Origin of the sequence: Pumilibacter muris (assembly GCF_943193045.1) — a bacterium.
Classification (GTDB): Bacteria; Bacillota; Clostridia; order Christensenellales; family Pumilibacteraceae; genus Pumilibacter; species Pumilibacter muris.
Window position 1 is genome coordinate 1 of record NZ_CALPCN010000005.1, and the last position, 212,698, is coordinate 212,698.

Here is a 212,698-nt window from a genome sequence, read left to right on the forward strand (position 1 = left end):
TTTTCCGTTTTTTTAAATTGACTGTTTTTTGTTTTGTGTTTTTAATCTTTCTTGCTTATTTTCCGTTGTCAATGTGCACTTTTAATGCCGCCCTCAAACAGACAGCTTACTAAGAATATCATATCCCTTCCTTTTTGTCAACCGTTTTTTAAAATAAAAATATAAAAATCCGAAAAAAATGTGAAATTTTACAGTTATTACAAAACAAATTAGCTTTCGGCGTGATAATTTTATTAAAAATACGCATACGGGTGCCGAAAAAGCGAAATTCAAACAAAAATTTTATGCGAAAACCGAAACAAAAAATAATTGCGTTCGTTAAAACAATGTGCTATACTATATCGGTATGAGAATAGATAAGTTCTTAAAGGTTTCGAGAATTTTAAAGCGGCGCGGAGTTGCGAATTCGGCTTGCGACAGCGGAAAGGTGTTTGTTGGCGACAAGCAAGTTAAGCCCGCCTACCGCCTTAAAGTGGGCGACGTTGTGCGCGTGCAATTTTCGGGCAACGAGCTTAGGTTCGTGGTTAAAGAACTAAACGAAAAAGCGAGCAAGGAGGAAGCCTCGCGGCTATATGAAATCGTGTGACGACGTTAGAACGTGCGCTATGCTCCTTTGCGCGGGAACGGGCTCGCGCACAAAACTTGCCTATAATAAAATACTGCATTATATAGGAAAAAAAACTGTGCTCGAACTCACCCTCGAAGCTTTCGCGCAAAGCGACGCGTCCGACTTGCTTTTGGTTATAAATCCCGCCGACGAAGCCGCAATTAAAGAACTGTCGGCGCCTTACGAAAACGTGCGCTTAACATACGGAGGAAAAACCCGCACCGAATCGGTGCGCAACGGGCTTAAAGCCGCAAGTGATTGCGATGTTGTGGCAATTCACGACGGAGCCCGTCCGTTCGTATCACCTTCCCTTATAAACGCCACAATCGCTTCGGCTATAAAACACGGCAGCGGCATTGCCGCCGTGCGCTCTACCGACACGGTTAAAGAAGCCGAAAACGGTAACCTTAAAAAAAGTATTCCGCGCGAAAAGTTGTGGAACGTGCAAACGCCTCAAACGTTTTTGTTCGAACAAATTAAGAAAGCGTACAACGACGTGGACGGCGACTACACCGACGACAGCGAGGTCTATTCCCTTGCGGGATTCACGCCGAAAATCGTTGAGGGCGAATACGGCAATATTAAAATAACCACAGAGAGCGACCTATTCGGGTTTATGCCCGAAAAAGCGCGCATAGGCACGGGGTTCGACGTTCACGAACTCGTTGAAGGTCGTCCGCTCGTGCTCGGGGGCACAGTTATTCCTCACGAAAAAGGACTTTTGGGACACAGCGACGCCGACGTACTCACCCACGCCGTTATGGACGCGCTCTTATCGGCTGCGGGACTTCCCGACATAGGAGTGCTGTTCCCCGACACCGACAAAGCCACCGAAGGGATTTCAAGCATGGTTCTTTTGGAACGCGTTGCCGAAAAAATAAAAACGGCGGGTTACGCTCTCGGCAACATTTCGGCGGTGCTTATGGCTCAAAAACCTAAACTTGCTCCGCATATTCAAACCATGCGACAAAACCTTTCGAACAAATTAAGAGCCGACGTTACTCAAATAAACGTTTCGGCGACAACAACCGAACATCTCGGCATTATAGGCGAAGAAAAAGGAATTGCGGCAAGCGCCGTATGTATGTTAATACGTTCGGAAAGCGAAAGCGGAATATAAAAAAATGACGATACGAGAACGACAGCACAAGATACTTTACAGAAAAAGATTTAGGCTCTCTCCCGCGCACATAATTGTGTCGGGCTTTTTGATTATTATCTTATTGGGCGCTTTTTTGCTGTGTCTTCCCATAAGCGCGCGCAGCCGCGAATGGACAAACTTCTTAAACGCGCTTTTCACTTCTACGAGTGCGGTATGCGTAACGGGGCTGTCCGTAATAACCATATCTTCTTCGCTAAGTATTTTCGGTCAAGTCGTTTTACTTTTGCTTATTCAAATCGGCGGACTGGGATTTATGAGCCTTACCACAATGTTTATGCTCCTACTCCGAAAAAAAATAACGCTTAAAAACAGACTCGTAATAAAAGAAGCTCTCAATCAAAACGAAAATCGAGGACTTGTACGACTTACCCGCAATATTCTTTTCGTTACCCTTGCAATAGAAGGCTTTGGCTTTTTGCTCTTACTCTACCCTCTTGTTTCGGCAAACGGCGCAATAGGAGTTTGGCAAGCCGCATTCACGGCAATATCGGCATTTTGCAATGCGGGATTCGACATAATAGGCGAAAGCAGTCTTACCGGGTTTGCGGGAAATATTGCGGTAAATCTTTCGGTTATGTTTCTTATAGTTTTGGGCGGAATAGGTTTTACCGTTATAATGGACATAGGAAAACACAAAGGCAACTTTAAAAGACTTGCCGTTCATTCGAAAATCGTGCTCGTTGCCACGTTTATATTGATTTTGTCGGGCGGCATATTTTATTTCGGAGTTGAGTATTCAAACGTCGGCACACTGGGAAATATGAGCTTCGGAAAAAAAGTTTTAGCGGCGTTTTTTCAGTCTGTTACCACAAGAACGGCGGGATTTGCCACGATAAATCAAAACGCAATGACGCCGGCGGGCAAATTCGGCACAATGCTTCTCATGTTTATAGGCGCCTCTCCCGGTTCCACAGGCGGAGGAATCAAAACTACCTCTACGGTAATACTTCTTTTGGTAACAATGTCGGGAATACGCAAAAACGGCGATATTACCGTAAACAAGCGTAAAATAGGAACATATAGCGCTCGCAAAGCTGTAAGCATACTTGTTGCGGGAACATTGGTGGTTATTATCTCTACATTCATATTATTGATTACCGAACGAGGCAAAGCCGCCGACGCCGCCGAACTACTGACATTCGAAAATACTCTTTTCGAATGTTTCTCCGCTTTCGGCACTGTGGGGCTGAGTTGCGGACTAACTCCTTTACTGTCGGCAGGCGGCAAAATAGTTTTAATGCTCGTTATGTTTTTCGGAAGAGTAGGAATTATAACGATAGGACTGATGTTTATGCAAGGCAATAGCGCCGACAACAAAATCAAATATCCCGATGCAAACATAATGATAGGATAAAATCACCACACTCAAAACGGAGGAACTATGGCTAAAATCATAAAAAAACAATATGCTGTTATAGGCTTAGGGCGTTTCGGTTGCGCTCTTACTCGCGGGCTTTACGCCGAAGGGGCCGAAGTGCTTGTTGTGGATAGCGACCCCGACAAAGTAAACGAAATCGAGCCTTATTGCGCGCAAGCGATTTGCGCCGACGCAACCGACGAAGCCGTGCTCGAAAAAATCGGCATAAGAAACCTCGACGTTGCAATAGTGTGCATTGCGGGCGACATCGAGGCGAGCATATTCGTAACGCTAACGTGCAAGCAACTCGGAGTGCCGCAGGTAATCGCCAAAGCGCAAAACGAACGCCACCGACATGTTCTCAAAAAAATAGGCGCCGACATAGTAATCGTGCCGGAAGAAGAAATGGGCGCGAAGCTTGCCGCAAACCTTGTTAAGCCGAACATGATAGAAATTATGTCGCTTTCGGATAATTTCCGCATGGTTGAAATCCGAACGCCGCTCAAATGGCAACACAAAACGCTTTTGCAACTTAATCTGCGAAATACAGAAAAAGTTACTATAATTCTCGTTAAACGCGGCGACGAAATAATAGTTACTCCGCAAGCCACTTGCGAGCTTTTGCCCGACGATATTTTGGTTATTGCGGGCACATATACAGACACAAAACGCCTCAGCGCAAAAGCAACTGAAACGGTTCTCGACACTTTGGAATAAAACACGTAAAATATTTGCATTAAACGGTACAAAAAAGACTGCACTCCATTACCGTAGTTCCCATAGGGAATTTTACCACAGGAACAGAATGTAAGTATAGCGCACTATACCTTGCAAGAAAGGTGAGTGCGTTTTTACTTTACATTTTGATTTTGTCGTTGTATAATAATAGAGCGATAAACAGTAATTTAGCTGAGGAAAGCAATGTTTCGGAAAATGAGAAGATTTAAGCAAGAATTGCAGCAAAATGAAATTGAACGAATTTTACGACTTAACACTTCGGGAGTCTTGGCGTTATTAGATAATAACGGTTATCCGTATTCCGTGCCGTTGAGTTATGTATATTCAAACGGAAAAATATATTTTCACAGTGCTAAATCGGGACATAAAATTGATGCAATAAAAAACTATAATAAAGCAACCTTTTGCATAATTGATAAAGACGATGTTAAACCTGAAAAATATACTACCTTTTATAAAAGCGTGATAATATTTGGTAATATTGAAATCCTTGACGACGTTGAAGAAACATTGCTTGCAATTCAAGAATTGGGCGAAAAATATTACCCTAATCATAGCAGTGAACTGCAAAATGAAATTGTGAAATATAAAACGGCATTTTTGATAATTAGATTTAATATAGAGCATATAACCGGCAAACAAGCCAAAGAATTATTATAATTAAATTTCAATTTGACGTGCAGTGAAGTCAGTTAAGCGGTTCGGCAATAAAGATGCACGACCGCGGCGACACGCCGCTAAATTTCAATTTATCATCAATTATAAAGAGCGAAGAATTTAAAAATTCTTCGCTCTTTATATTCCCTATGGGAATTGCGCTTTCAGCGCGCAGCCTTTTGTTTTTCCTCTCTTTCTACTCCCAAATGGGCAACGGACTTAAAAACAAAATATCATCTCTTTGCGCGGCTTCTCCTTCGGCAAGCACCGCCGCTTTAACCGCCACTTCTCCGCCCGCCGCGCGCACTAATTCGCAAAGCGCTTCAATAGAACCGCCCGAAGATATTACGTCGTCTACAACAGCAACGCTTTTTCCGTTAAGCAATTTCGCATCGTGAGCCGACAAATAAAACCTCTGTTCGCCCTTAGTAGTTATACTCTTAACGGCAACCGAAATGCCGTCTTGCATATAGAGCTTTTTGCTTTTTCGCGCTACGGCGTAAAAACCATGTTCCAAACGCCGAGCCACGCAATGAGCAAGTTGCAAACCTTTGCTTTCGGCGGTTAGAATAACGTCGGCTTTGCCCTTTAACCGCTCGGCAAGCTTGTAAGCGCAAAATTCCGTAAGCTCAACATTGCCGTGCAAATTGAAAAACGCGATTTTAGGACCGTCTTCAAGCCGCATAACGGGCAGTTCTTCCCTTCTGCCGCAAATATCAATAACAAACGATTCTTCCATTAAGTTTTATTCCTCAGGCGTAACAACGGGAGGTTCAACAACAGTTTCGTTGATTTTATATGCAATTTCGCAAGTTACGGTAGCGAACACATATTCCCCGCTTTCCGACTCGTACATAATTTCGAACTCCACAGTTTCCGTCTTTTCGCTTCCGCTTTCGTCGTAGTCGGCGGTGGCGGTTATAACGCCGCCGTTATTTACAACGGTTATATGCGTAGAATCGTAATTTATAGCGGTAACGGTTACGTTATTCAATCCGTCGAAAGTAACTTCGTAAATTATTTTTCCCGAAGAAGCAACCGTGTCGCCGCTATTAGTATTTGCGGTAATTCCCGCACCATCGGCGGATATTACAACCGTTGCGGTGTTTTCAACCACAGCGCCGCTAACGAGCGTGGCTTTAACCGACACCACCGTTGTTCCCGACTTTCCGCTAACTACGGTAAATTCGCCCGCCGAAGTGGAATTAAGCGTTATGCTATTTCCGCTTACAACAGTATATTCGTATAAAGCGTTTTCGCCGCCCTCCGACAGCGACGGAATTATTTCTCCGCCGTTCTCATTTCTGGTCACGCTTAGCGTAAGCGACGGAACGCTTGTGGTTATTTGAGTTTCGGTAGTAAACTCCAAGCCCGCGAACAACCCTTCCGCTACGGTAGCCGATACGGTTACCGTAATTGTGCGCGACTCGTAGCTTCCCACAAAATTGCCGTCGGAATCTATTGTAACGAACTTTTTGTCGGCATCGGCAACCGCGAACGTATAGCCGCTATCGTTTGGCGTATAGTTGAACGCAACCGTTATTTTCTCGCCGCTAACAGAAGTAACAAGTTTGGGAAGCGCGGGAACGGGAACGTCGTATTCTTTGCTAAGAACCTCGCCTATATAGCTGCAATCCGCCGTAACGCGGTAATATAACGTTATTTTAACGGGAGTGCTTTCGGCGTTGGGCGTTATTACGAAACCTTTGACGCCATGCGTGGAAAGGCGCGAAGAATGTTCTTTAACCGCAGTAAACAACACCTCGAAGCCCTCGCCGTCAAACGTAAATTCACCCGTAAACGACGTAGGATTCTTCACGGAGTCGGGCGTAAGCGAATCTAACGAAAGCTCGCCGGGCACAGGTGCCGCAACCGCAGTAACTGTAATCTTGCAACTTATAACCGTGCCTTTGTATGCGCCGCTTTGCATAGTGGCGTTAACCGTTATTTCTATTGTGCCGCCGAACGTAGAATCTTTAAATTTGAATTCGCCCGTTTTCGAATTTAAATCGATATACGCCGCTTGAGCTTCGTCCGAAAGAACATACGAGAACGAGGCGGCGTCCGCCGAATCGATTTCGGGAACTATAACGTTGCCAGAAACTGTGGCGGAAATAGTGGGCTTAACTGCGGCGGGAACGGTAATTTCAGCAGTTACAGCCGTGAGAACAAGCCCGTCGTGCGGTTCGCCCGAAACTGTAACGCTAACCGTTACTTTCGCTTTTTGCACCGCCGACGTTTTAATGAACGTAAAGCTTCCGTCCGTGCCGAGCAGTATTCCGCCGCCTTCCGTTACGGCGTAGGCATATTCGAACGCATAGCCGTCGCCGTTTGTTATGGTGTGCGTAATATTGCCGCCGTTTCCGTCGTCGGAAAGAGTGAACCCTACCGAAAGCGAGGGCGCGTTCTTGCCCGGAATCGGCAACGTAACCGTTCTTTCGAACTCTTTGTCGTCGTAAACGCCGTTCGCGTAATCTCCGCCGTCTATTTTCATAAACACGCGAAGAACAACATTTCCGCCTACGGTATTCGTTTTAGGCGTAAACGTAAACGCGTTGTTAGCGGAATAACTCTCGTATGCGGAGTTATAACTATCAAGCAAATCTTTGCCCGACAAGATTTCGATTTTGTAGCTCGCTCCGTTATAAGTCTTTCCGTCGTTGGCTAAAAAGGTATTTCCATTTTGCGTCACGTCGAGCACGGGAGCCGCAATCGGCAGAATTTCAAAGTCGAACTCTCCGTAATACACCCTATTGCTCGAATCGGTGTGTGATACAAACAGCTTAACCGTTTTGTTTGCCGAACCGTAGTTCGAGTCGGGCAAGAGCTTTAAATAGTTTCCGTCTTGCACTACCGACGAATCGGACGCGGAAACGGTTATTCCCCTAGCCACATTTCCGAACGCATTCGCAAACAACGTGCTTAAATCCACTCTTTCGCCGGGTTTTGCCGAGAATTTGCTCGCGGATTGTTTAATAAGATATGTTACGCTGACGCGTTCGGTGAGCGTATATTTGGCGCCCGCATAGTCGCCGCCCACAATTTTCACATTGGCAGTAACGTTCACTTCGGAAGAAGCGGGAGCGCTTACGCCTTTATAAAGAGTGGGCACAAACGCGTTGCCCGTTATATAACCCCATTCGCCGTTATCAACCGAATAGCTCACAGAAATATATTCCTGCGCAACGGCGCCAACCGACGCCGAAAGCGTGAGGCGGGAATTAGCGTCAACGTAGCGAACTCCGCTTATGCGCACGCCGCCGTCAACAGTAAGAGTAGCGGATTCGGGCATAACGGTAACTTTTATTTTTCCGCTCACGGGCGCCATGCCTTTGTAATATCCGCTTATAACGGTAAACGTATAAGGAATTTCAAACACGGCTCCGTTTTTTGCAGTCTCGTTTTTGGCGAACGTTGCGCTTCCGTCATTCTTTGCGGCGGCGCCCGACGGGAATGTAAACGTTCCGGGTATGTTTCCGCTCAAATCGTATGCAACGTTATAATCGAATCCGTCGTCGCCCTCGCCGCCTTTCACGCTCCAAAGAGGACCGAATTCAAACGTTTTCTCGTTCGCGTCGAGCACTGCCTCTTGCGTAACCGAAACTATAGGCGCATCGTAGACGTTTACGGTTACGGGAATTTCGAACACCTCTTTATAACCGTTAAACAATCCGCCGCTAACCTGCGCGGTTACAATAAGCGTAGCGTTTCCGCCGCCGTGCAACATAAGTGCGCCAACGGCGAACTCGTTAAGACTCGCCGCGTTTTGCGTAACCGTTGCAAACTCGGAACGAAGCGTGGCGGAATAAGTTACGTTTCCTTTAAAGCCGCTTGCGTTACTAACAGTAACGGTTGCGCTCTCTCCCGGATTAAGCGTTATTCCCGATGCGTTGCTTGCTGTAAATTGGGGAGCCGTTGCGGTAAGCGTCGCGCTAACCGTATTCGCGGAATAAACGGTGCCGCCGAGCATAACGGTGTGCACGCCGAGTTTTATTTCGCCCTCGCCTTTCGCCTTATAACGCGCCACAAAGAATTTGCCGTGAAGTATTTCTGTCTTTACGAGTTCGAGCGCAGAATTGTCGCTCACAATAAATTTGGTTACGTCGGCGTTTGCCAAAGCCGAAGGAGCGCCTTCGAAGTTTACCACGAGCACAAGCACTTTGGGCGACGAAACGTAGCTTATATCAACGCTACCGCTTATCTCGGTTGCGCCCGCAACGGCGCCGTCGGAGTTTACGGTAACTTCCCCGTTTTCGTCGTTCGACAAATACGCCTTACTTTCGAGCACGCCCGAATCGGCTATAACGATTTCAACCGACGACGTAAACGTATATGCGTTGTCTCCGAATAAAACAACGTTTAAACCGACGCTCGCGTTTCCGCAACCCGACACGGTAATCGTTGCCGAGTTGTTCGAATTGTTTAGAGTAAGCAAACCGTTACTCGCCGCAAAGGTGGTCGCAAAACTCACGGCGGGAGAGTTGGCAAGCACAAACTTATATTCGCTCGCGTTTTTCTTGTCTATTTCGTAAACGCCGTTTACAGGCTGCACAAGGCTTCCGTTTTTGCGAAGTTCGATTTTGGGAGAATACGCGCTCGATTCCGCAGTAACGTCGAAATTTGATGACGCTTCGAGCGACAACACCGAAACGCCGTTTCGTTGAAGTTGCGCGGTTACTCTAACGGTATGGTTCGCTATATCCGACGCGGTAAGAACAGCCCTATTCACGCTTATGCGGTAATAGTTTACTCCAGTAAGCGCAACCGAGAAAGCGCCGGCGGTAGAGTCGCCCAAAACAATTTCCGAACCGTCTATAAATATTTTCACGTCAGATAAAACGCATCCGTTCGGAGCGCCGCTTAAAGCAACTTCGAAGTCAGTAGAAGAACTTGCGAACACGTCTATTTCGGAAAGCGCGTTTTTAAAATCCACGTTTAACAACGCCTGAGAAACTTTAACGTTAAACACAAACGTCTTGCCGTCGGCGCCCGAAATCGTTATAACGGCGTCGCCCGCCTTTAAAGGGTTAAGCGTAAGAGTGCCGTTTTCCATTACGGCGCCTACGCAATCGGGGTTGGAACTCGTTACCGTGAGCGCGGTGTCGGCAGGGTCAACGCCCGCAACGGCGCTCTTAGCCTTTGCGGTGAAAACGCAATCATTTCCGCTCTGACCTTTTATAAATTCAATCGTAACGTTTGACGCAAGCCGAGTGCCCGCATTGTTGAGCACCTCGATTTCGCTCGCAGGCACGCGCACGGTAATAGTGGCTTCGCACTCAACCGTTTTGCCGTCGGGCGACGTATAAGACGCCGTAACGATAAACGTGCCGAAACTGCCGCGCACCAAAATATCGGGGCTGTTCGGATTTTCATTAGGCAAAACGACTATATTGTTCTTGTCGTCTTTAACGGTGTAAGTTATTACGGCGTCCGAAACGACAGCGTTTGTTCCCACGTTTATAACGGTTGCTTTAACGTTTATTATCGAATTGTCGGTGCGAACTCTCTCTATGTCGGAATCGTTGAAAGCAATGCTAACCTTAGAAGTGGAAACGCTTATTAGCACTTTCACTTCTTTTCCGCCCGCGCTCAACACAAGCGTTGCCGAAGCGACTTGCGTTCTGTCGTTTTTAACGTACAGAACTCCGTTATGAACGCGGAACACGTTTTCGTCCGACACGTTTTCAAAAGAATACGCAGGTTCGGGCGCGTTCTTAGGCTGACGGTTTTCGTCGCCGCCGTTTATAACCGCGTCGAGCGCAAACTGTTGTTCGCCGCTTTCTCCGGTTGTAACAACTTCGAGCTTACCGCCGTTTCCCGAATATGTTTCGTCGTCGATTTGCAAACCGAGAGTTTCCACCTCAACGTCTACCGTAATCACAAGTTTTAACTCATAGGTATGCTCTTCTCCGCCGTCGAGTCTTTCACGAACGGTAATAGTAAGCAACAAGTCGTCTATTCTCGAACCGAGCGCCGTAAAGCGGTATCCTATTATTTCGGAAGAAGTTCCGTTTTCAAACTCGCCCGTTTGAGAACAGAAAACGCCTTTTATTCCCTCAACAGAACCGCCGAATTGCGCCGAATACTCAAGATTTGCACGGTCTATCTCGTTGCCGTTTTGCGCGAATTTAAACAAAACGGTATAATCGTTGGTTCCGTTAGGCGTATATACAACGGTAATATTTTTGGCAATCGCGTCGCTGCTCAGTTCAAGTTCGGAGCCGCCCGCATTAAGGCTTGCTTTGAACGCGCCTTCCACCGCTGTGGTAACGCGCAAATTGCAGCTTGCGGAAACGCCTTTGTTAGCGCTGACAATAGCGAAACCCTCGTGCGTGCCGTTCTTCGCAGTAGTGCGCGTAATTTCAAGTTTACCCTCGTAAATAAGCGCGCCGTTTTCGTCGAACGATACGCCGTTGCCGCTCGTCACTTCGTCGAACGGAACATTCAAAAACGCGGGATTAAAACCGGTTACGGCAAAGCCTTGCGGAGCGGTATATTCGAACTCTTCGTAAGCCGTGTCACCCGTCTGTTTTTCGGCGTAAGAAACTTTGTAGTACACTTCCACGCTGTTGTTACGCCCCGCGTTGGTATATAACGTTGCGGAATCGAAAGGCTTTGTATGTTGCTCGTCTAAGAACAGCTCTATTTTGCCGATTCCCACTTGCGTGTTTGAAACCGAAACGTTTACATAAACCGATTTGCCGTCTTGCGGCACATCTTCTTTAAAGTAGAATGTTCCGCTGTAAGTTGCGGTAGGTTCGCAAGTCAACTTATATCTGCCCAAGCTCAACTTTTCCACAGACGAAGTTTTGGGAGAATAATCATCGATTACCGAACTGCAAGCGAAGCGCTTGGAGTTATCGCGTTCAACAATGAAATCCGCTCTTCCTTCTATTCTTATAACGCCCGAATAATAGGCGGTAAACGTGTCGCCGCTCGAAAAAGACAGCGTGGAATTTTCGGCAAGCTCTTGCGAATAAGAGTTGTCGGTATATAATTTCATACCGTCGAATCTGCGGTACAAAGTATAGTTGGAGTTCTTTGTGAAATCCGAATTAAATCCCGAAATGTATCCGTCTTTAATCGTGTAAGGATTTTCTCCGTAGCTGTAATACAAAATGAAAGTTTGCCAATCCTCGTTCGTTTCAACGCTTACGGCGAAAAGGTCGCGCAACACTATAACCGAACTGTCGGTTAAAATATCGGAAGTGCCGTTCGTTTTAAATAGCGCGTTGCCTATTGTCTGTTCGGTCATGTCCTCTTCTTTCGTGCCCAACGGGTAATAATAAACCGACGTTCCTATAATTTTCTTAGGCAACAAATAAGGATATTCGCCCCGTTTAACGGCAATATCGAGCGAAACATATTCTTTGTTTATAATTTGAGCCGACGAAGCAATAATTTTTCCGTTTGTGGAAATAAGTTGCGGCTTATCGAGGTTGGCGTTGCCGAGAGTAACGACGTTGGCTCCGCCCTCGTACAACTCGGGATTCGCGTAATACACGCTGTGAGAAGTGGAACCCGTCGCCAATTCCACGCTTCCTATGGCGTACTTATATTCTATATTGAGCACAATAACGCAAGCGTCAAGCTCCAACCTTACGGTGCGCGAAGCCTGCGGAGTTTCGGGCACTATAAAGCTGTCGGTTTCTTTGGAATAAGCGCCGTTGTTGTCCGTTTTCTTAATAAACGCATAGTTATCGTCTTGACTGTTGGTAACGGGTTCGCCGTTTTCGTCGAAAAACAATATTAAATCTTTAAGATTGAATACGGTAACTTTGTCGGTTTCCCCCGTCACCGTTTTGCCCGAACCTACGGCAAGAGTGAGGGTCGCGGTGTTGCCGCTGCAAGTAAGTTGAGTGTGTCTGTCGTCGGAATTTTGCGTAAAATCGTAGTTTTCGTTAAGCCTGAACGAAGCGGCGGTGCGCACCACTTTGAACTTAACTTCGAAGAACATATTTTTCGCGGGCTCGAAAGTGTCTTTATCGAGCGCCTGACTTGCGAGCGTAAAGGTTACGGTGTGAATGCCGTCGGGCACGTTTTTGCCTATTTTAAAACCGAGCGGCGCGCTTAAAGTGTTTTTCGAACCGTTTACTTTCGTAAGTTTGGGGCTGAGAACGTTCTTTATTGCTCCGTCAACCGTTATTGTGTCGGCTTCATTCTTATTGTCTATCCCTTCCGAATAAGAAATAACGAGGTCGGAATTCAACGAGCTTACGGCTGCATCGTTATTAAACAGCGCCTGAGCTATAGTGTAGTTGATTTCGGTTTTGGGAGTGTCGCCGCTAAACGTGGAAATCATGTCGGTAGCCTTAACGCTCACTTCGTCTATCGGAGCGCGAATATGAATGTATATTTGAACGGACTTGTGCATTCCGTTAAGCTCGTTGTCTTGAATGAGCAACGTGGCGTCGCCCACGCTCTTATTCAACAACCTAAGCGAAACGCTCGACGCGGTTGTTTCTATGTGAACAAGCTTATCGCCTTCGGTAATAGTGGGATAAAGGTTGTTTCTTCCCCAAACGGGAGTTGTAAGCACCCCTTTGCGCATAACCTTAACATAATCCGAAAGCTTGAACACCGACGAAGTGCTTATGGGTTGTTCAAAATACAAATCGATTTCGTCGGTGCGCATTTTGGTGTACGGGTCGAAACAAACAATGTCCGTAACCACGTCCATCTCGCCGCTCGACAAAAATTCGACTTCTATAATTATTTCGCGCTTAATAGGCGCGCCGTTATATTCGTTGGCAATAAGACGAATTGTGCTTTGCCCTTTTTTCAACGCCTTAAAGCGAATATTTTTGCGGCAATACGCTCCGTCGCTCTTGTGCGGGTGCAAATCGAATTCGAGGTTACCCGATTGAGTAATAGCGTCGGTTATTTCTTTATAGTCGGAATCTTCGGGATTCCACTTGTCGGCAACGAGCACGCGGACTTGGTCGTAATATCCGCCGTTGCCCATAACTCCCTGCATTATTTTTGCACGTTTGCCGTTGGTGCCAACCGCGCCCAACTGCGAAAAATCGAACTCGTGTTCGAGGTTGTTTTCGTGCAAGTCTATTCCTTCATAATACGGAATTTGTTTAGAAACTCTGTAAAACAAAGTCGTGTCGGTGCTTTTATCCTGTTGCAAAGCAAGTTCGAGCGGGTCGCCCTTACCTATTTCTTTGAAAGAGGTTATGCTGCCGTTCACTTCTTTAACTAACCTTATGGGTGCGATTGCTTTCAATCCTTCGGTAACATTTCCGTCGGAATCGGCGTAATCGTCCACGTCGAAATGCTCGGCGTACCCCTCTTCGACTTTCATTTCTATAATTTCGCGCACTTCGGGCGAAAATTCGCTCGTAACTATAAGCTTGAAATCTTCTTTCACAGTTTCGCTCACGCGAAAGCCGAACACAACAACCGCCACAACGTCATCGTCGCCGCTGCCTATATATTCGGTTTTAACGGGAGTAATCGCCGCCGCAGGTTCGGAATAAACTTTTATAAGCGAGTTTACGTCGTCTTTGGTGTAGTTGTTGTTTTTTAGCACAACGTTAAACTCTATGTTATACAAAACGTTGGGCGCAACTCGGTAAACGGGAACGGTAACCTCATCGTCAAGCGGGTCGTTCACCTGGCTTAGGTCGGTTTTGCCGCTGCCTACGCTTATCTTTTCGATTGACGGAGGGTCGATTGCGGGAGCTTTCGTAACCCACAGCACGGCAAAAGCGACACTCGCCGCCGCAAGCACCGCAATAAGGACTATAAACAGTATGTTTCGTCCTTTCTTTTTGGTTTCGAGTTCTATAACTTTATCGGAAATAGGCATAAAATAAATCCTCTCCCATCGCACTTATAGTTTATCACTATAATAATACAGTATTCATAGAAAAATGTCAATCTTGAAATCACAGATTTAATATTTGTTTTGCAAAAGCACGAAATAAATCGAACCCCATTAAAACACCATATTTTTGGCATATATTGCGGTAAAAACGGATTTATATAATAGGTTTTATCAAGGTTCGCTAATTTGGTTCACGCAAATCCGAAACAAATTTTTAGCACTTGACGCTTTTGAGTGCTAACACTCGCACCAAGCAAGTGCCACTTGTAAGCATAAGATTACAAACTTATATGCACGGAAAAAACAATGCCATAAAGTTAATTCTCTTCTTATATCGGGTTGACAACAGGGCGCATATTATGTATAATAGTTATACTTATATACCTTATGCGGAGGTTCGCACTATCAACGCCATTTCCGACAAAATTATAGAACTGCTGCTTTACACTCGAAAGGCTTCGGAAACCGAACGCGGCGCGTTCGGGCTTAAAGAGCGTTTGCTCTTTTGCCTAAGACGCCGACCGTTGCCGCCACGCGAGCTTATGGAAATGCTCGGCATGGTAAAATCAAACCTTGCTTTGCTTGCGAGAAAGTGCATAGGCGAAGGCTTGATTGAAAAATCGCGCCGAAGTTCCGACAACCGCGCGCTTGTATACGAGCTTACCGACAAAGGCAACGAATATATAGACGGCTTATTAAACCAAATAGAAAGCAAGTTGCACACCGTTCTCACAACAGATAAAGATAGGCAAGCCGCCGAAGAAAACCTTGACGCGGCAATAGAATTATTGTCTTACATACCGTAACGCAAAGGCTGAAAATAACCGCACGCGGGCAATTTAAGAGCGCAAAAAATATGAGAGCAATGCAAAAAATAAAAAAAGACCTTGCGGCGGTATTTCGCCACGACCCCGCGGCAAGAAGCAAAGCCGAAGTTATTCTAACTTACAGCGGGTTTCACGCGCTCGTAATGTATCGCTTCGCACATTTTTTGCACATTCACAGATATAAACTTCTCGCCAGAATCGTGAGTCAGTTTTGCAAATTCCTTACGGGTATAGAAATTCATCCGGGCGCCAAAATAGGATACGGAGTTGTAATCGACCACGGCGAAGGCGTTGTTATAGGCGAAACGGCGGAAGTCGGAAATAACGTTCTGATATATCAAGGAGTAACTCTTGGCGGCACCGGCAAAGACAAAGGAAAGCGCCACCCCACTGTTGAAGACGGCGTTATGATTTGTTCGGGAGCGAAAGTTTTAGGTCCGTTTACGGTGGGAAAAAACGCGCGAATAGGCGCGGGAAGCATTGTGCTTAAAGAAGTACCGCCCAACGCCACCGTTGTTGGCGTTCCCGGCAGAATAGTGAAAATAGGCAACGAGCGAGTGGACGACCTCGACCAAAACCTTCCCGACCCCACAGGCGACGATATAAAGCGGTTAGAAGCCCGCATTGCCGCGCTCGAAGAAAAGCTCGGCGAGCAAAAAAATCATAAATTATGAAATGCGGATTTTTCCGCAAAGGAAGATAAGACTTTAACAATGTTGAAACTTTACAACACGCTCACACGCGAAAAAGAAGAATTCCACCCCATAAAGCAAAACGTCGTAACAATGTATTCGTGCGGTCCCACCGTATATAACTATGCGCACATAGGCAATTTGCGCACATACGTTTTTATGGATATGTTAAGGCGTTCTCTTCGCTACTGCGGCTATAAAATTAAAGGGGTTATGAACATAACCGACGTAGGGCACCTTCTTTCCGACGCGGACGACGGCGAAGACAAAATGGAAAAAGCCGCGAAAGAGCAAAAAAAGACTCCGCGCGAAATAGCCGACTACTACACCGAAATTTTCTTTAAAGACTTGACCCGCCTCAACATAGGCAAGCCCGAAATAATAGCCAAAGCCACCGAGCACATCCCCGACATGATTTCTTATGTTCAAGACCTTGTTAAAAAGGGATACGGCTACGAAACGAGCGACGGAATATATTTCGACATAGCGAAATTCGACGGCTACGGCAAACTAAGCAGGCTTAACCTCGACGAGCAAATAGCAGGCGCGCGCGTTGAAGTGAATACGGAAAAGCGCCACCCCGCCGACTTTGCGCTTTGGAAAAAAGCTGAAAAAAATCACATAATGCAATGGGAATCGCCATGGGGCATGGGTTATCCCGGTTGGCATATAGAATGTTCGGCAATGAGCCGCAAATATTTGGGCGTTACGTTCGATATTCACACAGGCGGAGTAGACCATATTCCCGTTCATCACGAAAACGAAATCGCGCAAAGCGAAGCGCGCGAGGGCGCCAAAACGGTGAACACCTGGATGCATGGCGAGTTTATGCTTGTAGACGGCGGAAAAATGAGCAAATCGCTCGGCAACACCTACACGATAGACAATTTAATCGAACGCGGATATTCCCCGCTTGCGTTCCGTTATTTTTGCCTTAACGCCCATTACCGCAAAAAATTAAATTTTACTTTCGAAGGAATGGACGCGGCGCAAACCGCATACACCCGTCTTTTGGAAACGTTGTATAAACACAAAACGTCTGCCGAGAGCACCGAACCGCAAAAGCTCGACGGCTATATAAAAGAATTTCGCTCGGCGGTGGAAGACGACCTCAATTTGCCGCTCGCGCTCGGCGTACTGTGGACGATGACGAAAGAAAAGCCGTCGAACGATATTTATAAAACCGCGCTTTTATTCGACGAAGTGTTAGGGCTCGACCTTAAAGCCGCCCGAGCCCCCGAAAAAGCGAACGACGAGCCCGTTCCCGACGAAGTTAAAGCGCTTGCCGAAAAACGGCTTGCGGCTCGCAAAAACAAAGATTGGGCGGAAAGCGACAGACTGCGCGAACAAATCGCGGCTCTCGGCTATTCGGTAACAGACGGAAAAGACGGTTTCACTGTAAAGAAAATGTAACGAAGATTTTTGTTGCCTTGCGAGCAACGGGTCGCTTTTTTGTTGCGTCTTGAAGCAACGGATTCGCTTTACAAACACAGCCTTTTGGTCGCAAAAGGCTTCGGCGAAAACGATAAAAGGGAGGGACACTTTCGACTGTGTCCCTTCCCTTTTAAAACCCTACCCCGCAACGACAAAGGCTGCGCCCTTGACGGCTTTTTATAGGTCTTGGTAGAAAGTAAACAGTTGCACATTGTCCTTAGCCGAGCGCGTAGCGCGAACGCCACGAGCGAATGCGAGTATCGTAGCGAAGCAGTCTCAACCTATCAAAGATTGCCGCGTCACTCACTGCGTTCGTTCCTCGCAAAGACATTAAAAATAACGCCGCATAACGTTTTGCATAACGTCAACGACACTGAAAAAGCTTGCGCAACAACTTACGCAAGCTTTTCTTTTAACAGTTTTTATCTGCCCTTTAAAAGAGTTTACTTTTTGGGAGCGGGTTTCTTAGGCTTAGCCGCCGCAGGTTTTTTAGCGGCAGTAGAAGTAGTTTTCTTCGCCTTGTTCACCGTTGCGGCGTCTATCGCGCCTTCGGCTTTCTTCTTAGAAGCCGTTTTCTTGGGAGCGGGCTTCTTTTCTTCTTCCTCTTCCGATTGCGTAGCAAGCATTTCTTCAAGATTTTTCTTGTTGTCGGACGCATTTTCGGCAGTTTTCACAGAGGGTTTCTTGTCTTCAACGAACACATATTCGGGAGCGAATGCCACTTTATCGGCAATCACCTTGCCAACCGAATCTTTCTGCCCCAAAGTTATGCCCTGAGGATTGATTGCAAACTTAACTTTATCGTTCACATTGTAGTTCACTGTGCCGGGAACGATAGCGCAGAAGTTGTATTTTTGCATATTGGGAGCTTCGGCGCCGGGAACGTCGTTAAGCCCTTCCACGTCGGCATACACGATTGTGTTTGCTCCGAGCACGTCGGCGTCTTTAACTCTGCCAACAACAACCATTTTCGGGTCTTTCGCAACTTCTTCTTTGCCTACGCGAACAGCGCGGGGGTCTATATTGAGCACAACGGTGCTTTCGCCGCTCGGCTCGCGCACTTCGGAATTAGTAATCATGTGCAACTTGCTCTTGCCGAACGAAATCGTGGCAACCGCAGGCATAGAGCCGTCTTTCGACTCTTTAACGGTAATCATAGCCGCAGCGGTGTTCGTTCCAACGGGACGATGCGCCAAAATCTTCTCGTTCTCGTCTATATCGCGCATCTGAATGTCTTCGGGGCGCAAATAGAGCGCAATTTTATCGCCGGGAGCAACCGCACTGTCTACCGCGTGCTTGCTAACAAGGAAACCTTTTTTGCCGGGCACAACGCTGAAAGCGGCGGTATAGCGCGGATATTTTTCAACAAAATCGACGGTTCCGTCAATTTTAACGCAACCCTCTTCCTCAACGTCGGTAAGGTCGCCGGGAGCGATTTCCAAAGTTATATCGCGGTTGATTTGTTCGAGGTCGGTCATGCGAGACGCGGTTGCTTCCGACACGGGTATAACCAAGTTGCCGAAACGCACTTTAAGCCCCTCTTCGGTAGCCAAGAGTTTAGCCGCAATGCGGTTCGCCTTAGGCACGCCCATAATGGTAAGCTCGGTGTCGGGGTCGAAGAAGTGAATGTGGTTTGCGTCGATAGCAAGGCTAACCTGCTCGCCCGCCGCAAACTGCGAACGCGCGTCTATACGGGCAACGGTGTAATCCTCTTTGCCGTCAACTTTCATATAGAGTATGGTTTCGTTACCGAGTTTTTCTATAACGTCGATTTCGGCGTTAATCACGGTGTCGGGGTTAGACGATATGAATATTTGTTCGTCGTGAATGTCTTCGGGACGAACGCCCATAACAACGTCTTTGCCGATGTAATAATCGTCTATAATGCGTTTCGCGCGGGATTCGGGTACCAAAATTTTGTTGCTGCCGAACACCGAGTAAAGCTTGTCGCCCTCTTTCACGAGCTGAGCTTTAAAGAAGTTCATTTGAGGCGAACCCAAGAACGACGCCACGAAAAGATTTTCGGGGTTGTCGTATAGGCAGGTGGGCGTGTCTATCTGCTGAATGATGCCGTCCTTCATAACAACTATGCGCGTGCCCATAGTCATAGCTTCGGTTTGGTCGTGCGTAACATATATAAACGTTGTCGCAAGCTTGTTATGAAGCTTTGTGATTTCGGTACGCATCTGCACGCGAAGCTTTGCGTCGAGGTTGCTCAAAGGTTCGTCCAAAAGGAAAACTTTGGGCTCGCGCACGATTGCACGACCGAGCGCAACACGTTGGCGCTGACCGCCCGAAAGAGCTTTCGGCTTACGGGTGAGAAGCTGCGATATTCCGAGAATTGCGGCGGCTTCGTTCACGCGCTTTTCGATTTCTTTCGAAGGCATTTTTCTGAGCTTTAAGCCGAACGCCATGTTGTCGTACACTGTCATGTGCGGATACAATGCGTAGTTTTGGAACACCATCGCAATGTCGCGGTCTTTGGGTTCCACGTCGTTCACGAGCTTATTGTCTATATAAAGCTCGCCCGCCGAAATTTCTTCGAGGCCCGCAACCATTCTCAAAGTGGTGGATTTGCCGCAACCCGAAGGTCCTACGAATACAATAAATTCTTTGTCGTCGATTTCAAGGTTAAAGTCGCTAACCGCTTTAACTCCGCCTTGATAAATCTTGTAGATGTGTCTTAACGACAGACTTGCCATTTTCTTCCCTCCATAACGGATTTTACCGAATTTTTTTCTTGCGCCGCCCGCGCTTCCGCGCGAGCTTGCAAACGGCTCTTTCGAACAATTATATTATACTATATAGCGAAAGTAAATATCAACTACATTATGAACAAAAAACGCAACCGCAATTATAAAAATTGCACAAACGGACTTTTTCGCCGCAACAAAAAGCGCGACGTTATGCGTCGCGCCCGTTTTATCCTACTCGCCTTTTCTGAGTTCGCCCAAAATATCCAAAAGAGTTTGTTGTTGAATTTGTTGGTTTCGTTCGCGGTCGAGCGCGTAAGCTATCCAGTCGGCGGAGAATTTTATTAAGTAGTACGTTAGCACCGCCGCAACGGTTGTTGCCGCCGACAACACGGGGAACAGCCAAAACGTTTTGAGGAAAGCGGCGATAACTGCGGCAACGTTGCCGCCCACAAGGAGCAAAAGCGGGAACAAAACAGTAAGCTTATTAAGCAGCCAACCGAGCGCTTTTATAACAGTGAATTTGGTGCGCAGTTCGCGGTAACATTCGCCGTTCATGCTCTCGAACAGAATTTCTTGCTGACGTATGCGCAACAACAGCGCTCTGCGGTCGAGCTCGTAGCAATGCGACAAATACCACAACAGTAAAAATCCGAGCGCCACCGAGCCTATTCCGCCGCCAAGCACTATAAGCCCGTGCTTCCAACCGTCGCGTATGAACAGCACTGTGGAAACCGCCAAAACAATTAGACCCAAGAACACGGCGTAACTTACCTTGTGCATAACGTATTTGAAAGTGTCTAAAAAGCGCACGCCGCCCGAATATTCGGAAATCGCAACGTCGAGGTTGGTTTTGGGGCGGGTGTCTTTGCTGAGAGCCACTTCGGGACTTGTGATTTTTATGCGCTCGTCGTCAATAGTTTGGTTCGCCGCCGCATGAATCTTTTCGCGCACAAGTTCCTCTTTGTTCTCGCGCGTTTCTTTGCCCGCAGGCTTTTTAGCGTTTTGTTTATTACTCATTTCGCTCTCCTCTTGCGCATCGCTTTTGTGCGCCGCAATATTGTTTTGCTGAAACTCTTTTTCGCCGTCGCCGACTCTCTCGGGCGGCTTTTCTTCTTCGTCGGGCTCCTCTTCGAACTCCCGCTCCGCTTGTTCTTCGGCAATCGCCGCAGTTTCCGCTTTAACTGCGGTTTTGCTTTCGGTTGCCGCAAGTTCTGCGGGCGTTACGTCTTGCTTTGCGCCGCCGCCCGATTTCGGCGCCACTATTTTCGCTATTAACGGAGCGGCTTCCGCCTCAGCCTCGAAAGGCTTTTCGGGTTCGTCGGTAACGTTTTCAAGTTCTTCCATAACCCGCTGCAATTCTTCGCCGCTTCTTATAAGTTCTTCGGACGCTTTGTAGTCTTCGCCGAGTTCGTCTTCTCCCGCTTCCGCCGCGCGCTTTTTGCGCCGCAACTCGCGTTGGCGCACGTTGCCGAGCACGCGCTTGTCGTCGTCGGACGGGGCAAGCAAAGTGTCGAGCGCTTCGGGGTCGAGAGTGGGAACGCGCGAGCTTTCCTGTTTTCGCGCCGCAAGCTCCATTTCTATTCGCAAAAGTTCTTCGCCCGAAAGACCTTCAATGTCTATTCCCGTCGCTTCGGGGTCTATGTCGAGCGCAAGCGCCGCGTCGTCAAGCGGCTTATCCGCGTCGGGCGAAAGCCCCATGCGTTCAAGGTGCCCGTCGTGGCAGAATTTGCACACGCGCATAACCGCGCCGTTTTCTTCTATTCGATAGCTGTCGTCGGCAAAGCCGCACAACTCGCAAACGCCTTTTTGCGCCACTACGGGTTAAACCTCCTTTTGCGATATTTTATATATACAGCAAACTCCAAGCGCCGCACACCAAACGTCGGGTTAGCCGCGCGACCGTTCGCTATATATGCACCATTATATCATTTGCCGTTCCCTTCGTCAAATCATAAATGCACCAAAATAAACATAATTTATTAAAACCGCTTTTCTAACTCTTAACAAAATATAATTGAGGAAAATTGTTTGCACGGTTTACCCAAATTACATCGCCCGAATTGCCGTTGAGTGCTTCCGCCAACATGAGCATATCCGAAGCTTTGTCGTACACCTTTAAATCAATCGTTACCGTTTCGCTATTTCTTTTCCGTCCTATAACTTCGGGCGCAAAACTTTTTTCCGCATGTAAAACATGACAATTTATTATATTGGTGTTATCGGTTACAGCTATAAAAGCGCCTATCATAGGTTCAGACGTTGCAGAAGTCGACGCATAAACAATTCCCGTAACGTTTCCGCCATAATAACAGTTCAACAAATCGGAATCTTGAATAGCCATTACAAACCCCGCTATTAAAGTTCTCCCCGCATTTGCGTCGGTATTAGAGCTATGCACGTTGCTCACAGAATAGCAATTTTGTATTTTTCCTCTAATTTGACTAAATACAAAGCCCGCGCCGTGCAAATCGGCTGTTACGTCTCCCGAAGAATAGCACCTATCTAATTTACAATCAAACCCCGTGAAAGCAAAACCGAAAGCGCTCGCTCCCTTAACTTGTCCGGATACATAGCAAAGTTTAAGCTCCGAATTCTTCTCGAGCCTGTAAAAAAATCCCGATGCGAAACCGCCTCTCGCGCCGTTTCCCTTTTCAGTCGTTTCTACATTTCCCGCGACATAACAATCGGTGAGTCTTACATTTGTTGCGTCATTTAAAAAACCCGACGCATAACTTACGGCGACTACGTTGCCGTCAACATGGCAACCGTATATATCGACAATGCCGTTAGGTATTTTATATATAAAGCCCGCAGCATTATATGCTTCCGTTTTGCCTCTTGTAACACATTCGAGCACAATTACTCTCGAAGTATTTTCCGTTTTTAGCCAACAAATGAGCCCGCCCGCCGACACATTGATATTTAACCCCGTAATTTCTACGTCTGTTTCGCAATTTCCAATAAATGCGATATGCCCTTCACTGTCGTTTATATAGCTCGCCGCAATTCCGCCAACATAAACCGACCGATTAGCTTGTTTAACATCAATCTTTCCCGTTACATTACAGCTCTTTATTGTTGAGTTCGCGCTACCGCCCGCAATTCCGCCTATGTTTACGCTTGCGTCCGAACGCAATTCAAGCAAGTCGTTTTGCGCGGCGGATTGAGTAACAGCGCCTTGACTTTCTTCGAACTCGATTGCTATATTTGCATTACAATTTATAATCTTTCCGCTTGAATAGCCCGCAATAGCGCCTACAAATATTTTCGGACTATACATTCCGGATACTGCGAGTTTTCCGCTCACGGTTATATTCTCCAAATCGCCATATGCCACACCCGCAACAGCTCCCGCCGCATAATCGGTAGTGCCATTATCACATGCGGTAAGTTCAAAATTTGTAAGAGTTAGGTTGCGCACGGCGCCGCCACCTATAATTCCGAACAATGACGAAAACGGCTCATTTGACTAACGGAAAGATTTTTAATTGCATGCCCGTTTCCGTCAAACGTCCCGCTAAATTCATTTTCGTATGCAAAAATAGGCTCGTGTTCGACTCCCGACAAATCCAAATCGCTATTCAGAATATAACAATGCTTGGGATATGCGCGCATATCTTTTAATTGTTGATATGTGTTTATAGCGAAAGGATTTTCTTTCGTACCCTCGCCGCCGTCGTACAAAAATTCGAATTCCGCCGTAAACGTAATATTAGTTTTAATGTTATAATCTGTGCGTATACTGTCCGAGTTACCATCCGACCATTTTACAAATTTGTATCCGCCGAGCGGAATTGCTTGCACGGCTTCACCGTCTTCTCCGTACTGCATCGGTTGATGAGTCTTGCCGCTTATATAGCCGCCTTCCCCCGCTTCGTAGTTTACAAAAACTTCGCGGAGTTTGAACTCGGCGGTAAACGACAGATTATCCGTTATCCCGTCTTCCCATCGCCAAGAATCGTTTTTTCCGTCCGACCACCTCACAAATTCGTACCCTTCGTTTGCGACGGCACCGACTCCCGTTGTGCTTTCCCCGCTTTTCACTTGTTGTATCGTTTCACCGCTAACCACGCCGCCGTCGGACGCCTTATATTCCACCGTATAAAACACATCACGAGAAGGAGAACAACCTAAAATTGCCGCAACTCCGCAAACAAGAAGCAACGATAAAATTGTTATAACGAAATATCTTTTCTTCACGACTCTCACCTCGTTTTGTATATCTCACGCTATATAAAAGGCAAGGCAGTTTTTTATCATAATGCTTAGGAATAATTTATATTTTTATGATAACATTAGCCGCAAAATTTGTCAATAGCAAAACAAAAAAATGTGCGCAAATTATTAAACAATTATCTTTTCAACGTCAAATTTTGCGCGCCCTGCAAATTTATGCAAAACCCGCGCCAAAATACTTGCATAAATATTCATTTCATTGTATAATTATGTGTATAACACCATTCGGAGGACTACTTTAATGATTAAGGCGGCGATTATAGGCGCCAACGGATATACGGGTTTCGAACTGTTAAAACTCATTCATTCCCACCCCGAGCTAACCCTATCGTATGCGGCGTCGCGCTCGAACGCGGGCACAAAGCTGCGCGAGCTCTATCCCGCGCTCGGCTTTGCATACGGCGACAGGCTTTTCGACGAACCCGACCCCGACGCCATTGCAAGCAATTCCGACGTGATTTTTACGGCGTTGCCCCATTCGGCAAGCGCGGCGGTGTGCGAAAAGCTGAACAAAAAAGGCGTTAAGGTTATAGACTTATCCGCCGATTTCCGCTATACCGACGTTCAACTTTACGAAGAAACCTACGGCGTTACGCACCCTTGCCCCAAGCTTAACAAAAGCGCGGTTTACGGGCTTTGCGAAATCAACCGTTCCGAAATTGCAAAAGCGGACGTTGTGGGAAATCCCGGTTGTTACACCACCTGTTCTATTTTGCCGCTTTATCCGCTTATAAAGTTCGGCGTGATAAAATCGGACGGAATAATAATAGACGCGGCAAGCGGCGTTACGGGCGCGGGCAGAAAAGCGGACGTTGCATATAATTTTTGCGAAACCGACGGAAATTTTAAGGCATACGGCGTAACCACTCACCGCCACACCACCGAAATAGAAGAAAAACTCAGCCTTAACGGAAAAAAAATATCCGTAAGCTTCACTCCTCACCTTTTGCCTACAAAACGCGGCATACTCGCAACTGTTTACGCCTACCTCTCAGAAAGTGCGGAAGCGCGCGACGTTGACGAGGCGTATAAACTTTATAATAACGAAAAGTTTGCCGTTCCACTCGGCGAAGGCGTGTTGCCCGAACTCAAATGGGTTACTCACAGCAACGTTTGCGCATTCGGCTACAAACTCGACCGCAAAAACGGACGAATTATTATTGTGTCGGCAATAGACAACCTCTTGAAAGGCGCGTCAGGTCAGGCGGTGCAAAATCTTAATATAATGTTCGGGCTAAAAGAAGACGAGGGGCTTCCCCTTGTTGGCTCCTGCCTATAATAAACGCAAATAAGGAAAAAATAAAATTGAACGATTTTCAGCAAAACGAACTTATTGAGCGCGCCAAAATAATAACGGAAGCGCTTCCGTATATTTCGCGCTATCGCGGTAAAACGATTTTAATCAAATACGGCGGAAACGCAATGAATAATCCGTCGGTTATAAAAACCATAATGCAAGACGTTGCCACGCTTAAAATAGTGGGCGTTAATCCCGTTTTGGTGCACGGCGGCGGTCCCGAAATAAACTCGCTTTTAAAACGGCTCGGCATAGAGTCGCGGTTTGAAAACGGATTGCGCATAACCGACGCCGCAACTATGGAAGTTGTGCAGATGGCGCTCGGCAAGCTTAACAAAAACATTGCGGCGGCGCTCGGCACAATGGGCGTTAAGGCGCTCGGAGTAAGCGGACAAGACAACGGGCTTATAACCGTTGAAAAGTTCGGCGACGAAAGCGGCACCGACTACGGCTATGTCGGAAAGATAACGGGAATAAACACTTCGGTTCTCGACACGCTTATTGCAAAAGGATATATTCCCGTTATTGCCACAATCGGCGTAGGAAGCGACGGAAGCGCATATAATGTAAATGCCGACACAGCCGCAGGCGCAATAGGCGGCTCTATGCACGCCGAAAAGCTCTTGTACCTAACCGACGTTGACGGCGTGCGCGAAAACGAATCCGACCCCCGTTCGCTTATTCCCGAAATTACCGCGTCGGCTCTTTTTGCAATGACGAAAGACGGGCGTATTCGCGGCGGCATGGTGCCCAAAGCGCTTTCGTGCATAGAGGCAATCGAGCGCGGCGTTAAAAACGTGCTGATACTGAACGGAACCGTTCCCCACTCTATTCTGCTCGAACTGTTTACCGATTCGGGCGTGGGCACAATGGTTATACCCGATTAGTAGTTAGCAACAACCCAAACGGAGTATATAATGGAATTTAAAGAAATAAAAGAGCTGGACGCCAAAAACTACATGACGGTGTTCGCGCGGCAAAATATATGTTTTACGCACGGCAAAGGAAGCAAGCTTTACGACGTTGCGGGAAATGAATATATAGATATGGGCGGCGGAATAGCGGTGAACTGCTTAGGGCACGACGACCCCGAGCTTACGCAAGCGATTTGCGAGCAAGCGCACAAGCTTATTCACGTTTCTAACCTTTACTACAACATTCCGCAAGCCGAGCTTTGCGAAAAACTTTTAGACGGAACTATTTTCGACAGAGTTTTTTTGTGCAACAGCGGCGCCGAAGCGAACGAGGGCGCAATTAAACTGATACGCAAACACTTTTATAAAAAAGGCGAGCACCGCCCTAAGATTATAACGGCGAACGGCTCTTTTCACGGCAGAACAATAGCTACGGTTACGGCTACGGGTCAAGAAAAGTATTCGCGTCCGTTCGCCCCGCTTCCCGCAGGCTTCACGCATGTGCCGTATAACGACTTTGCGGCGCTTAAAGACGAAGCCGACGACACGACAGCCGCCATTATTTTGGAAGTTATTCAGGGCGAAAGCGGAGTTCTTCCCGCCGACTACGACTATATTGTGAACGCCTACGCCCTCGCCAAAAGCAGAGGCATTTTGTTTGCGATAGACGAAGTTCAGACGGGAATGGGGCGCACGGGCAAAATGTTCGGGTTCGAGCACTACGGCATTCAGCCCGACATTATAACGCTTGCCAAAGGTTTGGGCGGCGGAGTGCCAATAGGCGCGGTTTTGGCGCGCGGCGAAGCGGCGGTTGCGTTCGCGCCCGGCGAACACGGAACCACGTTCGGCGGCAATCCCCTTTCGTGCGCTGCGGCTAACGTTATAGTGGATAAACTAAAAAACGGTTTACTCGAAGAAGCCGCCAAAAAAGGCGAATATCTTATGGGCAAACTCAGCAAACTTAAAAAATTCAATTTTGTGAACGACGTGCGCGGCAAAGGTCTGTTGGTTGGCGTAAATCTTACCGACAAAGTTAAAAACACCGAAATAGTGGGCAAAATGGCGGCAAGCGGCGTTATTGTTCTCACTGCGGGAAATAACACGTTGCGTTTCGCCCCCGCCTACACGATTAGTAAAGAAGAAATCGACACGGCTTGCGACAAGCTTATGGAACTTTTCGCGCGCACAAACGTTTAGCGGCGCGACACAAATTATAAAAAGCGTTAAAGCTTGTTGACGGCACGGCGCAAGCCGTGCTATAATATTTTTTTAATTTAAAATTCGGAGGATTCCCCCACAATGGATATAAGCGCATATAAAACCAAAGGAAGCATATACAATAAGCACATGCTCACTCTCGCCGACTATTCGGTGAACGAAATATACGAAATAATTCTTACCGCGATAAAACTAAAACAGAAACAACACGCGGGCAAAAAACACGCCTATCTTAAAAATAAAACGCTCGCAATGATATTCTCGAAATCGAGCACGCGCACCCGCGTTTCGTTCGAGCAAGGAATAAAACAGCTCGGCGGCTCCGCTCTCGTGCTGCAACAGGGCGACATTCAACTCGGTCGCGGCGAAACGGTGCGCGACACGGCTCTCGTATTGAACCGATACGGAATAGACGGCATAATGATTAGAACGTTTAAGCAATCGGACGTTGAGGAACTCGCCAAATACAGCAACTGCCCCGTTATAAACGGCTTAACCGACGAATATCACCCCTGCCAAGTGCTTGCCGACCTCATGACGGTATACGAGCATTTCGGTAAACTCGAAGGTCTGAAAATGGCTTACTTCGGCGACGGAAACAACATGGCTCATTCCCTAATGCTCGGCGGCGCGAAAGTCGGCATGGAAGTGGTTGTATGCTCGCCCGAAGGCTACAAACCGAACGAAGAAATTGTTGCCACAGCCGCAAAATCGGGCAAAGTGTGGGTAACGTCCGACCCCGAAGAGGCAATACGCGACTGTAACGTTATTTACACCGACGTGTTCTTTTCTATGGGACAAGACAAATCGCCCGAAAAAGTAAACGCCCTTATGCCTTATCAGGTAAACGAAGAACTTATGGCGAAAGCGGCGAAAGACGCGGTGTTCATGCACTGTTTGCCCGCTCACAGAGGCGAAGAAGTTAGCGAAGGCGTTATAGACGGCGTTCAAAGTATAGTTTTCGAAGAAGCCGAAAACCGCCTGCACGCGCAAAAAGCCGTTATGTATTTACTGATGAAAAACAAATAGGAAAGTATGATTCGATTTTTAAAAGCCGAAAAACAAGACGCCGCCGCGATTAACGACATAACGCGCAAGGCGTTTAAGCTGTATGCCGCCGAAGTCGGACCGCAAAGCAAAATCAAAGCTCTCGAAGAACCCGAATCCGTAGTTTTGGACGACATTGCAAACAACTGCGTTTTTGTTGCGAAAGACGACGACGGAAAAATTCTCGGCAGCGTTCGCATTAAAGGCATAAGCCCCGAGCTCGCCTACCTCTACCGCTTCGGCGTGAATCCCACCGTGCGCAACGCGGGCGTAGGAAGCGGACTGTTGCAAGCCGCGATAGATTACTGCAACGAGCAAGGTTTTGCCGCAATCACTCTTCACACAAATTCAAAATACTATAAACTTGCCCGCTATTATTACGGCAAGCAGTTTTTTGTACATTCCACTTCAACCGCAAAGGGCTACATACGCGCTCTGTTCGTAAAGGAGCTTAACGGCAAACCTTACGACGTGTCGCCCGCATATAACGAATAAAAACTTCTTTAAAAAGAAATAAGATGAAACGCGCCCGAAAGCCATACAAAACTTTCGGTCGCGTTTTAAAATTTATCTTTTATTTTGTTTTCGATTAAATCCACGTCGGATTAGCCGTATTTACAAATGCTTTTGCGCCTACGTTATTTTTTGCTCCCGCATTGATTGCAATGGAAGTCAGCATAGAGCAATTTTGGAAAGCACCGTAGTTTATAACAGTTTCGTTTGTGATTTTAACGCTTCGCAATGTAGTGGGAACAAAAAACCAATTCCAATTACTAGTACCGCCACCATAATATTGCTCAACCTTTGTTCCGCCTTGATAAGAATTTGTTCCGAAAATATACCCGAAGTTTGCATCGTTCGAACCGCTGTTCCCTTTCTTGCTTCCCACAAACGGCAGAGTAATACTTTTAAGCAAATAGCAACCGTTGAATACCCCCGAGCCGATAGACGTCACGCTGTCGGGAACAATAAATTCTCCTGCGGTTTCGGAATTGACAGACGAAAGAGCGCCGCATCCCGCGAATGCGCTCGCGCCTATGGTCTCTACCGAACCGTTGATTACAAATTTGCTCAAAGAACTGCAGCCTTTAAATAAAGACGACGGAATAATCGAAATACTCGGCAAAGAGACTTCTTCGACTCTCTCGCAATTCGCAAAGCTAATTGCACCGACTTGAACGATTCCATCGTTTAAGTCGATTTTCGTTAACATAGAGCAGTTTTGGAACGCGCCGTAGTTTAAAACAGTTTCGTTTGTGATTTTAACGCTTCGCAATGTAGAGGGAATAAAAAACCAACTCCAATTACTAGTACCACCACCATAATATTGCTCAACTTTTGTTCCGCCTTGATAAGAACTTTCGCCGAAAACATAACCGAAACTCGCCTCTTTCGAGCCGCTGTTCCCCTTTCGGCTTCCCACAAACGGCAGAGTAATGCTTTTAAGCATAGAACAGCCGTTAAACGCGCCCAAGCCGATAGACGTCACGCTGTCGGGAATCACTATAGAAGTAATACCGTTGCACCCCTTGAATGCGTTCGCGGGAATAGTATCGATGGTCGTCCCGTTGTGCTCCGAAGGAATAACAATTTCGCCCGAAATCGAGGTATTCGCCGCTTTCACGGAAGCGCCTGTGTAAATAAAGGTGCCGTCGGTGTCCACTTTCGGCAAGTTATCGTCAACGTCTGAACTTGACCCGCCGCCGTTAGTCCCGCCATTGCTAACGCCACCGCCCGACGAGCCGCCGAAGATTCCGCAAGCGGCAAAACCGAACGCACAGAAAAGCACCAAAACGAGCGATAAGAGCGCGAGTAAAAACTTTTTTTTCATAAGTTTCCCTCCGTTTTTTTATATTTTTATAGACTAAGTATACCATACCCCCCCCCCGAAGTCAAGCAGGTAATGCGAGAAGTTTTGCTCCGATTTATTCTCTTTTAAATTTTGCGGCAGAAAGAAAACGGGCTCGTCCCATTTAAATGCCGCCCTATGTTTTTTCCGCAAACGAAATCGCTCAGCTACTCTTGCAAGTGAAAACAAGCGGAGTTCACACACTCTCCCCTTCAATAAAGAAAAACTGCCGCTAAATAACGACAGTTTTTGGGGTTTAGTTATCTTTCGTAAATAATATCGACAATTTGTTTTTTGCGTAGTTTGCGCACAACTGTAAAATAAATAAGCAACATAAGCACGGCAAAAATCGCAAATATGCACAAAACCGAAAGCGGTTCGTAAAAGAAAACCTTTATACTGCTTATTCGGAATTTAAGCATAATCGCGTTTATTCCGATTACTCCTAAAATCGCCGCAACCGCTCCGAGCATAAGACTCGCCAATAATATGCATATAGTTCCGGAAAGATAAGTAAATACCGTTTGCCTGACTTTAAGCCCGAACGACACCAAAACTCCCAACGTGCGTTTTTCTTTATCAACTACCGACGCAACATGGTTAAACAAAATTACCGTTGTTATAATAAGCAACACAACGCCAACCGCAAGTTCTATATACGTTAGCGGTTTCAACCACTCTATTCCGTTACTTATTTTACTCGACAGTGCGGAAGCATCGGTATAGCCTTTTTTCAACAACTTACCCACTCCGCTTTTAGTGTAATTTTTTAAACGCACGCCCCAAACGTTTTTGCCGTAAAATTTTCCGCCGTAGTTTTCGAGAACCGCATCACAATCCGCCGCACTGAGCGTTAAAGCTTCTAACCCTGAAAATATATAGGTAACTTTAAACGAAAAAACCGAACTCGAATACGGAATGCGATTGCTTTCGCTTCGATAATTTACAAATTCGACATCGATAGTTTTCCCAAGCAACTCTTGCGGTTCGTCGGTATAGTGCCGCGCAACAGCCAACGAAATTCCCGCTTCGCCCGCATATAATTCTCTCAATTCGCCGTATTCGATTTTTCCGTTCGGCTTGTCTCTATAAACGGGCGAGTAAGGCGTAGCCTTTGTCCCGTTTAAAATCAAACACGCGCCCCAAGAACTTTTGTTAAGCTCGTCAATCACGCTTTGCGAAACGTAAGCGGTTTGCAATTCGCAAAGCATAAGCTCGGAGTTTTGCACTGCATAATCCGAAAAGTCAATAGAGGAAAGCACTGCGTCGGTCTTAAAAATTCCGCCCAACACGCAATCTCCGAAAACGTTTTTTCCGATTAAATCCGAATAGTTCCCAATACCGTAATATTCAAGAAGTCGGTCGGCAATATAATCGGACACAAGAACCGTATTTTTATCCGTGTTCGAATTTCCACAAAGAATTTTACGCTCGCATTTGTCGGCAACATACAGTCTTGTCAATTTATTTCCGTCAACCAATTCTTGTTCGGAATCAACAAACCGCGCCGCTATATCTCCGTATTTGGCAACCTCTTTATAATCCGACTCGCCCATTGCGTTCCAACCGTCGGAATATAAAGGGTCTTGCAACGCAAGTTCCATTTTACCGTTTGTTTCAGCCCGATGCACATTGTATATAACCCGTCCGTCGGTATTTAACAATCCGTTAAGCGCCGAAAACAATACGCTAAAAGACAATACGAGCGCAACGGCAAGCAAAATATTTTTAGCAAGACTTTTTCTTACTATTTTCCAAGAAAGCAAACATTGCGACTTAAAACCTATATTAACTTTGCGAGAAGGATTCGCGGCGCCTATACATTCCGCCCCGTCTTTTTCCGCTATATTCTCGCCGTCCTTTTCCATAACCCCGTTCTTTAACTTAATATGCTCATCGCAAATAGGCGCGAACAATTCGGTATCGTGAGACACAACGAGTATTAGCTTGTCGTTAGCTTCGGATTTCAGCAAAGACGCGATAATCTTCGCATTTTCTTCGTCAAGATTGCCCGTAGGTTCGTCGCATGCCAAAACAGGACGGTTTTCCAAAACGGCGCGCACAACGGCAACACGTTGTTTTTGTCCACCCGAAATTTGATTAGGAAATTTATCCAAAATATCGGTAAGTCCGTATTTTTCAGCCATTGCCACTATATCGGTTTTAGCGTTCGACATTATGTTAGGCACAAGTTCGAGGTTTTGGCGAACGGTAAGCAAATCGATAAGTTGAAAATCCTGAAATACCATTGCGCAATAATTCTCTCCGAAAGAATGTGTAAACTCTCCTTCGGTGGGTTTATCTATTCCCGCAATAATATTCAAAAGCGTCGTTTTTCCCGAGCCGCTACGCCCCTCGATAAACACAAGTCCTTTATCGGGCAATTCAAGATTTACCCCTTTTAGGGCGGCGCATTCCGCGCTGCCGTTGAGGTAAGTTTTTGTTATATTTGTCAGCCTTCCTCGAACCAAATTCGATTTCCTCCACCGTTTTCATTTATAAATATAATGCCTTTAAAACTTTTTGTCAAGAACTGTTTTCAAAATTTGTACCGCGCAATTTTTTAACTAATCAAAAGTAACAAATGCTCCGATAAAAAAAACTGTCGCAGCAACGACAGTTTTTTAGAGTCAAAACTTTTTTGAGCAGTTAAACGCCCTCTTCGCCGAGAATGGTGTGTATACCCGTAAAAATAGCGTAAGCGACTTTCTCTTGATACGAAGCGGAAACAAGCTTTTTCTCTTCGCTCGGAGTGGTTAAAAATCCGCATTCCACAAGTAGCGACGGCGTAGACGAGCATTGCAATATAAAGTAGTCGCCGCTCATCGCATTTCTTTCGGTGCCGAGCGTTGCTTTAAGAATATTTTGCATGGCGTCCGCCTTTTGCTTGCCGTCTTCGCTGCCGGGAGCGTAAAACACTTGCGCGCCCACTTGGTCGTGGCGGGGATACGAATTGCAATGCACCGACACAACCAAATCGGCTTTCGTGTCTTCTATAATCTTTTTACGCTCCTGCATGTCTTTAAGCTTTTTGTTTTTGGTAGTCATGCCGTATAAGCCGTCGGTTGTGGTGCGAGTCATAACAACGTCGTAACCTTTGGTTTTTAAAAAATGTTTTAGCGAACGGGCAATCGAAAGGTTAATATCGCTCTCTTTTACCGACGTTGTAACTCCCACAACGCCGCCGTCGGCGCCTCCGTGCCCCGCGTCTATTATAATGGTTTTGCCCATTTTAGGCACCGAATACGCGCTCGTGGCGGTTGCCGACACGGCAAAGCACAATCCAACCGTAAGCGCCACCGCCAAAAGTCCTATAAGAATATTGCGTCTTTTAAGTAATATAAACATTTGCCGCCTTCCTCTTGTTTTAGTTTATGCTGTATAGCTTAACTGTTCCGTCTATAAATCCGCTTATAAACGATTTGAGTTCGCGTTTAGACGTTTGCTCCAAACAAGCGATTAAATTATCGGGTTGCGCGGTTGTGTAAGCGCATTTGCTCGCATAATTTTTAAGCCCCGCAACAAGCGTCTTTTCTCCGAGAGTTTTCATAAGGCTGTCGTACATGAGTTGACCTTTAACGTAAGTCATGTAAGTATATTCGGTGGAGCTTGCAAAGTCGCCGAGACTGCGTTCCATAGAAGTATCCGACACTTTGCCGAGTTCGCAAAACAGAGTAAATCCGCCCATAGCGTCGGCAATTCTATCGTCGTATTTCACGCCGTAATCGGGATTGTTTTTGTAAAACAACGTTGTGGAAAATTCGGCAAGAGCTTCGTCGAGCCAAGCGTGTTTAATTTGATTGTTGCCTACAATACCGTACCACCATTGATGAGCGGTTTCGTGAATTATAACTTCGCTAATCATTTTGTCGCGCGCCGCATCCGAAACATAAACAAGCCCCGTGTATTCCATTCCGCCCTGATTGAAAGCCGTTTGCACAACACTGTAAGATTTGTAAGGGTACGCGCCGAAGCTGTTCGAGAAATACTCAAGAGAATCGCAAGCCGCTTTCAAATGCTCTTCGGCTTTGTCGTCGGAAGTATAATAATAGTTTACGTTCACACTGTTTACACTGCCCGAAACGGTTTGAAATTTTCCGAGCACCGCCGCGAAATCGCGCGCGTTTTCAAGAGTACAACTCGTGGTTGCCTGTTCGCCGTTTTCGTTGCGAGTAGCTGGCGCAGGCATTGCCACAGTGTAGTCTTTGGGTGCGGTTATTTTAACGTTATAATCGCAAATCGGCAAGTTGAACGGGTCGCCGTTGCTGTAATACGGAGAATCGTCGAACCCGCCCTCGTAAGCGCATTCAATCGGGAACCAGTTGCCAAGATTAACGGTGTCGTTTTCGTATCCGAAACGATGGCGTATGTTAGGCAATTTAAGCTTATAATCAACGGTGATTTTGGCGCGTTCCGACGGCATAATGCTTTTGGGCAATTTCACAATAAGAATATCGTCGTCTCTGCCGCCTATTTCGTATTCGCCGCCCGCAACTCCGTTTATTTCTATTCCGCCGTAAGATATTCCGTTCGGATACGCGCTGCCCGTTTCGGCGGCGGTAACGGGAGTGAAGCTTGCTCCGTCGCGGTATGCGGCGGGATACAAATGGAACCAAACTTCGCTAAGCTCCACTTCGGTGCGATTAACGTAATCTATTTCGCACAAAGCGGCAACGGTCATGTCTTGCGTGTTTACTTCCGCAGTTATGGCGTAGGCGCTGCGCGCCTCTCCCTCTTTGTTTTTGCACCCCGCAAACGCCGTAAGCGAGAACGCGACGCACAACAACAATGCAAAAACCTTGCTCAATCTTTTCATTTTCATTTTTTAAATCCTCTGCCTTTTTTGGTGTTCTTTTTCTCCTCTTTTGTGCGGCTTATCTTTTGCGTTTATTGTTGTCGGTTATTTATATGTTCAAGCCGCGCGGATTATGTCGGCAACAAGCAATAAATAGCCCCGAAACCAACTGAGGGCTACTTCTCTTTTCTATTATTGTTTATGTATTTTACGATTTGCAAAATAGCGTCAACTTCTTCGTAGTTTAAATCTTTACAAAACCTAAACAATTCCGAAAGATTAGCTGTGGCGTGTTCGCCGGAAGTTTCGGAAAAAAACTGCGCCAAAGTAATATTAAACGCTTCGCATATTTTTGTTATATTAGTTAATGAGGGGCGCTTTTTATTGTGATACCACTCGTATATTGTTGCGGCTGATATATCCGCTTGTTGCGAGAGTTCGAATATAGACCATTTTCTTTTATTTAGATAATAGTTTATTTTTTCTTTGTATAAACGATTGTCGATTTTATGTTCCGTCATCTGAATTTAACAATGGTATTTAGTTCGGCATTTAAAGTTTGCAACAAATTAACTTTACCTAATTCAAATTATATATCTTTTTTTAAATTACATAGTAAGTCTTGGCTTATTATTGTGATTTCAAAAATAAAGTTGACTTACTCTATCAATACTTTTATAAAGAAACAGATTATCCGCCGGAAAATAAAAAATGACCGAGAACGGAAAGAATCCGCGCTCGGTCTTAAAATTATTTATTGAATAGTATGTTCGTTACACAATGCGTCTTGCCGTGATGTAATATTCATGGCGTTGGGCGCTCATAGGTTCTATAACCGCGTGGTCGGAAGCGGTGTGAAGAATAATGTTGTCGCCAAGATAAAGCGCAACGTGCCCTATGCGTTCGATTCCCGTTTTGTTATAGCGCGACGCGTTTGTAAAGAACAACAGGTCGCCCCTGCGAATGTCTTTTTTAGCCACATAATTGCCTTGCAGACTTTGTTCGCGCGAAGTCATGGCAAGATTGACGTTCGCGCCCTTTTTGAATATGTACTGCATTAAAGAAGAGCAATCGTAACTCTTTCCGTCGTAGTTTGTATTCAGCACGCCGTTGCCCCAGTGGTAGCGCTGAGCGCCGAAAACATAAGGCAATCCGAGCAGTTTTTTACCTGCGTCAACAACGCGCTCTATGGCGTTGGAACCTTTTTCGAAACTTACCGACGTTACATACGCCGACGAAACGTAGCCGAGCTTGTTTTTATACTGAATTTCGTACCAACTTCCTACCTTTCGCACAGGCATTGCCATGTCGGACTTGTCGAGAGTGCCGAAAGCCGAATAACCGGTGCCCGCTCCGCTGCGAATGTTAAGCCCGTTTACCGTACTCGAAACAAGGTCGTCGGTTTGCGGTTTGGGAGGCGCGGGAGGCTCTTCGGGAATGGCGGGCTTATTTGGCTCGCTCGGAGTTTCGGGATTATTCGGTACGTTCGGTTCGTCGGGTATTTCGGGTTCGTTAGGCTCGTCCGGCGTTTCGGGTTCGTTCGGTTCGTCGGGTTGCTCTTCGGAAGGCAAATCTGGAACGTCCGGTTCTTCGGGAAGCACGGGAAGTTCTTCCGACGGCGAAGAATCGGCGTCGGGAACAGCTTGTCCTTCGTTTTTAGAACACGCGGTAAAACTGAAACTCATTAAAATTCCGAACAATACCGCCAAAAGCTTACTTTTCATAGTTTTTTCATTACCTCCTGATTTGTTTGTAATTGCCGTAGGCGTTAAACGGGCAAAGTCCGCCGACGTATACCTAAACACCCTTATTAACGCCACGATTTATTCTTTCGTACAGGATTTTAACATGAAAATACAATTCAGTCAATACCCTTTGCCTTTGGAAATGTATGTAAATGGGCGCAAGTATGTATAAAAAAACGTTTCGACGGTTTTATACGCGTCGAAACGTTTTTTCTGTTTGGAAAATTTTATTAAAGTTATTTAGCTTCTATGCCGAGCGTGGAAAGGAATTTGAGGAACGCCGCTTTGCCTTGTTCGTCGGGCTTAAACACAGCCGTGTTCACAAGAATTTCTTCGCAAACGCGGTTTATTTCGTCTTTAATGTTGAGCTTTGCCTCAACGGCGCTGAGTTTAGAACTTCCCGCCGCTTTCAAAAGTTTTTCAATCATGGCTTTGTGGCAAACCATGTCGGGCGTAAGCTTGCTTTCCGAATATTTTTCTTCTTTGGTTAGGTATTTTTCGATTTCGGCAATTTGATTTGCAAGTCTGCCGGGCAGAACGAAAAGTCCCATAGCTTCGATTAGCCCTATGCTTTCGCTCTTTATGTTTTGATATTCGGGGTGAGCGTGGAAAATACCGTCGGGATATTCTTTGCTCGTGCGGTTGTTGCGGAATATTATTTCAACAACGTATTTGTCGTCGGATTTGCGCACAATGGGAGTAATCGCGTTGTGCTGTTCGTCGGTTTTAGCTACTATATTCACGCTTTCGTTGGTGTAATCCGCCCAAGCGCCGTTCACCTTTTGAACAAATTCGACAAGTTTTTCGCGGTTTGAGCAAGAAAGACGAAGAACGGAGTTGTACCAATCCACAACGCACATATCGATATACGGATATTCTTTGTTTTTAAGCTTTATAAGCGCGGGAGCTTTGTGCATGGGCATGAGCTTAGCTCCGCCTTGAAAATGGTCGTGCGTAAGCACCGAACCGCCCACGCGCGGAAGCGCGGCGTTGCAACCTATAAAGTAATTAGGCATAAAGTCGATAAAGTCGAACAGCTTGTCTATTGCGGCGGCGTCAACTTTCATGGGAACGTGTTCGCTGTTCACCGCGATGCCGTGTTGATTAAAATACGCGTAAGGCGAGAACTGCCAAAACCATTCTTCTCCGCCGAGCTCTACGGGAACGGTTCTAAGCGTTGTGCGAATTTGCGAACCGTAAGCAAAGCCTTCGTTTTCTTTGCAAATGGTGCAAGACGGATACTCGGTTTTTTGCGATTTGAGCGCTTCGGCGGTTTCTTTGTTGTTCTTTTCGGGGCGGCAGGTGTTGATTGTGATTTCAAGTTTTCCGCGCGTTCCTTTCGCGTCCCACTTTATATTCTCGTTTATTTTGCTAAGCTTTATATAATCGCTTTTAATGCCGTAATCGTAAAGCCAGTCGAAAGCTTTCGCGGGGCTCTTGCGGTGCAAATCGTTGAATATGTCGGTTACTTCGGCAGGACGTTTGGAAACTATGTTCATGAGTTTGCCCGCAAAATATTCGCGCTTGTCGTCGGAAATAATTCCGTTTTCCGCCGCGTAAGCAACGAGCGGTTCCAAAACGGTGTCGGGGCGGTCGAGCGCTTCGATTGCGTCGTAGTCAACTTCGTATTGAACGTAGTCGTGCAATTTGAGCTCGTCAAGCAAAAGATTGCGCGCCCAAATCACGTCGAGGTCGTCGAGCAAAAGATGCGCCTGCGCATAGTAAAGCAGACTTTCAACAGAGGGATAAATTAGCATTGTGTGTTCTCCTTCGCCCCTTATAGGGCTATTGTTTTATTCGGGTTTTACCGTGTTTATATATTTTTCCACCTGAAAGAACTTCCAAGGAGTTTTTTCAAGCGGCGGAAAAACTTTGAATACCATTGTCTCTTTGGTTGTGGGGTGCGCGAACGTGAGTTGATACGCCCAAAGAGCAAGATTATAACCTTTGGCAAGCGTGTCGCCGCCGTATTTAGCGTCGCCGAAAACGGGAACGCCTATGTTTGATAGCTGAACGCGAATTTGATGGCTTCGTCCCGTGTAAAGCTTAACGTCCAAAAGAGCCATTTTGTCGTTACATTCGAGCACGTTATAATCGAGTTCGGCAAACTTCGCGCCTTCCGACTTTGCGGGAACAACTCGCACAACGTTTTCTTTTTCGTCTTTAACAAGCCAATTCCCAAGCCGCGCTCTGCGGTCGCGCGGGGTGCCCACCGTAGCCGCCAAATATTTTTTATCGAACTCGCCCGCTTTTATTTGCGCGCTTAGGCGCTCGGCAGACTTACTGTTGCGAGCAAACACCATAACCCCGCCCGTAGGACGGTCGAGCCTGTGAACAAGCCCTATAAACGCGTTGCCCGGCTTATTGTATTTAATCTTAACGTATTCTTTTATCGCGCTCAAAAAATCGGGGTCGCCGCTCGAATCCGCTTGCGTGGGAACGTTGTGCGGTTTTACCGCAACGATTATTTGATTGTCTTCGTAAAGTATTATCGGTTCGGTTTGCATTCTATTTCTCCGCCGTAATGTTTGTTTTGCGCAAAGCGCCGAGCCAAAGCGCCGAATTGCCGCACGGCAACACTATTCCCTTTTCGGAAGTGGGCAAACAAAGCTCGTAGCCGCGCGTTTCGCCTTTCGGGAGAGCGAGCGACAGTATGTTGCGCATAACGAGCGACGATAGTCCCGTTGTGTAACTGTTTATAAGATAGAAAAGCGGAGCCGAGCTCAAAACGCCCGCAGTAAGTTTAACGAGGTCGTATATGCAGTCTTCGAGCTTCCAAGTTTCGCCGCTCGGACCGCGCCCGTAAGACGGAGGGTCCATTATAACGGCGTCGTAGGTTTTGCCGCGCTTTATTTCGCGGCTTACGAATTTTGCGCAGTCGTCAACTATATAACGAACTTTGTCGGCGGGAATTTGCGACAGTGCGCAGTTTGTTTTAGCTCTGTCAACCATTCCGCGAGCGGCGTCCACATGCGTTACGAACGCGCCCGCTTTGGCGCACGCCACCGTTGCGCCGCCCGTGTAGGCGAACAAATTGAGTACCCTTATTTCTCGCTTCGACCCTTTAATGAGCGCGCTCATAGCGTCCCAATTAGCGGCTTGTTCGGGAAAAAGACCGGTGTGCTTAAATCCCATAGGCTTTATCGAAAATTTAAGCTCGCGGTACGAAACGTTCCATTCTTCGGGATATTTTTTGTATTTTTCCCAAAAGCCGCCGCCCGAACTGCTGCGCACATAGCGCGCGCACAATCCGTCGTACTTGTTTAGCTTAAACTGCGAACGCCAAATCACCTGAGGGTCGGGGCGCAGTAACACCACGTTGCCCCAACGTTCCAACTTTTCGCCGTCGCCCGTTGCAATCACCTCGTAATCGTGCCAACCGCTTGCCAAACCTATGCGCGCTTCGGCGTTTTCTTTCAGCGCGTTTTCCGTCATATTTTATTAACGCCTATATAAGCGGTTTTGCCGTTTATATCCGTTTTTTCGCCGCTCTTGCTCACGGTTAGGCAATCGCACAGCACAGCCGCGCAAATTTCTTTTCCGAAGCCTTTAACGGCGTCTATAATTTCGGCGTCGCCGCCAACAGTTAAAGTTATATGGTCGGTAACTTCGAAGCCCGCTTCTTTGCGCATCGCCTGAATTTTGCTCACAAGCTCGCGCATAAATCCTTCGCGCACAAGCTCGGCGGTAAGCGCGGTGTCGAGCACGCAGGTAACAAGCTCGCCGCTTTCAGCCGAAAAGCCCTCTTTGCTAACAACTTTCACTAATAGGTCGTCGGCGGAAAGCTCAACCGTTTCGCCGTTTAAAACGAGTTTATACGTTTTTCCGCCGCTTGTTCCTTTAACGGCGGCTTCCCCGTTTGCCGCGAGCGCCTCTTTTATTTTGCCTATAAGCTTGCCGTATTTGGGTCCGAGCGTGCGAAGCTGAGGTTTAACTTCGTAAGCCACATATTCGGCGGCGCCGTTTATTATTTCAACCGACTTAACGTTAAGTTCGTCGGCAATAACTGTTTTGAGCGAATCGCTAAGCCGCGCGGCTCCCTCGCCCGCAAGAAGCAAGCGCGACAGAGGCTGACGGTTTTTTACTTTGCTTGCGTTGCGCGCGCTGCGTCCGAGCGTCGCCGCTTCGAGCACAACCGCCATGTCGCTTTCAAGTTTTGCGTCTATATATTTTTTATCGCATTTGGGGAAAGGCGCAAGGTGCACCGACTCGGGCGCCTTATCGTTTACGCTTCTCACAACGTTTTGATATATGCTTTCGGCAATAAACGGAGTAAACGGAGCGCACAGGCGCGAAAGCGTTTCGAGCACAGTATACAAAGTCATGTAAGCCGCGATTTTATCGTCCGACATATCGCTTCCCCAATAGCGCTCGCGGCAACGGCGAACGTACCAATTACTGAGGCTGTCGGTAAAATCGGCAATCGCGCGAGCCGATTCGGTAATTTTATACGACGCAAGACCTTCGTCAACCGTAGAAACGAGCGTGTTCAAAGCGCTTAAAATCCACTTATCCATAACTGTGGTTTTGCACTTTTCGAGCTTGTAAAGCGTAGGATTAAACGAATCGATTTCGGCGTAAAGAATATAAAAACAATATGTGTTCCAAAGAGTGCCCAAAAACTTTCTTTGCGCTTCCGACACTGCTTCGGGATAAAATCTGCTCGGAAGATAAGGCGCGCTCGCAGTGTAGAAATACCACCGCACGGCGTCCGCCCCTTGCTTATCGAGAACAGACCACGGGTCAACCACATTGCCCTTGTGTTTGCTCATTTTAAGTCCGTTTTTGTCGCAAACGTGCCCGAGCACTATGCAGTTTTTAAACGGCGCTTTATCGAACAAAAGAGTGGATATTGCAAGCAACGTATAAAACCAACCGCGCGTTTGGTCTACCGCCTCCGAAATAAAATCGGCGGGGAACGTTTTTTCGAACACGTCTTTGTTTTCGAACGGGTAATGATATTGAGCGAACGGCATGCTTCCCGAATCGAACCAACAGTCTATAACTTCGGGAGTTCTGCGCATTTTGCCGCCGCAACCGCAATCGAACTCCACCGCGTCTACATACGGCTTATGAAGTTCTATGTCGCCCTTTATATTGCCAAGCTTTTTCAGCTCTTCGCGGCTTCCCACAACGTGGGTTTTGCCGCACTTGTCGCACACCCATATAGGCAACGGAGTGCCCCAGTAACGGTCGCGGCTAAGTCCCCAATCGATTACGTTTTCGAGGAAATTGCCCATACGCCCGCTGCCTATGCTTTCGGGCATCCAATTAACGGAAGAATTGTTTTTAACGAGTTTTTCGCGCACTTCGGTCATTTTTATAAACCATGTGCTGCGCGCGTAATACAAAAGCGGAGTGTCGCAACGCCAACAGAAAGGATAGCTGTGTGTAAACATCAACTCTTTAAACAGCAGCCCTTTCTCTTTGAGCATTTTTAATATGAGTTTATCGGCGTCTTTGCAGAACACCCCTTTAAGCTCGGTAGCCTCTTGCTTGAATTTGCCCGCTTCGTCGAGCATCATAACGAACGGCAAATCGTATTTTTTGCCTACTTGCGCGTCGTCCTCGCCGAACGCGGGCGCAATGTGAACTATGCCCGTGCCGTCCGAAAGAGTAACGTAGCCGTCGCAAACAACGTAATAGCAATCTTTGTTTTCTTTCTTATAATAGTTAAATAAAGGCTCGTAGCGAGTGCGCTCGTATTCCTTGCCTTTCTTAACGTCTATAACTTTGTAGTCGCCTTCGAAATGCTTGCTCACAAGCTCCGACGCGAGAATATAACGCACGCCGTCCTTTTCGATTTTGGCGTAGTCGTAGTCGGCGTTGAAGCAAAGCGCAACGTTCGAAGGAAGAGTCCACGGGGTTGTTGTCCAAGCGAGAATGTATGTGTTTTCTTCGCCCGTAACTTTAAATTTAACGACGCAAGTCTTTTCCTCAACGTCTTTATAGCCTTGAGCAACCTCGTGGCTGCTTAGCGCGGTGCCGCAACGGGGGCAATACGGAACAATTTTGTGTCCCTTGTATATCAAGCCTTTTTTGTCTATTTCTTTGAGCGCCCACCAAACGGACTCTATATAGTTATTGTCGTAGGTTATATAAGGGTTGTCCATATCCACCCAATATCCCACGCGGTCGCTCATTTTTTCCCATTCGCCTTTATACTTCCAAACGCTCTCTTTGCATTTGCCTATAAACGGCTCTATCCCGAATTTTTCTATGTCTTGCTTGCCGTCGAAACCGAGCTGTTTTTCCACTTCGAGCTCAACGGGAAGCCCGTGAGTATCCCACCCCGCTTTTCTGCGAACGTGAAAGCCTTTCATAGTTTTATAGCGCGGTATTATGTCTTTCATAACGCGAGTAAGAATATGCCCTATGTGCGGCTTGCCGTTTGCGGTGGGAGGGCCGTCGTAGAACGAAAATTCCTTACCTTTTTCGGTAGCCGAAAGCGTCTTGTTGAAAACGTCGTTTTTCTTCCAAAACTCGATAATTTCTTTTTCGCGCAAAGTTGCGTCTTGGCTGGGGTCTGCTTTTTTGTACATACTTCGGTTCGTCCTTTAAAGTCTTGCGCGCCGAACGGCGCGGGCGCTAAAATCTGCGAAAAACCGCGCGGCACGTTTTTACACCGAGCGGTTGACAAATACGGAGCTATAAAACAATTAGGCTCGGCATTCGCCTTCTTTTTTAATTATACCCGAAAGCGACACAAAATGTCAATTAAATTCCCGTATGTGCTCGCGATTTCGCGAATACTTTTCGCGTTTGCGTAACGCGTTTTCGGTTGACTTAAAAAGTTCTTTCGGTGTATACTTTAATTATGGGAATCGACACTCGAGACATAACCAAAATATGCCCCGCATGTTTCAACGACCTCGACGGAAACGGAACATGTCCGTTTTGCCGTAAAAGAGAGGCGGATTTAAAGAATCCGCCGTCGGCGCTTCCCGTTAGAACAATGTTAAACGGGCGGTATTTGGTGGGAACTCGGCTCGGAATGGGCGGGTTCGGAATAACGTATGTGGGGCGCGACATGGGTCGGAGCCGCAAAGTAGTTATAAAAGAGTTTTTCCCTAAGGATTTCGCTGTGCGCGAAAGCGGCGGCACGCGCGTAAACGTGAACGCGCCCGAAGTAGTTTCGTCGTATAATCACTGGTTCAACGCGTTCGTTGCCGAAGCAAAAATTTTAATGCAAATAAAATATTTGCACGGAGTTGTTAAGCTTTTGGACTTTTTCGAAGCGAACAATTCGGCATACATAGTAACCGACTATCTCGAAGGGCAATCGCTTTACGCCTATTTAAAAGAGCGCGGATACAGAATTTCGGCGGAAAGCGCGCTTAACGTTCTGCGTCCCGTGTTCGAATCGCTCGCAATTTTGCACGAACACGGCGTTATTCATAAAGATATAAGCCCCGAAAATATTTTAATCGTTCAAAATAAATACGTTAAACTAATAGACTTCGGAGCGGCTTCTCTTTATAAAATGAAAACGCCGGAAAAACCGTATTCGGTGCTTAAAGCGGGCTACTCCCCCATAGAGTTTTACAGAAGCGACAAATATAAACAAGGTCCTTTCAGCGACGTGTATCAAGCGGGCGCAACTTTATACAACTGCGTTACGGGCTACATTCCCGCAACGGCGGCGGAACGGGAAAAATCCGACACACTGCCCACCCCCACAAAGCTCGGCTTTAAAGTGCCGTATCATGTGGAAAAAGCTGTTATGCGCGCGCTCGCTCTCTTGCCGGAAAACCGCTTTCAAACGATTGAGCAATTCATGTCGGCGCTCGGCATATAACAATTATTTTTCCGCATTATGAAAATCGCTTGCCAAGCAAGCGGTTTTTTGTTATACTTACTATGCTGTGCTATGTGGGGAGCTAGCGGTGCCCTAAACTCGCAATCCGCTACAGCGAGGCAGAAAGCCGCTCTCGGCGTATCGTATGGAAGGTCCGTTACCGTTCGTGTGATGATGATATCGGGGTCTTGTGCAACGTTATACTATGAACCGTGTCAGGGCTTGACGGCAGCAGCACTAAGTAGACCATAATGTGTGCCACAAGGTAGCTTCGAAGGAGTTTACTGTCGGAAGAACGCTTCGGTGCGGTACGACAAAAGCGGATGCACAGCTTTTTTTAACAAAGCGGAGCGACCCCGAAATGAATAATTCGGGGCCCTCTTTTTACAATATTTGCGAGGAAACTTTTTATGAAAGACACTTCGGGCAAAAAAGGCAAACTGTTGCGCGGCGCCGAAATTATAGTTGAAACGCTGATAGAGCAAGGCGTTACGCACGTTTTCGGATATCCCGGCGGCTATATTATAGATACGTTCGACGCGCTGTATCTTTACCGCGACAAAATTAAACAAATCCTCACAAGTCACGAACAAGGGGCTTGCCACGCCGCCGACGGCTACGCGCGCGCTACGGGACGTGTGGGCGTTGTAATGAGCACTTCTGGGCCCGGCGCCACCAACCTCGTTACGGGAATAGCAACCGCATATATGGATAGCGTGCCGCTTGTGGCGATTACGGGCAACGTTCCTCTAACCTCGCTCGGGCGCGACAGCTTTCAGGAAGTTGACATAACGGGCGTTACAATGCCCATAACGAAACATAATTTTATTGTGAAAGACGTTAGCGAACTCGCCTCCACTCTTAGGCAAGCTTTCGAAATTGCCGCGAGCGGACGACCCGGTCCCGTGCTTGTTGACGTGCCTAAAAACGTGCAGCAAGCCGTAGCCGAATACGTTCCCGCCTCACCCGTTCAAAAACGCGTCGAGCCGCTCAAAATAGACGAGCAAGCCCGCGAGGCGGCGCAAATACTGTCGCAAGCGAAAAAGCCTCTCATATATGCGGGCGGCGGAGTTATAATATCGAACGCGTGCGAAAAATTGCGCGAGTTCGCCGAAAAATTCGGCGCGCCCGTAGCGAGCTCTATGATGGGATTGGGCGCGATGCCCGCGAATCACCCGCTATTTCTCGGAATGCTCGGAATGCACGGCTCGGCGGCGGTAGCGAAAGCGCTCGGCGAATGCGACGCCGTAATCGCAATAGGCGCGCGGTTTTCCGACCGCGTGGCAGGCAACCCCAAAAACTTTTGCAAAAACGCGAAAATAATTCATATAGATATAGACAGTGCCGAAGTAGATAAAATTGTGAATTCTCACGCTCATATTATAGGCGACGCTTTGCAAGCGCTCGATTGGCTCACCGAAAACGCGAAGCCGCACCCTAATTCCGAATGGCAACAAAGATGCGCGGAACTCAAAAAACAGTATCCGTTTATCGACTCTAAAATGCCGCTTTGCCCGCGAAAGCTTTTGCGAGCGCTCGCAAAGTTTTCGCCCGCCGACAGAATAGTTACAACCGACGTCGGGCAACACCAAATGTGGGCGGCTCAATCGTATCCCGTTTCGGTTCCCCGCACGTTTTTAACAAGCGGCGGACTGGGCACAATGGGCTACGGTTTGGGCGCGGCGCTCGGCGCGGCGGTGGCAACTAAAAAGCCCGTAACGCTTATAACGGGCGACGGCTCGTTCCACATGAATATGAACGAACTTCCCACCTGCGTAAAAAACGGACTCGAAGTTAAAATTTTCGTGTTCAACAACAACGTGCTCGGAATGGTGCGGCAATGGCAAACTCTTTTCTACAACAAGCACTATTCTTCAACAACTCTCGATTCCCCCACCGATTACGTTAAGCTTGCCGAAGCGTTCGGCGCTAAGGGGCTTACGCTCGACCGCAACGAAAACATAGAAAGCGTTGTTAAAACCGCTTTTTCAACTCGCGGCACCGTTGTTGTGGATTGCAAAATAATGCCCGACGAATTTGTGTTGCCAATGATTCCCGCAGGCAAATCGGCGGAAGACATTATAACGGAAATCAAGGAGGCGAACGAATGAAACAATATATCGTAACGGCGCTCGTATCGAACAAAAGCGGCGTGCTAACCCGCATATCGGGTTTGTTTTCCCGGCGCGGCTACAACATTAACAGCTTGCAAGTTTGCGCCACCGAAAACCCCGAATTTTCCCGCATGACGATAGTCGCCGAAGCCGACGACTCAACCATAAAACAAATAACGCGCCAACTCGACAAACTCGTCGATGTGAAAAAAGTGGGGCTTTTAAACCCCGCTCAGGCTGTCTGCCGCGAGCTTCTTATAATAAAACTGAAAATGGAACCCTCCGACCGACCCGAAATAGAGAGCACCTGCAATATTTACAAAGCCAAAATGATAGACCTTTCGCCCTCCTCTCTCATTGCGGAACTCACCGGCGAACCGAACAAAATCGACGCGTTTATAGGAGTTGTTTCCCACTACGGAATAATAGAGCTCGTTCGCACAGGCTTAACCGCTTTGGAGCGCGGAAACAACGGATTTTAAACGGTTTAAAAACTCCTTTAATTTTGCATTTTTCACAGTCCGACATAAAATCGGGCTGTTTTTTTGCATTTTCCGCACTTTCGGGGAAATTATAACGTTTTCGGTCGTTAAATCGACTTTACAAATGCAACCGAGTTTTGATATAATAGAAGAGTATACAAAACAAAGAGAGGAATTGAACTGTGTCTAAAGAATTGAGTTCGGGAATTGAAAAAGCGCCCCAACGCGCGCTTTATAAGGCGCTCGGACTATCCGACGAAGAAATAGCCAAACCGATTATAGCCGTAATTTCCGCCAAAAGCGAAATTGTGCCGGGTCACATACACCTCGACAGCATTACCGACGCCGTTAAAGCGGGAATTTACGCCGCAGGCGGCACGCCTGTGGTTGTTCCGTCTATCGGAATTTGCGACGGCATAGCTATGGGTCACGACGGAATGCGCTATTCTCTTCCCAGCCGCGAGCTTATTGCCGACAGCGTGGAAAGCATGCTTATAGGGCACGCTTTCGACGGCGCGGTGCTTGTGCCTAATTGCGACAAAATAGTTCCAGGCATGCTCATGGGCGCGGCTCGCGTAAACCTTCCCGCAGTGCTCGTTTCGGGCGGACCTATGGAAAGCGGAGTTTATCGCGGCAAAAAAGTAAGCCTTTCCACAGCGTTCGAAGCCGTAGGAAAAGTCAAATCGGGCAAAATGTCGCTCGACGAACTTACCGAACTTGAAAACTGCGCATGTCCGGGTTGCGGAAGCTGTTGCGGAATGTATACCGCAAACAGCATCAACTGCCTGTGCGAAGCGCTCGGAATGGCCTTACCCGGAAACGGAACCGTTCCCGCCGTTAAAGCGGAGCGCATACGTCTTGCGAAAAAAGCGGGCGAAACTATAATGAAACTTGTTGAAAACGACATTCGCCCCCGCATGATTCTTAAAAAAGAAGCGTTTAAGAACGCTCTTGCCGTAGATATGGCAATAGGCGCGTCTACAAACACAGTGCTTCACCTATTTGCAATCGCCGCCGAATGCAACATAACTCTCACCCTCGACTTATTGCAGGAAATTTCCGACCGCACGCCAAACCTTTGCAAGCTTAGCCCCTCTACGGAGCGCGACATGGCGGAACTCGGCGCGTCGGGCGGCATTATGGCTGTCATGAACGAACTTGCAACCGTTAAAGACAAAAAGGGCAACGGCATTATAGCGGGCGACGCTCTTACCGTTACGGGCAAATCGATTTCTCATTCGTATTCGAACGCCCGCATAACGGGCGACGCGATTCAGCCCGTTTCGAACCCTATTTCTCCCTGCGGCGGAATAGCGGTTTTAAAAGGCAACATAGCCGACGACGGCGCTGTGGTTAAACGCAGCGCGGTGTCGCCTAATATGCTTAACTTTACCGGAAAAGCCAAATGTTTCGACAGCGAGGAAGATTGCGTGCACGCCATTATGGGCGGTAAAATTCAAAAAGGCGACGTGATTGTTATTCGTTACGAAGGACCTAAGGGCGGGCCGGGCATGCGCGAAATGCTTTCCCCCACTTCGGCGCTTTGCGGCATGGGGCTCGACGAAGACGTGGCGCTTATAACCGACGGAAGATTTTCGGGAGCCACTCGCGGCGCGGCGATAGGGCACGTTTGTCCAGAAGCTGCGGCGGGCGGAAAAATAGCTCTCGTTAAAGACGGCGACAAAATAAGCATAAACATTCCCGAAGGAAAACTCAACCTTGAAATAAACGCCAAAGAGATGGCGGCGAGACTTAAAAAATACCGTCCGAAAGACGACGAGCCGAGCGGTTGGCTTTTAAGATATAAATATCTTGTTACAAGCGCGGCTCAAGGCGCGGTGTTAAAGAAAAAATTCTAAGCTCCCCCTACCGACAAGCGTTTAACGGCGCAAAGGAACCGCACATTATGGGCATGACGCTTTCGCAAAAAATACTCGCCGACAAAGCGGGACTGCGCGAAGTTTGCGCAGGGCAACTTATAACCGCAAAACTCGACCTTGTGCTCGGCAACGACATAACTTCGCCGGTGGCAATCGGCGAACTCGAAAAGGCGGGAAAAAGCGGGGTTTTCGACAACAACAAAGTGGCTCTCGTTATGGACCACTTTGTTCCCAATAAAGACATTAAATCGGCGCAACAGTGCAAAAAGTGCCGCGACTTTGCGTACAAAGAAAACATAACCCACTTTTACGACGTCGGGCAAATGGGAATAGAACACGCTCTTTTGCCCGAAAAAGGGCTTGTGGTTGCGGGCGACCTCGTTATAGGGGCAGATTCTCACACTTGCACATACGGCGCTCTCGGAGCTTTCGCAACGGGCGTAGGCTCCACCGATATGGCTTACGGCATGGCGTCGGGCACCGCATGGTTCAAAGTTCCGCAAGCAATAAAAGTTGTGCTCAAAGGCAAAAAAGCGCCCCATATTTGCGGCAAAGACGTTATACTTCACCTTATAGGCAAAATAGGCGTGAGCGGCGCGCTTTATAAGTCGCTTGAATTTACGGGCGACGGTTGCAAGAACTTAGACATAGACGACCGTTTCACAATTTGCAACATGGCAATCGAAGCGGGCGCGAAAAACGGAATTTTTGCGGCGGACGAAATAACCGCCGATTATTTAAAAGGCAGAACGACACGCGCAGGAAAAGTTTACCGTGCCGATAATGACGCCGAATACGAACGCACTGTTGAAATAGAACTTTCTTCGTTAAAGCCTACGGTGGCTTTCCCCCACCTACCCGAGAACACCCGCACAATAGACGAAGCGGGAGAAATAAAAATAGACCAGGTTGTTATAGGCTCGTGCACCAACGGGCATATATCCGACCTTAGAGCGGCTGCGGAAGTTTTGCGCGGCAGAAAGGTTGCGCGCGGAGTAAGAGCAATCGTTATTCCCGCCACAAACGAAATATATTTGCAAGCGATTAAAGAAGGGCTGATAGAAACATTCATAAACGCGGGCGCGGTTGTGTCTACTCCCACATGCGGACCGTGCTTGGGCGGCTATATGGGCATTCTCGCGGAAGGCGAACGGTGCGTGGCAACCACAAACCGCAACTTCGTAGGGCGCATGGGACACATATCGAGCGAAATATACCTCGCGTCGCCTTATGTGGCGGCGTCGAGCGCGGCACTCGGAAAGCTCGGCGCAATTTAATTCGTCCGCTTTCGTTCAAGTTTAATTTTTTTACGGAGGTTTCGTTACAATGACAGGCAAAGCGCATAAATACGGCGACAACGTGGATACCGACGTTATTATTCCCGCGCGATATTTAAATTCGTCGGACGGGCGCGAACTTGCCGCTCACTGTATGGAAGACATAGACGCGAATTTTTCGCATAATGTGAAAAAAGGCGATATTATGGTTGCGGGCGAAAACTTCGGTTGCGGTTCGTCGCGCGAACACGCGCCTCTTTCCATTAAGGAATCGGGAATAGCGTGCGTAATAGCGAAAAGCTTCGCGCGCATATTTTTCAGAAACGCAATAAACATAGGGCTTCCCATTCTCGAATGTCCGCAAGCGGCGCAAGATGCCGAAAGCGGCGACGAAATAAGCGTGAACCTCGAAAAAGGCACAATAGTAAACTCGCGGCTCAAAAAGGAATACTCTGTGCCGCCCTACCCCGCCGAAATTCGCGCCATAATAGAGCGTGGCGGACTATTGAAATAACGTAAATCAAAAGCGAAAATCCATTTAAAAACAAAAGGAGGGAACTCAATATGAACTGTAAAATCGCTGTGATTCGCGGCGACGGTATCGGTCCCGAAATCGTAGACGCAACAATCGGATGTCTCGAAGCTGTGGCGCACCGATTCGGGCACACTTTTAAGTACGCCTTTCCGCTAATGGGCGGCGCGGCAATAGACAGCACCGGCGTGCCTCTTCCGCAGGAAACGATAGACGAATGTTTAAATTCGGACGCCGTGCTTTTGGGAGCCGTAGGCGGACCCAAATGGGATAACCTTGCCACCCACCTGCGCCCCGAAAAAGGACTTTTGAATTTGAGAAGCGCGCTCGGACTTTACGCCAACGTGCGCCCCGCCGTTCTCTACGAACAACTGCGCGGCGATTCTCCCCTTAAACCCGCCATTACCAAAAAAGGAATAAACCTTGTTGTGGTGCGCGAGCTTACGGGCGGCATATACTTCGGACCTCGCGGTTACCGCGCGGGCAAATACGGGCAAGAAGCTTACGACACCGAAGCATATTCCAAAAAAGAAATAGAGCGCATAGCGAAAGTCGCTTTCGACGTGGCGATGGGCAGAGGCAAGCGCGTTACGAGCATAGACAAAGCGAACGTGCTCGAATCAAGTCAGCTTTGGCGCGCCACAGTTACAAAAGTTGCGGAACAATACCCCGAAATTGAGTTGAGCCACATGCTTGTGGATAATTGCGCGATGCAACTCGTAAGAGACCCGTCGCAATTCGACGTTATTCTTTGCCCCAACATGTTCGGCGACATACTTTCGGACGAAGCGGCAATGATTACGGGTTCTATCGGGCTGTTGCCGAGCAGCAGTTTGGGTTCAACAAAGCTCGGGCTTTACGAGCCAATTCACGGCTCCGCGCCCGATATTGCGGGAACCGACACGGCGAACCCCATAGCAACCATTCTCGCCGCCGCAATGATGCTCTCAACGTCGCTCGAACTTCCCAAAGAAACGGCGGCGCTCGAAAAAGCTATAAAAACAATACTCGGCAAGGGCTACCGCACTCCCGACATTTATTCTACGGGAAACAAAAAAGTGTCTTGTTCTAAGATGGGCGAATTGATTGCCCTCGAAGTTTTGAACGGAAAATAAAAGGAGGTAACATTACAATGTTTGAAAAAGTGACCGAAATGCTCGCAAAATATCTTAAAGCGGATAAAAGCGCCATAACGCGCGACACCGACATTCGCGCCGACCTTAACGCCGATTCGCTCGTTATAGTTGAAATGCTTTTCACGCTCGAAGAAGAAACGGGCATAACCATTCCCGACGAAAAAGTGGAAGAGCTAACACGCGTAGGCGCGCTTTGCGACTTTATCGAAAGCAATATGAAAAAATAATTTTTTAAACTTTCAACCGTTAAAAAAGACCCGAAAATTTTTCGGGTCTTTTGTTTTTGTTATAGGTTACGCATAAATCAAAAACACGAACACGCCGTCGGGATAGCGTTGATACGGATACATTCCGCTCTCCGGCTTAAAAGCAAAATCGGCGTCGGGAACCTTTTTATACGCCTCCGCAATATACGAGGCGTAGGCGTCGGGACGCGACAAATTGCTTTTGTCGTATTCGGGAAAATCGAGCTTTAATTCAACCTTGCCTATTTTCCGCTTGCCGTCTTTGATTTTAGAGAACACGTCTAAAAGCTCGTCAAGACTTGTAAGCTTCATTTTATGTGAGCCTATTCCAAGCGACATTTCGGAATAAAAGTCGTAAGAATTCGGACACTCGTAATTCACGGCGTCGAGCCCGCTTTCGGTATGATGCCCCGTAAGAGGGTCGAACATGGCTTCGTCCGACACAAGAAAGTAGCCGTGATTCAATATGTCAACTCTGTGCTTACTGTCGGTGTATACATGCCAAGAATCCATTGTCGAATCAACGTTGTACCACTCGCCGTCAAGCAAAACTTTGTTCCATGCGTGATTTACGGTGTTGCCGTCGGAAGAATATTGCCCCGTTATGCGTATGCAACGGATTTGCTCTATTCCGCACAAAAGCAAAAACGCTTTCGAAAAACCGTCGCACACAGCCTTGCGCTCCAAAAAAACGCCGTCGGGTCTAAAAGAAGGATTGCTCTCTTTTGCAGAACTCGCGTTTTCAAGCAAATCGAAATCGTACTCGGTATAGTAAGCTATATAGTCGTGTATGGCGTGCAAACGCTCGAACGCCGAAAAATCGTTCTTAATATAGCGGTTGAGCACCTGTATGGCGGCGTTATACGTTTTCTCTATTTCGGGAAAAACGTCTTTGCTGAAATCGGGACGGTAGCCTTCGTATAGTATTTCATTCAACTCGTCGAATTGCGCGTTCACGCTGTTGGCGGTAAAGCCCTTAGTTTCGCCGAGCGCGTTCACAGGACGCACGGGCGAGCTATCCGCATCACTCTCGCTTATAAGATGCGGCAAAATATCTTCGCTCGGTTTTTTGTTGAACACCGAACAACCCAAAGCGGAAAAAAGAGACGCAAACGCAAATAACGCAACCAACGCAAGTTTAAAGCTCTTTTTGAAAAAACTCATAAAGTCTCCGAAATCAATATTTTGAACGCTTGTAGTCGTATTTCACAGTCACGCTTTGTCCGTTTCGGTCGAGAACTATTTTTAGAGTCTCCCCGCTTGCCGAAGCGTCGTGAACGTATTTTAAACACTCGTTGAAAACGGCTCCGAAAGAAGTGTTTACCGAAACGGCAAGCGAACCGATTTTGGTAACAATGTCGCCGCTCATTATATCACCGCTCATATCCGCCGACGAAGGCAACACGTCGGTAACCGTTAAGCCTGCGGCTGTAAAACGCGCCCGAAAGCATAAGCCGTCGAAATTAATAGCGTCCTCAATGTCGGTGTCGCCGCGCACGGAAATCGTGCTCGTTTGTCCGCCGCCGCGTTCGTCGAGTATGCGGCGCGCCAACTTATCCGCAATAGAGAACGGCACGCAGTAGCTCATTCCCTCAACGGGTCGGTCGGTGTCGCCGTCGGCAACGTATTGCGTGCGGTAGGTGTTTATTCCTATAATTTTCCCGTCGAGCGAAAACAGTCCGCCGCCCGACATGCCCGCGTTTATAGGGCACGTCACGGCAATAACGGGAACTCTTTTAACTCCCGACGACTCTTCGTTTTCGGTTTTTAACATTCGGCTCGTGCGCGACACTATTCCGTCGAAAGCCGCAATCCCGTAAGCAAGACTGTTCCCCGCCGCAAGCACGGGAGTACCTTCGGTGTAGCTACTGCCTTGCGTAACAGCTTTCCCGTAAGCGCCGTCAATTTCTATAAGCGCAATATCGTGAAAAGAATCGTAGCCGAGTAGCTTACCCTCTTGTTTTTCGCCGTATTCGGTAAAGCGCACAAACGGAGCGCCGTCCGAACCCGTAACGTGAAAATTCGATATAACGTAGGTTTTCCCGTTTTCAATTTTGTATATCACTCCGCTGCCTTTCGCGTTGCCCTTAGTGCCGTTGCCGTACACTTCGACAACCTGCGAACGCACTGCGGCAAAAGCTGTTTCGTAGTTGGGCGACGCGGTTTCTCGTAAGCCCACCGACAGCAAAATTACGGCGGTTAGCGCGAGCAACACCGTTAAGCCGAGCAACACCGTAATCAACATGTTGGCAAGCGTAAATCCGCTCTTTATTCGCCTACTTTCCGAATTTGTTTCGGGCGCTTGCGCGGGCTCTGAATTTTCCATTCGCATCTCCTTATATATATTCTAAACTCTTGTTATTTTTCCGCCGTAATAAGAAGCAAGTCCGCCGTCAACGTTCGCCCAGTCTATCGGCGCCATACCGTGTTCAGCTAAGAACTCGTTTGTCTGAGAAAAATGCTTGCAACCGAAAAAACCTCTGCTTGCCGAAAGCGGACTCGGATGCGGCGACATAAGAATTTTATGGCGTGCGGCTATCAGGCTCTTTTTGGAACCCGCGCCCGCGCCCCACAGAATAAACACCATAGGTTTTTCTCGCGCGCTCAACGCCGTTGTAACCGCGTCGGTAAACCTTTGCCACCCGAGCGCCGAGTGCGACTGCGGAGTTGCCTTGCGCACGGTAAGGGTGGCGTTAAGAAGCAAAACGCCTTGCTCTTCCCAACCGAGAAGAGTGCCGGTAGTTGGCATTTTAACGCCTATGTCCGATTCGATTTCTTTATAAATATTTATTAACGACGGAGGAAGCGGAATCCCCTTGTTCACCGCAAACGCTATTCCGTTCGCCTGACCGTCGCCGTGATACGGGTCTTGCCCGAGTATAACCACTTTAACGTCATTATAGTCCACCATAGAAAGAGCGCGAAAAATCAGTTCGTAAGGCGGAAAAACAGTTTGCGTTTTATATTCCTCTTCAATCTTATCGTTAAGCGCCGAAAAATACGGGGCGCTAAATTCTTTTTTCAGTATTTCATCCCACGAATTGCCTATTTTGTTCATTCCGTTGCCCTTCCTTTGTATTGCTAAAAAAGAGTTTTCTTTACTTTCGATTTTATTGTATCATAAAACCAAAAAAAAATCAAGCGAGAATTACTCCCGCCCGCACTGCAAATTTATGTTGCAAACCGTATGTAGTACCCGCCTTTCCGCCGGCAAAAGGGCAACCCGCGCGGAAAGGCTTTTGTCTTTGGTACAATTCTAATATGGCTGTAATGCGAATTAAATATTCGCAACTTTAAAAAATTTGCGCTACGAAACAAAATTTACGGCTTTTAGCATTATATCGAGCAAAGAGTTGTCTTTTAGCGAATAAAACGACACTTTGCCCTGCCTACGCACTTTAACCGCGCCTATGGATTTCAAATTCCGCAACTGGTGCGAAACGGTGGTTTGGTTTATTTTAAGGCTTAGGCTCAAATCGGTTACGCACATTTCGGTTATGCTGAGTGCCGAAATCAATTTCAGACGGGTACCGTCGCCGAGCGCCGAAAAAAAGTCCGACATAGCGGCAAGAGCGTCTTCGCCCGGCACATAACTGCGCACCAAATCGAGAGTTTTATTGTCTATAAGCAATCTTTCGGAATCAAACATACTTGCGCCCTCCTATGAATATATTTTAATATAAACATATATTGCGACGCAAGTATAAAATTGCGCTTTTTATGTAGCTATTACGCGAAGAACGGAGAAATAACATGAATCAAGACGACATCTACAATCTTCTTCTTATTTTGCTTTTAATGAGCAACGAACGCGGCGGAAACGACAATCCGTGCAATTCGAACTCGACGCGCGGTTCGATTAACGAGCTTATTATAACGTCGATGCTTTTGAACAGTTGCAATTCGCGCGACGCATGCCCCGACGCGTTGAACGACGGTTGCGGACGCATTCGCAGAGGCGACAACACCACGTTCTAAAACAACAACCCGCCGCACTTTTTATAATGCGGCGGGCTGTAAATTTAATACATTTACAACAAATCAGACATTATCGACATAAAAAGAATCACATTTTTTCGGGCGCGTTTATCAGCAACAACGAGAGCCCGTTTTTCAACGTCGATTTAACGCAAGCGGTAAGTAGCAACCTTGCGTCGGTTGCGGCTTTATCTTCGGTAATTACCCTGTGTTCTATATAAAATCTGTTAAAACTTTGCGCGAGGTCGAGCAAATAGCGGGCGATTAGGCAAGGCTCGTACTTTTCTGCCGCTTCGCAAACAACGTCGTCGTACCTGTTTAAAAGCGTCACAACGTCGGTGCTCTCGTCGTCCGTAAGCAAGTCCCAAGATATTTTACGCGAACTAACGTATTTATAGCCGCCCTTAGAAAGTATAGACGAACAACGAGCGTGCGTGTATTGCAAATAAGGGGCGGTTTCCCCCTCGAACGAAAGAGCTTTATCGTAGGAAAACACCATATCTTTTATGCGCGACGTCGAAAGCGCCGAAAACACTATCGCGCCCACGCCCACCATTTCGGCTACGGCGGCTTTATCGATAAGTTCGGGGTTCTTTTCGCGTATGATTTTTTCGGCTTTTTCGACCGCAGTGGAAAGCACGTCTTTAAGAAAAACAACGTTTCCTTTGCGCGTGGAAAGCGCTTCGCCACCCTCCAAGCTCACCATTCCGAACGGAACGTGAACGCAGTCGGCAGCCCACGTTTTCCCCATTTTTTCAAGCACTTTGAAAACCTGTTTAAAATGTAAATTCTGCTGATACGCAACAACATAAAGGCACTTGTAAAAATTATAGGTGTCGTGGCGATACTGAGCGGCGGCAAGGTCGCGCGTGGCGTAAAGAGTGGCTCCGTCCTTTTTAAGAATAAGGCATGGCGGCATGCCGCTGTCGGATAGGTCCACAACCTTAGCGCCCTCGCTTTCGGTTAGCAATCCTTTGGCTTCGAGCTCTTTTATAACAGGCTCCATTTTATCGTTATAAAAACTTTCGCCCGCATAAGAATCGAAAGTTATGCCCAGCCTGTCGTAAATTTTTTGCACTTCTTTAAGAGTGAGCTCTTTAAACCTGTCGAAAATTCTTACCGTTTCTTTGTCGCCGTCTTCGATTAGTTTAAAATAATGCCTGCCCTCTTCTTCGAGCGACGGCTCTTTTTCGGCTTCGGCATGGAATTTAACGTACAGTTCCATAAGAGCGGTAACGCCGCACTTTTCAATGTCGGCGTCGTTTCCCCAACGCTTATATGCCGAAACAAGCTTTCCGAACTGCGTGCCCCAATCGCCGAGATGGTTAATTCCCACAGCGTTGTAACCCAAATAATCGAAGATGCGGTAAAGCGAGCCGCCGATTGCGGTTGTAAGCAAATGTCCTATATGGAACGGCTTTGCGATATTCACCGACGAATAGTCGAGGCATACGGTTTTGCCGTTGCTCGGCTTTTTGTTAAACACGTCGCCTTTCTCTGCAACCGCGCGCAAACCGTTCTCAGCCAAAGCCGCTCGGTCGAGTTTAAAATTGAGGTACCCGGCCACCGATTCGACGCTTTGAACTTCGGGAGGCAAAACAAGCTCCGATTTCAACTTATCGGCAATAGCCGCAGGCGACATGCGCAAAATTTTGGAAAATTTGAAGCACGGCAAACAAAATTCGCCGTTCTCCCTGCGCGGAGGCACCGAAATGCTCGCATATATTTCTTCTTTGCTTACGCCGTCTATTTTTATTGACTCGGCAATTATTTTTTTATAATCCATTCGTTATTCGGTCGGTTCCGACCTCTCCTTTCGCTTTGCGGCGTCCGCTGTTTCTTAAACGTTAAAACGGAAAAGCACAACGTCGCCGTCGCGCATAACGTATTCTTTGCCCTCGCTGCGCACTTTGCCCTTTTCTTTGGCTTGATTAAATCCGCCGAACGCCACAAGGTCGTCGTAGCTCACTATTTCGGCGCGAATAAACCCTTTTTCGAAATCGGAATGAATTTTTCCCGCCGCCTGAGGCGCCTTTGTTCCTTTTTCTATCGTCCAGGCGCGAACTTCTTTTTCTCCCGCAGTAAGGTAGCTTATAAGCCCCAACAAAGCATATCCCGCCTTTATAACACTGTCAAGTCCCGATTCTTCAAGTCCCAAATCGCGCGAAAGTTCTTCGCGGTCGGCGTCGTCGAGCGTGCTTAAATCCTCTTCCGCTTTGGCGCAAATTTCAACTGTTTCGGCGCCCTCGCTCTTTGAAAACTCGCGCACTTTGTCAACGTAAACGTTGCTTTTGCCTATATCCGATTCGCTAATGTTGGCGCAGTAAATAACGGGCTTTGCGGTAAGCAAAAAGAATTCGCGCAACAGCTCTTTTTCTTCGTCGGAATACGAAAGCGTGCGAGCCGTTTTTCCCTGTTCGAGCACAACTTTTATTTTTTTGAGAAGCGCGGCTTCGTCGGCGTATTTCTTTTCTCCGCATTTAACGTATTTTTCCGCTTTTTCAAGACGCTTCTGCACCGTTTCAAGGTCGCTGAGCACAAGTTCGAGGTTTATTGTTTCTATATCGCGCAACGGGTCTACGCTGCCGTCAACGTGAATAACGCTGCTCCCGCCGAAACAACGCACAACGTGAACAATAGCGTCAACTTCGCGTATATGCGACAAAAACTTGTTTCCCAGCCCCTCTCCCTTAGACGCGCCTTTAACAAGCCCTGCTATATCCACAAATTCGAGCACTGCGGGAGTCACCTTTTTGGTGTTATACATTTTAGCCAACACGTCGAGACGCGCGTCGGGCACAGGAACCACGCCCACATTCGGCTCTATTGTGCAAAACGGATAGTTCGCGCACTCCGCGCCCGCCTTCGTAATAGCGTTGAAAAGCGTGCTCTTTCCTACGTTAGGTAAACCTACCACTCCTAATTTCATAAACGTTTTCCTTAGGTGTTTTTTTAACCTAATTATTATAACATTGAAACTTTACAAAAGCAACAAAAAAGCCCGCACATAACGGAAATTGTGCGGGCTTTATAACGGAGATGCAAAACTTTGTTTAAAGCGTACTTATTTTTCTTGCAAGTAGTTGTTTTCAGTTACCCACGAAGCTATTATTTTTTTAAGCTCGCGGTTGTATTGTTCGTGAAGTTTGTAGTATTCGTCCCACTTTGCTCCTACAACGCTTTGATATTTGTCGAGTTTGGCTTTCAATTCGAACATATACGAGAATCTTTCGTCGAGAGCTTTTTTGAGTTCCTCGTAACGGGCGTCGGCGTTTTTGTTTTCGCCATCCACAATATAGTCTCCGTCTACTATTTCCGCACGGTGGGGCATAATCTTAACGATTACCGAATCACCGTCGGCAAGAGGGGGCTTTTCAACGTGCTTAGGCGCCTGTACGGGAACCAAAGAAACCAACGATAACGCTGCCGATGCAAGTAACTTAACCATAAAAAATACCATCCTTTATTTTGATTTCGCATAAGTGAATTTTAACTGTTAAGTTCTTATGCGCAAGTTTAGTATTTTTCCCTTTGGTAAATTTTATACATTTTTTCTTAACGCTTTTTTTCGACTCCGTTTAACGCGGCGTAAAACTCTGTTTTTCAGGCTCTTGCAGCTTAAACGAAACTCTGTCGGCAGTAACCTTTTCAACCTCTATATCAACCGAATCGCCGAGTTTAAAAGTGTGCGACGGGCTGTCGAGACGGAAAAGCTCGGCGTTGAAAACATATCCGCCGCCTGGCAAATTCTCGGTGCGAATAAGTCCTTCGACGGTGTTTTCGAGTTCAACGAATATTCCCCACTCCGTAACGCCCGAAATTATTCCCGAATATCTTTCTCCTATTTTTCCGCGCATATATTCCGCTTTTTTAAGGTCGTCCACTTTACGCTCTGCGGATTCGGCAAGTTTTTCACGCTCCGAACTGCGCTTCGCAACTTCGCCCACCACGTCGACGTATTTTTTAAACGCTTTTTCGCCGTTGCGTAAAAAATCTTTTATAATGCGGTGAATCATAAGGTCGGGATAACGGCGAATAGGCGAAGTAAAATGGCAGTAATACGGCGCGGCAAGCCCGAAATGCCCCGCGTTGTTCGGCTCGTAAGCCGCCTTACTCATGCTTCTGAGCACCACTCGGTTCACAACTCCCGAAACGTTCGAATCGAGCGACGCGAGAAAACGCGCGAAGTCGATACTTTGCGGCGCGTTTAAATTGCCTTTAAAAGAAAGTCCGAGCGCCGACACGAAAGAAACGAGAGCTTGCACTTTTTCGGCGGGAGGCGCCGCGTGGGCACGGAAAACGAACGGAGCTTTTTCTCGCACGAAACGTTCGGCAACGGTCTCGTTGCACGCAAGCATAAATTCCTCTATAATTTTGTGCGAAACAAGTTGTTTGCTTTTAACAACGTCCGTAGTGCGCCCTTTGGAATCGAGCACTATTTTGCACTCGGGAATGTCGAATTCTATATTGCCCCTTTCCGTGCGACGGTTGCGTAGCAGTTCGGCAAGCAATTTCATTTCTTCGAGCATAGGCACCAAAAAAGCGTAGCGGGCGCGAAGTTCTTCGTCGCCGCTCAAAATTGCGGCAACCTGCGAATACGTCATGCGGGCGCGCGAACGAATTATTCCCTCGCGTATTTTATGCCTTACTATACCGCCCATGTTGTCGAACCACATTATAACCGACAGCGTGAGCCTGTCTTCGCCCTCGTTGAGCGAGCAAATTCCGTTGCTCAGCTTTTCGGGCAACATGGGAATTACGCGGTCGGGAAAATACACGCTCGTGCCGCGAGCATACGCCTCTTTATCGAGTTTCGTGCCTCGCCCGACGTATTCCGCAACGTCTGCAATATGAACCCCCAAACGGTACAATCCGTCTTTGGTGCGGCTTAGAGTTACGGCGTCGTCGAAATCGCGCGAATCGTCGCCGTCTATTGTTATAATAAGTTCGTCGCGGTAGTCTTTGCGTCCCGCAAACATTTCTTCGGTTACCCTATCGGGAATACGCTCGCTTTCTTCTATTACGCCGAGCGGAAATTTTTCGTGCAAATCGTGCGCGCGTATAATACTTAAAACGTCTACGCCCGCCTCGTCGGGATAGCCGAGAATTTCTATAATTTCTCCGTCGGGACGGCGAAGCGGCGGATACGAAAGAATTTTAACAACCACTTTTTCGCCGTTCTCGGCGCCGCCGTTCAATTCGTTTTTAACGAAAATATCGGTACCGAGACGACTGTTGTCGGCAACCACAAAACCGTAATTTCCATCGCGGCAATACGTTCCCACAACTCGTTCGTTAGCCCGCTCGATAACTTCGAGCACTCTAGCTTCCCCCGCGCCTTTGCTGCGCCCCGTGCGTTCGGCAACAACTCTGTCGCCTCCGAGCGCGGAGTTCATGTCGCGCGCGGGAATAAACAAATCATCTCCGCCGTCGTCGCGTATCAAAAAGCCGAACCCCTTACTGCTCGCGTCTATTCTTCCCGTGAGCTTTTCTGTTTCGGCACCGCCTTTGGCGGCTCTAAACGCGACAGCCTGCTTTTTCGATTTCGCGCACTTAGGCGAGCGGTTTTTGCCGCCGCTTTTAGCCGTGCCGCTTTTGTTTTTCTTTTTTGCTTTACTCATTTTTAAGCCTCTTTTTATCTTTCAATATATTATAATACAATTATCGTATTTTTCGATGCAAAAATAAAAGAGCGGGAAAAACGCCCGCTCTCGTTATAAAACCGAAATTACCTACTTTCCGCTTTTACGCAACCGGATACACAACAACGGTTACGAAAAACAGAATAGATATAACGAAAAGACATATCGCCAACACAATGGTCAAGCGTTTCATAATCCCTTCGAGCGAACGTCCTTTATTTTTGGAATAGAAAGTGTCTGACACTTGCCCCGATATTGCGCCCATACCGTCGCCCGTAGAAGGCTGAAACAGCACAACCAAAATCATAGCCAAAGCAAGAACCACCATTGCTATTAAAAGCACCAAACGAATTGTCGGAAATGAGTTACTTACCCAACGGGGCACCGAAAACAAAAAATTCTTCATGTCGTAAAACCGACCTCCTGAATATGCGCAACGAACGCGAACGCCAAAAAAGCGACGCAATAAAACCGTTACCGAAATATTATATCATACTACCGCGAAATAAAGCAAGCGTTTAAACGCTGTTTTATTTTTCACTTAAAAATTACTTTATTGTTCTTTATAGCGTTTAGGCAGTATTATTTTAGTGCCGGCGCCGTCGAAATCGTAACGGTCGAATTCGAGAACGTCCGCGTCGTGCTCTATAACAGTTTCGTCGTCGAACAGCCGCAAAAAGTTTTCTACTTTGTCTATGTCGAGCTCAGTTCTGCGGGTTTTGAAATGCATGGGAATAACCACGTCGGGCATTATGTGGTCAACATATTCCTTCGCCTGTTCGGCGTCTATAGTGTAGTTGCCGCCTACGGGAATAAGCAAAATATTAACGGGAATCAACTGCTCGATAAGCTCGGGCGTGCACACCTCGCCTATATCGCCCAAATGGCAAACTGTTACACCGTCGAGCCTGAATTGATAAATAAGATTTTTTCCGCGCAGGGCCCCCTCTTCGGTGTCGTGGCTCGTAAGCACGCTGTGAATTTTGATTCCGTTCACGTCGAACGTGCCCGGCTCGTTTATTATAACGGGATTCCCCGAAACTCCCTTAAAGTGGTTATGGTCGCTGTGCCCGTGACTGCTCGTTATAGCGTCGCACGGAAGGCACGCCATGTCGTAACCCACCGTCAACGGGTCGAACGGGTCGGTTATTATGCTCGCGCCCGTACTTTCCGTTAAACGGAAAGAGGAATGTCCAAGCCACTGAATTTTCATAGTTCCTCCGATTTTTTAGGATAAACGACGTGCAATATTACCGTAGTAGTATCCTCGTTTTTACCGCCGAGCGAATATTTCGCCGACAAATGAACTTTCCCTTCTCCCGCTTTAAAACGCAATTTCTCAGTAAAAAGCGGAAAAGAAAACTTTTCGGTTTCGAAAACCGTTTCGCACCCTTCCCGAAAAACCGCTCGGTAGCCGTGCTCGCCTTCGCGCGTCACCGTAACGCCGCCCGCATCGTATTCGAGCGAAAGCGAATATGTATCGGCAACGTAACTTATTCTAACCGAAGAATCTTCGAATTCTACGAACCCGTCGGTAAAATATTCTTCGCGTCCGTTTTGCAACGTAACGAAAGCAATGGTTGCGGAAACCCTCATAAAGCTGTTGTAACCTTATAATGTTGAAATACGACGCGAAAACGCCGTTGCGAACAAGCGTTTTCACATGTATTATACCTTAAACTTGCAAAATAGTCAATTAAAACCCCTCAACTATAACGGCTTTTACATATTTTATGCTTCCATTCGACATGCTAATGAAAACAAAACATTCAAAAAGGAGAAATCAAATGGAAGAAACGGGTATTATCCGCAGGTTGGACGCGCTCGGCAGAATAGTAATACCGCGCGAATTCAGAAAGCTTAACAGAATAGAGGTTGGCGACCCCTTAGAAATGCGCGCGCTTTCAAGCGGCGAAATTCTTATTCGCAAAGTAGACCTCTCGGCTCAACTCAAAAGCGTGGGAGCAATCGCGCTTTCGGTACTTTCCGAACACACCGACAAACCGCTCGGCGTTTGCTCGAACGAAGAATGGCTCGAATTTTCGGGTTCGGGAAAACACGAACTCACGGGCGAAGAACTCTCGGAAGAAGCGAAAGCCGCCGCGCTCGAACAAAAAAGCAGCGTGCTTTTGTGCAGTGACGCGGGCATAAAATTCCGCAGCAAATTCGCCGCTTTCTACCCCGTGTTCGGCGAAACGGGAGTTTTCGGCGCGCTTGTGCTTTTCACCGACGAAGAGCCCGACCAAACGGAAAAGGCTTTAATGAAAACCGCCGCACGCTTCACGGGAAAAAGCATGCAAAAATTTTAATTGTTTTTGACCGATATAGCTCAATATAGAAAACGCTATGCGATTTTTATAAATTTTCGCATAGCGTTTTTTATTACTATATTAAATATATTTTTCTACCCGAAATCGCCTTCGTCATTTGCAACCGAACTAATCGTAGAACGCGCGTTTTTTTGAAGCGATAAATGCATACTTCCGTCACTGTATGTAGCTGAACCGCTAAAATTAGGATTATAAATTGTAATCTTACCGGTGGTATAACTTCTATGTAAAGTAAAAGTATGCGTTAAGTTTTGTGTGGAATAGCTCATTCCGTTTATAGTCCAACGAACAAAAACATGACCGCTATCCGGTGTTCCATACAATGTAACAGGTTGCCCGCTTGTAATTCTTACCGTCCGCGTAGGCAAATATCCGTTCCCTATGCTAATGACTTCATATGTATAGTCAACCGATAGCAATTTCCAATTTGCGTAAAGAGTTCCGTCGCCCGATTTTTTCCAACCGTTATTTGTGCTTACAGGTTCTAAACTATAAAAATTTTCATCAAGTTGTTTTACAGCGCTTTTAACATAGCAAATCCCTTTCCCGTTTGGCTCCGAATAATATCCGTCAAATTCATAATGGGTTCGCGACGGCGCATAACTTGCTTGTACTTGCGCCCCATATAATACTGTAGTTTCATCTTTCATTCCGCCATAACCGATATCTAACGTTATTTTATATTCGGTAGGATTTTCAACCACTTTATAACATTTTGTACATTTATACCACCGTCGACTACGATGAGATACCATAAGTTCATAATTATGCGCGCAAGTTGATGCTGTAGCCATAAGTTCACTACCGGATATGATTGTTGAGCGACTATCTACAATATCACAATAAAAACACAAATGAACATATTTTCCGTCTCTTATGACAAACCTATCAAATCTATGTTCCGTATGCCTGTTACTCATTACAGCTATGCCCTGTATATCTTGATATTTGATAGCTTTATCTAACGTAGCCGTAGTCGTACCTCTTGAATATCCCATTAAAACTTCATGAGTTCCGGAAATAATTGAAGAATGCGAATCCAAATCATGTAAGCCAAGTAAATGCCCAAACTCATGAACAGGTGTGTCAACATTCATAGAAGAAGCAGACACTTCGATTTTGGGCGATGTTTTTGAGGGATAAAATAAACCGGCATAATCAGATATATCTTCTCTGCTTACCACTACAACAGGCAAACCGTTAATTTTATTTGTGTGATTTACTTCATACAAATTTACAATTTGACCCGTTCCGTCATGCATAACAGCATCATTCCAAAGTTCGGCTTGAGCTCTAATATTATTTGCAAGTGTCGACGTCATAGTGGATGTATTTATATAATACGGAATATTATGAGAACCGTATGTATACGAATATCCGCTGTAATTACAACAACCGGTAGACAAAAACAGCGAATTATATCCGTTTTCTCTTCCGCGCCCATGCGCTGATGAAATAGAATTGCATGTATTTCTATTGGATACTGAAGCATTCAATGGTTGAATCGTGTTTTGATTTTCTTGAAAATAACGTTCTTCAACATTACAAAAACCTTGTTTCCCATAAACGATATCATGAAATTGACTAATATGTTCTATTTTGTTTTCCGAATATTGATTATCACATTCATGCGCTATTTTTTTTAAATATATATTACCTTGTATGTGTTCATTATCATAATTTATACTTTCTGTTGCTGCTTTTTTAGATAAAGACACAGTAATAGCTAATGAAGAGAGTATAAATATAACGACTAACGCAGCGAAAACTTTTCTTACAGTTATTCTCATTTTCATTTCTCCCATTGTCGACATTTAATATTCACTGAACTGTCAAGACTTTTGTGTATGCTTCGCAATAATTTAGAAACCTCACACCTCCTATAATTTTTTCCTCCTCGAAAACATAGTCATAACGCAGTAAGTCATCGGAAACCTTAGCCACAATACAATTACCATATGTACCATAATAACACAAAATTTTTACGTTTTCCTCCGTAGCTTCCGGCACTTTCTCTTTAAGCCAATTATTTAAATATGTTTGTTTTATACCCATTTCAATTTCTTTACTAAGCGGCTTTTTAGGATTTGGCTCAAACTCTTCGCCAATGTCTCCGTCATTATAATAATACGCGATGCTCTTTAAATCCTTTTGCTTAAGCCAACCGTTATCAAAAGATTCTTGCAAAGTATAGAACTTGTCGGACACGTTCAACAAGGTTTCTTCTGACTCTCCGCAACCCATACAGAACAAACCCAAAATAAGCGCCATTCCTATTACTAAAAACCTTTTCATAAAACACCCCTTAAAAATTAAATAATAAAAGGCGTAACAAATTTCATGATACGAAATTCATTACGCCGCAAAATAAACCATTGGAATAGCCCTCCTTATTGTCTTTACACACGGAAGAGACTGTTACACAACATTATTTACTCTTTAATTATATTACAGTTTTTGTATTTTGTCAATACCTTTTTTATTCTAAAATCTTAATATTACTCCCATTCGATTGTTGCGGGGGGTTTGCTCGTTATATCGTATACTATGCGGTTGATATGCTTAACCTCGTTTACTATTCGGGTGGATATTTTTTCGAGCACGTCGAACGGAATACGCGCCCAGTCCGCCGTCATGCCGTCTACGCTCGTTACGCCGCGCAAAGCAAGGGTGTAGTCGTAAGTTCTTTCGTCGCCCATAACGCCAACGCTGCGCGCGCCGGTGAGCACAGCGAAATATTGCCATATTTCACGGTCGAGTTTCGCTTTTGCGATTTCGTCGCGGAACACATAATCGGCGTCGCGCAAAATTTCGAGTTTGTCTTCGGTTATGTCGCCTATTATGCGGATTGCAAGACCGGGACCCGGAAACGGCTGACGCATAACTATGTTTTCGGGGAGTCCGAGCTCGAAGCCCACTTTGCGCACCTCGTCTTTAAATAAGTCGCGAAGCGGCTCGACGATTTCTTTAAAGTCCACCACGTCGGGAAGTCCGCCCACATTGTGGTGGCTCTTTATTGTCGCGCTTCCGCCGAGTCCCGATTCGATAACGTCGGGATATATCGTGCCTTGAACGAGGTAGTCCACTTTTCCTATTTTCTTAGCCTCTTCTTCGAACACGCGAATAAATTCCGCGCCTATGATTTTGCGCTTTTTCTCGGGCTCGGTTACGCCCTTTAAAAGCGAAAGGAACCGTTTGCTCGCGTCGGCGCGAATAAGGTTCATTCCCATTTCGTCCTTGAACACGCGCATAACTTCTTCCGACTCATACTTTCTGAGTAGCCCGTGGTCTACGAAAATGCAAATAAGGTTGGGACAAGCTCTGTGTATTAAAGTTGCGGCAACGGCGCTATCTACCCCGCCCGAAAGAGCGCAAAGAACTTTTTTGTCTCCTATGCGAGCTTTAAGGTCGGCAACTGCGGTTTTAACGAAGTCGGACATAACCCAGTCGCCTTTCGCTCCGCAAACCGAATACAAAAAGTTGCGCAAAATTTCGGTGCCGTATTTGGTGTGCATAACTTCGGGATGGAATTGCACGCCGTACATTTTTTTGCTCTCGCTTTCAATAGCCACTATGGGGCATGTGCTTGTGCTCGCGGTAGCTTTAAAACCGTCGGGAAGTTTTTCCACATAGTCGGTATGGCTCATCCAACAGTCGCTTTCGGCAGGCACTCCCTTAAATAGCTTGCCGCCATTGTGGGTAAAAGACTGTTTGCCGTATTCGCGCGGTCCCGTTGCCACCTTGCCGCCGAATTGAATCGCCATAAGTTGATAGCCGTAGCAAATTCCGAGAACAGGTATTCCGAGTTCGAAAACTTCGGGCGAGGGCTTGGGCGCAGACTCGGCATACGAGCTGTTAGGGCCGCCTGTGAAAATAATGCCGATAGGGTTGTAAGATTTTATTTTTTCGATAGATATATTATAGGGCAACAGTTCGCAATACACGCTTTGTTCGCGCACTCTGCGCGCAATAAGTTGATTATACTGCCCGCCGAAATCAAGCACTAAAACAGTCTGCTTTTTCATTTGAATAACCTCTCGCTGAAATATTAGGCATAATATGTATGTCCGTACCGTAAGAGTATATCATATCGGCGATTTTTTGACAAATAATTTAGCCCCCTTTCGCTTGACAATATTTGCGTTATAATGTAAAATAGCGCAAAACAAGGAGCACCCGAATTATGGATATTAAAAAGTATGCGCGCGGCTACTTTATGCCGCCCACAGAATCGCTCGAATGGACTAAGCGCGAACATATTGAGAGAGCGCCCGCATGGTGTAGCGTAGACTTGCGCGACGGCAATCAAGCGCTTATAAATCCCATGAGTTTAGACGAAAAAATCGAGTTTTTCGGACTCCTTGTGAAAGTGGGTTTTAAAGAAATAGAAATAGGTTTTCCTGCGGCAAGCGAAACCGAATATGCGTTTTGCCGCAAACTTATAGACGACGGACTCATTCCCGACGACGTTACCATTCAAGTTCTTACGCAAGCGCGCGAGCACATTATAAAGAAAACGTTCGAGGCAATAAAAGGCGCGAAAAAAGCTATTGTGCACCTATACAATTCCACAAGCGTAGCGCAACGCGAACAGGTTTTTAAAAAGAGCAAACAGGAAATTAAAAAAATCGCCGTAGAGGGAGCGTCGCTTTTAAAAAAGCTTGCCGACGAAACCGACGGAAACTTTTTATTCGAATATTCTCCCGAAAGTTTTACGGGCACCGAACCCGAATATGCGCTCGAAGTGTGCAATGCGGTTTTAGACGTATTCCAACCCGAGCCAAACAAAAAAGTAATTATAAATCTTCCCGTAACGGTTGAAATGAGCTTGCCTCACGTTTATGCGAGTCAGGTTGAATATATGTCTAAAAATCTGCGTTCCCGCGAAAACGTTATACTCTCTTTGCACCCGCACAACGACAGAGGCACCGCCGTTGCCGACACCGAACTCGGACTTTTGGCGGGCGGCGACAGAGTGGAAGGCACGCTGTTCGGTAACGGCGAACGCACGGGCAACGTTGACATTATAACGCTCGGCATGAACATGGCTATGCACGGAATTGAGCCCGAGCTCGATTTTTCCGCTCTTCCCGAGTTGGTCGAAGCATACGAACGGCTCAGCGGCATGACGGTCAACCCGCGCCAACCGTATTCGGGCGCTCTGGTTTTTACCGCGTTTTCGGGCTCTCATCAAGACGCGATTGCAAAAGGGCTTGCCTGCCGCGAAAAAGCGAAAGGCGGAATATGGAGCGTTCCGTATTTGCCGGTAGACCCCTTAGACGTGGGGCGCAATTACGACGCCGACGTAATCCGCATAAACTCCCAAAGCGGCAAGGGCGGCATAGGATATATTCTCGAACAAAAATATGGCTTTTCGCTCCCCGTAGCCATGCGCGAAAACGTTGGCTACAAAATTAAAGATGCGTCCGACAAATTACACCGAGAACTTTCAAACGACGAAGTGCGCGACGTATTCTTGCGCGAATACGCAAACGTTCTCTCCCCCGTCGAATTAGTGGATTTTACTTTCGGAAAAGAAGAAGGAAACGTGCAAATATCCATGCGCATATTGCATCATGGCAAAGCGCTTTCTATAAGCGGAACGGGCAACGGGCAGCTCGACGCCGCCGCAAACGCCCTTAAAGACGCTTTAAAGCTCGGTTTTTCAATTACGACTTACACCGAGCACGCGCTCGAAAGCGGTTCCGCGTCGCGCGCCTGCGCCTATGTGGGCATATCTACGCTCGGCGGCAAACCTTGTTTCGGCGCGGGTATAGACACCGATATTATGTCGGCTTCGATTAAAGCGCTTATAAGCGCAATAAATATTCAAAACGCAAGAACCCTTTGATTTGAAAAGTAAAAAACGCATACAAAAACGCCGCCCGAATTTTTTTATCGGGCGGCGTTTTTAACCTTATAAAAAGATTCTAAACATACCAAATCGCGCAAACAGATTAAATAAAAAGAATGCACCGCAAATTACAATAGAGGCAATAGAAACGATTTTTATATATGGAGCAATTTTAGGGTCAAGAGCTTTATCTTTTTTATTTAAAACAAGTCCCGCAATAGACAACCCGAGCCCAGCAAGAACACCTAATTGCATCAATAAATTGAACAGCCAACCATAGCCTCCAAAATGCCAACTATTTTTGAAATAATCTAACACAGCACCCTTAAAAAAGTCTTGCAATAAAACCAACAAGAAGCCCGCAACGCTAAACACAAAACCTTTCGCCACTTTGGGAGCTTTTTCGTCAGTATCGCCCACAGCAACGCCCAATTCGGCGGCAATAGCTAACGCTTCGCGCGTGTTGGTGTGTAGCACCGTCCACTTTTTAATTTTAACCGTGAGCCAGAACGAATATATTCCGAACGTTACAAGAGTAAGCAATACCCAACAAATGCACTTGCCGAAAAACTGTATGCCTTTGCCGTTGAAATCGAGTTCTTTTCCGTCTATTATCTTGTGTCCTATAACGTAGCGCAATTTAAAGCAATACGCCCAATAAGCTCCGAACGTCAACGTTATTACCGTTACGAAGTTGGCGAGCAGCCTAATGCCGAGAAACGCCAAGCAACTGCCCGTAAACTTCGATTCGGGTTCGCTTCCGTTTTCGGTTGCGCTTTCGGTTTCGTTTTCGTCTGTAAAATGCGTATGCTTTGTTTTCCACCCTTCGAGCCGAAGTTTAACCGCCACAAGCCAATAAATGCCGAGCGTAACAATGCTGAGAAGCCACCAAATAATATACTTGCCGATAAGCTCACCGCCGTTACCGTCGAACCGCAAACGCTTTCCGTTTATGTATGTATGGCTCGCCACCCAACGTTCGCGCCAACACACCATAAACGGATACGCTATTCCGAGCGACAAAATAGTAGCAAGTCTTGCGGCGAGCGCCATAAAGAAATTTGCAAACGCCCCGCCCGTAAAAGACGACTTCGCAACCTGCAAAGTAGCTTGCTCCTCCGCGTGCGAACTCACGGTTTGTTCCGCTCGTTCGAGTTCACCATACTCTTCCATAAAAATGCCTCCTTTGTTTACATTTTTTATGGGCTAAGTATACCATACCCCCCCCCGAAGTCAAGCAGACTTTGCGAAAAACTTTTTTGCAAATTTTCTCTTTTGATTTTTGATATAAAAAAAACGAACCCGCAGTAATTGCGAGTTCGTTTTAGTTCGGTTATTTAATTTCAGTTTGTTAGCTTATCGTTATAAATAAGCCCTTCTTTGATTTTCGCTTTGCCTTTAATTATAGGTCTGCCCGCATGTGTGCGGTTTTCTATGCTTAGCGCTTCGGTGGAATAACTCGAAAGATAATCGTCGTCGAACACAAGCACAATCTTATAGGGTTCGGTTACATACGAGACGAACGCAAGCGACGTTCCGTTGTCTTTCTTATTAAAGTCAACTATTTTCACGCCCTTTCTGTATCGCGCCATAACGTCTATTTGCGACACGAGCACGCGCTTGCTGTATCCTTTGTCAGATACGAGCACAACTTCGCCGTCGCCGTTTATTTGCCCTATGAATAAGCACTCGTCGTTGTCGGCAAGCTGAATACCTTTAACGCCTGCGGCTATTCTGCCTTGAACGGGAATGTCGCTCATATCGGCGTTTAAGCACATGCCCGAACGAGTTACGAACATAAGCGTGCAATTTTTCCTGCCGTGTTCCATAGCTATAACTTCGTCGCCCTCTTTAAGTTTTATGGCGGCAAAGGTGCTCTTAACAACTCCGTATTCTTTCCACTCGCTGCACTTAACCATGCCGGAGCGAGTATAGAACATAAGGTTTCCTTTGGGCAACGCGTCTTCAACCGTTTGCATAAACACTATGCGTTCGCCGTCTAAACTTTCGGGCACGACTTTTTTAAGCGGAGCGCCCTTTTCGCGCCATTTGCCTTCGGGAATGGATTCGGTGTCTATTTTGTAACAGTTGCCTAAATTAGTGAAACAATACACTCGCTCTAAGCTGTTCGCCTTAACTATGCACGGGCAAATTTCGTTGCGCGTGGAGTTTTCGGTAAAATCTTTTGTCGCCATAGTAAAGTTTTTAACGAACATGCGTTTAATATTGCCGTTCGCGTTTACGGCAACAATATAATCTTCAACAGGCTTTTCGTCGTCCTCGCTCGGCACAACGTAATCCGCCGTCGTTTTGAGTATTGCGGATTTGCGGTTTTCGCGGTATGCCTTGCGTATTTGCAACAGTTCGGTTTTAACCAAATCCATTTGAAGTTTTTTGCTCGCAACGATTGCCGTTAGGCGGATTATAAGCGTGCGCACGTCGGCAAGCTCTTTTTCAAGCTTATACACTTCGAGGTGAGTCAGTCGCGCAAGACGCAAATCGAGAATCGCCTGAGCCTGACGTTCGCTTAGTTCGAAACGCTTGCGCAGATTTTCTCTCGCCTCGCCCGTAGAACCCGAAGCTTTTATGATTTTAACAACCTCGTCTATGTTGCGAACCGCAATAACGAGACCTTCCAAAATGTGCTCGCGCTCTTTCGCGGCGTCAAGCTCGTAGCGAGTGCGACGAAGCACAACGTCGCGTTGGTAATTAACATAATACGCTATAATGTCGAGCAAGCCCATTAGCTGCGGTTTGCCGTCGGCAATGGCAACCATGTTTATTGCGAACGAGGTGGAAAGGTTAGTGTATTTTAACAGCGCGTCTATTATCGGTTTAGGGTCGCAATCGCGCTTAACTTTAATAACGGCGCGCATACCTCCCCTGTCGCTTTCGTCGGTTATCTCGGTTATACCCGTGAGCACGCCCTTTTTCTCTTCGCGCGCTTTAAGTATGTTTTCCAAAAGCTGCGATTTGTTCACTTGGAACGGCAATTCGTCTATAACTATAAGTTTCTTTTCGTTTTCGCCGTTTTCTATATGAAGCTTGGCGCGCATGATGATTTTGCCCTTGCCCGTCTCGTATGCCTTAACGAGCTCGTCGCCGCCTATAATAAATCCGCCCGTAGGAAAATCGGGACCTTTTATTATTTTCATCATGTCGGCAAGCTTTATGTGCGGATTATCTATATACGCTATAACGCCGTCTATGCTCTCCATAAGGTTGTGCGGCGGAATATTCGTTGAAAGCCCCACAGCTATGCCGCTCGCGCCGTTCACCAAAAGGTTGGGGAAACGTCCGGGCAACATATCCGGTTCCATAAGAGTGTCGTCGAAGTTGCAACTCCACTTAACGGTGTTCTTATCTATATCGCGCAACAGTTCAAGAGCAAGCGGAGTGAGCCTCGCTTCGGTGTAACGCATAGCGGCGGGGCTGTCGCCGTCTACCGAACCGAAGTTGCCGTGCCCGTCAACAAGGCAAGCGCCCATGCTAAAAGGCTGAGCCATACGCACCATAGCGAAATATATTGAGCTGTCGCCGTGCGGGTGAAATTTACCCATGCAGTCGCCAACGATACGCGCCGACTTGCGGTAAGGCTTATCGGGCGTTATTCCGAGCTCCGACATACTGTATAGAATACGACGCTGAACGGGTTTAAGTCCGTCTTCCACGCGGGGAAGCGCGCGGTCCATAATAACAAACTCGGAATACGGCATCATGGATTCGTGCATGACGTCTTCCATAGTTTTAACAATAATACTCGGTGTCTTTTGTTCCGCCATTCCGCCCTCCTACTTCGCTTCCTGCGCTTTAAAGTTGTCGATTTTGTTGAAATTCGCGTTTTCTATAATGTATTGCCTGCGCATGTCTATCGCGTCGCCCATAAGGGTGGAAACGAGCATTTCGGCGTTCGCCGCATCCTCGATTGTAACCTGCACGAGCGTGCGGCGGTTAGGGTCCATAGTGGTTTCCCAAAGCTGTTCCGCGCTCATTTCGCCGAGACCTTTATAACGTTGCAATCCCGCGCCCTTACCGAAACGTTTTTTCGCGTCGTCGAGCGCCGCATCGTCGTAAACGTATTCTACCGTGTCCTTTTTGGAAATGCGGTAAAGCGGCGGCAACCCTATATAAACGTGCCCTTCGTTAATAAGGTCTTTCATATAACGGAAGAAGAACGTTAAAAGAATTGCGCGGATATGCGCTCCGTCTTGGTCGGCATCGGAAAGTATAATAACTTTGTGGTAGTTCAAATTTTCGACGTTGAAATCCTCGCCTATTCCGCTGCCGAGCGCCGAAATTATGGTTCTGATTTCCTCGTTTGCAAGCACTTGGTCGATACGCTTTTTCTCCGCGTTCAACGGCTTGCCCCTAAGCGGCAAAATAGCTTGGAACGAGCGATTGCGAGCCTGCTTTGCGGTGCCGCCGGCGCTGTCGCCCTCCACTATGAACAGCTCGTTGTTTTCGGGCTTTTTGCCCGTGCAACTGCTGAGCTTTCCAACAAGGTTAAAGTTATTGTCAAGGCTGTTTTTTGCACGCGTTATTTCTTTTTCTTTGCGCGCGGCTTCCCTTACCTTAGCGGCAAGCAACGCCTTTTTCAAAATGGTGTCGGCAAGGTTTTTTGTGTCTTTATCGAAAAACTCGGTCAGAGTTTGGTTCACAAGATATTCGATAGCGATACGCGCTTCGGGGTTGCCGAGTTTTGTTTTGGTTTGCCCTTCGAACTGAACGTTTTGCATTTTTATGCTGAGCACAGCCGTAAGACCTTCGCGGTAGTCGTCGCCCAAAAGGTTAGCGTCTTTGTCTTTGAGCATACCCGTTTTGCGGGCGAGGTCGTTCATAACTTTGGTGAGCGCCGCTTTAAAGCCGGTTTCGTGCGTTCCGCCTTCGGTGGTGGGAATGTTGTTCACATACGAAAAAATATTGTCGGTGTATGCGTCGGTATACTGAAAGGCAAGCTCCATGTCGATATTGTCTTTGGTGCCCGTCAAAAATATCGGCTCGTCGAACGCGGGAACCTTAGTTTCGTTAAGATATTTAACGAAGTCGATTAAGCCGCCCTCGTAGCAATATTCGCGTTTAAGACACGCGTTGCCCATTTGCACGCGCTCGTCTATTAAAATAATTCTCGCGCCTTTATTCAAAAAAGCAAGCTCTTTGAGTCTACGCGAAATCGTTTCTATTTGAAAATGGGTTGATTCGAAAATTCGTTTGTCGGGCAAAAAGCGCACATACGAGCCGCGCTTATCCGACGCAATTCCCGTGTCGATTAGGTGGTATTTGGGAACGCCGCCTTTAACGGCGCCGTCTATTTCTTTTGACTCGAATTCCATGCGGTAGGTAGTGCCGTTTTTATATACCTCTACGGTAAGCCACTCGCTCAGCGCGTTTGTAACCGACGCGCCTACGCCGTGAAGTCCGCCGCTGTGCGCGTAGTTTTCGTTGTCGAATTTGCCGCCCGCATGCAGTTGGGTGAAAACCACCTCTACGCCCGATACGCCGAGCGTAGGGTGAACGTCTACCGGTATGCCGCGCCCGTTGTCTTCCACGCTTGCGCTACCGTCAGTGTAGAGCGTAACCGTTATAGTGTCGCCAAAGCCGTTGGCGACCTCGTCCATCGAGTTGTCAACAATTTCCCAAAGAATGTGATGCAAGCCTTTGGTGCCCGTAGTACCGATGTACATGCCGGGACGCAGACGCACCGCGTCAAGTCCTTCGAGCACCCGTATGTCGCCTGCGCTGTAATTATGCATTTGCTTTCCTCCTCGCAGTTCGTTTAAGTACGCAACGTCTTTTCTTTCGCTTGTTTCCCGTTATAAAATTATTGCCACACGGCAACGTTTAAAACGAAAAAATATCAACGTCACCTATTTATTGTATCATATCGCGCGCTCTCGCACAAGCGTTTTAAATAAATATTTATACATTTTTTTGCGTCGTTTTTCTTTACAAATTGCCACAATATAAAAATTTTGCATAATTATTCATGATTGCGAATATTATTCAAAACATGCGCCCGCGACTCATTTAAAACCGCAATCGAACGGCAAAATCCGTCATATAAAAAACACGAATTTTACTTGCATAGAATTTGTTGCGGAATTTGCCGATATTCAGCGAACTACGCGCAATACTCGGCAAATTCGCAATGTCGTAATTTTCGAGTATTATAACGTTTTCGACTTTAATCGCAAAAATTATCAGCTCGCCTAAAAACGCAAGAAGCCCCCGCAAAAAACAGCTCAAAATTCCTTGCCTTCCCTACTCTTTTTTGATATAATAAATTTTAGCTCAATATTTTGCTTCCGTAGTTAAAACGAATATAGCAACTCCTCTTTAAGGTTGTTGTGGTTCGCTCAGCCGAGCCCGTAGGGCGAACTCCACGAGCCGTAAGGCGAGTATTCCCGACAGGCGGGAATATAAAATATTCTGCTTCCGTAGTTAAAACGAATATAGCAACTCCCCTTTAAGGTTGTTGTGGTTCGCTCAGCCGAGCCCGTAGGGCGAACGCCACGAGCCGTAAGGCGAGTATTCCCGACAGGCGGGAATCATAAAATATTCTGCTTCCGTAGTTAAATGGATATAACAACCCCCTCCTAAGGGGTCGTTGTGGGTTCGATTCCCGCCGGGAGTACCAAAAAAGCGGTTTGATTTAACGTAAAAATCAAACCGCTTTTTTTATTTTTGCCGTACTATTTGCGAAAGTTAAATCGCAAAGCAATCACTTTTGCAAATCAAGCAATTTAACCTAATTTACTTTTTTTGCCGCGCACCGTTAAAACGCAAGCAAGCCCAACAGTTAGAATACCGAGCAAAGCAAAGTTGCCTGCCACGTTACCGCCGCATTTCTTCTTTTTGCCGCTTTCGGAAGGCTTATTGTCTTGAACGGGAGGTTCGGGCATTTTTACCGTAACCGTCACGGTAATGTTTTCACGCACATTCGATATAGTGTATATGCCGTCGGTTGCAGTAACGGCGGAACCGTTTACAAGCACGGTAAATTCGCCCGCAAAATCTTCCGCCTTTGTTGCGGTAAAGGCAAAACTTTCGCCCTCTTTAACCTGAGTTTGCCCCACCGTAACCGGCGCAAGCGTAACGCCGTCGGCATTCGTAAGAGTAACCGAATAGTATGTTTCGCGCACTATGCCTTCCACTGTGATTACCGTGTCTTCGGTTAAACACACCGAATACACTCCGCCGCTCGCCGTAAGCGCAACGCCGTTAGCTTTAACCGTAAGAACGTCGTCTAACCATCCGTCGTCGGTCAGTACCGCGAACAGAAATTCCGCGCCCGCCAAGAATACGGTGCGTTCGTCGCTCGATACAATCGTGTAGCCTTCGCCTGCGGGAAGCGTAAGAGTGTACGCCGTGAAAGCAACTTCGGTTGCCGCACTCGCATTGTGCGTTTCGGTGGCGCGTTCGCGCACAAAAAGCGAATTTCCCTTGTATTGCGTAAGGCTGCCGGAATTAGGCAACAGTTCGGTAAAATCCGCATCGGCGGCTATTTCGTACTTGCCGTCGGCCGTATACATTTCCGTTCCCGCGTCAAGCATCAAAACGCCGCGCGACACGATGGTTTCGTTTGCCGCTTTGTTTATGATGAAAATTTGCGGCTCGGAGTATTGTTTAATTCCGACAAACATATCGCCTTTATAAAGTTTAAGCGCTTTCACGCGATACGAATTCGGCAATACGGTAGTAAGCTCGTTGCCGTCTTCATCCAAGCACACCGCCGTGTAGCCTTGCACAACAGGCAACCGCATTTGTCCGTTATACTCTACGGCGGTAAAGTCAGCCTCAACCGCGTCGAGTTCAACCAACTGCGGCACAGGCAACACATTTGCGCCCGTAAATACGGCATAAGGTTTGCCGTCAGGCGTCATAACGATTTCGTCGCCGTTTTCCCAACCGAGAAAGCCGTAGCCATCGTCTACCGAAAGCGCCATAATAACGCCGCTTTCGTTTGCGCCCGTTATTTGCCACGCGGTATGAGGCGCCGCAGTCAGTTTATCGGTGGTATCGCAACACTCTTCCCAATCGTTGCATTTAGAAAATCCCGATATAACTTCGTCGGTCAACAAATAGCCGAATGTTTTGCTCCGAACAACCGTGTCGCCGCCGTCAAGCGAGCCCGCCGAATTCTCAGCTGACGGAGCTCCTTTCGAAGCATGAAACATGGGAATATCAAGGAACTTTTCGATTTCGTCGGCGTCATGGTCAAAGCCTACCAAACTGCTCTTTTTCGCAGACACTATATATTGCAGCGTGCCCGTTCCTCTTGTGCCTACAAGCGTTTTCTCTCCGCGATACCCTACCAAATATCCGCTGCAATAATTCCAAGCGGCGCCTTCTTTTTTGAATTTGCCGTTGCCTGCGTTTTCATATAATAGCACAACGTTTCCGTCAGATTGCGGATTTGCGATTCCCACAGTGCCTATAAGCGTATTGTTCCAATTCTGAATATATCCGACCAAACCGCTGAAACGAATTTCCAATCCGCCGCTCGTATTGCAAACATAAAGCAAACCGTGATTTTCCATGTGAATAAACACGTCGCCCGTGCCTTTGGAGCCGACAACGCCCGTAGCGCTTCCCACTATGCCGGCGGAATAACTGCTGTCGGCGTCGTTTTGATACCGCATGGTACCGTAATTGATTACTTCTATTATCACATCGCCGCCGCCGTTCGAACCGATTAGAGCGTCGGCATGACCCGCTATGCCGCCGCAACGCGAAGTTTGCGAGGGCATATTAGCCGAAAAGCCCGCGTCCGTACTCGCGTTGTTATTGATAAAACGTATAGTCACGTTGCCGTCGTTATCCGCATGTCGCGCGCCCACAACAACGTCTTTTGTTGCGTCGCCGAATATTCCGCCCATGCGCATATGTCCGCCGCTACGCAAGCCTTTCAAACTGCCGTTTTCACCCACTTCGGCAACGAGCGTCGTGTTGCCCGCCTTGCCGTCGGAACCGAGCGTACCGCCCATAGCGTAGCCCACCATGCCGCCTATATACGCAAAGCTATTTCTGTCGTTCTCCACCGTAAAGTCGCCGTCGAATTTTACATGAACCGCAGAGTCGCCGCCCGCTTCTCCTATCGTGCAACTTCCAAGCTGAAAGCCCACTACGCCGCCCACCATAGCGTGCGCATATATAGCGTCGTCGAAAACGCTGTTTTCTCCCGCCGTAAAGCGCACGCTCACGTTGCCGAACGTAACGTCGGGATTGTTTATTCTGCCGCCCGCAAAGGCGCCGAACAGTCCGTAATACTGTCCGTCGTATCCCGTGTGCGACAATCCCGTGATTTTATGCCCCGCAAAATCGAAACCGCCGGTAAAGGTGACGTTTCTGTTTTTGTCGGTTACAACGGTGTCGCCGTCTTCGCCCGCTACGGTATGCGTGCCGTTCACCAAATTACCTATGGGAATCCAATTCTTACCCTGCATATCAAGGTCGGCGGCAAGACGGAAATATTTCATTCTCGAATAAGATTGCGAGTACATTTCGCCCTCGCCCGTAATGTGGCTAAGGTCGTTTTGGTTTGCCGCAAGTTGCGCCAAATGCTCGGGAGAAGAAATAATATACGGGTCGGGCGCCGTTCCGTCGCCGCCGCCGTAACCGAAATCGGCGTCGTAGCTTAGTCCGTCGGTCCAATTCGCAACGGGCGCGGGTTCGCTCGCCGCCGCTCTTGCCGAACAAGGCAACGTAAAGCAAGCCGCCGCGAGCGCAAGCGCAAGCAAGCCGCATATTGCGAAAAACGCAAAAGTTTTCTTTGTTGTTGTTTTCATCTTTCTTTTCTCCTTATCTTATAATTTCGACGGCTTAAAACCGCCGCAAAGACCGAACACAATATGAGCGCGCCAAGTGCCGACGCCGTGCCGCCCGCCGCAGAACCGCATTTTTTCTTTCGCGGCTTCTCCTCGCCTCCGCTCGGCTCGGTGCTATCGTTGCCGCCGCTCTGCTGTTTGAGCGCGTCGAATTCGGCGCGAGCCTTTTCGAGAGCGTCGGCATTTTTCACCAAATAGCGGAATTCTTGCGGCACGCTTGCAAAAGCCGTCTCGGCGGCAACAATGTCGTTTTCGGACGAAAGCGTGATATTCCCAAGCGCGGCAATATTCTCGTTCAGCGTCTCTATTTTGCCGAGTAGAGCGCACGAAATTTCAGTGTTCTCCGCACATTCGCCCGTTTTATCGTGCGCCGCAAGCAAGCGGTAGTTAAACGTGCCGTTCGGCACCCAATTCGCAAGACTTATATAAGTGCGCGAGGGGTCTTTGAGCGAGAACGAACCGTCGAAATACTTTTTGTCGAGCACTCCTCTCAGCCCGTTCAATTCCACCAAATAGCCGCCGTCTTCGAGGGCGGAAAATTTAAGTTCGAACTTTTTGTTTTTCAGATTGCGATATTTGAGCTCTTCGCTTTTGATAATTTGCCCGAAACCGGGATTCGCTTCCAACTTACCTAAGTTGGTATCGAGAAACAGCAGAATACCCGTTTTTTGCGGCTCGGTGTATTGCGGGTGTGCGCTTCCTCCCAAAATTATGCCTATCGAGGGGTCCGCTTGCATTTCGGACGATTTTTCCAAACCGTCGAAAACAAGGTGCAAACCATCGAGGTCAAACGCCTTCAAACCCATGCGAACACCTATTTCGGAATTTACATATGAAACGGCAATGCCTTGCTCGTCGTCGCTATAAGAAAGCCAGCCTGTGTCTGTCCAATAATTTGTGCCAACAACCGTATCTTTCACCGTTACGCCATGCTCGTATTGTTCGAGAGTAGTCCAAAGATTGCGATACGCCGCTTGCGCCGCTTTCAGTTCGCTCTCTTTTTCAACCATTTTCTTCTGTTCGAAAGTAAGCGCATCGAACGCTTCCTGTGCTTTTAAATAGTTTTCGGTATTGCCTTCGGTAACCGTGCCGATTTTGGCAATCAGTTTATCTACCGTAACAGCCGCAACTTTATCGAGCGTAGGGTTATAAACATACCGCGCGGTTATAGCTTTACTCTCGTTGCCGAAGCTATCCACCGCTCGCACCGAAACGGTATACGGCTTTGATGGAACGAAATTTTCCAAAAACACAGTTTTGCTCTTCGGTACGTCGGCGTTGCTCGCGTACCGCCACGCCGCCGCATACGATTTAAAAGTGCTCACCGTGTCGTCGTGCTCGAAATCGATTATGTAATATTGCACCACGCCTTCCGACGTGCATGTGTCGAAAGTAACTTGAGTATCTTTATCCGAAACGTAATCCGCTTGCACCGACGAATTCTCGGCGAAAGCGGGAGTTGCCACGCGCGACGCGCGCGCCTCGCCGTAATAATTCAAATGCGTCTTTCCTTTCAGGTCGGGCGCGGGAATCACCACGCTTTCGTACATTTGCCGTCCGTCGTGCAAAAAGTCGATACGCGTCACGCGTATGTTATAGCTATCGTCGATTTCAAGACGCAACCCCATAGACTGAATTAAGTCGGCAGGCATAAGCGCTCCGCCTATTTTGTAACCGCCGTCGGTAACAAACCCTTCGCCCGGCATGCCGATATACGACGTTGTTGCCGCGCCCAAATGAGTAAAATCGCTTTGATAAATGAATTTTTCGTTATCAAGCGGATAATGCGAGTGCCCCGTTAGCGTAACGATTTGCGGATATTGCTTCATAACGTCGTACAGCTCGAATTTGTGTTTTCTTTCGCCCATATCCTCGCTTCCGTACACCGTGTTGCCGAAAGGCACATGCGAAAGGAAAAATATCGGCGCGCCGTCGTAATCGGATGCGGAAGTTATTTCATTAAGCTTTCGAGCCATCCACTCCACCGCTTCGGGCGTAACGTTTTGATATTCGTCGGCATAATCCCACGACAATGTGAGGTAATGAAATCCGCCGATTACGGCATGACGAAATCCCGTGTTCCACATAGGGTCGTCGCGGTTCACGTCCCACGCATAATATTCGTTGCCTAAAAGCTCATAGAAAAGCTGTTCGCGCACCGTTCCTTCTTCGCCGAGCGAACTGTCGTGATTGCCCATTGTGAAAAACAGCGCAACTTCTTTGTTCCAAGCGCGTTCCATCGACGACTTAAACAAGCCTATTTGCCGTTTTGCCGTAGAAAGGTCGGGCGTATTGTCGAACCTCGCCCAATCGGTTATATCGCCGCCGAGCAATATGGCGTCGGCGTCGCGCTCGCAAATCATGCCTATTGCTTTCTCGAACCTGTCTTGCGGAGAACCGTCGTCGTACGAGGTGCAGTCGTTGGTTTCAAGATGATTGTCGGTGAGCATCCACACGTTGCTGACAACGTTGCTTTCGTCAAACTGTGCGGGCGTTGTAAGCGCGTAATAATTTTGGTTGGCATATGTGAGCAAATCGGCAGACCTAACCATTACGCGAAGCTCGGCATCGAGCGCCGAGAACGCGGCGTTCGCATTGTCTATTTTTTGCTTGCTCTGCGCCGAAGCCGTAACTTTTCCTATTGAGTTTATTGCGTCGTTTACCGAAGCGATACGCGCAATTTCGTCGGACGTGAGCGTGTCGCCGCAACGGTTGCCGCCGTCGTGCACCGACACCACGTCTACCGAATACGAAGTGAAATAACTCGGATGAGTGGTAAACGTTATATACACTTCGTTTTTATCGGGAATTGCCGCGTCTATTTCTTCGTCGGTAAACGCAAACGTTTGCCCCGCGAAAACCACATTCCAACCGCTCGCGGATTTTTCGACCTTGATGTCGAATTCGTCTGCCATAGGTTTGGTTTCAAGCGTGCCCGCAAGCTTATGATTGCTGTTTCCCCAATCGGGCGTAACATAACGCATAACCGCCGTATAGTCGGAGCCGTTGCACGCAAAAAGCCGGAATGCGGAATCATACGCATCCGGTGACGGCAGGTTGGAAAACGCGATTCCCATTCCGCCTCCGCTGAAATTTTTGAACTTTATATGTAAACCGTCGAGTTTAAAACGCGTCTGCGAAGTGGTGCGCACAGTTATATTGTTTACTTCGCTATAAAAGATACGCACCGAACCGTCGGCGTTCTCGGTTACGTTTTGGTGCCCTTCCTGCACCCACCACCAATATTCCGTTTTCAACATAGGCGGCGCGTAAAACTCCGCATCGTCGGCACGGCTTTCGGCGTTTGCGAAATTCGCAACCGTATGCGACATCACCGCCGCGCAAATAAACAAACTTAATAAAAGCAGACAAAAACTTAGTTTATGTCCCCCCCCCCGAAGTTTGTCCGTAAACCTTGTCTCTTTTCATTTATACCCTCCTGCTTGTCATTCAATTATTTTGAAACTTAGTTTCAAAACGACATTATCATTATATCACCGTTGCAAAAATTTGTCAATACATTTTTGAAAAAAAGTTGCAAAAAACTATACAATTCAACGCTAACCCTAATTTCAGAAAAAATTTCGCAATCCCTCATAAAATTCGAAAATAAAAATTTAAAGATTTCGCACTCAAACCGTTGCATAATTTTAAGAGGTGTGTTATACTATATATTGTGCCGAACAGTTAAATGACGGCGCAAAGGCACTACATATAGTATCAGGAGGCAAAACAATTATGGAAATTATCAAAAACGGAGACGTAAACGCGGCGGAAGAAGAAGCGGCGCTTAAAATGTTGTCGGAAAAACACGGCGGCGAAAACATTTATAAGGTGGAACTCACGCCAAACGGCGAATATGTTGACGTAAAATACTACACTCGCAGTCCTTTCGAACGCATACGCAGAATAACGGGCTATCTTGTGGGTACGCTCGACCGTTTTAACAACGCCAAAGCCGCCGAAGAACGCGAACGCGTTAAACACGGTATTGTTTAAATCGCTTATTCCGAAAAACAAAATAAAACCGACTTGCGCGAATTTTTGACGCAAGCTTTAAAACAAACCGCAATTTATGCGGTTTTGTTTTTACGTCGGTTTATTGCTGCGCTTGACTTATCGGGCGCCTTGCGTTATAATGGAAAACAGAATATTTTTATCGAAACGGAGAACGAAACTAATGGACTATGTAAAAACCGACAAAAAGTGGAACGCCTATTGGGAGAACAACAAGTGCCACCTTTTTAACGAAAAGAACGCCGACAACAAATATTATATAATGGAAATGTGGCCGTATCCGTCGGGCGCGAATCTTCATCTCGGACATTGGTTTAACTTCGGTCCCGCCGACACTTTCGCCCGTTTCAAAAAGATGCAAGGCAAAGAAGTTTTTCAGCCTATGGGGTTTGACGCATTCGGTCTCCCCGCCGAAAATTACGCGATTAAAACGGGCACGCACCCGCACGACAACACTCTTAAAAATATTAAAACTATGGAGCGGCAACTCCGCGACATGGGCGCTATGTACGATTGGGAACACGAAGTGAGCACCTGTTTTCCCGAATATTACCGTTGGACGCAGTGGCTGTTTATAGAACTGTACAAAAAAGGGCTTGCCTATCAAAAAATGGCTCCCGTGAATTGGTGCGACTCGTGCAACACCGTTATAGCTAACGAACAGGTTATAGACGGCTGTTGCGAGCGGTGCGGCACCGCAGTTGTGCGCAAGGAAATGACTCAGTGGTTTTTTAAAATAACGGACTACGCCGACGAACTTCTCGAAAAGCTCGATTCGCTCGACTGGCCCGAAAAAACAAAAACCATGCAACGCAACTGGATAGGACGCAGCGAAGGCAGCGAAATTACCTTCGGACTTCCTAACCGAAAAGACGGCATAACGGTGTTTACCACGCGAGCCGACACTCTTATGGGCGTTTCTTATGTTGTTCTCGCCCCCGAAAAAGCTCTTGTATCCGAAATAACGACGCCCGAACAAAAGGCGGCTGTGGAAGCGTACAGAGCGGAAACGGCTAAGGCAAGCGACATAGACAGGCTTTCGTCGGCGCGCGAAAAAACGGGCGTGTTCACAGGCGCGTATTGCTTTCACCCCGTAAGCGGCGAGAAAGTGCCCGTTTGGATTGCCGACTATTGCTTGGGAACTTACGGTACAGGCGCGGTTATGGGTGTGCCTGCCCACGACGAGCGCGACTTCGCGTTTGCCGAAAAATACGGGCTTCCCGTAAAGCGCGTTATAAAAGCGGCTAACGGCGAACCCGACGAACTTCCTTTTTGCGAGCACGGCAAAACCGTAAACAGCGGTATTTTCGACGGGCTTGCAACAAAAGACGCAATCGCCGCAGTTCAAAAACATTTGAATTCTATCGGCAAAGGCGGTAAAAAAGTTAATTACCGTTTGCGCGATTGGTCGGTGTCGCGCCAACGCTATTGGGGCACGCCCATTCCCGTTATTCACTGCCCCGAACACGGAGCCGTTCCCGTGCCCGAAAAGGATTTGCCGGTTACGCTCCCGCACAACGTCAATTTCACGCCCGACGGCGCTTCTCCCCTACGCAAAAGCGAGGAGTTTATGAACACGGTTTGCCCCGTTTGCGGCAAACCCGCTCGGCGCGACCCCGACACGCTCGACACGTTCGTATGCTCGAGTTGGTATTATCTGAGGTATCCCGACAATAAAAACGAAAAAGAAGCTTTCGAACCAAAACTAATAAACAAAATGCTTCCCGTCGATAAATACGTCGGGGGCGCCGAACACGCTTGCATGCACCTTTTGTATGCGCGGTTCATAGCCAAAGCGCTGCGCGACATGGGCTATGTTAAATTCGACGAGCCGTTCACGTCGCTCGTGCATCAAGGTTTAATACTCGGACCCGACGGCTTTAAAATGAGCAAAAATCGCGGTAACGTTATAAATCCCGACACTTACGTTGACGAATACGGTTCCGACGTTTTCCGCATGTATCTTATGTTCAGATTCGCGTTCACCGAAGGCGGCGCTTGGAGCGACGACGGCATAAAGTCGATTGCAAAATTCCTCGACCGCGTGGAGCGCATAGTATTAAAATCGCATTCCGAAGCGAAAAAAGCGAGCTCTACCCCTCAAAGCGAAGCCGACAAAGAGCTTGCCTACGCGCTCAATTTCTGTATAAAATCGGTAACTTCCGACTTTGAAACTTTCTCGTTTAACACGGCGATTGCGCGGCTCATGGAACTTGTGAACGCAATGTACAAATACGAATCGGCTAAGGATTGCAACTACTCTTTCTTGCGTTACGTTTCGGGCGAGCTCGTTAAATTGCTTGCGCCGTTCTGCCCCCACGTCAGCGAAGAACTACACGAACTCACAGGCGGCAAAGGAACAGTATTTTCCAAAAGCTATCCCGTATGCAACGAAAAAGCGCTCGTTAAAGACGAAATCGAAATCGCCGTTCAAATAAACAGCAAGCTCAAAGGCAGAATAAAAGTTCCGAGCGAAGCCGACGAAACGGAAGCTAAAAACATAGCTCTTGCCGATGAAACGATTATTGCGGCGCTCGGCGGAGCAACCGTTAAAAAAGCCATTTACATTCGCGGCAGACTTCTTAATTTAATCGTTTAATTACGTTAATTCAGAATATTAAAAAAACGTTTCCGAAATATCAATTCGGAAACGCTTTTTTAATTGTGAGAAATTTATTCGTTAGTTTCGCAAGTAACTCTTTCGGCGCTTCCGCTCGCAATGTACGTTTTGAGCGCCTCTATATTCTTCTTTTGCAAATTAGTGACGGGCGCCGAAATGCAATCGAGCTTTTTAACCGCCGATTCCGAATCGCCGTTTAAACACAATTTCATAGCTTGCAAAACAGCGGCGAGCACCGTAGCCGTATCGGAAGCCTCCTTGTTTTTGCTCTTGGCGTCCATTCTCGCCCCGAGCTTTTCAAGCGCTTTTCCGTAGTATATGTCAAAATATTCGCGGTCGGAATTAAGAAAGAAAATCTTGCAAAAACAAACTGCCGCATCGCCTTTCGCGCTATCTTTACCCGCTATTATCGCGTCGGACACGGTTATTTCGGCTTCTTTTATTTTTCCCGAATATATTTGAGTGTCGGCATATTCGAGCAATATACTCGCTTTCACCTTGCCGAACGCCGCTCTTTTGGCAAGTTTTTTCAAACGCGCGTTCAGTCTTTCCACGTCGCAATCTTCGCTCGCGCGCCGTATTTCGTCGGAAATAGATTTTAACGCTTGCACGCAAGAAACGACGTATACCGCAACGGCGAAGAGCGCAAGCCCCGCAAGACGCACCGCAAGGTCGGTTTTTCCGTCGGTAAAAATGCAAACGCCCACAATCCCCGCCGCAATTACGGCGAGCATAACCGAAAACACTACCGCGCTTTTAACATACGAAAATATAAGCCTTATCAATCGAGCACTGCCTTTATTCTGCGAACGCCCGCCGACGAAGACTGCTCTTTAAGTATTTTAAAGTGCCCGAGTTCTCCCGTGCGAGCGGCGTGCGGACCTCCGCAAATTTCTTTACTGAATTTGCCCATAGTATATACTTTCACTTTTTCGCCGTATTTAGACGCGAATAATCCTACGGCGCCCGCTTTTTTCGCCTCGTCAACCGTCATTTCTTCGCAAACAACGGGAACGTCGGCGGCAATGGCTTCGTTCACGAGTTTTTCCACTTCGGCGATTTCTTCGGCTGTGAGAGCGCGCCCGAATGTAAAGTCGAAACGCAAACGCTCCGCAGTGATATTGCTTCCCTTTTGATTAACGTTTTCGTCGTTAAGAACGGTTTTAAGCGCGCGGTGCATAAGGTGGGTTGCCGTATGCAAACGTGCGGTGGCTTCGGTGTTGTCGGCAAGTCCGCCCTTAAAGCGCTGTTCGGCGCCCGCATGGCTCTTTTGGCGGTGCTCTTCGAACAGCTTTTCAAAGTCGGCGCGATTTATTTTCAGCCCGCGTTCCGCCGCAAGTTCTTCTGTCATTTCAATGGGAAAACCGTATGTGTCGTAAAGCTTAAAGCAAGCCTTGCCCGAAACGGTGTCGCCCACAAGATAACCGCAAAGCTTTTCAAATTCGCGTATGCCCGCAGTGAGCGTTTTTTCGAATCGTTCTTCTTCGCGCGCTATTTCGTCGCGTATTTTATCGCCCGCCGCCGTAAGTTCGGGATACGCGTCTTTATAACGCGATATAACGGCGTTCGCAACCGACACTATGTCGCCTTTGTTCATGCCGAGCTGTTTTATATAGCGTATCGCTCTACGCAAAAGACGCCGCAAAATGTAGCCTTGGTCAACATTGGAGCACACTATGCCCTTTTCGTCGCCGAGCATAAACACCGACGTGCGAACGTGGTCGGCGATTATGCGCATTGCTCGCGTATCCGCAGCGTTTTCGCCGTATTTTTTGCCGCAAAGCGTTTCTATTGCGGATATAATGGGAACGAACAAATCGGTTTCGTACACGCTCTCTTTTCCTTGCAAAATGCAGAGCGTGCGTTCGAGCCCCATGCCCGTGTCAACGTTGCGGCGCGCAAGCGGTTCGTATTTACCGTCGGCGGTCTTGTTATATTGCATGAACACGTCGTTCCAAATTTCAAGATAATGCCCGCAGTCGCACGCGGGGCTGCAATCGGGCGAACAAGGCTTTCCGCGCATTATAAACATTTCGGTGTCGGGTCCGCAAGGTCCCGTTTTTCCTGCGGGTCCCCACCAGTTGTTCTCTTTTGGCAAATAGAAAATATTTTCTTTTTTTATGCCGCAGTCTTGCCAAAGTTTTGCGCTCTCTTCGTCGCGCGGGCAATCGGAATCGCCCGCAAACACCGACACCGCAAGATTATCGGGCGAAAGTCCCAAATACTTGTCCGACGTTAAAAACTCGTAGCTCCATTTAATCATGTCTTTCTTAAAATAATCGCCTAAGCTCCAATTCCCGAGCATTTCGAAAAACGTGCAGTGGCTGTTGTCGCCCACTTCGTCTATGTCGCCCGTGCGCACGCATTTTTGCACGTCGGCAAGACGGGTGCCGGCAGGGTGCGGTTCGCCCAGCAAATACGGCACAAGCGGGTGCATGCCCGCAGTGGTAAAAAGCACTGTGGGGTCGTTTTCGGGTATGAGCGACGCCGACGGAATTACGGCATGTCCTTTCTCTTTGTAAAATTCAAGCCACATTGTGCGCAAGCTGTCGGACGTGATTTGTTTTTCGGTTTTCAATTTTGTGTTCCTCTTTTTATTGTTTTGTATTTTTCAAGCGTTTACGATTGTTTCTTTAAACGTTTAGAATTTATATCGCCAACAATTTCTTTACAAGCGCGGGAATCTCTTTAGGAGAGCGCGCCAACGCATCGGCGGCAAAAAGCGTTTCTACTTTTCCGTAACCGTATGTTACGCCGAGCGCCTTTATTCCCGCACCGTGCGCACCGTCTATATCGAAATGAGTGTCTCCCACCATAACGCTGTTTTCAGCCGCGCACGCGGCTCTTACAAGATTCGCTTTGTCGCTTCCTCTGCGCGCATAATCGGGCGCGCAAACTCTCGCAAAATATTTTCGCAGTCCGCTGTGCTCTAAAAGCTTTTCAACCATAACAAGCGGCTTGCTCGACGCCACCGACAAAACATATTTTTCGGACGCGAGAAGTTCGAGCATTTCAGAAACTCCGCAATAAGGGCTCGAAAGAAAAATTCCCTCTTGCGAATATATTTTGCGGTAAGCTTCTATCGCGGCTTCCGCAGTTTGCTCGCTAAACCCCGCAGTAACGGTAAAGCTGTGAAAAAGCGACGGACCTATAAATAAATCGAGTTTAGCCTCGTCTACGGGCGGCATACCCACTTCTTTCACGGCATGGCGCACGCAAGACTTAATTCCCTCTCCCGTGTCGAATAAAGTTCCGTCTATATCGAATATAACGCCGTAAGACATCTATTTAACTTCCTTAGGCTTTAAAAGCGACTTGTGGCTTTTGCAGTAGTCGAGCGTTTTCGTTATACCTGTGGAGTGCGCCGTAAACTTAAACGAACCGAGCGCGTCGAGAAGTTTAGAGACGTCGGCGGTGAAAATTCCGTTTTCTTTGCCCACCGAAACCGACAATTCTCTTCCGTCCTTTTTGGCGTAAGATTTCGCCTTTTTAGCAAAGTCGCCGAGTTTTATAGGCACCGGCGACGCCACGTTGTATATTCCCTTTTCGTAGTCGTTATCTATAAACAGCGAAACTATTTTGCACGCGTCGTCAATGTATATAGTGGAAAAAGTTTTGTTTGCGGGAACTTCGATTTGCTTTTTGCCAACTATTGCGTGCGACAGAATTTCGAGCGGATGCCCTTCCTCTACCGACGCACCCGCGCCGTAAACGTCGAAAAACCTGAGCACCGTGCTTATTTTGTCTTTGCTCGCAAGCTTATGAATAAGGTATCTTCCGAGCCCGTATCCCGCAACGGGAACGGATTCTCCGAAAACATTTTCGTTAGCGTTTTCAAGCGAACGGCTCGTGTCGAGGTCGGATGCGTCGCCAACCACGAGCAGCTTTTTAACTCCGTTTAAAACGGAAGCGTACTGCACGTTTTTAAAAGCCAAAAGGTCGTCGGCATATAAAGCCGCGTCGCTCATAATATCGCGCATACCCGCAATATGTATTACGGCGTCGAACCGAGCGGATTCGAAAAGCTTTTTAACGTCGTCGTAGCGCGTAAGGTCTGTTTCTTCGGGAACGGGCGAAACAATATCGTACTTTTTCTTGTACGCGCCTATAAAGTTAAGACCTATAAACCCGCTTCCGCCTGTTACGAGAATTTTTTTCATAACGCTCCTCCGTTTATTTGATATTTCTATTTAGCGGTTTGCTCCCGACTTATTGTAGGCGTCTTTTAATCCCACTATGCGGTTAAACACAAGTCCGCTTTCCTTTGTGTCGCGGCAAAAATATCCCTGACGCAAAAACTGAAACGACGCGCCCTTTTCGGCTCCCGCAACGTATTCTTCCACAAGCGCGTCCTTTTCTATAAGCGATTCGAAATTTAGTCTGTCGTTAAAGTCGGGCGAAGAATCGTCGGCAATCAAAAGATAGTCGTATAAGCGCACGTCGGCTTTCTCAGCGCGAGAATTAACCCAGTGAATAACGCCCTTAACCTTTATACCGCTGTTGTCGTGCCCGCTCTTGGTGCCCTCTATAATTTCGGCGTGCACTCTCGTAACGTTTTCGGGCGTGCCTTCGTAACCCGTGCACTTTATAATATATCCGCTTTTGAGCCTAACCGTTCCGTTAGGAATAAGGCGCTTGTATTTGGGCGGAGGCACTACGGCAAAATCGCCCTTTTCTATATACAGCTTTTTGGTAAGATAAATTTTGCGGGTGCCGCTCTCGGGCGCGAACGGATTGATTTCGAAATCCATTTCCTCGCAAAAATCTTCGGGCACGTTGTCGAGCACGAGTTCGAGCGGGTCGAGAACCGCCATAGCGCGCGGCGCGCCCGCGTTGAGTTCTTCGCGTATGCAACTCTCCAACTGCCCCGCCTCTACTTCGCTGTTAGCTTTCGCCACTCCTATCCTTTCGCAAAATTCGCGTATAGACGACGGCGTGTATCCTCTGCGACGAAGCCCCGCGATAGTCGGCATACGAGGGTCGTCCCATCCCGAAACGAAATTTTCGTCCACAAGTTTTTTAAGATACCGCTTGCTCATTATTGTGCGCTCCAAATTGAGCCGCGCAAATTCGTACTGATGGGGCGGGTGCGGGAACTCCGCCTCTTTAAGAACCCAGTCGTAAAGCGGGCGGTGGTCCTCGAATTCAAGCGTGCAAATACTGTGGCTTATTCCCTCGACCGCGTCTTCTATGGGATGCGCGAAATCGTACATGGGATACACGCACCAACTGTCGCCCTGACGGTGATGGTGAGCGCGCAACACTCTGTATATAATAGGGTCGCGCATGTTTATGTTAGGGCTCGCCATATCTATTTTGGCACGCAAAACAAGAGCGCCGTCCGCGATTTTTCCATTTCGCATTTGCTCGAATAATTCAAGGCTTTCGCTTGCGGGTCGATTGCGGTATTTACTCTCAATGCCCGGCTCGGTTAAAGTGCCGCGCATTTTTTTCATTTCTTCGGGAGTAACGTCGTCTACATACGCTTTGCCCTTTTTTATGAGCCGCACAGCCGCGTCGTACATTGTTTCGAAATAGTCGGACGCAAAATATATGTCGCCGTTCCAACCGAGCCAACGGGCATCTTCTATAATCGACCTAACGTATTCGTCTTCCTCTTTAACGGGGTTAGTATCGTCGAAACGCAAATTGCATTTGCCGCCGTATTTTTTAGCCATAGCCACGTTTAAGCATATAGCCTTTGCGTGCCCTATATGCAAATAACCGTTCGGTTCGGGCGGAAATCTTGTAACGATTTCCGTTTCGCGTCCTGCCGCAAGGTCGGCGTCTATAATTTCTTCAATAAAGTTTCCCATAAACAATTATTCCGTTTTATTATTATAAACTTTTAAAAAAGTCCTTCTATTTTGTCGCCGTCTATTTTCATCTTTTCGGCGTTCGGATATTTGCTAAGACCGGGCATAAGCAAAATATTACCCGCGAGCGCCACTATAAATTCGGCTCCCGCTCTCACCGTTAAATCGCGTATGCGAATTTTGAATCCGCTCGGGCGCCCCAAAAGCTCGGGGTTATCGCTAAGCGAATATTGAGTTTTCGCTATGCAAACGGGATACTTTTCCCATTCGGTACCTTTGATTTTTTTAAGCATTTCAACAGCCGCAGGTTCGTACTCAACGCCGTCGGCGCCGTATATCATGGTTGCCACCGCGTTTATTTTTTCTTCGATTCCGTCCGACAGCTCATAGCAATAGGTAAACGGCTTATCGGGCTGAGCGCAAAGCTCTTTTACCTTTTCGGCAAGTTTTAAGCCGCCTTTGCCGCCTTCGCCCCAAACGTTTACGCACACGGCTTCAACTCCGCGCTCGCTGCACGCTTTTTCCACAAGCTCTATTTCGCCGTCCTCGTCGGACGCGAAACGGTTGATTGCAACAACGCATTTGCGCGAATAAACGTTCACAATGTTTTCGACGTGCTTCATAAGATTGCCGAGCCCCGCTTTAAGCGCCGCGTCGTCGCGCTCTGAAAGCGTTTCTTTGCGCTTTCCGCCGCCGCATTTAAGAGCGCGAACAGTCGCCACCACCACAACCGCTTCGGGCTTTATTCCCGCAGCGCGGCATTTTATGTCGAGGAATTTCTCGGCGCCCAAATCGGCTCCGAATCCCGCTTCGGTAACAACGTAGTCGGCGTAGTGCATAGCTGTGCGGGTCGCCGTTATACTGTTGCAACCGTGCGCAATGTTTGCAAAAGGTCCGCCGTGAACGAACGCGGGCACCCCTTCGAGAGTTTGCACAAGGTTTGGCGAAATCGCGTCTTTCAACAGTATGGTCATTGCCTCTTCCGATTTAAGCTCGCGGCAATAAACGGGTGTTCCGTCTTTTTTATATCCCACAATTATATTTCCCAAACGTCTTTTAAGGTCCGCTTGGTCGCGGCTTAGGCAAAGCGCCGCCATAACTTCGCTTGCCGCAGTAATGTCGAAAGAATCGTCGCGTTCGTTATACTTTAAGCCGCAACGTATAAATCTTAACGCGCGGTCGTTCATATCGAGACAGCGGTGAAAAGTAACCTTGTCTATTCCCAACTCGTTGCCGAAATAAACGTGATTGTCGAGCATAGCCGCAAGCAAATTGTTAGCCGAAGTGATTGCGTGAAGGTCGCCCGTAAAATGCAGGTTTATGTCGTCCATAGGAGCTATCTGAGCGTAACCGCCTCCCGCAGCGCCGCCCTTTATTCCGAATACGGGACCGAGCGACGGTTCGCGCAAAGCCAAACACACTTTAAGCCCCAACCTGTTCATAGCGTCGGCAAGCCCTATGCTAACCGTAGTTTTGCCTTCGCCCGCCGCCGTAGGATTTATTGCCGTAACGAGAATTACTTTTCCGTTCCCCGTCGCAGGCTTAACCTTTGCCATGTAGTTTCCGTAAGGCTTTAAGTCGGATTTTTCTATCCCTAACTTTTTCGCCACCTTTTCAACGGGCAATAGCTTTGCTTGGGTAGCTATTTCAATATCGGTCTTCATACGCTGTCTCCTTATCGGTAGTTTTTTTATATGAGCGTCCCGCCGAGCGAAAACGCAATGTACACTAAAAAGTTATGCTTTTGTTTTGAACTTCCATTCCGCCGTCTTTCGCCTTAAACCCGAACGACGAATAATACGACGCGTCCGCACTTTCAACCCTCACGGTTATGGGATTCATATTGCGGCACACGTTTAGCATGGCGCGCACAATAAGGTCTTTATAAACGGCTTCAACGTTTCCGAACACGCCTTTAACAACCACTTTGCCGCATTTTAACCCGAGCACGCCTACCGCTTTGGCGCCGCCGTCGTCGAGAACGAATATTCTGTCGCCCTCATTAAAATCCGCGTTAAACCGCTCGCACAGAGCGCAGGCATGCTCGCGGCAATCCTCGTTGCACGCGGGAACGCCTTCGGCACATTCGCGTATAGTAAACATATCAGTTCTCCTTCTCCGCACAATCGGAATACTCAACGGGTTGCGGTTCGTTTTCTTCCCGCGCGATTTTTTCGGGCGGCTTGTTTTCGTCTTGTTTGCTTTTCGAACGAGCGTTCGAATATCCGAATCTTCCCAAAAGCGTGCCAACCAAAATTACGAAAGAGTAAACCGCGCAAGAAACGACAGCCGCCGCAACTTTCCCGACATTGCCGTCTATTATTCTCACAACGCACGCAAGCGCAAGTCCTGCGGCTATTCCGAGCGCCGACACGCAATTTCTAAAACAGTAATATTTGCCGTAAGTAGAATTCGTTACCGAAACCGCATGAGCGTTGTTCGCTCCGTCGCACACAAGCACCGTAGCCAAAGTTATTCCTACGGCGGCGGCGAACGAAAACAACACCGACGCTTTCACGGCAAGCGGAAACGGCACAAAAACCGAAACGGCGACCGCAGCCGCCAAAGCGAGTTGAACCGACGCCACCGCAACCGACGCAGTGCACGCGGCTTTATTTCCGCTCCGCTGCGAATAGCGATACACGAACATTCCCACAGGAGGAACGAGAACTGCGGCTATAAGCACTGCGGGCTTAAAACCGCCGTTTATGCGGAACATATACGAAAAAACGAATTGCGGCAAACTCGACGCCGCGAACGCAGTGCCCGCGCACAGCAAAAAAGCGGACAGCACAAGCATTCTCACAGAACCGTTTTTTAGCGGCGAACAAAAACGCGAATAAGTTTCTTTAACGCTACGAGGGTGGCGAGGTTCAAGCCTTACGAACGCAGGCATTGAACTGACGGTAACCAAATAAACCGCTACGGTCGCCGCCACCGAAATAATCGCCGCAGCCGCCGCGATACCGCGCACCGAATCGCGCGAAGCATCGAATAGCGCAACTATTGCAAGCGCCGCGAAAGCGAGAGACAGCATTGCGAAAATGCCGCGCCATTTTCCCGCTTCGCCGCACGGGTCGAAACGTTGCCCTATTGAAGCGTAAGTATACAAGTACGTTTGCATACACAACGAGTGCGCAAACAGCAATCCGAAAAGCGCAAACCCCTGCGCTACGGGGTGAACGTCGCCCACCGCGAGAGCGAGCACAAAAGTAAGAGCGGCTCCGAGCCCCGACACCGTAAACGGAATATGGTATCTGCCTGTTGCAATCGAAGTGTTGCCGTTCACCAAAGCATAGCAAAGCGGCATTAAAACAACGGGAAGTGCTATTCCCGCAACCGCCGCAACAAGCAGCGCTATTGCGTGAATGTGCGAAAACCACGTTAAAAAGAGCAACAGAAAAACGACTTCCGTCACTGCGGCAAGTCCGCCCGTTCCGTATAAAATTCTGCCTACCGAAGGCGACGTTTTTTTCTGTATGCTCATACCGCCCTACACAGTGCCGCGCCTTAAATATAAGCCGACACGTCTATATTATTTTATACTCTTTTTAGCGTTTCGTCAATCGCTTAACCGCACTGATTTAGCCAAGAGATTGCAAATCCGAACTCTCGCCCGCGTTCGTCGCGGTTTCGGGCGCGGCGCATTCAATATCGGAAGACGAAACTTCGTCCGAAAACGCCTCGAATCCCGTAAGACGCAAAAAACCGAGCACGGGAACGCGCGCGTCGGCGCCGAATTCGCAAGCGGTTGCCGCAACTATACGAAAACTGTTTTCGCGCGCATAACTCAGCACCGCGTCGCGTTCCGAAACTTTTCCGGTAGCCGCAAGTTCGGCTTTGCCCGCCGCCGACACCGTAACCGTTTTGCCTCCGTTCAAAAGCCTGCGGTAAGCCGCAAGAGCTTTCTCGCCCGCGTTGCCTCGCCCAATAAGTTCGCCCACCGTGCAATCGAGAACCGTTACGGGAGTAAGCAGCCATTCCTCGATAAACGCGTCTATGCCGTCGCAACAAAGAGCCGACGCCGTTAAAACGTATCCGTTTTTGAATTCGTCGGAATCGCACTTTTCGGCGCGCGCTTCCGCTTTTTGAACGGGCAATATTTTCAGCGCCGCAACCGACAGCAAACTAACCGACACGAACGCGAACACCACGTCGAGTATTATGCGCAATTCCACAAGCTCCAAGCCGAACGACACCAAAAAATCGAAAAGCCAAGTTAAAACCACACCGAGCGTTATGCACACAAGCACGCAAACTATGTTGCTCGGCTTTGCCCCTCGCAGTAAACTTTTAACTCCGTCTATAAGCGAAGAAGCAAGCCACATAACCGAACCCGCAGAGAGCATTAACACAAGCCCGAGCACAACGCCGGTAGCGGCGCAGTAAACGTAGCCGTATTTTTCAAACTCCGCCTTAGGATAAGCGAGCGTTATTTGACGCATTGCAAAAAATCCGAGCACCGCTCCCGCCAAAAACAGAACCGCGCGCAAAACCGCCATAACGTTTCTATTGTATTTACGCATTCGTCGTTTTCTCCTTTGCAACGCGCTTTCCGAAAAGCAAAGTTTCGCTCGCGTCGGCGGCTTCCAAAAACCGTTCGAGCATACTGTATCGCAAAGCTATATAATCGTTTTCCACCATGCGCTTAACCGTGTATTTATCGCCCACGATAACCGCCGCGCGCTTCGCCCGAGTAATTGCCGTATATAACAGATTTCGAGTCATAATCATGGGATTGCCGCCGTACACGGGAATAATAGCGGCGTCGAATTCGCTCCCCTGACTTTTATGCACGGTTATTGCGTAAGCGGGCACAAGCTGGCTTCGAACTTCGGGCGAATATGTTACAAACCGCCCGTCCTCGAAACGAACGTCTATTTCTCCGCTTCCAGTTCTTATTTCGGTTATAACGCCCAAATCGCCGTTAAAAACCCCTTCGCCGCTCTCGGCTATGCCGCCCGTAAGCTTTCGCCATTCAAGATTATAATTGTTGGCAACATGCATAACCTTGTCGCCTTCTATATAACGGTACTCTTCGGAATCTATGAACTTGCCGTTCTCTTTTCTGAGCCTTTCCTGCAACTTCTTATTTAGGCTCACGGAGCCTGAGGCGCCGCTTTTAAGCGGGCAAAGCACTTGCACTTTGTAAGGCTCCACGCCCAAAAACTTAGGTATACGCTCGGCGGCAAGCCCCACCGTAACTTCGGCGATTTCATCGGCGGATTTCGCCGCGCAAAAGAAAAAGTCGCCGTCGCGCACATCGAGCAGAGGCATTTCGCCCCCGTTCACTCTGTGGGCGTTTTCAACAATCAAACTTTCGCCGCTCTGCCGATAAATACGTTCCAAACGCACAACTGGCACAACTTTGGACGCAATTATATCTTTTAAAACGTTGCCCGCGCCCACGCTCGGAAGCTGGTCGGCGTCGCCAACCAAAATAAGTTTAACGCCGTCGGGAAGCCTCTTTAAAAGAGTGTGGAACAAATACACGTCAACCATAGAAAATTCGTCTACGATTACGGCGCCCGCCGCAAGTGGTTCTTCCGCGCCGTCGCCGTCGCGCCCAAGCATTAAAGCGCGATGAATTGTGCTTGCCTCTCTGCCGCAACTTTCGCTCATGCGCTTTGCGGCGCGTCCCGTAGGCGCCATTAACGCAGTTTTAATTCCGCGCCTGTCGAGCACCGCCAAAATACATTTTACAATGGTTGTTTTTCCTGTGCCCGGACCGCCCGTTATAACGGTTACGCTTCCGCCTGCGGCAAGTTCCACAGCTTCGCGCTGAACGGGATGCAGCGTTATGTTTTCGCACAGTTCAAATTCGGCTATATCTTCCGAACAGTCTCTTTCCGTTCTGTCGGCGGCGTTGGCAAGCGCTATAAACCTATGAGCCGCGCCGTGCTCGGCACGATATGCCGACAATAGCATAACTCCCTTGCCGTGCTCTTGCGTTTCAACGGTTTTCACCGCTCTCGATATGAGCAAGTTTTCGAGCACGTTTTCCACAATATCGGGCTCGGCGTCAAGCAGTCGGGCAGCCGCCGCACAAAGTTCTTCTTGCGGCAAATATGTGTTACCCGATTTTTCCGCCGCCTCTCTCAAAGTGTAAAGTATGCCCGCGCGCAAACGGTATTCGCTGTTAGGCAAAACTCCGAGTTTTGTAGCTATTTTATCGGCGGTAATAAAACCTATGCCGTCCACATCTTCAACCAAGCGATACGGATTGTCGGATAAAACGCTAACGGTATCATTTCCGTAACGTTTGAATATTTTAAGCGAGGTTCCGAGAGGTATGCCGTGCCCCTGCAAAAACACCATAACTTTCCGCATGTTTTCTATTTTGGAATACTCTGCGGCAATTTCGACGGCTTTCGATTTGCTTATTCCCTTAACTCTTGCAAGAAGCGACGGATTTTCAGTTATAACGTTAAAAGTGTTAGTGCCGAACCTCTCCACTATCGCGAGAGCGGTTTTAGGTCCTATGCCGCGAATCAATCCGCTACCCAAATAGCGCACTATTCCGTCGAGCGTGTCGGGCTGCGACGAGTGCACCGCGTTCACTTTAAACTGTTTGCCGAATTTCGAATGTACGGTAAAATCGCCCTCGAGCGAAACGTATTCGCCTTCGGATACGGGAGGAAAAGTTCCCACGCACACAACGGGTTCGCCTTCGCAATCGAGCACCGCGATAGTGTAGCCGTTTTCCTCGTTGCGGAATCTTATTTCGTCTATTCCGCCGCTTAAAGTCATTTCGAAAGTTCTTTAAGGCGGGCGCGTATTTTATCCGCTTTGTCCGTTCTCTCCCACGTCATATCCGATTTGCCGAAATGCCCGCCGATTGTCGTAAAACGGTAAATCGGCTTTCTCAAATCGAGGTTTTCTATTATGCTCAGCGGTCTGAAATCGAACATGTCGTTTATAATATCCAAAAGTTCGTCGTCGGAATACGGAGACGTGCCGAACGTGTTAATGGAAATACTCACAGGGCGGGCTTTGCCTATCGCGTAAGCCACTTGAAGTTCCATGCGTTCGGCGGCTCCCGCCGCAACCATGTTTTTGCACACATAGCGGGCGTAATAGCAAGCGCTTCTATCAACCTTAGTGGGGTCTTTTCCCGAAAAAGCCCCGCCGCCGTGCGGGCACATTCCGCCGTAGGTGTCAACTATTATTTTTCTGCCCGTAACGCCGCTGTCGCCCGCAGGTCCGCCTATAACGAATCTGCCCGTAGGGTTAATATAATACTTTGTTTTATCGTTCAAGTATTTTCCGCCGAGCGTGGGCTTTATAATCTTTTCTATAATATCGTCTTCCAAATCGGCGTGCTCTATATCGGGCGAATGTTGAGTGCTGAGAACAACGGTATCCACATACACGGGTTTGTTTCCGTCGTAAGCCACAGTTACCTGCGCCTTTCCGTCGGGGCGAAGATACGGCAAAAGTCCGCTCTTGCGAGCCTCGCCGAGCGCCTTAGTGAGCTTGTGCGCAAGCGTTATGGGAAGCGGCATAAACTCTTCGGTTTCGTTGGTTGCATAGCCGAACATCATGCCTTGGTCGCCCGCGCCCACAGCGTCGGCGGGGTCGTTGGACGCGCGACGTTTTTCGAGCGCTTCCGTTACCCCCACAGATATATCGGCGCTCTGCTCGTTAATGCTCGTTACCACAGCGCAAGTTTTGCTGTCGAAGCCGAACTCTGCGTTCGTGTAGCCTATGTCGGCAACGGTTTGGCGCACAACTGCGGGAATATCTATGTAGCCTTCGGTAGTAAATTCTCCGAGAACCATAACGAGCCCCGTTGTGCAACACACCTCGCACGCTATTCGGCTAAACGGGTCTTGTTCGAGCGCTTTGTCGAGAATTGTGTCGGCAATAAGGTCGCACACCTTATCGGGGTGCCCTTCGGTTACGCTCTCCGACGAAAAAAGCCTGAGTTTGTTATCCATAAACAAAAATCTCCTGTGGCAAAATTTTTAAATGCACTTTTTATATAATACCACTTTTCAGCCCCTTTCGTCAAGCGGCGCAAAGGCTTTCGGGCGGAATTGTTTTGCCGCGAAAAACGCGCAGACTTTTGCCGCTTTAACAAAACGCAAAAAAAAGGACATGCCCGAATATATGCGAACGCTTCGGCATACACATACAACATGTGGTACGAAACTCTCATATCGTTTTTTATAGGCGCGTTAATCGTAGTGTTTTGCGGCTGGCTGTTTTCGCTTAAAACGAAAGGCATTTTGCGACTGCTGTTCAATACCGCCGCAGGAGCTTTTTTGTTAGTCGCGCTGTCGGTGTTCACGCCGCTAAATCTGCCGCTCAATCCTTTAAGCGCGCTAATAACGGGAATACTCGGGCTGCCCGGCGCCGCGCTCGTAATAGTTATAACACTGTTTTTATAATAAACGCGGCGCCTAAGCGGCATCAATATTATTTTCCTTTCGTTTTAAAGCCGCTTGACAACAAAGCGGCTTTTTCTGTATAATTGAAAGCGAAAGATTTTTTTAAGCACAAGGAGCAAGCGCATGGCAAAGGCAAACGAATTTGTGAAAGACATAGCCGATATAAACGCCGATTTTCCTCAATGGTATACCGACGTAGTGTTAAAAACGGGACTTGTTGACTACGGCCCCGTTAAGGGCACAATGGTTATACGCCCTTACGGCTACGCTCTGTGGGAAAACATTCAGCGCGAGCTCGACGACCGTTTTAAAGCTACGGGGCACGAAAACGCATACTTCCCCATGCTTATTCCGTATAGCTTTTTAATGAAAGAAGCCGAACATGTGGAGGGCTTTGCTCCCGAAGTGGCTCTCGTAACCCATGTGGGCGACACGGAACTTCCGGAAAAGCTCGTTGTGCGCCCCACAAGCGAAACTATTATAGGGCACATGTATTCCAAATGGGTGCAGTCGTACCGCGATTTGCCCGTGCTCGTAAATCAGTGGGCAAACGTGGTTCGGTGGGAAAAAACCACCCGCCCTTTCCTGCGCACGAGCGAATTTTTGTGGCAAGAGGGGCACACCGTTCATGCCACGCGCGAAGAAGCGGAAGACGAAACTCTTAAAATGCTCGGAGTATACGAGGAATTCTCTCGCAACGTGCTTGCCATTCCCATGTTCACGGGCAAAAAGAGCGAAAAAGAAAAATTTGCGGGCGCCGAAGCCACCTATTCGATAGAAGCCATGATGCTCGACGGCAAAAGCTTACAGTCGGGAACGTCGCATTACCTTTCCGACAATTTTGCGCGCGCGTTCGATATTCGCTTTCTCGACAAAGACGGAACGCACAAATATCCGTTTCAATCTAGCTGGGGAGTTTCCACCCGACTTATCGGCGCGGTTATTATGGCGCACGGCGACGAACGCGGCTTAAAACTTCCGCCCTACGTCGCCCCCATTCAAACCGTGATTATTCCCATTGCAATGCACAAAGCGGGCGTGCTCGAAAAAGTAAACGAAATTAAAACCAACCTCGAACGGGCGGGCATACGCGTTAAGGTTGACGCGACCGACAACAGTCCGGGTTGGAAATTCAACGAATACGAAATGAAAGGCGTTCCGCTCCGTTTGGAAATAGGTCCGCGCGACATAGAAAGCGGAGTTGCCACAGTCTCGCGCCGCGACAAAGCGGGCGAAAAATTCACCGTGCCGCTCTATAACATTGCCGACTCGGTAAATCTTCTGTTAAAAGAAATTCACGAAAACATGTATCAAACCGCGCTCGAATTCCGTAACAGCCACGTTAAAACGGTGCAAACAATGCAAGAACTCGGCGACGCGGTAAATTCGGGAAACTTCGCTCTTTCCATGTGGTGCGGCGAACGCGATTGCGAAGATAAAATTAAAGAACAATTCCAAGCTTCGAGCCGCAATATGCCTTTCGACCAAACGCCCGTAGGCGACAAATGCGTGTGCTGCGGCAAAAAAGCCAAACACAAAATATACTGGGGTAAAGCTTATTAAATTCAAAAAGGCGAAACACTTATTTAAAGCGTATCGCCTTTTTATATTAAGCCTATTTTCGGCGTTTTTTACTTGTCTATTTCAACGTCGATATAATCTGTGGCGGCAACGTATTTGCCGTCTTTTTTCATTTCAAGATGCAAATGGGCGCCCTGATTTTGTTCGCACATCATTGTGCCTATTGTGCCGAGCACCTTGCCCGCCTCAACTGCGTCGCCTTTTGCCACCTTTGCCGCGTCGAGCCCCTTATAAACCGACACATAGCCTTCGGCATGAGTAACGGTTACAACAACGCCTTCCAAAATGGTGTTTTCAACTTCGGTTACAGTGCCGGGCGCGATTGCAAGCACTTCGCTTCCCGCAGCGGCTTCAAAGTCCACGCCTTTATGGGCGCGCCACTGTTTAAGGGTGTCGTTATACACAAGCTTATCGAGCGCAGCCGCATGAGTAACGGTGCATTCGCCGAGAGGGGCGCTGAAAGTGAGCGGCGGAGTAGTTACGGGCGGGGTGTCGGTGTGAATACCGCCGTCTACGGGCGCGTCCGTTTTTCTCAATCCGAATGTGAGCGAAAGCGTGAGCGCCACCGCCACAAGAACTACCGACGCGCTAATCGCGATTGCGTGCACTCCCTTTTTGCCGAGCTTTTTGGGCTTGTCCGAAGCTCTGTTGGTCTTATACGTTTTCATTTTTTACATTACCTCCGAAAAAGTTTGTTTTTTTGTTGTGCTTTGATTATTGACCGCGTTATGCGGCGTTATACATGCAAATTAAAAATTTTTTATTTTTTTGCTCAATAGCTTCCTTCAAGCATAGGGCTTCCAACGCTTACGCGCCCGTCGTTTACCGCCGTCATAATATTCACTCTCTCGCCCGAAAGTTTTACGCTTTTGTATATTCGCGGACTGTACGCATACAGCACCGTAACGCCGCAATCAAGCTCTTCGCTCCACAAAATCTTTCCGCCGAGTTTTTCGATTGCCTCTACGGCGCAATCGTAATCTCCGTTAAAATCGTAACGAATAGACTCCTCGAAAGCGGTTCTCTCTCCCGCATATCCGCAATCGGCGGGTTCCACTTCGTATAATTTAACGCCGAGCAAAAGCATGAGCACGCCGAGCACGGCAACTATTCTGCGCATAAAAAAATCTCCGTAACGCCGCAACAGTGCGCGCGCTTCGAAGATTATAGCCGAACTTCGTCAACTTTAAACGTTTAATTGCTTAAACAAAGATTTTATATGTTATGTATTACTTTGCGCTCATCGCAACAACACTACTAAGCATATGCTCGGCGTAGCGTCTGCCGTTTTGAATTTACCTTACAAACTCGAAACTATATATTTGATTATACCGTTAAAAAATATCGTTTATATCGCCGTCGTCCGGCGCCGATAAAATTTCTTCGGCGGATTTGTCGGCAAGCGAAAAAGGCTCCGAGCCGTCGAAGCCCGAAAATCCCCCGCCCCTTTCGGGCGGAATGTCTTGCTCGCGTGCCATCGCCGCGCGCGATTTATCAACGTCGAGGAAGCGCACCGAAGGTCCGTCCCATTTAAGTTCCACGCTACCCGTTTCGCCGTTACGGTGCTTCGCTATGATTAGCTCCACTTTGTTGCGCTTTTCTTCGTCTATCGCGGTGTCGTCTTTGTCGAATTCGCGGTAAATAAACATAATTATGTCGGCGTCCTGTTCGATTGCGCCCGATTCGCGCAAGTCGGACATTTGCGGCTTTTTGCTCGTTCTCTTCTCTATATCGCGCGACATTTGGCTTAACAGCAAAATAGGAACGTTAAGTTCTTTCGCGGCTATTTTCATCATACGGGTAATCGTGCTAACTTCTTGCTGCCTGCTCTCCACCCTGTCGCCGCTCGTCATAAGCTGCAAATAGTCTATCATAACAAGGTCGAGCCCTTTTTCGCGCTTTAAACGTCGGCACTTCGAAAGTATTTCCACAGGTGTTGTAAGCGAAGAATCGTCTATATAAATATGCGCCTTATCGAGTCGCGCTTTTGCCGCGATAATCGCTTTCCAGTCTTCGGGACTGAGCCGCCCCGAATTCGCCTTGCTCATATCTACGCGCGCTTCGCTGCATATCATACGCTTGGCAAGCTGAATAGCCGGCATTTCGAGGTTAAAAACCGCGCATCTATACGGGTCGTCTTTGCCCGCCGCAGTCTTGCGCGAAGCGTGCATAGCCGCGTGCGATATAAAGTTCATGCCTATGCTCGTTTTTCCCTGACCGGGACGCGCCGCAATCAGAATAAGGTCTGACGGCTGAAATCCGTTTAAAATATTATCAAGACCCTTAAACCCTGTGGGAATCCCTCTGCCCGCCGTAGGGTCGCGGTACATAAGCTCCATGCGCGAAATGGCTTCAACTATGCTCGGCTGAATTTCACGAAGAGCGCTTCTGTCGTTTTCCTCGCTGAGCGCGTAAATTTCGCGCTCGGCAAACGCAAGGGCGTCGTCGTCGGGGTCGCCGACAAAAGCAACGTCGGTAATCTTTTGAGCCGCGCCGATTAGCTTGCGCAAACTCGAAAGTTTTTTAACAAGTCCCACATAATGCTTATAGTTCGCCGCGCCGGGCACACAGTTGCTTAAATCGGTTAAATAAGTAAGCCCGCCAACTCCGTCCAAAAGCCCCATCGTGTCGAGCTGTTGCGCAAGAGTAACCACGTCTATCGGCTCGTCTCTGCGCGAAAGCTCCACCATAGCGTCGAAAATGTTCGCGTTAGCTTTGCCGTAAAAATCGGAAGCGGCAAGTTCCGACAATATATGTATGGGCGCGTCGGCATCGAGTAGCGCGCAACCGAGCACAGCCTGTTCCGCTTCGTTATTGTGCGGCAGTATGCGCGCTTTAAGATTGGGGTGCTCGGGATTTATTCCGTGAGCGCGAGGATTTTTTGTAGGCACTTGCGTTTTCCTCCGTTTTTTGATTTCGAACTACTAAACGTTTCGATTCCGCTACTTTTTATTATTGCTTTTTGGCGTGAGCGCGCGCTTTAGCCCTAAGTTCCGCGTTGAGAATTTTTTTGCGTATGCGCAAATTAGCGGGCGTAACTTCCAAAAGTTCGTCGTCGGCTATAAAGTCGAGAGCTTGTTCCATGCTCATCACTTTATGAGGCGTAAGCCTAAGCGCCTCGTCGCTTCCCGCCGCGCGCATATTCGTCATTTGTTTGCGCTTGCAAACGTTTACTGCTATATCGTCGCCGCGAGGATTTTCGCCCACAATCATGCCTTCGTACACTTTTGTGCCCGCGCCTATGAATAACGTTCCGCGTTCCTGCGCGTTAAAAAGCCCGTAAGGCACCGCGTCGCCCGTTTCGAAAGCAATTAAACTTCCGCATGGGCGGCGTTCTATTTCGCCGCGATATACGTCGTACTTATCGAATACCGACGTGAGTATTCCCTCTCCTTTCGTGTCGGTTAAAAATTCCGACTTATATCCGAAAAGTCCTCTGCTCGGCACCGAAAATTCAAGACGCATACGTTCGCCTATTGCGTTCATCGATTTAAGTTCGCCTTTGCGCACTCCCATTTTTTCCATTACCACGCCTACGGAGCCGCTCGGAACGTCGGCAATCAGCAAATCTATAGGCTCGGTAACTACGCCGTTTTCCTCTTTAAACAGCACGCGCGGCATTGAAACCTGAAACTCGTAGCCCTCGCGGCGCATGTTTTCTATAAGAATGGAAAGGTGCATTTCCCCTCTGCCGCACACTCTGAAAGCTTCGCTTGTGTCGGTGTCGGAAACGCGTATGCTGACATCGCGCACCGCTTCTTTATACAGTCGCGCTCTTAAATGCCTGCTCGTTACGAATTTACCCTCTTTCCCCGCAAACGGGCTGTCGTTTACCGAAAACGTCATTTCAACGCTCGGCTCGCTTATTTTCGGAAATTCGAGCGGCGTAGGGTCTTCTGGGTCGCACAGAGTGTCGCCTATTGAAACGCCCTCCACTCCCGAAACACACACAATATCGCCGACGGTTGCAACTTCGGCTGTCACTCTGTTTAATCCTTCGAATTGATATATGTTGGTAACTTTCGCGCGAACGGGCTGACGCTCGGCGTGAAAGTTACTCAGCAAAACGTTTTGCCCCGTTCTAAGAGTTCCGCGTTCTATTCTGCCTATTCCGATTGCGCCCACATATTCGCTGTAATCGAGCGCCGACACAAGCATTTGAACGGGAGCTTCGGGGTCGCCTTCGGGCGCGGGAATGTGGCGCACAATAGTTTCGAAAAGCGGAATAAGGTCCTCTCCCTGCCCGTCAGGGTCTAAGCTTGCGGTGCCGTTGCGCCCCGAACAATAAATTATAGGGCTGTCAAGTTGTTCGTCGGAGGCGTTAAGCTCCATTAAAAGTTCTATAACTTCGTCGCAAACCTCTTTAACGCGCCTGTCGGGACGGTCCACTTTATTAACTACTATAACAACTTTATGCCCGAGTTCGAGCGCTTTGCTTAGCACGAAACGGGTTTGCGGCATAGTTCCCTCGTAAGCGTCTACCAAAAGCACAACGCCGTTCACCATTTTTAAAATACGTTCCACTTCTCCGCCGAAGTCGGCGTGACCCGGAGTGTCTACAACGTTTATTTTATAGTTGCCGTATTTAACCGACGTGTTTTTCGCAAGTATTGTTATGCCGCGCTCGCGTTCTAAGGCGTTCGAATCCATAACTCTCTCGGCAACAACCTGATTGCTGCGAAACGCGCCGCCCTGTTTTAACATTTGGTCTACAAGCGTCGTTTTGCCGTGGTCAACATGCGCTATAATCGCAACGTTTCTGATTTGTTCGTTTGTCATTTGGTTTTCACTCTTCTAATAATATATAATTTTTTATTTACCAGCCTTTTTGAGGCGCCAACTTAGGCGACGGGCACAGTGATTTATTAACTTTGTTACAGCTACCCTTTCCATGACCGCTAAAAAGCCGTCAAGGGCGCAGACCTTGTCGTTGCGGGGTAGGGGTTCAAAAGGGAAGGGACACAGTCGAAAGTGTCCCGCCCTTTTGTCGTTTTTGCAGGCTTTTTGCGAACAAAAAGCCGATGTTTTTCATGCAAACGGGTCTATATTCCCCTCGAACGGGTCGTACGGGAACGAGTCTTTCGGTTTAGGAGGCGGAAGCTTTTCTTTTTGCTTTTTGATTACGCGCGCCGCCAAAACGGTAAGTCCCACAGTTATGCCGCCCGCAACAATCGCAACGATATACCAACCTGTGGGGTCGGCTCTGCGATATTGATAAGTTACGAGCGTTTCCCCGTCGCCAACGTTCTTTTGAAACACATAGTACACCCCTTTTTTGTCGGGAGTGCCGTTTGAATCTTGCACATAAAGCCTGTCGTCGCATTCCACGTTCATCTTTTGCGAGGCATACCAAAAGTTGCGCAACATAATTTCGGTGTATTCGCCGAGTTCAGCCGCAGGGAAAGCCTCAGTAAATCCGGGCAACACTTCGCGGTATACCATTCCCGACTCGCTGTCGTATATAAAGTCGGGATTGTCTATAATGTCGGGATGGTTGGGCTTGTTCTCGTATTGCGGGAAAATTTCGATTAAACCGAAAATCAAAATTCCCATTGCGGTGTTGTTGTCTTTGAGCAGTTGTTCGCCTTCGTCAAACCGCGCTTTCGCTTCGGCGAGTTCTTTTTGCCAAAAGTTAAACCTATCGGCGCGCACGGTGTTTATAGTGCGGAAAAACAGATTCGTTTTAACGTCGTACTCTCCCGAAAGCGTCAAGCCGTCGGAAAGATATTCGTTTCCTTTCCGCTTCGGAATTTGAACGTTGTTAAAACGGTACACCTTTTGTCGCGCCGCTTCGTCGTTATAAACTCCGTCGAAACTGTAAGTAAAGCCGTACAGTTCGCTCAAATCCGAAAAGTAATCGTCGAACCACGTTTGTAACGTCCATTTTTTGCCGTTGTGGCGTTTAGACGCGGCGGCGCTTTCGTTCAAAAGCGAATCCACCGCCTGAGGTATTCCTATGTCTATGCGAAAATACCAAAAATCGTCGTCGGACGACTCGTAAACGTCTATTCGAGCGTCGCACCCCGCGAAAGTCATTATTATAACCGCGAACAGCGCGCACACCAAAGATTTAATTGTTTTACGCGTTTTCAAACCTATTACACAAGCTCCTCTAACAATGCGAGAGTTTCGGAAAATTCTTTCATGGCAACTTTATACGGCTCGTCGCTCTTCAAATCCACGCCTACGTCGCACAAAATATCATAAGGCGATTTGCTTCCGCCCGCCGACAGGAATTTCTCTTTGTAACGCGCCACCGCGCTCTCCCCTTCTTCCAAAATGGCGTGCGCGATATTTACCGCGCTCGTTATGCCCGTTGCATATTTATACACATAAAAAGCATGATAAAAATGCGGAATACGCGCCCATTCGAGCCTTATCTGACGGTCGTGCACAACGTGGGGTCCGTAATACTTTTTGTTGAGTTTCATATATTCGCGCGAAAGCGATTCTACGGTTAGCGGCTTGCCCGCTTGCGCCATAGAATGACTGCTAAGTTCGAACTCCGCGAACATAGTTTGGCGGAACAAAGTGGTGCGGAACATATCAAGATAATAAGCAAGCAAGAATTTGCGCATTGCGGGTTCCGTTTCCGTTTTCAGCATATATTTGAGCAACAAAACTTCGTTTACCGTGCTTGCCACTTCGGCAACGAAAATAGAATAATCGGCGTTAATATAGTCTTGTTCTTTGCTCGAATAATACGAATGGAGAGAGTGCCCGAGCTCGTGAGCGATTGTGAACACGTCGTGAGCGGTGGAGCTGTAATTGAGGAGCACGAACGGATGCACGCCGGTAACGCCCATGCTGTAAGCTCCGCTGCGCTTGTTTTCCGTTTCGTAAACGTCGAGCCAACGGGAACGGCGCGCGGTGCGCAACAACTCGATATATTCTTCTCCGAGCGGCGCAAGTCCTTTCAGCACAAGCTCGAAAGCTTCGTCGAATTTAAGTTTTAAATCGGCTTCTTTAACAAGCGACACATACAAATCGTACATGTGCAACTTTTCCGCGCCGAGCGCTTTTTTTCTTAGCGCGACGTATCTGTGAACGGGCTCCAAGTTTTCGCCCACCGTTTTAACAAGCTTAGTGTATACTTCGCCGGGAACGTTGTCGGAGTCGGTAGATTTTTCGACTGCGCTCGCATAACCGCGAGCCGTAGCAAGATAATTGTCTTTGGCAACCGACGCGGCGTAGTTCGCGCCGATAGTATTGATTAAACTGCCCACAGCCTTATACATTCCCTCGAACGCTTTTTTTCTGAGCGCGGGGTCGAGCGACGAAAGACATTCGCTGTAAAGCCCGTGAGTGAGTTTCACCTTTTTGCCGTTCACGTCTATTTTGGGAAAAGGCATATCAACGTTGTTTATCATTCCGAATACGTTGCCATATCCCGAATAAGTGGTTTGCCCGAGAGCGAGCAATCTCTCTTCTTCCGCCGACAGTATATGACGCTTACTGCGGCGCACCTCGCTCAGCATATATTTATATACCGCAAGGTCGGGGTCGTTCATATATGCCGACAGAGTAACGTCGTCGAGCGCTCCGAGCTCGGGCGTTATGAACGACGAATATGTGGCGTAGTGCATATATATGTCTTCCGAGCGGCTGTAAAGCGACAGTCCGCATTCGTCGGCGCTGTTTTCGTCGTGCTTTAACTGGGCGTAGCAACAAAGGCGTTCGAGCCGCCGGCAAATCGCGCTGTTGCACTCCATGCAAGCCAAAAACTCGTATTTGTCGCCGAGCTTTCCTTTATACGACAGCACCGACGGCAAAGCCTTGTTTACTTCCGAAAATTCTTTTTCCCATTCGCCGACGTTTTGAAAGATGTCTTCTATTCGCCATATGTCTCTTTCGTTCACTTCGCTTCTTTTCATTGTTATTACATAACCTCCTATTGAAAAGCACAATCGCGCAAAAACCGACGGGAATGTGCCGTAAATTTTTAATTTTTTAACGAATGTATTGGCGCGGGCACTCTTCCGCCACGCCTTATAAACTCGTTTGCGGAAAATGAATTTACAGGCATAACGGGCGCCGTTCCGAGCAGTCCGCCGAATTCCACCTCGTCGCCCACCTTTTTGCCGGGAGCGGGAATTATTCTAACCGCCGTAGTTTTGTTGTTTATCATACCTATCGCGCACTCGTCGGCTATAATCGCGCTTATAGTTTCGGCGCTCGTGTCGCCGGGCACCGCGAGCATATCGAGCCCCACGCTGCACACGCAAGTCATAGCTTCGAGTTTTTCTATTGTTAAAGCGCCCTTTCTTACCGCGCGAATCATTCCTTCGTCTTCCGACACGGGAATAAACGCGCCCGAAAGCCCGCCCACGCTGCTCGACGCCATAACTCCGCCTTTTTTAACGGCGTCGTTGAGTATTGCAAGACATGCGGTTGTGCCGGGAGCGCCAACGCTTTCAAGCCCCATTTCTTCGAGAATTTGCGCAACGCTGTCGCCCACTTTGGGAGTGGGAGCCAAACTCAAATCCACAATACCGAAAGTAGCGCCGAGCCGCTTTGCCGCTTCCGACGCCACAAGCTGCCCCACCCGCGTAATTTTGAACGCGGTGCGCTTTATTTCTTCCGCAACCGCGAGAAGATCGGCGCCTTTGCCGAGTTTACGGAGCGCGCAACTCACGGCGCCGGGTCCCGAAACGCCAACGTTTATAATCGCGTCGCCCTCGCCGACGCCCGTAAACGCGCCCGCCATAAAAGGATTATCTTCCACCGCGTTACAAAAAACCACGAATTTGGCGCAACCGAGCCCTCCCTCGTTTGCGGTGAGGGCGCTCAACTCTTTTATCTTTTCACCCATAAGGCGAACGGCGTCCATATTTATGCCGCTGCGAGTGCTTCCCACGTTTACCGACGAACAAACTTTTTTTGTTTTTGAAATTGCTTCGGGTATGCTGTTAATAAATTCGCGTTCGAACGGCGACGTTCCCTTATGCACGAGAGCCGTGTAGCCGCCTATAAAGTCTATGCCTATTTCGCTCGCGGCTCTATCGAGAGCTTGCGCTATTTTAACGTAGCCGCCCGTTTTGGCGCCGAGCAAACTCACGGGAGTAACCGACACGCGCTTGTTCACAATGGGCACGCCGTATTGTTCCGCGATTTCTTCGCCCACCGCCACGAGTTTTCCCGCGCGCGAACGGATTTTATTATACGCAAGTTCCGCCGTTTCGTCGGCGGTGCGCCCCACGCAGTCGAAAAGCGACAAAGCCATAGTTATGGTTCGCACGTCAAGATTTTCGTTGTCGAGCATGCGAACCGTTTCGAGTATTTCGTTTTTGTTGAAGTTTATCATGCGCGCCTCGCAACTATATTCTGTGCATCGCCGAAAAAACGTCTTCGTGCTGAATTGATATATCCACCCCGATAGACTTTCCGAGTTCTTCGGCGCCCTTTCTGAACTCGCCTATTTGCACCGAACCCGTTTCCACAAGCATTATCATTGCGAAATAGTTTTGAAGCACGGTTTGGCTTATGTCTTCAACGTTCGCGCCCTTGTTCGCCAAAAATTCGGTAACGCGCGCTATTATGCCCGATTTGTCTTTGCCCACTACGGTAACTACCGCTTTCATTGTTTTTCGTCCTCTATGTTTGTTAGTTGATTTTCTTGTACTGTAATTGCATTATTCGAAACCGCCGTTTCGTTTGTTTCGGTTTTCGCTTCGCATTCTTTGTTCTTCAACGCGGGAATTTCGAGAATTTCGTAAGCCATTAAAATGTTCGCGTGGCTCACAAGTTTTAGCTTTGTGCCCTCTTCAAGCTCTATTTTGGGAACAGTGTATTCTATCAGGAGCTTTCTTTCGTCTATATCCCCTCTTCTTAGCGGACGGGTTTTTAAAAGCATCGAATAAAAGTATACGCCGTCTTTCATTCCGACGCTGTTGTCATAACCCAAAAACTTACCTTCGAACGTGTCTTTTAAGCCGCGTTCCATATCTTTGAGCATAGCCACATATTTGCGAGTGAGCCTGTATTTTATCGAAAAGAAAAACAAACTGTAACACGCGAACGCAATAGTTATTATTGCCGAAATCGCACCGAACAAAAAGGTGAAACCTCTGTTTCGCTGCACTTCCACCATATAAACGCTAAGCGTTACGAGAGTTGCCACAACTGCGGCAACCGCAACAAGCAAGGCAAACCAAGTCCAAAACAAGAACTTTTTTTCGCGCCGAGCCGCCGCCTTTTCTTCTTTACCGAATACGTCAGTCATGTGTGCTCCGTGTTTTGCCCGTAACGACGGGCGCAATATACTTAATTAGTATAGCATAATTCCCGACATAATGTAAAGTAAAACAAACGAACCCGAAATAATATTGACGAGCGTTCGGAGGCTTTGTTTTATGCGGTTACGTTCCCGTAGTATACGCAATGTCGCTCCCATCGTCTTCCGTTGCGGGAATAACGTTTAGCCTCGCGGGAATTCTGTCGGCAAGTTCGGCGCGGTGCGTCACTATTCCCACCGTAGTATCGCGCGAAAGTTTTACGAGCGCTTGTGTAACGGTTTCCATAGCCCGCTCGTGCAAAGTTCCGAATCCTTCGTCTATAAAGAAAAACTCGTAGTTCTGCGAGGCTATTTCTCCGGATATTGCCATAGCTATGCTAAGGCTTGCCAAAAACGTCTCTCCGCCCGACAAAGTTTTAACTTTGCGACGCGCGTTGTCGGCAAAAAAGTCCTCCACCCAAAAATCGCCTTCGTCGTACCAAAGGGTGTATTTTCCGCCCGAAAGCGACGAAAGAGTTTCGCTCGCCGCATAAGTGAACGATTGCACATATTCTTCGGCGACGAACGAAAACAACTTGTTCTCGCTCGAAACGCATTTATTTAGTTTTATTAGCTCGTCTTGCTTTAACGCAAGCTCTTTCTTTTTTTGCGCGAGTTCTTTCTTCTTATTCAAACTTTCGCGCAGCCTTTCAATTTCGTTTTGCAATCTGCCGCTTTTTTCAGCAAATTGAGCAAACTCTTTCCTTATTTCTTCGAGAGCGAACTTTGCGGCTGTAAACTCCTCGCGGTTGAAAGGCTCTTTCGGAAGAGTTTTTATTATCTCCCTTTCGGCGTCGGACTTTGCGAGTAACCCCGCCTCGCGCGCCGCGAGTTCCGACTCCTTTTTGCGCAAAACTTCTTCTTTTTCGGCTTGGGCTTTTTGTGCTTTTTCGTATTCCTCTATTGCCGCTCTCGCCTCGTTTTCGGCGGCTGGAATAGTTTTGCCGCCTAATCTTTCGGCTATTTTCGTTTTGAGCTTGTCTATATCGGCGCGTATTTTTTTACCCTCCGCCGTTACAGAATCGCGTTCTTTTTCGGCGGCGGTAAGGTTTGCCGCAAGCTCCGAACGTTCTTTTTCCACGTCTGCCAAAACCTTAGCCGTTTCAGCGCCCAGCTTTGCCCATTCAAATGCCGCGCTCGGCTCGCCGCAGATTTTGCAAAGCGTTTCCTCGCATTCCGACAAACTTTTTTTAGCGGCGGAAAGCGCTTCGGTGTGCCTGGCGTATTCCACTTCGTTGGAACCGAACTTTTTGTCGGCGTCTTGCGCCGAACGCTCCAAAGCGTCGCAACTTTCTTTTAGCGCCGTAAGTTCCGCGCTTTCGCATTGCGGCGCCGTTTCGCCGCAATACTCGCCCCCGCAAACGGGGCAACGTTCTCCGCTCTTCAACGCGCCTCTAACAGCCGCCGCCGCGTTTAAAACTCTCGCCGCCTCGTATTCTTCCTTAGCCGCCGCAAGCCGCGCCTTTATGTTTTCGCACTCGCGTTCGAGAGCGCTTCTCTCTAAAAACAAAGTTTCCAAAATCACCGTTTCGGCGCGCGACGCTTTTTCCGCTTCGATTTTTTTTGCCGTCGCGTCTTTCGACTTATCCGAATCGTTTTCCGCCTTTATCCGCACTGCGGCAAAATCGGCTTCGGAACAGCCGCAAAGCGGATAATTAGCGCCGCTTAATTTTGCGGCAAGCTCCGCTATTTTCTTTTCGCTTTCGTCTTTAACCGACGCGGTTGCCGACAAACGCGCGCTAAAATTTTCGCAACGAGCAACTGCGTCTTTATATTGCTCGGTAAGCGCAAAACGTTTGCTTTCAAGCTCCTCAACCTCTTTTCCGTCGCGCTCGCATTCTTTTATTTGCGAAAGAGTAACGTTTGCCGCATCGCTTCTTTTCTTTAATTCTATAAGCGTCTCTTTTTCTTTCTCGCACTTTTCTCGCTCGTTTGCGGCAAATTCTTTTTCTCTTTCGGCAAGTTTAAGCAAATCGAGCGCGTCTTGCAAATTTTTTTCGGCTTGCGCCCTTTTTTCGGCGACTTCGGCAAGCTTTTCTTTTTGTTTTACGTCGGCTTCGAGCTTTTCGGTTTTCGCCTGTTTTTCCGCGCAAAGCTTTTCCGTTTCGTTCTTTTCTTTTTTTACTTCGGCGAAAACGGCTTCGGTTACGCCTTCGTATTGCATTAGCGCGGAATCTAAGGCTTTCAATTCTTTATCGCAGTTGTTGCACGCGTCGGCTACCGTTTTTTTGAGTTTTTCAAACCTTTCGAGATTGAAAAGTTTTGCAACGGTTTTCACGCGTTCCGCCTTTTGCATTTGCATAAACTCGGCAAATTTTCCCTGCTCCAACACCACAACTTTGGTAAAATCGTCTTTGTCGAGCTTTAACATGCCTTTTATCCGCTCGGTTACGCTATCCGCTTTGTCGGCAAGCACATCGCCCGTGTCGAGGTTAGTTAGGCGCGCCGCGCTCGACGAATTGCGTCTCAGTTCGCGGTATACTCTGTAACGCGCTCCGTCGGCAGTAAAATCGAGAGTGATTTTCCCTTTGTCGCTTTTGGTGTTTATGTAATCTTTAAGATTTCCGCGATTATGTTTAGACGGCGCATAAAGCGCTAAAATAACGCAATCGAGAACTGTCGTTTTTCCGCTTCCCGTAGGTCCGCAAATGCAAAAAATTCCGTCTTGCGAAAGCTGCTCGAAGTCTATCGTGCGTTCGGCTAAAAAACTGTTTATTCCCTCGATAGAAAGCTTTAACGGTTTCACTTTTAAATCGCCTCCCCGTTCATAGCTTTGTTAAACATTTCGAGCATGCTTGCCGACGGTTTTTCGGAATACGTCTTTTCGAAAAAGTCGGCGAAAAGTTCGGCGTCCGAACGCATCTTTTTTTCGGTCGCGACGCGCTTTGGCATAAGATAAATGTTTTTTAGCGCAACGAAATTTTCGCAACCGCGCATTTCGGCGTATTTGCTTGCGCTCAGCGGTTGCGGACTGTCGTATAATATGCGCACGAACTCGCCCTCGTGCTCTTTAAGCGCGAGCATACATTCGTCGAAGTTCTTAACCGTTACGGTAGCGAGCCTCCGACCCGATTGAACGGGAATATTCTCCACTTTTACCGATGCGGGCGAAGTATACAGCAGATTAAAAAACTTTTCGCTTCTGTCGTCGAACGAATAAGCGAGCGGACTGCCGCTGTAATACACAGAGCCCGACTTACTGACGCATTGCGGCTTATGAACGTGCCCGAGAGCCGTATAGTGGGCTTTCGGCAACACGTCGAGCGGCAAAAGAGCGGCTGTGCCGAGTTCGGCTTCGTCGTTCGCCCGCTTGCTTCCCGCCATAAATATATGACTTACCGTAATATTGCAGTCGCTCGCGGTAAAGCCTTTCGAACACAGCGAAAGCCACTCGCGCACATTTTCGGCGTAACTTTTTTGAGTGTCGGGCAAATATCCGAGCTGCGACATTCTTGAAAGCGACGGATAAGGCAAAAGAACCATATTTATCCGCTCGCCATTTCTTTTAAGAGTAACGTAACCCTCGCCGCCTCCGAAAGGCTCTTTAACGTTTTTATAGTCGAGCGAACCGCCGAGCAATATGCCGCATTCCCGCGCTATTCCGCACGGCGCCGAAAGACGCTCGGGGTTATCGTGGTTGCCCGCAATGGCTATAACGGGGCAATGCCTACTCAAAGAAAGACAAGCGGAATAAAACAGCGCTTCGGCTTCGGCGGGCGGGTTCACCGTATCGAAAACGTCGCCCGCAATCAAAACGGCGTCGGCTCCCGTTTCGCGTACCGCCCTTTCAAGCTCGCAAAGAGCTTGCTCCTGTTCGGGAAGTCGGCTCTTGCCTTCCAACCTTTTTCCAAGATGCCAATCCGAAGTGTGAATTATTTTCAACGCCGTTCACTTCCTTAAAACGCTTGAATTTTTTCTCGCGTAGTGGTATTATAGTATATACGCCTATTAGAATTGAAATACCCGTATACCTTTCAATTATATATCAAAACGGCGGAGCTTTGCAAGTTTTTGCGGGCAAAAACAATTTTTTGCCGCTACATTACTGCGCCGCAACGATATTCACGGCAAAACGGAGCACTTATGGGAACTATTAAATTAAGCGATAGCCTTGCGGGCAGACAAAAACTGACAATCGACGGCACGTTCGTTTCGGAATATATGCCGTCGGCGCCCGACGGATACGTTAAAATATACCTTGCGGGAATGTATCTTGCCTTAACCGACCCCGAAAACAACGAAGAAACCGTTGCGGCAAGACTTTTCACCGACGCGAAAACGGTGTCGGAAGCTTTTTTGTATTGGCAAGAGCAAGGGCTCGTGCACGTCGGTTCGGACACCCGCTCGGTGGAATATCTTCCCGTTGTGCCGCGAAATCGCCAAATACGCAAATTCAGCAAAGAAAAATACCGCACCTTTAACGAACAGCTTCACGCGCTTTTTCCCAACCGCAACATTTTGCCCGGCGAATACAACGAATATTACAACGTTATGGAAACGTACAACATAGAAATCGAAGCTATGCTAACCGTTATAGGATATTGCAAACGGCTTAAAGGCGACGACATTACATACCCTTACATAGTTACCGTAGCGCGCAATTTCGCCGCCGAAGGATATATAACTTTCGACAGAGTGAGCGAAAAAATAAGCGAACTCGACTTATACGGCGACGAATTGAGAGCGGTTGCCAAAGCTTTGGGAAAGCGCACGGTAGACCACGACGACAGACGGCTTTACGGCAAATGGACAAAAAATTTCGGGTTCGATTCGGGCACCGTAATAAACGTTGCAAAATCCGTTAAAAAAGGCGGAATGGCAAAGCTCGACGCAAAACTTACCAAATATTACGAGCTACACCTTAGCACGCTCGCGGAAATAAACAATTACGAAAAAAGCCGCGACGAACTGTATTCCATTGCAAAAAACGTAAACCGCATAATAGGCGTATATTACGAACAACTCGATTACATTATAGAGAGCTACACATTAAACTGGCTGAACATGGGATTCGACGCACCCACTTTGGAAAAAGTTGCGGAATACTGTTTTAAACACGGTTTGCGCACACTCGACGCAATGAACGACACTTTAAAAAAGTTCTACAAAATAGGTTGCGTAACCGCCGAAAGCATTGCGGGCTTTGTTTCGGAAGCCGCTAAGAGCGACGACGAAATAAAAGAAATATTCGAGGCGGCGGGAGTCGTGCGTCAAATTTCAACGCGCGACCGCGACTATTACCGAACATGGACGTTCAGTTGGAAAATGCCCAAAGACGTGATATTATACGGAGCGACCGTTGCGAAAAAAGCGGACAGCCCCCTATCCTACCTAAATTCAATACTCGCCGCATGGCACGACAAAGGAATCTCTTCGAAAGACGAAGCGATAAAAGCGGGAACTTCGGCTCCCGCGCAAAAAACAAGCGAACACCGCGTGGTTGCCGATTTCTCGGCAGACGAGCTTAACGCGGCGTTCGACAAACTGAACGAGGAACTATAATCATGAACTACTCCGACGCTGTGCGCGCAATAGCTGCCGATTTTAAACGGCGCAAAAGCGAATACGAACAAGCCGAACTCCACCTGCTTTCTTCAAACGCTGAATTTGCGGAAAGCGAACGCGAAAAACGCGCGCTTTTGCTCGCTGCGGCAAAAGGAGAAAAGCCCGACTCCGAAAAGCTCGAAAAAGCGCTTGCAAAAAACGAAGCCGTTCGAAAAAAGTTGGGGCTCGTTCCACCCAAGCCGCGTTGCCCCGTGTGTTCCGACACAGGGCGGGCAAACGGAAAATTCTGCGATTGCGCCGTAGCGCTTGCGGTGCGCTCTCAAAGCGGCGAAATCGGAATACCGTTGCACTCGTTCGAAGAAACTGATTTTTCGGTATACGGCGACGAAGCCGAAAACTATATAAAGTTGTTTTCGCAAATTAAAACAATTTGCTCATCGTACCCGCAAAATAAAAAGCGTTGCATTGTTCTCTGCGGCGGCACGGGAAACGGAAAAACCTATCTCGCGGGTTGCGCGGCAAAAAGACTGCTCGAACGCGGACTGAGCGTTATGGCTTTAACCGCGTTTGCGGCAAACGACAGATTCTTGAAATACCACACTTGCTTCGACGGCGGCAAAGCGGAAGCGCTCGAACCTTTGTTACACTGCTCCGCCCTTATAATAGACGACTTGGGCACCGAAAGCATACTGAAAAACGTAACTTTGGAATATCTTTATCAAGTAATCAACGAGCGAAACACTTCGGGCAAACTCACATTCATTACCACCAACTTAACGCCCGAAAAACTGCTGTCGCGTTACGGCGAGCGCATATACAGCCGCCTGTTCGACAAGTCGCTTTCGTTCGCCACATACCTAAAAGCAAAAGACATAAGAAAAGCTTTTTAAACGCAAAAAGAGTTCGCACGGTTTGTATGCGAACTCTTTTTTATTGCAATTTTAGGCGCTTACTTTTTAACTATGTCGCCGTCGGTGCAACGAATTGTTACGCTACGCGTGGTGCCGCTGTTCGCTTCTTCGAAAGCTTGCCACTCCGCCTGCGTGCCGTTAAAAGTTATAATCTTTATGTTCGGACATTCGAGAAAAACGTTTTTGCCCATTTTCATAGTCTTGTTATTTATCGTTATACTTTCGAGAGCCCCGCAATCATGGAATGCCAACTCGCCCACTTCTTGCACCTTTTCGGGGAACGTAATCGATTTCAGTTTAAAACAATATTTGAAAGCTTCTTTTTCTATCACGTTAAGACTGTCGGGCAAAGTTATGCTTTCAAGATGGGTGCAAAAACAAAACGCCCTTTCGCCTATTGTTTCTATGCCCTCGCCGAGCGTGACGCTCGTAAGCGAAACGCAATCTTGGCACGACTGTTGCGGAACTTTTTTTATGCCGCCCGGAAATGACACGCTTTGCAGAGCTTTCAATCCGTTACAGATTGAGTTGCCGAGCCACGTCACGTTTTTCGGAATAGTTAGGCTTTTGAGAGATTTACAATAAGGGAATGCGCTACCGAGCGTGATAAGGCTATCAGGCAAAGAAATACTTTCAAGCGCTTCGTTATACATAAAAGCCCCGCCGTTTATTTTCGTTATTCCTTCGGGAATTACTATTTCCTTTACATAGTGCATTCCGCCAAGCGACTCGACGCAAGTTACGGGTAGCCCGTCTATTTCGGTAAGAATATGTTTAAGAGGCAAAGTTGTGTCATGGAAAGTCGGATAAGCAATTTTAAACTCTTTTTTGCCTCCGTCTTCCACCAACATATATCCGATTCCCCCCTCGTCTACGCCGATTCCGCCGTTAATGTACGTGTATTTATACCCCTCTGAAGTAGTTCCCAAATCCGTTTTGCCGTCGTCGAAAAAACCGCAACCCGATAGGCAAAGCGCCGAGAAAACCGCGCACAAAATCGTGCAAACAATAATCGAAAATTTCTTTTTCATGTTCTCCTCCGAAACAATTTTTTTCATTTCGAAAAAGTACGCAGAATAACATATTCTGTGTAACTAAAAAACTTTCAAAGTGTTCGCAAAATGTTATATATGTGTAAATTATTATTTGCGAGCCGTCGTTTTGCTTGCGTTTTAGGTTAAAATCGTATATAATAGTTGTGAAAAAGCACACAGAATATGTTATTCTATGTGTTTTTTTTCGAAAGCATTTTTCCAAGTTTGTTCATCATGTTTCGCTTATGTTCGGCAAGAGAATGAGCGTAACGCGAAAGCGTAACTGCGGGATTTTTGTGTCCTAAAATTTCGGAACAGGTTTTAACGTCCATGCCGCATTCGAGCGCGCGGGTGGCAAAAGTGTGCCGCAAAGAGTGAAAACCCTTGTGCGGTATTTTTAATTTTGCGAGCAACCGCTCGAAAGTCTTTTGATACGAGCGCACTTGCGAACCGTATTCGCTCTTTCCGTAAACGAAATATTCTCTTGCGCACGACTTTTTCAATTCTCTTATTTTAGGCAACAACCTATTCGGAATGGGAATAATTCTGTTAGAGCTTTCGGTTTTGGGAATTTCGAGAATTTTAACGTAGCTACCGTTTTTCCAACTGTCGGCGCAAGTTTTAGATACTGTAAAAGTACCCCTTTTCAAGTCGAAATCTTCCCATTTAAGCGAGAGCAATTCCCCTATTCTCAAGCCCGTGTATAGGCAAAACAGTATGCCGAACATTTTTTTGTCTTTGCTTTTCTGTATGTAGTTTTCTATTTTTCGCTGTTCCGTTAAAGTGAAACAGTCTATTTTCTTTTCACGCATTTTCGGGCGTACGACGCAATCGGTGTATTCCTTTTCGGCAAGTTCGGATTTAATCGCTCTTTTGAGCGACGCTCTCACCACCGACAGTATGCCGCAAACCGTACTCTGGGAATATCGCTCGCCGAGTTTTGCGGTAAACTTTTGCAGAACCTGCGCCGACAGCGAATCGAGTTCGTATTCGCCGAGTTCGGGCTTAATGTGCAGTCTTATTTGCGCCTTATACTTTTCGTATGTGCGATTTTTTTCAAGAGGTTTCACATATAATTCGAGCCATTCGTTCAGCCATTGAGTATATTTCATAATTCTCTCCGTTTTTATATTTTTTGTTCAGCCCTATAATTGTGCCGCAAAATCGAATATATATCAACGTTTTCGCCGAACTCTTCGCGCTCTGTCGCACGCAAATTTTTTAATAATCGCACATAATAAAGCATACGATAAAAATAATTAAAATACTTGACATACCCCCCCCCGCGTGATAAACTTGTGTTATACAAATAATGTTCCTATGGGAGGAAAAACAAAACATGTTGGTAGCAAAAGATTTCAGACAACGCGCTTGGAACAACCTCAGCGGCAAATGGGGCACTATGGCTCTCGCAACGCTTATAATGTCGCTCATAACGGGCACGGGCGCAGCTCTCGCGTTTATTTTTATAGGCGGCATTGTAACCCTAATCATAACCGGTCCTTTAACTGCGGGCATGTGCATTTTAACGTTGCACATAGTGCGAGCAAGCAACGTTAAAATCGAAATGTTGTTCGATGGCTTTAAGATTTTCGGCAAAGCGTTCTTGCTCTATATTTTAAACGGTATTTTCACGTTTTTATGGTCGTTGCTGTTCATCATTCCGGGCATAATCAAAACTTACTCTTATTCTATGAGCTACTACATTTTGCTCGACAACCCCGAACTCAGTTCCAACGAAGCGCGTTTGCGTTCTATCGAAATGATGAAAGGTAACAAGTGGCGTTTGTTCTGCTTGCATTTCAGCTTTATCGGTTGGGGACTTTTAACGTTGCTCACTTTCGGTATTCTCATATTTTGGGTGCAACCGTATATGCAAACGGCGCAAGCCGAATTTTATCAAAGCCTGTTGCCCGAAACGGAACCCGACTCGACAACGGTAAACGCCGACCCGTTCGCTCCCGATTCTAACGGCGGAAGCGATATAGGCGGCAACAGTTCCAATCGCGACCCGTTTGACTCCGCCGACAACTCTAACACTGCCGACGGCGAACCTAATTCTTCCGAACAAAAAAGCCGAACCGACAGCGCTGTGGAACGACTGTTGCAATAGTTTACGGCACGAAATCGTATTGAAAAAATAGGCTAAACCGTACCGTTATACGCTTGACAAACATAAAATAATTGTGATATATTAGTTTTCGGAAAAGACAAAGACGTCGGAACTTTATGTTCGGACGTCTTTTTCATACATTTTTTAGGAGGGACAAAAATGTCTTACATCAAAGAAGTCTTAAAAGAAATCGAAGGGCGCAACGGCGAACAAGCGGAGTTTAAGCAAGCGGCAACAGAAGTGCTCGAAAGCTTAGAGGGCGTTATTAACGAACATCCCGAATACCGCACAAACGCAATCTTAGAACGCATTGTGGAGCCCGACCGTCAAATTATGTTCCGCGTTCCCTGGATAGACGACAAAGGCGTTGCGCACGTCAATCGCGGCTTCCGCGTTCAGTTCAACAACGCGATAGGTCCGTATAAAGGCGGCTTGCGGCTTCACCCGTCGGTAAATCTTAGCATAATAAAATTTTTAGGATTCGAGCAGATTTTCAAAAACAGCCTAACGGGGCTCCCTATAGGCGGCGGCAAAGGCGGCAGCGATTTCGACCCCAAAGGCAAGAGCGACCGTGAAATTTTCGAATTTTGCCGCAGTTTCATGACAGAGCTTTACCGCCACTTAGGCGCCGACATAGACGTTCCCGCAGGCGACATAGGCACGGGTGCGCGCGAAATAGGCTATATGTACGGCACATATAAAAAGATTACCAACAGCTACGAGGGCGTACTCACAGGCAAAAGCCTTCAATACGGCGGCTCTCTCGCCCGTACCGAAGCTACGGGCTACGGGCTTGTGTACCTCACCGAAGAAATGCTCAAAGCGAAAGGACAAAGCTTTAACGGCAAAAAAGTTGTTATTTCCGGTAGCGGAAACGTGGCGATTTACGCCGCAGAAAAAGCTATGAACTTAGGCGCGAAAGTTGTAACAATGTCGGACTCCACAGGTTGGATTTTAGACGAAGCGGGCATAGACCTTGCCGCAATCAAGGAAATTAAAGAAGTTAAGCGCGGACGCCTTTCGGAATATAAGTCTTACCGCCCCAAATCCGAATACCATACGTCGGGCAGAGTGTGGCAAGTTCCGTGCGACATCGCCCTTCCATGCGCCACGCAAAACGAACTCAACGGCGACGACGCGGCAACGCTCGTTAAAAATAAGGTTACGGCTGTCGGCGAAGGAGCAAACATGCCCTCCACTCCCGACGCTATGGAACTGTTCGTGAGTAAAGGCGTGCTGTTCGCTCCCGCAAAGGCAGCGAACGCGGGCGGCGTTGCCACAAGCGCGTTGGAAATGAGCCAAAACAGCCAGCGCCTTAGTTGGACTTTTGAAAAGGTTGACTCCAAACTTCACGACATAATGAAAAATATTTACCACAACATGGCTGCCGCCGCCGAGCAATACGGGCACAAAGACAACTTTATTATAGGCGCAAACATTGCGGGCTTTAAAAAGGTTGCCGACGCTATGGTAGCTCAGGGCATACAGTAAACATATCGACATTCAAATTAAAAAAGCGGCTTGGATGAAAAGTTCAAAGCCGCTTTTTTACTTAACGCGTTCTATATCAAATTCGTTGTAGCGCGTCGTAAATCAAATAACTCCGTCGCTTTACTTGACTATTTTTTACACAAGTTTTATAATACATAAGAACGCCGAAAAATTGCGGCAAAGCCGTTAAAGCTTGCTTTTGTTGCAATTAAATGGTATAATATCGGTGTTTGACTTTTTAAACGTATAAACATAATCTTATCGGAGGTATGTATGAAAAAAATGACCATCGACGGCAACACCGCCGCATCGCACATAGCGTATGCGTTCAGCGAAGTTGCCGCCATCTACCCCATCACCCCCTCGTCCCCTATGGCAGAGTATGCCGACGAATGGGCTGCGACGGGACGGAAAAACATGTTCGGACAGCCGCTGCGTCTTGCCGAAATGCAGAGCGAGGCGGGAGCTGCGGGCGCGGTTCACGGAAGCCTTGCGGCGGGCGCGCTCACAACCACCTACACGGCGAGTCAGGGCTTATTGTTGATGATTCCCAACATGTATAAAATTGCGGGCGAAATGTTGCCGTGCGTGTTCCATGTGTCGGCTCGCGCGCTTGCCGCTCACGCACTTTCCATATTCGGCGACCATGCCGACGTTATGGCTTGCCGCCAAACGGGCTTTGCAATGCTTGCGAGCAACTCGGTTCAGGAAGCTATGGACTTGGCGCTCGTTTCGCACCTTGCCACTCTTAAAGCGAAAGTGCCTTTCCTGCATTTCTTCGACGGTTTCCGCACAAGCCACGAAATTTCCAAAATAGACGGAATCGACTACGAGGATATTTTGCCGCTTGTCGATATGCAAGACATAAAAGACTTTAAGGCTCGCGCGCTTAACCCCGAGCACCCCGTTCAACGCGGCACCGCTCAAAACCCCGACATTTATTTCCAAAACCGCGAGGCGGCTAACAAATATTACGACGCAACTCCCGAAATCGTGAAAACGATGATGGAAAAAGTGTATAAGCTCACGGGAAGAAAATACGAGCTTTATCAATACTACGGCGCACCCGACGCAACCGAAATCATTATAATGATGGGCAGCGGTTGCGAAGCGGCGGAAGAAACGGTTGATTACCTCTCCGCTCGCGGCAAAAAGGTCGGGCTTCTCAAAGTTCGCCTTTACCGTCCGTTCTCGGTTAAAGATTTTCTCGCGGCTATTCCCTCGTCGGTTAAAAAGATTGCAGTTCTCGACCGCACGAAAGAACCGGGCGCGCTCGGCGAACCGCTCTATCTCGACGTTTGCTCCGCTCTCTATGAAAACGGCAGAAACGACATAAAAGTAGTTGGCGGAAGATACGGCTTGGGTAGCAAGGAATTTAACCCCAGCATGGTTGGCGCGGTATACGAAAACCTCGAACAAGCCGAGCCCAAAAATCATTTCACGGTTGGCATAGACGACGACGTTACGCACACTTCGCTCGAAGTTAAAAACTTTATAAACGCGTCTCCCGAAGGAACTAAGCGTTGCAAGTTCTACGGACTCGGCTCCGACGGCACTGTGGGCGCCAACAAGAACAGCATCAAAATTATAGGCGACCACACCGACATGTATGCGCAAGGCTATTTCAGCTACGACTCCAAAAAGAGCGGCGGCATAACCATTTCGCATCTCCGTTTCGGCAAAACGCCTATAAAAAGCACCTATCTTATAGACCAAGCCGATTTCGTGGCTTGCTCTAACCCCTCGTATGTTACGCGTTACGACATGGTTTCCGACATACGCGACGGCGGTACTTTCCTTCTTGGTTGCCACTGGACTAAGGAACAGCTCGAACAGGAATTGCCCGCTTCGATGAAACGCGCAATCGCTCAAAAGCATCTTAAATTCTATACCATAGACGCTCTTAAAATCGCGGGCGCGGCGGGTCTCGGCAAACGCACCAACGGCGTTATGCAAGCGGCTTTCTTCAAGCTTGCCGACGTTATCCCCTACGACCAAGCAAGCGAATACATGAAGCAAATGGTTAAAAAGTCTTACGGCAAGAAAGGCGACGAAATCGTTCGCAAAAACTGCGAAGCTATCGATAACGCCATTGCGGGACTAATCGAAGTTCATTATCCCGAATCGTGGGCAAACGCCACGACGGGCGCGGTAGCCGTTCAAACCACCGACGACAAATACTTTAACGCTTTCGTTAAGCCGATTATCGCGCAAGAGGGCGACAAACTCCCCGTTTCGGCGTTCGAGCCCGACGGCACCGTTCCCACAGGCACTACCAAATACGAAAAACGCGGTATCGCGCCTATGGTTCCCGCTTGGATTCCCGAAAACTGCATACAGTGCAATCAATGCGCTTTCGTGTGCCCGCACGCCTGCATACGCCCCGTGCTTGCCGACGATAAGCAAGCGAGCAAAGGCGGCAAAGCGTTCGTTACTATCGACACTAAACCTAATATCGACGGGCTCAAATTCCGCATTCAGGTTTCGCCGCTCGACTGCACCGGCTGTTCGAGTTGCGCAAACGTTTGCCCCGCCAAAGACAAGGCGCTTAAAATGGTTCCGCTCGAAGATAGCTTGAAAACCGAAGAAGCGAATTGGGAATACGCCATGAAGCTTCCCGTGCGCGACATGTCGGCTCATCCCCTTTGCAAACCCGCAACGGTTAAGGGTAGCCAGTTCCGTCAGCCGTTGTTCGAATTCTCGGGCGCGTGCGCGGGTTGCGGCGAAACTCCTTACGTTAAACTCATCACGCAACTTTTCGGCGACCGCATGGTTGTTGCCAACGCAACGGGCTGCTCGTCGATATACGGCGGAAGCGCTCCCACCTGCCCCTACACGAAGAACGCAGAAGGGCACGGTCCCGCTTGGGCTAACAGCTTGTTCGAAGACAACGCCGAATACGGCTACGGCATGAATCTTGCCTACAAAGCTCGCAAAGAAAAACTTATTGCCGACGTAAACGCGGCTCTTGCGGCGGGCGCTGACGGAGTAATCAAAACGGCTCTCACCGAATGGCTTGAAAATAACAACACTGCGGAAGGTAGCAAGAAAGCCGCCGAAGCGGTTAAAGCGGCGCTCCCCGCCGCAATCAAAGCGGCTAAGGGCGAGCTTAAAGAAGCGCTCAAAGCAATCAAAGATTCCGAAGACGTGCTCGTTAAAAAATCGATTTGGATTTTCGGCGGCGACGGTTGGGCTTACGACATAGGTTACGGCGGACTCGACCACGTTCTTGCGTCTGGCGAAGACGTGAACGTGCTCGTTGTAGACACAGAAGTGTATTCCAACACGGGCGGACAGTCGAGTAAGTCCACCCCCACCGGCTCGGTTGCGAAATTCGCCGCAAGCGGAAAACGCACCAAGAAAAAGGATTTGGGCATGATGGCAATGAGCTACGGCTACGTTTACGTTGCGCAGGTTGCAATGGGCGCCAACCAAAGCCAAGTGCTCAAAGCTATTGCCGAAGCCGAAGCGTATCCCGGACCCAGCCTTATAATCGCCTACGCAACTTGTATCAATCACGGTATAGACATGTCTAACGGTCAAGCCGAAATGAAGAAAGCGGTCGAGGCGGGATATTGGCAGCTTTACCGCTATAACCCCGAGCTTGCCGAGCAAGGCAAAAATCCGTTCACGCTCGACAGCAAAGACCCTACGGGCAACTACCAAGAGTTTATTTCGGGTGAAACGCGCTATAAGAGCCTTGCCAAAACCCATCCCGAAATCGCTCAACAGTTGTTCGAGCGCGCAGAAATCGAAGCTAAACAGCGTCTTGAAACCTACAAAGCAAAAGCGGGAAAATAAAATAGCTTAAATTAAAAACGCGTAAAAGGGCGAGACACAAGTCTCGTCCTTTTTTATGCTATATGTATAAGTTTGCCGCATTAGCCGTTATATCCGAGCTATTTGCTTCCGAAGGGTTACACACGGCATACAAGCTTAACACACTATGCCTTTCACTCATTATTCCCCATAATTTTTAATTATTTGACAAAACTTTTTCGCCGTTGTATAATATTCAAAACCCGGTACGGAGAACAACATGAGAAAAACTATAGAAAACAAAACTTACGACTGCGAAAGAGCGCTATATAACCTTATAAATACCGATGTTCGCAAGTGCACATTTGCAGGTCCCGCCGACGGCGAATCGGCGCTCAAAGAATGTAGCGGCATAAAAGTGCAAGACTGTTCTTTTTCGCTGAGATACCCGCTGTGGCACGCCGAAAACTTTTCGCTCGAAAACAGCGTGCTCGACGAAAAAACGAGGGCGCCGCTTTGGTATTGCTCTAACGGCAAAATAAGCGGTTGTACAATCGACGGAGTGAAAACTCTACGCGAATGCGGCGGAATAACCGTTGAAAACTGTTCCGTTCGCTCCCCCGAATTCGGTTGGCGGTGCAACGAAGTTAAAATACTTAACAGCTCAATCGAATCGGAATACTTCTTATTCGAATGTAAAAATATTACCGCCGACAAATTGAAAATGTCGGGCAAATATTCTTTTCAGTACGTTGAAAACGCAGAGCTGAAAAACTGCAATTTAAACACGAAAGACGCTTTTTGGCACTGCAAAAACATAACCGTTAAAAACTCGGTTATAAAAGGCGAATATCTTGCGTGGTATTCCGACGGGCTAACGCTTATAAATTGCGAAATTATCGGAACTCAACCGCTGTGCTATTGCAAAAACCTAAAACTAATAAACTGCACAATGCGCGAGTGCGACCGAGCGTTCGAATATTCCGACGTAGATGCCGACGTTATAGGGCATATAGACTCGGTGGAAAACCCTCGTTCGGGTAAGATAGTTGCCGACAGCATAGGCGAAGTTATATTGCGCAACGCCGCCGTAAACTGCTCCGCAGTTGTGAAAACGCGAAAGAAAAACGCCGTATAAGCATTCGGCAAGCAAAAAAAACGGTTCGAATACAATCGAACCGTTTTTTTATATATGCGTATATGCGCAACCTCATTGTTCTTATACTTTTTTTATATATATGCGAATATGTTCAAATAAACTCGAAACAATTTTCGTTAGCAATGCGGCACGCTATTTTTAATATTACCGCGTTTTTATGTATAGCTTTCGTTATCCGCAATATAACTGCGAACAATGAGAGGCACTCCGAGCCCCGACGCGATTTTTCTGCAACGGCGAATACTCTCGTTAGGCACCGTGTCAACAACCGTGAAGCGAACGGAAAGCCCCGCCTCTTTGCAACCTTTGGCAAAATCGAGAATTTCGTCGTGAGCGAACATTCCGAATTTAGGATGACATAAATTTTGATACGCGCCACGCTCCGACTCGTTTAGCGAAACCGAAACTTCGTCTACGCAATCTTTTAACTCGGGCACAATATCGCGCTCGTTTATAAGCCGCCCTTGCCCGTTGGTGTTTAGCCGCACGCGCTTTCCGAGCGACTTTAAATACGCGCCCGTTTTAGTAAGAGTATCCATAGCGTAGGTAGGCTCGCCGTAGCCGCAAAACACCGCTTCGGTAAACGGCGAAGAATATTCGTCGAGCGCCTTTTTCATATCCTCGAAAGTCGGTTCTTTTTTAAGCTTCATATCGTAGCCCACAAGAGAATCCGAATTAGAGCGTATACAAAATTCGCACCGATTGCTGCAACGATTGGTAATATTAAGATAAACCTTGCCTTTCAGCTCGTATATATATGTGTCCATTCGCTTTCCTTGCCGTTTAATTTAAAACGCTCTCTTAAAAAACTATTTCAATTTCGGAAACGCGCGGTATGCGTTTTCGGTTGTAATTTTTATAACGTCCTCCACTTTAAGCCCGCGCACTTCGGCTATTTTTTCCGCTTGAAAACGGACGTATTTCGGATAGTTAAGTTCCCCTCTATGCGGAGTGGGCGCCAAATACGGGCAATCGGTTTCTATCAAAATTTGCGAAAGCGGAAGCGCGGAAATTATTTCGCCCGCTTTGGAATTTTTAAACGTTATGCTTCCCGAAAAAGAAATATAAAATCCCATTTCCGCATAGACGAGCGCGGTTTCTTTGCTTCCCGAAAAACAGTGCATTACGGCGCCCGCAGTAAGTCGGTCGCGGTAATTTTTTATCACTTCGAAAAAATCGCCGTATGCGTCGCGCACATGAAATGCGGCGGGCAAATTCACTTCGCGCACAAGTTCGAGTTGTTCCGTAAGAACTCTGTGTTGCGCCGCTTTATCGGTGTTTTCGTAATGATAATCAAGCCCTATTTCGCCTATTGCCACGCATTTGTCGCTTGACGCAAGGTCTTTAAGAGTGCCTGTATACCCTTGCCCCACTTCGTTCGCGTCGGACGGATGAACGCCGACTGCGGCGTAAATCTTTTCGTTCGCTTCGGCAATCCTCACAGAATATGCGCTCGTAAATTCGTTGAACCCAACGGATATTATTCTTTCGAGCCCGTCGGCTTCCATATTCGATATTATTTCGCCCGACCCCTCGAAGCGCGGGTCGGTTAGGTGCGCATGTGTGTCTATCAGCATACTTCGGCGCCGCTCCCTATCGCGGTTTCGGGAGTTACAAGCGTTAGTTTATCGCCCTCCGACGCGCACAAAATCATTCCTTCGCTTATTATTCCGCGCATATTGCGAGGTTTTAAATTGCACACAAGCACAACGCGCTTGCCTACCATTTCTTCGGGCGTGTAATATTTCGCTATTCCCGACACAACCGTGCGCTCCTCTTCGCCGACTTTAACTGTGAGTTTTAAAAGCTTGTCCGCTTTCTCCACTTTTTCGCAAGCGAGCACTTCCGCAACTTTTAACTGTGTGCGGAAAAATTCGTCTATCGTTATATAATTGTTATCTTGCTCCGACACTTGCTTATTCTCCTCTTTTTTCTCTTCTTTTTTAACGCTCTCTTTTTCGTCTTTTTTGCCGCTTGCAAGTTTTTCGAGTTCTTCGAGCTCTTTCTCAACGTTCAGGCGGGGAAAAAGTGCGTCGAGCGCAACTGTATTATAAGTTTTAACGGCACCGTAGGAAAGCCCTTCGTTGGTTTTAGGCGGAGTCAATTTGAGCGACGCAAGAATTTTCTCGCCCGTTTCGGGAACAAAGGGCAACAGCAAAACGCCTATTATCCGAATTGACTCGGTGAGAACGTAAAGCACTTGATTGAGACGTTCGGTATTGTTTTCTTTAACGAGCGCCCACGGCTTTGTAAGGTCTATATACTTATTTGCCATGCCTACCAAATCGAAAATCTTTTCGAGCGCCTGTTGCGGTCTGTACGCGTCCATGTCGGCTTTAACAGCGCCGTACAGCGCGTTAGCTTTTGCGATTATAGCGGCGTCGTCGGCGCTTTCCGCGCCCTTACTAAGCTTGCCCGCAAAATATTGCTCGTTCATTTTCATAGTTCTGCGCACAAGGTTGCCTAAGTCGTTGCAAAGTTCGGAATTTATTCGCGTGAGCAGCGCCTCGCTCGTATATGCGCCGTCCGAACCGAACGGCATTGCACGAAGCAAATAATATCTTAACGCGTCGGCGCCGTAGCGCTCTTTGAGAATAAACGGGTCAACCACGTTGCCCTTGCTCTTGCTCATCTTGTCGCCGCCGAACAAAAGCCACCCGTGCCCCACTACTTTTTTGGGAAGCGGCAAATCGAGCGCCATTAGCATGGCGGGCCAAATTATTGAATGAAACCGCACAATTTCTTTTGCCATAAGGTGCAAGTCTGCGGGCCAAAATCTGTTCATATCGGCGGATTCGCTTTCTCCGTTGTAGCCGAGCGCGGTTATATAGTTGCTGAGCGCGTCTATCCAAACATAAACTATATGCCCTTTGTCGAACTCTACGGGAACTCCCCATGTAAAGCTCGTACGCGACACGGCAACGTCTTCAAGCCCCGCGTCTATAAAATTGTTCACCATTTCGTTTACGCGGCTCTCGGGCTGCAAAAAGTCGGTTTCGGTTAAAAGTTTGCGCACCTGAGGCGCGTATTTGCTCAGCTTGAAAAAGTAGCTTTCTTCCTCAGTTTCCTGCACCTCTCTGCCGCAGTCGGGGCACTTGCCGTCAACGAGTTGGCTCTCCGTCCAAAACGCCTCGCACGGCGTGCAATATTTGCCCTTGTATTTCGACTTGTATATGTCGCCTTTGTCGTATAACTTCTTAAAAATATTCTGCACAGCCTTAACGTGGTAATCGTCGGTAGTGCGTATAAATTTTGTATACGAAACGTTGAGAGCACCCCATAATTCTTTAATTTCGCCAACAAGCCCGTCAACGAATTTTTTGGGTGAAACACCAGCGCTTTCCGCTCTCTTTTCTATTTTCTGACCGTGCTCGTCGGTGCCGGTAAGATAAAAAACGTCGTACCCTTCCATGCGCTTGAAACGCGCAATCGCGTCGCCGTACACAGTTGTGTAGCAATGTCCCAAATGCCACTTTCCGCTCGGATAGTAAATGGGAGTTGTGAGGTAGAACTTTTCTTTTTCCGTTTTCTTTTTGCCGTTGGTTGCCATAATATGCCCGTTTTCCCGTATTTGTGATTTCGCGGCTCGCCGCCGCCCCTGTTAAAAAAACCGTTGAAAAACTCTTTGCGCGCAAGCAAAGAGGGTAATATATATTATACCGCATTATCGCAACGAAAGCAACCGTTTGCGGCACACTTTATATTGTGTAAACACAATACGTTCACACTCAACATACGGAGCGCATTGTTTTGCCACTACAATGCAAAAGGCGACTTTCGTCGCCTTTTAATAATTCCGCAATCGATTGCGTACCTCTATCAAACGCAGAGTCTACTCTAAATCGCAAAAAACACAACGGGATATGCCACGCAGAGCACAACCGCAAGAATCGCGCGCACCTTTTTGCCCGTATAGCGAACATCTCCTTTACGGATAATATAAAACAAAATAAGGAAAAAGACAGTGGGAAGAACACTTGAAAAAATCCAAGTAAAAGAGCTTACAATTTCTTTAATGGGAAAACCGCTTTTCAGTAAAAAAGCAACATAAGCGAACATAAAAAACTTCGGCATAATAATAATTAAGCTCGCCACCGTTAAAATGGGAATAAAACTTTTTATGCTGCAACTGCTTAAAAAAATGAACAAAACGGCAAATGCAATTATCACGGAATAAAAAAGCCATTTACCGCCCTCAAGCCCTCTGCTAATTTGAAAGTAATATAATAAGTTGAAAACCATTAAAAACGCTATAAATATGTATACAAAAATTTTGTATCCTTTTTTTACCCGCAAGTTTTTGCTAACCATGAACTTATCTATTAGCGCCATTACCGATAATATTATCGTATAAACACCGCCCGACCATGAGCGCCCGTATTGCAAAATATATGGCAGAAAATCATAATAACCCGAATAAACTCTATACGTTAAACTGAAATAAACCAACGTTGCAACCATTAGTAAATTGTTTATCACAAATCCCGCAATAGCAACTCTTTTGGCGGTTGTGCTCGCATATGGTTGGGTGTCGGCAGTTTGAACCGACGCAACGCTTTTCGACGAAGTTCGTTTCGCCGCGTTTGCGGGAGGAACCAACGAATTGATTTTTTGAGGCTTTGTTTCTTCGTTGTTAAATATAGAGTTTGCGATTTCTCTTTCTTTGAGTCTTTCCGCCTCTTCCCTTTCCTTTCTAAGCTGTTCTCCGCGCTTTTGCCGTTCGATTTCCTCGCGCGTTACCATATACTGCAAACGCTCGTTTATTTGCTTTAAAATCTCACCCGAAACGTTTTCGCCGTCGAATGTAGCGGCTATTTCGTCGAAAAAATCGGTGTCGGATAAGTCTGAAAAGTCACGGTTTTGCCGCCCCGAAAATTTATCGAACCGAGAAAGCGAAAGAGAGCGCGCAAACTTTTGCTCTTGCGGTATAGCGAAAAATTTTGACTGCGACGCGGTTTTAAACTCGTTCGCAGCGATTAACTTAGGCTGTTGAACAATGCTTACCGAAAGTTCGTTCGCCATATTCTTTGGCGCGTCAAAATTGTAACGGGCTTTGTTTTGAAAATCCGTTTTCAACCACTTAAACGGATTACCGTTAAATTTACGGCGTTCTTTCGACTCCGCCTTAGGCGCGTCGAACAGCATAACGCCGCTCAAAAGCTCTTCCGCATCCTCTCTTAACACAAAAAAATACTCCTTTGCCCTTTCCCTTTTTCACCACTATTATATACGCAACCGCCTTTCGTGTCAAGCATGTGACAAACGGTGACGCGTTTTACACATTAAAAACGAAAAATGTCATGTTTTGTCCAACATCGAAATATACTTAGCGTATGAGTAAAGTTTGGTACATTATGCTTTTGAGCTCGGTAACGGCGCTTTTGTTCACAAATCCGGGCAAAGCAGTAACCGCCATGATTGCGGGAAGCCATGCGTCGGTTAAGCTCGCAATAGAGCTTGCCGCGCTATACGGCTTTTGGTTGGGATTTTTCGGCATAATCGAAAAAATAGGGCTTGCCGACAAGTTGGGGCGTTTGCTTCATCCCGTTGTGAATTTTCTGTTTCCCGGTCTTAATAAAAAAGGCGAAAAATACGTTACCATGAATATGGCTGCGAATCTTCTCGGTTTGGGAAACGCGTCAACTCCTATGGCGATAAAGGCGATTAAAGAAATGGACGACGGCAGCGGCAAAGTGTCGCAAAACATGATTATGCTAACGGTGCTTTCGTCAACAAGCCTGCAACTTCTTCCCACAACGGTTATAGGGCTAAGAGCAACTCACGGCTCCGTGAATCCCGCAGATTTTCTTATTCCCGCTACCGTAGCAACAATAGTAAGCACAGTTCTCGGCATAACTCTTGTTAAACTTATAGGTCTTATGCTTAAAAAACGTAAAAGCAAAAAGGAAAAGAAGAAGGCGGGCGCTCCTCTTCCTCTTTCGGTTAAAACGCTATGACCGAATACATAATCCCCTTAATATTTTTAACGGTGCTGCTCCTTGCGGCAATAAAGAAAAAAGATTCTTATTCCGCTTTCACCGAAGGTTCGAGAAGCGCGCTTAGCCTAATGGCAAACGTATTTCCTTATTTGCTAACAATTATGATGGCGGTCGAGGTGTTTAAGCAAAGCGGCGTAAGCTATTATCTGTCGAAAGCCGCTTCGCCCGTAATGAACCTTATAGGCATACCGCACGAACTCACCGAGCTAATGTTAATACGCCCGCTGTCGGGAGCGGGCGCAATAGGCGTTTTGGAAAACATTTTCACAACCTACGGCGCCGACTCTTACGTCGGCAAATGCGCGTCGGTAATTTACGGTTCGAGCGAAACCGTGTTCTATATTTCCACAATTTATTTTTCGCAGTCGAGCGTTAAAAAGCTCGGTTACGCAATTCCCGTAGCACTCTTTTCTACGCTCGTAGGGTGCATAGCGGGCTGTTCCGTAGCACGATTTATATAAATTATATCGCCCAAACGTAACACGGCGCTACGGCGCGTGCGCTTATAGCGCACTTCCTTGCTTAACCCGTGTTAGGCGAACTTCATTCGGCGTCCTTTCGCGGTACACGCCCGCGAAAGTCAATTTTGCTTTTCTTAGGTTTATCGCCCAAACGCACGGCACTATACAAAAACTTACGCTAAACCTTCGTTTACTTTGCATTTCGGTATTGAATCGAACCCGCGCTTTAAGTCGGCTTCGGTGGGAATATAGTCGGTCATTGCGCCGTCGTTATATTGTTTGTATGCGGAAAGGTCGAAATATCCCGTGCCGGTAAGCCCGAAAAGAATACGCTTTTTTTCGCCCGTGCGTTTACATTCGAGAGCTTCGTCTATTGCCGCTTTAATGGCGTGGCTGCTTTCGGGCGCGGGCAAAATCCCCTCGCACTTTGCAAACTTTACGGCAGCCTCGAACACGGCGCTTTGCTCTACCGCTACCGCGCGAATATGCCCGTCATGGTATAATTGCGACACAACGGGACTCATGCCGTGATACCTAAGCCCGCCCGCATGGTTCGGCGACGGCATAAAGCCGCAACCGAGCGTATACATTTTAGCCATAGGAGTGGTTTTTGCGGAATCGCAAAAGTCGTAGGCAAATTTTCCTCGCGTAAGCGTGGGGCAACTCGCAGGCTCAACTCCTATAAACTCTATATTGTTTTTTCCTTGAAGTTTTTCGCCCATAAAAGGCGCGATTAAGCCGCCGAAATTAGAACCTCCGCCGCAACAACCTATAATCACGTCGGGCGCTATGCCGTATTTTTCAAACGCGATTTTACATTCCTGACCTATAACCGACTGATGTAAAAGAACGTGGTCGAGCACAGAACCGAGCACATATTTGCAATTCGGCGTGTTCACAGCCTTTTCCACCGCTTCGGCAATGGCGCAACCCAAACTCCCGCCCGTGCCGGGAAACTCGGCAAGAATTTTTCTGCCCGCGTCCGTTGTGTCGGACGGCGACGGAATAACGTCGGCGCCGTAAGTGCGTATAACCTCTCGGCGATGCGGTTTTTGCTCCGCCGACACTTTAACCATATAAACCGTTAGTTTAAGTCCGTAAAATGACGCCGCCATACTCAGCGCTGTGCCCCACTGCCCCGCGCCCGTTTCGGTGGTAAGCTCTTTCAAGCCTTGCTTTTTTGCATAATACGCTTGAGCCGCCGCCGAATTAAGCTTGTGCGAACCCGAAGTATTGTTTCCCTCGAACTTATAATAAATTTCGGCGGGAGTGTTTAAAAGTCTTTCCAAAAAATACGCGCGAACCAACGGCGACGGGCGGAACATTTTATAAAAATCGAGAATACCTTCGGGAATTTTTATAAGCTCGTCGGTGTCGTTAAGCTCCTGTTCTATGCACTCGTCGCAAAACACTTTTTGCAAATCTTTTTCAGTGCACGGAAGTTGAGTTGCGGGATTTATAAACGGAGCATGCCCGCTGTTCATGTGCGCCTTAACGTTGTACCAAAATTTCGGCAACTCCTCTTCTGTAAGATACATCTTGTAGGGAATTTTCTTGTCGGACACTGTTTTTACCTCCGTTTAAAATTTTGCCTATTCTACTACACCCCGCAGCATTTGTCAAGCGGATTAGTTAAATTTTATTTTTTAATTTGCAACTTTTAAAAGGTTTTCGTTTTTTCTAAATATTTGCTTGCCCTTTGACTATAAATTTGCAATAATAAAACAAAAGCGGGCGCGCGGAAAACGGAATAAAATACTCAACGAAAAAGACTGCTATTTATTTATGTGTTTTACGATTTGCAAAATAGCGTCAACTTCTTCGTAGTTTAAATCTTTACAAAGCCTAAACAATTCCGAAAGATTAGCGGCAACGTGTTCGCCGGAAGTTTCGGAAAAAAACTGCGCCAAAGTAATATTAAACGCTTCGCATATTTTTGTTATATTAGTTAATGAAGGGCGCTTTTTATTGTGATACCACTCGTATATTGTTGCGGCTGATATATCCGCTTGTTGCGAGAGTTCGAATATAGACCATTTTCTTTTATTAAGATAATAGTTTATTTTTTCTTTGTATAAACGATTGTCGATTTTATCGTTGTTTTTTGATTGAACTGCCATTTGTTTTCATTATACTCTTTTTAGCATGATAATTTTTAGAAAGTGACGAATATGAGATACTTCCCCTTTCTTAGAATTTCTATTTGAATTGTTTCAAGATTTTGAACTTACTACAAAAAAATTAGCTATTGCGTTGGATTGCGACCAAGCGGCAATACGCAGATGGCAATATGGCTATTACTTACCTACCCCGTCACTTTTAATTAAAATAGCCGACACCTTTAATATATCAACAGACTATATGTTCGGACTTTCATACGACAAAAGCCTAAATCGTAATCATTCAAACTTAAGCTTTTATCAAAGATATTGCACACTTCGTGATTCGTTAAATTTAAATGATTTTAAGGTTGCCACTCAGTGCAAAATAGCCGATAGCGCGGTTTCATCGTGGAAACGCCTAAAAAAATTTCCGGAAACAACAACACTACTTAAATTATCTGATTATCTTGGTTGCCGACTTGATTTTTTGCTTGGCATAGGTACATAAACTACATATTTTAGTATTTGCCTATAAATAATTTCTATTTTAGCGTTAAATTTGCAAGACACCGACCGCGAAGTATGATATAATAGTGGTTATAACTCTTAACCATACATTTTTCGGGAGGCAACATGGACACCGGCAATTTGCAATCGGTACGCAAAAGCATTAGAGTAATCGACGCCACGCTGCGCGACGGCGGACTTGTGAATTCATTCGAGTTTTCGGACACATTCGTTAAAGCGTTGTATCAAGCAAACTTAGCCTCAGGCGTAGACTACATGGAATTCGGCTACAAAGTGTCGGAAAAGCTTTTCGATAGAACAAAATTCGGAAAGTGGAAATTTTGCCGCGAAGACGACATACGCTCTATAGTGGGCGATAACAAAACGGACATGCGTATTTGCGTTATGTCAGACGTTGGAAGGGTGGATTTAAACTCCGAAGTTATTCCTAAAAAAGAGTCGGTTATAGACATGTACCGCATAGCCGCTTATGTGAACCAAATTCCCGCCGCCGTAGAAATGGCGGAACACTGCCACAAAATGGGTTACCGCACCTGTTGCAACATTATGGCGATTTCTCGCAACCAAGAGTCGGACTTAAAACACGCTCTCGAAGAACTCGGAAAGTCGCCCGTAGACATTATATATATTGTAGATAGCTTCGGAGCAATTTACCCCGAAGAAATTCGCAGAATATGCAACATATACCTCGAAGCGGCGGACAAATACGGAAAACAACTCGGAATACACGCGCATAACAATCAACAGCTTGCGTTTGCCAACACAATAGAAGCGTGCGCCAAAGGTATAGACTACCTCGACGCCACCGTGTGCGGCATGGGGCGCGGCGCAGGCAACTGTTTTATGGAAGCGTTGCTCGGTTTCCTCAAAAATCCAAAATACAAGTTGGAGCCTATGCTCGAATTTATTCGTGAATATATGCCCGCCATAAAAAAGACCGCAACTTGGGGTTACGACACCCCCTACCTTCTAACGGGCTTGTTTAACACTCACCCCAAAACGGCGATAGACTTTATAAAAGAAAACCGCACCGACTATGTTCAATTTTTACGCGAACTTTTAGACGTGGATTAACGCGAAAAAACAATTAAATTTATCGCAAAGCGTTTGACTTTTTTTTGCGTATGTTTTATAATATAATGGTTGTCGGCAAATATAGCGCCTAAACCGAATTTGCGCTGTTAGCTCAATTGGATAGAGCGTCGGTCTACGGAACCGAAGGTTGGGGATTCGAACTCCTCACGGCGCGCCAAACGAACGGTAATCACCGTTCGTTTTTTTTATCTGAAAAACGGATTTTAACTATTTCAAATCTGCATGAATCACGAATACGCCTTAATCGTTTTAGCCACGTTTATATAATGGTCGGCAATTCTTTCCATGTTTATAGACAGCGCCAAATACTGCGCTCCCACTTCGGGAGTGCACACGCCGTCGCTAAGTCTTTTTATATGGCTTTCTCCCATTTCCGCCGTTACGGCATCTACCCGTTCTTCAATCTCATAAGCGCGTTTTAGCATTTTACGGTCGCAGTTTTTGTATGCCGACTCCGTTTTTTCATACAACGAATTTAAAAGTTCTTTCAAGCCGTTTATTTCCGCAACCGCATCGACAGAGAACGTTTTTTCCGCCTCTTTTAGTTTGTCGGCGTATTCTATTATATTTTCCGCATAGTCGCCCACACGTTCCAAATCGGTTATGGAACGGATTGCGGTGGAAAGATATATTCTGTCTTTTTCGTTGAGTTCGCATTTTAAGAGCTTAACTATAAATTTAACAAGCTCTTTGTGATAATAGTTCAGTTGAATTTCGTTTGCTCTGAACACGTCGGTTTTTTCGTAATCCAAATTGCAAATAACATTGCAAGCAAGATTCACGTTCTCCATAGAAAGGCTTGCCATACGCATGATTTCGTTTTTTGTTTGTTGAACGGCAAGCGGCGGAGTTTTAAGCATGTATTCGTCTACAAAATGCAAGCGCGGCTCGTCGCTTTCGGCGGTCGCGTTTTTTTTGTCGGGAATAATTTTCGTAACGAGTTTCACCAAAAGATTGGTTAGCGGAAGCACGGCAAGCACGGTAACAACGTTGAAAACGGTGTGAAACATTGCGAGCTGCATTTGCGGCACATGCGGAAAGATTTTGCCCAAAACGTATTCGAAGTTTATGCCGCCCATTCTGAGAAACAGTCCCGTAAGCATAAACAGAACAACGCCGCTCACGTTAAATATCAAATGAATCAACGCCGTGCGTTTGGCGTTTTTCGTGCTCGTAAGCCCCGCTATAAGCGCCGTTATGCATGTTCCGACGTTTGAGCCCATAGTAATGTAAATACCCTGATTTAACGATATAAGCCCTGTTACAACCATTGTAATCGTCATAGACGTCATAACCGAAGAGCTTTGAACTACCGCCGTTAAAACGGTTCCTATAAGCACAAGCAAAAACGGATTTCGGAAAGCGGCGAGAAAATTTTTAACAGAATCGGAATCGGAAAAATGTTTCATCGCGCCGCTCATAACCGACAACCCTACGAACAACATTCCGAACCCCGCCAAAATGCCGCCTACCTGCCTTATTCGTTCGTTTTTGGCAAATGCGAGAGTGAAAGCCCCCACGCCCGCGAGAGCGGCGAACACTACCGACACCGAAAGCGAACTGCCGCCGGTGAGCCCGAGCGCAACGAGCTGTCCCGTTATGGTAGTGCCTATGTTCGCGCCGAATATAACCGTAGCCGCTTGCGCGAGCGTCATTATTCCCGCGTTCACAAAGCCTATTACCATAACTGTTGTGGCGCTCGAACTTTGTATTGCGACGGTTGCCGCCGTTCCCACCCCGACACCGAGCAATTTGCTTTTCGAAGTTTTGGCGAACAGTTTTTTCAGTTTACCGCTACCGAGCGATTCGAGGTTCGCGCTAAGCATAGTGCATGCTATAAGGAATACTCCCACGCCCGCAACAAGCGTGAGCACCGATGTTGCAATCGTTACGGCGTTCATTTGTTTCTCTCCTGTTTTAAATACGTATCGACAATTATATTATCCCCTAAAAAAGATAAAGAGACCCCTATCGAATACATATCCGATAAAAGTCTCGAAATTTAAGCGGCACCGAGTGCGTTTGCGCACTGTACTGACGGCGAGCGCACGTTTAATATAAACGTTTTCTACTCCCTTTTATAAGGCTATTTAATTGTCGAATTTATTATAACTTAAAACCCGACCGCGTGTCAACTACATATCGCAAAAATTTTCGGACCCCGCGCAAACTTCGCTTTTTATAGCGCGGAGCGTTCGAATTTTTTTGCGGTTTCGAGCATTTCGCCGCATAAACTTGCGCTCGGCATTTTTTTAAGTCGGTACTGCCAATTCCCTTCTTTTGTGCCCGGAATATTCATGCGCGATTCGCTTCCTTCTCTCAGCCAGTCTTGCATGGGAACAACAGCCGTTTTCACCTTAGAACCGAATAGCGCGCAAATAACGGCTTTCGATACGTCGGGGCAATTTTTAGGAAGCCTCGCTCTAACCTTTTTGCGCTCGGCGGCGCTAAGCGACGAATACCAACCGAGCGTAGTGTCGTTGTCGTGAGTGCCTGTGTAACCGAAATAGTTTTCGGAATAGTTTCCAACTGCGTGCGCGTTTTGCTTTGCGCTTCCGCCAAAACCGAATTGCACAACTTTCATTCCGGGATAGCCGCAGTCTTGCAACAGCTCTCTAAGTTCGGGCGAATCAACTCCCAAATCTTCGGCAAGAATATCCGTTTTGCCGAGAGCGTTTTCTATCGCGTCGAAAAGCGCTTTGCCCGGTCCTTGCCGCCACACTCCCTCGCGCGCTGTGGCGCTGCCTGCGGGAATGGCGTAATACGCGCAAAATCCCCTAAAATGGTCTATCCGCAAAACGTCGTAAAGTTCGAACGAACGACGAACTCTGTTCACCCAATAATCGTAGCCGCATGCGGCGAGTTCGTTCCAATTATAAAGCGGATTGCCCCAAAGTTGCCCGTCCTCCGAAAAATAGTCGGGAGGAACGCCCGCCACTTCGGTAACTTTTCCGCACGAATCAACCGTAAACCTCTTCGGATTTTCCCAAAAATCGGCGCTGTCGTAAGCCGCGTAAATGGGAGCGTCGCCTATTATTTTTATGCCGAGCGAGTTCACATAGCTTTTTAACGCTCGCCATTGCTTTTCAAACTCGAATTGCAAAAACTTTACGAACTTAATTCCGTGCCCGTGTTCTTTTTCGAATTGCAGAGTTTGCTTTGAACCGAAATCGTAACCTTTCTCCCACTCCCAATGCGGACGAAGCGAAAAATACCGTTTTAACTCCGAAAACAACGCATACGAATCAAGCCAATATGCGTTGCGTTTGCAAAATTCGTAAAATTCTTCCGTTTCCGAAAATCGGGAATACGCTTTTTCCAAAAGCGCGGTTCTTGTTTCGAATAGCTTTCCGTAGTCGGTTTTTCCGAGCGGCATTCGCGCGTTTTGCAATTCTTCTTCCGTTAAAAGACCTTCGCGGCAAAGCGCGCGCAAATCCAAAAAATACGGATTGCCCGCAAACGACGACGGCGACTGATAAGGCGAATCGCCGTAAGACGTGGGAACTGTGGGCAACACCTGCCAATAAGACTGCCCCGCGTCGTGCAAAAAATCCGCAAATTCGTATGCTTCCTTTCCCAAATCGCCTATTCCGTAAGGCGACGGCAAAGACGAAATATGTAACAACACACCGCAATCTTTCATTTTGTTATCATTCTCCCGTATTTATATAACGCAATAAGCAATTCGCGTCGGATTATGTTTGCGAGCTTATAAAACTATGCGTTGCGCAAAACTTTTAAAGCAAGTATTCGGGCAATTTGTCTCCCACCGCGTAAATTGCGTTGTTAGGGCGCTTAACTTCTTTTTTAATGCTCGCTTTTTGAGGCGCAATTTTCTTTTCGGGCGCGGGTTCCGCTTTCACCTGTTTCAAATCCGCGCTTTTCTCAACCGCATCGGGCGCCGAAGTTCCCGCTTTTGCAACTCTTCCCAAACTCTCTTTTCCTATTGCCATTTTATTATTTCCTCCTGCAATATATTCTTATTCACCGCAACGCCGCGCGCAATCGCGGCGTTAAAGCTACTAAAAACCGCCGTTTTTGAAATATGCTTGCGTGCGCATTTTTTCCCACAAGGTATATTTAAACTTTAAAATAAACGTATGCGCATATAATCCGACGTGCCGTCAGGAATTTTCGCATAAACTCACAATTTCCTGCGCCACCGCTTCGAATTCTTTGCTCGAACGCGACGACGGCTTATAAAAAACCACAGGTTTCGAGTTATCTTGCGCCCATTCGATTGCGCTGTCTTGCCGTATAACTTCCTTGAAAACGTGCACGTTGCCAAGCTCGTTGAGTTGTTCGAGCGTCTGTTTGAAATAATTTTTGCGAGTGTCAACCTTTGTAACAAGCACACCGAGCACGCTAAGCTCCGAGTTTATTCCCTTAACGCTTTCAACAAAGTCGAACATGTTGGCAAGTCCGAAAAGTCCCCACGGGCTCGCCTCCAACGGTATTATAAGGCGGTCGGCGCAAACAAGCATGTTCATAACCAAACAACCGAGCGTAGGCGGCGCGTCCAAAAGTATGTAATCGTATTTGCCGCTCTCTTTTATTTTAGAAAGCGCGCGTTTTAAAATGGTTTCGCGTTGCCATTTTGCGAACAGCTCGTATTCAACTCCCGACATTAGAGTTGACGACGGTATTAAATCTATATTTTCGTATTCCGTCTTTCTTACGCATTTATCCGAGTCGGCGTCTTTCGTTAAAAGAGTGTATGTGTTAAACTCGCTCTTCGCAAATTCAAACGCACGCTCTTCGTTAAAAAAAGAAAGAGTAAGATTCAGCTGCATGTCGCCGTCTACGCAAAGCACTCTCTTGTTAAGTTTGGAGAGCGCCGCCGCGACGCACGAGCAACCCGTACTCTTTCCGCTACCGCCTTTGTTATTCGCAAACGCAATAATTGTAGTTTTCATACACATTTCACCGATTGTTTTTTAATGCAAAGCCCTTTTTAACGCTTCGTATGCTTTAATTATACTCCGATTTTCGGATAAATGCAAGCAATATTATTATCGGTTAAACAGTTAAGCCAATCTTCCGACGGTTTTACGTCGGTTACAACGTGCGTAAGCTCGCTGAGCTTACAAATTCTTACGAGCGCCGACTTATCGAACTTAGTATGGTCGAGCGCGAGCACCTTGCGTTTTGCCGACGACAAAAGCGTTTGCTTTATGTATGCGTTCGTTTCGTTAGAATCGGTCACTCCCGCAACTTTGTCTATTCCTTTGCAAGAAAACACAGCCGTATCAACGTTATACGACGCAAAGCTTCGGTCAACCTGCGCCCCCGTGAGCGACAATGTTCCCTCTTTAAGCACGCCGCCAGTAGAAATCACGTTAAAGCCGGAAACTTCGCTAAGCTCTATTAAAGTTTCCACCGAGTTCGTTATAATAGTAAGATTATTTTTCGCTTTCAAGTAGCGCGCCGCGCTTGCCGCCGTAGAACTCGAATCGAGCATTAAATGCTCGCCGTCTTGCGTCATTGCGGCAATGAGCTTTCCTATAATCTGCTTTTCGGCAACGTTGGTATTTTTTCTTATTACGAAAGGCATATCCACAACGTTGTCTTCGTTTAAAACCGCGCCGCCGTAGGTTTTAACAACAAAACCGTCTTCGCTCAATTTTTCGAGGTCGCGGCGTATTGTTTCTTCGCTCACGCTGAAATACGCGCTGAGTTCGCTCACCACAACGCGCTTTTCTCTTTGCAGCTGTTCGAGGATTAAGTTTCTTCTCTCTATGGCAAGCATTTATTTTCTCCCTGCGGTTATTTTGATTTTGCCTTTTTTTCGGCAATAAAAACTATATTATAGAGCCGAGTAATTTTTTGTCGGGACGGGCAATTACGCTACTGTCAAGATACATGCCCTCGTTCGCCGCAGTTTGCTTGGCCCTGTCGATTGCCGCCTGCACCGCCGCAACTTCGCCCGTGAGCATAAGATAACTTTTGCCGCACATTCCGCGAGCCAAGCGCATTTCGATTAGTTCGACTTCCGCCGTTTTGGCGGCGTTGTCGGCGGCAACGAGCATACTTGCAACGTCGAACGTTTCGAGTATTCCGAGAGCGCGCAAGCTCTTAACTTCGGCGGTACCGTACATTGCGGCGAAAAGCCCTTCGTGCGGATTACCGAGAACAAAACTTCCTATGTGTTGTTCGGGATACCGGCTTTTAGCCGCGTCAACCGCCGCGCGCACCGCGCTGAGCTGACCCGTTATAACTATTATGTATTTGCCCGGACAAACCGTAGCCGCTTCCACAACGTCGACGTCAGCCGCTTTGAGCATTGCGTCCGCCGCCGTAACGCCCGCCGACACAGTTTTATATTCCGCTACCGCGATTGCTTTTGCCATACTTATTTCTCAGCCTCTATAACTATTTCATTTCCCGCAAGCTTAACAACGCCGCTTATGGGAGCATGAAGCGCAACGCTCAAACCGTTGCCCGCTTCCGCAATTTTTTGTCCTTTAACAACACTTTCGCCCGCTTTTGCAATTAAAACGCTCGGAGCGCCTATGTGCATACTCAGCGGAACCCTAACTCTGCGCGGTTTAACCGCACCGCCGAGCGGCGCCGACACGCTATACTTTTCAAGTCCGAGACGAGCCGTAAGCCGCTCTACGGGCACGCGACGCAAATCGCGGGCAATATGTACGGGAGCAAGCTCGCGCTTTTCGGGCTTTATTCCGCCTTTTCTAAGTTCTTGCTTTGCCACAGCGAGTAACACTCGCGGGCTTAATCCCTGCATACACGAATATGATTCGCACACGCCGCATCCCGAACAATACATCGCGTTCAAATATGCGTCGGTATCAGTAATATTTCTGTTAGACACGGCGCGCATAAAACGCGCGGGGTCAATCGGGTGCCCTAACAAATGGCGCGGGCACAGTTCGGTGCACATACGGCACTGACAACACGCGCTTGCCGCACGGTGCGCGTCTATAACGGGCTTACGCCGTTTAGACTGCACAACGGGGTGTTCTTCGGGTAAAACGAGAATAGCGTTTGTGGTTTTCGTTATAACGTCTTGCGAAGAAACGATTTTTCCCATCATTGCGCCGCCCGCAACAAACACAGGCTCGGCAATTTTAGCGCCGCCGCAATAAGCCACGACTTCGCCTACCGTTGTGCCGAGCGGCACGCGGACGGTTTGCGGAGAAGCGACTTCGCACACCACCGTAACAAGCTTTTCGGTTACGGGCAAATTTTCGTGTAACGCAAGATATGCGTTATATATCGTTTCAACGTTATATACTATCGCGCCCACCGATATGGGGAGCGCTCCGGGCGCAACTACTCTGCCCGTAACTTGATAAATCAAAACAATTTCGTCGCCTGCGGGATAAACTTCTCTTAAAGTTTTAATCTCCACGTTTTCGAATTGACTCACAAGCGGAGTTATGGCATCGAGAGTGCTTTTGTACGCTCTCTTTATTCCTATTACGCATCTTTTAACTCCGAGCGCCTTGCCTATTTCCGAAAAAGCGGTGAGAATTTCAACGCCCTTTTCGGCAAGAAGCCTACGGTGCAACGTGAGTAGCGGCTCGCATTCGGCGCAGTTCAAAATAAGGGTGTCGGCGCCCTCGCTCAATTTTGCGTAAGACGGAAAACCGGCGCCGCCCGCGCCCACTATGCCGCTTTCTCGAAGCTTTGTTTTGATTTCGTCTAATGTCATAATGTTATTCGCTCTGTGCGCAAGATTGCTTCGCTACGCTCGCAATGACAATAAAAAACGTTCGTTCTACTTTGTGTCTGCTTTGCTCGCAGCGTAGCGCCGACTTGCGCTCGGGGACAGCTATTCTAAGTTGCTGCCGTCGTCAATTATCCCCACAATCGCGGCGTCTACCGGCACATTGGGAACGTCTACCCTCGCCGCGCTACCTGTGGCTACAAGCACATATTCGCCTATGCCCGCGCCCACGCGGTCTACCGCAACAAGGCGGCTGTCAACCTTTAAACTCGGAATAGGCTCCACTATCATAAATTTGCTACCGGTAAGGGTTTCGCACTTGCGGGTGGAAACCACGCTTCCCACAACTTTTCCTATAATCATACCGCACCTCTGTCGTTTATGATTACCGCAAGCGTTCCGCAACCTATTTTGGCGGCGTTTGCTTCGTCGGTGTCGATGTGCATTTCAAGCGTGAAACTGTCGTCAACGCGAATTTGCACGTTATTGAATATTGTGCCGCGCTCGTTGTCAACGCTCACCGAAACAATATCGCCGTCTTTAACTCCCGCAGCCTGAGCGTCGGCGGGAGACATGTGTATATGACGCTTTGCAATAATGCAACCCTCGTTTAAATACACAACCCCTTTGGGTCCCACAATAGCGATAGGCGAACTGCCTTTAAGATTGCCCGATTCGCGGATAGGCGCTTTAATTCCGAGCTTAATCGCGTCGGTTGCCGAAACCTCAACTTGGCTCGCCTTACGCACAGGTCCCAAAACGCGCACGTTTTCTATTGCGCGCAATTTGAGCCCAACTATTGTAACGGTTTCGTTTGCGGCAAACTGTCCGCCCATAAGCTCCTTTTTCTTTGTGAGCTCGTAGCCTTTGCCGAAAAGAGTTTCCACGTCCGCCTGCGTTAAATGCACATGACGCGCGCTAACGCCGATAGGCACCGAATACCCTTTAACCGTCTTTTTTTCAAGCGCTTCTATAACGAGCTTTGCTATAAGCTCTACGTTCGACTGCTCCATTACCCTGTTCCTCTATGAGTGTTACGGATTCGAGAGTATCTTTATACCGTGCGAATCGCATAACACAAAATTAAGCTACTTGTTTAAATTATGTAACTCAATATTTCCACTGTTCTAATTTACTGTTAAATTAAAGTTTTTGTTACAGCTATTTTCGGCGGCGCGCGCCTTTTTCGGCGCGCCGCCGTTCGCGTATGCTCCCCTAACTGAAAACATACCCGTAGCCGTAATTGCCTCTCGCCCTATTATTTAAGGCTGGGCAGGATTTTTTCAACGTCGTTATGAGGACGAGGAATTACATGAGTTGCCACGAGTTCGCCGAGACTGCTCGCATTGTTTGCGCCCGCTTCAACCGCCGCTTTAACGGCTCCCACGTCGCCGCGAACCATAACGCTCACGAGTCCGCTACCGATTTTCTCGGTGCCTACAAGTACCACGTTCGCCGCTTTGAGCATCGAATCGGCAGCCTCGATTGCCGCCACCAAACCTCTGGTTTCCACCATTCCGAGTGCTTCCTGTGCCATTTTACTTTACCTCCGAAAAATAATTCTTTTTTTATTGCTGTAACCGACGGTTTGATTTTCCGCCGAATTTACACGTTGATTGTTTAACCGCCTAAGCGGCTATTTTGTTGCCGTAACCGATAGCTGCATTTTCTATCAAACTACGCTTTAACCGTTTAACCGCCTAAGCGGCTTTCTTTTGCCGCAATCCGCCTTTTTGGGGATTACTTCTTTTTATTAGTTTTTACCGGCTCGCTCGGGCGCATATCCGGCGCCATCTTAGCGGTGTCGTCGGGTGCGTTCTTTCTTTTGAGCCGCGCCGCGCTGAGTTCTACCATTTTCACCGTTTCGGGATGCGGGTTAGCAAGCACAAGCGTTGCCACAGGCGGCAACAATCCGTTTTTCTTAACCGCTTCAACCGAATCGGTAACCGCCGACACTTCGCCCGTTATAACGAGCGTAACAAGTCTGCCCCCGAGCTTTCTCTCCCAAGTAACAAGCTCCACGCCTGCGGTTTTGCACATTACGTCGAGCGCGGTAATCGCCGCCGTAGTGCCGGATATTTCGATAAATCCCAATGCGTTATACATCTGTCTTTCCTTTTCGCTCGATTTTTTAATCAGTTGCCGAATTTAGGCAAGATTAGCTCTACGTCGGAATGAGGCGAGGGAATAACGTGCGCCGACACAAGCTCGCCGAGCCTGCTTGCCGAAGCCGAACCCACGTCTACGGCAGCCTTAACGGCTCCCACGTCGCCGCGAACCATAACGGTAACGAGTCCGCTACCGATTTTTTCGGTACCGATTAGCGTAACCTCCGCCGCTTTGGTCATTGCGTCGGCAGCCTCGATTGCCGCCGTGAGCCCTCTGGTTTCCACCATTCCGAGTGCCAAATTAGCCATATCTTTATACCTCCGTTGGATTTTCGTTTTTTTACCGACGCGTAATTCTCATAAGTCCTTTAACGCAGTTCGGCATTCCAAACAACCTTTTCGAGTAAGTTGCTTGGGGTTTCGTTTTTTACCGACGCGCAACTATTATAAGCGTGTTAGCGCAGTCGGCGTCCCAAACAGTCCGTTTAGAGCGAAACGCTTGGGGTTAGGCGCATTCTCAATTTTTATCGAACGCGCACAGCTTGCACATTTTTTCGGTATCGTCTTCGGGTCTTGCTATAATGTGCTTTGTAACAACTCCCGACACGCGGTTTGCCGCCTCTTCGCCCGCAGCCACCGCCGCTTTCACGTCGGCAACGCTTCCGCGATATTTCACCGTTATAAGAAGCGGTACGGGCAACTTATCCGCGTTGGCGGGCTTATTGCGGTCGAACGGTTCAAGCGTAACGTTTGCCGCTTTGGCACCCGCGTCGCCTGCGGCGAACGCCGCAACAAGTCCGTATACTTCGAGTAATCCTAATGCTTCGCCCATTGTCTCTACCTTACTTGTTGATTACGGCTATTTTCAGCCCTTCCATGCGAATGTTCGTTTTAAACGCCTCGTCGATTTCTTCAAGCGGGAACGCGTGAGTAACAAGCTTGTTAAGCGGCAACCCTATCGCTTTCGCGCGTTTTATAAAGTCGAACGTTGTGGCGTAATCTCTGAGCGTGTACACCCACGAGCCGACAAGCGTAATTTCTTTCGCGCAAAGGTCGAAGTGCGGGTTTATTGTGGCGTCGCCGCCGTTAATAAAGAAGCCGAGCTCGCAAAGTCCGCCGCCGTTGCGAATGAATTTATATATGTTGGAGTGCGCCGCAGGACTTCCCGTGCACTGGAACGCAAAGTCGGCTTCGTAGCCGCCGAAAGCGTTTTTAACCGCTCCCGCAAGAGCTTCGATTCCCTTGTGCTCTTTAAAGTTTACGGTTGCGCCCGCGCCCATTTCTTTGGCAAACGCAAGGCGTTTTTCCTCGCCGTCTACCGCAACTATATTTTCTATTCCCAAAGTGCGAAGCACCGCTATGCAGATAAGCCCTATCGGTCCGCAACCTTGCACCACAACGCGCGAATTAAAGCGAAGTATGCCTGTCGTTTTCGCACGTTCCACCGCGTGAACGAGCACCGCGCACGGCTCTATAAGAACGCGCGAATAAAGGTCGAGGTCGGAAACGTTGAACACCGTAGAACCGCCGCGAATGAGTATGTAGTCGCTGAACCAACCGTTAAGGTGAACGTCGTCGTCGGGCAACAGGCCGTATACGTCGGCGCCGCCCACGTTCTGCTTGTTAAGGTCGAACATGGTAATTGCGGGATTGTCTTTAAAAATCATGCAAGTAACAACTTTGTCGCCGAGTTTAAGCGGTTTGCCCGCGCTATCCTGCTTAACGTTTTTGCCCATTTTCACGATTTCGCCCGTGCCCTCGTGCCCAAGCGCTACGGGAATGAGCGAGAACGGGTCTTTGCGGTATTCGTGGGCGTCTGTGCCGCAAATTCCGCAACCTTCGACTTTAACGAGAATATCGTCGTCGCCCACTTTCGGCATGGGGAATTCTTTAATCTCCATTTTTTCTATGCCGGTAAGCATGGCAACGTGCGCTTTATCGGGAATAGCTCCCGTATGCGAGGAGCTTGAGGAAGTCGCCGCGTTCGCGCCGAGCTCTCCGAGCACCTTTTTAACAATTTCTTCTATTTTGTTCTGTTCCATTTTTTTAACACCTTATATGTTATTTTAAATACCGAACTTGAATTTCTTTATCTTATGCAAAGGCTGTCGCTCATTGTGCACCGTCTGCGTTTTGTGAACGTTGACGCGCTTGTAAGCCCCTCACCCGTGCGGCTTGCTATGGTGAATGTGCAGAACCCCTCTCCGCCGAAGCCGATTGCCGCATAGCTCGGAGCGTTCTTAACCAAAATAGCGGTGTCGATTGCTTTCGCGTATGCCGTTATATTGTCTATATTCTTGCTGTGAATGTGAGCCGAATGGCGGTTGCCGTGCTCTAACCACACAGCCGTTTCAACTCCCTCTTCAAAGTCTTTAACGCGCACTATTCCGAGTATCGGCATCATGAGTTCTTCGGTTATAAGCGGGTGTTCTTTTTCTCCCTCGAAGATTATGCAACGGATATTGCTCGGAACTTCTATGCCCACCATGTGCAACAACGTTTTCGCGTCGCGTCCCACGCATTTGCGGTTCAATCCTTTGGGGGTAAGCACGCAGTCTATAAGCTTTTTCTGAACTTCGGCGCTCGCAAGGTAACAACCCTGTTCTTCAACCATATATTTCATAAGTTTGTCGCAAATACTGTTTACGGCAACAACTTCTTTCTCGGCTATGCAAGGCAGATTGTTGTCGAACGTGCAACCGTTCACTATGTCGCGCGCCGCCTTTTGAATGTCGGCGGTTTCGTCTACGAGTGCGGGAGGATTACCCGCGCCCGCGCCTATTCCGCGCTTTCCGCTACTGAGCACCGCCGTAACCACGCCGGGTCCGCCCGTTGCCGCGATAAGCGGAATATCTTTATGCTTCATCATAATAGCGCTCGATTCCATTGTGGGCTTTGCCATAGAGCAAGCCACGTTCACAGGTCCGCCCGCCTCTAACGAAGCCTCGTTTATTAAATTAACGGCAAAGTTACTGCATTTTACAGCCGCAGGGTGCGGATTGAACACAACCGTGTTGCCGCCCGCAATCATGCCTATGGAATTGCAAAGCACAGTTTCGGTGGGATTGGTGCACGGCGTTATTGCTCCGATTACGCCGAACGGTCCCATCTCCACGAGAGTAAGACCTCTGTCGCCGCTCCACGCCGTTGTGGTAATGTCTTCGGTGCCGGGCGTCTTTTCGGCAACAAGACGGTTTTTCAAAATCTTGTGCCCCACGTTGCCCATGCCCGTCTCCTCAACAGCCATTCTCGCCATAACTTCGGCGTTTTCGATTGCTTTTCTGCGAATATTTGATATGATTTTTTCGCGCTGGTCCATAGTCATTTTTTTAACTACCTGTTGCGCTTTTTTAGCCGCCGCAATCGCCTCGTTCATATCGTTGAATATGCCGCGCATCGGCGTTTCGCCCGCTTCGCTCATTCCTATGCGGGCCATAACTTCTTTAACTATGTCCGAAACCATATTTTCGTTTACCGACATAAAACGTCCTCCCAAAACTTCTTTCCGACGAGCGCAAGCTCAATATCCTGTTTCAGCGTGCCGCCCGACACACCCAAGCCGCCGACAACTTTACCGCCGTATACAAGCGGTTCTCCGCCGCCGAACACAACGATTTTGCCGCCGCTTTGGTGCTGTATTCCGTACAGCTCGCCGCCGGGCGCCGCAAGCGAAGCAAGCTCCGCCGTCGATTTTTTTAAGGCGACCGCAGTATACGCCTTTCCGAGAGCAATGTCGTAACTTGCGAGAATCGCCCCGTCCATACGCATAACGGCAACGGGATTCGCGCCCTCGTCGGTTACCGCCGCAAACGCGCTCATTCCCATAGCTTTCGCCGCCTCGAACACTCTTTTTATTACCGCTTCGGCGGCTTTGAGCGTTATTCCCAAAGAAGAGACAACGCTTTTCCGCTCCGCCAAAGCTTTTTGCACGGCGCCGCTGACTATTTTATCAACGTCGGAGGCGTTCATTTTATAAACCGAGCTCCTTGATTACCTTAGCGGTTATATTCTTAACAAGTTCTTCGCTCGCGCCCGACGCGCAACCGCCCTTGCTTGCGCACGAACCGCCGCAATTATGGCACGAGGGTTTTCCCTCTTTGTTGTTGGGGCAAAGGTTTGCGGGGTGCTTGCCCGTCATGCCGAACTGACGGCGGATTTCATAAAGGCGTTGCACCTGCGAATCGCTGAGTTCTTTCGGTCCGCCGAGCTGACGGGAAAGATACAAAAGTTGAGCGTAAAATTCAACCGACTCCATTTTGTTATACGCCGACAAAAGGCTGTCCGAGAAAGTGAGCGCGCCGTGATTTTCGAGAAGCACCGCGTCGAAATACTGAACGTATTCGCTAACCGCGTCGGGGATTTCGTTAGTGGAAGGAGTACCGTATTTTGCAATGGGCACGCAACCGAGCGCTATAACCGCTTCGGGCATAATAGGCTGAGTAAGAGGAATACCCGCTATTGCGAACGCTGTGGCATACATGGGGTGAGCGTGCACAACCGATTTAACGTCGGGGCGCTCTTTATATACGCGCATGTGCATTTTGATTTCGCTCGAAGGCTTAAAGCCCGCGTTTGCCTGCAACACTTTGCCGTCGCGGTCAACTTTGCAAATAAATTCGGGTGTCATGAAACCCTTGCTCACACCCGTAGGCGTGCAAAGAAATTCGTTGTCGCTGATTTTAACCGAAATGTTGCCGTCGTTGTTTGCAACCATGCCGCGATTGTAAATGCGCTTGCCGATGTCGCAAATTTGCTTTTTGATTTCGAATTCGTTTACCATTGTTTTGAACTCCTTGTTTTATGTGGTTTTATTTTGTTTTTTGTTGGTGTTTTTCTATATTATACAGCGAAACCTACCAAATGTCAATACTTTTTGTGTGGTTTTCCGCATAATTTATGTGGTTTTTTATGGTTTTTAGGTTTTTGTAACGTCGCAAACGGTAAAATCGGATTTGCCCCCGCAATATTCCAAAATAGCGGACAGAGCCGACTGCACCTCGCTCACCGAACCGGTCATTATAAGCGTGCCGCTGTCGTGATAATCTATGTGCGCTATTTTCACGCCCGACGCTTTAACGCCTATGTCGCCCGCTATTAAAGCAAACTCGGCGGGAGACGCGTTCACTATGCCTATCGCCCCGCTCGACGCGCTTTCAAGCCCCGCAGACTCGTAAAAAGTTTTGTCGGGATTAGCTATTATGTGCGCGAGCGTTATTTGCTTGCCGGGCACAAGCTCTTGAACTATGCGCATTTTTTCTTCTAATTCCATGCTATCCTCCGATTTGACAATGCAACTTGCAGTTACTTTGCGCCGCACTCAAAAGCTTTGCCATAAGCTCGTTGTCGGGCGGAACTATGTGAGCCATAGAATACTCGCGCCCAAGCCCCGCATACTTATCTTGCCCTAATCTGTGATACGGCAACAAGTGTATTCCTTTAACGCCGGGCAACGAATCGGCAAATCTCGCAATGCCCGCAATTTCTTCTTCGCTCGCGTTAAACGTGGGAACAACGGGAACGCGAACGGTTAATTCGGTTAAGCCGCTTTCCGCAATTTTGCGGGCGTTTTCAAGCATGAGCTCGTTCGATTTTCCCGTAAACTCGCGGTGTTTGTCGGGATTAGTATGCTTTATGTCGAGCAAATACTGGTCTATATACGGCAGAAGTTCGCGGATTGTTTCCCACTCGGCGCACCCCATACTTTCTATTGCGGTGCTTATTCCGCGCGCTTTGCTTTCCCGCAACAGAGCAAGCGCAAATTTCGGCTGGCACAAACTTTCGCCGCCCGAAAGCGTAATGCCACCGCCGCTGCGGCGGTAATAGCCTCTGTCGCGCTCCACCGTTTCGAGCACTTCCCCAACGGTAACGTCACGCCCCATTGTCTTAACTCCATCTTGCGTTTGCATTGTTTCTATTTCGTAACGCTGCGATTCGGGATTACAACACCAACGGCAACGCAAAACGCACCCTTTCAAAAACACGATTGTGCGGATTCCCCGCCCGTCGTGAATAGAATAGCGCTGAATATCGAATATTCGTCCTATTGTTTGAACGTCTGACATACAAATCCTTTTTTTGTTGCGAAGCGCTCAACGGAGCGCGTTACGTCCTTTTAGTTTAAGCGGCGTTAATTGCCCCAAGCTTGCTCCGTGCGGTTGATTATATCGTCCTGCAACGAACGGGAAAGCGTTGTGAACAGCGCGCTGTAACCCGCCACGCGAACCACAAGATGCTTGTAGTTTTCGGGATGCTTTTGCGCGTCGAGAAGAGTTTCGCGGCTCACCACGTTAAACTGCATGTGACTTCCCTTTTGGTCGAAATAGGTGCGAATCAGCGCGACGAACTTTTCAAGTCCTTCCCTGCCCGCAAGCGCCGACGGATGGAATTTTTGATTGAACAGAGTTCCGTTGCTCGCAATATAATGGTCGAGCTTACTAACCGAGTTCGCCGTAGCGGTTGGTCCTTTCGTGTCTCTTCCCGCCGAAGGACTAACGCCGTCGGCAACGGGAACGTAAGCATATCTGCCGTCGGGAGTCGCGCCCGTTTGCGCGCCGAGCGGCACGTTTGCCGACACGGGATAAAGCCCCGCTTGGAACATTCCTCCGCGCGGATTGCGGTACGTTTCGAGCGGACGGGTATACATATACGCCGCTTCTCTCGCAAACGCGTCGGCAACGTCGTCGTCGTTACCGAAGTGAGTAACGCCGTCTATAAGCGATTTGATTTCGGCATAACGTTTTTTCTCCGCGTCGGTAAGCGACGAGAGCACGCTTTTGAGAACGGCGGGAATTTCCTTTTCGGACACTTTCTTTCCCTCCGATTGCATAGCGCGCACAACGTCGGCGGTTATATCGGCGGCGCGAGCTTCGGTTATATTGCCGTAGTTATAATAAAGCGCCCGTTTCAATTCGTCCAACGTAAATTTCTTTTGTTCGTACACCAAAGTTTTAACGGCATACAACGCGTCGCCCATATTCGCCACGCCGAAGCCCTGCGGTCCCGTAAAGTTATAAACCGCGCCGCCCTCTTGCAAGCTTTTGCCGCGAGCTATGCAGTCGTCTACCAAACAGCTCTCTAAGGCAAGCGGAGCGCGCTCCATGTGGGCGTAGTCTATCGCGTTATCCGCATTCACCAAAAGTTCTATCGCGTAGTTGATTTGTTTAACGTAAGCGTCGCGGAATTTTTCGTAAGTGTCGAACTCCGAAACGTCGCCCGTATCGAGCCCCACCTGCTCGCCCTTGTCTATACCGCGCGAGAAAACGAGTTCGAGCGGACGGCACATATTGAAGAACGCGGCATCGTGCCAACCGTCCGTTTTGCCAGGACATTGCGGTTCGACGCATCCTATAATATTATAGTTTCGGGCGTCGGCCATAGTAAGTCCTCTGCTTACGAGCGACGGAATAATAACTTCGTCGTTGTAGTAGGCGGGAAGCCCTACGCCGGTGCGGGTGAGTTCGCCCGCTTTAATAAGAAGTTCGTGCGGGCTGCCGTTCCATACTCTTATGGAAAGCGACGGTTGCGGAAGCATGACGTGTTTAGACGCCACTATGCACATAACCGAAAGGTCGTTCGTAACGTCTATACCGTCGGCGTTCACCCCGCCCACAATCATATTTTGGAACAAGCTGTAACCCGCAAATCCTTCGGCGGAAGCGGCATCGCGCACTTTGTTCAAGTCGTTGAGTTTAACGAATATGCAGTCTATAAGTTCTTGCGCAAATTCGCGGGTAAGTTTGCCGCTCTTCATATCGGCGTCGTAATAGGGGTACATGTATTGGTCGAACCGACCCGGACTTATGCTGTGTCCGCTCGATTCGAGTTGCAAAAGCTGTTGGATAAACCAAAACGACTGGCAAGCTTCGGCAAAACTGCGCGCGGATTTTGCGGGAACACGCGCACACCTTTCGGCAATGGCGGCAAGTTCGGCGCGACGCGCGGGCTCGCTCTCTTTTTTCGCCATAGAAGCGGCAAGCTCGGAGTAGCGCGCGGCGTAAATTTTAACAGCCTCGCAAGCCACGATAACCGATTTCAAAAACGCCGAACGGCGGGCATAATCGGCGTCGGCGACGCTCGCCTTACCGAGTTCGGACGCGGCTCGCGCAATCACCGAATCAAGTCCGCCAGAGAGCACTTCACCGTATTTAACGGTAATATGCCCCACTCCGTTATAAAAATAATTGCCGGGCGTAAACATATTGTGTTCGAAAGCTCTTCGCGCTTCGGGTGCCATATACGAAGTGGCAAGTTCGCTTGTGGTCTTTCCTCGCCAGTATTTGTGAACCTCGCGGAGCGCGGCTTTGCTCTCTTCGCTTATTTCGAACGGGTCGGCGGCGCGAGTGGCAACCGTATCGAATTCGGACTCAAGCCACTCGAACGAAAATTCGGGAAATGTGGGGCACGAACGCGGAGCAACCGAATTTGCTCCCACTATTAGTTCTCCTCGCCTAATCACAATGGGAATGTTTTTGCAAACGTTATAGAACGCTTTCGCCTTGCGGAGAACAATAGGCTCTCCTTCGGTAGCGCGGAAAGATTCGGTATAAAGCACCGCGCGGTAATGCTCGATTTGCGGCATCTTTTCGAACAAATCGGAAACAAGAGCGCTTATTCGCGGCGTTTTGGCGCATTCGGCAATTTCGAATTTCATTTTATTTAAACCCCTTCTTACACTATTTACATAGTTATTCTACCACACAAAACCACACTTGTCAACCGTAAAAACAAAGAAAAATCCACACGTTAATGTTTTTTTCGTGTGGATTTTTGCGATTTTACGTTTGCAATAAAATTCTTACCAAATTATTCTTCGGGTTCGTTCCCGTCCGAATCGAGCTCGCTTGCCTGTTTCGTTTCAACGTCGGCGCTGTTGGAAACTATCATAGCCAACGACGGCCACTTATTGTGGCATAGCACGTCCAATTCTTCGCCTACTTCGTAAAAAATTCTGCTGTACGCCGTTTTTTCCACTCCGTCAACGTCTAAGCGCACCTTATAGGTAATCGACGTAACGCGGCTTGTTCTGCGCGACGACGAATAGCCGACCGAGCTCGACATAGTGCACGACAACACTTTACCTTTCCTTTTAATGCTCGAATTATAACCTTTTCCGGACATTGAAATCTTTTGACGAACGGCAACCGTGATTCCGGCAATAATTATTATACCCGCAAAACCGCCCAAGCAGACAAATGCCGCAACATGATAGCCAAGCATAATAAAGAGCGGAAATCCCGCAAAAAGGGCAAGCAACACACCCAAAAACACAAAACCGAATATTTTTTCTTTTTTACCCGAAGAACGGTAAGCGTTTTTAACGTGCGATATTTGGTGCACCGCCATTGCAGCTCGGTTTTCCGCGCCGTAAGTCGAATTTATGCGGGCGAGCGTTTCCGCCTCCTCTTGCGCGCCGACTCCGTATTGCTTTTCGGCGGTTTTCCCGTTTTCGGATGCTCCGTTCTCCTCGTCGGGTTCTTCTTCGTCATCGCCGGTTTCGTCGTTCGAGCTATCAAACTCTTCTTCATCGGAAACTTCATCGGAGCCGTTCGACTTATCGGAATTTTCGTCGGTTGAATAGCTTTTTCCCGTTTTCGTGCCTACGAACATATAAACTACCGAACCGACCGCAACCAAAAATTCGCCGCCGAATAAAATCGCCACTGCGGCTATTCGCATGGCGTAAATATCCATAACCGAACCGATTACCATACAAAGCACAAATAGCCCGATGGGAAGCAATCCAAAAAACAACAAAGTCTTTCTTTCCATATCCCACGCACTCCGAACCTATCGACAATAAGAAAAAATGTCCGCTCATGCAAGACATTTTTCTTATTCGAAATTTATTTTTTGCAATAAATGTAATCCGTTTTTTTGCCGTCGCAATTTTCGACAAGCTCTTTCGTTTCTCTTGCAATAACAAGCTCTTCGTTGGTGGGAATTATGAGCACGCGCACGCGAGAATCGGGCGCGGATATATCGCGCGATATTCCCCTTTCGCCGCTGTAATTTTTCTTTTCGTCGAGTTTAATGCCGAAAAACTCCATGTTTCCCGCCACGCGCGACCGAACTTCGGGAGTATGTTCTCCTACGCCTGCGGTGAACACAAGCGCGTCTATTCCGTTCATTGCCGCAATATACGCCCCCACATAACGCTTAACGGTGTAGCCGAAAACGTCGAGAGCCAAAATCGCCCGCTCGTTGCCTTTTTCCGCCGCCGCAGTAAGGTCGCGGAAATCGCTGGAAACACCGCTAAGCCCCGCCATACCCGACTTTTTGTTGCACACGTTTAAAACTTCGTGCACACTCATGCCCGTCTTACCCATAAGGTATTCCACAACCGACGGGTCTATATCGCCGCAACGGGTGCCCATAGGAACGCCTTCGAGCGGCGTAAAGCCCATGCTCGTGTCCACGCATTTTCCGCCGTCTACCGCACTAATCGAAGAACCGTTGCCCAAATGGCAAGTAACAACCTTTATATCTTTAACGTCTTTGCCGAGAAACTTTGCCGCTTCCGCCGACACGAATTTGTGGCTCGTGCCGTGAAAACCGTAGCGGCGCACTTTATAGTCGGTGTAATATTCGTAAGGAAGCCCGTACATATACGCCTTTTTCGGCATTGTGTGGTGGAACGCCGTGTCGAACACAAGAGCCATAGGCACGTTCGGCATAGCCTTTTTGCACGCCTCAACACCTATGAGGTTGGCGGGTTGATGAAGCGGCGCAAGTTCCCCGTTGCGGCGGCAAATATCCATAACTTCGTCGGTCACGAGCACCGATTCCGTAAAGTCTTCGGCGGAATGAACCATTCTGTGCCCCACAGCGCCTATCTCGCTCATGCTTTTAACAACGCCGTGCTCGGGGCTTACGAGCGCTTCGAGCACAAGGCGGATTGCCTCGTTGTGGTCGGGCATAGGCGACTTTACAACCGTTTCTTTGCCGTTAGCCTTGTGGGTTAGCATGCTTCCGTCTATGCCTATGCGTTCGCATACGCCTTTTGCCGAAACCGTTTCGGTTTGCATGTCTATAAGCTGATATTTAAGCGAGCTGCTGCCCGCGTTTATAACAAGTATCTTCATATTTTCCGACTCCTCTGTCTTTTTTTATTTACATTTTAAAGCGGTTATAAAAATTATTTAAGCGTGTTCAAAACCACAACGGCTACAACCGAAACAATATCTTCCACCGAACAACCTCTGCTAAGGTCGTTTACGGGTTTTGCAAGCCCCTGAATAAGCGGACCGATAGCTTCCGCTCCGCCCAAATATTGACTGAGTTTGTACGCGATATTTCCCGCGTTGAGGTCGGGGAATATGAGCACGTTGGCTTTGCCCGCAACGGGACTGTTGCCCTTAACCTTTTTCTCCGCGACGCGAGGCACAAGAGCGGCGTCGCCTTGCAGCTCGCCGTCAACGAGCATATCGGGATATTTTTCTTTGATTTTGGCAAGCGCGCCCGTAACTTTATCAACAAGCGGGTCTTTCGCGCTTCCCTTAGTGGAAAAGCTGAGAAGCGCCACGCGCGGTTCGTTAAAGCCGCAAACGTCGCGCGCGGTTTTCGCGGTGCTGTACGCAATATCCACAAGTTGTTCTTCTGTGGGGTTGGGAATAACGCCGCAATCGCCGTAAACCAAAACGCCGTTTTCGCCGTAAAGCTTAGAGGCGGGATTTTCTTTGGGAAGCGCTATAATAAACGAACTCGAAGCGCTGCCTATGCCGGGAGCGGTTTTTATAATCTGCAACGCGGGGCGGAGCACCGCGCCAGTAGAATTAACGGCGCCCGCCACCATGCCGTCGGCGTCGTCGGCTTTGAGCATAAGCGTGCCGTAATAGAGCGGGTCGGCGGCAATTTTCAAAGCATCTTCGCGCGTCATGCCCTTAGCCTTTCTAAGCTCGTAAAGAAGGTTCGCATAAGACTCGAGCTTGTCCGACTTTGCGGGATTTATAATATTAAAGCCGCCGAATTTAACGTCGGGACAAAGCTTTTTCATTTCAGCCTCGTCGCCGAGCACGGTAATGCGAGCCATTTTTCTTTCGGTAATGAGCGCGGCGGCACGAACGGTGCGCTCGTCGGTTCCTTCGGGAAGCACTATGTGGCGGTTAAGCTTTGCCGCGCGCGCCCGAATGGAATCCATAATTTCAGACATTGTTTTTATCTCCCTTTAACTAAATATTTTTTCCGCATATTATTATACTACCGCAGAAAAAATTTGTAAAGGAATTTCAACCAACTGCCGTTTCAAGCGCGCTCATGCAAAGCCCGTGTGTCACAGTATTTTTTCGACGGCGAGAATTACGAGCGCAAGCCCGGCAACTATGTTGCCCGTTCTTCCGCTTTTCACCCCTCTGCCGCCTTTCGCCCCGAAAAACAAAGCAGTCGCCGTAAAAACAAAAGTGCACGCTGTGGTGCACACTATTGCCGCCGCTGTCGCCATATTTGCGAACCCCGCCGCCAAACCGTCTACCGACAACGCAGAACCGAGCGCCGCTCCTTCCGGCACTGAAAGTCGTTTGTCTTGATTGCAGTCGGCTCGCAGCGAATCGCCGCCCGTGTCGGCAAGTTTCAACAGCCCGAACACGGCGAGAAGCGTAAACGAAATGTATTTTCCTACGGCTTCGGGAATAAACGGGGCGCTCAAATTGCCCGCCGTCATTCCTACGGCGATAAAAGCCGCCGAAACCGTTGCGGCAGCGACGGCGCCCGAAAGCGGCACTTTTAATTTAGACGCACCCGCAGAATATCCGCACGCAAGAGCGTCGGCACTCACGCTTAGCGAAAGTATAATACTCATTGCAAAAATGTTCATCAATACCATTGTATGCAAAGAGCGGATTGCGTTTACGTTCTTTTAATTGCAAAATACTTAGACTAAAATTTTTGACGCTCCGCCGCCGCAATGAAAAAACGCGGCGCTTTTTATTGCTTTTTATATGTTTGAGTATTCGGAGCTCAATCGTTAAAACTCAGCCGTCGCACAGCACTGTTTTTCTGCCGCTGAGCGCGGAAAGCACAAGGCTTTCGCGCCGTTTCTTTTTGCAAAAACGAAGCCTAACATATCGGCGCGACACAGATTTCGGCTTTCCCGGCACCGTTCCGCGAGTAGTTACGGCAAGCGAATTAGCCGAGCGCGGAATAAAACGGTAGTCCGAAACCGAAACGTGAACGTTTTCGAAATTGCGCGTCGCGCGGCGAAGCATGGCAAGCATTCCCATTTTTGCGGCGGTAGAATACGCGATTCCGTCGAGGTTGAGCCACGCCTCCGTCGTGTCGTCGTTAAGCGCGGCGGCAAGCAAAACTCCGCGAAAATAAAAGCGCGACAGCGAGCCCATTTTTTTATCGAGCGACACTTTAACGCCAACTCTGCGCAACAGCTTTCCCGCGCTTTCTGCCGACAGCGGAGCCTGAGCTTTGAGCGCCCGAGTATACGAAAGGTATTCCCCCACCCGCATATCGGCATACGGAATATCGCCGAGCACCATGCAAATTTTACCGTTTAAGCTGAAATCGGCGAGAACGTCGCAATTATCGGCAACCGCCGCTCCCTCGTGAGGCGAGCGAAACAGCTTTCTTTTTTCTCGGATATTTCCGATATAATAAGTTATCACAAAAAAACTCCTCCCGTATTCACAATACGGAAGGAGTATCGACTCATAGCCGAATTTTATACCTGCAATCCCCTATATATCGTATTTGGCAAGAATCGCGCTCGGCGATTTTCTGAGCAAAGACAATACGGGAATAATTCCGAAGAATAAACTTACTCCGAGCAACAAAACAAGCACGCAAAGCGCAAGCCAAAACGGATAGTATAAAACCGTTGCCATAATCGCCGACGTGCCGAGACACGCCATAAATAAGCTCATGAGCAAATAGCCTATAAACACCGTGAGCATTGTGAGCACGAGCGCCTCTATAAAGAATTTGAACACAAGGTTCTTTTTCGAAGCGCCGATAGCCCTATATATTCCCACTTCTTTAACGCGAATCATAAACGACGAACGCATCATAAAGTACATGCAAAGGCTCATAAGAACAAGCGTAACTACAAGCGATATTAGGTTTCCTATAATATCGAAACGGCTGTCTTTTATTATGTTTTCATAAATATCTTCGGGCGTGACGAGCGCGGGACGGAAATCGTCCGGCGTAGAAATATTCGAAAACTCTCTATTTAAATACGCTTTCGTTTTTTCGGGGTTCGACGAATGCACAACGGTATAGTATCCGTTTTTATAATAATAGCCTTTATCGGCGGAATCGGGAGAATAAAACCCGTGACTCCCTGCGGTTTCGTGAGTTTCACCTATGCGCTTGCTAAGCTCTATATAGTCGGCATCGTTCACAAGATAGCCGAACGGCTTTGTTTTATTCAAAGCGTCGAACTCTTTGCCGAACTCTTCGGTTTTTCTGACATACTCTTCGCGCAACGCTCCGTCTACCCCGCCGCTCGGAGAAATCCACTTAGCATATGCCTCGCTATGTGTCGGATATTTTCCCGTTCGGGCTTTTTCTTTGATTGCATAATAATACATGTCGGCGTCGCTTCCGAAATATAACGGCCCCGCACTCTGAGCTTTGGTCAGCTTAGCTTCAAGCACGCCTTTTTCAATATACAACCAAGACATATAATCGTTTTCGAATTTATACTCGCCTTGCATAAATTCGTCTAAATATTCAAAATAGTAGTCGTAATAATCGAATACATACAGCTCATAAGCTTGGTCGTAGGTCAAATCTTCGCTAACAAAGCTTTCGAAAAAATCATACTCTATCATTCGCTTATGCCCGTTAAACTCCAACCAAGCGTCGTATTTTTCGTCGAGCCGTTGAATTTGAGTAAGATTAAAAGTTTTACCGTGAATTTTGATTTCGTCGCCGACGCGAAAAGAATTGTTTTCGTAAGATTTAGTTATGTTGCACTGCAACGCTTCGCCGCTTTCAAGCTCTATTCCCCATTCGGACGCGCGCAAAACATAAGTTTCTATATCCGAAAAAGTTTTTGCCGCAAGAGCAAACTCCGACGCGAAAACAACCGCCTCGTCGGATTTTACTATTCCCACTATTCGCGGGTTTTTGCCTTTCAACGAGAGCGAAGCGGTGGCGAGCCCGAGCAAATCTTTATATTCGGCAATGAACCCCACAGTAGACTTTTCTAAAACGTTATCTGCGGCGGCGGTTGTGAGCACAATTTCGTCCGAATTTAACCCCTCTTTTTTGCCGAGCACAAGCGGCAAACTCCTGCACATCGATTCGCCCATAATAACGGCGTTTGTTGTAAAGCTGTCGGAACTGCCGTAAGAATCGAAAGTCTCGAAAAACTGCGTGTAAAACCTCAGGGTAAACTCGTTGTAAGGCATAAAACTGTCGCCGAGTTTTATATAGTCTATCCCCGTATCGGCGCTTCCTACGGATTTTAAAAGCTTTTCCGAAGTTTCGCCGCTGTCGGTATACATATAAAACGTGTTGTGACTGTACGCCTTATCCGCCTTTATAAGGTCGTTTATTGCGGTGCCGAAAAACGCGCTCACAAGCACGAATATTGCGGCGAAAAGCCCCATGCAAATTCTGAAAAACTTTCTGCCGCGCTTGCCCTTTTTAAAGTTCGCCTTATACCCCGACTTTATAGACGAACCTAACGAAAACAATTTTCCGCAACGCGCGCTTTCCACAGGCGGCAAAGCGCTCATGTCTATATTTTCGGAGCCTCTGCTCTTTTGCTCGCCGTGCTTAAAAACTCCTTCGCGGAGTTTAACCTCGCTTGCGGAATCGAGCACCTGAACTTTGGGCGTGTTTATTTGAATATACATTTTACCGCCGCTGTTCACTATTTTAAGTTTAAGCGGCGACTGCGGAGCGTCGCCGTAATATTCTATTTCGGCGTTCGCGCCCGTTATTTCGCACTTATCGAGTTCGCCGAGAAATATATCGTTTTTATCGCGCGCAGAATACCCGCCTATTGCGTCGTTGCGGCGCACGTCGGCGACTTTTCCGTCGCTGAGTTCTATAACGGTGTCGCAATAGTAATCCACAAGATTAGCCTCGTGCGTAACCAACAACACCAAATGCTCTTTCGCTATTTGTCGCAAAAGTTCCATTATAACCACTGTGTTAGCTTCGTCGAGGTTGCCCGTAGGCTCGTCGGCAAGAATTATTTTCGGATTTTTAACTATGGCTCGGGCAATGGCTATTCTTTGCTGCTGACCGCCCGAAAGAGTGTCGGGCGTGCGTAAACGGTATTTTTCCATTCCCACGTTTTTGAGCGCCGCCACAACTCTTTTTTCGATTTCGGCTTTGTCGGACATTCCGCACAGCCTGAGCGCGTCGGCAACGTTATCGAAACAATTTTCCTCTTTGTTTAAGTTGTAATTTTGGAAAATGTAACCCATATACCGATTGCGGATGTCGTCGGTATTTTTGCGGATACTGCTTCCCTCCACCGTAAGCTCGCCCGACGAGAAGCCGTCAAGCCCGCCTATAACGTTTAAAAGAGTTGTTTTGCCGCAACCGCTCTTGCCGAACACAGCCACCATTCCGCGCTCGGGGAGTTCGAGGCTTACGTCGTTTATAACGTGAATTTCGTTCTGCTTGCCCTTGTTGAAGAATTTGTGCAACGATTTTATGCCTATCATTCCGCCGAACCTCCTTTAATCGATTTTTTAACATTCTCGCGGAAGAGTTTTCCTATCTGCTTACGGGTTACTCTCAACGTGAGCAGAAGCATTCCCACTATTATAAGCGCATATTGCCATGCGTGCAAAAATGTGAAAAATCCGTTTAACAGCGGCGTTAAAAACACCGTTAAAGCCGCCGCGAGCAAAAACGCATAAGCGGGCAAAAGCGACAGAAACATTCGCGCGTATATTCCTATTCGCACAACTGCGGCGGGTATGCCCATAGAGCGCATAATTCCCATATCGCTTTTAAACGCCGCCATAGAGCGACTTGTGCACAAGTTCACCACGAACGCCAAAAAAACAATAGCTATAAGCCAAATAAGCAGCATAACAACGTTCAGAACTGTACTCAGAATTTTTTCGTACGCGTCCGGCTCGAAAGTTGTGTCGGACGGCACGGCTATGTAGCCCGCGCTTTGCAGTTTGGCGGCAGCGGCATGAGCCGCTTTGTCCGAAGAATAGAAGAGCGACGCTTGCCTATACGATTTCGCCAAAATCTCTTCCGCTATTTCGTAAAACGTGGAAACCGACACAAACGCAGCCGAACCGAACACGTTGTCGGCTTCTTGCGGAGGCTCGAAAGTTATTTCGTCGTTCAAAAATATTTTGGAATATAATTTTTCCGTGCTTTGCTGCGTTCCGTAGTCGTAATTTTTATAGTATACCATTAAATTTGCATGTATCGAAATATCGTTGTCGTATCTTTTAATTATAGACTCCAACATGTCGTCTTTTATGTAAAGCTCTCCGTCTTTCAAATCGAACGACGGAATAACGGTTCCGGTACTTGTGGAAAATTGACTGCCGTCGGGCAGAATTACGCTTACCGAAATGTTAGGGCTCAAACGTTGCGACAAGTAATATAAACACGTTACGGCGCGAAAACCGTCTTTCGTGAAAATCATTTTCGCGTCTTTCGTATTGTCGTAAAAATATTTTACGCCGCAAACCGACAGCGTAATATCTTGCAACTGTATGCTTTTAATCTTAACTTCCTTTTTGCCGAAATAGGGTTGCCACGATATAGGCAAATAAAGCAAAACTTCGTTATTCGCTTCGGGTTCCCGCCCGACGATATTTTTGCCTAAATGCTCGCCATAGCTAAACTTAAACGGCAATCCGTTTTCCGCTTCTGAAACGTAAACGTAGTTCGACATGCCGTAGTCAAGCAAAAGGTCGTACATAAGGTAACTGTTTGCGCCGTAATCCTCCGAAATCGTTTTAACGTCGTCTTCCGAGAAGACTTTGCCCGAATTGCTTGCAATAACGACTCTACCCTCTATATGCTCGAACATGTAATTCTTTTCGAATAAGTTTATGCTGTCGCCGCAGACGGAAGTTACCGCAAAAATCGCCACAGTGCCGATTATTAAAAGCACGCATATAAAAACCGACAGCTTCGGCTTTGCCGCAAAAAGCGTGCCGCCGAGCGAAAACCCTTTTTTAAACGCGGCGATTCTTGCTTTTCGCTTTTTCGCCCGTTCGGAAATTTGCCCGCTTTCGGACTGTTCGGCGCTCTCTCCGCTTTCGGTGTTCGCGTCCGCATTTTCGGTTTGCGCGCTCGCTGTGGTGGCAATACGATGGTCGGATTCGACGGCGCCGTCGTATATACGAACGTGACGGGTTGCAAAATGCTCAACCTGTTCGAAGTTGTGAGTAACCACTATTAAAAGTTTGTCTTTCGATACCTCGCGCAACAGTTCTATTATCTCTTCGCTCGTTTTGGAATCGAGGTTGCCCGTAGGTTCGTCGGCAAGAATTATGGGGCTGTCTTTGGCGAGCGCGCGGGCAATAACGGTGCGTTGCTTTTGTCCGCCCGAAAGTTTGCTCCCCTTTTGTTTTATTCTGTCGCCCAGCCCGACGCGGTTCAATAATTCGAGAGCGCGTTTTCTCCGCTCGCGCTTGTCTTCTATGTGCAGTAGTGCAAGTTCGACGTTTTGCAATACGGTGAAACTCTCGATAATGTTGTAGTCCTGAAAAATGAACGATATGTATTCTTGGCGGTATTGTTCCCATTCGGGTTGCAGATAGTGCGACGTAGGTTGCCCGCAAATAAGCATTTCGCCCTCTTCGTAGGAATCCATTCCGCTAATCACGTTTAAAAGGGTGGATTTGCCCGAACCGGATTTGCCCGTTACGGCAACGAACTCTCCCTTTTCGAACGACAGATTAACTCCCCTTATGCCTACCGCAACGTTACCTTCGGAAACATAAATCTTGCCTATGTCTTTCAATTCTAAAAGCGCCATTATTCCTCCAAAAAGCGACGTTTAGCTAAATTCAAAAAATATTCTACGGGAAACTTTTTATTTGCAACACAACTAAAACAACCGCAAGCGCGCGTTTGTCCCGCTATTTTACACACAAAAATATTTTACCGCACTTTCACGCATTTGTCAATAGGCAAAGCAATTAAACGATTATATTTTATCATGTTACCCCCCCCCGTCAATCGTTTGAACGCAAGTTATTGATTTTTTTGCGAACAATAAAAATAGAGCACAAATTGCGCTCTACATAAAGTTTCAACTTTTTATTTCTGCTTATAAATCAAACGTTTCTTTGTATACGTCGCTTTTGGCGACTCCCCTGTCGGAAGCCGCCTTTTTTACGGCTTCCTTTTTATCTAAACCGCGAGCTATATAATATTGAACGTGTTCGCGCACCGAAAGCGCGTTTAGCTCGCACTCCGTTTCTTTGCCCTCCAACACGAGAACGTATTCCCCTTTTTCGGTAAACTCGGGAACGTCGCCCAAAGTAAAACGCACGCACTCTTCGAACTTTTTGCTTATTTCACGAACAAGTGCCGCTTTTCGTGTTCCGAACGCCGAATAAAAACTTTCCAAATCTTTTCTGAACGAATGAGGCGAAACATAAAACGTCAGGCAACCCGAAAAATTCTTGAACGTTTCGAGGTATTTTGCGCGAGCGGAATTTTTTTCGGGCAAAAAACCGCCGAACGCAAGGCTGCGCAAATCAAAACCGCTGAGCACCGCCGCCGACACAAACGCGCAACCGCTTCCTACCAACGTATACGGAAGTCCGTTTTCTATTACGCTTTTAACGAGCACGTTTCCCGGGTCGGATATGCACGGCGTGCCCGCGTCGGTTACGAGAGCGATTTCTTCGCCGCAAGAAAGGCGGCGCACAATTTCGGCGCATTTGCTTTTTTCATTGAATTTTTGGTAGCTTTCCATAGGGGCGGTTATTCCGTATTCGGCGCAAAGTATTGCCGAATGGCGGGTATCCTCCGCAAGAATAAGCGACACGCTTTTCAGAACCTCCAAAGCGCGCAACGTTACGTCTTTTAAATTACCAATCGGGGTGCACACAAGATACAGCATTTATAAACCTCTTTTTATATACGGATAACTCAAACGGTATTCGCTCCATGCACGGGATTGCTTCGTCGCTTTCGGCTCCTCGCAATGACATAATTCCGTTGCGGTTACCGAGCGCCACATGCACCGTGTCATTGCGAGCGAGTACAACGAGCGCGGCAATCCCCGCAACAAGTTACCGAACACACTTGTCACATGCACCGTGTCATTGCGAGCGAGTGAAACAAACGCGGCAATCTCGGGCGATTCGTTCCATGCTTGGGACTGCCGCGCTACGCTCGCAGTGACACGGAACATCGCAAACTAAAAATACGTTTTCGGCTCTCTTTCCGAAAGCACGGCTATGCCCTCTTTTCCGTCGCGCATACATTCCACCATAAAAATATGTGGCGGCTTGTTTTGCGACGGACGAAGTATTTGCAATCTTTTGGGTTCTAATCTGTGCGATTTAAGCGTGCATATTACTTCGGCAAGACGCGTTATGTGGTGCACCATATAAAACTTGCCGCCTGTTGAAAGTAGCCTCGACGCCGTTTCCGCAACCTCTTTAAATGTCACCTTTTCTTCGAAACACGCGATTCTTTCGCTTTCGGAGCCGCGAGGCGCGCCGCTTCCCGCTTTCATATACGGCGGATTGCACACAACAACGTCGAAATTACCGCAAAAACGTTGCATGGGCATGTGCGCAACCGTTATATCAAGCGAATTTAGCCGCGCGTTTTCCTCTATAAGCTCGCAACACTTCTCCTGTATTTCAACTGCGGTAACAGAGCAACCGAATTTGCCCGCAAGCAAAACGGATATTATTCCCGTGCCCGCGCCCAAGTCGCACACTCGCGCGCCCTTGCTCGGCGCGGCAAAGTTGGCGAGTTCCACCGCGTCGGTGCCGAACAGAAAAAGCTCGGTATCCTGCACGAATTTCAGCCCGTGCGTTTGCAAGTCGTCAATTCTTCTCATTCGCAATCCTCGCCGATTTCCGCACTGATACGCGCAACGTTTTCGCTTCGCTCCGTGAGCTTTATTTTATCGCTTATCTCCATTCCCAAAACGGCGAGCACCTCGCCGCCGCACGCAAGCAAAATAAGCGCGTCGCGCAGCCGCGCGGGAAGCTTTTTGTCTATAAGATATTCTTTAAGCTTTTTGCTTCCGCCGCTATAAGGCGTAAATCTGTCGCCCTCTCGGCGCGAACGCAAAACGCAACCGCGCGGAATTTTATTTGCATCAAACGCAAGACTTCCCTTTTCATTGGGAAAATACGGCTTTTTCGCTCTTTCCACTTTTACTTTTTTTGCGGGCGTAATAAACTCGCAGTTCAGCGAAGCGGAAAGCTCGAACGGCACTTCCCAACTTTTTTCCGCATCTTTCTCTGCGGCGCGGTAAAACGCGATTGCGTCGTATTCATTGCAAGCAATAACGCCGTTGCCTAAGTATGCGCGCGCTCCCGACTTACGGTTTTTAAGCCGCATAACCGAATCAACAGTCGCGCAATATACATCGGAAACCACTCCCAAACGGCGCAATGCCTCGAATATATAATGCGGCGATACAAATTCGTTTTTTAAAAGCACGGCGCCGTCGCGCTCCGAAAAAGCTTCTTCTTTAAGTTGCCCCGCAATAAGTTCGTCGGCTTCGCGCGCAAATTCCGCAGTTCTGCAAATCGCTTTTTCGGCGCTCGGAAAACGCTCGCGTATGCGCGGCAAAATTTCGTGACGGATATAGTTGCGGGCATAATCGGTGATTGCGTTGGTTTCGTCGGTAACGAACGGAATTGCGTTTTGCTTAATAAACTCGCAAATTTCTTCTTTTTCGGTAGTTAAAAACGGACGGAAAATTCCGCCGCCGAACACGCTCATGCCCGAAAGACCTTTTAAGCCGCACCCGCGAAACAAGTGGAGCAGCACCGTTTCGGCGTTGTCGCGCGTGTGGTGCGCCGTTGCCACCATATCAGCCTTTCCGCTTTCGATAAGTTCCGAAAAAAAATCGCGTCGGAAAAAATGCGCCTCGCATTCCTCGCCCCGCCCCGTTCTTGCGCTCATTGCGGGAATGTCCGCAGTTTTGCAAACAAACTCCACTCCGTGTCTCGCGCAAAAACCGCGCACAAATTCGCTGTCTTGCGCCGAGCACGGGCGTATGCCGTGCTCAACGTTAGCAACGAGCAAATCGAGCTTTTTTTCGTCGCGGTAGCGCAGCAATAAAGCGAGTAGAGCCATAGAGTCTTCGCCGCCCGACACCGCCGCCGCCACGCGCTTATTTAGCGCATACCGTTCTATAAGTTGTTTTGCGTTTTCAAGCATTTGTTTTCCGATAAGAACAAAATAGGGCGCTCGTTTAATGCGGCTACCCTATTTTGCTATATTTGTTTATTTTTAGTTTTCGCTTCCGCCCGTTACGGAGTTGTCGCCGCCCGAAAGCTCTACGGGGTAAATGTTTTTATACTTGCGCATACCTGTGCCCGCAGGAATAAGCTTTCCGAGAATAACGTTTTCTTTCAAGCCGATAAGCGGGTCGATTTTGTTCTTTATTGCCGCTTCGGTAAGAACGCGCGCAGTCTCTTGGAACGACGCCGCCGAAAGGAAGCTGTCGGTTGCAAGCGCCGCTTTGGTAATTCCGAGCAACGTGTATTTCGCCGCGCCGGGACGCCCGTAGTTTTCAAGCGCTTTCGCGTTCGCTTCTTCGAACACCGAAAGGTCTATAAGTTCGCCGGGCAACAAGTCGGCGTCGCCGCCGTCCTCAACCTTAACTTTTTTAAGCATCTGACGCACGATAACTTCTATGTGCTTATCGTTTATTTGCACGCCCTGACTGCGGTAAACCGATTGAACCTCTTTAAGGATATATTCCTGAACCTCGCGTCTGCCCTTTGTGCGCAAAATATCTTGCGGGTAAATGGGACCTTCGGTTAAGGGGTCGCCCGCCGCAACTACGGCGTCGTCTTTGATATTCGGTTTAAGTTTGGCGGTGAAAGGAATCATGTAGCGGTCTTCCTTTCCTTCGTCGTTTTTAATATAAACGTTACGCACGCCGTCTTTTTCTTCTATGCGCACCTTGCCGCCGTATTCGGCGATAACGGCAACGCCTTTGGGATTGCGCGCTTCGAAAAGCTCTTCAACTCGGGGCAAGCCTCGCGTAATATCGTCTGCCGACGCTACGCCGCCCGTGTGGAATGTACGCATGGTGAGCTGTGTGCCGGGTTCGCCTATACTTTGAGCGGCTATAATGCCCACAGCTTCGCCGATTTTAACTTTGGACGAGCCCGACATATCTTTGCCGTAGCACTTGGCGCAAACGCCGTGCTTGCTCTTGCAGGTGAGCACCGTGCGGATATTAACTGCGGTAATAGCTTTTTTGCCCGTCGCGGGGTCAACCACCGACGCGATTTCTTTCGCCTTGTCTTCGGTAATCATTTCGTTGCAAGCCACGATTACCTCGCCCGTTACGGGATTAACAACGTCTTCGGCTGCAAATCTGCCGTTTAAGCGGTCTTCGAGGCTCTCGATAACTTGGTCGCCTTCCATAATCGCGGTTGTGCGGATTCCTTTGGGAGCGGCGCCGTCGAAGCAGTCTTCTTCGCGCACAATCACGTCTTGCGCAACGTCAACAAGTCGGCGGGTAAGATAACCCGAGTCGGCAGTTTTAAGAGCGGTATCCGCCAAACCTTTTCTGCCGCCGTGCGACGATATAAAGTATTCGAGTGCGGAAAGCCCTTCGCGGAACGACGAACGAACGGGAGTTTCGAGCGTTTCGCCCTGAGGGTTGGTCATTAGTCCGCGCATGCCCGAAAGCTGAGCAATCTGTTTCATGCTACCGCGCGCGCCCGACACAGCCATCATGTTTATGGGGTTAAATTCCGAAAGCGTCTTTTTGAGAGCGTCGGTAACGTCGTCGTTCGCTTTGCTCCATTCGCTTACAACGCGCTCGTATTTTTCGCGCTGCGTCATGTGCCCCATTTTGTAAAGCGTTTCGATTCTGATTACGTTTTCTTCCGCTTTATCGAGAATCGCTTTCTTCTCTTCGGGAATATTCATGTCGAATACCGAAGTGGTAATAGAGCCTATCGTTGAATATTTAAAACCGAGAGCCTTAACGTTATCGAGCACTTTAACCGTTTCGGTAGCACCCTTTAATTTGAACGTGGCGTCAACAATTTTTTGAAGTTGGCTTTTGCCCACCTTGTAGTTAACTTCGAGCGCGAACAGACTCTTGCGGTCGTTGGGGTCGCGCACGGTGAGACCCAAGTCTTGCGGAATAGCTTCGTTAAAGATTATGCGGCCTACGGTGGTCTCGATTCTCTCGTGTTCCATTACGCCGTTGATTTCTTTGTATACGCGCACCCAAATCTTGCTTTGCAATTCGATTTCTTTATTGGCGTAAGCCATTTTCGCTTCGTCTACGTCGCAGAAAATTTTGCCTTCGCCTTTCGCGCCGGGTTTATCTATGGTAAGGTAGTAGCAACCTATAACCATATCTTGCGTGGGCGAGCAAACGGGACGACCGTCGCTGAGCTTTAAGATGTTGTTGCTCGCAAGCATCAAGAAGCGGGCTTCAACCTGCGCCTCTACCGAAAGCGGAACGTGCACAGCCATTTGGTCGCCGTCGAAGTCGGCGTTAAACGCGCCGCACGCAAGCGGATGAAGTTTTATAGCTCTGCCCTCTACGAGCACGGGTTCGAACGCCTGAATACCCAAACGGTGAAGAGTAGGAGCGCGGTTAAGGAGAACGGGGTGCTCTTTAATAACGTTTTCGAGCACTCCCCAAACTTCGCTGCCAGCGCGGTCTACTATGCGTTTGGCGCTCTTTATGTTATGCGTTCTTCCCTGCTGAACGAGCTCGCGCATAACAAACGGCTTAAACAGTTCGAGCGCCATTTCTTTGGGAAGTCCGCATTGATACATTTTGAGTTCGGGACCAACAACTATAACGCTTCGACCCGAATAGTCTACGCGCTTTCCGAGAAGGTTTTGGCGGAAACGTCCTTGCTTGCCGCGCAAAAGTCCCGAAAGGCTTTTGAGTTCGCGGTTGCCCGCGCCCGAAATCGCCTTGCCGCGTCTTCCGTTGTCTATAAGCGCGTCGACGGCTTCTTGAAGCATACGCTTTTCATTTCTTATTATAATGTCGGGAGCGGAAAGCTCCATAAGCTTTTTAAGACGGTTGTTGCGGTTTATAACTCTTCTGTATAAATCGTTTAAGTCGCTTGTGGCAAATCTGCCGCCGTCGAGCTGAACCATAGGGCGAAGCTCGGGCGGAAGCACGGGCAACACGTCCATAACCATCCAAGTGGGGCTGTTGCCGCTACGCACGAACGAATCGAGAATATCGAGGCGTTTTATTGCCTTAACTTTTTTGGGACCTGTGGATTTCGCCACAATTTCTTTTAACTTTTCGTATTCCGCTTTAAGGTCTATGGTGCTTAAAAGCTCTTTGATAGCTTCCGCGCCCATGCCTACGCGAAATGCGTTTTCGCCCCATTTTTCTCTCGCTTCGGCAAGCTTCGCGTCGGAAAGAACTTGCTTGTATTCGAGGTCGGTCTCGCCCGGGTCGAGCACAACGAAGTGCACGAAATACACAACCTGTTCGAGAGCTTTGGGCGTCATGTCGAGCAATAATCCTATGCGGCTGGGAACTCCTCTGAAATACCAAATGTGCGTCACGGGAGCGGCAAGTTCTATGTGCCCCATGCGCTCGCGGCGCACCTTGCTGCGCGTTACTTCAACGCCGCACTTGTCGCATATAACGCCCTTGTAGCGAACGCGCTTATATTTGCCGCAATGGCACTCCCAGTCTTTGGTGGGTCCGAATATGCGCTCGCAGAAAAGTCCGTCTTTTTCGGGTTTTTGCGTGCGGTAGTTAATTGTTTCGGGTTTTGTAACCTCGCCATGACTCCATTCTCGAATTTTCTCGGGTCCGGCGATAGCTATTTGCATCGAATCGAAATTGTTTAATTCAAACATATACTCACTCTCCTCTCGTTACGCCTTTTTGCCTTTCTTCTTGGATTTCGGGTTATCGTCGTCGAAATCTTCGCCGAATTCCGCATCGTCGTCGAGGTCGTCAAGCTCCGAATCCGCGAACGGGTCGTCGAGGTCGTCGAACGAGAATTCGTCCTCGTCGGAGAACAGGCTTCCGCCATCGTCGTCGGCGGTAAGGTCGTCGTTGAACGCGTCGTCGCCGATAAGGTCGATTTCGTCGTCGAAGTTGATTTCGCCCGCTTCGTAATGCTTGAATCTGTTCTTCTCTTCGGGTTCGTCGAGTTCGTCTTCGATAAGGTCTTTTATTCCGATTTCAACCTTGTCTTCGGTGAGCACCTTAACGTCGAGCGCAAGAGCTTGCAATTCTTTTATAAGCACCTTAAACGATTCGGGAACGCCCGGCTCGGATATGTTGAGTCCTTTAACAATCGACTCGTAAGTTTTTACTCTGCCCACAACGTCGTCGGATTTAACCGTCATGATTTCTTGCAGGATATTCGCGGCGCCGTAAGCGTACAACGCCCACACTTCCATTTCGCCGAAACGCTGTCCGCCGAATTGCGCTTTACCGCCGAGAGGCTGTTGCGTTACAAGCGAGTAAGGTCCTGTGCTTCGGGCGTGAATTTTGTCGTCTACCAAGTGGATAAGCTTTATCATATACATGTAGCCCACTGTGGCGCGGTTTTCAAACGGCTCGCCCGTTCTGCCGTCGTACATTTGAATTTTGCCGTCTACCTTGCCTTCGGGATTCACGAAACCGTTTTCGCCGAGAAGTTTGCGAATGTCGCTTTCGTTCGCGCCGTCGAACACGGGGGTGGCAACTTTCCAACCGAGAGCTTTGGCAACAAGCCCCAAGTGAACTTCGAGCACCTGCCCGATATTCATACGCGAGGGAACGCCCAAAGGATTCAACACTATTTGAAGCGGCGTGCCGTCGGCCATAAACGGCATATCTTCTTCGGGGAGAATACGCGATATAACGCCCTTGTTTCCGTGACGTCCCGCCATTTTGTCGCCTACGCTTATTTTACGTTTTTGAGCAATATACACGCGAACAAGCTTATTTACGCCGGGGCTCATTTCGTCGCGGTTGGCGCGGGTAAACACTTTAACGTCCACCACTATGCCGCCCTCGCCGTGAGGCACGCGCAAGCTCGTGTCGCGCACTTCGCGCGCTTTTTCGCCGAATATTGCGCGAAGCAAACGTTCTTCGGGGGTAAGCTCCGTTTCGCCCTTAGGCGTAACCTTGCCGACCAAAATATCGCCGCTGTCAACTTCGGCGCCCACGCGAATAATTCCGTCTTCGTCAAGGTTTTTAAGAGCGTCGTCGCCCACGTTGGGAATGTCGCGCGTTATTTCCTCTTCGCCGAGTTTTGTGTCGCGCGCTTCGAGTTCGTGCTCTTCTATATGAATGGAAGTGAACACGTCGTCTTTAACGAGGCGTTCGGATATTAAAATTGCGTCCTCGTAGTTGTAGCCTTCCCACGCCATGAAACCTATAAGAATGTTTCTTCCGAGAGCGAGTTCTGCGTTCTGCGTGGAATGTCCGTCGGCAAGCACCTGCCCTTTGCGCACCTTTTCGCCTTTCGAAACTATGGGGCGTTGGTTTATGCAAGTGCCCTGATTGGAGCCGATAAACTTTTTAAGAGTGTAACGCGCCACGCTTCCGCCGCTTTCGAGCACCACGATTTCGTTCGCGTCAACGTAGCTGACTTCGCCGCCCTCGCGCGCTATAACCATAACGCCCGAGTCGTAGGCAATCTTATGCTCTATGCCCGTTCCCACTATGGGAGCTTCGGGTTTGAGAAGAGGCACGGCTTGCCGCTGCATGTTACTGCCCATTAGCGCGCGGTTGGTGTCGTCGTTTTCAAGGAACGGAATGAGCGCCGTTGCCACGCTTATCATCTGGCGCGGCGAAACGTCTATATAGTCTATTTCGGTTTTGTCAACTTCGGATATATCTTCGCGGTAGCGCATGAGCACACGGCTGTTCACAAAGCAACCGTTTTCGTCAAGCGGTTCGCCCGCCTGCGCCACGCGGTAGCGGTCCTCTTCGTCGGCGGGCATATATTCCACCGTAGAGGTAACTCTGCCGTTAATAACGTTGCCGGCGTCGTCGAGCACCTTTTCAACCTTGCGGTAAGGCGCTTCTATAAAGCCGTATTCGTTTATGCGCGCATAGCTGCTGAGCGACGATATAAGACCTATGTTCTGACCTTCGGGCGTTTCTATGGGGCACATGCGCGAGTAATGCGTATAGTGAACGTCGCGCACCTCGAAGCTCGCGCGTTCGCGGTTAAGTCCGCCCGGTCCGAGCGCCGAAAGTTTACGTTTGTGCGTAAGTTCGGCAATGGGGTTGCTCTCGTCCATAAACTGGCTGAGCTGGCTGGAACCGAAAAATTCTTTTATAGCGCTCGCAATGGGTCGAATGTTTATAAGGCTTTGCGGCGAAACTTCGGCTTCGTTCTGAATTTGCATGCGTTCGCGTATTACGCGCTCTAATCTTGCAATACCTATGCGGAACTGATTTTGAAGCAATTCGCCTACGCTGCGCACACGACGGTTTCCGAGATGGTCGATATTGTCAACATAACCCACGCCGTAGCGAAGTCCTATTAAATAGTTGATTGTAGCCACAACGTCGTCTACAAGCAAATGTTTTGCCACAAGACGGTCGGCGTTTTGCTTTATAAGTTCGCAAAGCGCTTTTTCGTCGCCCGCCGCTTCGTCGAGGAGTGCGCGAAGCACGGGATAATAAACTTTTTCGTTTATGCCGAGTTCGCTCGGCTCGCACGAAACGTAATTTTTAAGGTCAACGTGGCGATTTCCCATAACTATATGAACGCCTTCGCCCTCGTCGCCCACTTTAACCGCAACTTGATTTATGCCCGCATTTTGAATATTGATTGCAACCGACTCTTCGATTACGTCGCCGCTCTTCACGTACAAAACGCCGTCGGCGTCTATAACGTCTTCGGCTGCGGTCTGCCCGGCAAGGCGGGCTGCAAGCGCGAGCTTTTTGTTGTACTTATATCTGCCTACGCGGCTGAGGTCGTATTTTCTGCGGTCGAAGAATAAGCCTTCTATATATCCGCGAATACTGTCAACGTTGGGAACTTCGCCGGGACGGAGTTTGCGGTTCAATTCCACAAGTCCTTCGTCGGGCGTTTTAGCCATGTCTTTATCAACCGTTCCCACAATGAGCGGCTCGTTGTGGAACAACGCCACAATATCTTCGTCGGTGGATATGGGATAGTCGGGAGCAATCCAACTGCGCTTTTCGTTGTTGCGGAACTTTTCGTCTCCGGTAACCGACGCGAGAGTACGCATAAGAACGCTCGCCTGCACCTTGCGCATACGGTCAACCTGCACCCAAAGCACGCCCTTGTCGTCTTCGGCAAATTCGAGCCACGCGCCGCGCGACGGAATGTTGGTCGCATTGTAGTGCGGTTGTCCCGTTTTATGGTCGGGAGTGAAGTTAAAATACACGCCGGGCGAACGCACGAGCTGACTCACAACAACGCGTTCGGCGCCGTTTATAATGAACGAGCCGTTGGGCGTCATGAGCGGGAAATCGCCCATATACACTTCTTGTTCTATAACTTCGCCCGTTTCCGTCTTTATTTGGCGGACGTTCACCTTTAAAGGCGCGGCATAAGTCGCGTCGCGGTCTTTACACTCTTTTTCGGTGTATTTGGGCTTGTCTTCGAGCTTATGCCCCAAAAAATGCAATTCGATTCTGTTCGAAAAATCGGTTATAGGCGAAAAATCTTTGAACACCTCGTCGATTCCGTTTTTCAAGAATTCTTCGTAGCTCGCCTTTTGCACCTCTATAAGGTACGGCATGTCGATGACTTCTTGAATTTGCGCAAAACTTTTGCGCTCGGTGTTTCCGTATTTCACCGTTTTGATAGTTCTTTCGGCCATGTTTACTCCTCTATCCGAATAATTTTTTACATAAATAACTTTGAAAATATATACGCGCGCGTAAAAAGCGCATAACGCACAGCGATAATTATACACCGTAATTCCACGTTTTGTCAAGAATTTACCATAAAATAAATTTCGGAAAATTTTTCCGAACCCGAACAAAGCGGTTTTTCGGAGCCGAAATTCACAGCGCAAATCGGCTTGCAAACAGAAGAGTATTTGTTTCGGCATTAAAATTTTAGTTTTGTTAAAAAACTTGATTTTAGTTTTGCATTATGCTATAATGAACCGAATAGGATAAACTGAGAGGGCTTTTTTATGTCGAAAATTATAGCCGTCGCCAACCAAAAAGGCGGCGTAGGAAAAACAACCACAACAATAAATTTGGGCGCGTTTATCGCCGCGCTCGGCAAAAAAGTTCTGCTTATAGACATCGACCCGCAAGGAAGCACTTCGAGCGGTCTCGGCGTGGAAAAGCGCAAGCTCACAAAATCCATTTACAGCGTGCTCGTGGGCGAAGATTCCGCCGCCGATTCCATTCGCCATACTTCCGTTAAGAACCTCGATATTATTCCGTCGAATATAGACCTTTCGGGCGCCGAAATAGAACTCGTGAGCATGGACAACCGCGAAAAGGTGCTTAAATCCGCGCTCGGAGAGCTTCGCAACCATTACGACTACATACTTATCGACTGCCCGCCGTCGCTCGCTCTTCTCACCGTGAACGCAATCACCGTTGCCGATTCTATTTTAATACCCATTCAAGGCGAGTTCTTCGCGCTCGAAGGCCTGAGCCAACTTATGAACACCATTAAACTCGCCAAAAAATATCTTAACCCCCAACTCGAAGTTGAGGGCGTTGTGCTTACAATGTTCGACGGCCGCAGCAACATAGTGAACAACGTTGCGGAAGAAATTCTCAAAGTTTTCGGAAAAAAGGTTTTTTCAACCCGTATTCCCCGCAATATCCGCTTAGTCGAAGCCACAAGCTACGGCGTGCCCATTATGCAATACGAACCGCGCTCAACCGGTTCGCTCGCCTATCTTTCGCTTGCCGAAGAACTTTTAAAACGCAACAACGACACATATACTCCCATTAAAAACGTAAATTCATTAAAGCGCCCGTTATGAGCGGCATAACAAAAAAAACGCTTCTGCGCCAACGCCCCCGCCTGCTTTACGCGGGTTTACACAATAAAGGAGCGGGTTGGCTAACCGATAAGCACGAAGCCGACGGGGTGGAAATTTTATTCGTTGCGGCAGGAAGCGGAAAAGCCGAAATAAACGGCTCTTCCTATCCCTTTGCGGCGGGCGATTTTATTGTTTGCAACAAAGGTTGCTTGCACCGCGAATTTTTCGACGAAGCGCTTGCTCACGAGCTGTTGTTCGCAGGGATAGGAAATTTGCGACTTTACGGGCACGAACCCGACACAGTTTTGAAAGAGCGCGAGTTCTGCATTATACACACCGAAGAATACTACGAGCCGCTTCGCGGTTATATGAGTCAGCTCGTTGCCGAAACGGAAGGAACGCAGCCTCTTAAAGAAGCGATTGCGGAACACCTACTGAAAATCATACTGCTATTCACCGTGCGGCTTGTTTCTTTCGACAGCGATTTTACTTTTAAAGAAAACGCGAGCTACCTTGCCGCCAAAGAATATTTCGACGAGCATTTTCTCGACATAAAAAATATGGACAGCGTGTGCAAAAGTTTGTATGTGAACAAATATTACCTTACGCACCTGTTTTCCCAAAACGAAGGCATATCCCCCGTTCAATACCTTATAAACAAACGGATAGAGCTTGCCTGCAAAGAACTCGAAGCCACCGACGACAACGTTGCCGACATAGGCAAACGTTGCGGCTACGCCGACCCTTGCTATTTCTCCCGCGTGTTCAAAAAGGTTAAAGGCGTAACCCCTTTGCGATATAGATACGTTTTTAAAGAAAAGAAGTAAGTTGTTCGTTTCCGAGCAAACATATCGTTTAACAGAAAAAAGATAGAGACACTTTCATGTCTCTATCTTTTAAAATATTTCCGCTTCATTCATAAAACTGTTTTGCAGATAGCACAGAAAAATTCTATATACAATACATTTAAATTTATAACTGAAAATTATAGTGCACTGTTTACCTTACGAAATGTCAGAATAAATATTGTAAGGTATTCCAAACCAATCCATTGCTTTATATGACACATACTTTTTCTTTTGCTTTTTCCCGTTATATATTCTGCATACCATTTTGCTGTTTTCTCTCACAAGTTTATTCATGGTATACTCGCTGACCCCGATAGTATGGCTTTTTTTATTTTCCGACGGCAAACAAACAAAATAATAATAGTTTACCATATCTCTGAAAATTAAGAATACGTCGCTTTTTGTATCATTACATATACTATAAATATTAGAGTCGCTAATTTCCATAAATGCATTCTCCAAATCTACGTTATCTATTTTATTTGCTATTTGAGAGTTCCCATCACTTTTCCGAAACAACTTTTTCCTGTTATAATAAATTAAATCATGCATTTCAAACTCACTCCCGGTTTTCGAGGTGTCTATATACCAAAGCTTATTTACGCTACCGATAAACGCTCCGCATAAATAACAATCGTTTCTTTCTATATCCAACGTAAAGCGTCCGTTGGATTTTGTTATTACAATATCGGGTTTCACATCCGCAGTCTCTTTAAAACGTTTTTGGCGTGTTGAATTTTCAAATGAAAACCTTAAACCCGCAAATGTAACTACGCTTGTTACAATAGCCGCAAATACCGTCATGGTCACTTGATAATATGTTTCGTGCATCAAGTTTAAAAGAGCGTTTTCCGCAACCAAAAATATCGGCGCAATAATTATATGTAGACTGAACATACGACTGTCCTCAATAGCCTTATATGCAAACAGATTAACTATCGACACTATAATATAAACTATCAACAAACTCTCGATTGCGGTAAACGCGACAGCTGTTTGCCATTTATTGTCACCACTCCCGATTTTATTTCTTATCACTTCTACGCCGCCACTAAATTTAAGCGCAAAATAGCCGACAACCGCCGCAACCGCCACACATGCAATTCCAAAAACTATTTTTATGAACAGCGACCATCTGCGTCTGTAATTTTCGCTACAATTTTTCATAATAACACCTTCCTATGTAATTTTATTATTTTATACACATTAGTTTTTTTTGGGCAATCTGAAGCAATATGAAATCAATAACGCCATTACGGATATTATAAGCGAAAGCACCAAAATACACAGTAAATAGCTTGCAACGCTCAATACTCCACTCGTAAAACCTTGCAATAAAACACCGTCAACCAAACCTAAAACTACGTCCACAATCAAGAACGCAAGAAGAACAAATATCAAGCCGTTCAACGCACCTTTTATATCGGGCTTGCTTAACGTCATGTGTAGGGCAAGAAAAATGCCCACAATAAGAAACACCCACCATTGCCACGTTACTGCGTACAAAAAGAATATAGGCACTGACGATAAAATGCTTAATAGAGCCCCGCCGAAATCCGCAACGAAGTCAACGACCTGTATTCCTGCCGATAATTCGACAAGAAACTCAGGCAATAATAAATACGCCATCAAATACAAGATTGCCGAAATAACTATAATCGGTGCAACCCCGATAAAGAAGTTCCCTACCTTATGATAAATGTTTTTCGGATTGTAGGTATGATTTACATACCCGAGCGTTCCGTCGGCGGAATTGATTTGAAAAAGCTTTATTTCCATTACCTTATGCCCGAAAATTACGCAAAACAGAGCGTGAGCGCATTCATGCACAGGAGTGCCGATGGCGCCCGTTATATAACAAGCGAGCCTGCCGAACGCCCCGAAATTTGCATAAAACCGTTTATTGCAAAACGCAATCAAAAATCCGAACAGAAAAATTATTCCGACGGTGAATACCGTTTGCAATACAAAACTTGTTAGAATTTGTGCAAACATATTAGTTTGGATTCGTCCAAGTAAATTCTACCCAAGCCGAGCTTATCGTACTTGTGCCGTTGCCGGACGTCCTCACTCTTATTTTGATTGACTTATAATTTTTGAAATTCTCGATAGGGTCGAGCGATGCCGTACCCGTATGTTTCACGGATTCATATTCGCCGCCATCGAAAGAAATTTGATAGTCATACCCCGAAGCGCCCGTAATCGTCGCCCACTTTACCGCACCGTCGGAATTGAGCGAGAACGACGATGCCGTAGGAGGCGCAAGCAACGTAATCGAATATCCGCTACCGCCGCCCGCAAACTGCGAATCAATATAGTAAACGTCATCGGAATCGAATAAGCCGCCCAAAGCCTTCACACGGATAACGTATGAACCCGTGCTCTCAATCGCTTTGCTTTCCTGACTCGCGGAAGAAGTAATGCTTTCACCTGCGATTTCATATAAATAGCCGTTTGCATTGTCGGACGCTTTCGTAATTGTAACATCAATTGTGCCGCCGTTTACAAATTGCTCATGGGAATAACCGTAAGAAATTTCGGGAGCTAAGCACGCTTTTACCACTTGCGTATAAGTAAAGTTATTGCTGTTAATATTGTTGTATCCGTCGCCTACCGCATACAGCTTCACGGTATGATTGCCGATAGTCGTATAGTGTGGCACATACGAATAAGTTGAACCCGAAACGTGAATATCGTTATTCACGCGCACGCCGTCGATTTCCAAAACATAAGAGCTTGCGTTCGTAACGCCCGTCCAAGTGTACGCCTTTTTTACTTTGTCAATGGCGAACGTAGGCGTATTCAATTTGTATACTGTTACCGCTACCGACAAAGCGCTATCAAGATACTTGCTGTCATTTCCTACCGCTTTAATACGGAAAGTATAAGATTTTCCGCCGCCCAAGTATTGAATATTAAATCTCGTGCCGTTCTGCACTCCGCCCGTTTGCATAACATCGCTTTCATACACTTCATAGGTGGGCGTGTATTCTGCGGTATTGATATTGCCCGAAGCATTCCACACAAGTTCTACGCTGTTAGAGAACATACCGTCGGGGAATGTAGGCGCAGCCAGACGGATAAACTGTTGCGTGGGCGAAGCCTCGCTTGTCATATAGTATACCGTGCCCAAATCGTTGAAATAGTTTGCTACGGAAATCATGTGCAATACCGTACCGCTCTCGCGAATGTACTGATACATATTGTCGAAAGCATTTTCGGGTAAAGCTTGTTCGCTTTGGTCAAGGTAAACCTGATAGCTCTTGGCATTAGCCACATTATCGAATCCAAGCTGCCCTTCGCCCGTTCCGTAAGAAATACGAATATTCGTAGGCGCATTCAAACGGTTCACGCTAATAGGCGCCGTATAGTTGGAGGCAAGCGTGCTTCCACCGTTACCCCGCGCGCATACCGACACATCGTAACTACCGGCTTTAAGCGTAGATAAATCAATATTAGTAGACGCGGCGCTAAGCACCGTTCCGCTGTATTTTACGGCATAACCGTTATTTCCGCTTACCGCCGACCATTGCGCGTTAAAACCTTGCATCGTAAGGTTTGTAGGCATAGCCTGAACAGTGATTTTAAACGATAGAGCACTTTCGGTTAAACACGGCAAGAACACATAAGTGCTACCCGAAATATTTTTCACTCCGCCCATACTGCGCACCGTATAATTGTACTCTTGCTGTGCGGAAATCGCATCGTCGGCAACATCGTTATCCGAAATAGCTAAAACCGTAGAAAGCTTTCCTTCCATAAGCGCGCCGTCTTTATAAAGCTGATAGCCCGTAGCGCCCGAAACGGCGGTATAGTTTACCGTAAATCCGCTTGCAAGCGACGAAGGGTCGCTCGTAATATAATTGTTGCCGGACGCTTGCGGTGCGGCAAGGCGTTCCACTACAATATCTTTTGAATACTTACTATCGTAATAATCGGAACCCGCTTCGGCAACTGCCTTTACGCGTACTTTATATACGCCCACTTGACTGTAAGCATATCCGAACGCCATTTGCGCCGACGGATAATCGGTACGATTTACAATACCGTCTTTTTCAAGTTCTACGCTATAACCTACCGCTCCGCTTACGGCGTTCCAAACAAAATTATTGTTTGCATCGCCGTCCAACTCCAAATCGGAATTCCAAGAAACCGTAGGCGCAGGCAATATATAAACAATCTTTTCTTCCGACCAAGACGAAAAATAATTGCCGCTGTTATTGTAAGGCTTTACCTGCACGGCAAGCGAAGTTCCCGCCGTCAAGCTATCGTATTCCGTAACGTTTACCGTTTGATTTTGCACCACATTATTTATCTTGATTTGATAACCTTCGGCATTATCGACTTTATCCCAATGCAACGAACCGTTTTCCACTATAAGCCCCGTAGCAGGTTGCAAATAATGAAAACTATCTTCTTTAACCGCCGAATCAAAAGACGTTACATGGTCGCCGAGAGCTTTTATCTCAACGGTAAAATCCTTGTTTTCGGAATCGTATCTGAACTTAGTACCCGATACCGCTTGCGCTTGTCCGTTGATTTTCACTTCATAATTAACGGCATTTCCCATCCACGAGAGACTCTCGCCGTCGTAAGATATTTTAGTAGGCGCGGAATTTACAAACACTTGCTTTTCGGCACTCCAAGCGGAATAATAACTGTTATCTCCCGAAACGACAGGGCGTATTTTAATACGGTTGCTACCGGCTTGCGCCGTGTAATGCGTATCCGTAATATCGTTGGGAAGAATATCGCCATTTAAGCTGATGCGGTACGCCGAAGCACCAACTACCTCATCCCAAGAAAGTTCACCGTCATCGGAAATGCTTATATTCTCTATCGTATCGAGCGGAATAAAGTGCATAGAAGCGCCGTAAGACTTGTCCGAAATCACCGAATTGACCGTTACGTCAAATTCTTCGCCCTTTGCGTCGTATGTAAAAAGATTGGTATTTACCCGTTTTTCCTCGCCGCCGTTGATTTGCACCGTATAATATTCGGCAAGAGTCACCTTATCCCAAGTAATGCGGGTTCCGTCGTAGGTGATATTCGTAGGCTTATAAAGCCCTTCTACCTCTTTCTTGCTACACGCAGAAAGTCCGAGAACTGCACATACCGACATTATAAGGCACGCTACAATCAGCAGATTTCTTTTTTTCATTTCCTTTATCTCCTTTTGTTTGTTTTTTAATATAAAGTTGACATATCGGGATATTCGATTTCCACGTAGAAATCTTTCCAAAAGCTACCATTTGAAGACCAATAACCTCGATAACTCGTATATAGACAGCAGTAAAGAATCGGGGAGCTTAATTGGATAGTGGCAGTTCTTGTATATCTTTCATAAATGGAATCCGAGTGTTGTTCACTGTAACCCCATATTTTATACACATCACTTGCTGTTTTTTCCCTATACCAACTCATGTAAGTTTTGTATGGATTGGATACCGAAGCACTGTCATGTTTTGATTGATAAGTTACATTGATGACAATACTTCGAACGCCTTTATTGAAAATATCTGTCAAGTCTAAATCGTATCTACTTTTATCCATATTAGGAGTTTCGTTTCTTACTTGTACTCCAGATGATGTATCGTTAATAAAAACCCTTGTGTCTTTTAGCACTTTCCAATACTTTGCATATAATTTTATACTATTCGCCGACATAGCGGTATTCGTATATTTCCCTCCGTTGCCGTCATACCACCCCGCGAACATATATCCCGCCTTTTCAGTTTCGGGCAGAGTAATGCTCGTTCCTTGCGGTTCGGAAATATTCGTAACTTCCGTTCCACCATTTGTATCAAAGATAATCATTGCTTGCCATTTGGCGGTAAGCTTTACGCTATTCGTCGGCATAGTGGTTGCGCTGAAAGTAGAGCCGCTTGCAGTTTGCCAACCGACAAATTTGTAGTTCTCTCTTATCGGCGTAGGAAGATTGATTGCGTCGCCCACACGTGCAATAACGGAATTTATATTGTTGCCGCCGTTACTGTCAAAGTCAAGCACAGGCGCGAACTCTGCCGCATACAGCACCATTTCGCCCGTTACTTTGCCGTTGAATACTTCTTGCTTAGTCGTGTCATTTCTCTTTTTCGACCAAGCAATAACAGCTTTGCCGTCTACCCGTGTTTCAAGTTGCACTTCGGAAATAGGCGTGCCGTACTCCACCAAAACTTCTTCCGGAGCACCGCTCTCGGTGAAATAAAACGTAACGGCAAACTCTTCTCCCTTAAAGCCCGCATAGAGATATATGTAGCCTTTGGTATCTGACAAATCGAAAATACTTTCGTCAACGATATTTTTCGAGGGAATCGCACCGTATTGGTCGGCAACACGTATGCCTTGCTTATCGGGTTGTGTGTACCACCCTACAAAGTTTTTGTTCTCCATAGTAAGATTCAACGGCAAATCATTGATAAGTGAATTATACTCTACCGTAAGTGAACGGATACCCGTAACCGCAGCGCCCTGATAATCGAGAACAAGCGTAAATTCTTTCGCGCGGAACTGAGGATACAATACAATATTTTTATTATCTGTAAATGCGGCAACCGCGCTGCCGCCCGAGTTTACATACTGCGTTCCGCCCGCTTCCGCATCATAAAGCCCCATAAACTCATATCCGTTTTTTTCGGGAATAGAACTTATAGAATACAGCTTACCCGATTGCACTTCAATAGAATGTACACCCGTATTATCTGTATACTGAATTGTATACGTCTGTTCTCGCGGCGTATTTGTGCCACTGTTATCTCCGCAAGCGCACAACGAGAACAACATTGTGCAAGCAAGAATTACACCTATAAACTTATGTATCTTTTTCATATATACTCTCCTCTTGTTTAATAGAGCGTACTCTTATCAGGATATTCTATTTCCACATAAAAATCTTTCCAATAGTAATCACTGTACCACAAGTCTCCATTCAAATCCCTATAAATGCCAGTATCACTACAATAGCGGCAAATATAAAGAATAGGCGCATTTAATTCAAGTGTTTGTTTCCTTGTGTAACTATGCCATTTATTATCACTATGCGCTTCTTCATAAGACCAAATCAAATATGCATTGCTTGCCTGTTCGGCTGAAAACCATGCCATTAAAGTTTTTTGTTGCCGTGAAGACATTCCATTTTTTGCATAAGAATAGTATGATACTGTAACATTTATCATTCTAACACCAATATTATACAAATCACTTAAATCAAGATTATCTCTGGATTGATCCATACTCGGTGCTGTTGATACATTTTTCCACCCACCCTTACTTGTTAGCGAATCAATTATTACAACTTGTTTTGTTAAAACTTTATAATACTTTGCCAATAATCTCAGACTTTCTTGCGGCATAATTGTATATATATATTGTTCTCCGTTGCCGTCATACCACCCCGCGAACATATATCCTGCCTTTTCGGTTTCGGGCAGAGTAATGCTCGTTCCTTGTGGTTCAGAAATATTTGCCACTTCTGTGCCCCCATTGGTATCAAATATAATTATTGCTTGCCATTTTGCTGTAAGCTTTACGCTACTCGTCGGCATTGTGGTTACGCTGAACGTAGAGCCGCTTGTAGTTTGCCAACCTACGAATTTATAATTTTCTCTTACGGGCGTAGGCAAATTGATTGCATCGCCTGCGCGTGCAATAATTGAATTTATATTATTACCGCCGTTACTGTCAAAGTCTATTACAGGCGCGAACTCTGCCGCATACAACACCATTTCACTTGTTACCTTACCTGTAAACGCTTGCTCCTTATTCGTGTCATTCCTCTTTTTTGACCAAACAAGCACGGCTTTACCATCCACCCTTGTTTCCAACTGTACTTCGGAAATTGGCGTGCCGTACTCTACCAAAACTTCTTCGGGCACCCCGCTATCGGTAAAATAAAACGTAACGGTAAACTCCTCGCCCTTAAACCCTGCGTATAACTTTATGTTGCCGTCCGGATCGGACAAATCAAAAAGCTTTTCCGTAACCTTTCTGTTTTCGGGCAGCACACCGTATTGGTCTGCTATTTGGTTGCCCTTGCGATTAGGCTCGGTATACCAGCCTACAAAGTTTTTGTTTTCCAAAGTAAGATTAAGAGGCAATTCGCTAATTTCGGAATTATACGAAACTTTCATCGAACGACTACCCGTAACCGCCGCACCTTGATAATCTAAAATAAGCGTGAACTCTTTCGCACGGAATTGCGGATACAGAACAATATTTTTATTGTCGGTAAACGCTGCAACCGCACTACCACCGGCATTCACGTATTGCGTTCCACCCACTTCCGCATCATAAAGCCCCATAAACTCGTATCCGTACTTTTCGGGTATTGCGCTTATGGAATATAACTTCCCCGATTGCACTTCAATAGAGTGTACGCCTGTATTATCGGTGTACTGAATTGTATACGTCTGTTCTCGCAGCGTATTTGTACCACTGTTATCTCCGCAAGCGCATAACGAGAATAACATTGCGCAAGCAAGAATTACACCTAAAATTTTATATTTCTTTCTCATATAATACTTCCATTAACTCCAAATTATATAGTTAGTCTTATAGCAATAATCATTATAGTACTTTAAGACTAAATAGTCAACCTTATAAGACTAATATTTTTACAAAAAACGCGTTAAATTATATTTATAGGATTAATTGGAGGACAAAATGGACGTAGGAGAAAGAATTAAAGAGCTAAGAGAAAAAGCCGGCTTTACCCAAAATAAGTTAGCCGAATGGGCAGGCGTTTCGCAAACGCACTTGCGCAGAGTCGAACTCGGTCAACAAGATATTACCATCGGTCAGTTGCGCTTAGTATGCGATGGATTAGGAGTTACCCTTGCGGAATTTTTTGCCGTTAATGAAAAAGAAGAAAACCTAACGGACGTAATAGCAAAATTAACTCCAAAGCAAAAGCAACTTCTCATGGATTTTTTGAAAAGCATATAAAAATCATTTGTAATATTTATTTTACCTATTTCGTATTTTCTATCATTTGCGCAAAATAAAAGTCGAAACAGCACTATGCCCCCGCTTTGTCAACTCTAAAACATGCCTTTATAACACTTTCGCCGCTTTTTTTTGCACGCAAAAAAACAGAACGGTTTCGTTTGGGCTTACGCGGTTTGTTTTTTTGTTGGCGATAGATTCTTTTCGTCTTAACCCCAAAAGGCTTTACTTAATATTCGCTTAAATTAAAACAATACTAAAAAATATTTTCTTACCGTATTTTTTTGTCGTTTTGTGACACAATAGGTTTAGAATTCGTTAAAGGCGGAATAATTTATGAACGTATATCAAATAGAAGTAGACGACGAACTCAACGCAATTTTAGAGGAGGCGGCGCAAAAAATGGACGTAAATATCGAAAGTTTTATATCGCAAATTCTGAACCGATTCGCCATAGACCCGCATATTATGGAACAAGACGAAGTTAAAGACGGCTATGTGGAAATGGGCGACATAAATCTTAATATAAGCAATAACAAATAAAGGATATAATCAGCGGTGGATATAAAACGCGGCGACATTTTTTATGCGGATTTGAGTCCGGTTGTGGGAAGCGAGCAAGGAGGCGTGCGTCCCGTTTTAATCATTCAAAACAACGTCGGGAATCGCTATTCCCCCACCATAATCGCGGGCGCGATTACAAGCCAACTGACAAAGGCGAAACTCCCCACCCATATAGAAATTTCAAAAGGACAGTTCGGGCTCCCCAAAGACTCTGTTATTCTTCTCGAACAGCTTCGCACTCTCGACAAACGCCGTCTGCGCGAAAAACTCGGCTCGCTCGACCGCGACACCATTCGCAAGGTTGACAAAGCCATTTTAATATCGCTCGGATTTGCCGAAAACTATTGAAAATATATTGAAAAATAAAATTCGTTTCAATTTAAAACAGCTGCCGAAAAAAAAATTCGACAGACTGTTTTTTTAATATATAGCCGTATATAAACGGTTTTAAATTTCTTTAAAATACGGTATTATATCGCTTGCCAAAAGGCTCTCGGTTCCCGTAGTTTTTTCCGCTTTTTCCGCGCATTTGCCGAAAACGTAGCAACCGCGCAAAGCGGCTTCGAGCGGCGACATACGGCACGCGAGAGCGGCAATCATACCGCCGAGCACGTCGCCGCTTCCGCCTTTGGCAAGCGCGGGCGTTCCCGTAGCGTTCAAATAAACGGTGTTTCCGTCCGATATTACCGTTGTCGCGCTTTTCGCCACGACAACCGCGCCTATTTTTGCCGCAAATTTTTTAACTCTGCTAATAACAGGCTCGCTTTCGTCGAACATTCCCGCCGTAAGACGCGCAAATTCCCCCATGTGCGGAGTTAAAATCAAATCCGACTTTCTGTTGCGCAAAATTTCCGTATTGCCCGCAACGGCGTTGAGCGCGTCGGCGTCGAGTATAAGCACGCCCGAAAAATTATCTTTTATATATTCTATTATTTTTATAAGCTCTGCGTTTTTGCCCATGCCGGGACCTATTAAAATCGCTTTCGTTTTTTCAAACAGAGGTTGCAAACTTTCCGAATCGAAAATTATTTTTCCGTCCATGTCCGGCAAAAAGCACAGAGTTTCCTCTTTTACGCGCGCTTGATAGGCAGTTCGGAGAGACGACGGCACACACAGCGAAACGAGCCCCGCCCCGCATTTTAACGCCGACACCGCGCTTTCGTGCGCAAGTAACGACGCGCCGAGCATTTCGGGACTGCCCGCTATAACGCGAACGCGTCCGTAATCGTATTTGTGGCTAACAGGCTCGCGCGCTGGAAATTCCGCGTCGCCCTCTTCGAGAGCTTTCGCGATTCCCTCTCCTCTAAGCCCTATGTCGGCAACCGTGAGTTTCCCAACGTAGTTGCGTCCCTTCCCCATAAAATGCCCGAGTTTTGCAAACGAAAACGTGACCGTTTCAAACGCTTTAACGGCGAGTTCGGTTTCTCCCGTGTCGGCATTAAGCCCCGACGGAATATCCACAGCAACAACCCTCGCGGCGCTTGCGTTGCATTTTTCGGCAAGAACTCGCGCAACTCCGCCGAGCGGACGGTTGCACCCCGTGCCGAATATAGCGTCTATAACAATTCCGAAATCGTCGGGCCGGAATTTATCGACGGATATTTCTTTTACGCCGAGCAAGCGGCAAGCTTTTAACCGAGCCGAAGCCGCCGCGCCGAAATTGTCCGACGCGAGCATGAGCTCAACTTTTCTACCCGCCAGAAAAAGCATACGCGCAACGCTCAAACCGTCGGCTCCGTTGTTGCCGCCGCCCACAAGCACGCAAATTTTTTCGCTCTTTTTCGCAATACGCAATACGCGGCGCACAACCGCCGCCGACGCGTTTTCTATTAGAATATCCTCGTTAAGCCCAGATTTTTCCGCGCGCGCTTCGGCTTGTTTCACCTCGTCCACGCTTAACACGTTCAACATTTTTAATGCCCTCTACCATTTCTTTATGGGTATTACTTTACATAACAAGCGCGGTTGCCACCGCGTAATCGCTGCAATGCGAAATCGAAAGTTCTATTTGCACCGACGGAAAAAGTTCTGCGGCTTTTCCGCGAAGCGCAACTTGCGGCGCTCCCGCGCCGTTGTGCAATATTTCTATATCGTTCGGGCGAAAACCGCAAAAACCTGTGCCGAGCGCTTTCGCAACCGCCTCTTTGGCGCAAAACATACCCGCAAGCGTTTCTTCTTTTTTTCCGTGCGCCATGTAATATTCGCGTTCGGCACAGGTATAAACTCCGTTTAAAAACGAAGCGGATTGGGCGGATTTGCGCACCCGCTCTATTTCGATTATATCCGTTCCTATCTTCATGCGGCTACGCCTCGCGGTGCAATACGGCGCTCGTTACCGCGCGCGACACAGCCTCAACCGCCATTACTTCGAGCATGGAAAATTCGCATTTCGCTTCTCCTTTCGAAATTGCAAACAAAGTGTCGCCGTCGTGTTCGGTATGAACGGGCTTAATCGACTGCGCGAGTCCGTTATGGCTAATCGACGCAAGTTTATTAGCCTGTACTTTGGTGAGAGCGGCGTTTGTTAAAACGCAACCTATTGTTGTGTTGCCGTACATAAGGCGGGCAAAGTTCCCCGACAGTATGCACCCCACAGTGTCCAAAAAGCCGCCCGCATTGTCGCGCGCGCCCGCAATTATTTTGCCGCTTTGGTGGTCAACAACGTCGCCGAGCGCGTTCACCGCAACAATAGCCGTAACAAACAAATCGGGGGTGCCTACGGTAGCCGCTCCTATTCCTCCCGCCGAGCAAAACTGCGCGCCGCGAATTTTCCCTACGGTTGCGCCGGTGCCCGCACCCACTTGCCCAAACGGCACCCCGTTTGCGCTTGCGTTCGCCGCCGCCTTCTTTCCCATTTCGGAATCGGGATAGTCGTATCCGTCGCCCGATAGGTCGTAAAGCACAGCCGAGCAAACGATGGGCACGATTTTATTGCCTATTGAAAACCCCTCGCCCATATCGCGCAAAAAGTTCATAACGCCGCAAGACGCTTCGAGCCCGTAGGCGCTACCGCCCGAAAGCACAACCGCGTTTATATTCTGCATAGCCTTTTCGTTGTGCAACAGGTCGGTTTCGCGCGTGCCGGGAGCGCCGCCGCGCACGTCCGCACCCGCAACCGCGCCGCCACCGCACAACACTGCGGTGCAGCCTGTGTTTCCGTTGTCGGCGTGCCCCACAGTTATGCCGCTCGGCAACAAAATTTTAGGCACAAACGTTTCTTTTTTCATTTTCTTTCTCCTTATAAAAGGTTAATTATTCGCTCCATGTATGGGATTGCTTCGCTACGCTCGCAATGACAAGGCAAAACGAATACAGCCGCACGTTGTCCTTAGCCGAGCGCGCGAAGCGTGCGAACGCCACGAGCCGTAGGCGAGTATTGCGAGGAACGAACGCAGTGAGTGACGCGGCAATCTCCTCAATCGGCGTCAAAACGCTCGCACAATTCGCCGACAACTTCGCGCACGGTGTCGTAACGGAACCCTTTCCCAACGAGAAACGCGGATAGCTTTCGCTTGTCGGTCGAATGCGACGACAACCATTTTTCGGCGACGCGCGTCGCGTCGGCGGTTTGGTCGTCGAGCTTTTCGAGTTCTTCTTCTATAATTTCACGCGGAACGCCTTTTTGCCGAAGTTCCGCTTCGAGTTTGCGAGCGCCCGACTTAGTTCTGTACGCTTCCACATACATGCGGCAATATTCGGCGTCGTTCACATAGCCGTACACAAGCAGTTTTTCAACCGCGCTCGCAACGGCGGTTTCGGAATATCCTTTTTGCGAAAGATAATCGGCTATTTCCTTTTCGGTGCGCGGACGAACGCCCAAATATTTGGCGGCTCGCTCGAATGCCGAAGCGCTTTCGCTTTCCGAAACGGCGTTTTCAAGCTCTTCGGGCTCTATTTCGTCGCCTATTTTAAGCCTGTGCAAAGCGGCGGTTATTTTTTCAAGTCCGCAACAAAAGCGCCCGTCTATATAAACGCTAACGCGGCTTTTATTCCTCGCTTGCGGTTTTATGTCGGTAATTTTTCCCACAGTCAATAGTATACAATAAGAATAAAAAATAATCAACTTGCGAAAGCTAAAAATATTAAATCGAATACGGCTAAACACCCGTGAAGGAGAATTCTTTATGAAGTCTATGGAATGTGTACGCGAAAAAGAAAAGCTCGTTTACAAAAAATGTTGCAACTACGCTTGCGAATGCGGTAGCGACTGCCTAAGAAAACTGCTCGGCGACGCCGCCAACGAATCGCGCATGCGTTTGGGCATTTCAAGCGACGAACTTAAAAACGACTAATTAAAAGGAGCGAACAAAAAAAATGAAATTCAATTTCTTCTGCAAAAGCAAAAAATCGCAAACCTCTTCCGACTGCGCTTGCGGTTGCACAAAAGAGGCTCGCAACAGCGTGCGTCTTACCGACGCCGAAATAGCCGCCGACATTTTGAGCGACCTCGAAAGCCTTACGCACGAATACAAATGTCTTTGCGAAAGCGGTTGCGACTGCGGCGAAAAACTCCGCAGCTGCGAAACCTCGCGCAACTGCATTTGCGAATTTGTAAATAACCGCGACTGAAAACTTTGCGGGCGCACCGCGCTCGAACTCGCGGCTTACAAATAATGCTCACAGAAAAATCACTCGCATTCACTTGCAACGCGGGTGATTTTGTGATATTATTATAATGTATAGTTATAACTATAACATATTATTTAATATGCGAGGACCCAACAACATGAAAAAAACAAGGAAAACCTGTTTTACGGCGGCATTGCTCTGCGCGGTATTGTGCTTCGGTTTTGTTCTAACGGGTTGCGGCGAAACCGCAGTTTATCCGGCGTTTAGAAATCCCGTAAACAATAATCCGTCGGAAAATCCCGACGGTTCGTTTAACGGCAAATATACGATTTCGGTCGTTTCGGCAGGCGGGCTTCCGCTCAACGGCGTGCGAATATCCGCCAAAAAAGACGGCAACACAATAGCTTCGGGAATTTCCAAAAACGGCGTTATAGAACTTTCGCTCGCCGCCGACGAATATACTCTCGTTGCCGACGAAAGTTCTTTGCCCGCAGGCTATTCGGTTCCCGCCGACGCAAATTTTAAAACTTCTGCCACAGAACCGAACGCGAGAGTAATTCTTTCGTCGGCGGTAATTCCCACCACCGCGAACGCGAGCAAACGCTACGCGCTCGGCGACGTTATGCACGATTTCGGCTTTACCGCAACCGACGGAAACAGATACACGCTTTCGGGCGTGCTTGCGAGCAAAAAAGCCGTGCTCATCAATTTTTGGTACAAAGCTTGCTCTCCCTGCCAGTCGGAATTTCCCGCCATGCAAAAAGCTTACGAGGCTTTCGCCGATAAGGTTGCGATAATAGCGTTGTCTACGCAAGACACCACCGACGTAATAAAAGATTTTAAGGAAGAGCGCGAACTGTCGTTCCATATGGCTAACGACGCCGCTAACGTAACAAACCTTTTCAGCGTGGGCGCATTCCCCACCACCGTAGTTGTAGACCGCTACGGTGTTGTGGCGCATATAGAATCGGGCGCGGTAACAAGCGAATCCACCTGGAAAGCAATGTTCAATAAATACGCCGCCGACGATTACACTCAAGAACCTCCTTCGGAAGACGGCGACCAAGACAAACCGACAGACTACACAAAACCCGACCCCTCGCTCGTGCAGCCCGCGTCGGCTGAAATAGAAGCGGCGGTTTTAGGAAAAGGAGCCGCAGGAAAAGTTTCGAACTTCCACCCCGAAACCAACGAAAACGACAAAGACAGGTCTTTCCCTTTCCTTATAGGAAACGACGGAAAGCACGTTTACGCGTCTAACACCAAAGTTTCAATGTCGTTCGCTATAATGTATTGCGACGTATCGCTTCAAAGCGGCGACGTTCTGTCTTACGAATACATGACCGACACCGAATCGGGCAACGACGTGCTTTTCGTTCAAATCGACAAAGACATAGTCGGGCAATACAGCGGCAACAGCGAAGGGTGGCAAAAAGAGTTCGGCGTGTATGTTGCAAACCGTACCGAAACCGTATCGCTCTCGTTCCTATATCTTAAAGACCCCGAAAAAGACGATGGCACCGACATGGCTTGCATACGCAACATAGAAATAACCGACATTAACGACACCGAAGGTTCGTTCGACCAACTTGTTTCTGCGGTAGACGGCTTGGAATCGAACGGCGTTAATTACGGGCTTAAATTGCTTGCGCCGGGAGAAAACGGAAACGACGGGATTTATTATATGGTGGAATACGCTAACGAAAAAGGCGAAAACGTGCGTTCCATTTTGCTTGCCGACGTTTTGAACTACACCTACTGGGGCGATAAACACGCCGAAAGCAAAAAGTTCACAGCACCCACCGGTTCGCTGTTCGCTTCATCGCTTTATTACCTGTCTTATTGGACTATGTCTAACTACGAAAACATTTCGGATAAAGTTTCTTTGTTGTTCGATTACGGCGCAACACATACCGACACGGTTATAGACGCCTACTATATGCAGCCGTTCTCCGACAACGAGCTTATGCCGGTGAATACCGCGCTAAAAGAAGCGCTCGACGCTTTTGCAAAAGAATACTGCAAGAAAAACGGACAACAATATTACGCCGACCAGTGGCTTGAAATGTGCTTTTACTATAAGCATCACGGCAACAAAGAGCTCAGCGGCGTTTGCAACATGACAAACGACCCCGTTAAAGGGCTTTCGCTCAACAACGCATACGAGCTTAAATTCTCTACCGTTGTGGATATAACGAAAGGCATAAAGCACAACGGCGGCGGATTGTGGTATAAATTCGTTCCCGCCAACACAAGCGTGCACAATTTTTATTCCACTTATGTGCCCGACGACAGCACCGCCGACCCCTTGATTTGCATATACGACGAACAAGGCGAATTGCTGTTATTCAACGACAACGACGAAAGCTATTTGCACTTTTTAAAGGGAGCCGACAGCTACGCCAAAGACAACGAGCACTTTAACGCGCATATCTTGCTTACCGCAGGAAAAACCTATTACATTCAAGCAACTCTTGCCGACCCCACCGCCGTTAAAGGCAAATTCCGTATTAACATAACGGATATGGGCGTGAAATCTTACGATTATTTGCGGATTTGCTCAACCGACTTCGGAACATGGAATCCGAACGGAGCGTACAACGGCATAAACGTTGCCCTCAGCCCCACCGACGGTTATTATCACGCCGTAACCGAACAATTCGACTACGGCTCGAAAATCTACATCGATTTTATACGCCCGAACTTTTACGACAAAAACAACAACTCGCTTTACGACTTGATTCGTGGCGGAAGATTTAATTTCAGACTGTACGGCGACAGCGACTATACGCAGGAACTTCTCGCCTACTACTATAAGTCGGTGCAAGGCAAAAATCCGTCGGACGAACTTTACGGCATGTTGGAAGCCGACGCGCGACTTGTTCATATTCTTAACCGACAAATTTTTCACACATACGGCGATAAGCCTACGGCGAACGGGTGGTTGATGTTCGCGTGCTACTATTTGCACATAGGAGAGTAACGCCGCGCGAAAAACAACTTTTTTGCTTGACACGTTTAACCGCTTATGGTAAACTATTAAAAAATGTAGAGACAACGGCGTCGTGACCTTATTTGTTGTGGTGCCGTTTTCTTATATAAACAACGCAAATAAATTTCAGGAGGATATATCCATGAAGAAAACAGTAAAAAAACTTTCCCTTATTCTTTCGCTCGCGCTCGTTGTGCTTGCTTTCGGCATGTTCGCGGCGGCGTGCGGCGACGACGACAAAAGCTCTAACTCTTACGACGTTAAGCTTGTGTATGCCGACGGCTCGGCGGTAGACGGCACCGCAGTAAACGTAACTGTGCAAATTTGTCTTACCGATGCGGCGGGCGAAACCGTGAACTGCTATTTGCCTAAAAAGGTTGCGGCAGACGGAACTTGCAGCACAAAAGCCGACGAGCTTCCCGCCCTTAAAAGCGGCGAAAAATTCCATATTCAAGTGAATTTACCCGACGGTTACAGCTACGACGAAAGCGCGGCAAATCTTTACGTTACCGCGCCCGGTTCCGTAACTGTAACGATTACAAAAAATTAAATTTTTAAGGAGACTGCATATATGAAAAAAGCGTTGCAAAAAATTATTCCGTTTGTTTTATGTTTCTGCATGTTGTTCTTATTCGCATGCAAAGACACAAGCACTCCCCCCCCCGCAAACGGCGGCAACAACGGCGGCAACGAACAAACTCCGCCCGACGATAACAACCCCGACGATAACAATCCCGACGACGATAAAGACCCCGACGAAGAAAAACCGCCGGTAGACAAAACGCAAACTTACACCATTTCGGCGAAAGATAAGCAAGGCGCCGCGATTGCAAACGTTTGGTTCGAAGCGTATTACTACGGCGACTACGAAGCTAAAAGCGACCTTACGGTTGTGCAAAAAGCGAGCACCGACGCAAGCGGCATTGCAACTCTTAAATTCGAACCCGAAGACGGAACGTCTTACATGGCAAGACTTGCTTCGGAGGGCGAGAAAGCGACCGACCCCGCGTTAGACTACCGTTACACTCTCGACAACAAAGCCGACGGAACTTCGCTTACATTCGATTCGGAAAGAAAAGCTACTGCGGTTTTCAACTACTACCCCAACAAATTTCCTTTTTCGTTAACAACCGAACATTCGTATAAGCGAGTAGCTACGGAAGATTCGTTTACCGAAAGCGGCGACGATTTGATATTAAATATTAAAGCTAATATAATAGATTATTTTTGTTTCGCTCCTTACATAGCTCCGAAAATAAACGGCGACGGAATGACCGAAGCCGAATTCAATAAAGCGATAGACGAAGCAACGGATGCGGCAAGACAGGCGGCAAGCGGAAAATACGATGTAACTTTCACTACCGACAGTAACGCAAACATAACTATGGAACGTTATAACGGCAACAGAGGCAACACACCGATAAATGCCGAAGGAGTTCCCACGCAAATTCTTGCAATAACGGGAAATGCGCCCGACAATGCCGAAGACGCCGAACTTTACACAGGCAACGACACAGTTTCGCTCGAACTAACCAAAGACTATTCGGCAAGCGACTATTTGTTCGGCGTAAAAGCAGACAAAGATTGCACCGTTACCATTTCGGTTACCCGCACGGGCGACGTCACCGAAGAAACAACCGTAACAATAACGCCCGTAGCTCCTTCGGGCAACCCGATAGAGTGGACGGACGCGAAAGTGGCTGAAAACAAAAACGATGGCGAAAACCTTTTGGAAATTCCGTTCGACGGCACTGAGAACGTAGTTCTCGGCACAGACGGCTACTACCGTGTGGGAGACGAGAACGGAGCGCTCCTCTACGTTGTTCTTACCAAAGAGACGCGTGGCGGCACAACGCCGATAAGCGAGCTTAAAACCGACCCGAACAACCCCAGAGCGGAAACCATATTCCAGTTCCAGTCTAAAACCGACCCTTCGAAGAAATTCGACTATTCCATTTTCGTAAACGGCGAAATGGACGAAAAAAACGAAAATAAAGTAACTTACGGATATGCCGACCTCGCAAAAAACAGCTACGGCGTTTATCCCGTAAACGAAGAAATAAGAACTTTCCTCGAATATTGCGGTTTCTTTATGTGCGCGGAACCCGGAGCGCAAAACTGGCTTATCCCCTGCAAATACTTCGGCTCTAACACCATAACCGAAACGGGCGCTCTTATTACCGTAGGAAATAACGCTTTATCTCTCACAGAAGCCGAAGCATACAACGGAAAGCTTTACACAGTTAAATCTTTTAGCGGTGGCACTTTCACTCTTAGAGCAACCGACGATAAAGTTTTGGTGTGGACTACCGACGTATACAATCCCCTTATAGGCGAAAAAGATAATGACGGCGAATACCAATTTGTCGGCTCGTATAACTTCGAATTGAAAGCGGGCGAATCGTTCTCGTTCTACTGCGGATACGCATGGGCGGAAGCCGTAGATTACAATTTGCTTTTGCTCAAAACGTCGGGCGACCCCGAGCCGTATATCGGCTTAGGCTTAAACTCTGCGAATATAACAGAAACTTACAGCCCGCAATCGTTCTTTTTCACTCCCGAAAAAAGCGGTTGGTACAGAGTTTCGGTTTCCGAAAATGACGTTAACGGAATTCAAGACATTTCATACGATAATAACCCCATTATCGATTTATTTTCGGAGCCTGACGAAAATGGGAATTTTGTAGGATTCGCAATATATCTCGAAGCAAATGTTGAAATCGAAATAACATTAACGGCAAGCGCAATAGGTGACTATTTGTTTACGTTGGAAGAAACGGAGGAACCCAAATTCGTTACGGGCGAAAACATGATTAGCGGACTTACTCAAAATTCACCCTTAACGAGAAAATTCGGAGGCGAAACGGGAACATATTCGATTACGATACAAGCTCGTCCAGGTTTTTCTTCCACAATAACCGTAACAATCGGAGAGCAAGCTTACACGCTCAATGCCGAAAACAACTACACCGTAAATGCGGAAATATCCGCAGACGCGGAAATAACCGTTTCGACCGATAACAGCAATAATAATCCGTTCTTCGGCGACGAATTTATGCTTATGTTCGAATTAGCGGCTTAAAAAACAACTAAATAATACGGTATAGCAAAAAGAGCGCCCGAATTATATCGAGCGCTCTTTTTATAATTTAATTAAATTAGTCGAGCCCACTCCAAACGAACCGAATTCTTTTAAACGCCTCACATTGCGTTTTCTATTGCCGCAGAAAGAGCAGCCTCGCTCGTTTTACCCTGTTGCACAAAAGTTATTATGCCCGAAGTATTCACAACAACGGTTAGCGGATACGCGCTTTTTCCGCCGAGCATTGAAAAGCAATCCGTTTCCGAAGTGTCTTGCGCAAAGATTATCTGCCAATCGCGCCAACCCTTGCCGTCTATAAAGCTTTGAACTTCGGTTTCACTCGCCATATTCGCGGCGTGCACCGCAACCATAACGATTTTATCGCCGAACTTTTCTTTAACGCTCTCAAAATAAGGGAGTTCTTCCACACAAGGGTCGCACGTTGTATACCAAAAGTTTATAACCGTAACAGTCCCCTTATGTTCGAGCGACGAAAATTTGTCGGCTTTAATTCCGTTCGTATACGCGCCTTGCGTGTCGTAAGTAGTTAAGGTAAAGTCGGGGCACTTGTCGCCCAAAGCGTAAACCTGCGTCACGTTGGTAGGCGCCAAAAAATTATAATACACCAAAGCGGTTATAAGCAACACAACGGCAAGCGCCCATGCGCCTATCTGCAAACCGAAATTCCGTTTCAATATTTTTTCGGCGGAAGTTAATTTTTTCTTTTCCCGCGCGCAACTCAGTTCTTCGCCTTTTGAAGTTTGCTCGGTGGCAAGAGCCGAATTCGATTTTTTAAAAACTTCAACGGTATCCGTTTCTGTCGTTCCGCTTACGTTCGCGTTCAAATCTTGTAGAACGGAATTTCCGTTCTCCGAACCGTTCGCAGCCATAGCCGCAAGCGGAGCCTTTTCTACTGCGGGAACGGGCAAATCGTCGGTTGCCGACGGATGCAAAAACAATTTTGCGCCTTTCCACCCTATTGCCTTAGTTGGGCAAACGGGTATGCACTCGCCGCAATTTATACATTCGTGGTCGCCCACTCGTTTCACGTCCATTTTGCAGGTTTGCACGCACAGTCCGCAATCGGTGCATTTTCCGTTGTCGAGGCTCACTCCTATAAGCGCGAATTTATTAAAAAATCCGAGAATAGCGCCGAGCGGACAAATAAAGCGGCAAAAAAAGCGGTAAATAAAAACGCTTGCCACAGCAAAAACCACAAGCACAACAAACTTCCAACTGAACAGGTAGCCGAGCATTGCGAAAAAGTCGGAATTGTTCGGGTTCATGAGCAAAAACAGCGAACCGCCGAAAGTTCCCGCAGGGCAGATATATTTGCAAAACGCAGGTATTCCCTGATATATTACGGGAATAGCTATAACGAACACCGCAAGCAACACATATTTAAAATACGAGAAAAAGCGCGTGTATCTGCTCTTACGCAATTTGGGCGTTTTAATTTTGTAAAGCAAGTCTTGCCCAAGTCCCGTAGGGCACAAAAAACCGCAAATAGTTCTTCCGAGCATTAGCCCGAGCAAACACAATATGCCTATTATGTAATAGGGCGCGCGCGTTTTAGACGAAGCCATCGCGTTTTGAAGAGCGCCGAGCGGGCACGCCGTTATTGCGCCGGGACACGAATAACAATTCAAGCCGGGCGTGCACAAATACTTTGTACCGCCGCGAAAAATAACGTTGTTCCCCTTTCCGAAATATCCTTTTATATTCGCGTTAAACAGCAAAACGGAATATAATTGAATCAATCGGCGTTTGGTAGGCGCATGGGTTTTAAACCACCCGCCGAGCTTTTTAAAAAAATTTTTCACCTTAGCCAAGACCTATACACTCCGTGCAAATATTTACGGCTTTAATAAGCACGTCGCGCGCTCCGCCGTTAAAAATTCCCGCTATTATAAACGACACCGCCAAACACCCTACCGCCGCGCGAGCAACGGTTTTTCCGTGCTTTGCGAAAAACTCGAAAGTTTTACTTGCAAATGAAAAAAACTTGCCGTTTCGAGCCTTTATTGCAAGCACGGCGCCGAGTCCGCGTTTAGCTTGTCCGTTTTCAGGCGGCGCTATTTCGCCGCTCCTATATGCCGCCGAAAGCCTCTTAACTTCGGGTATTTGTTTTTTTGCCGAAATACGCTCGTATATTCCTATACAGCACGCGAATAAAAACGTCCATGTTACGCACGGAATAAAATGCTTAACCATTGTTATTATTTCCGCCGTAACGTTTTCTTTTGATAGGCGCGAAGGAAAATTTTCGGGAATCGCAAGATAAGCTACGGCATACGCCGCGCTTGCCACCGCAACGGCTCCGCAACACAGCCACAAAATTTTAATTACCGTTTCTTCGCGGCGCACTATCTTCGCCGCCTCGCCGAAAGAACCTTCGGGCGCGCCCGATTTGGGAAGTCTTTTTTTTAGTCTGAAAAGAGTGTATCTCACGTCTTGCCGCCCTACTTTCCGAGCCGTTTCGCACGCAACTCCCACGCCGAAACCTATTGCGGCGAGCGCAAGCCAAATCCACAAAGCGGGCGCAATTTTGCCGAGCGCGGCGCCCACGTTTTCGCGCGTAAAAATTTGTTTTCCCGCAAAATCCGAAGCCGTGCCCGCAAAATACAACGAAAGCACTTGCCAAATAAGCAACGCCCCCACCGTAACGGTAAACGCGCCGAGCACAGAGCCGTAAGCGAGAAGTATCGTTTTTCGAGTTTTTTCAGTCATAATATAATTATACCAACACACGCGCCTCCCGTCAAGCGTTTTAAAGTCGGGCGAAACGGGCGCAATTCGCTTGACATAACGCCGAAGAAAATGTATGCTGAATAAAGCGCAAAACTATATTCACGATTGCGCATATTCGCAACCGTAAAAAAGGAAATACTAATGAACAAAACGCTCTACAACGAATACGTTCGCATTTTAAACGAAGAGCTTTTGCCCGCTACGGGTTGCACCGAGCCGATTGCCGTAGCCTACGCCGCCGCCCTATCCCGCGAAACTTTGGGAAAGCTCCCCGAACGCGTGAAAGTGCTTGTTAGCGGCAATATTTTAAAAAACGTTAAAAGCGTAATCGTGCCGAACACAGGCGGACTAAAAGGAATAGCTTCGGCGGCTGCCGCAGGAATAATAGCGGGAAATCCCAACAACAAACTTAAAGTTCTTGCGTTCCTCACCGATTCCGAACGGAAAAAAATATCCGAATTTTTAAATACGGCAACTTTCTCGGTTGAACAATCGCGCACCGACTGCGCGTTCGACATTACGGTTAGCGCATTTCACGCATCCGACTGCGCAAGCGTGCGAATTGCGGGGCACCACACAAACGTTGTAAGCATAGAAAAAAACGGCGTTCGCATAGGCGGCGAAAACAATACGACGGAAAGCGACGCGGGCTTTACCGACAGAAGCGTTCTAAACGTTAAAAACATAGTCGAATTTGCCGACAGTCTGAATATTGCCGACGTGCAAGATGTTATAGAAAAGCAAATAGCCTGCAACACCGCCATTGCGCGCGAAGGGCTTAAAAACGATTACGGCGCGCGGGTAGGAAAAATCTTGCTTGCCACGCGCGGCAACTCCGTTTTTAACCGCGCTAAGGCGTTTGCGGCGGCAGGAAGCGACGCAAGAATGAACGGTTGCAATCTTCCCGTAGTTATTGTGTCGGGTAGCGGCAATCAAGGGCTGACGGCATCGCTCCCCGTTATAATTTATGCCGAAGAGCTTTGTAGCTCGCGCGACAACCTTATCAGAGCTCTCGCCCTTTCAAATCTTATAACCGTACACCTTAAAACGGGCATAGGCAGGTTGTCGGCATATTGCGGCGCGGTAAGCGCGGGCGCGGGTGCGGGCGCCGGAGTGTGTTACCTTCACGGCGGCAAATACGACGAAATCGCCCACACGCTCGTAAACGCCCTCGCCGTAACGTCAGGTCTTATTTGCGACGGCGCAAAATCGAGTTGCGCGGCAAAAATCGCGGCTTCGGTAGACGCCGGAATTATGGGAATGCAAATGTACGAAAGCGGCAGTCAGTTTTTCGGCGGCGACGGCATTTTGGAACGCGGCGTTGAAAACACAATAGAAAACGTGTGCGACCTTGCGCGCGTAGGAATGAAAGAAACCGACGAAGAAATCATACGCTTAATGATTAAAAACATTTAACCGCGCGCCGTATAATTAGAGTTAAAAAAGAGCGAGACACAAAATAAAAGTGTCTCGCTCTTTTCAAACGTTTAAAATGCCGCCGCGCAACGCGCGGAATAATTATATTTAAGCCGCAGTTTCGAAAATTTGCAACGTGTTGTCAGTGTCGCCGTAATCAAGCTGAGCGTCGTAAACTTTTCCTTTCGCGTCGGTAAACACAAAGCGCACAATAAGGTTAAGCTTATCTTCTTCGGTCTGTTCTTTCATAACGTAAGAATACGCCAAATTGCCTTGCCCGTCGAAAACTTTGCTCACGCCGTCGAAAACGTAGGTTTTGGACTTATCAGGTTTTCCCGCCGTAAGTCCGTAAACAACACGGTTATATAAAAACGTATTAGGGGCTTTAAGGCTGTAATTCTTTCCGTCTTTCACATACTCGCCGTTTGCGGATTGCTCGAAAATGTAAAGCGCTTTGCCCCTGTCGCTCAACTCAATTTGTCCGCGTTCGTTCTTGTAGTAAGAAACTGTAAGAGTTTGCCCTTCTATTTCCAAAATCGCGGTGCCGTTCCCAAAGTAAGACTCGCTTAAACCGTCGAGCAAAAGAACGGATTTTTCGGCAGTGTAAGTGCCCTTAAATTCGTCAACGCCGTCGCCGCGAATACAAATACCTTCGTCGGCGCCGATTTCGAGTTTGAGCTCGCAAACAGTTTCGCCCGTTTCGAGAGTAGTTGTAAGAGCGGAAAGAGTGCCCTTATTGCCTTCGTATTCGAAAGTAAGAGTTTTAGTCTCGCGTTCGTATTTGTATTGCACAGCCTCGCCGTAGAACGTTCCGTTTGCGGTGCCGTCGGCTCCTATTTTTCCAACCGTAAGAGTTTTGGATTCGGTCTTTCCTATAAGCCATTCGCCGCCGAAATCGTTGCGAACATACAAATTCACTGTAACGCCGCCTATGCCGAGAACGTAGCAATTATTAGTAGAATCAACGGTAAGCGTGCCGTTTTGTCCGTCGGCGCTAACGGTTATGCTTCCGTCCGCCGCTATCTTATAATTGTATGTTTTGGAAACTGCGCCCGTAACGGTAATTATGCCGCCGTTTCCTTCGGATATATTCCCTCTGCCGTCAAATTCGTAAACGTTGCCCGCGTTGTCGGCAAGGTCGAAACCGAACCAAACGTCGCGCGCTTTGAGCACAACCGTTTTTCCGTTTCCCGTTACTGTAACAGTATCCGCTATTTCGTTATACGCAAGCGCATATTCAACGCCGCCGAACACGAACGAACCGTCAAGCGTGCCGTTTTCAACCGAATAAGCACCCGCGTCAACGCCGTCTATTCTAACGTTTCCTTTCACCGCAAGGTGGTTTTGGCTTCCTTCCAAATCGTAGTTGCCAAGACCGTTAAATTCCACCGACGGGAAATCGGTATCGTTCGACACCCAGTATCCTTTAAAGCCGTCGTACAAAAACAGCTTCATATCGTTTTTAATCGTGTCGGTAAACGCCGAATACATACTGCCCGAAAGCGTTCTATCCGCCGCAGAATATTTTAGCGCTCCGAAAGCCGAACTTCCGTAAAACAACAAAATAGTTCCGTCCGCGCCAGCTTCGTAAGTAACAGCATATTTTTCGTAGCTGTTTCCGAAATCGACCGTCGCATTGCCGTAGCCGTTCTTGCCCAAACCGTCGAACGTAATTTCCACAAGACCGTCCGAATTGTTCATCCAAACGCCCGCGTAGCTATTGTCGGCATAGAACATTTCTCCGTCGAGCGAAACAAATCCGTCTTGCGTGAACCGCGCGGTTTTTCCGTTGCTCAATGTGGCGACGCCGCCCGAAACCGTATATGTGCCCGAATCGGACTCTAAAACCTGCTCGGCGCCGCTCGCGCCGTAGCCTACATATTTATAACTCCACTCGCCTTTTCCGTCGAAAGTGTAGCTCTTTAAAACGGAAGCCGCTTTTTCCCACGTTCCCGCAAATTCGTCGAGCTTTGCAACGGAAACGTTCGCAATACTCTGTATTGTGCCGTCGGCGGCGAGCGTAGCCTCGTATTCGGAGCCTCCCGCCGTGCGAATTTGCACCTTGCCTTCCGAAACAATATACATAAACTCTTCTGAACGGGGCGTGTCGCCGAAAACGGTTACAACGCCCGTGCCGTCGGAATAGAACGAATAACTTGTGTCGTTAGTGTAATATTCGCCGTATACGAAGTCGGGCAGTTTTTTAACCGCAACCAACGAACCGTATGCGGAATTTGCATACATATAAACGTCTTTTAATGTAAGCACGCCGTTCGAGCCGTCTACCGAAATTGCCTCGAAATCGTCTATACCGTCGTAGCCCGCATGAGCGTGTCTGCCGAGCACGGTGTTATAGAGCATAATTTTTTCGCCGTTGTAAGTGTAATAAGACAAATGCGTTCTCGCGCCGCTGCGGTAAGAAAGCGTTCCGTCGGTAGCAAACGTTATGCTTGTGTCTATGCCGCTTCCGTCTTGAATATAGTAAGTTCCCGCAATTTCGGAATAGTCGGCAAAACCCGCATAAAGCGTTATGTCGCAAGTGGGCACGAAAGCATACGGCACAGCCTTAGTTAAAGCGGCGTCGAAAAAATATCCGAACGAGCGCATGTTGCCGCGCGATATAAATTCGGGAATGCCGTCGTCCACAAAATTCCAATACGCCATAGGAAGGTATGTGTCTTTAATATTAACCGAAAGTCCGTCCGAAAGCCCTTCGCCTATAAAATTTACCGAAACAACGAACTCGGCTGTGGTGCTTTCAAAGTTTATATCGGGATATTCCCCGCCGAAATTCCAGTCGGTTTCCGTCCATTTCAAAACGTCGGTATAAAATTCGCCGCTCGGCTTTTCGCCTTGCTTGCCGTAACATTCGTAAGCATAAGAATCAAGCTCGCTCACCGACGAAACCTTTCCTCTTTCAAGAGCGGCGGCAATCGCGTCGCTAATAGCGTACCGTTTGGAATTTACGGTAGTTGCGGTAACCTCGCCGATAGAAAAGCTGTGAGTAACCGCCGAATTACAACCGAGATACCCCACTATTCCGCCCGCATACGAATAACCCGCAGTGGAATCGGTTATAGAAGTGGAAAGCTTTGTGTCGGCAGCAATATTACCGAGAGAGTAGCAATTCATAATTGCGGTGTTCGCCGAAGTTGTGCCCGCTATCCCGCCCGCGCGAATAGCTCCGTCTATATTCCCTGTGGAATACGAATTCAAAACATACGAAGGCACTTTCAAATCGGCGGATATAAGATACGCCACTATTCCGCCCGCGCCGAACACGTTGCCGGAAATTACGCTCACGTTCACGCCCGACGCGCACGAGCGAACCGACGAGGAAAACACATAATCTTCGGTAATGTAAGGCTGCAAAACACCCGCCAAGCCGCCTACATAAGTATAATTGTATTCGCCTGTCTCTTCGTTCTTCTTCTCGTTTGCCGTAACGGTTATGTCGCCGTTTATCGAACAACCCGTAAGTTCAAGCCCCATTCCGAAACCGACGAGTCCGCCCGCAAGCGAATTGCCGCTAAACTCCGTGCTGTCAACATGCAAGTTAAAGTTTTCGAGAGTAAGATTTCTTATTTCGGCGGGACCGTAAGGAGACGCCATAACGTAGCCGAACAACCCTATATACGGCAAGAACACTTTGGTATACGTCGCTTGTTCTATAATTGTGTCCTCAATAAAATAGTTGGAAATCTTATGCCCGTTACCGTTGAAATGCCCCGCAAAAAACGCCGTGTCGGTAGTTGCGTCACCGATTACATAAAGCTGTTCGCCGTTTAAGTCTATATCGTCGGTAAGCTCGAAATACGAATATTTAAAAGTGGAATAAAATCCCGAATTCACAAAATCGGCAATAGAATACAAATCGATGGGGCGCGAAATTTTATACGGATTAGACGCCGTTCCGTTGCCGCTGTCTGCGCGCTGATAGAACGGGGAGTCTATAACAAGATTTTGAACGGTTACCACTATTTTTTCGGTAACGGAAACAGTGTAAACGCCGTTTTCGTCCGGTTCGAGAATTTGAGTGTTTGCAACAACGTTTTTATCGCCTACATAATATACGCTTTGCACCACTTTAAAACTAACCGACTCGCCTGCGGTTACAGTGACTTCGCCCGACAAATTCTCTCCGCTCGGCGTTGTGTATCGCGTGCGGAACTCGCCCTCTTCGAACGTAACCGAATAGCGGGAAATTGCATACACACCGTCTACTTCCACAACTGTGTCTTCGGTTATAGAAAAAGAGTATTCGCCGTCGGCGTTGGGTTCGAGAGTTTTTCCGTTAGCCTTAACGGTGGGTTCGCCGGTAAGTTTATCGAAATCAACCTCTATTTTAAAGCGCACTTCATAGCCCGAGCGCACTTCGGCGCCCGACATAATTTCGCTCGTATAGGTAACGCCGTCGAGTTCCTTAAAAGTGAGCTTATAGTAATTAGGCTCGCTCGAATCGCACCCGAACGCAAGCCCCATGCACAACGCGCATACCGCAGCCAAAATCGCAACATAAATTTTCTTCATGTATTGCTCCGTTGAACGCCGCCGTCGTTATAAAAAGTTCCTGCACTTACACAGGAAAACTACGGCGCCGCTCGGCTTATTTTTCCTATTATACTATATAATGCGCAAAATTTCAACTAATTTTACATGAGTTTTATGTGAGAGAGTTATGACGGACCTTTACTTATGGCAACCCCTATTCGCGCTTAAAATGCAAAGACTGTTTTTTTTCACCACTTAGAGCCGTTAGCAAAAAAGAGGCGTTCGACGTCTCGAACACCTCTTTTCTTGTTTTATAACTTTATTTTGCTTTATTTGCTCATTGCCTCTTGCACGGCAACGGCAACGGCAACACTCGCGCCCACCATAGGGTTGTTGCCCATGCCGATAAGTCCCATCATTTCAACGTGAGCGGGAACCGACGAAGAACCTGCGAACTGCGCGTCGGAGTGCATTCTGCCCATTGTGTCGGTCATGCCGTAAGAAGCGGGACCCGCAGCCATGTTGTCGGGGTGAAGAGTTCTGCCAGTGCCGCCGCCCGACGCAACCGAGAAATACTTTTTGCCGTTGTCTACCGCCCACTTTTTGTAGGTGCCCGCAACGGGATGTTGGAAACGCGTGGGGTTGGTGGAGTTGCCCGTGATTGAAACGTCAACCTTTTCATGTTGCATAATTGCAACGCCCTCGCGCACGTCGTCGGCGCCGTAGCAACGAACCTTAGCTTTTTCGCCGTCGGAATACGGAATAGTAGCCACAACAGCCAAATCGCCCGTAGCGTAGTCGTATTTGGTTTGAACGTAAGTGAAGCCGTTTATGCGCGAAATAATCATAGCCGCGTCTTTGCCGAGACCGTTCAATATTACTTGCAACGGTTGTTTGCGCACTTTGTTCGCAGTTTTGGCAATGCCTATCGCGCCCTCAGCCGCCGCAAAGCTCTCGTGCCCTGCCAAAAAGCAGAAGCATTTCGTGTTCTCGTCCAAAAGCATGGAAGCAAGATTGCCGTGCCCCAAGCCAACCGCGCGTTGCTCCGCAACCGAGCCGGGAACGCAAAACGCCTGCAAGCCCTCGCCTATCGCCACAGCCGCGTCGGTCGCCTTTTTGCAACCTTTCTTGATTGCGATTGCGCAACCCACAGTGTAAGCCCACGACGCGTTTTCAAACGCTATCATTTGAGTTGATTTAACTATTTTATCAACGTCTATGCCCTTATCGAGGCAAATTTTGCGCGCCTCTTCAAGGTCTTTAATTCCGTTCGCTTTAAGCGCCGCGTTGATTTTCTTTATTCTTTTATCATAACCTTCAAAAGTGATACTCATTTTTCGATTCTCCTTTCTTTAATCCCGCGCTTATTGCTTTCTCGGGTCGATATATTGAGCCGCGCCCTCGAATCTGCCGTATGTGCCCGTAGACGATTTGAGAGCCTCGTTCGCGTCCATTCCGCCGCGAATCTTTTCCATCATAACGCCGAGCTTAACAAACTCGTAGCCTATAACAAGCCCCTCTTTATCGAGTGCAAGCTTGGTTATATATCCTTCCGCCATTTCGAGGTAGCGCACGCCTTTCGCTTCGGTGGAATAAATGGTACCTATTTGGCTACGCGTGCCTTTGCCCAAATCTTCGAGCCCCGCGCCGATTTCGAGCCCGTCTTCCGAGAAAGCCGACTGCGTTCTGCCGTAAACTATTTGCAAAAACAGCTCGCGCATAGCGGTGTTGATTGCGTCGCACACAAGGTCGGTGTTGAGCGCTTCCAAAAGAGTTTTTCCGGGAAGGATTTCGCCCGCCATAGCCGCCGAATGAGTCATACCCGAGCAACCGAGCGTTTCAACAAGCGCCTCGCGTATGATTCCTTCTTTAACGTTGAGCGTAAGTTTGCAAGCACCCTGCTGAGGAGCGCACCAACCCACGCCGTGAGTAAGACCGCTTATGTCTTTAATTTCTTTTGCCTGAACCCACTTGCCCTCTTCGGGTATGGGGGCGGGACCGTGATGAGGACCCTTTTTGACGCAAATCATTCTTTCTACGTCTTTTGAAAAATGCACGTTTTTTTACCTCCGAATACTGAATTCCTTATTATGTTGATGCGCTTAACCGCACAAATATAATTATAACACTTTTTGCGCCTGTTTTGCAACTGTTTTGAAATGATGAAATTTTTTTCAAACAATACGCTATGAAAAAAAATCACACAAAGTAATATTCAAAGCTATGCAAATCTTTTGAATATTTTTTAGTGACGGACTTTTTTCATTTTTAAACCACGAATATATTGTAGCCGTACTAATATTGGCTTGCAATGAAAGTTCGCATAATGACCAACCTTTTTCATTGCAATAACTCGTTATTTTTTTCTTATACAGTCTGTTATCAATCATTAAAAGTCCACCTAAAAATTTTTAATAACATAACTATACTACTTTTGGGTTTCTTATGTACTGCTATATATAGCATACATAAGAATTATATTCACATTTTTTCAAGCATTGCGGAAAGTCCGCGACAAATATCGTTATAGCAAGTTTTAAAATCGCGTGTATACCACGGGTCGGAAACGTCGTCGGAAGAATTAAGATAGCTCATAAGCTTAACGCATTTGCGGGCGTTTTGCTCACCTAAAATGCGCACCGCGCCGCGCAAATTGCTTTCGTCCATGCAAACGAACAAATCGAATTTTTCCGCGTCGGAGGCAACAATCTTTCGGGCACGCTTATGCGAACAGTCTATTCCTTTGCTCTTCAAAAGCGAAGCTACGGGCGGATAAACGGGATTTCCCACGCCGCCCCAAATTTCTTCGCTCGATACCGCGCTCGACTCAACTTCGAACTCGTTTTGCCGTCCCGCTTTTTCGAGCATATCTTTAAACACAAATTCCGCCATAGGACTGCGGCAAATATTGCCGTGACACACAAACATAATTTTACGCATATTTTCAACTCCGTATTATTTCGCAATAAGTATAGCATGCCGCAAAGAAAAAAGTCAACGCTCGTTAAATAAAAACACCGAGCAAATGAACGAAAACAATATAAAAGAAAAACGACTGCGCAAAACTGCACAATCGTTTTTAATGAAATGCGGCAATTACCTACTCTCCCGGCTCGTTGCCAAGCAAGTACCCTCGGCTCCACGA

The 212,698-nt window shown here is 47.6% G+C and carries 163 protein-coding genes, 2 tRNA genes, 1 other RNA gene and 1 pseudogene; 53 read left to right on the forward strand and 114 right to left on the reverse strand.

Annotation, left to right across the window (positions count from 1 at the left end; translation table 11 throughout):
- Window positions 1-346: 346 nt before the first annotated feature.
- From NFR62_RS06790 to NFR62_RS06810, 5 genes are all read left to right on the forward strand, one after another.
- Window positions 347-586 (forward strand): RNA-binding S4 domain-containing protein, encoded by a 240-nt coding sequence (locus tag NFR62_RS06790; protein ID WP_251616503.1) that lies wholly within the window; start codon window positions 347-349, stop codon window positions 584-586.
- Entirely contained in the window at window positions 573-1,727 is a 1,155-nt protein-coding gene (gene ispF, locus NFR62_RS06795; RefSeq protein ID WP_251616505.1) for a 2-C-methyl-D-erythritol 2,4-cyclodiphosphate synthase, read from the forward strand. Before NFR62_RS06790 ends, ispF begins: the two co-directional genes overlap by 14 nt.
- 4 nt (window positions 1,728-1,731) lie before the next feature.
- Complete coding sequence (locus tag NFR62_RS06800; protein WP_251616517.1) at window positions 1,732-3,123, forward strand: TrkH family potassium uptake protein; 1,392 nt, start codon at window positions 1,732-1,734, stop codon at window positions 3,121-3,123.
- Window positions 3,124-3,150: 27 nt separating this feature from the next.
- Window positions 3,151-3,843: a potassium channel family protein gene (locus NFR62_RS06805; RefSeq protein ID WP_251616521.1), complete on the forward strand. Its 693-nt coding sequence runs from the start codon at window positions 3,151-3,153 to the stop codon at window positions 3,841-3,843.
- Between the two features lie 204 nt (window positions 3,844-4,047).
- Entirely contained in the window at window positions 4,048-4,524 is a 477-nt protein-coding gene (locus NFR62_RS06810) for a pyridoxamine 5'-phosphate oxidase family protein (protein WP_420851359.1), read from the forward strand.
- Between the two features lie 193 nt (window positions 4,525-4,717).
- Here NFR62_RS06810 and NFR62_RS06815 read toward each other — a convergent pair whose 3' ends face one another.
- A complete protein-coding gene (locus tag NFR62_RS06815) occupies window positions 4,718-5,260 on the reverse strand; it encodes a phosphoribosyltransferase family protein (protein ID WP_251616529.1) in 543 nt (180 codons plus the stop codon).
- Between the two features lie 6 nt (window positions 5,261-5,266).
- The gene (locus tag NFR62_RS06820) at window positions 5,267-14,338 is read right to left on the reverse strand and encodes a hypothetical protein (RefSeq protein WP_251616532.1); all 9,072 of its coding nucleotides are present in this window, start codon (window positions 14,336-14,338) and stop codon (window positions 5,267-5,269) included.
- A gap of 377 nt (window positions 14,339-14,715) precedes the next feature.
- Here NFR62_RS06820 and NFR62_RS06825 point away from each other — a divergent pair, with 377 nt between their 5' ends.
- From NFR62_RS06825 to cysS, 3 genes are read left to right on the forward strand one after another with little or no spacing between them, the layout of a single operon-like run.
- Window positions 14,716-15,162, forward strand: coding sequence for a MarR family winged helix-turn-helix transcriptional regulator (locus NFR62_RS06825; RefSeq protein WP_251616535.1), 447 nt, complete (start codon window positions 14,716-14,718; stop codon window positions 15,160-15,162).
- A 50-nt stretch (window positions 15,163-15,212) separates the two neighbouring features.
- Complete coding sequence (gene cysE / locus NFR62_RS06830; RefSeq protein WP_275556888.1) at window positions 15,213-15,857, forward strand: serine O-acetyltransferase; 645 nt, start codon at window positions 15,213-15,215, stop codon at window positions 15,855-15,857.
- Between the two features lie 39 nt (window positions 15,858-15,896).
- Complete coding sequence (gene cysS, locus NFR62_RS06835) at window positions 15,897-17,288, forward strand: cysteine--tRNA ligase (RefSeq protein WP_251616541.1); 1,392 nt, start codon at window positions 15,897-15,899, stop codon at window positions 17,286-17,288.
- A gap of 1,610 nt (window positions 17,289-18,898) precedes the next feature.
- Here cysS and NFR62_RS06840 read toward each other — a convergent pair.
- The 4 genes and pseudogenes from NFR62_RS06840 to NFR62_RS06855 all read right to left on the reverse strand — a co-directional run.
- Window positions 18,899-20,011, reverse strand: a pseudogene (locus tag NFR62_RS06840) (ABC transporter ATP-binding protein); the annotation flags it as partial.
- Window positions 20,012-20,236: 225 nt separating this feature from the next.
- Window positions 20,237-21,820, reverse strand: coding sequence for a hypothetical protein (locus NFR62_RS06845; protein WP_251616544.1), 1,584 nt, complete (start codon window positions 21,818-21,820; stop codon window positions 20,237-20,239).
- Between the two features lie 178 nt (window positions 21,821-21,998).
- Window positions 21,999-23,453, reverse strand: a complete 1,455-nt coding sequence (locus NFR62_RS06850) for a hypothetical protein (RefSeq protein WP_251616547.1) — start codon at window positions 23,451-23,453, stop codon at window positions 21,999-22,001.
- Window positions 23,438-24,205 (reverse strand): InlB B-repeat-containing protein, encoded by a 768-nt coding sequence (locus NFR62_RS06855; protein WP_251616550.1) that lies wholly within the window; start codon window positions 24,203-24,205, stop codon window positions 23,438-23,440. The genes NFR62_RS06850 and NFR62_RS06855 overlap by 16 nt, the downstream gene beginning before the upstream one ends.
- Before the next feature lie 277 nt (window positions 24,206-24,482).
- On the opposite strand from NFR62_RS06855, the gene argC reads away from it, so the two are divergent.
- The 5 genes from argC (at window position 24,483) to NFR62_RS06880 (ending at window position 29,212) form a co-directional block, all read left to right on the forward strand.
- The gene (argC, locus tag NFR62_RS06860) at window positions 24,483-25,520 is read left to right on the forward strand and encodes an N-acetyl-gamma-glutamyl-phosphate reductase (protein ID WP_251616553.1); all 1,038 of its coding nucleotides are present in this window, start codon (window positions 24,483-24,485) and stop codon (window positions 25,518-25,520) included.
- A gap of 26 nt (window positions 25,521-25,546) precedes the next feature.
- A complete protein-coding gene (gene argB / locus NFR62_RS06865) occupies window positions 25,547-26,425 on the forward strand; it encodes an acetylglutamate kinase (protein WP_251616559.1) in 879 nt (292 codons plus the stop codon).
- A gap of 30 nt (window positions 26,426-26,455) precedes the next feature.
- Window positions 26,456-27,649, forward strand: a complete 1,194-nt coding sequence (locus tag NFR62_RS06870) for an aspartate aminotransferase family protein (protein WP_251616562.1) — start codon at window positions 26,456-26,458, stop codon at window positions 27,647-27,649.
- Between the two features lie 102 nt (window positions 27,650-27,751).
- Complete coding sequence (gene argF, locus NFR62_RS06875; protein WP_251616564.1) at window positions 27,752-28,699, forward strand: ornithine carbamoyltransferase; 948 nt, start codon at window positions 27,752-27,754, stop codon at window positions 28,697-28,699.
- Window positions 28,700-28,705: 6 nt separating this feature from the next.
- Window positions 28,706-29,212 carry a GNAT family N-acetyltransferase gene (locus NFR62_RS06880; protein ID WP_251616566.1) on the forward strand — a complete coding sequence of 169 codons (507 nt, stop codon included), beginning with the start codon at window positions 28,706-28,708 and terminating at the stop codon, window positions 29,210-29,212.
- A gap of 94 nt (window positions 29,213-29,306) precedes the next feature.
- On the opposite strand, the gene NFR62_RS06885 is transcribed toward NFR62_RS06880, so the two are convergent.
- From NFR62_RS06885 to ileS, 10 genes are all read right to left on the reverse strand, one after another.
- Window positions 29,307-30,548 (reverse strand): leucine-rich repeat domain-containing protein, encoded by a 1,242-nt coding sequence (locus NFR62_RS06885; RefSeq protein WP_251616568.1) that lies wholly within the window; start codon window positions 30,546-30,548, stop codon window positions 29,307-29,309.
- Window positions 30,549-30,826: 278 nt separating this feature from the next.
- Window positions 30,827-33,037 carry an ATP-binding cassette domain-containing protein gene (locus NFR62_RS06890; protein ID WP_251616570.1) on the reverse strand — a complete coding sequence of 737 codons (2,211 nt, stop codon included), beginning with the start codon at window positions 33,035-33,037 and terminating at the stop codon, window positions 30,827-30,829.
- 178 nt (window positions 33,038-33,215) lie between these two features.
- On the reverse strand, window positions 33,216-33,914 hold the full coding sequence (locus NFR62_RS06895; protein WP_251616571.1) for an N-acetylmuramoyl-L-alanine amidase: 699 nt from the start codon (window positions 33,912-33,914) through the stop codon (window positions 33,216-33,218).
- Between the two features lie 19 nt (window positions 33,915-33,933).
- On the reverse strand, window positions 33,934-35,388 hold the full coding sequence (locus NFR62_RS06900) for a M1 family metallopeptidase (protein ID WP_251616573.1): 1,455 nt from the start codon (window positions 35,386-35,388) through the stop codon (window positions 33,934-33,936).
- 149 nt (window positions 35,389-35,537) lie between these two features.
- Entirely contained in the window at window positions 35,538-35,882 is a 345-nt protein-coding gene (locus NFR62_RS06905; protein ID WP_251616575.1) for a helix-turn-helix domain-containing protein, read from the reverse strand.
- Window positions 35,883-36,134: 252 nt separating this feature from the next.
- The gene (locus NFR62_RS06910) at window positions 36,135-37,085 is read right to left on the reverse strand and encodes a C40 family peptidase (protein ID WP_251616578.1); all 951 of its coding nucleotides are present in this window, start codon (window positions 37,083-37,085) and stop codon (window positions 36,135-36,137) included.
- Between the two features lie 257 nt (window positions 37,086-37,342).
- The gene (locus NFR62_RS06915; protein ID WP_251616582.1) at window positions 37,343-38,863 is read right to left on the reverse strand and encodes a UDP-glucose--hexose-1-phosphate uridylyltransferase; all 1,521 of its coding nucleotides are present in this window, start codon (window positions 38,861-38,863) and stop codon (window positions 37,343-37,345) included.
- 36 nt (window positions 38,864-38,899) lie between these two features.
- On the reverse strand, window positions 38,900-39,613 hold the full coding sequence (locus NFR62_RS06920; RefSeq protein ID WP_251616585.1) for an RluA family pseudouridine synthase: 714 nt from the start codon (window positions 39,611-39,613) through the stop codon (window positions 38,900-38,902).
- Window position 39,614: 1 nt separating this feature from the next.
- Window positions 39,615-40,541, reverse strand: coding sequence for a class I SAM-dependent methyltransferase (locus NFR62_RS06925; protein WP_251616588.1), 927 nt, complete (start codon window positions 40,539-40,541; stop codon window positions 39,615-39,617).
- The gene (gene ileS / locus NFR62_RS06930) at window positions 40,538-43,648 is read right to left on the reverse strand and encodes an isoleucine--tRNA ligase (protein WP_251616591.1); all 3,111 of its coding nucleotides are present in this window, start codon (window positions 43,646-43,648) and stop codon (window positions 40,538-40,540) included. Before ileS ends, NFR62_RS06925 begins: the two co-directional genes overlap by 4 nt.
- A gap of 275 nt (window positions 43,649-43,923) precedes the next feature.
- Here ileS and NFR62_RS06935 point away from each other — a divergent pair, with 275 nt between their 5' ends.
- The 9 genes from NFR62_RS06935 to NFR62_RS06975 all read left to right on the forward strand — a co-directional run bounded on the left by NFR62_RS06935 (window position 43,924) and on the right by NFR62_RS06975 (window position 52,552).
- The gene (locus tag NFR62_RS06935; protein ID WP_251616594.1) at window positions 43,924-44,904 is read left to right on the forward strand and encodes a serine/threonine protein kinase; all 981 of its coding nucleotides are present in this window, start codon (window positions 43,924-43,926) and stop codon (window positions 44,902-44,904) included.
- A 65-nt stretch (window positions 44,905-44,969) separates the two neighbouring features.
- Window positions 44,970-45,235, forward strand: an RNA gene (gene ffs, locus NFR62_RS06940) — signal recognition particle sRNA large type.
- 79 nt (window positions 45,236-45,314) lie between these two features.
- Window positions 45,315-47,015, forward strand: coding sequence for a biosynthetic-type acetolactate synthase large subunit (gene ilvB / locus NFR62_RS06945; RefSeq protein ID WP_251616596.1), 1,701 nt, complete (start codon window positions 45,315-45,317; stop codon window positions 47,013-47,015).
- Window positions 47,012-47,500, forward strand: a complete 489-nt coding sequence (gene ilvN / locus NFR62_RS06950; RefSeq protein ID WP_251616598.1) for an acetolactate synthase small subunit — start codon at window positions 47,012-47,014, stop codon at window positions 47,498-47,500. The genes ilvB and ilvN overlap by 4 nt, the downstream gene beginning before the upstream one ends.
- A gap of 182 nt (window positions 47,501-47,682) precedes the next feature.
- Window positions 47,683-49,359, forward strand: a complete 1,677-nt coding sequence (ilvD, locus tag NFR62_RS06955) for a dihydroxy-acid dehydratase (protein WP_251616601.1) — start codon at window positions 47,683-47,685, stop codon at window positions 49,357-49,359.
- A gap of 47 nt (window positions 49,360-49,406) precedes the next feature.
- Window positions 49,407-50,657, forward strand: coding sequence for a 3-isopropylmalate dehydratase large subunit (gene leuC, locus NFR62_RS06960; RefSeq protein ID WP_251616604.1), 1,251 nt, complete (start codon window positions 49,407-49,409; stop codon window positions 50,655-50,657).
- Window positions 50,658-50,706: 49 nt separating this feature from the next.
- Window positions 50,707-51,171 (forward strand): 3-isopropylmalate dehydratase small subunit, encoded by a 465-nt coding sequence (leuD, locus tag NFR62_RS06965; RefSeq protein ID WP_251616606.1) that lies wholly within the window; start codon window positions 50,707-50,709, stop codon window positions 51,169-51,171.
- Window positions 51,172-51,221: 50 nt separating this feature from the next.
- Window positions 51,222-52,304 carry a 3-isopropylmalate dehydrogenase gene (gene leuB, locus NFR62_RS06970; protein ID WP_251616608.1) on the forward strand — a complete coding sequence of 361 codons (1,083 nt, stop codon included), beginning with the start codon at window positions 51,222-51,224 and terminating at the stop codon, window positions 52,302-52,304.
- A 17-nt stretch (window positions 52,305-52,321) separates the two neighbouring features.
- On the forward strand, window positions 52,322-52,552 hold the full coding sequence (locus NFR62_RS06975; protein WP_251616610.1) for an acyl carrier protein: 231 nt from the start codon (window positions 52,322-52,324) through the stop codon (window positions 52,550-52,552).
- A 66-nt stretch (window positions 52,553-52,618) separates the two neighbouring features.
- Here the strand turns inward: NFR62_RS06975 and NFR62_RS06980 are convergent, their stop codons facing one another.
- The 4 genes from NFR62_RS06980 to NFR62_RS06995 form a co-directional block, all read right to left on the reverse strand.
- Window positions 52,619-53,734: a transglutaminase domain-containing protein gene (locus tag NFR62_RS06980; protein WP_251616612.1), complete on the reverse strand. Its 1,116-nt coding sequence runs from the start codon at window positions 53,732-53,734 to the stop codon at window positions 52,619-52,621.
- A 13-nt stretch (window positions 53,735-53,747) separates the two neighbouring features.
- On the reverse strand, window positions 53,748-54,896 hold the full coding sequence (locus tag NFR62_RS06985; protein ID WP_251616615.1) for a S1C family serine protease: 1,149 nt from the start codon (window positions 54,894-54,896) through the stop codon (window positions 53,748-53,750).
- A 21-nt stretch (window positions 54,897-54,917) separates the two neighbouring features.
- Window positions 54,918-55,628: a uracil-DNA glycosylase gene (ung, locus tag NFR62_RS06990; RefSeq protein ID WP_251616618.1), complete on the reverse strand. Its 711-nt coding sequence runs from the start codon at window positions 55,626-55,628 to the stop codon at window positions 54,918-54,920.
- 249 nt (window positions 55,629-55,877) lie between these two features.
- Window positions 55,878-56,219 (reverse strand): ArsR/SmtB family transcription factor, encoded by a 342-nt coding sequence (locus tag NFR62_RS06995; RefSeq protein ID WP_251616629.1) that lies wholly within the window; start codon window positions 56,217-56,219, stop codon window positions 55,878-55,880.
- Between the two features lie 104 nt (window positions 56,220-56,323).
- Here NFR62_RS06995 and NFR62_RS07000 point away from each other — a divergent pair, with 104 nt between their 5' ends.
- Entirely contained in the window at window positions 56,324-56,548 is a 225-nt protein-coding gene (locus NFR62_RS07000; protein WP_251616632.1) for a hypothetical protein, read from the forward strand.
- An 88-nt stretch (window positions 56,549-56,636) separates the two neighbouring features.
- Here the strand turns inward: NFR62_RS07000 and argS are convergent, their stop codons facing one another.
- The 7 genes from argS to NFR62_RS07035 all read right to left on the reverse strand — a co-directional run bounded on the left by argS (window position 56,637) and on the right by NFR62_RS07035 (window position 63,786).
- Window positions 56,637-58,334: an arginine--tRNA ligase gene (gene argS, locus NFR62_RS07005; RefSeq protein WP_251616635.1), complete on the reverse strand. Its 1,698-nt coding sequence runs from the start codon at window positions 58,332-58,334 to the stop codon at window positions 56,637-56,639.
- A gap of 54 nt (window positions 58,335-58,388) precedes the next feature.
- Complete coding sequence (ychF, locus tag NFR62_RS07010; protein ID WP_251616643.1) at window positions 58,389-59,477, reverse strand: redox-regulated ATPase YchF; 1,089 nt, start codon at window positions 59,475-59,477, stop codon at window positions 58,389-58,391.
- A 135-nt stretch (window positions 59,478-59,612) separates the two neighbouring features.
- On the reverse strand, window positions 59,613-59,996 hold the full coding sequence (locus NFR62_RS07015) for a hypothetical protein (RefSeq protein WP_251616646.1): 384 nt from the start codon (window positions 59,994-59,996) through the stop codon (window positions 59,613-59,615).
- Window positions 59,997-60,126: 130 nt separating this feature from the next.
- The gene (gene rnr / locus NFR62_RS07020) at window positions 60,127-62,169 is read right to left on the reverse strand and encodes a ribonuclease R (RefSeq protein WP_251616649.1); all 2,043 of its coding nucleotides are present in this window, start codon (window positions 62,167-62,169) and stop codon (window positions 60,127-60,129) included.
- A gap of 124 nt (window positions 62,170-62,293) precedes the next feature.
- On the reverse strand, window positions 62,294-62,596 hold the full coding sequence (gene secG / locus NFR62_RS07025) for a preprotein translocase subunit SecG (protein WP_251616652.1): 303 nt from the start codon (window positions 62,594-62,596) through the stop codon (window positions 62,294-62,296).
- Between the two features lie 147 nt (window positions 62,597-62,743).
- Window positions 62,744-63,403, reverse strand: coding sequence for an MBL fold metallo-hydrolase (locus NFR62_RS07030; protein WP_251616655.1), 660 nt, complete (start codon window positions 63,401-63,403; stop codon window positions 62,744-62,746).
- On the reverse strand, window positions 63,400-63,786 hold the full coding sequence (locus NFR62_RS07035) for a hypothetical protein (RefSeq protein WP_251616657.1): 387 nt from the start codon (window positions 63,784-63,786) through the stop codon (window positions 63,400-63,402). Before NFR62_RS07035 ends, NFR62_RS07030 begins: the two co-directional genes overlap by 4 nt.
- 191 nt (window positions 63,787-63,977) lie before the next feature.
- On the opposite strand from NFR62_RS07035, the gene NFR62_RS07040 reads away from it, so the two are divergent.
- Window positions 63,978-64,499, forward strand: coding sequence for an AbrB/MazE/SpoVT family DNA-binding domain-containing protein (locus NFR62_RS07040; protein WP_251616660.1), 522 nt, complete (start codon window positions 63,978-63,980; stop codon window positions 64,497-64,499).
- 95 nt (window positions 64,500-64,594) lie between these two features.
- Here the strand turns inward: NFR62_RS07040 and NFR62_RS07045 are convergent, their stop codons facing one another.
- From NFR62_RS07045 to guaA, 3 genes are all read right to left on the reverse strand, one after another.
- The gene (locus tag NFR62_RS07045; RefSeq protein WP_251616673.1) at window positions 64,595-66,310 is read right to left on the reverse strand and encodes an InlB B-repeat-containing protein; all 1,716 of its coding nucleotides are present in this window, start codon (window positions 66,308-66,310) and stop codon (window positions 64,595-64,597) included.
- 31 nt (window positions 66,311-66,341) lie between these two features.
- Complete coding sequence (locus NFR62_RS07050; protein WP_251616676.1) at window positions 66,342-66,815, reverse strand: hypothetical protein; 474 nt, start codon at window positions 66,813-66,815, stop codon at window positions 66,342-66,344.
- Window positions 66,816-67,018: 203 nt separating this feature from the next.
- The gene (gene guaA, locus NFR62_RS07055) at window positions 67,019-68,545 is read right to left on the reverse strand and encodes a glutamine-hydrolyzing GMP synthase (protein ID WP_251616684.1); all 1,527 of its coding nucleotides are present in this window, start codon (window positions 68,543-68,545) and stop codon (window positions 67,019-67,021) included.
- Window positions 68,546-68,700: 155 nt separating this feature from the next.
- Between guaA and NFR62_RS07060 the strand changes: the two genes are divergently transcribed.
- Window positions 68,701-70,371 (forward strand): 2-isopropylmalate synthase, encoded by a 1,671-nt coding sequence (locus NFR62_RS07060; RefSeq protein ID WP_338049904.1) that lies wholly within the window; start codon window positions 68,701-68,703, stop codon window positions 70,369-70,371.
- Between the two features lie 66 nt (window positions 70,372-70,437).
- Here NFR62_RS07060 and NFR62_RS07065 read toward each other — a convergent pair whose 3' ends face one another.
- From NFR62_RS07065 to NFR62_RS07080, 4 genes are all read right to left on the reverse strand, one after another.
- A complete protein-coding gene (locus tag NFR62_RS07065; RefSeq protein ID WP_251616688.1) occupies window positions 70,438-71,547 on the reverse strand; it encodes a DUF898 family protein in 1,110 nt (369 codons plus the stop codon).
- A 170-nt stretch (window positions 71,548-71,717) separates the two neighbouring features.
- Window positions 71,718-74,156, reverse strand: a complete 2,439-nt coding sequence (locus tag NFR62_RS07070; RefSeq protein WP_251616691.1) for a DNA gyrase/topoisomerase IV subunit A — start codon at window positions 74,154-74,156, stop codon at window positions 71,718-71,720.
- Between the two features lie 9 nt (window positions 74,157-74,165).
- The gene (locus tag NFR62_RS07075) at window positions 74,166-76,124 is read right to left on the reverse strand and encodes a DNA gyrase/topoisomerase IV subunit B (RefSeq protein WP_251616693.1); all 1,959 of its coding nucleotides are present in this window, start codon (window positions 76,122-76,124) and stop codon (window positions 74,166-74,168) included.
- Between the two features lie 274 nt (window positions 76,125-76,398).
- On the reverse strand, window positions 76,399-76,617 hold the full coding sequence (locus NFR62_RS07080; RefSeq protein WP_251616694.1) for a hypothetical protein: 219 nt from the start codon (window positions 76,615-76,617) through the stop codon (window positions 76,399-76,401).
- Between the two features lie 316 nt (window positions 76,618-76,933).
- Here NFR62_RS07080 and NFR62_RS07085 point away from each other — a divergent pair.
- A tRNA-Arg gene (locus tag NFR62_RS07085) sits at window positions 76,934-77,008 on the forward strand.
- Between the two features lie 106 nt (window positions 77,009-77,114).
- Here NFR62_RS07085 and NFR62_RS07090 read toward each other — a convergent pair.
- Window positions 77,115-80,159, reverse strand: a complete 3,045-nt coding sequence (locus tag NFR62_RS07090) for a hypothetical protein (RefSeq protein WP_251616697.1) — start codon at window positions 80,157-80,159, stop codon at window positions 77,115-77,117.
- Window positions 80,156-83,530, reverse strand: a complete 3,375-nt coding sequence (locus NFR62_RS07095; protein WP_251616700.1) for a metallophosphoesterase family protein — start codon at window positions 83,528-83,530, stop codon at window positions 80,156-80,158. Before NFR62_RS07095 ends, NFR62_RS07090 begins: the two co-directional genes overlap by 4 nt.
- Before the next feature lie 406 nt (window positions 83,531-83,936).
- Here NFR62_RS07095 and nrdD point away from each other — a divergent pair, with 406 nt between their 5' ends.
- Window positions 83,937-84,197 carry an anaerobic ribonucleoside-triphosphate reductase gene (gene nrdD / locus NFR62_RS07100; protein WP_251616703.1) on the forward strand — a complete coding sequence of 87 codons (261 nt, stop codon included), beginning with the start codon at window positions 83,937-83,939 and terminating at the stop codon, window positions 84,195-84,197.
- Between the two features lie 181 nt (window positions 84,198-84,378).
- Window positions 84,379-86,814 carry a leucine--tRNA ligase gene (gene leuS / locus NFR62_RS07105; RefSeq protein WP_251616706.1) on the forward strand — a complete coding sequence of 812 codons (2,436 nt, stop codon included), beginning with the start codon at window positions 84,379-84,381 and terminating at the stop codon, window positions 86,812-86,814.
- A 74-nt stretch (window positions 86,815-86,888) separates the two neighbouring features.
- Here leuS and NFR62_RS07110 read toward each other — a convergent pair whose 3' ends face one another.
- The 11 genes from NFR62_RS07110 to metK form a co-directional block, all read right to left on the reverse strand.
- Entirely contained in the window at window positions 86,889-87,620 is a 732-nt protein-coding gene (locus NFR62_RS07110) for a hypothetical protein (protein ID WP_251616709.1), read from the reverse strand.
- Window positions 87,617-89,413 carry an alanine--tRNA ligase gene (locus NFR62_RS07115; protein WP_251616713.1) on the reverse strand — a complete coding sequence of 599 codons (1,797 nt, stop codon included), beginning with the start codon at window positions 89,411-89,413 and terminating at the stop codon, window positions 87,617-87,619. Before NFR62_RS07115 ends, NFR62_RS07110 begins: the two co-directional genes overlap by 4 nt.
- 70 nt (window positions 89,414-89,483) lie before the next feature.
- On the reverse strand, window positions 89,484-90,119 hold the full coding sequence (locus NFR62_RS07120) for an HAD hydrolase-like protein (protein WP_251616716.1): 636 nt from the start codon (window positions 90,117-90,119) through the stop codon (window positions 89,484-89,486).
- Window positions 90,120-90,995, reverse strand: coding sequence for an NAD-dependent epimerase/dehydratase family protein (locus tag NFR62_RS07125; protein WP_251616719.1), 876 nt, complete (start codon window positions 90,993-90,995; stop codon window positions 90,120-90,122). It lies immediately after the preceding gene.
- A 30-nt stretch (window positions 90,996-91,025) separates the two neighbouring features.
- Entirely contained in the window at window positions 91,026-92,651 is a 1,626-nt protein-coding gene (locus NFR62_RS07130) for a glutamine--tRNA ligase/YqeY domain fusion protein (RefSeq protein ID WP_251616721.1), read from the reverse strand.
- 32 nt (window positions 92,652-92,683) lie between these two features.
- A complete protein-coding gene (locus NFR62_RS07135) occupies window positions 92,684-94,315 on the reverse strand; it encodes a formate--tetrahydrofolate ligase (RefSeq protein ID WP_251616726.1) in 1,632 nt (543 codons plus the stop codon).
- Between the two features lie 64 nt (window positions 94,316-94,379).
- Window positions 94,380-94,754: a hypothetical protein gene (locus NFR62_RS07140; protein ID WP_251616729.1), complete on the reverse strand. Its 375-nt coding sequence runs from the start codon at window positions 94,752-94,754 to the stop codon at window positions 94,380-94,382.
- A gap of 1 nt (window position 94,755) precedes the next feature.
- The gene (locus NFR62_RS07145; protein WP_251616732.1) at window positions 94,756-96,138 is read right to left on the reverse strand and encodes an MFS transporter; all 1,383 of its coding nucleotides are present in this window, start codon (window positions 96,136-96,138) and stop codon (window positions 94,756-94,758) included.
- A 97-nt stretch (window positions 96,139-96,235) separates the two neighbouring features.
- On the reverse strand, window positions 96,236-97,177 hold the full coding sequence (locus tag NFR62_RS07150) for a hypothetical protein (protein ID WP_251616735.1): 942 nt from the start codon (window positions 97,175-97,177) through the stop codon (window positions 96,236-96,238).
- Window positions 97,170-99,401, reverse strand: a complete 2,232-nt coding sequence (recD2, locus tag NFR62_RS07155; RefSeq protein ID WP_251616738.1) for an SF1B family DNA helicase RecD2 — start codon at window positions 99,399-99,401, stop codon at window positions 97,170-97,172. The genes NFR62_RS07150 and recD2 overlap by 8 nt, the downstream gene beginning before the upstream one ends.
- Entirely contained in the window at window positions 99,398-100,591 is a 1,194-nt protein-coding gene (gene metK / locus NFR62_RS07160) for a methionine adenosyltransferase (RefSeq protein ID WP_251616740.1), read from the reverse strand. The genes recD2 and metK overlap by 4 nt, the downstream gene beginning before the upstream one ends.
- A gap of 201 nt (window positions 100,592-100,792) precedes the next feature.
- Between metK and NFR62_RS07165 the strand changes: the two genes are divergently transcribed.
- Together NFR62_RS07165 and proS are read left to right on the forward strand one after the other, a co-directional pair.
- The gene (locus NFR62_RS07165) at window positions 100,793-101,044 is read left to right on the forward strand and encodes a pro-sigmaK processing inhibitor BofA family protein (protein WP_251616741.1); all 252 of its coding nucleotides are present in this window, start codon (window positions 100,793-100,795) and stop codon (window positions 101,042-101,044) included.
- A gap of 123 nt (window positions 101,045-101,167) precedes the next feature.
- Complete coding sequence (proS, locus tag NFR62_RS07170; protein ID WP_251616742.1) at window positions 101,168-102,607, forward strand: proline--tRNA ligase; 1,440 nt, start codon at window positions 101,168-101,170, stop codon at window positions 102,605-102,607.
- Window positions 102,608-102,675: 68 nt separating this feature from the next.
- On the opposite strand, the gene NFR62_RS07175 is transcribed toward proS, so the two are convergent.
- From NFR62_RS07175 to NFR62_RS07225, 11 genes are all read right to left on the reverse strand, one after another.
- Entirely contained in the window at window positions 102,676-103,293 is a 618-nt protein-coding gene (locus tag NFR62_RS07175) for a M23 family metallopeptidase (protein ID WP_251616743.1), read from the reverse strand.
- 104 nt (window positions 103,294-103,397) lie between these two features.
- Window positions 103,398-103,745: a hypothetical protein gene (locus tag NFR62_RS07180; protein ID WP_251616752.1), complete on the reverse strand. Its 348-nt coding sequence runs from the start codon at window positions 103,743-103,745 to the stop codon at window positions 103,398-103,400.
- 214 nt (window positions 103,746-103,959) lie between these two features.
- On the reverse strand, window positions 103,960-105,516 hold the full coding sequence (gene dnaB, locus NFR62_RS07185) for a replicative DNA helicase (protein ID WP_251616756.1): 1,557 nt from the start codon (window positions 105,514-105,516) through the stop codon (window positions 103,960-103,962).
- A 61-nt stretch (window positions 105,517-105,577) separates the two neighbouring features.
- Window positions 105,578-107,404: a translational GTPase TypA gene (gene typA, locus NFR62_RS07190; RefSeq protein ID WP_251616773.1), complete on the reverse strand. Its 1,827-nt coding sequence runs from the start codon at window positions 107,402-107,404 to the stop codon at window positions 105,578-105,580.
- A 249-nt stretch (window positions 107,405-107,653) separates the two neighbouring features.
- Window positions 107,654-108,718 (reverse strand): hypothetical protein, encoded by a 1,065-nt coding sequence (locus NFR62_RS07195; RefSeq protein WP_251616775.1) that lies wholly within the window; start codon window positions 108,716-108,718, stop codon window positions 107,654-107,656.
- A gap of 5 nt (window positions 108,719-108,723) precedes the next feature.
- Complete coding sequence (pepF, locus tag NFR62_RS07200; RefSeq protein ID WP_251616777.1) at window positions 108,724-110,499, reverse strand: oligoendopeptidase F; 1,776 nt, start codon at window positions 110,497-110,499, stop codon at window positions 108,724-108,726.
- Window positions 110,500-110,567: 68 nt separating this feature from the next.
- Window positions 110,568-111,929, reverse strand: coding sequence for a PFL family protein (locus NFR62_RS07205; RefSeq protein ID WP_251616780.1), 1,362 nt, complete (start codon window positions 111,927-111,929; stop codon window positions 110,568-110,570).
- Window positions 111,930-111,942: 13 nt separating this feature from the next.
- A complete protein-coding gene (locus tag NFR62_RS07210; protein WP_251616783.1) occupies window positions 111,943-112,206 on the reverse strand; it encodes an ACT domain-containing protein in 264 nt (87 codons plus the stop codon).
- A complete protein-coding gene (locus NFR62_RS07215) occupies window positions 112,203-112,847 on the reverse strand; it encodes a hypothetical protein (RefSeq protein WP_251616787.1) in 645 nt (214 codons plus the stop codon). Before NFR62_RS07215 ends, NFR62_RS07210 begins: the two co-directional genes overlap by 4 nt.
- Before the next feature lie 136 nt (window positions 112,848-112,983).
- Window positions 112,984-115,644, reverse strand: a complete 2,661-nt coding sequence (locus NFR62_RS07220) for an AAA family ATPase (RefSeq protein ID WP_251616790.1) — start codon at window positions 115,642-115,644, stop codon at window positions 112,984-112,986.
- 2 nt (window positions 115,645-115,646) lie between these two features.
- Entirely contained in the window at window positions 115,647-116,780 is a 1,134-nt protein-coding gene (locus NFR62_RS07225) for a metallophosphoesterase family protein (RefSeq protein WP_251616792.1), read from the reverse strand.
- A 201-nt stretch (window positions 116,781-116,981) separates the two neighbouring features.
- On the opposite strand from NFR62_RS07225, the gene NFR62_RS07230 reads away from it, so the two are divergent.
- Together NFR62_RS07230 and NFR62_RS07235 are read left to right on the forward strand one after the other, a co-directional pair.
- Complete coding sequence (locus NFR62_RS07230) at window positions 116,982-118,400, forward strand: DnaD domain-containing protein (RefSeq protein ID WP_251616795.1); 1,419 nt, start codon at window positions 116,982-116,984, stop codon at window positions 118,398-118,400.
- Between the two features lie 2 nt (window positions 118,401-118,402).
- On the forward strand, window positions 118,403-119,293 hold the full coding sequence (locus tag NFR62_RS07235) for an ATP-binding protein (RefSeq protein WP_251616809.1): 891 nt from the start codon (window positions 118,403-118,405) through the stop codon (window positions 119,291-119,293).
- A gap of 59 nt (window positions 119,294-119,352) precedes the next feature.
- On the opposite strand, the gene NFR62_RS07240 is transcribed toward NFR62_RS07235, so the two are convergent.
- Window positions 119,353-120,345 (reverse strand): leucine-rich repeat domain-containing protein, encoded by a 993-nt coding sequence (locus NFR62_RS07240; protein ID WP_251616811.1) that lies wholly within the window; start codon window positions 120,343-120,345, stop codon window positions 119,353-119,355.
- A gap of 194 nt (window positions 120,346-120,539) precedes the next feature.
- Window positions 120,540-121,460, reverse strand: coding sequence for a tyrosine-type recombinase/integrase (locus NFR62_RS07245; protein WP_251616815.1), 921 nt, complete (start codon window positions 121,458-121,460; stop codon window positions 120,540-120,542).
- Window positions 121,461-121,687: 227 nt separating this feature from the next.
- On the opposite strand from NFR62_RS07245, the gene NFR62_RS07250 reads away from it, so the two are divergent.
- From NFR62_RS07250 to NFR62_RS07265, 4 genes are all read left to right on the forward strand, one after another.
- Window positions 121,688-122,461: a DUF975 family protein gene (locus NFR62_RS07250; RefSeq protein ID WP_251616820.1), complete on the forward strand. Its 774-nt coding sequence runs from the start codon at window positions 121,688-121,690 to the stop codon at window positions 122,459-122,461.
- A gap of 159 nt (window positions 122,462-122,620) precedes the next feature.
- Entirely contained in the window at window positions 122,621-123,952 is a 1,332-nt protein-coding gene (gene gdhA, locus NFR62_RS07255) for an NADP-specific glutamate dehydrogenase (protein ID WP_251616822.1), read from the forward strand.
- 273 nt (window positions 123,953-124,225) lie between these two features.
- On the forward strand, window positions 124,226-127,753 hold the full coding sequence (gene nifJ, locus NFR62_RS07260) for a pyruvate:ferredoxin (flavodoxin) oxidoreductase (protein ID WP_251616825.1): 3,528 nt from the start codon (window positions 124,226-124,228) through the stop codon (window positions 127,751-127,753).
- Window positions 127,754-127,991: 238 nt separating this feature from the next.
- Window positions 127,992-128,849 carry a DUF3737 family protein gene (locus tag NFR62_RS07265; protein ID WP_251616828.1) on the forward strand — a complete coding sequence of 286 codons (858 nt, stop codon included), beginning with the start codon at window positions 127,992-127,994 and terminating at the stop codon, window positions 128,847-128,849.
- Between the two features lie 176 nt (window positions 128,850-129,025).
- Here the strand turns inward: NFR62_RS07265 and NFR62_RS07270 are convergent, their stop codons facing one another.
- The 4 genes from NFR62_RS07270 to NFR62_RS07285 all read right to left on the reverse strand — a co-directional run bounded on the left by NFR62_RS07270 (window position 129,026) and on the right by NFR62_RS07285 (window position 134,054).
- The gene (locus NFR62_RS07270) at window positions 129,026-129,637 is read right to left on the reverse strand and encodes a TatD family nuclease-associated radical SAM protein (protein ID WP_251616830.1); all 612 of its coding nucleotides are present in this window, start codon (window positions 129,635-129,637) and stop codon (window positions 129,026-129,028) included.
- 42 nt (window positions 129,638-129,679) lie between these two features.
- The gene (locus NFR62_RS07275; RefSeq protein ID WP_251616832.1) at window positions 129,680-130,447 is read right to left on the reverse strand and encodes a TatD family hydrolase; all 768 of its coding nucleotides are present in this window, start codon (window positions 130,445-130,447) and stop codon (window positions 129,680-129,682) included.
- Complete coding sequence (gene metG, locus NFR62_RS07280) at window positions 130,441-132,420, reverse strand: methionine--tRNA ligase (RefSeq protein WP_251616837.1); 1,980 nt, start codon at window positions 132,418-132,420, stop codon at window positions 130,441-130,443. The genes NFR62_RS07275 and metG overlap by 7 nt, the downstream gene beginning before the upstream one ends.
- A gap of 287 nt (window positions 132,421-132,707) precedes the next feature.
- Window positions 132,708-134,054 carry a coiled-coil domain-containing protein gene (locus tag NFR62_RS07285; RefSeq protein ID WP_251616839.1) on the reverse strand — a complete coding sequence of 449 codons (1,347 nt, stop codon included), beginning with the start codon at window positions 134,052-134,054 and terminating at the stop codon, window positions 132,708-132,710.
- Between the two features lie 149 nt (window positions 134,055-134,203).
- Between NFR62_RS07285 and NFR62_RS07290 the strand changes: the two genes are divergently transcribed.
- Both NFR62_RS07290 and NFR62_RS07295 read left to right on the forward strand, forming a co-directional pair.
- Window positions 134,204-134,827, forward strand: a complete 624-nt coding sequence (locus tag NFR62_RS07290; protein ID WP_251616841.1) for a hypothetical protein — start codon at window positions 134,204-134,206, stop codon at window positions 134,825-134,827.
- Window positions 134,824-135,330 carry a nucleoside recognition domain-containing protein gene (locus NFR62_RS07295; protein WP_251616843.1) on the forward strand — a complete coding sequence of 169 codons (507 nt, stop codon included), beginning with the start codon at window positions 134,824-134,826 and terminating at the stop codon, window positions 135,328-135,330. The genes NFR62_RS07290 and NFR62_RS07295 overlap by 4 nt, the downstream gene beginning before the upstream one ends.
- Window positions 135,331-135,503: 173 nt before the next feature.
- On the opposite strand, the gene NFR62_RS07300 is transcribed toward NFR62_RS07295, so the two are convergent.
- Window positions 135,504-136,868: a TrpB-like pyridoxal phosphate-dependent enzyme gene (locus tag NFR62_RS07300; RefSeq protein WP_251616993.1), complete on the reverse strand. Its 1,365-nt coding sequence runs from the start codon at window positions 136,866-136,868 to the stop codon at window positions 135,504-135,506.
- Between the two features lie 237 nt (window positions 136,869-137,105).
- Window positions 137,106-137,450 (reverse strand): helix-turn-helix domain-containing protein, encoded by a 345-nt coding sequence (locus tag NFR62_RS07305; protein ID WP_251616845.1) that lies wholly within the window; start codon window positions 137,448-137,450, stop codon window positions 137,106-137,108.
- Window positions 137,451-137,538: 88 nt separating this feature from the next.
- On the opposite strand from NFR62_RS07305, the gene NFR62_RS10215 reads away from it, so the two are divergent.
- From NFR62_RS10215 to NFR62_RS07315, 3 genes are all read left to right on the forward strand, one after another.
- Window positions 137,539-137,940: a helix-turn-helix domain-containing protein gene (locus tag NFR62_RS10215; RefSeq protein ID WP_420851360.1), complete on the forward strand. Its 402-nt coding sequence runs from the start codon at window positions 137,539-137,541 to the stop codon at window positions 137,938-137,940.
- Between the two features lie 125 nt (window positions 137,941-138,065).
- Window positions 138,066-139,034 carry an aldolase catalytic domain-containing protein gene (locus tag NFR62_RS07310; protein ID WP_251616847.1) on the forward strand — a complete coding sequence of 323 codons (969 nt, stop codon included), beginning with the start codon at window positions 138,066-138,068 and terminating at the stop codon, window positions 139,032-139,034.
- Between the two features lie 101 nt (window positions 139,035-139,135).
- Window positions 139,136-139,212 (forward strand) — tRNA-Arg (locus NFR62_RS07315).
- A gap of 70 nt (window positions 139,213-139,282) precedes the next feature.
- Here the strand turns inward: NFR62_RS07315 and NFR62_RS07320 are convergent.
- The 32 genes from NFR62_RS07320 to rpoB all read right to left on the reverse strand — a co-directional run bounded on the left by NFR62_RS07320 (window position 139,283) and on the right by rpoB (window position 178,763).
- A complete protein-coding gene (locus NFR62_RS07320; RefSeq protein ID WP_251616849.1) occupies window positions 139,283-140,956 on the reverse strand; it encodes a Na/Pi cotransporter family protein in 1,674 nt (557 codons plus the stop codon).
- Window positions 140,957-141,234: 278 nt separating this feature from the next.
- Window positions 141,235-142,698, reverse strand: coding sequence for a 4-alpha-glucanotransferase (gene malQ, locus NFR62_RS07325; protein ID WP_251616853.1), 1,464 nt, complete (start codon window positions 142,696-142,698; stop codon window positions 141,235-141,237).
- A 94-nt stretch (window positions 142,699-142,792) separates the two neighbouring features.
- A complete protein-coding gene (locus tag NFR62_RS07330; protein WP_251616855.1) occupies window positions 142,793-143,008 on the reverse strand; it encodes a hypothetical protein in 216 nt (71 codons plus the stop codon).
- 171 nt (window positions 143,009-143,179) lie between these two features.
- Window positions 143,180-143,971 carry a ParA family protein gene (locus tag NFR62_RS07335; protein ID WP_251616859.1) on the reverse strand — a complete coding sequence of 264 codons (792 nt, stop codon included), beginning with the start codon at window positions 143,969-143,971 and terminating at the stop codon, window positions 143,180-143,182.
- A gap of 59 nt (window positions 143,972-144,030) precedes the next feature.
- Complete coding sequence (locus NFR62_RS07340; RefSeq protein WP_251616862.1) at window positions 144,031-144,804, reverse strand: DeoR/GlpR family DNA-binding transcription regulator; 774 nt, start codon at window positions 144,802-144,804, stop codon at window positions 144,031-144,033.
- A 52-nt stretch (window positions 144,805-144,856) separates the two neighbouring features.
- Complete coding sequence (locus tag NFR62_RS07345; RefSeq protein ID WP_251616864.1) at window positions 144,857-145,405, reverse strand: BMC domain-containing protein; 549 nt, start codon at window positions 145,403-145,405, stop codon at window positions 144,857-144,859.
- A gap of 2 nt (window positions 145,406-145,407) precedes the next feature.
- Complete coding sequence (locus NFR62_RS07350) at window positions 145,408-146,730, reverse strand: 4Fe-4S dicluster domain-containing protein (protein WP_251616866.1); 1,323 nt, start codon at window positions 146,728-146,730, stop codon at window positions 145,408-145,410.
- 120 nt (window positions 146,731-146,850) lie between these two features.
- The gene (locus NFR62_RS07355) at window positions 146,851-147,108 is read right to left on the reverse strand and encodes a EutN/CcmL family microcompartment protein (RefSeq protein WP_251616871.1); all 258 of its coding nucleotides are present in this window, start codon (window positions 147,106-147,108) and stop codon (window positions 146,851-146,853) included.
- The gene (gene pduL, locus NFR62_RS07360; RefSeq protein ID WP_251616874.1) at window positions 147,105-147,758 is read right to left on the reverse strand and encodes a phosphate propanoyltransferase; all 654 of its coding nucleotides are present in this window, start codon (window positions 147,756-147,758) and stop codon (window positions 147,105-147,107) included. The genes NFR62_RS07355 and pduL overlap by 4 nt, the downstream gene beginning before the upstream one ends.
- A gap of 245 nt (window positions 147,759-148,003) precedes the next feature.
- Window positions 148,004-148,282 carry a BMC domain-containing protein gene (locus NFR62_RS07365; protein ID WP_251616877.1) on the reverse strand — a complete coding sequence of 93 codons (279 nt, stop codon included), beginning with the start codon at window positions 148,280-148,282 and terminating at the stop codon, window positions 148,004-148,006.
- A gap of 203 nt (window positions 148,283-148,485) precedes the next feature.
- Window positions 148,486-148,851: a BMC domain-containing protein gene (locus tag NFR62_RS07370; RefSeq protein ID WP_251616879.1), complete on the reverse strand. Its 366-nt coding sequence runs from the start codon at window positions 148,849-148,851 to the stop codon at window positions 148,486-148,488.
- Between the two features lie 29 nt (window positions 148,852-148,880).
- On the reverse strand, window positions 148,881-149,162 hold the full coding sequence (locus tag NFR62_RS07375) for a BMC domain-containing protein (RefSeq protein ID WP_251616881.1): 282 nt from the start codon (window positions 149,160-149,162) through the stop codon (window positions 148,881-148,883).
- A gap of 208 nt (window positions 149,163-149,370) precedes the next feature.
- Entirely contained in the window at window positions 149,371-149,685 is a 315-nt protein-coding gene (locus NFR62_RS07380; RefSeq protein ID WP_251616882.1) for a BMC domain-containing protein, read from the reverse strand.
- A 10-nt stretch (window positions 149,686-149,695) separates the two neighbouring features.
- Entirely contained in the window at window positions 149,696-150,895 is a 1,200-nt protein-coding gene (locus NFR62_RS07385; protein WP_251616884.1) for a zinc-dependent alcohol dehydrogenase, read from the reverse strand.
- Window positions 150,896-150,942: 47 nt separating this feature from the next.
- On the reverse strand, window positions 150,943-152,334 hold the full coding sequence (locus tag NFR62_RS07390; RefSeq protein WP_251616885.1) for an aldehyde dehydrogenase family protein: 1,392 nt from the start codon (window positions 152,332-152,334) through the stop codon (window positions 150,943-150,945).
- Window positions 152,325-152,822, reverse strand: a complete 498-nt coding sequence (locus NFR62_RS07395; RefSeq protein ID WP_251616887.1) for a GlcG/HbpS family heme-binding protein — start codon at window positions 152,820-152,822, stop codon at window positions 152,325-152,327. The genes NFR62_RS07390 and NFR62_RS07395 overlap by 10 nt, the downstream gene beginning before the upstream one ends.
- 1 nt (window position 152,823) lies before the next feature.
- A complete protein-coding gene (locus NFR62_RS07400) occupies window positions 152,824-153,633 on the reverse strand; it encodes a class II aldolase/adducin family protein (RefSeq protein WP_251616889.1) in 810 nt (269 codons plus the stop codon).
- 135 nt (window positions 153,634-153,768) lie between these two features.
- A complete protein-coding gene (locus NFR62_RS07405; RefSeq protein WP_251616892.1) occupies window positions 153,769-154,122 on the reverse strand; it encodes a BMC domain-containing protein in 354 nt (117 codons plus the stop codon).
- Between the two features lies 1 nt (window position 154,123).
- The gene (locus tag NFR62_RS07410) at window positions 154,124-154,915 is read right to left on the reverse strand and encodes a glycyl-radical enzyme activating protein (protein ID WP_251616894.1); all 792 of its coding nucleotides are present in this window, start codon (window positions 154,913-154,915) and stop codon (window positions 154,124-154,126) included.
- A gap of 65 nt (window positions 154,916-154,980) precedes the next feature.
- Window positions 154,981-157,503 (reverse strand): glycyl radical protein, encoded by a 2,523-nt coding sequence (locus NFR62_RS07415; protein ID WP_251616897.1) that lies wholly within the window; start codon window positions 157,501-157,503, stop codon window positions 154,981-154,983.
- Window positions 157,504-157,655: 152 nt separating this feature from the next.
- Window positions 157,656-158,621: a hypothetical protein gene (locus NFR62_RS07420; protein ID WP_251616899.1), complete on the reverse strand. Its 966-nt coding sequence runs from the start codon at window positions 158,619-158,621 to the stop codon at window positions 157,656-157,658.
- Window positions 158,622-158,695: 74 nt separating this feature from the next.
- Window positions 158,696-159,934: an acetate/propionate family kinase gene (locus NFR62_RS07425; RefSeq protein WP_251616902.1), complete on the reverse strand. Its 1,239-nt coding sequence runs from the start codon at window positions 159,932-159,934 to the stop codon at window positions 158,696-158,698.
- Between the two features lie 53 nt (window positions 159,935-159,987).
- Window positions 159,988-161,001 (reverse strand): phosphate acetyltransferase, encoded by a 1,014-nt coding sequence (gene pta, locus NFR62_RS07430; RefSeq protein ID WP_251616904.1) that lies wholly within the window; start codon window positions 160,999-161,001, stop codon window positions 159,988-159,990.
- Between the two features lie 120 nt (window positions 161,002-161,121).
- On the reverse strand, window positions 161,122-161,646 hold the full coding sequence (locus tag NFR62_RS07435) for a manganese efflux pump (protein WP_251616906.1): 525 nt from the start codon (window positions 161,644-161,646) through the stop codon (window positions 161,122-161,124).
- Window positions 161,647-161,818: 172 nt separating this feature from the next.
- Window positions 161,819-162,460: a hypothetical protein gene (locus NFR62_RS07440; protein ID WP_251616908.1), complete on the reverse strand. Its 642-nt coding sequence runs from the start codon at window positions 162,458-162,460 to the stop codon at window positions 161,819-161,821.
- 72 nt (window positions 162,461-162,532) lie between these two features.
- Window positions 162,533-165,484, reverse strand: a complete 2,952-nt coding sequence (locus NFR62_RS07445; RefSeq protein ID WP_251616914.1) for an ABC transporter ATP-binding protein/permease — start codon at window positions 165,482-165,484, stop codon at window positions 162,533-162,535.
- Entirely contained in the window at window positions 165,481-167,778 is a 2,298-nt protein-coding gene (locus NFR62_RS07450) for an ABC transporter ATP-binding protein (protein WP_251616917.1), read from the reverse strand. The genes NFR62_RS07445 and NFR62_RS07450 overlap by 4 nt, the downstream gene beginning before the upstream one ends.
- A gap of 294 nt (window positions 167,779-168,072) precedes the next feature.
- Entirely contained in the window at window positions 168,073-168,873 is an 801-nt protein-coding gene (gene rsmI / locus NFR62_RS07455) for a 16S rRNA (cytidine(1402)-2'-O)-methyltransferase (protein WP_251616920.1), read from the reverse strand.
- A 300-nt stretch (window positions 168,874-169,173) separates the two neighbouring features.
- Entirely contained in the window at window positions 169,174-169,827 is a 654-nt protein-coding gene (locus NFR62_RS07460) for a tRNA1(Val) (adenine(37)-N6)-methyltransferase (RefSeq protein WP_251616923.1), read from the reverse strand.
- Complete coding sequence (tilS, locus tag NFR62_RS07465; protein ID WP_251616925.1) at window positions 169,824-171,164, reverse strand: tRNA lysidine(34) synthetase TilS; 1,341 nt, start codon at window positions 171,162-171,164, stop codon at window positions 169,824-169,826. Before tilS ends, NFR62_RS07460 begins: the two co-directional genes overlap by 4 nt.
- Window positions 171,165-171,236: 72 nt before the next feature.
- Entirely contained in the window at window positions 171,237-174,818 is a 3,582-nt protein-coding gene (gene rpoC / locus NFR62_RS07470; RefSeq protein ID WP_251616927.1) for a DNA-directed RNA polymerase subunit beta', read from the reverse strand.
- An 18-nt stretch (window positions 174,819-174,836) separates the two neighbouring features.
- Window positions 174,837-178,763: a DNA-directed RNA polymerase subunit beta gene (gene rpoB, locus NFR62_RS07475; protein ID WP_251616929.1), complete on the reverse strand. Its 3,927-nt coding sequence runs from the start codon at window positions 178,761-178,763 to the stop codon at window positions 174,837-174,839.
- A gap of 321 nt (window positions 178,764-179,084) precedes the next feature.
- On the opposite strand from rpoB, the gene NFR62_RS07480 reads away from it, so the two are divergent.
- Together NFR62_RS07480 and NFR62_RS07485 are read left to right on the forward strand one after the other, a co-directional pair.
- The gene (locus NFR62_RS07480) at window positions 179,085-179,897 is read left to right on the forward strand and encodes a ParA family protein (RefSeq protein ID WP_251616930.1); all 813 of its coding nucleotides are present in this window, start codon (window positions 179,085-179,087) and stop codon (window positions 179,895-179,897) included.
- Window positions 179,894-180,724 carry an AraC family transcriptional regulator gene (locus tag NFR62_RS07485; protein WP_251616931.1) on the forward strand — a complete coding sequence of 277 codons (831 nt, stop codon included), beginning with the start codon at window positions 179,894-179,896 and terminating at the stop codon, window positions 180,722-180,724. Before NFR62_RS07480 ends, NFR62_RS07485 begins: the two co-directional genes overlap by 4 nt.
- 177 nt (window positions 180,725-180,901) lie before the next feature.
- Here the strand turns inward: NFR62_RS07485 and NFR62_RS07490 are convergent, their stop codons facing one another.
- Window positions 180,902-181,840, reverse strand: coding sequence for a hypothetical protein (locus NFR62_RS07490; protein ID WP_251616932.1), 939 nt, complete (start codon window positions 181,838-181,840; stop codon window positions 180,902-180,904).
- A gap of 111 nt (window positions 181,841-181,951) precedes the next feature.
- A complete protein-coding gene (locus NFR62_RS07495) occupies window positions 181,952-182,575 on the reverse strand; it encodes a metalloprotease family protein (protein WP_251616995.1) in 624 nt (207 codons plus the stop codon).
- On the opposite strand from NFR62_RS07495, the gene NFR62_RS07500 reads away from it, so the two are divergent.
- On the forward strand, window positions 182,504-182,725 hold the full coding sequence (locus NFR62_RS07500) for a hypothetical protein (RefSeq protein ID WP_251616999.1): 222 nt from the start codon (window positions 182,504-182,506) through the stop codon (window positions 182,723-182,725). The two genes, NFR62_RS07495 and NFR62_RS07500, sit on opposite strands and share 72 nt — an antisense overlap.
- Before the next feature lie 16 nt (window positions 182,726-182,741).
- Here NFR62_RS07500 and NFR62_RS07505 read toward each other — a convergent pair whose 3' ends face one another.
- Genes NFR62_RS07505 through NFR62_RS07515 form a run of 3 tightly spaced genes read right to left on the reverse strand, consistent with a single transcriptional unit; the run spans window position 182,742 to window position 189,258 of the window.
- On the reverse strand, window positions 182,742-185,906 hold the full coding sequence (locus NFR62_RS07505) for a phage tail protein (protein ID WP_251616933.1): 3,165 nt from the start codon (window positions 185,904-185,906) through the stop codon (window positions 182,742-182,744).
- 26 nt (window positions 185,907-185,932) lie between these two features.
- On the reverse strand, window positions 185,933-187,573 hold the full coding sequence (locus tag NFR62_RS07510) for an InlB B-repeat-containing protein (protein WP_251616934.1): 1,641 nt from the start codon (window positions 187,571-187,573) through the stop codon (window positions 185,933-185,935).
- A 17-nt stretch (window positions 187,574-187,590) separates the two neighbouring features.
- A complete protein-coding gene (locus NFR62_RS07515) occupies window positions 187,591-189,258 on the reverse strand; it encodes an InlB B-repeat-containing protein (protein ID WP_251616939.1) in 1,668 nt (555 codons plus the stop codon).
- Between the two features lie 148 nt (window positions 189,259-189,406).
- Here NFR62_RS07515 and NFR62_RS07520 point away from each other — a divergent pair, with 148 nt between their 5' ends.
- The 3 genes from NFR62_RS07520 to NFR62_RS07530 all read left to right on the forward strand — a co-directional run bounded on the left by NFR62_RS07520 (window position 189,407) and on the right by NFR62_RS07530 (window position 190,600).
- Complete coding sequence (locus NFR62_RS07520) at window positions 189,407-189,688, forward strand: helix-turn-helix domain-containing protein (protein ID WP_251616940.1); 282 nt, start codon at window positions 189,407-189,409, stop codon at window positions 189,686-189,688.
- A 336-nt stretch (window positions 189,689-190,024) separates the two neighbouring features.
- The gene (locus NFR62_RS07525) at window positions 190,025-190,231 is read left to right on the forward strand and encodes a hypothetical protein (RefSeq protein ID WP_251616942.1); all 207 of its coding nucleotides are present in this window, start codon (window positions 190,025-190,027) and stop codon (window positions 190,229-190,231) included.
- 15 nt (window positions 190,232-190,246) lie between these two features.
- Window positions 190,247-190,600: a type II toxin-antitoxin system PemK/MazF family toxin gene (locus NFR62_RS07530; protein ID WP_251616943.1), complete on the forward strand. Its 354-nt coding sequence runs from the start codon at window positions 190,247-190,249 to the stop codon at window positions 190,598-190,600.
- Between the two features lie 99 nt (window positions 190,601-190,699).
- Here NFR62_RS07530 and NFR62_RS07535 read toward each other — a convergent pair whose 3' ends face one another.
- The 4 genes from NFR62_RS07535 to NFR62_RS07550 all read right to left on the reverse strand — a co-directional run bounded on the left by NFR62_RS07535 (window position 190,700) and on the right by NFR62_RS07550 (window position 194,279).
- A complete protein-coding gene (locus NFR62_RS07535; RefSeq protein WP_251616944.1) occupies window positions 190,700-192,163 on the reverse strand; it encodes an NAD(P)H-hydrate dehydratase in 1,464 nt (487 codons plus the stop codon).
- A gap of 37 nt (window positions 192,164-192,200) precedes the next feature.
- Window positions 192,201-192,551, reverse strand: a complete 351-nt coding sequence (gene acpS, locus NFR62_RS07540) for a holo-ACP synthase (RefSeq protein ID WP_251616945.1) — start codon at window positions 192,549-192,551, stop codon at window positions 192,201-192,203.
- 4 nt (window positions 192,552-192,555) lie between these two features.
- A complete protein-coding gene (locus tag NFR62_RS07545) occupies window positions 192,556-193,479 on the reverse strand; it encodes a P1 family peptidase (RefSeq protein WP_251616946.1) in 924 nt (307 codons plus the stop codon).
- Window positions 193,480-193,667: 188 nt separating this feature from the next.
- Complete coding sequence (locus NFR62_RS07550; RefSeq protein ID WP_251616950.1) at window positions 193,668-194,279, reverse strand: RecX family transcriptional regulator; 612 nt, start codon at window positions 194,277-194,279, stop codon at window positions 193,668-193,670.
- A gap of 97 nt (window positions 194,280-194,376) precedes the next feature.
- Between NFR62_RS07550 and NFR62_RS07555 the strand changes: the two genes are divergently transcribed.
- The 5 genes from NFR62_RS07555 (at window position 194,377) to NFR62_RS07575 (ending at window position 200,895) form a co-directional block, all read left to right on the forward strand.
- On the forward strand, window positions 194,377-194,544 hold the full coding sequence (locus NFR62_RS07555; RefSeq protein WP_251616952.1) for a hypothetical protein: 168 nt from the start codon (window positions 194,377-194,379) through the stop codon (window positions 194,542-194,544).
- Window positions 194,545-194,566: 22 nt separating this feature from the next.
- A complete protein-coding gene (locus NFR62_RS07560; protein ID WP_251616955.1) occupies window positions 194,567-194,821 on the forward strand; it encodes a hypothetical protein in 255 nt (84 codons plus the stop codon).
- A gap of 157 nt (window positions 194,822-194,978) precedes the next feature.
- Window positions 194,979-197,804: a TlpA family protein disulfide reductase gene (locus NFR62_RS07565; RefSeq protein WP_251616957.1), complete on the forward strand. Its 2,826-nt coding sequence runs from the start codon at window positions 194,979-194,981 to the stop codon at window positions 197,802-197,804.
- A gap of 151 nt (window positions 197,805-197,955) precedes the next feature.
- Window positions 197,956-198,363, forward strand: coding sequence for a hypothetical protein (locus tag NFR62_RS07570; protein WP_251616960.1), 408 nt, complete (start codon window positions 197,956-197,958; stop codon window positions 198,361-198,363).
- Window positions 198,364-198,384: 21 nt separating this feature from the next.
- Window positions 198,385-200,895, forward strand: a complete 2,511-nt coding sequence (locus NFR62_RS07575) for a hypothetical protein (protein WP_251616963.1) — start codon at window positions 198,385-198,387, stop codon at window positions 200,893-200,895.
- A 119-nt stretch (window positions 200,896-201,014) separates the two neighbouring features.
- On the opposite strand, the gene NFR62_RS07580 is transcribed toward NFR62_RS07575, so the two are convergent.
- A complete protein-coding gene (locus NFR62_RS07580; RefSeq protein WP_251616996.1) occupies window positions 201,015-202,718 on the reverse strand; it encodes a 4Fe-4S binding protein in 1,704 nt (567 codons plus the stop codon).
- Between the two features lies 1 nt (window position 202,719).
- Window positions 202,720-203,625 (reverse strand): CD1871A family CXXC motif-containing protein, encoded by a 906-nt coding sequence (locus tag NFR62_RS10185; RefSeq protein WP_338049902.1) that lies wholly within the window; start codon window positions 203,623-203,625, stop codon window positions 202,720-202,722.
- Window positions 203,626-203,787: 162 nt separating this feature from the next.
- Here NFR62_RS10185 and NFR62_RS07590 point away from each other — a divergent pair, with 162 nt between their 5' ends.
- Window positions 203,788-205,062, forward strand: coding sequence for an L-cysteine desulfidase family protein (locus NFR62_RS07590; RefSeq protein ID WP_251616966.1), 1,275 nt, complete (start codon window positions 203,788-203,790; stop codon window positions 205,060-205,062).
- Between the two features lie 108 nt (window positions 205,063-205,170).
- Here the strand turns inward: NFR62_RS07590 and NFR62_RS07595 are convergent, their stop codons facing one another.
- From NFR62_RS07595 to NFR62_RS07610, 5 genes are all read right to left on the reverse strand, one after another.
- On the reverse strand, window positions 205,171-209,592 hold the full coding sequence (locus NFR62_RS07595) for a hypothetical protein (RefSeq protein ID WP_251616977.1): 4,422 nt from the start codon (window positions 209,590-209,592) through the stop codon (window positions 205,171-205,173).
- A 290-nt stretch (window positions 209,593-209,882) separates the two neighbouring features.
- Window positions 209,883-210,887 (reverse strand): GGGtGRT protein, encoded by a 1,005-nt coding sequence (locus NFR62_RS07600; RefSeq protein WP_251616979.1) that lies wholly within the window; start codon window positions 210,885-210,887, stop codon window positions 209,883-209,885.
- A 30-nt stretch (window positions 210,888-210,917) separates the two neighbouring features.
- Window positions 210,918-211,583, reverse strand: coding sequence for an iron-sulfur cluster assembly scaffold protein (locus tag NFR62_RS07605; protein WP_420851363.1), 666 nt, complete (start codon window positions 211,581-211,583; stop codon window positions 210,918-210,920).
- A 156-nt stretch (window positions 211,584-211,739) separates the two neighbouring features.
- On the reverse strand, window positions 211,740-211,943 hold the full coding sequence (locus NFR62_RS10220) for a helix-turn-helix transcriptional regulator (protein WP_420851362.1): 204 nt from the start codon (window positions 211,941-211,943) through the stop codon (window positions 211,740-211,742).
- 91 nt (window positions 211,944-212,034) lie between these two features.
- The gene (locus tag NFR62_RS07610) at window positions 212,035-212,493 is read right to left on the reverse strand and encodes a low molecular weight protein-tyrosine-phosphatase (RefSeq protein ID WP_251616984.1); all 459 of its coding nucleotides are present in this window, start codon (window positions 212,491-212,493) and stop codon (window positions 212,035-212,037) included.
- Window positions 212,494-212,698 lie beyond the last annotated feature (205 nt).

Excerpts from the sequence above, each read along its gene's own strand:
- argS (WP_251616635.1), bottom strand. The coding sequence starts at position 58,334 with ATGGATTATAAAAAAATAATTGCCGAGTCAATAAAAATAGACGGCGTA.
- NFR62_RS07205 (WP_251616780.1), bottom strand. The coding sequence starts at position 111,929 with ATGATAAACTTCAACAAAAACGAAATACTCGAAACGGTTCGCATGCTC.
- leuS (WP_251616706.1), top strand. The coding sequence starts at position 84,379 with ATGGACTATGTAAAAACCGACAAAAAGTGGAACGCCTATTGGGAGAAC.
- nifJ (WP_251616825.1), top strand. The coding sequence starts at position 124,226 with ATGAAAAAAATGACCATCGACGGCAACACCGCCGCATCGCACATAGCG.
- NFR62_RS07505 (WP_251616933.1), bottom strand. The coding sequence starts at position 185,906 with ATGAAAAAAAGAAATCTGCTGATTGTAGCGTGCCTTATAATGTCGGTA.
- pepF (WP_251616777.1), bottom strand. The coding sequence starts at position 110,499 with ATGAAAAGAAGCGAAGTGAACGAAAGAGACATATGGCGAATAGAAGAC.
- NFR62_RS07445 (WP_251616914.1), bottom strand. The coding sequence starts at position 165,484 with ATGATAGGCATAAAATCGTTGCACAAATTCTTCAACAAGGGCAAGCAG.
- NFR62_RS06995 (WP_251616629.1), bottom strand. The coding sequence starts at position 56,219 with ATGTTTGATTCCGAAAGATTGCTTATAGACAATAAAACTCTCGATTTG.
- nrdD (WP_251616703.1), top strand. The coding sequence starts at position 83,937 with ATGGAAATTATCAAAAACGGAGACGTAAACGCGGCGGAAGAAGAAGCG.
- NFR62_RS07015 (WP_251616646.1), bottom strand. The coding sequence starts at position 59,996 with ATGGTTAAGTTACTTGCATCGGCAGCGTTATCGTTGGTTTCTTTGGTT.
- metK (WP_251616740.1), bottom strand. The coding sequence starts at position 100,591 with ATGGATAACAAACTCAGGCTTTTTTCGTCGGAGAGCGTAACCGAAGGG.
- NFR62_RS07385 (WP_251616884.1), bottom strand. The coding sequence starts at position 150,895 with ATGGAACAGAACAAAATAGAAGAAATTGTTAAAAAGGTGCTCGGAGAG.
- NFR62_RS06975 (WP_251616610.1), top strand. The coding sequence starts at position 52,322 with ATGTTTGAAAAAGTGACCGAAATGCTCGCAAAATATCTTAAAGCGGAT.
- secG (WP_251616652.1), bottom strand. The coding sequence starts at position 62,596 with ATGAAGAATTTTTTGTTTTCGGTGCCCCGTTGGGTAAGTAACTCATTT.
- NFR62_RS07410 (WP_251616894.1), bottom strand. The coding sequence starts at position 154,915 with ATGTCAGACGTTCAAACAATAGGACGAATATTCGATATTCAGCGCTAT.
- NFR62_RS07395 (WP_251616887.1), bottom strand. The coding sequence starts at position 152,822 with ATGAACGCCTCCGACGTTGATAAAATAGTCAGCGGCGCCGTGCAAAAA.
- NFR62_RS07520 (WP_251616940.1), top strand. The coding sequence starts at position 189,407 with ATGGACGTAGGAGAAAGAATTAAAGAGCTAAGAGAAAAAGCCGGCTTT.
- NFR62_RS07210 (WP_251616783.1), bottom strand. The coding sequence starts at position 112,206 with ATGAAAGCGGTAGTTACCGTAGTGGGCAAAGACAAATCGGGCATAATA.
- NFR62_RS06815 (WP_251616529.1), bottom strand. The coding sequence starts at position 5,260 with ATGGAAGAATCGTTTGTTATTGATATTTGCGGCAGAAGGGAAGAACTG.
- NFR62_RS07070 (WP_251616691.1), bottom strand. The coding sequence starts at position 74,156 with ATGGCGGAACAAAAGACACCGAGTATTATTGTTAAAACTATGGAAGAC.
- NFR62_RS06925 (WP_251616588.1), bottom strand. The coding sequence starts at position 40,541 with ATGACGGAAAACGCGCTGAAAGAAAACGCCGAAGCGCGCATAGGTTTG.
- leuC (WP_251616604.1), top strand. The coding sequence starts at position 49,407 with ATGGGCATGACGCTTTCGCAAAAAATACTCGCCGACAAAGCGGGACTG.
- NFR62_RS07350 (WP_251616866.1), bottom strand. The coding sequence starts at position 146,730 with ATGACATTAGACGAAATCAAAACAAAGCTTCGAGAAAGCGGCATAGTG.
- NFR62_RS07425 (WP_251616902.1), bottom strand. The coding sequence starts at position 159,934 with ATGAAGATACTTGTTATAAACGCGGGCAGCAGCTCGCTTAAATATCAG.
- NFR62_RS07565 (WP_251616957.1), top strand. The coding sequence starts at position 194,979 with ATGAAAAAAACAAGGAAAACCTGTTTTACGGCGGCATTGCTCTGCGCG.
- rnr (WP_251616649.1), bottom strand. The coding sequence starts at position 62,169 with ATGAGTAAAGCAAAAAAGAAAAACAAAAGCGGCACGGCTAAAAGCGGC.
- NFR62_RS07035 (WP_251616657.1), bottom strand. The coding sequence starts at position 63,786 with ATGAGGGTTTCCGCAACCATTGCTTTCGTTACGTTGCAAAACGGACGC.
- NFR62_RS07130 (WP_251616721.1), bottom strand. The coding sequence starts at position 92,651 with ATGGGAAACTTTATTGAAGAAATTATAGACGCCGACCTTGCGGCAGGA.
- NFR62_RS07215 (WP_251616787.1), bottom strand. The coding sequence starts at position 112,847 with ATGACTGACGTATTCGGTAAAGAAGAAAAGGCGGCGGCTCGGCGCGAA.
- NFR62_RS06980 (WP_251616612.1), bottom strand. The coding sequence starts at position 53,734 with ATGAGTTTTTTCAAAAAGAGCTTTAAACTTGCGTTGGTTGCGTTATTT.
- NFR62_RS06810 (WP_420851359.1), top strand. The coding sequence starts at position 4,048 with ATGTTTCGGAAAATGAGAAGATTTAAGCAAGAATTGCAGCAAAATGAA.
- NFR62_RS07075 (WP_251616693.1), bottom strand. The coding sequence starts at position 76,124 with ATGCATAATTACAGCGCAGGCGACATACGGGTGCTCGAAGGACTTGAC.
- NFR62_RS06880 (WP_251616566.1), top strand. The coding sequence starts at position 28,706 with ATGATTCGATTTTTAAAAGCCGAAAAACAAGACGCCGCCGCGATTAAC.
- NFR62_RS07045 (WP_251616673.1), bottom strand. The coding sequence starts at position 66,310 with ATGAGAATAACTGTAAGAAAAGTTTTCGCTGCGTTAGTCGTTATATTT.
- recD2 (WP_251616738.1), bottom strand. The coding sequence starts at position 99,401 with ATGACTTTAAGCGGCGGAATAGACGAAATAAGATTCCGCAACGAGGAA.
- NFR62_RS07125 (WP_251616719.1), bottom strand. The coding sequence starts at position 90,995 with ATGAAAAAAATTCTCGTAACAGGCGGAAGCGGGTTTATAGGTCTTAAC.
- NFR62_RS07370 (WP_251616879.1), bottom strand. The coding sequence starts at position 148,851 with ATGTATAACGCATTGGGATTTATCGAAATATCCGGCACTACGGCGGCG.
- NFR62_RS07460 (WP_251616923.1), bottom strand. The coding sequence starts at position 169,827 with ATGAGAAGAATTGACGACTTGCAAACGCACGGGCTGAAATTCGTGCAG.
- NFR62_RS10185 (WP_338049902.1), bottom strand. The coding sequence starts at position 203,625 with ATGACTGAAAAAACTCGAAAAACGATACTTCTCGCTTACGGCTCTGTG.
- NFR62_RS07095 (WP_251616700.1), bottom strand. The coding sequence starts at position 83,530 with ATGTCGCATACGGTTGCGAATTTCGCAAACGCCGAAAGCCGTGCCGAC.
- NFR62_RS07485 (WP_251616931.1), top strand. The coding sequence starts at position 179,894 with ATGAGCGGCATAACAAAAAAAACGCTTCTGCGCCAACGCCCCCGCCTG.
- pduL (WP_251616874.1), bottom strand. The coding sequence starts at position 147,758 with ATGGAGCAGTCGAACGTAGAGCTTATAGCAAAGCTCGTTATAGAAGCG.
- NFR62_RS07290 (WP_251616841.1), top strand. The coding sequence starts at position 134,204 with ATGAGTAAAGTTTGGTACATTATGCTTTTGAGCTCGGTAACGGCGCTT.
- NFR62_RS07140 (WP_251616729.1), bottom strand. The coding sequence starts at position 94,754 with ATGTTTACTATACGCGAATGTGCCGAAGGCGTTCCCGCGTGCAACGAG.
- NFR62_RS07135 (WP_251616726.1), bottom strand. The coding sequence starts at position 94,315 with ATGAAGACCGATATTGAAATAGCTACCCAAGCAAAGCTATTGCCCGTT.
- argF (WP_251616564.1), top strand. The coding sequence starts at position 27,752 with ATGGATATAAGCGCATATAAAACCAAAGGAAGCATATACAATAAGCAC.
- NFR62_RS07175 (WP_251616743.1), bottom strand. The coding sequence starts at position 103,293 with ATGAAAACGTATAAGACCAACAGAGCTTCGGACAAGCCCAAAAAGCTC.
- NFR62_RS06905 (WP_251616575.1), bottom strand. The coding sequence starts at position 35,882 with ATGACGGAACATAAAATCGACAATCGTTTATACAAAGAAAAAATAAAC.
- NFR62_RS07230 (WP_251616795.1), top strand. The coding sequence starts at position 116,982 with ATGGGAACTATTAAATTAAGCGATAGCCTTGCGGGCAGACAAAAACTG.
- NFR62_RS06920 (WP_251616585.1), bottom strand. The coding sequence starts at position 39,613 with ATGCAAACCGAACCGATAATACTTTACGAAGACAATCAAATAATCGTT.
- gdhA (WP_251616822.1), top strand. The coding sequence starts at position 122,621 with ATGTCTTACATCAAAGAAGTCTTAAAAGAAATCGAAGGGCGCAACGGC.
- NFR62_RS06985 (WP_251616615.1), bottom strand. The coding sequence starts at position 54,896 with ATGGAAAATTCAGAGCCCGCGCAAGCGCCCGAAACAAATTCGGAAAGT.
- ileS (WP_251616591.1), bottom strand. The coding sequence starts at position 43,648 with ATGTACAAAAAAGCAGACCCCAGCCAAGACGCAACTTTGCGCGAAAAA.
- NFR62_RS07240 (WP_251616811.1), bottom strand. The coding sequence starts at position 120,345 with ATGAAAAAGAAATTTTCGATTATTGTTTGCACGATTTTGTGCGCGGTT.
- tilS (WP_251616925.1), bottom strand. The coding sequence starts at position 171,164 with ATGCTTGAAAACGCAAAACAACTTATAGAACGGTATGCGCTAAATAAG.
- NFR62_RS07180 (WP_251616752.1), bottom strand. The coding sequence starts at position 103,745 with ATGCGCAGAATAGTTGCCGTGCTCGGCGTGCTCATGCTTTTGCTCGGC.
- NFR62_RS07000 (WP_251616632.1), top strand. The coding sequence starts at position 56,324 with ATGAATCAAGACGACATCTACAATCTTCTTCTTATTTTGCTTTTAATG.
- metG (WP_251616837.1), bottom strand. The coding sequence starts at position 132,420 with ATGGCAACCAACGGCAAAAAGAAAACGGAAAAAGAAAAGTTCTACCTC.
- NFR62_RS07165 (WP_251616741.1), top strand. The coding sequence starts at position 100,793 with ATGTGGTACGAAACTCTCATATCGTTTTTTATAGGCGCGTTAATCGTA.
- NFR62_RS10220 (WP_420851362.1), bottom strand. The coding sequence starts at position 211,943 with ATGATTGATAACAGACTGTATAAGAAAAAAATAACGAGTTATTGCAAT.
- NFR62_RS07480 (WP_251616930.1), top strand. The coding sequence starts at position 179,085 with ATGTCGAAAATTATAGCCGTCGCCAACCAAAAAGGCGGCGTAGGAAAA.
- acpS (WP_251616945.1), bottom strand. The coding sequence starts at position 192,551 with ATGAAGATAGGAACGGATATAATCGAAATAGAGCGGGTGCGCAAATCC.
- NFR62_RS07300 (WP_251616993.1), bottom strand. The coding sequence starts at position 136,868 with ATGTATCTTACAGAAGAGGAGTTGCCGAAATTTTGGTACAACGTTAAG.
- NFR62_RS07570 (WP_251616960.1), top strand. The coding sequence starts at position 197,956 with ATGAAGAAAACAGTAAAAAAACTTTCCCTTATTCTTTCGCTCGCGCTC.
- NFR62_RS07310 (WP_251616847.1), top strand. The coding sequence starts at position 138,066 with ATGGACACCGGCAATTTGCAATCGGTACGCAAAAGCATTAGAGTAATC.
- leuB (WP_251616608.1), top strand. The coding sequence starts at position 51,222 with ATGAACTGTAAAATCGCTGTGATTCGCGGCGACGGTATCGGTCCCGAA.
- NFR62_RS06820 (WP_251616532.1), bottom strand. The coding sequence starts at position 14,338 with ATGCCTATTTCCGATAAAGTTATAGAACTCGAAACCAAAAAGAAAGGA.
- leuD (WP_251616606.1), top strand. The coding sequence starts at position 50,707 with ATGACAGGCAAAGCGCATAAATACGGCGACAACGTGGATACCGACGTT.
- rpoC (WP_251616927.1), bottom strand. The coding sequence starts at position 174,818 with ATGTTTGAATTAAACAATTTCGATTCGATGCAAATAGCTATCGCCGGA.
- NFR62_RS07090 (WP_251616697.1), bottom strand. The coding sequence starts at position 80,159 with ATGAAAACAACAACAAAGAAAACTTTTGCGTTTTTCGCAATATGCGGC.
- proS (WP_251616742.1), top strand. The coding sequence starts at position 101,168 with ATGGCAAAGGCAAACGAATTTGTGAAAGACATAGCCGATATAAACGCC.
- NFR62_RS07590 (WP_251616966.1), top strand. The coding sequence starts at position 203,788 with ATGAACAAAACGCTCTACAACGAATACGTTCGCATTTTAAACGAAGAG.
- NFR62_RS07305 (WP_251616845.1), bottom strand. The coding sequence starts at position 137,450 with ATGGCAGTTCAATCAAAAAACAACGATAAAATCGACAATCGTTTATAC.
- NFR62_RS07365 (WP_251616877.1), bottom strand. The coding sequence starts at position 148,282 with ATGGCACAGGAAGCACTCGGAATGGTGGAAACCAGAGGTTTGGTGGCG.
- NFR62_RS06895 (WP_251616571.1), bottom strand. The coding sequence starts at position 33,914 with ATGTTTATATTACTTAAAAGACGCAATATTCTTATAGGACTTTTGGCG.
- rsmI (WP_251616920.1), bottom strand. The coding sequence starts at position 168,873 with ATGCTGTATCTTGTGTGCACCCCGATTGGTAATTTAAAAGACGTAACG.
- NFR62_RS07545 (WP_251616946.1), bottom strand. The coding sequence starts at position 193,479 with ATGAAAAAAGAAACGTTTGTGCCTAAAATTTTGTTGCCGAGCGGCATA.
- NFR62_RS06870 (WP_251616562.1), top strand. The coding sequence starts at position 26,456 with ATGGAATTTAAAGAAATAAAAGAGCTGGACGCCAAAAACTACATGACG.
- rpoB (WP_251616929.1), bottom strand. The coding sequence starts at position 178,763 with ATGGCCGAAAGAACTATCAAAACGGTGAAATACGGAAACACCGAGCGC.
- NFR62_RS07145 (WP_251616732.1), bottom strand. The coding sequence starts at position 96,138 with ATGAGCATACAGAAAAAAACGTCGCCTTCGGTAGGCAGAATTTTATAC.
- NFR62_RS07335 (WP_251616859.1), bottom strand. The coding sequence starts at position 143,971 with ATGAAAACTACAATTATTGCGTTTGCGAATAACAAAGGCGGTAGCGGA.
- NFR62_RS07420 (WP_251616899.1), bottom strand. The coding sequence starts at position 158,621 with ATGGAAAGAAAGACTTTGTTGTTTTTTGGATTGCTTCCCATCGGGCTA.
- NFR62_RS07040 (WP_251616660.1), top strand. The coding sequence starts at position 63,978 with ATGGAAGAAACGGGTATTATCCGCAGGTTGGACGCGCTCGGCAGAATA.
- NFR62_RS07610 (WP_251616984.1), bottom strand. The coding sequence starts at position 212,493 with ATGCGTAAAATTATGTTTGTGTGTCACGGCAATATTTGCCGCAGTCCT.
- ychF (WP_251616643.1), bottom strand. The coding sequence starts at position 59,477 with ATGAAATTAGGAGTGGTAGGTTTACCTAACGTAGGAAAGAGCACGCTT.
- NFR62_RS06885 (WP_251616568.1), bottom strand. The coding sequence starts at position 30,548 with ATGAAAAAAAAGTTTTTACTCGCGCTCTTATCGCTCGTTTTGGTGCTT.
- guaA (WP_251616684.1), bottom strand. The coding sequence starts at position 68,545 with ATGAAAAAGCAGACTGTTTTAGTGCTTGATTTCGGCGGGCAGTATAAT.
- NFR62_RS07330 (WP_251616855.1), bottom strand. The coding sequence starts at position 143,008 with ATGGCAATAGGAAAAGAGAGTTTGGGAAGAGTTGCAAAAGCGGGAACT.
- NFR62_RS07265 (WP_251616828.1), top strand. The coding sequence starts at position 127,992 with ATGAGAAAAACTATAGAAAACAAAACTTACGACTGCGAAAGAGCGCTA.
- NFR62_RS06805 (WP_251616521.1), top strand. The coding sequence starts at position 3,151 with ATGGCTAAAATCATAAAAAAACAATATGCTGTTATAGGCTTAGGGCGT.
- NFR62_RS07245 (WP_251616815.1), bottom strand. The coding sequence starts at position 121,460 with ATGAAATATACTCAATGGCTGAACGAATGGCTCGAATTATATGTGAAA.
- NFR62_RS06800 (WP_251616517.1), top strand. The coding sequence starts at position 1,732 with ATGACGATACGAGAACGACAGCACAAGATACTTTACAGAAAAAGATTT.
- ilvN (WP_251616598.1), top strand. The coding sequence starts at position 47,012 with ATGAAACAATATATCGTAACGGCGCTCGTATCGAACAAAAGCGGCGTG.
- NFR62_RS06900 (WP_251616573.1), bottom strand. The coding sequence starts at position 35,388 with ATGAAAATGAAAAGATTGAGCAAGGTTTTTGCATTGTTGTTGTGCGTC.
- NFR62_RS07600 (WP_251616979.1), bottom strand. The coding sequence starts at position 210,887 with ATGAGTATCACTTTTGAAGGTTATGATAAAAGAATAAAGAAAATCAAC.
- NFR62_RS07435 (WP_251616906.1), bottom strand. The coding sequence starts at position 161,646 with ATGAGTATTATACTTTCGCTAAGCGTGAGTGCCGACGCTCTTGCGTGC.
- NFR62_RS07510 (WP_251616934.1), bottom strand. The coding sequence starts at position 187,573 with ATGAAAAAGATACATAAGTTTATAGGTGTAATTCTTGCTTGCACAATG.
- NFR62_RS07535 (WP_251616944.1), bottom strand. The coding sequence starts at position 192,163 with ATGTTGAACGTGTTAAGCGTGGACGAGGTGAAACAAGCCGAAGCGCGC.
- NFR62_RS07275 (WP_251616832.1), bottom strand. The coding sequence starts at position 130,447 with ATGCTGATAGACACACATGCGCACCTAACCGACCCGCGCTTCGAGGGG.
- cysS (WP_251616541.1), top strand. The coding sequence starts at position 15,897 with ATGTTGAAACTTTACAACACGCTCACACGCGAAAAAGAAGAATTCCAC.
- NFR62_RS07375 (WP_251616881.1), bottom strand. The coding sequence starts at position 149,162 with ATGGCTAATTTGGCACTCGGAATGGTGGAAACCAGAGGGCTCACGGCG.
- NFR62_RS07065 (WP_251616688.1), bottom strand. The coding sequence starts at position 71,547 with ATGGAAGAGTATGGTGAACTCGAACGAGCGGAACAAACCGTGAGTTCG.
- NFR62_RS07390 (WP_251616885.1), bottom strand. The coding sequence starts at position 152,334 with ATGTCGGTAAACGAAAATATGGTTTCGGACATAGTTAAAGAAGTTATG.
- NFR62_RS07295 (WP_251616843.1), top strand. The coding sequence starts at position 134,824 with ATGACCGAATACATAATCCCCTTAATATTTTTAACGGTGCTGCTCCTT.
- NFR62_RS06910 (WP_251616578.1), bottom strand. The coding sequence starts at position 37,085 with ATGAAAAGTAAGCTTTTGGCGGTATTGTTCGGAATTTTAATGAGTTTC.
- ispF (WP_251616505.1), top strand. The coding sequence starts at position 573 with ATGAAATCGTGTGACGACGTTAGAACGTGCGCTATGCTCCTTTGCGCG.
- NFR62_RS06935 (WP_251616594.1), top strand. The coding sequence starts at position 43,924 with ATGGGAATCGACACTCGAGACATAACCAAAATATGCCCCGCATGTTTC.
- NFR62_RS07515 (WP_251616939.1), bottom strand. The coding sequence starts at position 189,258 with ATGAGAAAGAAATATAAAATTTTAGGTGTAATTCTTGCTTGCGCAATG.
- NFR62_RS07270 (WP_251616830.1), bottom strand. The coding sequence starts at position 129,637 with ATGGACACATATATATACGAGCTGAAAGGCAAGGTTTATCTTAATATT.
- argC (WP_251616553.1), top strand. The coding sequence starts at position 24,483 with ATGATTAAGGCGGCGATTATAGGCGCCAACGGATATACGGGTTTCGAA.
- ung (WP_251616618.1), bottom strand. The coding sequence starts at position 55,628 with ATGAACAAAATAGGCAATTCGTGGGATGAAATACTGAAAAAAGAATTT.
- cysE (WP_275556888.1), top strand. The coding sequence starts at position 15,213 with ATGAGAGCAATGCAAAAAATAAAAAAAGACCTTGCGGCGGTATTTCGC.
- NFR62_RS07150 (WP_251616735.1), bottom strand. The coding sequence starts at position 97,177 with ATGCGTAAATACAATAGAAACGTTATGGCGGTTTTGCGCGCGGTTCTG.
- NFR62_RS07050 (WP_251616676.1), bottom strand. The coding sequence starts at position 66,815 with ATGAAAAGGTTTTTAGTAATAGGAATGGCGCTTATTTTGGGTTTGTTC.
- NFR62_RS07450 (WP_251616917.1), bottom strand. The coding sequence starts at position 167,778 with ATGGCGCTTTTAGAATTGAAAGACATAGGCAAGATTTATGTTTCCGAA.
- NFR62_RS07525 (WP_251616942.1), top strand. The coding sequence starts at position 190,025 with ATGAACGTATATCAAATAGAAGTAGACGACGAACTCAACGCAATTTTA.
- NFR62_RS07355 (WP_251616871.1), bottom strand. The coding sequence starts at position 147,108 with ATGATTATAGGAAAAGTTGTGGGAAGCGTGGTTTCCACCCGCAAGTGC.
- NFR62_RS07560 (WP_251616955.1), top strand. The coding sequence starts at position 194,567 with ATGAAATTCAATTTCTTCTGCAAAAGCAAAAAATCGCAAACCTCTTCC.
- NFR62_RS06790 (WP_251616503.1), top strand. The coding sequence starts at position 347 with ATGAGAATAGATAAGTTCTTAAAGGTTTCGAGAATTTTAAAGCGGCGC.
- ilvB (WP_251616596.1), top strand. The coding sequence starts at position 45,315 with ATGAAAGACACTTCGGGCAAAAAAGGCAAACTGTTGCGCGGCGCCGAA.
- NFR62_RS07235 (WP_251616809.1), top strand. The coding sequence starts at position 118,403 with ATGAACTACTCCGACGCTGTGCGCGCAATAGCTGCCGATTTTAAACGG.
- NFR62_RS07320 (WP_251616849.1), bottom strand. The coding sequence starts at position 140,956 with ATGAACGCCGTAACGATTGCAACATCGGTGCTCACGCTTGTTGCGGGC.
- NFR62_RS07605 (WP_420851363.1), bottom strand. The coding sequence starts at position 211,583 with ATGATTTGCGTCAAAAAGGGTCCTCATCACGGTCCCGCCCCCATACCC.
- NFR62_RS07405 (WP_251616892.1), bottom strand. The coding sequence starts at position 154,122 with ATGGAATTAGAAGAAAAAATGCGCATAGTTCAAGAGCTTGTGCCCGGC.
- NFR62_RS07555 (WP_251616952.1), top strand. The coding sequence starts at position 194,377 with ATGAAGTCTATGGAATGTGTACGCGAAAAAGAAAAGCTCGTTTACAAA.
- NFR62_RS07120 (WP_251616716.1), bottom strand. The coding sequence starts at position 90,119 with ATGTCTTACGGCGTTATATTCGATATAGACGGAACTTTATTCGACACG.
- pta (WP_251616904.1), bottom strand. The coding sequence starts at position 161,001 with ATGTCTGAAATTATGGATTCCATTCGGGCGCGCGCGGCAAAGCTTAAC.
- malQ (WP_251616853.1), bottom strand. The coding sequence starts at position 142,698 with ATGAAAGATTGCGGTGTGTTGTTACATATTTCGTCTTTGCCGTCGCCT.
- NFR62_RS07575 (WP_251616963.1), top strand. The coding sequence starts at position 198,385 with ATGAAAAAAGCGTTGCAAAAAATTATTCCGTTTGTTTTATGTTTCTGC.
- NFR62_RS07250 (WP_251616820.1), top strand. The coding sequence starts at position 121,688 with ATGTTGGTAGCAAAAGATTTCAGACAACGCGCTTGGAACAACCTCAGC.
- NFR62_RS07345 (WP_251616864.1), bottom strand. The coding sequence starts at position 145,405 with ATGGCAAAAGCAATCGCGGTAGCGGAATATAAAACTGTGTCGGCGGGC.
- typA (WP_251616773.1), bottom strand. The coding sequence starts at position 107,404 with ATGACAAACGAACAAATCAGAAACGTTGCGATTATAGCGCATGTTGAC.
- NFR62_RS07595 (WP_251616977.1), bottom strand. The coding sequence starts at position 209,592 with ATGAAGAAAATTTATGTTGCGATTTTGGCTGCGGTATGCGCGTTGTGC.
- NFR62_RS07030 (WP_251616655.1), bottom strand. The coding sequence starts at position 63,403 with ATGAAAATTCAGTGGCTTGGACATTCCTCTTTCCGTTTAACGGAAAGT.
- NFR62_RS07340 (WP_251616862.1), bottom strand. The coding sequence starts at position 144,804 with ATGCTTGCCATAGAGAGAAGAAACTTAATCCTCGAACAGCTGCAAAGA.
- NFR62_RS06915 (WP_251616582.1), bottom strand. The coding sequence starts at position 38,863 with ATGCTAATTTATCCCTCTGTTGAAAGTCTGCTTTACTATGCGCAGGCG.
- NFR62_RS07380 (WP_251616882.1), bottom strand. The coding sequence starts at position 149,685 with ATGGGCGAAGCATTAGGATTACTCGAAGTATACGGACTTGTTGCGGCG.
- NFR62_RS07415 (WP_251616897.1), bottom strand. The coding sequence starts at position 157,503 with ATGAAATTCGAAATTGCCGAATGCGCCAAAACGCCGCGAATAAGCGCT.
- NFR62_RS07400 (WP_251616889.1), bottom strand. The coding sequence starts at position 153,633 with ATGGTAAACGAATTCGAAATCAAAAAGCAAATTTGCGACATCGGCAAG.
- NFR62_RS06825 (WP_251616535.1), top strand. The coding sequence starts at position 14,716 with ATGTATAATAGTTATACTTATATACCTTATGCGGAGGTTCGCACTATC.